Genomic DNA, 185,271 nt, shown 5'->3' with positions numbered 1-185,271 from the left:
ACCTGACCGAAGCCACTAACAGAGCCAAACCACCACCCTGCCAGCCCGGCGCATTCTACTCGAATTCGCCATCCGTGCAAGCCTTTATTTTCGCTAACTTCTTGATTTACAAGAGGTTTCGCCAAAGACCTGCGCCGGAGAAGGTGCGCATTATAGGCACTCAGATTCTCACGTCAACCGTTTTATTCGGCCTTCAGTGACACGCGCCCGAATGCCTTCTTCCCTGCCTGACAGATGTGAGCGGAGCCAACGCGAAAGACAAACGCCCGATCAACAACCGCCCCATCGACTCGCACCCCACCAGAAGCCAACAAATCCCGGGCCACGGCAGCATTCTTGACCAGGCCTGCCCGATTCAACACCGACGCGATCGGCATATCCTCCATCGAGCAAAGCTCAATCTCAGGAATATCCTCGGGCAACTCACCCTCTTTCATCCTGTTGCCAGCCGAGCGATGAGCCGTCGCAGCGGCATCCTCACCATGAAAGCGCGCGACAATCTCTTCCGCCAGCTTGATCTTGATGTCACGAGGATTGGCGCCACGCGACACATCGATGCGGAACTCTTCGACTTCTGCCATATCCCGAAAGCTTAACAGCTCGAAATACCGCCACATCAGCGCATCCGGGATCGATACCAGCTTGCTATACATCACGCCAGGCGCTTCCTGGATCCCCACGTAGTTACCCAACGATTTAGACATCTTCTTCACACCATCCAGACCCTCCAGAAGCGGCATGGTGACGATGCACTGCGACTCCTGCCCATAGGAGCGCTGCAACTCGCGCCCCATGAGCAAGTTGAACTTCTGGTCCGTCCCACCTAGCTCCACATCCGCCCTCAACGCTACGGAGTCGTAACCCTGCACCAACGGATAGAGAAACTCGTGGATCGCGATAGGCTGATTGGTCGAGTAACGCTTACTGAAGTCATCACGCTCCAGCATACGAGCCACGGTGTATTGCGACGCCAGACGAATGAAGTCAGACGGCGTCAAACGATCCATCCAAGTGGAATTGAAGGCCACCTCAGTCTTGGCCGGGTCAAGGATCTTGAACACTTGGCTTTTATAAGTCTCCGCGTTCTCTAGCACCTGATCGCGCGTCAGCGGTGGACGCGTTGCGCTCTTGCCGCTCGGATCGCCGATCATTCCGGTGAAATCCCCTATAAGGAAGACCACCTGGTGTCCGAGATCCTGAAACTGGCGCAGCTTATTTATAAGCACGGTGTGACCAAGATGGAGATCCGGCGCAGTTGGGTCGAAACCGGCCTTGATACGAAGCGGAAGACCGCGCTCCAGCTTGTTAACCAGCTCCGCCTCGACGAGCACTTCGTCAGCGCCCCGCTTGATCACCGACAACTGCTCTTGAACCGACTTCATTGGAGGCCCCACGCCAGAAGATAAGGCGGTAAACCTTACAAGAACGCCCGGAAAATTCAACGTTATCGAACGCGAATCAGGCCGCGACCAGGGGATTCAAGGGTTGCCTCGACACCACTTTGCTTATATTTTAGGCAGATATTTTCTCTGTACAAAATTTCGCCAGACATCCCAGACTTTCTAATGACCTATTCAAAATCGAAAGCACCTCTCTACCCGAAAAGCCACCTCTTGGCTGCAAGCGGTGTAGCTGCGCTTCTGAGCCTGGCACTCCTTGTATTTCCATCCCGCGAAGTCGAAGCCAAGAAGACCTTTCTTGATCTGCGCCTCGATACCGCTGCCGAACTTGCAGCCGTGAGCGAACAACCTCTTGTCAGCCTTTCGGTTGAGCGCCCCTTCGCTCCGACCGAAACACCTACTGCACCGGAACTTCAGTCATTGCAGCTGAAAGAAGCCGAAGCGGCTACAGAAGCCGAGCCCTCGTCAAAAGAAGTGGTCGTGGCGAATGGGGACACGCTGTCGACGGTGTTTGCAAAGGTTGGCCTGCCGCAAGCAACCGTTCACGACGTCCTGGCCAGCAGCAAAGAGGCAAAACAGTTTGCCCGCCTGAAGGTTGGTCAGCGCCTTGAGTTCGAGCTGGACGACCAGGGCAACCTAGCCCGGCTACGCAGCCAGCTGAACAAGCTGGAAAGCGTGGAGCTGGAGAGGTCAGGCACCAAGTATGTGTTCAAGAAGGAGCAGGTCAAGCCGGACGTCAGTACTGCTTACGCCTATGGTCGTATAGAGAGCAGCTTATTCCTCGCTGCGAAGCGCGCAGGCCTCAGTCACAATCTGACGATGGATTTGGCCAACGTATTCGGATACGACATCGACTTCGCCATGGACATACGTAAAGGCGATTCATTTGAGGTTATGTACGAGCAAAAGACTGTCGCTGGCGACCGAGTAGGAACAGGTAATATTCTCGCGGCCCGCTTCACCAATCGCGGCAAGAGCTATACAGCTGTTCGCTACACCAACAAGCAGGGAAACAGCAGTTATTACACCGCTGATGGCCAGAGCATGCGCAAGGCTTTCATTCGCACGCCAGTCGACTTCGCACGCATCAGTTCACGTTTTTCTAACGGCCGTAAGCACCCCATCCTGAACAAGATACGCGCGCACAAGGGCGTAGATTATGCTGCGGCACGCGGCACGCCAATCAAGAGCGCAGGAGACGGCAAGGTCCTTCTTGCCGGCCGCAAAGGTGGATACGGCAACACCGTTGTTATCCAACACGGCAATCGTTACAGAACCCTTTATGCTCATATGCAGGGATTCGCCAAAGGCGTCCGCAACGGTTCCTCTGTCAAACAAGGGCAGATCATTGGCTATATCGGTACCACTGGCCTATCCACCGGCCCGCACCTGCATTATGAATTTCAGGTCGACGGCGTGCATGTCGACCCCTTGGGGCTAAAACTGCCAATGGCCGACCCCATAGCTAAGAATGAAAAACAGCGCTTTCTGCAGCTCAGCACCCCGCTGATGGCCCGTATGGACGATGAGCGCGCAACCATGCTGGCAATGAAGAGCGAATAGATGCCGCTCTACATCGGAGTAATGTCAGGCACCAGTTTGGATGGTCTGGATTTCGCTCTGGTCGAGCAGAGTCAAGGGACGACCTTGCTTGAAACGCATTACGAACCGATGCCAGCGCAGCTCAAGCAGGATCTGCTCGATCTCTGCGCATCCGCACCTGATGAACTAGCCAGGGCCGCCCTTGCCGAACAGGCTTGGGCCGAACTCGCAAGTGCTGGGGTTCATAGGTTACTCGACAAGACGCAACTATCGTCTTCAACTATTCGCGCGATTGGCAGCCACGGACAGACCGTACGGCACGAGCCGCAACGCGGCTTTTCCATCCAGATAGGGCACCCTGCTCTCCTGGCAGAATTAACCAGCATCAGCGTGGTAACCGATTTTCGCCGACGTGACATTGCCGCCGGCGGCCAAGGCGCACCGCTGGTACCCGCCTTTCATGAGGCCATGTTCAGTGATGCGAAACGGATCAGGGCGGTGCTCAATATCGGCGGCTTCAGCAACGTTAGCTTGCTACGTTCAGGCACGTCGACACGCGGCTTCGATTGCGGCCCAGGCAATGTGCTCCTTGATGCCTGGATTCATCGCCATCAAGGGCAGCCCTATGACCGCGACGGCAACTGGGCAGCCAGCGGCCAGGTCAATCACCAGCTACTGACGCTACTGTTAAGTGACGACTTCTTCGCTACCCACGGCCCAAAGAGTACCGGGCGGGAGCTATTCAACCTGCCCTGGCTGGACAGCCACCTCGCATCTTTTCCCGACCTCGCCCCTGAAGATGTACAGGCTACGCTGCTCGAACTGACAGCCCGCAGCATCAGCGAAGCGCTCATTGAAGCTCAACCTGATACAGAAGATGTACTGATCTGCGGCGGCGGTGCGCACAACACTGCGCTAATGCAAAGGCTGCAAGCATTACTGCCCGCATGCGAGCTGGCAAGCACTGCAAACTACGGAATCGAACCTGACTGGCTAGAAGCTATGGCGTTCGCCTGGTTGGCACACTGCTGCATTGAGGGTATTGCCGCGAACCGGCCAAGCGTAACAGGTGCTCGCGGGTTGAGGACCCTTGGCGCGATCTATCCGGCATAGCGGTTGGCGTCGACTGCCGTACCGCCCTGACCCGGAAACAAAAACACCGTGCAAAGGCACGGTGTCTCTTGCTAGAACGAACCTTAAATCGAGAACGACTGACCGCAGCCGCACGTTGTCGTAGCGTTCGGGTTCTTGATGATGAAGCGTGAACCTTCCAAACCCTCCTGATAGTCCACTTCAGCACCGGCCAGGTACTGGTAGCTCATCGGGTCCACCACCAGACTCACACCCTCACGCTCGATGATGGTGTCGTCTTCGGCGAGCTCCTCATCAAAGGTGAACCCATATTGAAAACCAGAGCAGCCGCCGCCGGTGACGAACACCCGCAGCTTCAGCCGCGGGTTGCCCTCCTCATCGACCAGACTCTTCACCTTGCTCGCGGCACCCTGACTGAACTGGATCGCGGTGGGCGTGAAGGATTCGACACTCATTTGGTTCTCCTGGCGCGTGAACGCACATTACTGCTTGGACGGGGCATTATCGGCTTATCCTAGAAAATCGGTCAACTATTCGTCGCCGACGGGGAAATACACTGCCCTATCCCAACCGATATCCATGGCAGCTAGGTCAAGGCAGCAAAGCTGCGTTGCTTAAGCCGAGTCTTTCATCCAGACCGAAGACGATGTTCATGTTCTGTAGCGCCTGGCCCGATGCGCCTTTTACAAGGTTATCGATGACTGACAGCACGACCACCAGTTCCCCGCCTTGCGGCCGGTGTACTGCGATACGGCATACGTTGGCACCACGCACACTGCGGGTCTCCGGATGGCTGCCGGCAGGCATCACGTCGACGAAAGGTTCGCTCGCGTAACGAGTTTCATAAAGCGCCTGGAGATCCACCGAGGTGTCGAGGACCGTCGCGTACAGGGTGGCATGGATGCCGCGAATCATCGGCGTTAGATGAGGGACGAAGGTCAAGCTGACGTTACCGCCGGCTGCACGCCGCAACCCTTGGCTGATCTCTGGCAGATGACGATGACCTTTGACCGCGTAGGCCATCATGCTTTCGCCCGCTTCGGTAAACAACGATCCAATCTTCGCCGCGCGCCCGGCGCCGCTCACGCCCGACTTGCAATCGGCGATGAGCCGGGTTGTATCGGCCAGCCCCTGTTCCAGCAAGGGCAGATAACCCAGCTGGGTTGCGGTTGGATAACAACCAGGAACAGCAATCAACCGCGCCCCCTTGATCCGCTCACGGTTTACCTCGGGTAAACCGTAAACCGCTTCGGGTAGCAGGGCTGGGGCTCCATGTGGCTGGCCGTACCATTTGGCCCATTCATCCGCATCCTGCAGGCGGAAATCCGCGGACAGGTCGATGACGCGAGTGCCTGCCTCCAGCAACTCAGCTGCCAGCGCATGTGCGACACCATGGGGGGTAGCGAAGAAAACCACATCACAGGCGCCGAGTGTTGCGGTATCCGGGACACTGAAAGCCAGCTGGTCATAGTGACCTCGGAGGTTCGGATACATATCCGTCACCTTGACCCCGTTTTCGGAGCGGGAGGTGATCACGGCTACTTCCGCCTGGGGGTGCTGGGCCAACAGACGCAGCAACTCGACTCCGGTGTAGCCTGTGCCGCCAACGATTCCGACCTTGACCATGAGCTGCCTCTCGCAGTGGAACGATAAGAACGTCGATGATAAAGGGGCCTGCGCTCAGGGCCAACCACCGAGATGACGCGCGGGCCATCAAGCCACTACTATCGGACCGACTCTGAACCCAAGGAACTTCCGAATGCTCTATCTCTGGTTGAAAGCCCTGCACATCGTTGCAATCGTCTGCTGGTTCGCCGGGCTGTTCTATCTGCCGAGATTGTTCGTTTATCACGCCATGAGCGAGGACGCGATCAGCCGTGATCGCTTTCAGGTCATGGAACGCAAGCTCTATCGCGGCATCATGATCCCCTCAATGATCGCCACGCTCGCCTTTGGTATAGGCATGATTGCGCTTAACCCTGCGCTCTTCAGCGGGGGCTGGTTACACGCCAAGCTCGCATTGGTTGTGTTACTGATTGGCTATCACCATATGTGTGGCGCTCAGCTCAAGCGATTCGCCCGTAACGAAAATACGCGCAGCCATGTGTTCTACCGCTGGTTCAACGAGTTTCCGGTGCTGCTGCTCCTGGCTATCGTCATTCTTGTTGTGATCAAACCCTTTTGAAACTGACTCAAGGAAACTGCCATGACATTGCCAGCCATCCTCGAAGAGCGCCTTCGTCTACCTTTGGTCGCAGCCCCCATGTTCTTGGTATCGAACCCCGCGCTGGTAGCCGCATGCTGCACCAGCGGTGTGGTCGGCAGCTTTCCCGCACTGAATCAGCGAGAAAGCAGCGGATTCCGTGACTGGCTGCAGGAGATAGACCAGCATCTGAAAGTGGCTGACAAACCCGCCCCGTATGCAGTCAACCTGATTGTGCACCACAGCAACCCCCGACTTCAGGCAGATCTCGCGATATGCGTCGAGCAGCGGGTGCCTATTGTGATCACCAGCCTTGGCGCCGTTAAAGAGGTGGTGGACGCCGTGCACAGCTATGGTGGGCTGGTGTTTCACGATGTCACCACACGGCGACATGCGGAGAAAGCGGCTGAAGCCGGAGTTGACGGATTGATAGCGGTGGCTGCTGGGGCCGGCGGCCACGCGGGTACCTGGAGTCCATTTGCCTTGGTGGCCGAGATCCGCCAATTCTTCGACAAGACACTGCTGCTCTCCGGCTGCCTCAACCATGGTCACGAGATACTTGCCGCGCAGCTACTCGGTGCGGACCTTGCCTACATGGGAACGCGCTTCATTGCCACGCGGGAAAGCCACGCCTCGGATGAATACAAGCAAATGCTGCTGCAGGCGCATGCGGCCGACATCGTTCACACCGCAGCGGTATCAGGTGTGCCCGCCAGCTTCCTGCGTCAAAGCCTGCAACAAGCCGGCTACGATGAGGATCGACTGAAAAACAAAGGCGAAATGAACTACGGCGAAAAACTCAAGCCCGTCAGCGATGAGGCGAAGGCTTGGAAAACCGTCTGGTCGGCAGGCCAGGGCGTAGGGGAAATAAGAGACCTGCCGAGCAGCGAAGAATTGATTGCCCGGCTGGATCGAGAATACCGTGCCGCCCACGATCAGGCGTTGCAGCTGTCCCAGCGCTGGCTGCGCCAACCGTGACACACCTCGCAGTTGCTACAAGCCTCAAGCAACTCTGTAGGGCGAGACTTGTTGGCCGCCCTACCGCGCATTAGGCTTGCGCGAAAACCGGCAACAGGGACGCTGGATGAGCGCTGATCAATACCGAATCGTCTTCGAAGGTGAGCTCCTACCGGGCGTATCACTCGACACCGCCAAGAACAACCTGGCGCAACTGTTCAAATGCGACGCTGGCAAAGTCGAGCGTCTGTTCGGTCATGGCTCGGTCTCACTCAAGCGTGAACTGAGTGCACCGGAAGCTGACCGATACCTGCAAGCGCTTCAGCGTGCTGGGGTCCAGGCACGCAAGGAAGCCGAACCAACGAAAGGTGTTGCGCTGGCCATCGTTGACTACGCGACCGTAAATCCGAGCGAGACACCCGTTCGGGCCGAGCAGATGGCGTGCCCCAAATGCGGCCATACCCAGCCAACCGCCATCGAGTGCTGCAGTTGTGGCATCGTTATCAAGAAATATCTGGCACGCCAGGTACAGCTGGGCGAAACGTCGCTCCAGAGCCGGAGCATTGCCCATCCCTATGCACCACCGCGCGCCGAGGTCGGCGAGCCAACTGCGGAATACAGCGAACTAAAGGTCTTCACGACACAAGGCAGAATCGGCCGGCTGCGCTATCTAGCCTGGTCCATGGCGTTGATGGCTGTGGCGCTCGGCCTAATGTTGATTGCCAGCACGACGTTCGCTGCCTCAGCAGTCCTCGGCATGATTGTCACCGGCGTGCTCGGCATCGGTTTTCTACTCGTGAGCGTCCAGATCGGCGTGCAACGGTTGCATGATCTAGGCTGGTCCGGCTGGCTCATGCTGCTCTATCTGATTCCGGTCGTCGGCACGTTCTTTCCCCTGGTGGTACTGCTGATGCCAGGCAACACTGGGGTGAACCGCTTCGGGCCGCCGCAGCCGCCGAACAGCAGCGCCGTAAAGCTTCTAGCGGCGCTATGGCTGCTTGTACCTATCATTGGCATCCTGACCGCCATCATCCTGCCAACTTATCAGTAGCGCTCTCGGGTGATTCGGCGAGCCAGTCAGGCCAATACCGTTCGTCCCGAAGCCCAACCACGAAGCTCATCCAGCTTTTCGGCCATTACCACCGAAAGCGGTGCGGTCGCGCGGATACAATCCATGAGCATGTCTTGGTTTGGTTCAACGGACCGGGCCTGACCAGCGTAGACGGCTGAAACAACTACCTGTTCAATCTCGGCACCTGAGAAACCATCGCAAGCGACCGCAAGTGCTTCTAGATCGAACTGTTCGGCTTTCAGCTCACGCCGAGCCAGATGAATTCCGAAAATTTCCGCCCGCGTGGATGCATCGGGCAAGTCGACAAAGAACAATTCGTCAAAGCGCCCTTTACGTAACAGCTCTGGAGGAAGCCGATCCACTGCGTTGGCGGTCGCAACCATGAACACCGGCGCTTCACGCTCAGCCATCCAGATAAGCAAGGTACCCAGGACGCGCTGACTGACGCCGCCATCCATTTCTCCCGTAGCGAGCCCCTTTTCCAACTCGTCCATCCATAGGACGCAAGGCGCCATCTGTTCGGCCAGTTTTAGCGCCTCGCGCAGATTGCGCTCGGTTTCACCAAAGAACTTGTTGTACAAGCACGCAAAATCCAGGCGCAGCAGCGGCAAACCCCAGAACCCCGCGACCGCCTTGGCCGCCATACTTTTTCCGCCGCCCTGCACGCCAACGAGCATCACCCCGCGCGGCATGTCCGAGTGGCTGCCGGCAACAAAGGCAGCCTGACGCTGCCCCAGCCAGCGCTTGAAATTCTGAAGCCCGCCAACCTCGGCAAAATGCTCCGTCTCGTACTCGAAACCCAGCACGCCTTGCATGTCCAGTAGTTCGAACTTCTTACGGTTGAGCTCTGGAAGATCTTCCTGTGTGATCGCGCCATCATCGCAGATCAGGCTGTGCGCCAAGCTGCGCGCTTCTGCATGGCTGAGTCCACGCAGGTTCTTCACGACCTGCTGCAGGGTGCGATTGTCGGTCCGCACCCGGGCGCCTCGATTACGCTCGCTCCAGACAGTCGCCTCATGACGCACAATACTCAACAGCTCTTCTTCGGAGGGCAGGGTGAGACTGAAGCGAGCCGCATGACGCTGGACCTCAGGGGGCAACTTGAGGGCATGCGAAACCAGCACCAGCGTGGGTGCGGTGGCGCTTTCGCCCATTGCGATTTCCTTCAACAAGCGCACCAGACGCGGCTCGTCGAGAAACGGGTGCAAGTCGCAGAAGACGTACAGCCCTCCCAGCGGATCGTGTTTGACTCGCCTCAATGCGACCTCAGCCGAGCGGCTTTCGCCAGCGTCCAGCGCCTCGCCGCCGAACGCAAGATGCCGGAGACCTTCCGTTACAGACCACACATGAAGGGTCATCCCCCGGTTCACAGCTAATCCACTCAGCGTCTCGAGCACTCGACGCTCGTCCCATGACTCGATCAGCACCAAGCGCAACCTTGACTCGAGTACCAGTGCCAGGTCGTGAATATCATTCTTCATTCGGTATGCTCCATGCCAGCTAACCAGTCCGAAAATCGCCTGTTACACTGCTTTTTGTTTCAGTTCTGGAGAAACGCCGTGGATTGTCTATTTTGCAAGATCGTCGCCGGGACCCTCCCCGCGCAGAAGATCTATGAAGACGAACAGGTTATCGCCTTCAATGACATCGCGCCCCAGGCGCCTGCGCATTTCCTGGTAATTCCAAAGAAACACATCGCAACCCTGCATGACCTCAGTGAGGATGACGACAAGCTTCTCGCAGGCCATATCCTTTTTACCGCGCAGCGTCTGGCCGAAGAGCAGGGCTGTCAGGAAGGCTTTCGGGTTGTCATGAACTGCAACGACCTTGGAGGTCAGACGGTACATCACATCCATATGCATGTGCTCGGTCAGCGCCAGATGCATTGGCCACCTGGTTGAAACATCTGCTACCCCAACTGCAGTACCGACTGCTCACGCCTGCTCCGAACCACCTGGAGGCGACATGCCCAACCAACGCCAATACTCTCCTGCCGACCGCCTGCTGTTGCAGGCCGATGCCGCGTTAAGGACGCTGCTACCGTTCAGCGGCCAACCTCAGCGACCAACGCCCGCCGTGCTGAAGAACGAGGCCGAGCTGAGCGAAAGCGAAGCGCGACACGTGGCCGGACTGATGCGCATCAATCACACTGGTGAGGTCTGTGCGCAGGCGCTATACCAGGGACAGGCGCTGACCGCTCGACTGCCCATGGTCCGTGAGGCGATGGAGCGCGCCGCAGACGAAGAGATTGATCATCTGGCCTGGTGCGAACAGCGCATACACCAGTTGGGCAGCCACACCAGTGTTCTCAATCCGCTTTTCTACGGATTGTCGTTCGGCATCGGTGCGGCGGCGGGCTTGATCAGCGATCGCATCAGCCTGGGTTTCGTCGCCGCCACGGAAGATCAGGTCTGCAAGCATCTGGATGAGCATCTCGAGCAAATTCCACAAGAGGATGAGAAGTCCCGGGCTATTCTCGAACAGATGCGCACGGATGAAGCGCAACATTCAACCGCTGCCCTAGAGGCAGGCGGCTTGCGCTTTCCGGCGCCGGTGAAGTTCGGCATGAGCCTGATGGCCAAAGTGATGACCAAGACCACCTACCGGATATGACCGTTATAACGAAGAAGGGCGCCTGAGAGGCGCCCTTCTGGTTTCTACCGCCGTCACCCTAGTTCGGGATATTGCGGGCATAGAGAACTTCCAGCATTTCATGGTGCACACGAGTAACGCCACGAACTCGATAATCGACAGTGACGATATCCGTGTCGAACTGGGGATTCATATAGTTGCGAGCCTCAAGCGCTGAATTAACGACGCAAGTAGAAACGTCGATATCCACGCGATGGGTTGCGATACCTTCGACCGGATGGATTTCTGGATCGGTATGCACCGTGACGTGACTCTTGTCCAAGTGCGCCAGAATAGTGTTCAGCTCAGCTCGACGATTTCATAGTCGTGGCTGATCTCGACACCCGCACGGCCGAGCATGATCGAGGCAGAACAGTATTTCTCAGCGGACAGTTCGACGGCACGTTTGACTTGAGCCTCCTTCAGCCCACGGCCCTTGACGACGAAGTGCAGATGAATCTTCGTGAACACCTTCGGATCTTCACCCGCACGCTCTGCCTCAAGAAAGGCTTCGCAGCTTTCCACCGCCTGACGCGACTTCTTCAGAATGCTTACCACATCGAAGTTGCTGCAGCCGCCGAGCCCCAGCAACAGCATCTCCATAGGGCGGACGCCTAGATTTCGTCCACCATTCTCAGGCGGGCCGTCCATGACCACGACGTGACCACTGCCAGACTCGCCAAGAAACATTGCCTCGCCAGCCCACTGAATGCGCGCTTTCATCGATAGACTCCGTTTGAAAAGGAGCGAAGCTTAGCATGACGACCGGCAGACGCCGGTGGCGATAACCCGACGAATGAATGCCCGAAAGTTGATATTCGTGTCGCAGTTTTGTTGTCGACCCAGACCGGTCTGTTAAGCTCCCGGTGCCTGATAACAGAACTTAGTCATACATAATAAGAACTGCCTTCTAATTGGACACATCTTCCGGGACTACAGCATGGTCGCTATTACACTCACGCCCAAGATCAAGAACATCGACAAACTACTCGCGCATTGCCATCGTCGGCGCTACACCGCCAAAAGCACCATCATCTATGCCGGTGATCGTAGCGAAACGCTTTTCTTCATCGTTAAAGGTTCGGTCACTATCCTGATCGAGGATGACGATGGTCGCGAGATGATCATTGCCTATCTGAATTCCGGGGATTTCTTCGGAGAGATGGGACTGTTCGAGAAGGAAGGATCCGAAAAGGAACGCAGCGCATGGGTTCGCGCCAAGACTGAATGCGAAGTAGCAGAACTGAGCTATGCCAAGTTCCGTGAACTGACCCAGCAGGACCCCGATATTCTTTATGCACTCGGCAGCCAGATGGCCGAACGCTTGCGCAACACAACACGCAAGGTGGGTGATCTGGCGTTTCTCGATGTAACCGGCCGCGTCGCCCGCACATTGCTTGATCTGTGCAAGCAACCCGATGCAATGACCCACCCGGACGGCATGCAGATCAAGATCACACGCCAGGAAATCGGCCGCATCGTCGGCTGCTCGAGGGAAATGGTCGGCCGCGTGCTAAAAAGCCTCGAATCACAGGGGCTGGTGCACGTGAAGGGAAAGACCATGGTGGTGTTTGGTACGCGCTGAAACTCAGCTCAGCACGATTGAAAAAGCCGGCAACTTGCCGGCTTTTTCAATTGCAGCCGATCACTCCGGATCGGCAGCTGATTGGGGTCGGTTACGTCCCGGAAAGAACAATCGCTGCAGTTCGAGCCCCGGCTGCTCTGCTCGCATGAAAGCTTCTCCCACCAGAAACGCATACACCTGGTTGATTTCCATCAACTCCACGTCGGCACGATGAAGTATGCCGCTCTCGGTCACAGCCAGACGGTCGCGTGGGATGCGCGGCAGCAAGTCAAGCGTCGTTTCCAGACTGAGTTCAAAGGTGTGAAGGTTACGGTTGTTGATCCCGAGCAGAGGCGTGTCGAGGCGCAGCGCGCGTTCCAGCTCTGCTCCATCATGGACCTCTACCAATACATCGAGATTCTGAGACTCTGCCACATCGGCGAGCTCGGCCATCTGGCCATCCTCCAACGCAGCGACGATCAACAGAACGCAGTCAGCGCCCAGGGCTCTGGACTCGATGATCTGGTAGGGGTCAACCATGAAGTCCTTGCGGATGACCGGTAGTTTGCAGGCTGAGCGCGCTTGCTTCAGGTAGTCGTCGGCCCCCTGAAAGAAGTCGATGTCGGTCAATACCGAGAGGCAGGTGGCGCCACCTGCCTCATAGCTTTTGGCGATGTCCGCCGGGACAAAATCCTCCCGCAGCACCCCTTTGCTTGGTGAGGCTTTCTTGATTTCTGCAATCACAGCCGGTTGTTTGTTAAGCGCCTGCTCCTGCAGCCGGCGGGCAAAACCGCGAACCGGGTCCGCTGCGGCCGCCATTGTTTCGAGTTCAGCCAGACCGACCCGACCTCGACGCTCGCTGACTTCCTCGCGCTTGCGCCTGATGATCTTTTCCAGAACCGTCGGCACCTTACTCATTGGGAACTCTCCTGCTTGAACACCACGGTGAAGGACACGAGCTCCTCGAACTTGTCCCGTGCCAAGCCGGTATGCAGCGCATCGTGGGCAATCTCCACGCCCTGTTTCAGGCTGCTGGCGATGTCGGCTGCATAGAGCGCAGCACCTGCATTCAAGACAATCATGTCGGCAGCCTTTTGCCCATTGTCCGTCTTACGCCGTCCCAATGCATCGCGAATCAGAGCCAACGAGCCCTGTGCATCTTCGACATTAAGACCGATCAGGCTCTGGCTCTTGATCCCGAAGTCTTCCGGCTGGATACGGTACTCACTGATTTCACCCTTGTTCAGTTCGGCCACATAGGTCGGCGCCGCCAGGCTGATCTCGTCGAGCCCGTCCTGTGCATGCACGACCAGCACATGCTGACTTCCCAGGCGCGACAGCACTTCGGCCATGGGCCGGCAGAGTTCCTTGCTGAACACCCCGAGCACCTGATGCTTGACACCGGCGGGGTTGGACATCGGGCCAAGGATGTTGAACAGCGTCCGCAAGCCCAACTCGCGGCGCGGACCGGCGGCAAATTTCATCGCGCCGTGGTGCGCAGGCGCAAACATGAAGCCGACGCCCACAGCATCGACACTGCGCGCAACCTGTGCGGGCGTGAGGTCCAGGTAAACACCGGCCGCTTCGAGCAGGTCGGCACTGCCACTCTTACCCGACACTGCGCGGTTGCCGTGCTTGGCGACCTTGCCACCCGCAGCGGCGACCACGAAGGCTGCGGCAGTTGAGACATTGAAAATGTTCATCCCATCGCCACCGGTACCGCAGGTGTCCACCAATCGATGGGTATCAAAATGCACCGGCTCGGCCAGCTCACGCATCACCTCCACCGCACCGACGATCTCGTCGATGGTTTCGCTCTTCATCCGCATGCCCATGAGGAACGCGCCAATCTGCGCATCGGTGCACTGGCCAGTCATGATCTGCCGCATCACCGCCTTCATTTCATCGGTAGTCAAATCCAGCTGGCCGACGATGCGGTTGAGGGCTTCCTTGATATCCATCAGCGCACGCCTCCGGTCTGTTTCAGAAAATTGGCGAACAGTTCGTGTCCCTGCTCGGTGAGGATTGACTCAGGGTGAAACTGCACGCCTTCTACGTTCAGTGTCTTGTGCCGCAAGCCCATGATCTCGTCGACGCTGCCGTCTTCCAGTTGCGTCCAGGCAGTGATCTCCAGACAGTCGGGGAGCGTTTCACGCTTGACCACCAGCGAGTGGTAACGCGTCACCGTTAACGGATTGTTCAGCCCGGCAAACACACCGGTGTTCTCGTGAGCGACCGGACTTGTCTTGCCATGCATGACCTGACGCGCCCGCACGACCTCACCTCCAAATGCCTGCCCGATGCTCTGATGGCCGAGACAGACGCCGAGGATCGGCAGCTTGCCGGCGAAATGACGAATCAGTTCCAGCGAGACGCCCGCCTCGTTCGGCGTACAAGGGCCGGGCGATACGACAATCCGCTCCGGGTTCAGCGCTTCGATTTCGGCAACGCTCAACTCATCGTTGCGCACTACTTTAACGTCCGCGCCGAGTTCGCCGAGATATTGCACGACGTTGTAGGTAAAGGAATCGTAGTTATCCAGCATTAACAGCATTTGCGTCACCCTTGGGCTTGAGGCTGATCCACCACCTGCCATGACGGCCCAAGCCGGCGCAATAGCGCCTCAGCAGAACGATCGGTAGTACAGGTGTGAACGGGGTATTCCGGCACGGAGCCAGCAACGACGGTCAGGCGCGCCAACGCCAGCGGGCATGAGCCTTGAACAGACGCATCAGGAGGGTGCTGCTGAGTTTCACGGAAAAGGTCTCGCAGAGCTGACAACGCAAAGTAGCCCATGCCAGGCCACGATTTCAACCGGACTATAGCAGAGCATTGCTTGCCCGCTACAGCCAAGTCTGGCGCCCTAGACTGGCAGCGACGCGATAGCAGCAGGCAACGCGGCGGCCGGAACCGGCCGAGCGTAGAAAAAACCCTGCGCCTGCCGACACCCAAGTCGACGCAGCTCCGCAGCAGTGGCTTCGTCTTCGACCCCTTCTGCCAGCGTCTTCAAGCCGAGCGACTCGGCCATGTGGATGATCGCGGCGACAATGGCATGGCCGTCTTCGTTTGGCAGATCGCTTACAAAGGAACGGTCAATTTTCAATGTATCCACCGACAACCGCCGAAGATACGCCAGACAGGAGTATCCGGTGCCGAAATCATCGATGGACAGCGTGACACGCAGGGCTTTCAGACCGGCCAGCGCAATCATCACCTGCTCGGTGTTGTCGACGAGGCTGGACTCGGTCAGCTCGAGCTCCAGCGCTGAAGCTGGCAGACCGGTCCGCGCCAAGGCGGCGGCGACGGTCTGTTCCAGCGCCCCCTGGTGCAGCTGTATCGCAGCGACGTTCACTGCTACGCGCGGGATGTCCAGCCCCTCAGCCTGCCAGCGTTGAGCCTGTCGGCACGCCTCGAGGATGACCCATTCACCAATCCCCACGATCAGACCGCTCTGTTCGGCTGCAGGAATGAACTGCCCCGGCGCGACCAGACCCCACTGAGGATGCTGCCAGCGCAACAGGGCTTCCGCGCCCACTACCCTGCCGCTGGCGAGGTCCAGCTGCAGCTGATACTCCAGAAAAAACTCCTCTCGCTCGAGAGCGAGCCGTAGGCCGTTGATGAGATACAACCGCCCCCGCATCTCGGTATCCAACGCAGCGTTGTAATAGCACCACGTCCGGCGCCCGGCTTCCTTGGCCTTGTACATCGCCATTTCAGCGTTACGCAGGAGGCAGGAAAAGTCCATGCCATCGCTCGGGCCAACCGCGACGCCAATGGAGATCGACACCACTATCTGCTGGCGCTCGATCATGAAGGGGTCGGCTAACTCATCGAGCACACGCTGGATCACAGCGGATGCGCCCTCGGCATTCTCCAGATCGGCCAACAGCACGACAAACTCATCACCGCCGGCCCGTGCCAGCATGGCGCTCTCGGGCAATGCCTGCTGCAGTCTTAACGAGGTTGTGCAGAGCAGCTGGTCACCGAAAGTGCGCCCGAACGAATCGTTGACCATCTTGAAATGATCGAGATCGACGTACAGCACCGCAACTGCACCCTTGAGCTTCACGGCACTGGCCATTGCCTGACGCGTCCGCTCCTCAAGCTGGGACAGATTGGGCAACCCCGTCAGGCTATCGAAGTGAGCCATATAGTCGGCGCGCTGTTGTGCAGCGATCCGTTCGTTCATTTCGACCGCCAACCGCGCGTATGGCGCCCGCACACTCGACACGAACACCACCTGATAGATGAAGCCGTAGGAGACGATCTTGTACAGATGCCCGAGCAGACTGTAGAAGCTGTTCACACTGCTGTAGGCGGTGAAGCACAGCTCGGCAAGAATCGAAACCAGTGTCGCAGCCAGCATGCCGTCGAAATAGTCACGGTCTGCAACCTCTCGAGCGCGCCAGAACACCCATGCCGCCAGTGCGAAGAGGCTGATGATCAGCCACTCCATCTGCACTTTGAAGCGGGTCAGCCCCTCCCCGTCGATAAAGGTCCGAGGCCACAGCTGCGGCTGAAACAGCTGCAGGTAAACCACCAAAACCACCAGTCCCAGGGACGATGAAAGCAGCAAGATCCGCGGCAAAGCGATGCTTCGGTGGCACAGACGGCACGCCACCGCGAGCAGGGTGAAAGCAAGCAATACGCGGGAAACCAGCCAGAAGGCGATCGCTTTTTCCGCCGAGGCGGGCGTCACCCAAACGGGCATACCTCGGTAGGACAGCATATGCGCCAGATCCAGCAACGCGATGGCCAAAAACGCACAGGCTAGCAGCGGGTTCGAAAGAGGCACTGGCTGCTGGCTATGCCAAGCCACCGCAAACACCAATCCCGCTACGACAATCGAGAAGGTTTCGACAGTGATATGCAGCGACAACGGGAACCACACCTGGCTTCCGTTCAGATCCGCCAGGCTCGATAACAACCAGACCAGCACCAGCAGCGCCGTGAGAGCGATCACCAACGACGAGGCCGACGGCCAGGACTGGCGAACGGACGATGGGCGGGGGCTCGGCAGTAACGGCATGGCTGGCTCGTATGGGCTGGGGTTGGATTGCCGAGCGTTCCTGCTCAGCTTCCACGACTATAGGCATAGCCAATAGCCATTACCATACGACCAATAAGGACTTTAGTCGCAGTTGCCGAACATCCCCATGAGCCGCGCCGAAGCTAGTCGCTGCTGTGCTCTGCCAAGGCCACCGCACGGAACATCGCGCGGCGTTTGTTCAGCGTTTCTTCCCATTCCAGGGCCGGCTGTGAGTCGGCGACGATACCGGCACCAGCCTGCACGTGCAGCTCGCCATCTTTAATTACCGCGGTACGGATGGCGATGGCGGTGTCCATGTTGCCGTTCCAGGCCAGGTAGCCGACGGCGCCGCCGTAGACGCCGCGTTTGACCGGCTCCAGCTCGTCGATGATTTCCATGGCGCGAATCTTCGGCGCACCAGACAGGGTGCCAGCCGGCAGAATCGCGCGCAGCGCGTCCATGGCCGTCAACGGTGCCTTCAATTGGCCGGTGACGTTGGAGACGATATGCATCACGTTGGAATAGCGCTCGATGACCATCTTCTCGGTGAGCCGCACCGAACCGTTCTCGGCCACACGGCCGACGTCGTTGCGTCCCAGGTCGATCAGCATGAGATGTTCGGCCAGCTCCTTGGCGTCGCTGAGCAGATCCTGCTCGAGCGCCTGATCAGCCTCCTCGTTGACGCCTCGCGGGCGGGTGCCAGCGATAGGCCGGACCGTCACCAGTCCCTCCTCCACCCGTACCAGCACTTCCGGCGACGAGCCCACCACGTGGAAATCGCCGAAATTGAAAAAGTACATGTAGGGCGTCGGGTTGAAGCAGCGCAGCGCGCGGTACAGATCGATTGGCGCGGCCTTGAAGGGGATCGACATACGCTGGGAGATCACCACCTGCATACAGTCGCCGGCAAGGATGTAGTCCTTGATGCGGTTGACGGCCTGCTCGTAGTCCTCGCGGCTGAAGCTCGAGCGGAAAGTCGGCTCGTTACCGTTGCTCTTTTCGAAATCCAGGCCCAGGCGCGGCGTGATCGACTGGCGCAGCTTTTCTCGAAGCGCCTGCAGTTTCGCCTGCCCCGCCTCGTAGGCGTCCGGCTGTGCCGGGTCGACCAGGACGATGCAATGCAGCTTGCCGGCCAGGTTGTCGAAGACCACCACGGCGTCGGACACCATCAGCAGGATATCCGGCGTACCCAGCGGATCGGGGTTGGGGCAGCTCGCAAGCTTGCGTTCGACATAGCGCACGCTGTCGTAGCCGAAATACCCCACCAGACCGCCGTTGAAGCGCGGCAGTCCATCCACCGGCGCCACGCGGTAGCGCTGCTGGAACGCCTCGACGAACGCCAGCGGATCGTCGACCTCACAGGCCTCGGTTTCGACGCCGTCGGTGGTCACGCTGATGCGATGATCCTGCACGCGCAATACGGTGCGGCAAGGCAGGCCGATGATCGAGTAACGCCCCCACTTTTCCCCGCCCTGCACGGATTCGAGCAGGTAGGAATTAGGCGCATCGGCGAGCTTGAGATAAAGCGTGAGCGGGGTGTCGAAGTCGGCGAGCGTTTCGAACGACAGGGGGATGCGGTTATGGCCTTCGGCGGCCAAACGCAGGAATTCTTCGCGGGTCATGTCAGCCTCGTGGTCGGAGGGGAGCTACATAAGGTCGAGTTGTGCAAACGTACCGGGCAGAGCCGGCAGAAGATGTCAGGCGCGCCAGCGCCAACGGGCCAGGGCCTTGATGACATTCATCCACTGTTTGCGGGTGACCACCACGATCTGATCTCGGCTGCAGGATTCAAAAGACAGAGGCCACACTAGCGCAGCCCCGAAACCGAAGCAACCAGCTCGCGCAGATCGTCAAGCACCAGCGCCGGCTGCTCGTGGGCGATGGGCTCACCGTGGTTATAGCCGTAGGTGAGCGCCGCACAAGGCACCGACGCCGCCTTCGCTGCGCGCACATCGTTGCGCGAATCGCCGACGAATAGCGAGGCATCCGCGGACACCCCGGCCTCGCGCATGACCCAAACAAGGGCCGCCGGGTCAGGCTTCTGCTGAGGCAGGGTGTCGCCACCGATCAACCACTGGAAATAACCCGCCAGGCCCTTCTCTTCCAGCAACGGTTCAATGAACTGGGCCGGCTTGTTGGTGATGATCGCAAGCTTCACGTCACGCTCGCGAAGCCAGTCCAGGCACTCGCGAACGCCGGGGTAGACCGTGGTCAGTTCGTGTCCACCGGAATAGGCCTGCATGAACAGCGCCAGCGCCTCGTCGGCCAGCTCATCAGCTACACCCTCGTGTTGCAGCTGACCGGCCAGCGCGCGACGCACCAGCACCCGCGAGCCGTTGCCCACCCAGTCACGCACCCGATCAATGCCGGCGGGCTCACGCCCCAGCAACATCAGCATCTTGTCGACCGCGGCGGCCAGGTCCGGCACCGAATCCATCAGGGTTCCGTCCAGGTCGAACATCACCAACCGCGGCAGCTGGCCGTCGAACAGTTGCTCGAGACGGGTCATGAGCGTGCCAGCGCCAGTTCGGCGCGCATCTGGTCGATCACGGCCTTGTAGTCGGGCTGATTGAAAATCGCCGAACCGGCGACGAAAGTATCGGCACCGGCTGCGGCGATCTCACGGATGTTCTTCGGATTGACGCCGCCGTCGATCTCCAGGCGAATCTCGCGGCCGCTGGCATCGATCAGGGCACGCGCTTCGCGCAGCTTGTCCAAGGTATTGGGGATGAACTTCTGCCCACCGAAGCCGGGGTTGACGCTCATCAGCAAGACCATGTCGACCTTGTCCATCACGTATTTGAGCACGTGTAATGGAGTGGCCGGATTGAACACAAGGCCGGCCTTGGCACCGCCGTCCCTGATCAGCTGCAGGGAGCGATCAACGTGCTCGGAGGCCTCAGGGTGAAAGGTGATGTAGCTGGCGCCGGCTTCCAGAAAGTCACCAATCATGCGGTCTACCGGCTTGACCATCAGGTGCACATCGATGGGTGCGGTGACGCCGTGCTTGCGCAACGCCGAGCAGACCATCGGGCCAATGGTCAGGTTGGGTACGTAGTGGTTGTCCATCACATCGAAATGGACGATGTCCGCGCCGGCGGCCAGCACGTTGTCCACTTCCTCGCCCAGGCGGGCGAAATTGGCGGAAAGAATCGAAGGGGCGATGGCGAACGGCTGCATGACGACCTCGGGTAGCACGGCAAGATGCCGCGCATTGTACCCGAGGGGTCAGGGTTGCGGCGCGGCTGACATCCGTTGCGAATGCCGGTGCGCCACGCGCCATCACGTCAGCTCGTCAAAACACTCACTGATAATGGACAGGCCGCGCTCAAGCAGGTCGTCCTCAACGGTGAGCGGCACCAGCACCCGCAGCACGTTGTAATAGGTGCCGCAGGACAGCAGGATCAAGCCCTTGTCCCGTGCCTTGGCGACGATCTGCGAGGTCAGCGCCGCGGCCGGACGCGCGTGATCGCCCTCCTCGAACAGCTCGATGGCGATCATCGCGCCGAGCCCGCGGACTTCGCCGATCTCCTTGTGCCGCGCCTGGATGGATTTGAGCCCGGCTGTAAGCTTCTCGGCCACCGCCTTGCAGCGGTCGAGCAGCTGCTCTTCCTCGAAGATTTCCATGACCGCCAGCGCCGCCGCGCAGGACAGCGGGTTACCGGCGTAGGTGCCGCCGAGCCCGCCCGGCGCAATGGCGTCCATGATCTCGGCCTTGCCACACACGCCAGCAATCGGAAAACCACCGCCGACCGACTTGGCAAAGGTGGTCAGGTCGGCGACCACACCCATCTGCTCCATGGCGAAGAAGGTGCCGGTGCGGCCGGCGCCGGTCTGCACTTCATCTGCAATCAGCAGGATGCCGTGCTCATCGCAGAGCGCACGCAGGCGCGCCATGAATTCCTTCGGTGCGACATTGAAGCCACCCTCGCCCTGCACCGGCTCGATGATGATCGCAGCGATGTCGCGCGGCTCGGCGTCGTTCTTGAAGATGCGCTCGATGCTGGCGATGGACTCGTCAACACTGACGCCATGGATCGCGCAGGGATATTGCGCGCGGAAAATGCCGCCCGGCATCAGGCCCATGCCCGCCGAGTAGGGCGCGACCTTGCCGGTCAGACCGAGGGTCATCATGGTGCGGCCGTGATAAGCGCCGGTGAAAGCAATGACGCCGGCGCGTCCGGTGGCGGCGCGGGCAATTTTCACCGCGTTTTCCACCGCTTCAGAGCCCGTGGTGACCAGCAGCGTCTTCTTGGCGAAATCGCCGGGCACCCGCGCATTGATCTTCTCGCACAGCTCCACGTACGGCTCGTAGGCCAGTACCTGGAAGCAGGTATGGGTCAGCTTGTGCAGCTGGTCTTCCACGGCCTTGATGATCTTCGGGTGCAGGTGACCGGTATTCAGCACGGCGATGCCACCGGCGAAATCGATGAACTCGCGGCCTTCGACGTCAACCACGCTGCTGTTCTTCGCATGGTCGGCAAAGATCGGGTGGATCTGGCCGACGCCACGGGGAACAGCGGCGACACGGCGTTGCATCAGGGATTCGTTGGTCTTGCTCATAAGCTCCTCGGTAGCCGCTCATCGTCGGCACGGGTCATGAAGAACGCCAGGCAGCGAGCGCGGCAGCATACGATGATCGACTGTCGCACCTTCCCAGGCGTTCGGATTACAGTAAAACTCCGTGCATTATTTTGCACGCCTGTTTTTGGGTCGTCCGGTCAAATGCCACCCAGACACAGGTATTTGATTTCCACATATTCATCCAGCCCGTATTTCGAGCCCTCGCGGCCGAGGCCAGAGGCCTTCATGCCGCCGAACGGCGCCACCTCGGTGGAGATCACGCCGGTATTGATGCCGACCATGCCGTACTCCAGCGCTTCGGCGACGCGAAACACCCGGCTCAGGTCGCGCGCATAGAAGTAGGCCGCGAGTCCGAACTCGGTGTCATTTGGCCTGCCGAATCACCTCGCTTTCATCGTTGAAGCGGAACAGCGGCACCAGCGGACCGAAGGTTTCCTCGCGTGCCACGGCCATCTCGGCGGTGACGCCGCCCACCAGCGTCGGCTCGAAGAAGTTACCGCCCAGCGTATGGGGTTTGCCGCCGGTCAGCAGGGTGGCGCCCTTATCCAGCGCGTCCTGCAGATGACGCTGGACCTTGGCCACCGCAGCGGCGTCGATCAACGGGCCGGTGGTCACGCCCTCCATCGAGCCGTCGCCGACCTTGAGCTTCGCCACTGCAGTCGAGAGCTTGTCGACGAAGGAGTCGTAGATGCTGTCCTGTACATAGATGCGGTTGGCACAGACGCAGGTCTGCCCGGCGTTGCGGTACTTGGAGATCATCGCGCCCTCGACCGCCGCATCCAGATCGGCATCGTCGAAGACGATAAACGGCGCGTTGCCGCCCAGTTCCAGCGAGAGCTTTTTCAGCGTCGGTGCGCACTGCTGCATCAGGTGGATGCCCACTGCCGTCGAGCCAGTGAACGAGAGCTTGCGCACGACCGGGTTTCCGCAGAGTTCGGCACCGACTTCGCGCGAGGTAGCGGCATCGGCGGTGATCACGCTGAACAGCCCGGCCGGGATGCCCGCGCGCTCGGCCAAGGCGGCCAGTGCCAACGCCGAGAACGGCGTCTGCGGCGCCGGCTTGAGCACCATGGCGCAGCCGGCAGCGAGCGCCGGGCCGACCTTGCGAGTGATCATCGCGCTGGGGAAGTTCCAGGGCGTGATCGCCGCGGTGACGCCGACCGGCTCCTTTTGCACGAGGATGCGCTTGTCGCCGGCATGGGCGGGGATCACATCGCCATACAGGCGCTTGCCTTCCTCGGCGAACCATTCGAGAAAGGATGCAGCGTACGCCACCTCACCCCGCGCCTCGGCCAGCGGCTTGCCCTGCTCGGCGGTCATGATCCGCGCCAGGTCTTCCTGATTCTCCAGCATCAGCTCGTACCAGCGCCGCAAGCGCGACGCTCGCTCCTTGGCGGTCAGCGCGCGCCAGGCCGGCTGCGCGGCCTGCGCGGCCTCGATAGCGCGGCGGGTTTCGGCGCGCCCCATGTTCGGCACCTCGCCAACGAGCTCGCATGTGGCCGGGTTGAAGATAGCGGTACGGTCGTCCGCATCGGCATCGCACCAGTCGCCGTTGAGGTAGGCCTGCTGGCGTAGCAGGCCGGGGTGGTCGAGTTGCAGGGTCATGGAAGCGTCCGGATCAGGCTGGTTGTTGAGTGCGCATCTTCTCGGAGCGGCCGCGCAGCCATTCCAGGGTCAGCAGCAGTGCGATGGAAAAGCCGATCAGCAGAGTGGCCGCGGCGGCGATGGTCGGGCTGAGGTTTTCCCGGATACCGCTGAACATCTGCCGCGGCAAGGTGATCTGCTCGGGGCCAGCGAGGAACAGCGTCACCACCACTTCGTCGAAGGACGTGGCGAAGGCAAACAGCGCACCGGAAATCACCCCCGGAGCAATCAGCGGCAGGGTGACGCGGAAGAATGTGGTTATGGGTGAGGCGCCCAGACTGGCTGCGGCGCGCACCAGGTTCTGGTTGAACCCCTGCAGCGTGGCGGAAACGGTGATGATCACGAACGGCACACCCAGCACCGCGTGAACCAGGATCAGCGACAGGTAGCTGTTGCCCATGCCCAACGGGGCGAAGAACAGGTAGCTGGCCACCCCGACAATCACCACCGGCACCACCATCGGCGAAATCAGCAAGGTCATCACCAGGGCCTTGCCGCGAAATTCGCCGCGGGTCAGACCGATCGCCGCCAGGGTGCCGAAGATCATCGCCAGCGCCGTGGCGGCCGGGGCGATGAGCATCGAGTTCTTCAGCGAGCGCATCCAGTCGGCCGAGCTGAACAAGGTTTCGTACCAGCGCATGGAGAAGCCTTGCAGCGGATAGACGAGAAACGAGCCGGAGTTGAACGACAGCGGGACGATCACCAGCACCGGCACTATCAGAAACAGCAGCACCAGCGCGCATAGGATGCGCAGGGTATAGAACCAGACGCGTTCGATGGGCGACATGTAGGGGCTCAGCATGGAAAGTTCTCCTGCCCGAATTGGCGAATGGCTTGCGGTGATTGCCTGGTCAGTGCGGTCATGCTCAGCCCAGCCTCAGGCGGCTGGCGCCGACCAGCCAGCTGTAGACGACGTACAGCAGCATGGTCGCCAGCAGCAGCAGGCCGCCCAGCGCCGTGGCCATGCCCCAGTTGATGGTGGTGTTGGTGTAGAAGGCGACGAAGTAGCTGACCATCTGGTCGTTCGGGCTGCCGAGCAGCGCGGGGGTGATGTAGTAGCCGATGGAAATGATGAACACCAACAGGCAGCCGGCGCCCACGCCCGCGAGGGTTTGTGGAAAGTACACCCGCCAGAAGCTGGCGAAGGGGTGGCAGCCCAGCGAGATCGCCGCACGCATGTAACTCGGCGAGATATTCTTCATCACGCTGTAGATCGGCAGGATCATGAACGGCAGCAGGATGTGGACCATGGCGATGTAGACGCCAGCCCGGTTGAACACCAACTGCAATGGTTCGTCGATCAGGCCCATCTTCAACAGCGCACCGTTGATCAGGCCGCTGGATTGCAGCAGCACGATCCAGGCGGCAACGCGCACCAGAATCGAAGTCCAGAACGGCAGCAGCACCATGATCATCAGCAGGTTGCTTTTGCGCGCCGGCAGGTTGGCCAGCAGATACGCCAGGGGATAGGCCAGCACCAGACAAATCGCCGTGATTACCAGCCCCATCCAGAAAGTCCGGGCGAAGATGTCCAGGTAGACCGCCTGATCAGGCGATACCGATGCCAGCTCGCCCATGTCGTCGATGCGGTGATCGAGAGCGGCCAACAAATAATAGGGGGTGATTGCACTATCGTTGCGGCGAATGACCTGCCAATAGGCGGGGTCGCCCCAGCGCTCATCGAAAGCTTCCAACGCTTCCTTGTAGGACGTCGGCGCTTCCTTGAATGGGAGCGCGCGAGCTGTCTTGGTCATCAGGCTGCGGAAACCGGCCTGTTCCATGTTCAGGCGTTTGGACAGATCACCCAGCGACTGGTTTTGCCGCGCCTCCTGCAGGTCTTCGCTGAGGGCCCGGTAAACCGACTCTTCCGGCAGGCCGCGGCCATCCCAAGCCGTGATGGCCTCGACCGTGCGCGGCAGGCTGCCCACCACCTCCGGATTATCAACGCTGCGCCAGAGCAGCGAGGCGATCGGCAGGATGAAGGTGAGCAACAAAAACACCAGAAGAGGCAGGATCAGCGCCTTGGACTTCAACCGGTTCATGCGCTCGGCACGCGCCAGCCGCCGCTTCAGGTTGGGCTCGGCAAGCTCGGGAACAGGCAAGGAGATGGCAGTAGCCATGACGAACTCCGCAAAGTGTCAGATTCCAGCGGCGCATGGCCCGCCTCAGGGCAGGCCATGCGAGGGGGCCAGGCTTGTTTAGCGCGCAGCCCAGGCGTTGAAACGCTGTTCCAGCTGCTCGCCGTAGTCGGCCCAGAAGGTCACGTTCATGGCCACTTGGTTGGCAATGTTTTCTGGCGTCGTAGGCATGTTTTTCAGCAGCTTTTGATCAAGGAGCTCGACCGCTTTCTTGTTTGCGGGACCGTAGGCGATGTTTTCCGAGAAGGCTTTCTGCTGCTGCGGTTGCAAGGTAAAGCTGACGAAATCGAGCGCTGCCTTCTGATCCTTCGCGCCTTTGGGGATGGCCCAGGAATCGAAGTCGTAGATGCCGCCGTCCCAGACCACTTGCAGATTGCTCTCATCCTGCACTGCGGCAATTCGACCGTTATAGGCGCTGCTCATGACCACGTCACCGGAGGCCAGAAACTGCGGCGGTTGGGCGCCCGCTTCCCACCATTGAATGCTGGGTTTGATCTGGTCAAGCTTCTTGAAGGCGCGGTCCTGCCCCTCTTTCGTCGCCAGCACCTGGTAGACGTCTTTCGGTGCAACGCCATCGGCCATCAGGGCGAACTCAAGGGTGTACTTGGCGCCCTTGCGCAGGCCGCGTTTGCCGGGGAATTTCTCGGTGTCCCAAAAATCCGCCCAACCAGTCGGTGCACTGTCGAGCTTGTCGGCGTTATAAGCCAGCACCGTGGACCAGACGAAGAAGCCCACACCGCAAGGCTGTATGGCACCTTCGATGAAGTCGTCCGGGTTACCCGCTACCGCTGGATCGATTTCCTCGAACAGCCCTTCATCACAGCCGCGTGACAGCTCGGGCGATTCAACTTCCACGAGATGCCAGGACACACTGTTGGTATCGACCATGGCCTTTACCTTGGCCATCTCACCGTTGTATTCGCCAGCGATGATCTTGTGGTCGGTCTTGGCTTCGAAGGGTTCATTGAAGGCCTTGATCTGCGCCTGCTTGTTGGCCCCGCCGAAGGTTACGGCGGTGATATTTTCCGCCGAGGCCTGCGCAGCGCACACCAGTCCGATGCTCAGGGCAGTCAGTTTCAGAGATTTCAGCATTGTGATTCGCTCCATGATGCGGTTGAAAACAGCTTTCTTGCTTGCTCGCCCTGCTTATGCCGCCTGCAGCGGATCCAGCGCACGGACGTGTTCCACTTGCCAGCCGATCGGCACGACATCACCAACCGCCAGGGCGGGATCGAATTCGGCAATCGGTTGCTTGACGAAGAAGTCGCTGATGCCGCAGACCTCGAGGCGAATGCGGATGTGGTCGCCGAGGTAGATGAGCTCGGCGACTCGCCCGGTGAAGCGGTTCGGGCAATTGGCGCTGGCACCGTTGAGGCGCACCCGCTCGGGCCGTATTGACAGGTTGACCGGGGCGCCAGGCACGCCGACCTTGACCGCCAGCGCCTCGACCCGCTCACCGCGGCCCAGCTCGACGGTACAGTTGTCACCGTTGCGGCTGACCAGCCGCGCCGGCAACCGGTTGTTCTCGCCGAGAAAGTTGGCAACAAAGGTATTCGCCGGCCGCTCGTACAGCGCCCGGGGCTCATCGATCTGCTGGATCTCACCCTGATGGAACACCGCGACCCGGTCGGACATGGTCAGCGCCTCACCCTGATCGTGGGTGACATAGACCACAGTCACGCCCAGGCTTTGGTGCAGATGCTTGATCTCCATCTGCATCTGCTCGCGCAATTGCTTGTCCAGCGCGCCCAACGGCTCATCCATCAACACCAGCTGCGGCTCGAACACCAAGGCTCGGGCCAGCGCCACGCGCTGCTGCTGGCCGCCGGACAGCTGTGCCGGGTAGCGATTGCGGAAACCTTCAAGCTGCACCATCGAGAGCGCGCGCTTGACCCTTTCCTTGACGTCGAGCTTGGGCATGCCACGCACGCTGAGGGGAAAGGCGAGGTTTTCCGAGACTGTCATGTGCGGAAACAGCGCATAGTTCTGGAACACCATGCCCATGTCGCGCTTGTGCGGCGGCAGCTTGTTGATCGAGCGGCCGCCCAAGAGGATTTCACCGGCAGTGGGCGTCTCGAAGCCGGCCAACATCATCAGACTGGTGGTCTTGCCGGAGCCTGACGGACCGAGCAGCGTGAGAAACTCACCTTTACGGATATCCAGGTTCAGGTCTTTGACGATCAGCGCTTCGCCGTCGTAACTCTTCTGGATGCCACGAAAGCTGACCAGTACTTCGTTCGCTTGAGAATCGAGCATGCCGCACCTGTGATCCGTTGTTCCGTGGCCACAGGTTAGGAGCCCCACGAGCCAGCGCACATCGGCAGATGGGAGTGAATACACTCAGCGAAACGGAGAGGCTGTTGTAGGGATTGCCCTACAAGAAGCCTGTCGGCAGATACAGACCCGGTTTGCATCAGGCGCGTAGCACCGTCGCCAGCGGCCTCGTGCTTACCGTCCAGGTCAGACCAGCTTGTGCTCCATGGCATAGCGGACCAGATCGGCCACGGAGTGAGCGACCAGCTTCTGCATCAAGCGCGCCTTGTGCGTGCTGATGGTCTTGCTGCTGAGGGCCAGCTTGGCCGCGATGTCGTTGACCGAATCGCCGTGTACCAGTCGCTCGAACACCGAATACTCACGCTCCGACAGCAGTGCATGGGGTGGCCGGGAGTCGGTTAGCCCGACCTCGAAAACCATGCGATCCGCCAGATCCGGATCGATATACCGGCCGCCAGCGGCAACCTTGCGCACCGCAGTCAGCAGCAGCGCTGGGTCACTGTCCTTGGTGGCATAGCCGGCAGCGCCGATCTTCAGCGCCCGCGCCGCCATCTGCGCCTCGTCGTGCATCGACAACACCAGAATCGCCGGCGGCTCGCTCAGCGCTCGTATCCGCGGTATGGCTTCCAGCCCGTTGACGCCCGGCATGGAGATGTCCAGCAGGACAACATCGCACGGCGTCTGCCGCAGTTGATCGAGCAGTTGCTGACCGTTGCCCGCTTCACCGATTACCTGCATGTCCTTGGCCAGTCCGATCAGCTGCTTGATCCCCTCGCGAACGATGGTGTGGTCCTCGGCGACGATTACCCTAATCATGGCGCTAGCTCTCCAATGTACTGCTCAGAACCACAGGCTCTACCGGGCTGTCATCCAGTGGCACCGAGACGTGAATCGAGGTGCCCTCGCCCGGCTGGCTTTCCAGCAGCAAGCTGCCCCCGAGCATCTGGGCTCGCTCCTGCATGCCCACCAGGCCGAACGACGGTCCCTGGCGCCCCTGCTGGACCACGAAACCCTCGCCGTCATCGCTGATGCTCAAGCACAGCATATCCCCTTGCTGCTGCAGGGTGAGGCTCACGGTTTGTGCATTGGCGTGACGCATGACGTTGGTCAGCCCCTCCTGAAGAATGCGGAACAGGCCGACAGCCTTGGCATTGCCAAGTTGCGGCGGGCATTCCGGCACCTCCACCAGGCAGGCGATCCCGGTGCGCTCCTCGAAGCGCCGCGCCTGCCAGTCGATGGCCGATGCTATGCCGGCGTCCAGAATCGGCGGACGCAAGGCGGTCGCGACGTCGCGCACCTGCTGGAACAACTGGGCAATGAGGCGTTTCATGCCTTGCAAGCGTGCTGCCAGGCCGGGGTCGAGCTCGGCAAAGCTGATCTCGCACATGGAAATTTCCAGTTTCAGAACCGTAAGCATCTGCCCCAGCTCGTCGTGGACCTCGCGCGCGATATGGGCCTTTTCTTCCTCGCGCACCGTTTCCACATGCGCCGCCAGCTTGCGTAGTTGTGCCCGTGACGCATCCAGCTCCAACTCGATTCGCTTGTTATCGGTGATGTCCCAGACGATGCCGTCCCAGACCTGACGCCCCTCCAACTGCCCACGCACCGAGGCGCGGATGTCGGCCCAGCGAATCTCGCCGGAACGGGTCAGGATCCGCCCCTGCCAGTACCAGTCGCTCATGCTGTCGAGCGCCTGCTGCTGGCTGCTCCAATAGCCCGGTTCGTCGTCGGGATGCACCAGGCTGCGGATGCCGCGCCCAGGTTGCAACAACAGTTCCGCCGAGTAGCCAACCAGACGCTGGCTGGCCTCGCTGATGTAGGCAATGTTGACCGGCGCACCGGCGTCCTGTCGCTCCAGACGGAAAACCAGACCCGGCACGTTGCCTGCCATGGCTTTCAGTCGCACCTCACTTTCTTGCAGCGCCGCACTGGCGCGGCGGCGCTCGGTGATGTCAGCGAGGAACAGCACTAGGTACTCCTTGCTACCCAGGCGCAGGAAGCTAAGGGTTACGGCTGCAGGAAACCGGCTCCCATCGGCGCGCTGCCACTCGCACTCATGTACCTGACGATCCTCAACGCCGCTGCGCGCGTCGCGCCAGAGCTGCATCCAGTCGTCCATGCTCATTCCCGGCTCCAGCGCTTGCAATGGCTGGTCGAGCAGACTATCGGAGGCATAGCCAAGCAGTTCGAAGGCAGCCTGGTTGGCATACCGGACGTGGCTGTCCCAGTTCAACCAGAGAATACCGACGGTACTGTGATCAAGGCAGAACTGCGTCAGCCGCTGCGCCTCTTCGGCCGCGGCGCGCGCCTCGATGTCCCGCCGCGCCGACTTCAATCTGCTTTCCAAAAGCCCCTGCTGGCGACGCTGCCATACCAGCATGGCTACGGTTGCGGCCAGCAGCAGCGTCAACAGCAGGCTGAGACTGCGCCAGTAACTGATGCGGCGCGACTGATCGATGCTGCGCGACTTGAGCCATTGCTCCTGCAACTGTCTGAACTCGCGGGCGGGGAAATTGCGCAGCGCCTGGTCGATGACCGCACTCATCACGGGGCTGTCGCGGCGCGAACCGATGCGCAGCAACAAGGGGTTGCCCAGATCGCCTACAACATCGAGCGATGCGTATTCCGCGCGCTGCGAGAGACGGCCGTAGAGCGGCTCATCGACCACCGCGAAACGCACGCGCGCCTCGAGCAGCTGACGCAGCGCTTCGAATTGGCTGCCTACTTCAAGAACCGGCTGGCTCGGGTAGTTGCTGCTCATGTAATCGGCTACCGAGCCGGGCCCTTCCAGCGCGATCACGTCATTACTGTCCAGGCGTTCGAGGTCGATTGCACGGGGACCATCAAGGTCGCCGATAATCAGCCTTGGCACCCTCAGAAACGGGTCACTGTAGCGCCAGATGCGCAGCCCTTCCCGCGTCTGTCGCAGCCCCGGCGCCAGGTCGATTTCATTGGCACGCATGGCATCATCCAGCGCTGCCTCGTCGACGAACCGGTGCCATTCCAGGCTGACGCCAAGGTTATCCGCAAGTCGCTCGATGAATTGCACGTGAAAGCCGGACAGGCGACGTTGGCGTTGATCGTACTCGGCGTAAGGGGGCGCCATTACCACACCCACGCGCCACTGCTGGTGCGCCGCCAGCCATTCCTGTTGCGCGTCGCTCAACGGCACGCTCGAAGCCATTGCGGGCAGTGCGCTCAATGCAAGCAACAGGCAGCAGCAACGCAGCAGAAATGACACCATAAGCCTCACGAGATCGGCGGTAGTGCCGAAACGCTGTTTTAGTGCATCTGTGCCGCCTGCGCCAGCATCACCGTGGCCCGGGCGGGCCGAATATCAGGAAAACCAATGTTCCGAGCGCGCGTTTCAACTCGTTTGGCGGCCGTTTTGTTCGTCATCTTCACCAGACCTCTGATCAGCGCCGCCGATGAGCCGGCCGAAGCGGAAGCCGCCCCGGCTCCGGTGGCTGCTGATCGTCCGGTCCTGCCCTCGCGCAGCGAAACCATGGCCGCGGATATGTTGCGCCAGCTGCCTGCCAGCGAGTTCGTCAGCCTGAACGCCAGTGGCACGGACTTCGTAGCGCTTTGGCGTCCCGCTAATGTTGCCGAACCCAAAGGCATCATTATCTTGCTGCCCGGTGAGGGTGAGAGTGCCGACTGGCCACGCGGCATTGGCCCGCTGCGTCGTGGCCTGCCCGACCACGGCTGGCACACTCTGAGCCTGAGCCTGCCGGACTCGCCGGGTTTGGTGTTGCCGATGGCCACGGAGCCAGCGCCGGAGCAGCCGACCGACGCGCCCGAAACCGTGGCAGAACAGCCCAGCGAAGATCCGGCGCCAAGCGAGGCCGGCTATCTACCCGAAGAAACCGCGGCGGCGCCCGGCGAGCCGGCAGTTGACGATTCCGATACGCAAGCCCCCGCCGAAACGCCACCGATGAAGCCCGACCATTCCGAGCAGATCAGCGCTCGTATCGAGGCGGCCTTGGCCTTTGCCCGCAGCAAGCAACCAAAGGCGACCGTGCTTTTAGGCCAAGGTACAGGCGGCTATTGGGCGGCCCGCTACCTTCAGCAGCAGGCGCCACAAGATGTCAGGCATTTGCTGATAGTCCAGCCGCGTCAGCCGGATGGACAGGAAGAACCGCTTGCGCAGCTGGTGCCGCCCCTCAAGCTGATCACTGGCGACTTCTACTATAAGGATGTAACCAGCGACCAGCAGACGGCTCGGGAGCGGCTGAACGCCAGTCGCCGGATTCAGCACCCAGCCTATCGACAAGTCGGGTTGCCCCGGCAGACTGGCGAACGCCAGACTGACCAGGAAGTCCTCGTTCGAAGGGTCCGCGGCTGGCTCAAGCGAGAAACCTAAGCCTCACCGGCTCGCGTTAGCGAAAGCCCCGCCGCTCGCGGATCAGGCTGTAGGCATGGTGCAGTTCGCGGGTCCGCTCAGTTGCCTCGCGCACCTCAATGGCAGTGGCACCGGCACCGGCCTGCTTATCGGGGTGATGCTTGCTGAGCAGACGCCGATAGGCCCGTTTGATGGCCTGCGGCTCGCTGTCGGCACGCACCCCGAGCAACCGCAATGCCTGTTCGTACGCGCCACCGGGGTTGCTCGGCGCACCCTGGCGGCGACCCCCGTGCTCATCAAGCGCTGCCACCGCTACAGAATCCCAGCCCATCCACTTGCCCCAGAGCATGATCAACTCGTGCTCACGTGCATCGATCTGGCCCTGAGCTCTGGCCATGCGCCAACAGGCCCGGAGGATCGCCTTCGTTTCATCCTGACGTCCTCTCAGGCGCTGCAGTGGCTCGCGCAAGCCGTCCGTACTGGATTTGCCGCGATAGAACGCATCGATCGCCACCCGCTGCTGAGAGGGAGTCAACCGCAGCCGGCGCATTTCGTTGCGGGCAGCCTGAATATGTGACTCGCTGATCCGTCCGCTGCTTTTCGCCAGGCGCCCAAGCAGATAGAACAGCAAGTCGCTGCCCTGCATCTTGGGGGTCACGCGTGAAAGCAATCGCCGAAAGCTGGCCCAGGAGTGGAGCCCGAAGCGGCGGTCCAGCACCTGTCCGATCAGCGCGCCCAACAGCGCGCCCGGAATGCTCGCCAGCAGCCAACCGATCAGTGCGCCCAGGAAAGTGATTGGCCAGAACATCTAGTGCTGTGCCTCAAGGATGCGCTCAAGCTCAGCCAGACGCTCATGCGTCCCGACGTCGATCCAGCGCCCGCGGTGATATTCGCCGCTCAGCTTTCCCTCAGCCAAGGCCTGGCGCAACAGCGGCGCGAGTTTGAAGGACCCAGCCGTGCATCCGGCGAACAACTGCGGACTGAGCACGGCGATGCCGCTGTAGGTGAGTCTTGCGGCCTCCTCGTCACCGACGCAGCCGTCGACCAGGCTGAAATCGCCCTTGGGGTGATGCACTGGGTTGTCTACCAGCACCAGGTGCGCCAAACCTTCAAGCGGCCGTTTCAGCGCGCTGAAATCGTAGTCAGTCCAGATGTCGCCATTGACCACTAAAAAAGGCTCCGTTCCCAGCAGCGGCAAGGCACGGTGAATCCCGCCGCCGGTCTCCAGCGGCTCGCCCTCCGCTGAATACTGGATACGGACTCCCAGGCCCCGACCGTCACCGAGGTGCGCCTCGATCTGTTCACCCAGCCAGGCGTGATTAATCACCAGTTCATTGATGCCGGCCTCGGCCAGTGCGCGGATGTGGTATTCGATCAGCGGCACGCCGCCCGCCCGGACCAATGGCTTGGGAGTGTGCAAGGTCAGGGGTCGGAGGCGCTCACCCTTGCCGGCCGCGAGGATCATCGCTTTCATGATGAGGCAGGCTCCTGTGGCAGCCCCTGTAGCAGCTGTTTGAGATCATCCAGTTCAGGTCGGCGCGCCAGCACTGTGTCGAGATAAGCGAAGAAACGCGGCACATCACTCAGGTAACGCGGCTTGCCGTCGCGGTGACAAATGCGCGCGAAGATGCCGATCACCTTGAGATGGCGCTGCAGCCCCATCAGATCGCTGGCGCGATGAAACTCGGCGAAGCTCTCCTGCACCGGTATGCCGCGCGCACGAGCGGCGTCCCAGTAACCCTGCAGCCAGCCAAGCACCCGCTCTTCCGGCCAGCTGAGAAAGGCGTCCTTGAACAGCGAAGTAATGTCATAGGTGACCGGGCCGATCACAGCATCCTGGAAATCCAACACGCCGGGGTTGGGCTGGCTGAGCATCAGGTTGCGTGGCATATAGTCGCGATGCACCAGCACGGTTGGCTGGGCTAGCGCAGAGTCGATCAGCACCCGACAGGTTCTTTCCCACAACTGCTGTTCACCCGCACTGAAGTTGTGGCCCAGATGCCGCTGGACGTACCACTCAGGAAACAGCTGTAGCTCGCGGCGCAGCAGCGCTTCGTCATAAGAGGGCAGGGCTGCTGGCTTGGCATTGGCCTGGAAGGTGATGAGCGCCGATATGGCGTCAGTAAAGAGCTCATCCGCATTATCGGCGTCGATCACATCCAGATAGGTTTGACGGCCCAGATCGCTGAGCAGCAAGAAGCCCCGGTCGAGGTCAGCCGCCAGAATTTCCGGCACATGCACGCCAGACCCGGCCAGCATTGCCGCGATGTCCACGAACGGCTGGCAGTTCTCCTGAGGCGGAGGCGCGTCCATCAGGATGAAGCTGCGCGGGCCTGCCTCCCAGCGAAAGTAGCGACGAAAACTGGCGTCACTGCTGGCCGCAACCAGCAGCACCTCGGGGACTTCGCCCCAGCCACGGCGAGCGAAAAGCGCCTGGAGATGTGGCTCCAGCCAAGCGTTCAGGTCCAGCAGACGTTGATCATGTTGCGGCATATCAGGGGCTCTCCACGGCGCTAGCCGATAGGCGGGTCATGCTTTATTATCCAGCATCTTTTTCAGCCCATCGAGAGGCGTGCGGCCCAGCCCGGCCGATGGCTCGCCGCAAGCACGGACCAAAAAACAAGATGGCAGTCAAATATCCCGCTTTTCGTAAAAAATTCCCTCTATTGGTAACCGGCGGCCTGCTCGCACTGCAACCTGTAGCGACGCCCTTGGTTATCGCAGCCGAACAGTTCGCCTGCCAACCGGGTGCCGATGGTGGTTGGAATTGCGCCGCGGATGCGGCCAGCCCGGCCTTGCCGCCGCGCCCGACTCACCGCGGTGCTGCCACTGAAACCACCAGCGCCCAGCCCAGAGCCAGCAAAGCCGAGCGCCAGGCGGCCACCACCAAGCTGGTCACCGAAAGCAAGGGTCGAGCGTTGGCCTCTCGCAGCGCCGACTACAGCCATCTGGATTGGGTGCCGCGTGATCAGCTGACCAATGCGCAACTGGCCGAGACAGGGCCATATTGTGCCGGCACCTATGTTGAACCGAACCGCCCCGGTCAGTTCGACGACACACCGATGAGCGAGGCGCCGACCTACGTCTCGGCCAAGGCAACCCGTTACGAGCAGCAGCAGGAAATAGCCACGCTGGCCGGCGACGTGGTACTTCGCCAGGGCAGCATCCAGGCCGAAGCCGACGAGGCCAGTCTGTACCAGTTGGAAAATCGCGGCGAACTGAAAGGCAATGTCCGCCTGCGTGATGGCGGCGCACTGATGGTCGGTGATCGCGCCGAGCTGTTCCTCGACACCGGTGAAGCTCAGGTCGAGAACGCGGAATATGTGGTCCATGAAGGCAAGGTTCGAGGCAGTGCGCTGTATGCCAAGCGTACCGACGACGCCATCATCCGCCTCAAGGACGGGACCTATACACGCTGCGAGCCAGGCGACAACGATTGGTACCTGCAGGGCAACAACGTCACCCTCAACCCGGCCACCGGCTTCGGCTCGGCGACCAACGTGACGCTGCGGGTCAAGGGTGTCCCGGTGTTCTATACGCCCTACATCTATTTCCCAATCGATGATCGTCGTCAGTCCGGTTTCCTGGCGCCGAGCATCAGCTCATCCAGCGATACGGGCCTGTCGCTGATCACTCCGTACTATTTCAACCTGGCGCCGAATTTCGACGCCACGCTCTACCCGAACTACATGACTGATCGCGGCCTGCTCATGGAAGGCGAGTTCCGCTACCTGACGCGCCGCAGCGAAGGCCAGTTCGGCGCCGCCTACCTGGACGACAGCAACGACGAGCGCAAGCTGCAGTCCGAGTACGAGGATCAGCGCTGGATGTACAGCTGGCAACACCGTACCGGTCTCGACACGCGGTGGCTGGCGGAAGTCGACTACACCGACATCAGCGATCCTTATTACCTTCAGGACCTGAATACCCAATTGGGTATCGACCAGCCGGACCACCTCGACCAGCGCGGCACCCTGACGTACCGCGCACCGTCCTACACCGCCCGGCTGAACGTGCATGCATACGAGCGAGCCACCATTGCCGACATCACCCCTTATGAGCGCCTGCCTCAGCTGACATTGGATGGCGTGCTGCCCTTCCAGCCGGGCGGGTTGCGGTTTGCTTATGGGACGGAGTTCGTCAGCTTCCAGCGCAGCCTCAGGGATGGTGTATTCATAAACGAGGACGGTTTAAGCGAAACTTGGTATGACGAAAACATAAAAGGCCTCAGTCGCGCCGAGGGCGAGCGTCTGCATCTGGAACCTGGCGTGAGCCTGCCGCTCGACTGGAGTTGGGGCTTCATTAAGCCGTCGCTGAAGTACGCTTACACCAAGTACGACTTAACTTTGGACAATCAGGGCAAGTTCGGCACGGACGGTGTAGGCAGCGACTTCAACGACTCGCCAGACCGCAGCGTACCGATCTTCAGCATCGACAGCGGCCTGTACTTCGACCGCGACACCCAGTGGTTCGGCAAGGACTATCGCCAGACGCTCGAACCGCGAATGTTCTACCTGTACGTGCCGAAAGAAGACCAGGATGACCTCCCGGTTTTCGACACTGGTGAAAACACCTTCAGCTACTCCTCGCTGTGGCGTGAAAACCGTTTCTCCGGCAAGGACCGTATAGGCGATGCCAACCAGCTCTCGCTGGGCGTGACCAATCGCTGGATCGAGCCGAACGGACTGGAGCGCCAGCGATTGAGCGTTGGCCAGATCATCTACTTCCGCGACCGCGAAGTGCAGCTACCCAACCTGGAAGATCGCCCGGGTTCGACCTCGGACGTATCGCCCTACGCGCTTGAATATCAGTACCGCTATAACCGCGACTGGCGCTTCACCTCGACCTTCAACTGGGATCCGGATCAGGGCCAAACCCAATCGGGCAGTGCCATGTGGCACTACCAGCCGGCCGAAGATCCTAGAAAGATCGTCAATTTCGGCTACCGCTATCGCAACGATACCGTTCGGTTCGATCAGGCGACTGGCGAGTGGACATATGGGGGCGACTTTGGACGAGAAGGCGATGACAACTACATCGAGGACTACTACAAGATCAACCAGCACGACATCTCCACCATCTGGCCGATCCTGCCGCAGTGGAGCGTGATCGCACGCTGGCAGCACGACTACAGCCGCAACCGCACATTGGAGGCCTTCGGGGGCTTCGAGTACGACAGTTGCTGCTGGAAGCTGCGCCTGATCAACCGCTACTGGATCGATTACGACGAAACCAGTCTCAACCCATCGCAGAACGATGAGCCGGACAACGGCATCTTCCTGCAAATCGTCCTCAAGGGACTCGGCGGCGTATTCGGCAGCTCGACCGAGACATTCCTCGACGAAGGCATACAAGGTTACCGTGAACGTGAAGATCAAGCTTTCTGATTACCTGCGCCCCCTGCTGGCGGGCGCCCTTCTGCTGGGCAGCGCGACTGCTGTCCTGACCGCGTCGGCCGAGGTTCAACAGCTCGACCGCATCGTCGCGATTGTCGACAATGACGTGATCATGCAGAGCCAGTTGGACCAGCGGACCCGCGAAGTCCAGCAGACCATCGAGAAACGCGGCGCGGAAATGCCGCCCGCGGACGTCATGCAACAACAGGTGCTGGAGCGGCTGATCACCGAAAATCTGCAGCTGCAGATCGGCGATCGCTCGGGCATTCGCATCTCCGATGAAGAACTCAACCAGGCAATGAGCACCATTGCTCAGCGCAACAACATGACCCTGGACCAGTTCCGAGCGGCTCTGGAGCGTGACGGCCTGAGCCTCGATACCGCCCGCGAGCAGATTCGCCGTGAAATGGTCATCAGCCGGGTGCGCCAGCGCAGAATTGCCGAACGTGTCCAGGTATCGAACCAGGAGGTGGAAAACTTCCTGGCCTCTGATCTCGGCAAATTGCAGCTGTCGGAAGAATACCGACTGGCCAATATCCTGATACCGGTGCCGGAGTCGGCTGACTCGGCGACGATCCAGGCGGCTGAAAAAACCGCGATGGATACCTACCAGCAGCTTCAGCAAGGCGCTGACTTCGCCAAACTGGCCGTCTCGCGCTCGGCCAGTGAAAACGCACTGGAAGGTGGCGACATGGGCTGGCGCAAGGCGGCTCAACTTCCGCCCCCCTTCGACACCGAAGTCAGCACCATGTCGGTCGGCGACGTCACCCGACCGGTGCGCACTCCGCCGGGTTTCATCTTGCTGAAAGTGCTCGACAAGCGTGGCGGCGATACTCAGGTACGTGACGAGATCCATGTTCGTCATATCCTGATCAAGCCCAGCCAGATCCGCAGCGAGGAAGAAAGCCGACGCCTGATCCAGCGACTGCGTGACCGCATCCAGGCCGGCGAGAGCTTTGCCGAACTGGCGAAAAACTTCTCCGAAGACCCAGGCTCGGCGCTGAACGGCGGCGACCTCAATTGGATCGACCCCAGCTCGCTGGTTCCCGAGTTCCGTGAGGTCATGGCCAACACGGCCAGTGGGCAGCTTTCCGAACCCTTCAAGACGCCTTATGGCTGGCACATTCTGGAAGTGCTCGGGCGCCGCGCCACCGATGCCAGCGAAGAGTTTCGCGAGCAACAGGCATTGTCCTTGTTGCGCAACCGTAAATACGAAGAAGAACTGCAGAACTGGCTTCGCCAGATTCGCGACGAAGCCTACGTCGAGATCAAGATCTGACTCGCGCCGAGTAGTTACTCTGCAATGCCTAAACGGGCCGGCCAATCGGCCGGCCCGTTTCTTTTCATACCCATGAAGGCATCAACATGACCACCAAACGTTTCGCCCTGACGCCCGGCGAGCCCGCCGGTATTGGTCCCGACCTCTGCCTGTTGCTCGCACGCAACAGCCATCCACACGCCTTGATCGCCATCGCCAGTGCCGAGCTGCTCCGCACTCGTTCAGCAGAGCTCGGGCTGGACATCACCCTAGTTGAGGTCGCGCCGGGCAACTGGCCGAACCAGCCGGCTCCCGCCAACAGCTTGTACGTCTGGAACACACCGCTAGGTGCACCAGCCATAAGCGGCCAGCTCACTCCAGCAAATGCGGACTACGTTCTGGCCACGCTGACCCGAGCCGGTAACGGATGCCTTGATGGCAGCTTCGCCGGCATGATCACGGCGCCGGTGCACAAAGGCGTGATCAACGAGGCAGGTACCCCTTTTTCAGGACACACCGAGTTTCTCGCGGAGCTGACGGGCACCGAGCAGGTCGTCATGATGTTGGCCACGCGCGGGTTGCGGGTTGCACTGGTCACCACCCACCTGCCGCTTAAGGATGTGCCGGCCGCCATCACCACCGAGCGCCTACAGCGTGTGACGCGCATATTGCACGCCGATCTGGTGGAAAAATTCGGCATCGCCCGGCCGCGGATCCTGGTCTGCGGGCTCAACCCTCATGCTGGCGAGGGCGGACATCTGGGCCGTGAAGAAATCGAGATCATCGAACCGACGCTGGAGGTGCTGCGACGCGAAGGGCTCGACCTGATCGGCCCGCTGCCAGCGGACACGCTGTTCACGCCCAAACACCTCGATCACTGCGACGCGGTGCTGGCGATGTATCACGACCAGGGCTTGCCGGTCCTCAAGTACAAGGGTTTTGGCGCGGCCGTCAATGTCACTCTGGGGCTACCTATTGTGCGAACTTCAGTCGATCACGGCACCGCCCTGGACCTTGCAGGCACAGGCCAGATCGACACCGGCAGCCTGCAAGTGGCGCTGGAGACGGCGTATGAGATGAGCGGCAGCTAGACCAGCAATCAGCACAGCATCCAGGTGAGCAGTAGGCTGCGCTCAGGTTACGCCTGCCACCGAGCCGGATCAGACAAACTGCGGGGCAGCTGGAACCTGCCGGGCGGCACCAAGACTCCGGCCCCGGATTGGCAATGGACCGCTTCTGAACTCTCCAGCGAGCCTCCACACGGCAATGGCTCGTACTGCCCTTATCGGCGGGGCACTCGCCTCCGCTATCGCAGCTGCTAAACTGCGGGCCTTTTCGCCCCCAGCTTCAAGCCTCTCGCTTAGCTGCTCCTGAGACTGCTGTATATGTCCGAGAATTACCAACACCGAGCGCGCAAGCGTTTCGGCCAGAACTTCCTTCACGATGCAGGCGTGATCCATCGCATTCTTCGCTCCATCCATGCCAAACCGGGTGAGCGGATCGTCGAGATCGGCCCTGGCCAGGGCGCGCTGACCGAAGGATTGCTCGACAGCGGTGCACACCTCGACGTGGTCGAGCTGGACCTGGACCTGATCCCGATCCTGCAACAGAAATTTGCCGACCGCGAGAACTTCGCCCTGAACCAGGGTGACGCACTGAAGTTCGACTTCGCCCAGTTAAGCTCGGAGCCAAACAGCCTGCGCATCGTCGGTAACCTGCCCTACAACATCTCCACGCCGCTGATCTTTCACCTGCTCGATCACGCCAGCCTGATCCGCGATATGCACTTCATGTTGCAGAAGGAAGTGGTCGAGCGCTTGGCCGCAGAGCCAGGTGGTGGCGACTGGGGGCGGCTGTCGATCATGGTGCAGTACCACTGCCGCGTCGAACATCTGTTCAACGTAGGCCCTGGCGCGTTCAATCCCGCGCCGAAAGTCGACTCGGCGATCGTGCGCCTGGTCCCGCATGAGGTTCTGCCCCACCCGGCACGCGATCACCGGCAGTTGGAAACCGTGGTTCGTCAGGCTTTCAACCAGCGTCGCAAGACGCTGCGCAACACCCTCAAGGGGCTGTTGGATGCCGATGCCATCGCCGCCGCCGACGTCGATGGCAGCCTTCGGCCGGAACAGCTGGACCTGGCCGCGTTCGTAAGACTATCGGATCAACTATCTGCCCGCGGCTGAAAGCGACCTACGCGAAGGAGCACACCATGTCTGAAGACCTCCGCTACCGGATCGACGTCACGGTCCGCCCAGCCTATCTCGCTGACCAGTCACAGCCAGAGCAAAACCGCTTTGCCTTTGCCTACACCGTCACCATCGAAAACAAGGGCCAGGTCACTGCGCAATTGCTGTCACGCCACTGGATCATCACGGACGGCGACGGTCAGGTGCAGGAAGTGCGCGGCGAAGGCGTGGTCGGTGAGCAGCCGGTCCTAGCCCCCGGCCATCGCCATGTCTACACCAGCGGCACGCTGATGGCGTCACGCGTCGGCACGATGCAAGGCAGTTTTCAGATGTTTGCTGAAGACGGACACCGCTTCGATGCCACGATCGCGCCGTTTCGGCTGGCCGTACCGGGAGCCTTGCATTGACTACCTACGCTGTCGGCGACCTGCAAGGTTGCCTGGAACCCCTGCTTTGCCTGCTCAAGCAAGTCGATTTCAGCCCTTCGCGCGACTGTCTGTGGCTGGCGGGCGATCTGGTCAACCGCGGCCCGCAATCGCTCGAATCGCTGCGTTTCGCACGTGATCTGGGCAGCTCAGGTGTAACCGTCTTGGGTAACCATGACCTGCACCTGCTGGCCGTGACGCACAAGGTCGAGCGGCTGAAGAAGTCTGATACGCTCCAGCCAATCCTCGATGCGCCCGACCGAGCCGATCTGATCTTCTGGCTGCGTCAGCAGAAACTGGTCCATCACGATGCCGAACGCCAGATCACCATGGTCCACGCAGGCATCCCTCCGCAATGGACGTTGAGCAAGTCCCTGCGCCGGGCGGCCGAGGTCGAGCAGGCGCTTCGCGATGACGCCATGCTGCAACCCTTCCTTGACGGCATGTACGGCAACCAGCCGGCCAAGTGGAGCAAGGAGCTACACGGCATCCCAAGGCTGCGGCTGATTACCAACTATTTCACCCGGATGCGCTTCTGCAAAGCCGACGGGACCCTCGACCTCGAAGCCAAAGAAGGGCTCGACTCGGCGCCCGCCGGGTTCGCGCCCTGGTTCAGCCATCCCACTCGCAAGACCCGGGGCGAAAAGATCATTTTCGGCCACTGGGCGGCACTGGAAGGCAACTGCGACGAGCCGAACGTATACGCGCTAGACACCGGCTGCGTATGGGGCAATTCCATGACACTGATGAACATCGACAGCAACGAACTGTACAGCTGTGACTGCGAGGCCAAGCCATGACTGAATTCAAACGTATTTCGCCCCAGCAGGCGCAATCGCTGCGCAGTGAAGGCGGTGTATTCGTCGACATACGCGACCCGGACAGCTTCGCCAATGGTCACGTCACCGGCTCGACACATCTGGACAATCAATCTTTGCCAGACTTCATCGCGGCTGCTGATCTCGACCAGCCGCTGATCGTTGTCTGCTACCACGGCAACTCCAGCCAGAGTGCAGCCGCCTACCTCGTAAATCAGGGTTTCTCTGACGTCTACAGCCTTGACGGTGGCTTCGAACTTTGGCGACAGGCGTTTCCGCAAGAGACGGAGCAAGGCGATCCCGCTTAAAAAATAACCCCGCCCTAGGCCGTAGATAACGCGGCCTTGAGCCTCCCTTCCGACGAAACGCAGCGGCAAAAACAGCTCTCTTCCCTTGAATTCGCTGAATCCGAACTATCCTTCAGTTCAGGCCATCCAAACAGGTGGAAGCCGTAGAGCGGCTACCGGGCCTCAGTTTCGACCATCAGGTGTTCGGGGGAACTCCACAGGCCGCTAAGTCGGCCGTACCTGAATGCCTGATGACAACACCGGCTCCGAGCATCGTCCGAGGTGAAGTCAATGAGCATTTTCAGCCATTTCCAGCAACGATTCGAAGCAACCCGTCAGGAAGAGTATTCGCTTCAGGAATACCTCGACCTGTGCAAGGAAGACCGGGGAACCTACGCAACTGCAGCCGAACGCCTGTTGATGGCGATTGGCGAGCCCGAACTGATCGACACGTCTGCCGACTCGAGACTTTCGCGGATTTTCTCCAACAAAGTCATCCGCCGGTATCCCGCCTTTGAAGACTTCCACGGAATGGAAGATTGCATCGACCAGATCGTTTCCTATTTCCGCCACGCCGCGCAGGGCCTGGAGGAGAAGAAGCAGATCCTCTATTTGCTGGGCCCGGTGGGCGGCGGTAAGTCATCGCTCGCCGAGAAGCTCAAGCAACTGATGGAGCGAGTACCCTTCTATGCGATCAAGGGCTCGCCTGTATTCGAGTCGCCCTTGGGGCTGTTCAATCCGGCTGAAGATGCACAGATCCTAGAAGAGGATTACGGCATTCCCCGTCGCTACCTCAGCTCAATCATGTCGCCCTGGGCCACTAAGCGCCTACAGGAGTTCGGCGGCGATATCAGCCAGTTCCGCGTAGTCAAGCTCTATCCCTCGATCCTCAATCAGATCGCGGTGGCCAAGACCGAGCCGGGCGACGAGAACAACCAAGACATCTCGGCGCTGGTGGGCAAGGTCGATATCCGCAAGCTTGAAGAATTTCCGCAGAACGACGCCGACGCCTACAGCTACTCAGGCGCGCTGTGCCGCGCCAACCAGGGCATGATGGAGTTCGTCGAAATGTTCAAGGCACCGATCAAGGTGCTGCACCCGCTGCTGACCGCCACTCAGGAAGGCAACTACAACAGTACCGAGGGTCTCGGCGCGATCCCGTATAACGGCATCTTGCTGGCCCACTCCAACGAGTCTGAATGGCATACGTTCCGCAACAATAAGAATAACGAAGCCTTCATCGACCGGATCTACATCGTCAAGGTGCCGTACTGCCTGCGGGTGAGCGACGAGATCAAGATCTACGACAAGCTGCTGTTCAATAGCTCGCTGTCGAAAGCCCACTGCGCGCCCGATACGCTGAAGATGCTGGCGCAGTTCTCAGTGCTGAGCCGCCTGAAGGAACCGGAAAACTCCAACATCTACTCGAAGATGCGGGTCTACGACGGTGAGAACCTCAAGGACACTGACCCCAAGGCCAAGTCGATGCAGGAATATCGCGACACGGCCGGGGTCGACGAGGGCATGAATGGGCTTTCCACCCGCTTCGCCTTCAAGATCCTGTCCAAGGTGTTCAACTTTGATCCGCACGAGATCGCCGCCAACCCGGTGCATCTGTTGTACGTACTGGAACAACAGATCGAGCAGGAGCAATTCCCAGCCGAGGTGCGCGAGCGCTACCTGCGCTTCATCAAGGAGTACCTGGCGCCGCGCTACGTCGACTTCATCGGCAAGGAAATCCAGACCGCCTATCTCGAGTCTTACAGCGAGTACGGTCAGAACATCTTCGACCGCTACGTGCTCTATGCGGATTTCTGGATTCAGGATCAGGAATACCGGGACCCGGAAACCGGCGAAATCCTCAACCGTATGGCGCTCAACGAAGAACTGGAGAAGATCGAGAAGCCGGCCGGCATCAGCAACCCGAAGGACTTCCGCAACGAGATCGTCAACTTCGTGCTGCGCGCCCGCGCCAACAACAACGGCAAGAACCCATCCTGGCTCAGCTACGAGAAGCTGCGCGTGGTGATCGAGAAGAAAATGTTCTCCAACACCGAGGACCTGCTTCCGGTCATCAGCTTCAACGCCAAGGCCAGCAAGGAAGATCAGAAAAAGCACAACGACTTTGTCGTGCGCATGGTCGAGCGCGGCTACACCGAGAAGCAGGTACGCCTGCTCTCGGAGTGGTATCTGCGCGTACGTAAATCGCAGTAAGAGCAGCTGAGGGCATGGGGTCGGAGCTGGAAGCCAAAGCAGCACGCTTCCGGCTCCCGGCTCACGACTTCCAGCTCAGCCCGGAGGGCTCGTATGAGTTACGTGATCGACCGCCGTCTAAACGGCAAAAACAAGAGCACGGTTAATCGCCAGCGCTTCTTGCAGCGATACCGAGGACACATCAAGAAAGCCGTGGAGGAGGCTGTCGGACGCCGTTCCATCACCGATATGGAGCACGGCGAACAGATCAGCATCCCCGGACGAGATACCGATGAGCCAATCCTCCATCACGGACGCGGCGGTCGGCAAACCATCGTGCATCCCGGAAACAAGGAGTTCATTGCCGGCGAGCGCATCCCCCGCCCACAAGGCGGTGGCGGCGGCCAAGGGGCTGGCCAGGCCAGCAACAGCGGCGAAGGCATGGACGACTTTGTCTTTCAGATCACCCAGGAAGAGTTTCTCGACTTCATGTTCGAGGATCTGGAATTGCCCAATCTGGTCAAACGCCACCTGACCGGTACCGACACCTTCAAGACGGTCCGCGCCGGCATCAGCAACGAGGGCAATCCGTCCCGTATCAACATCGTTCGAACCCTGCGCTCGGCGCATGCGCGCCGTATCGCCCTGTCGGGTAGCAGCCGCGCCAAGCTGCGCGAGGTCAAGGCCGAACTGGCGCGACTCAAGCTGGAAGAACCCGCCAACTTCACTGACATCCAGGCCGCTGAAGAGGAAATCGAGCGGCTCAGCGCCCGCATTCACCGGGTGCCATTCCTCGACACGTTCGACCTCAAGTACAACCTGCTGGTGAAACACCCGAACCCCAGCTCCAAGGCTGTGATGTTCTGCCTGATGGACGTGTCCGGTTCGATGACTCAGGCCACCAAGGACATTGCCAAGCGTTTCTTCATCCTCTTGTACCTGTTCCTCAAGCGAAACTACGACAAGATCGAGGTGGTGTTCATTCGCCATCACACCAGCGCGAAGGAAGTCGACGAGGAAGAGTTCTTCTATTCGCGCGAAACGGGCGGCACCATCGTCTCCAGTGCCCTGAAAATGATGCAGGAGATCATGGCCGAGCGGTATCCGGCCAACGAGTGGAATATTTACGCTGCCCAGGCGTCGGACGGCGATAACTGGAACGACGACTCGCCGGTTTGTCGCGACATCCTGATCAACCAGATCATGCCGTTCGTCCAGTACTTCTCCTACGTCGAAATCACCCCTCGCGAACATCAAGCACTGTGGTACGAATACAACCAAGTGGCCGAGGCCTTCGGCGACTCGTTCGCCCAGCAGCAGCTGGTGACTGCCGGGGACATTTATCCAGTGTTCCGCGAACTCTTCCAGCGGCGCATGGCTAGCTGAGGTAAGCAGCATGAAACGACAGCCCATTTCCACCGGCTCGGAATGGACCTTCGACCTGATCCGTACCTACGACCGCGAGATCGGCCGCATCGCCGAGCGCTATGCGCTGGACACCTACCCCAACCAGATTGAGGTCATCACTGCCGAGCAGATGATGGACGCCTATGCCTCGGTAGGCATGCCGCTGGGCTACCACCACTGGTCCTACGGCAAGCATTTCCTCAGCACGGAGAAATCCTACACCCGCGGGCAGATGGGCCTGGCGTACGAGATCGTGATCAACTCCGATCCTTGCATCGCCTACCTCATGGAAGAAAACACCATCACCATGCAGGCCCTGGTCATCGCCCACGCGAGCTATGGGCATAACAGTTTTTTCAAAGGCAACTATCTGTTCCGCACCTGGACTGACGCCAGCTCGATCATCGATTACCTGGTGTTCGCCAAGCAGTACATCATGCAGTGCGAGGAGCGACACGGCATCGATGCGGTGGAGGACCTGCTCGATTCCTGCCATGCACTGATGAATTATGGTGTCGACCGCTACAAGCGCCCCTATCCGATTTCAGCCGAGGAAGAGCGGCGGCGGCAAAAGGATCGTGAAGAGCATCTGCAAAAGCAGATCAACGACCTCTGGCGAACCATTCCCAAGTTTGGTGAGAAAGAAGATGAGCGCCAGCGAGACCAGCGCTTCCCGGTCGAACCGCAGGAGAACATTCTCTACTTCATCGAAAAGCATGCGCCGCTGTTGGAACCTTGGCAGCGCGAGGTGGTGCGAATCGTGCGCAAGATCGCGCAGTATTTCTATCCGCAGCGCCAGACGCAGGTGATGAATGAGGGTTGGGCGACCTTCTGGCATTACACACTTTTGAACGACCTCTACGATGAAGGCCTAGTCACCGATGGCTTCATGATGGAGTTCCTGCAGTCGCACACCAGCGTCATTTATCAACCCGGCTTTGACAGCCCCTACTACAGCGGCATCAACCCCTACACCCTGGGCTTCGCGATGTACCAGGACATCCGCCGGATTTGCGAGCACCCGACCGACGAAGACAAACGCTGGTTCCCGGACATTGCAGGCAGCGACTGGCTCACCACGGTCAAGTTCGCGATGAACAACTTCAAGGATGAAAGCTTCATCTTGCAGTTCCTCTCGCCCAAGGTCATCCGCGACCTCAAGCTGTTCAGCATCCTCGATGATGACCACAAGGACGAGCTGCTGGTCCCCGCCATCCACGACGAAAACGGCTATCACGCCATCCGCGAACTGCTGGCAGCGCAATACAACCTCGGCAATCGCGAACCCAATGTGCAGGTCTGGAGCGTCGATCGCCGCGGTGATCGCTCGTTGACCCTGCGCCACCAGCAACACGATCGCAAGCCCCTGGGCGGCTCGACCGATGAGGTTCTCAAGCACTTGCATCGGCTCTGGGGCTTCGACGTGCACCTACAGTCGATGCAGGACGACAAGCTGATCGCTACCCACCACATGCCGCCAAGGACCGAGCCGGATGTCGAGGCCAAGTACCCCGGCATGAACCTAGCGCTGCCGCCCATCTGACGGTCGTCTATCGCGGCAAATCGAGGCCCCGAGCAGTCGCAGCTTGCTGCCTCGGGGCATTCGTTTATCCTCCGCCGCAACGGAGGGTTGCATGCAAATCTATAAAGTCGGCGGAGCGGTACGTGACCGGTTGTTGGGTCGCCCAGTGACAGAAGTGGACTGGGTGGTAGTCGGCTCCAGTGCCGAGGAAATGCAGGCCAAGGGCTTTCGCCCGGTAGGTGCGGATTTTCCGGTGTTCCTCCACCCTGTCACCGGCGAGGAATACGCACTGGCCCGTACCGAGCGCAAAAGCGGTCGGGGTTATGGTGGATTCACCTTCTATGCCAGCCCCGAAGTGACTCTCGAAGAAGACTTGATACGCCGCGACCTGACCATCAACGCTATGGCCGAGGATGAGCAGGGCCAGCTGATCGACCCCTACGGCGGCCAGTCAGACCTCGCCGCTCGCCAGCTGAGGCACGTTTCCCCCGCGTTCGCCGAAGATCCATTGCGCGTGTTGCGCGTGGCGCGCTTTGCTGCGCGTTATGCCGAACTCGGTTTTACCGTCGCGCCCGAAACCCAGGTGCTGATGCGTCAGCTCGCCGAATCGGGTGAGCTACTGGCGTTGACACCGGAGCGTAGCTGGAAGGAAATTTCCCGCGCGTTAATGGAGCCGCGTCCGGACGTATTCGTGCAGGTGCTGCGCGACTGCGGCGCGCTGAAGGAACTGTTTCCAGAAGTCGATCTACTGTTCAACTCAACAGCGCCGCTCAAGGATGGTACGCAGACCAGTAAGCACACGCTCAAGGTGCTACATAGGTGCGCTATCCATGCTCAACCATTAAGTGTGCGCTGGGCCTGTCTGCTCATGCCGCTGGGCCAACCCCAAAACCTCGATGCCCCAGGCCCGGCACCGACCCAAGCAGCCGCGACAACGATCGACGTCATCAATGCACGCTACAAGGTGCCACGAGAGTGCCAGGAGCTGGCCAGACTGGTCGGCGAATTCCACCAACTCGGCCATCAGGCAATGTCGCTGCCAGCGCTAACGCTGTTCGAGTTGCTGCAGCATTTCGATATCTACCGCCGCCCGGGGCGCTTCGAACAGTTCGTCGCCTGCTGCGCCATGGACGCACAGAGTCGTCACGAAGGGCATCCCTATCCGCAAGCCGAATATCTGCGCGGCGCTGCCGAGCACGTTCGCGCCGTGCAGGTAAAACCACTTATTGATCAAGGTTTCAAGGGTGCGGAGCTGGGCGAAGCTCTCAAGCGTGAACGGCTCGAAGCCGTCCGCCAATACCAGCGTCTTCACCAGCACGACGCCAACTGATCAGCACCGGTTACCGCGCCACAAGCCGAAGCAACGGAAGGTTAGCGCCGGCAACGCTAGCGCTGATCTGCGGCGAGCAACAACGATGCCGGCGTCAGTTCCTCGCCTTTCCACTGGAAACGCACGGGCCACAGCTGCTGCTCGATGTCCGCCTCTTGCCACAGCTCAGCAAAGCGTCGCCCCGCCTCGGGGTGGACGACATCCGGCTCCAGCAATGCCAATGGCCAGAGCACGAAGGCGTTCTTCAGCGTCTCCGGCCGCGGCAGCTGCAAGCCGTGAAAATTGCCCTGCAAGTCGCCATACATCAACACATCGATATCCAGCGGCAGACCTTTGCGGTCAGGCGCGCAGCGTCCATTGTCCGCTTCGATGAACTTGAGCCGTCGGTCCAGCTCCATCAAGGGCAAGTCGGTGTTACCGGAAACGACGAGATTGTAGAAATGGTCGCCCTTATAACCCACAGCAAGGCTTTCAAAAACGGGCGAGCAGCGCATCTCTCCGAGCAGCTTTTCCAGCGCATCGAGACCGGCAGTCAGATTCCGTTTACGTTGGTTATTGCTGCCGAGCCCCAGCAGTACGCGCGTCAGAGACATCCGCGTTCGATCTCCACACCTAACGCTTTGGCGCGCGGGTTGACCCCAGGCTTGGTCACCCGAAGCCGCAGCCAGGGAATGCCGAACTGGCTCATCAGAGTGCCCGCCAGGCGTTCGGCAAAGGTTTCCACCAGCTCGAAACGTGACGCCTGCGCGAACCGATCGATGGCGGCAGTCACTTCGGCGTAGTCCAACGCTTTGTCCAGCTCGTCATTTTGCGCGGCAGGTCGAATGTCCCAGCCAAGGGTCAGGTCCAGACGCAGGCATTGGCGAATGCCGCGCTCCCAATCATAAGCGCCGATCAGCGTATCCACTTCCAGCCCTTCGATGAAAACTGTATCCACGCAACGTTCTCCCACGGCACGACAACTTCACTACAGGCCGTTAGACTCAGGAGCTCCCTGCCCCGGATGGATGCCATGTTCTGGCAATTAGCACTGCTCGCCTATCTGACCGGCTCGCTTTCATTCGCCATTCTACTCAGTCGCCTGACCGGTGCACCCGATCCCCGTGCAAACGGTTCCGGCAATCCCGGCGCCACCAACATGCTGCGCCTGGCCGGCAGAGGCCTGGCCATCAGCACCCTGTTCGGCGATTTGCTCAAAGGCCTACTGCCGGTGCTGCTTGCCGCCGCACTGGGCCTGACGATCGAGCAACAAGCCTGGATCGGCCTTGCCGCCGTACTGGGCCACTCATATCCGCTGTACTTCCGCTTCCGTGGGGGCAAAGGCGTGGCCACCGCCGCTGGCGTCTTGCTTGGCCTGCATCCCGCAACGGCATTGCTGGCGCTGCTCATCTGGCTGGCTGTTTTCACATTGTCACGCACCAGTTCACTGGCCGCACTGGTCGCACTACCGCTCTGCCTGCCCTTTCTTGCCTGGATGCAACCTACGGCGCTCTGGCCTATGGCATTGCTGGCCGCGCTCGTCGCCTGGCGTCACCGTAACAACCTGCGCGACCTGTCTAAAGGCAGAGAGCGACATTTTTAAGCTAACCGGCGTCAAATCGCCGGAAGCGTTTCCATTGGCCAGCGCGCCTGTACCGAAATCTCGGGGCCATCCTGCTGGCCAGCCAGCAAACGCTGGCAGCCGGCGTAGGCAATCATCGCCCCATTGTCGGTACAGAAACGCGGACGGGCATAGAACACCCGCCCTTTCAGTTCGGCGAGCATCGTTTCCAGACTCTGGCGCAATGCCGTATTGGCGCTCACGCCACCGGCGATGACCAGACTGTGCAAACCCGTCTGCTGCAAAGCACGTCGACATTTGATGGTCAGCGTATCGACAACGGCTTGCTGAAAAGCCAGCGCGATATCACAGCGCGTTTGCTCGCCCTCATCGCCGGCACTCTGACGTTGCTGCCAGGTCGTCAGGGTGGACGTCTTGAGGCCGCTGAAACTGAAATCGAGCCCGGGACGATCGGTCATTGGTCGGGGAAAGGTGAAACGACCCGGCGTGCCGCGCTCGGCAAGCGCTGCGATCTCGGGACCGCCGGGATAGCGTAGCCCCATCAGCTTCGCCGTCTTGTCGAACGCTTCTCCGGCGGCGTCGTCCACCGATTCGCCCAGCAGTTCATAGCGGCCAATGCCATCGACTCGAACCAACTGTGTATGCCCACCGGAAACCAGCAACGCAACGAAGGGAAACGCCGGCGGCTGTTCTTCGAGCATTGGCGCCAGAAGGTGCCCTTCCATATGGTGAATCCCCACTGCAGGCACACCCCAAGCAAACGCCATTGCCTGGGCGCAGGAGGCGCCAACCAACAGCGCCCCGACCAGACCAGGGCCTGCCGTGTAGGCCACCGCATCAATTTGACTCGATTCGCGCCCGGCTTCCTCGAGTACCTGACGGATCAATGGCAGCATCCGTTTGACGTGATCACGGGACGCCAGCTCTGGCACCACCCCCCCATAGACGCGGTGCAGATCGATCTGACTGAACAGGGCGTCGGCCAGCAGGCCGTGCTCGCTGTCATACAGCGCGACGCCGGTCTCGTCGCATGAAGTTTCCAGCCCCAGTACCAACATGGGCACGACCTTCCAAAGAAGCGAATGAAGCCGCGCATATTAATCGCCGGGGCCAGCGACCGACCAGCGCTTTTCGATCAGGGGGCTTTGCATTCCACGCGGCAAGGCGTTAACATCCGCAACCCTTAAAACCAGCGTGCTCGCGATATTTGCCGAAGCGCGTTGTAACCGGTAAACAAGTGAAGGTACGTCCTGGATGCCCAACGTTAAAGTTAAAGAGAACGAACCATTCGACGTAGCTCTGCGTCGCTTTAAGCGTTCTTGCGAAAAGGCCGGTGTTCTGGCCGAAGTCCGCAGCCGTGAGTTCTACGAAAAGCCTACTGCTGAGCGCAAGCGTAAAGCTGCTGCCGCAGTCAAGCGTCACGCCAAGAAAGTGCAGCGCGAACAGCGCCGCAGCGTTCGCCTGTACTGATCCAGTACAGCTGACGCTGCATCAAGCCCGGCCAATGCCGGGCTTTGCATTTGAAGGAGACTCCGCTTCGCCAACAGGCGAATGGCCGGAGTTTTTTTCATTCCGGCCTGAACACTGCAAGCGTATTCTCATACCCCTATGGCCGGCTTGATCCCGCAATCTTTCATTGATGACCTGCTCAACCGCTCTGACATCGTCGAAGTGGTGAGTTCGCGCATCCAACTGAAAAAAGCAGGCAAGAACTACACCGCCTGCTGTCCGTTCCACAAGGAAAAGACCCCGTCCTTCAGCGTGAGCCCGGACAAGCAGTTCTACTACTGCTTTGGTTGTGGCGCTGGAGGCAACGCGCTCGGCTTCATCATGGATCACGACAGCCTGGAATTTCCGCAGGCAGTCGAGGAGCTGGCCAAGCGCGCCGGCATGGAAGTGCCGCGCGAAGAAAGCGGACCAGGGCGCAAACCACGCCAGCCCGTGGATTCGCCGCTATACCCCCTGCTCGAATCCGCCGCCGAGTACTATCGGCAGTCTCTAAAGGGGCACCCGGCACGCAAGGCCGCGGTGGAATACCTGAAAGGACGCGGCCTTTCAGGCGTTATCGCAAGGGATTTCGGCCTCGGCTTCGCTCCACCCGGCTGGGACAATCTGATGAAGCACCTGGGGGGCGACGCCCTTCAACAAAAAGCCATGATTGACGCCGGGCTGCTGATCGAAAACGCCGAAACCGGCCGAAGCTATGACCGCTTCCGCGACCGTGTGATGTTCCCGATCCGCGACAGCCGCGGGCGCGTCATTGCCTTTGGCGGCCGTGTGCTGGGCGATGACAAGCCGAAATACCTGAACTCGCCGGAAACACCGGTATTTCATAAAGGCCAGGAGCTTTACGGGCTCTACGAGGCCCGCAAAACCAATCGCGACCTAGATGAGATCATGGTCGTAGAAGGCTACATGGACGTCATTGCACTGGCGCAGCAAGGGCTGCGCAATGCCGTCGCGACACTGGGCACAGCGACCAGCGACGAACACCTCAAGCGCCTGTTTCGTATCGTACCCAGCGTGCTGTTCTGCTTCGACGGTGACGCAGCCGGCCGCAAGGCTGCCTGGCGCGCTCTGGAATCGGCGCTGCCTAACCTGCAGGACGGCCGCCGCGCGCGTTTTCTGTTTCTGCCAGAAGGCGAAGATCCGGACAGCCTGGTGCGCCGCGAAGGCACCGACGCCTTCAGGGCTCGAATCCAGCAACAGGCTCAACCGCTAGCAGATTACTTTTTCCAGCAGCTCAGCGAAGAAGCAGACCCACGCTCACTGGAAGGCAAAGCCCATCTGGCGACCTTGGCGGCACCGCTCATCGAAAAAATCCCCGGCAACAACCTGCGAGCACTGATGCGGCAGCGCCTCGGGGAAATCACCGGCCTGCACAGCGAAGCACTCCAGCAGATGAGCACCGCAGCGCCGAGCGCCGCGCCGGAATATGACGACAGCATTTACTACGACACCGCCTCCGCGCATGACGAAGGCGACTATTACGCACCGCTCACCACCACCACCGAGCCGAAGCCGGGCAGCAAGAAAGAATGGAAAAAGGACTGGAAAAAGCCCGGCCAGCGTCCAGACTTTAAAAAGCCGCGCGGCCCAAGAACGCCCGCCGCAGTGGAACCACCAGCACTGACGACCCTACGCACACTCCTACACCATCCGGAGCTCGCACAGAAAGTCGAAGATGTTAGCCACTTCGCGGCGGAAGACGACACCTATGCCCAGTTGCTAGTCGCACTACTTGGAACCCTGCAGAAGAACCCCAAACTGCGCAGCCTGCAATTGATAGCTCGCTGGCATGGAACCGACCAAGGGCGCCTTTTACGCGCGCTTGCCGAGAAAGAATGGCTTATCTCGGCCGATAACCTTGAACAACAGTTTTTCGACACCATAACAAGTCTTGCTGCCAGACAACGCGAACGCAGCCTTGAAACGCTGCTACGTAAAGCTCGCCAGGGTGAACTCAGCGCAGAGGAGAAAGAGCAGCTGCGCAGCCTGCTAAATCGCAACTCAACACCCGCTATATCGACCTCAACTGGCGCGTGAGGTCCTTGCTCGGCTATAATGCTCAGCTTGTTTTCAGCCCGCCAGAACCGTCAGTGGATAGGGTTATATGTCCGGAAAAGCGCAACAGCAGTCCCGTCTCAAAGAATTGATCCAGCGTGGCCGTGAGCAGGGTTACCTGACTTACGCCGAGGTCAATGACCACCTACCGGAGGATATTTCCGATCCGGAACAGGTGGAAGACATCATTCGCATGATCAACGACATGGGTATCAATGTATTCGAGGTTGCCCCGGATGCCGATGCCCTGTTGCTGGCCGAAGCCGATACCGATGAAGCCGCAGCCGAAGAGGCCGCGGCGGCACTTGCCGCTGTCGAAACCGACATTGGCCGCACCACCGATCCCGTGCGCATGTACATGCGTGAAATGGGTACCGTCGAACTGCTGACCCGCGAAGGCGAAATTGAAATCGCCAAACGCATCGAGGAAGGCATTCGTGAGGTGATGAGTGCTATCGCCCACTTCCCGGGTACCGTCGACAGCATCCTCGCCGATTACGATCGCGTCACCTCCGAAGGTGGGCGTCTCTCCGACATTCTCAGCGGTTATATCGACCCTGACGATGACGGCGCAGCCGGCCCGCAGGCAGAAGTCGAGCCAGTTACACCGCAGGCAGCGGCAAAGCCGGCCGGTGACGACAAGGACGACGAAGACGAAGACGATTCTGACAGCGAAGAAGAAGAAGGCGATGGCGGTCCGGATCCGGAAGTTGCCCGCATTCGCTTCGGCGCAGTCGCTGAACAGCTCGACGTCGCCAAGAAGGCGCTGAAGAAGCATGGACGCGGCAGCCAGCAGGCGACCGATGCCCTGCAGGAACTGGCCATCCTGTTCATGCCGATCAAGCTCATCCCCAAGCAGTACGATGCGCTGGTAGAACGTGTACGCGACGCCCTGGCCCAGATCCGAGCCCAGGAACGCGCGATCATGCAGATCTGCGTTCGTGACGCACGCATGCCGCGCGCAGACTTCCTGCGCCAGTTTCCTAACAATGAAACTGACCTTGATTGGGCCGATAAGCTGGCTAGCGGCAAGAGCAAGTACGCCGAAGCCATTGCTGCACGCAAGGAAGACATTCAGCGCTGCCAGCAGAAGCTGCTCGCACTGGAAGAAGAATGCGTACTGGCGATTGCCGACATCAAGGACATCAACCGTCGGATGTCGATCGGTGAAGCCAAGGCTCGCCGCGCCAAGAAAGAGATGGTCGAGGCCAACCTGCGTCTGGTTATTTCGATCGCCAAAAAGTACACCAACCGCGGCCTGCAATTCCTCGACTTGATCCAGGAAGGCAACATCGGCCTGATGAAAGCGGTCGACAAGTTCGAATACCGCCGCGGCTACAAGTTTTCGACCTACGCCACCTGGTGGATTCGCCAGGCGATCACTCGCTCCATTGCCGACCAGGCGCGGACCATCCGTATCCCGGTCCACATGATCGAGACGATCAACAAGCTCAACCGCATCTCCCGTCAGATGCTGCAGGAAATGGGCCGCGAGCCCACGCCTGAAGAGCTCGGCGAACGCATGGAAATGCCCGAGGACAAGATCCGCAAGGTACTGAAGATCGCCAAAGAGCCGATCTCCATGGAAACCCCGATCGGCGACGACGAAGACTCGCATCTGGGTGACTTCATTGAAGACTCCGCCATGCAATCGCCGATCGACGTGGCGACCGTGGAGAGCCTCAAGGAAGCCACTCGCGAAGTGCTCTCCGGCCTTACCGCACGGGAAGCCAAGGTACTGCGCATGCGCTTCGGCATCGACATGAACACCGACCACACCCTTGAGGAAGTCGGCAAGCAGTTCGATGTCACCCGCGAGCGGATCCGGCAGATCGAAGCCAAGGCGCTGCGCAAGCTGCGCCACCCGACGAGAAGCGAGCATCTGCGCTCCTTCCTCGACGAGTAAACCAGAACCCCCGGCCCGCGCCGGGGGTTTTGCCTTTCTGGCCGTGCAAAACAGTCCGGCGCGCACAGCTTTGCTTGGCGCATACGCAACACCACCGGTATAATCCGCCCGCCTCTGAGGGCCTATAGCTCAGTTGGTTAGAGCAGAGGACTCATAATCCTTTGGTCCACGGTTCGAGTCCGTGTGGGCCCACCAACTCCAAAGCCGCGCACTGCGCGGCTTTTTCATGCGCGATGGAAAAGCCGCTCAGCTAGTCCTATGTTCCCAAGGTACAAATTCAGTACAGTGCCGGTTCGCCTGTACTCCTTGGAGCTCGCTCAATATGGCCACGATCGTCAAAACCCCTGCCGGCACCTGGAAGGCTTTGGTGCGCAAAACTGGTTGGCCGACTAACACCAAAACCTTCCGGACCAAGCGCGACGCCGAAGATTGGGCACGTCGTACGGAAGACGAAATGGTCAGAGGCGTGTACATCCAGCGCAGCGGCTCCGAGCGCATGACATTGGAAATGGCCCTGAAGCGCTACCTTAGCGAAATCAGCCCCACCAAGAAGCCGACCACCCAGCGCGCCGAAGCCACCAAAGCCCAGCAGCTAATTAGCCATCTGGGCAAATACTCCATGGCCGCCCTCTCCGCCGAGATCATCGCCACCTACCGCGATACCCGACTCGCCTCGATCACTAACCGCGGCAAGCCCACCAGCAACAACACCGTACGCCTGGAACTGGCCTTGCTCAGCCATCTGTTCACGGTGGCGATTCAGGAGTGGGGCCTGGGCCTGAGTTTCAACCCCGTGCTGAACATCCGTAAACCTAGCCCCGGCGAAGGCCGAGACCGGCGCTTGTCTTCCGAAGAAGAACGCCGCCTACTGACCGCCGTAAACAATCACAGCAACCCCATGCTTGGCTGGATCGTCCGCATTGCGCTGGAAACCGGCATGCGCTCATCCGAGATCACTTCCCTTCGCAGGCATCAGGTCGATATGAAAAAGCGCGTGGTGCGCCTCTCAGACACCAAGAACGACAGCGCACGCACCGTCCCACTTAGCAAATGGGCCACGGAGACCTTCCAGGCAGCACTGAACAACCCAATACGTCCGATTGACTGCGATTTAGTGTTCTTTGGCGAGCCAGGTAAAAACGGCAAGCGCCGTCCGTACGCCTATACCAAGACCTGGGGGCTGCTGAAAACCAAGCTCGGCATGCCCGACCTACGTTTTCACGATCTGCGTCACGAGGCGGTAAGCCGGCTGGTCGAAGGTGGTCTGTCCGACCAAGAGGTCTCGGCTATCAGCGGGCATAAATCAATGCAGATGCTGAAGCGCTACACGCACTTACGTGCGGAAGATTTGGTGAGCAAATTGGATAAGCTTGATACCAAGCGCTTGTGAACGATGGGTCGCCCTATTTCCGCGCCCGTCATTGACAGCTCAAAGACTCCAGCCCCTTTTACCCCGGCTGAGAATCCGCCGGCTTAAAAGGGGCTAAGATTGGAAAGCGGCGCGGGTCATCGAGCGCCCATCAGCCGAACCAATCCATCAACGGTGCCCTTCCCTAAGCCAACTTCTTTGGCGATGGCAACAACTGTCAGACCGCGCTCCAGACCGTCCCGAATATTGTTCCTCGTCAGCTCAGATACGTGCGCCTCGCCTGTTAGCGGATTAAGGTAACAACCGGCATGCTGCGTGCTGATCAAGGCCTCCAAACTTTTCTTGGCTTTCGATATTGCCTGCCGTGAAACACCCAGTCGCCTAGCCATTTCAGACTGGCTAATCCCCTCTCCATGCATCAGCCAGACTTTCTCGCGCAGCCCCAATGAGGCACCTCGCTTTGGCGCTATGGCATGCAACCTCGAATGCACCTGGTCATAGGCTGTTTTACGCACTTCTTGCATGTCCGCAGCAGCAGGAGGCTGAAAATCGATCCCGTAGTCAGACCTCGCCAAACCCATCAGCACAGAAATTTGGCGTTGAAACGCGTCCCTGTAACGCAGATCCGCATGATATTTCGATGACCCAGGTTTATGGATCGAGCAGTATCGCTGGCTTAGATTCCCCGCTGTCATTCGGTCGACCCGGCACCTTTCAAAGATGCGATCAAGCTCTGCGGCGTCGGTCTTAGATATCAACGCCACTGCCGGCGGGAGATGCTGGTTCGCTTTCAGCAACATCGCCTGCGCCCACCTGACCTCTCGCTCATCTTCCGTGTGGCTATCAGAACGAAGCAAAGCGCCTACCTCGCGCCCTTCCTTAGCATCGATGTCCTGCAGCTTTTTGGAGCGGATGCTCTCCCGCCAACAGAGCTCGCAATACGCAACACCCTGTGGCCGAGTACGACAGTCCATAAGCGCGTCAAACTGCATCAGAGCTTTAGTGAGCCTAGGCCTGAAGTGTCTGAACAACCGAAACAGCTCCCGCACCGACTCAAGGGCGCCGCATAAAGCATAAGCGTTCGGATCTGGAGTGCCCGTCAGGTCAAGCAAGCTGCGCTGCGCAAATCTCAGGTTTGAATCCCATCGTTCCAGATTCAGGAGCTGCCAATCAATCTCTGGCATGCTGTCGATTTTAGCTCCTTCAAAACCACTCTCCACGATCACTACAGCTAATGCGGCATCCCTATGAGCAGCGGTCCTAGGGCACGGGACAGCCGAGAAAAGCGGCGGCCGACGCGCCATCTCGGACAAACGAGCCCCTGATAGCAGCTCCTTCGCCCAGTCGCCCTTGTACTGTTCTACGCAATCGTCAAATACGTCATCAAGGTGCTCACGAACCAAAGGCCAGATTGGGTAACGCCTGGAGGTAAGACTTGACGACGCAGACAGGCCAGAGAAGACCGACTCGAAGCCAGCCTTAAACGCAGCGGAGCAGCGGGAGTCGCTGGCGAACATAGCTAGCAGATGCTCAAGAGATCTAGCGCGAGCCATGTCAACCTTTGCGTTAAAAAAGTAGCCCTTATTCTAGGCGTAATTATCCGTACTGTTCCACCTACATTACTTAGGTAGGCGCAGGGCCATGACGACTGAAGAACTAATTTTGACCAGCAACGGGGGCTCCCCTCTCCTTTCGATAACGCAAGTCGCAGAGATATTTCATCGCAGCCCGGAAGGACTGCGCATAACGCTATCTGGGGACAACGAGCTCGCTCGGCAATTAAAGCCCTGCAGGGTGAAAATAGGTCGCCGCGTTTACTTTCGAGTAGCAGGCATCGCACAGTTCATCGACCAGGCCTGAGGTTAGGTCCTTGTCCTTGTCCTTGTCTGTAGAAAGCGCAGTTGCACGACTGGAAGAGTCTAGGAAGCTGCATCCCAGTACGAAAAAAACCGACGCTGGCTCTGGCTCATCCCCGCCGTCAACGCTACCTGACTGGCCTGCTTCGTCACGTGGCGTACCGAACGTAGCTCTTAGGTCAGCCCTCTTTAGTTCGAGCCGATCAAACAGATACTTGGAGCGAGCCGAAATCTTCGCGCAAAACCCAACATCCATCCGCTACACAGGACAACGTTTGAACCAGGTTGACCATAACGTTTGGATCACCCTGTTACACGTCTGCCGTGCCAATAATCTGGGCCTGCCGTTTCGCAGTAGCGCGTATGTACTCTTGAAACTGCAGGGGAAAACCGACACAGGTCCGAACAGAGGAGTGCTGTATCGGTGCCTTGCCCGGCTGACGGCTACTGCAATCGAGATCTCAGACGGGAAGCGGTCATATACCGGGAGCCTGATCGATGAATTTTACCGGGACGAGGAAACAGGTGAGCTCGTCATCGAACTCAACCCCAAGCTAACGGGCCTGTTTGGTCGAGAGGGTTTCACTCACATTGACTGGAGTGTTCGTCGCCAGCTTACACATAAGCCGCTCTCCCAATGGCTGCATGGCTATTTCGCCAGCCACGCTGACCCTTTCCCTGTTTCGATTAAAACGCTTATGAACATGGCGGGAAGTGACGACGCTTGCCCAGCGAGCGCTGAACGTAATCTGAAGCGTGCACTAGCCGCTCTTGCAGAAGCGCATAAATCACTTGGGCAGGCGTTTAGCTATGAAATATGCGAAGGGAAGGTATACGTTCGCAAGCGGCCTACCGGAAGCCAGCACAGGCATCTTCGCAAGAAACTAGGACGACAAAACCTAGCTGATTGATACCGTTAGGTTGACCAGGAAATACCGTTACGTTGACCAGCCATTACCGTTACGTTGGCAGGAAAATGCCGTTACGTTGACCAGCAAATACCGTTACGTTGGCATTTATCCACAGGGACAAACAGCCTGCAGCCCTAGTGCCATAAGGGCTCACCCAGATTACCGCGTCGCTCTAATCCTTTTTAATCATATTTAATCTAAAGCGGCACGATACAGTCGTGACTGAGCAAGCTTTCTGCGCGGTCGGTATATGAGAGGCGATCACGCACAGACGCGTATTGCGGCAGCCTACGTTTGCTCTTCCTGCGAGCGCGAATTTGCAAGGTAGCGGAGCTGCCGCAGCGAGGTCGTGCCAACAAGGCCATTAGGCCGCGTTAGATTGATGCTGGCGTTGTCTCAAGCATCAATTGCCTACCTTAAGCGCTGCCAGGCGAACTCCGAGCACATGCAGCACCGAGATCAGATTGCACAGGTCCAGGTCGTTACAGGTTTCTAACCTGTGCCATGAAATGCCTGTCTCACTACTTAGCTTGCGCGCCCCATAGGCGCGAACAGCGACAGCTATGGCACCTAGAATATGGTCGCCGTCCTGAGTCTCGAATGCGTCGTTTAGAAAGATCGCTCTGGCTTCTGCATCGGAGAGAGCCGCTGCCGGATCGTAATTTATGAACTGGACCATAAACCCTCCTTTGGGGCTGATTTGCAACGTATGCAGATGAGTGCTTGGGAGTTCTTCATCACGCACGCTGTCGCTCAACTCTTCAGCTCAACAGTGTTTTTTGAAGCCTCGTTGCCGCGCATTTTAGTTCCGTAGCATTCGGACACCCAGCACACCTGACATGGGCCTGACAAACGCCTGACAACTACCGGACAAACTGCCTCCATCGCTAGAAATCTTGGGCTGACTCCTGACAAATCGCCTACAAACTCCCTACAAATCGCTTAAATCCACGCCGAGCAAATTGCTTCGTATAAAGACCATATCAATTACAGGCACGCTATGGATGTATACACATCCGGCGCCAAAGGGGGCTCCCCTTTGAAACCCCGGATCTACGATCCGAAGCAATTCCGAACACCTTGATCATTGCCGTGGGAGTTCTTCATCACGATAAAAGCAGCCCAGCCCGGCTTGCGCCACACACGCTCCCCCGCCCCGGTTCATCCCGCCCTGCGCACCACCGAAACTGTAGCTCTGAGGCTACAGTTACTGTCATGTCCTCTACATTTGTAGCCCCAGCGCTACTAAAGGATCAAAACCAACGCAGATTACAGCGGAGCGGACCATCAGCGGTGTGTTGTTGGCCAGAGGACGTAGGGCGATGGAGGATCGGCCTATGAACAAACCAGACAACCGTACTCGGTCAGCCACGCAGATTTACCCTAGCCCAGGTCGCTCCGTTAGAATCCTTGCCCTTCTCGTAGTCGGAGCAATACCGTGATGGAACACCTGGACACTTTCTTGGCCCGTTGGCAAAAGGCCGGCGGTACTGAGCGCGCCAACTACCAGTTGTTCCTCACCGAGCTATGCAGCCTGCTTGGGCTGCCACTGCCAGAACCTGCCGGCGACGACACCCGCGACAACGCCTATGTGTTTGAGCGCCGCGTAGTGATCAACCAGCCTGACGGCAGCAGCAACAACGGCTTTATTGACCTCTACAAGCGCGGCAGCTTCGTGCTGGAGGCCAAGCAAACCGGCAAGACCCTGGATAGCTCAGGCTGGGACAAAGCCATGCTCAAGGCCCACAACCAGGCCGACCAGTACGCCCGCGCTTTGCCAGCCGATGAAGGCCGCCCGCCGTTCATCCTGGTCGTGGATGTTGGCCGCAACATCGAGCTGTATGCCGAGTTCAGCCGCTCCGGTGCCACCTACACGCCCTACCCGGATTCACGCAGCCACCGCATCCGCCTGGAAGATCTGCGCAAAGAAGATGTGCGCGAGCGCCTGAGCGCTGTTTGGCTTGACCCACTCAGCCTCGACCCGGCCCGCCGCTCAGCCAAGGTCACACGAGAGATTGCCGATCAACTGGCCAAACTGGCGAAGTCCCTAGAAGCTGCTGGCCATTCTCCGCAGCTGGTTTCCAGCTTCCTGATGCGTGCCCTGTTCACCATGTTTGCCGAGGACGTTGGCCTGCTGCCCGAACGCGGTTTTACTGAGCTGCTGCAGCGCCTGAAGAACAAGCCCGACACTTTCGCGCCGATGCTTGAACACCTCTGGCAAACCATGAACAGCGGCGGCTTCTCGCCGATCCTGGAAAGCACGCTGCTCAAGTTCAATGGCGGCCTATTCGCCGAGGCGTCAGCCATCGCCCTCGACCGTGATCAGATGGAGCTGCTGCTGAAGGCCTCCGAGGCCGACTGGCGCTATGTGGAGCCAGCCATTTTCGGCACCTTGCTGGAACGTGCGCTTAACCCTCGTGAACGCCATAAGCTGGGCGCGCACTACACCCCTCGCGCTTACGTCGAACGCCTGGTTCTGCCAACCGTGATCGAGCCACTGCGCGCCGAATGGAAGGAAGTACAGGCGGCCGCGCTGACCTACGAGAGCCTGGGTAAGCACAAGGAAGCCGTTGAAGAAGTAAAAGCCTTCCAGCGCCACCTGTGCGACGTGCGTGTACTCGACCCGGCATGCGGCAGCGGCAACTTCCTCTACGTCACCCTGGAGCACATGAAGCGCCTCGAAGGCGAAGTACTCAACCTGCTGGGCGACTTGGGCCAAACCGGCATGCTGGACACCGAAGGCCTCACCGTCGACCCGCACCAATTCCTCGGTCTGGAGATCAACCCACGCGCCGCCCGTATCGCAGAAATGGTGCTGTGGATCGGCTACCTGCAATGGCACTTCCGCACCCACGGCAAAGTAAACCCGCCCGAGCCGGTGCTACGTGACTTCCACAATATCGAACACCGCGATGCGTTGATTACCTACGACGCCGTGGATCTAGTGACTGACGAAAGCGGCAAGCCGTTTACACGCTGGGACGGCATAACCACCAAAACCAGCCCGATTACCGGCGAGCAGGTGCCGGATGAGTCGGCTCAAGTTGAACAGTACATCTATCGCAACCCGGGTAAGGCCGAGTGGCCGCAGGCAGATTACATCGTGGGCAATCCGCCATTCATCGGCAAAGTGAATATGCGCTCTGCCCTTGGCGACGGATATGTCGATGCAGTACGCAACACCTGGCCGGAGGTGCCGGATTCAGCCGATTTCGTTATGTACTGGTGGCATATCGCGGCCGAAACCGTGTGCGCCGGCAGCGCTCGCCGGTTTGGTTTTATTACCACAAACAGCATCAAACAGATATTCAACCGCCGCGTTGTACAGGTTCATCTGGAAGCCAAAATCCCGCTATCGCTGGCCTTCGCCATTCCCGATCACCCCTGGGTGGACGCAGCCGACGGCGCGCAAGTACGCATTGCAATGACTGTCGGCAGCGCCGAGGAGCAACCTGGCCGACTGCTGACCTTACGCGACGAATACAGCAGCGCACAGGAACAGGACGAAATCGAAGTAAATCTGCAGGAGCGCCGGGGCAAGCTGTTTGCCGATTTGAAAGCCGGTGCGGATGTTGCAGGCAGCAAGCAGTTGCAGGCTAATGCCAACATCACTTCCATGGGCGTCATGTTGGCAGGATCTGGTTTTATTCTTCAGCCGGACGTGGCGGTGAAAATTGGCCTGGGCGTAATCGCCGGGCTGGACCTGCATATTCGCGATTATCGCAACGGGAAAGACTTGGCCAACCGCCCTCGGGGAGTGAGGGTTATGGATTTCTTTGGCCTAACTGCCAGCGAGGTTTGCGAGCGCTACCCGACCGCCTATCAAAGGCTCTTGGAGTATGTGAAGCCAGAGCGCGACGCCAATAAGGACGAAGGCTTCCGGAAGAGCTGGTGGCTATTTGGTCGCCCTCGGCCTGCACTGCGCACCATGATCAATGGTCTCAGCCGATATATCGCAACAGGAGAAACAGCCAAGCACCGCTTCTTCCAATTTCTGGACTCGTCTGTACTTCCAGACCACAAAATAATTGCATTCGGGCTAGCAGATGCTTGGCTACTTGGCATACTTTCGGGTCGCCTCCATTGCATATGGGCAATGGCTGCTGGAGGTCAGTTGGGGGTCGGCAACGACTCGGTTTATAACAAAAGCCGCTGCTTCGAAACTTTCCCCTTCCCAGATGCCACGCCCGAGCAACAAGCGCAAATCCGCAATCAGGCCGAACGCCTGGATGCCCACCGCAAACGCCAGCAGGCACAACACCCCGAGCTGACCCTAACCGGCATGTACAACGTGCTTGAAAAGATCCGCGCTGGTGAATCGCTCAGCGCCAAGGAGAAGACCATCCACGAACAGGGTCTGGTCTCCCTGCTGCGCGAACTGCACGACGAACTGGATCGCGCCGTCTTCGCCGCCTATGGCTGGGATGATTTGGCCGAACAACTGGTGGGCAAGCCTGGCGCTACCACGCCGCTGCCGGACAAACCCGAGGCGCAGGCCGAAGCCGAAGAAGAATTGCTGTCCCGCCTGGTGGCGTTGAATATCGAGCGAACCGCAGAAGAAGCCCGCGGCCACATCCGCTGGCTGCGCCCCGAGTACCAAAACCCAAGCGCCTCCGTCGCACCGGAGCAAAGCGAAGCCGACCTGGACGACACAACGGATTTCGAATCCGTCCCTGCCGCCGCAGCCGCCACCGGCAAACTCACCTGGCCCAAGCAAATGCGCGAACAGGTCGCCGCCGTGCGCCATGCGCTTAGCCAAAGCCCACTGCCCGCCGACGCCCTCGCCGCCCAGTTCAAACGCTCACCCAAGGTCGCCGTACAGGCCGTACTGGATGCCCTGGAAGAGCTGGGCATGGTGCAGCAGGACGCAGATCAGTATCGTCTGGCCGGCTGATGCAAAGGAAGTCGTCAATGGCCAAGGGTAACTACATAGAAGCGGTGGAGATCATCCGGCGACTGGAGGGCGGTATTACACGCCCCTTCCTATGCCGAGCCAGCAACGGCAAATACTATGTGGCCAAGGGTCTGGAACTACCGCCCGCCGAGCGTATTGCCGAGCTGCTGTGCGCCCGCCTGGCCGCTGACTTCGGGTTGCCAATCCCCGAACACGGCTATATCTATATTGACCCCGCCCTGCTGCGCTACAACCCAGAAGCACGCAGCGACCTAGGGCCTGGTGACAGCTTCGCCCTGGCTTATGTCGCGGACGCTGCAGACCTGCTTTATACGCAAGCACTGCAGGTTCCTGTCGATCTACAAAAAACCGTTTTCACCTTTGATTACTGGGTTGGTAATGGTGATCGTCAGCTAGGCCCATTTGGCGGTCGCCCCAATTTGCTGATGTGCGGCACAGACAATCAGCTGCAACTGATTGACCACAACCAGGCATTCCAGTGGCCTCAGGATGCTCATGGGTTCGCCCAGAGCCATGTGTTTGGCCCAAGCAATCGGGCATGGCGCATGGATATGGTCGACAAGGTTGAATACAGTCAGCGGATGCACGACACTGCCAAACGCTTTCGTGACCTATGCTCAGACATACCTGATGAATGGTGTGCATCTATCGGCAAACAGGGACTCGACATTCTGCTCGAAGAAATCGAAAGTAATCTGATGCGCTGCAATTCGGACGAATTCTGGAGCGTCCTGCAATGAAATACGCCTGTCTTTACAGCATCGTGCGCTTCGCGCCTTTTGCCGAAACCGAAGAATTTGCCAATGTCGGCATCGTTCTCTCGGCCCCGGCCATTGGGCGCATGGAGTACAGGCTCGCCCGTAAAAACCTAAAACGGGTCAATCGTTTCTTCGAATGCAACAACCTGTTCGCCAAGGCAATGGAAATTGCCCAAACCGAACTGGATGCAGTGCGCTCGATGACGGCAGAAGCACAAGAGACCCAGATCGTTAACCACTTCCGCTTCCTGACTGAGCCCAAGGAGTCGCTGATTCGCTTCAGCCCCATGCGCTCGATCCTGGTGGAAAACGTTGATGTCACTCTTGAGGAGCTTTTTGGTCGGTATATCGAACGTCAAGGCATGGCTCGTGATCGTCGTGAAGAAGTCATGGTTCGTGAAATTCGCACCCTGTTCACGGAAGCGTCTATCCGTAGCTTCCGCGATGACACCCTGACCGGCGATCTGACCAAGCTGCACCTACCCCTGGTTCACCGCAATGAAGTTGTCGCTGCCATCAAGCCTTTAGCTTTTGACCAGCCCGAACCAAGCGCAATCCTTGACCACTGCGATCAGTGGCTAATGAAGTTCGTGCGCGCCGAACGGGAAGGGATAATTGAGCTGAAGAACGTGCTAATCCCTGTTGCCGCCCCGGCAGAGAGTGAATCGCCTCGCCACCGCAAAGCGGTGCAGATAGCCAAGGACAGCATCAAAGAACGCGGTATGCAACTGGTCGACTATCAGGCCACCCAGAAAATCGCCGCCTTCGCGCAGAGCTACGTTCAATAGCCTCAAGCAGCTTTCCTGCTCTGCACAAGGCCCGGTAAATCCGGGCCTTGTGCTTTTGTTCTTGCGTTACCCCAGCGGGCTATACCTCAATGATCAAATCCGAGCGAAAGCCAGTCTCTTCGCCCGGATACCCCCTTGGATTGCAGACCACACGTGTACCTGCCATGTCATAGTCGACGGCAATGTGTGAATGCCCATACCCACAGTGCCATCTGCTCGGCCCCCATAAGACCTTCCCAGCGGTTGGCATACGCGGCATCCATATGAGTGCCGGCATGGGGGTTGCCCTGAAGAGAGCGTAGCGTCGGCGCATGGTGGGTGATCACCACCGTTGGCCCGCCAAATGGCTCCGACAACTTCATGCGCAGCCAATCTTTCGTCTGCACTGACTGGGCAACCAAATCAGCGGGCCGGATGCGCCTGTAGCTTTCTGTGCGGATCTGTCGGAAGTCATTCATAGAACTCTGCGCAGTCATGCACGCCATCGGCGGGTTACCGGTAGCGGCGAAATCCGTCCACATGGTCGCCCCAAGGAAACGCACGCCGGCCAAGATCACTTCATCACGATCCAACACCCGCACGCGATCATCCTGCGTCGTTCTTAGTTTCTGCAGGGTATTCGTCAGGTGCCCGCCGTAAAACTCGTGATTACCGGGCACGTACAGTACCGGCCCAGGGAAGGACTGCCTGGCCCATTCAACAGCGCGTGCTTTGACATCGATGTCGCCCGCCAGAATGACCACATCACAGTCCAGGGGCTCTGGAGAAAATGGGCTGAACTCATTGTGCAGGTCGGACAGCAGGTGAATACGCATCATCTTTCTCAGTGGTTTAGTCAGGCTCAGCGGCGAGCCCAACCAGGTGCATATCCACATATACTGGCCCGAGTTCTTGCAAACAACCTGGGGCAATGGCCCGGCTTAGACGAGTCATTGAATACTTTCGTCCACTTACGCTTACTTTCGGTAATATCCAGATAACTCAGGATTACTGAAGGTTAAGAAATGGACTTCACCCCGATCATCGCGAAGGTCTGGGGCACGCTCGGCTGGTTTATCCCGCTGATGCTGCTGATCGGCCTGCTCAAATCGCCGTGGGCCAAGGGCCATATCGGCGAACTCCTGGTGCGGCTGTTTGCCCATTGGCAGCTGGATAAGCAGACCTACCGCCGCCTGCACAACGTCACGCTGAACACCCCAGACGGCACCACGCAGATCGACCACGTATTCCTCTCGCCCTACGGCATCTTCGTGCTGGAAACGAAGAATATGAGTGGCTGGATATTCGGCAGCGAGAAGCAGGCGCAGTGGACGCAGAAGCTCTACAAACGCACCTTCAAGTTCCAGAACCCGCTGCGGCAGAACTACAAACACCTCAAAGCTCTGGAAGCCACCCTTGGCGTTAACCCCGAGCACCTGCACTCGGTGATCACCTTTGTCGGCGGTAGCACCTTCAAAACCGAGGTGCCGGCCAACGTGACCCAGGGCATTGGCTTTATCCGCCATATCAAGTCATTCCAACAACAGCGATTCAGCGAGGCTGAAGTCGACGCGATGCTGCACGCCCTGCAAACCGGCCGCCGCGCACCGACCCTCGCCACCCACCGCGAGCATGTGCAAAACCTTAAACGCCGGAGTGATCCAACAGCCGAACGGCAATGCCCGAAATGTGGCGGCGCGCTGCTGATACGCACCGTTAAATCGGGAGCAAAAGCAGGGCATCAATTTTGGGGCTGCTCGGGGTTTCCCCAGTGCCGAACCATACAAGGCCTCTGAGGCACGGAAGATGTCGAATAGCAAACTGGCGGCATCTAGCGCTACAGGACCGTTAAGAGGGGATCATATGCCAGCAGTCTTTGTTCACGTCTCCGACATCCATTTCGGTCAAGAGAAGGATGATCGGATTCATATCCACGGTGACGTCAAACAACAACTGATCGCCGACGCTAAAGAAGTTGTCTCGAAAATAGCGGGCGGGAGCGCCCACGGCATTCTAGTCACCGGCGACATTACCCAGTCGGGAAAATGGACGGAATATGAGGTTGCCGGAAAATGGCTAGATGAACTGGCAGCAAGTGTCGGCGTGGAGATCCATCGTGTTCAGATGGTGCCGGGCAACCATGATCTCGACCGTTCAAAGCTGTCGTTCTCCGGGCAGCAGATCCTCGACCATATTCGTGCGGGTGGCCCTACGGAATACGAGCAGATCCTAAACAACCCAACAGATCGGGCAGCTCTCTTCGCTCGGTTCGAGGACTACGGCCGCTTTAGCTTTGGCTACAACTGCCCCCTCAATAACGAAGGCGCGTATGCGTCCGAGATGGAAGTGAACCTCGCGCCTGGGCGAGCGATCCGCTTCATAAGGTTCAATTCTTCCCTCCTCTGCCATGGTGGAGAGCGTGACGAGTACCCAGAGTTGATGATAGGAGCACGCCAATTCACCATCCCCCCCACACCTGGGGTGGAGAACATTGTCCTCGTTCACCACCCGTTGAACTGGTACAAGGATCAAGATCAGGTGCGGGATTACATCCGCAGCCGAGCTCGGATTTTCATATCTGGCCATGAACACGACCCGATGGTATCGATCGACAATGTCGAGACGGGCTGCGACGTGATGATGCTTGCTGCCGGCGCTACCGTCCCCTACAAGTCCAACGACATCTACACCTTCACGTACAACATAATAGAATTCGACTGGGATGAAGAAATCGACGGACTGTCAGTGACGATGCATCCCAGGGCATGGAATGCGAAACGCACCTGTTTCGAGGCCGATGATAAGCGGCTGGGCGGAAAGGATCCCAACTTCCGGTTGGCATGTCCGTTTTTCCGCAAGGCGGACCGTCCGGACGCTCCTACGGCGGCTCAACTTACAGATGCACCGGTTGCCGAAGAGAGCGCATCTTCCGTGGTACCTACTATCGAAATGATCCCGATGGAGTCCTTGGAAGGAGAGCCGCAGTCCATGCAACCGAAGGCAGAAGGTTACGAGACCGCTAGGCTCCGGTTCTTCCGCGACCTGCTCGAAGGAGAGCGCCTACGCATCCTAGTGGAGCTGGACGCTCTTCCGGAAAACTTTGATGACCGGATGTCGCAGGGGCTGGAACGCAGGTTATTCGACATGCTTGTCCGAAATGGAAAGCTGGGGGAAGTCGAGAAGATGATCGATCAATTAATTGGCGAGCGAAAGGACGGGGCGCGGTAATGAACAATATTGCGGTTCACATGCGGATCTCCGGCGTCACTGTAAGCGATAGCGATGTGGATTCCCGTCGTGCGGCGGCGACCAGCCTCGCAACGAGTTGGCGGAAGGACAGAACTACTGCGAGCATCGTCTCTAGGGCAGCAGATGTTGCCGAGGTTCTTAGTGGCAAGGGCACCCCTTCACAAGCGCTAGGCGATGAGGTTCAGGCAGCCATCCAGAAGAAGTCGCCATCCTTCCTCTATGAGGAGCGCCCTTTGGACGTTGGCGTCTGTGCTGGCATGGCGATGGTTTCCATCCTAAGTACCCCCCCGGGTGCCACGGGGTGGTCGTACGTCGATGTCTATGCCGCTGCGCTTTGGTCCGCACTTTCGTATCAACCGGTACTGACGCCCGAACGACGCGAGAATCTTCGCCGCGAAGTTCTCACTGCGGCTACCGACTTGAGTGCAACATCGGCTGAGAAAGCAAGAGAGCGGATCAGTGTCCCCGACCCGTCCGATGTAGAGATCACCATTGATGCGGACAATGTGGCGACCAATGATTTCAAAGAAGCGATGGCCGGTACGGTTGAAGCGCTGCGTCGCAATGCCGCACTGGATCGCGAGGAGCTAGATTTTCTGTGGTGGGCGCAGCTAGGACGTAGCAGGTTGCTAAAAAAACAACTATCCGAGATCGCCGAGCCAACGCGGATAGTCGCCGCCGGCATCGAAGGTGCAAGGATGCTTCGTCGTCTTCCCTGCGAGGTACATCGCGAGATCGTCCTCCGCACATTGGACCAGGATCCTGAACTCGACCTGGCGGAACTACTTGCGGCAATCGGCGACGACCGTGCGGCACTCAGCGCCGCAGTTATCAGAGCCAATGCCCTCGCCCATCCTTCCGTTTTCCCTCTTCTCCATGCATTGGCCACTGGCGAAGTGGATGGGTCGGGTGCGCCCTTGAAGCGGCGAGTTTCGGAGTGGGGTGAACGGGCGCTGCTGGAAGCAACGCTCATCAGATTGATGTCGCAAGGCACGGGCAAGGTATGAGCGGATCGTGCCGATTCGAAGGATGTACCGTCGACGAGACGGGACTCTGTGCACTCGAGCGCGACCTGTCAAGCTGCACTAACCGTGCTCGCCAGGACGGAGCCGGTGCGACGCCTTCGGATGTCGCTGATTATGACGATATAGCTTCACAGTCCGCTGACCCACTGGGTTCCCCTGTACTTACTCAGCCGGTGCGCATGAGCGCACTTGCGTCTAGTCGGTCGCTCGGACTGGAGGATCTGAATGCCTTAATGGGCACCAGATACGTCAATGTGGTTGGCATCCTCGGCGATCCAGAGTCCGGAAAAACGGCGTGCCTGGCCAGCCTGTACCTGCTTGTTTCGCATGCAATGCTGGAGGGCTGGTCCTTCGCGGACAGCAGAAGCTTGGCGGCTTTCGAGGATATCGCTCGCGGTGCCCGCGATTGGAATAACGGAGAGGTGCCGGAGCAGATGACGGTCCACACCGAGTTAGCGGACGATCATGGTCCGGGTTTCCTGCACCTCCGACTCGTCAGGCTTTCTGACGGGCGACGCGTCGACATGGCGCTTCCCGACGTACCAGGGGAATGGACACAGGCGCTCGTCAATACGGCCCGATCAGATCGGCTGGACTTCATGAAGTCTGCTGAGGCTATCTGGATCGTGCTCGATGGCCGCACGCTCGCCGACATCGAGAAACGTCAGGGCCTCATCGCCCGTGTGGGACAGCTCGCGGGGCGTCTGAACACTATGCTGGACGGCCATGCACCACGATTGATGATAGTGGTTACTCACCGGGACTTGCATGTCCTCGCCGACAACGTGGTCAACCGCTTGCAGACGGAGCTCGCCCGGCGCAACGCGAGGGCAGAGATAGTGGGCGTCGCTCCGTTCTCCGACAATCCGGACAACGTGCCGGCGGGATTTGGCATAGCCGATCTGATCGACTTAACCGTCGGGAAACCGGCCGAGCGACCGACCTTCTGGAATTCGAGCGATCCGACCGAGGCCGATCGCGCCTATCTGAGCTATAGGAGGGACCGATGAGCCGATCAATTATGCTGCTTGGCGGCCCAGACTCGGGTAAGACCAACTATATTGGCCGTCTATGGCGGGCGTTAGACGACGGAACCGGCGCACTACATGCCGCAGAGCAGCCCGAAGACATCAACTTCGTGCTCGAGGTTACTGACCACCTTTTCGAGGGAGGCTTCGCGCCGCGCTCCGAACACAGCGACTCCCGTCGCGACTTCGAGGTCGTCGTAGCAGCGATAAAGGACGGGCCGCGATCCCGAGTCGTAGTACCCGACATCTCGGGCGAGCTTTGGCGCCAGGCCGTCATCGACAGCGAAATTGCCCCGGACTGGATGAACGAACTGCGGCGGGCGGACGCCGCACTGCTCTTCGTGCGGGTTGATTCCGACCAGGATGTCAGGCCACTCGATTGGGTGACATCGCGCAAAATGCTGGAGAAGCTCGGTGGAGAGGAGGATCAGGGGCTCCCAACACAGGTGATGCTGTGTGAGCTGATCCGCTTTCTCGAGGGCTCACTTGCCAACCGCGAGGACGGCGGGCTTCCACGTCTTTCGGTCGTCGTCACCGCATGGGATAGGGTCGATGAGGGCAAGTTTGAGCAAGGCCCCGCCTCCTATCTCGAGCGTGAATACCCGCTCGTCGCCGGCAAGCTGGCCGATCTAGAGAATCTCGACGTCCAGATATTCGGCCTCAGCGTCGTCGGCGGCGACCTGAAGCACGACCCTAACTATCGGCAGGCCTTTCTGGAGGCCGGGATAGATGGCCAGGGATGGGTCGCGGTAGGTGACGAGGATGGATGGCGGCGGGATCCCGACGTCACCCTCCCGATCGCCTGGGCAGTGGGCCTTTGAAGCTGTGACCATTGCCGAAGTACAGATCCACGGCTATCGCAAGGGGCACCAGTTGCTTGCGTCGTCCGTCATATTATCCAAGGACGATCAGGCAGTTGTGGACCGCCTTTCCGACGTGGCCGGCCCCCTACGCCCCAGGGAGCAATTCGCCCCCTATCTTTCGGCCTATCCGCTACCGAGCGGAACCTACTACATTATCGCCAGGACATGGCAGGATCACTCCGTGTCCCGGGCAGGCTGCGTCCGAACCAAGAGCGTATTGATCGATGTGCTGACATGGTCGCTCAGCCCGCCGCTCATCCCCATCCTTCACCTGCTCGGTTCGGCCGAACTGCCGACTGAGATGAGTGCGGTGCGCATCGAAATTGAGGAACAGCTTGAAGAGCGGCTTCCTCCCACCCCAACTTTCAGCGCGAGCGAACTGCTTGAGGCGCTTTTCCTCGAAGATGCGAAGCCCGTAGTGGTGTTTGACGCACCTGACCCAGAGCTGATCGCCTTGCGTCTACTCACCGCACTGTGGCCCGACATCCGGCGGCGGTTTTCACTTTCGACGTTCGCTCTGTCGCCCCGAAAAATAGGCGGGCGCGACCTCGACCTCGTCTTCGCGCCGTCGAATGCCAAGGCCAAGTTCTCCGACTGGCCTGGGCGTCGTGTGGACGGTCGCTCATCGCAGATTGATCGGCATAGGTGGACGGGGGCTATCGTGCGACGCGTCTTCGATGAGCCTGTTCCAAGACTGCTGTCCGATCGTGAAATCAACCTGCTAGGTGACCGTAACGCAGACAGCGCGGCAGCTCTGCGTATAGCGCTGTTGTGGGACGAACTTCTCGACAAGCTGCCCCAGACGCCCACCGCCGCCTTGGGGCTGTTTGATATTGCCAATTCGGGGATGGTCAACAATGCAGCAGCGATAAGTTTGCTGGAACCTCGACTGGCCGAGGCCACCTGCCGGGCTGCGGGCAGTCTACCCCCCAATGACGCCTGGGACTTCGTCGGCGCGATCGCGCGGAAAATGCAGGGACACAACATGCCGGCCGGCATGATTGCGGTCGAGCAACTCGCGGAATATCTCGCCGAGCATGCGCCCGACGGGGCTGTCAGTTTGCTGCTACAACCCGATCCAAAAGGTGCGATCGAAGGTTTAATCCCCAGCATCGCAATAGGTCTCGGCAACGGAGCGGCACCGCGCGTTGAACAGGTGCTTGTCGATGCTACTACGGACATCATCGCGCGCCTTGTTTCGCAAGGCGGCGCACTGACCGCTCGGGTAGCCGTGGACGAAGGGCTCATCAGGAGGATGGGAGTCGTCCTAACAGAGGTTGACAGAGAGCTTGCGGATAGGGCTGGCATGATGATGCTCCCCTTTCTGATCGAGGATCGGCAGCTTTCTGCGGCCACGCCCATCATCAACAGGCTGGACTCCCAGGGAGTTGCTGCAGAGCTTCGTTGGCTTGGTGAGGCAAATGACTTCCAGGCCAAGCGGCTTAGCACCACGCTCATCGAGCGGGCGCGTGAGGTTGGGGGGATGCCAGCTGTTCGTGATGTTCTGATCTCGTCGGACGCCTCTGCGCGAAGGGACGCACTGCTCGCGCGAACGGTCGACCCCATCGGGGCGGACATACTGTGGCTTCTGGACGAAAAGCGTCTGTCCGAACCGACATCCACTGCGCTGCTCGTGAGTGTGCTGGAGCGTGCCGACGACAAGCAGTTCGCTGCACTGCTGTCCGACGGAGCCATCGGTGAGCGCGTGATCGCGCGTCTTCCGGACAACGCCGTCGATATACTGGTGCGTGTGGCGTTGCAGGGCAGCCTCTCAATTAACGCTTACATTTGTGTCATCAGGTCTGTGATCCCTAAGGTCGACGATGCCCGAAAGTACGATATCGCTGGGCGCGCACTGGAAAGGTGCTTGCACAGCCGATTCGATGGTGACGACACCGAGATTCTGTCCCTGCTACTTGGCATTCTCGGCGCGCAAGTTGACGGCGGATGGGCCGCCAGGTCGGGGTTGGGGCGAGGTATCGACGCCGAGCTCGCGAGCCGGAACCTTATCGTCTTTGAGAAGGCACCCTCGGCCGCTCGACAACGTATCGTTGGGGCTATCGACGAAATCGCTTGCGCCCTGCAAGGGCGATACGCCTGCGATCTGTCTGAAATGGCCAACGACGCCTGCGCGAGGCTCATATTTGATGCGGAGAAAATATCGCACAAGGCACTCACCGATGCAGCAGGCCGGCTCATGCCAATGTTGCTTAGCTCTCGTCGCAAGCCTGTCTCGCTGATGATCGCAGCCTTATTCCCCATAATTTATCGGGAACTGGCAAAAGCCGACGACGTACCCGAGCTCCTGAAGTTCATCCCCTTCTTTGATTGGGATCGCTGTAAGAGCGCACGGCATGGCCTGGTCGAAGCATTTATGTCGTCAAACTGGAGGGCCGGGGACCTGGCTCTAACCGCATATAGATGCAGCGACGTTGCCAAAATCCTTGGGCGGGTTGCTAAGTCGTATGGTGGCGAAGAGTATCTCGCGCGAATCGAGAATGATCTGAACCGTCTAAGCGATGATGGCCAACGCTTTGTCGATCAGACGATCGACGTAATCCGGTCACAGAGATTTTAAGAAGTGGTCATCCGCTATAGCGGCTGTCTGGAGCACCTCAGATAGCTAATCAATAAGCGATACCACGACTCATTCTTCGCCCCGCTTGTAAGGTCAAAGAAATAGGGGGGCAGCGGTGGAGCGCAAGATGAATCTACCGCTGCCCACCATCACCCTCAAAGGTACGCAAGCGGTACAGTGCCACGCTTTTACAGCTTGCGCTCATTTACGCCTAAACCCACCTACAACGCTACTTTCAGCTCAACGTACCTACGCCTAGCTACGCCCAATTTTGCTGGGCTTGCAGCGTTTCTAGGCAACTCATAATCCTCGTTCATCTGGTGAATCCATAGTGGTTTCGCCTTAAGCTTCAAGGCCTTAGGCTCGTTTATGACGATCTCCAAGGGCTGAGAAGAAGTCGTCTGGTCCATTTCTGGTCCAGGTTTGCACCGGACGACGGTCTACAGGCTATCGCCCGACGGCGTATAGCCCGTAGAATTGCAATATCGGGCCTGTAGCTCAGTTGGTTAGAGCAGAGGACTTAGCGAGGCGAGCCTAAACATCGGGCGACCGGTGCATGGTAGACCTCTAATGGGTTGCCCCTCACCAAGTTTACTCTGGTGGCGGGTAGAACTGGTCAAAGTCGGTGAAAGCTAACTCCCTTGGGATAAGCCAATACCGAGCCAAGCTCCCTGCGTTACGGGAGAAGGTGTAGAGACTAGACGGCCAGCCTGTAATGGGAAGGTATAGTCCAGACCACAAACTCGAAAGGGGCGGCGAAAGCCGTAGTGGTAAGCATAATCCTTTGGTCCAGGGTTCGAGTCCCTGCGGGCCCACCAAGCAGAAGCCCCCATCCCGCGAGGAATGGGGGCTTTTTTGCGTCTGTAATTTGTTTAAGAAATGACTGCTTCCGGCCAAAACCAGACAGATTGACATCATTCAGGCCGGCTAGAGGTCTTAGGCCTGAACGGTTTTAAAAGGGGGCAGGACTCTGCCCTCCGGCGTCCAATCGCTAATGCTAGCGTTGTGCCGCAACTTGTTCTAAATGCTAGGGTGCGGCATTTGGGAGCAAAGCGTTGTTGGTTGTAGCTATGACGGCAGCCAACACAGGCGACCACTGGAGTAATGAGTCAAAAAGCCCGGCCAGGCCGGGCTCCGCTAAGGCGAGACTTACATGCCCAACGCGTTCGGAAGTGCCAGCGACAATGCCGGGATGTAGGTGATCAGCACCAGGAAGCTGATTAGCAGCATCAGCCACGGCATGGCTACGCGCACTACTTGCGGTACTGACATGCCCGTTACCGCTGAGGTGACGAACAGATTCAGGCCAACCGGCGGCGTGATAAGCCCGATTTCCATGTTCACCACCATGATGATGCCAAGGTGAATCGGATCGATGCCTAGCTCCACGGCGATCGGGAACAGGATCGGAGCCAAGATCAGAATGATTGCTGAGGGCTCCATGAACGCGCCGGCCACCAGCAACACGATGTTTACCACCAGCAGGAACATCCAGGGCTGCAGACCCGCCTCAAGCACCATGGCGGTAATCTGCTGCGGAATCTGCTCGGTCGTCAGCACATGCGCGAACAGCATGGCGTTGGCGATGATGAACATGAGCATGATCGACAGCTTGCCCGACTCGAGAACGACCTTTGGACAGTCGCGAAGCGTGATGTCCTTATAGACAAACACTGCGACAAAAGCCGAGTAGACCGCGGCGACTGCCGCAGCTTCGGTTGGTGTGAACATGCCCGAATAGATGCCGCCCAGAATCACGACCATCAGCAGCAAACCCCAAACGGCCTTTCGGGCGGCTGAGAGCCATTCTTTGAAGGTTGCCCGGGGCAGTGCAGGCAGCTTCTTTTTGACAGCAATGATGTAGATGGCCGCCATCAGCACGACGCCAAGCATGATGCCGGGTACCACACCGGCCATGAATAGCTTGCCAACCGAAGTCTCGGTGGCAGCGGCATAAACGACCATAACGACCGAGGGCGGTATGAGAATTCCCAGCGTGCCGGCGTTGCAGACGATGCCTGCGCCAAAGGCTTGCGGGTAACCGGACCTCACCATACCTGCAATTGCAATCGATCCTACAGCCGCCACGGTAGCCGGGCTTGATCCAGACAATGCAGCGAACAGCATGCACGCCAGAACGGCACCAATGGCCAGTCCTCCCCGGATGTGGCCGACGCACGCGTTGGCGAAATCAATCAATCGGCGGGCAACGCCACCGGTTGTCATGAACGCGCCAGCGAGCAGGAAGAATGGGATGGCCAGCAGGGTGTAATGCTCGGACGTCTCGAACAGCTTAATTGCCAGGGAGGTTACCGAGTCAGGACTGAATAAGAGGATGGTCAGCGAGCCAGCCAGTCCCAATGAGACTGCGACCGGCACACCGATAAACATGAGCGCGAAGAGCGCGACGAAGAGGAAAAGAATGGTCATTTACTTCGACTCCTCTGCGCCTAGCTTCACAGCTTCGGCGGCTTCATCTACCAGGCCCAGCCCGGTTTGCTCGTTGCGCAATATGCGTACGAGGATTTCGGTGAAACGGATGAACACCAGAGCAAAGCCAATCGGGACGATCATCCCGATGTGCCACTGCTTAACGCCGAAGTGACCGAGGTCCTCCGCGCCGATATGTGCGTTGAACAGCGCTGCGATCCAGTTGTAACTGGCAAAGACAAACAGGCCTGCATAACCGAGGCAGAATACGCATGCCAGGATTCCGATATGGCGCTGAATATGACGCGGGGCGAGCTTGACCAGAGCGTCTACCCCGATGTGACCTGCAGTGCGCACACCATAGGCCAAGCCAAAAAAGATCAGCCAGGCAAATAGCGCTTTGGTCAGGGCCGTACTCCAGGTCATCGATTGGGCCAACCCGATGGTGAAGTCGCCTAGGACGAAGAACACATTTTCGACGGACGAGAAGCGGTCTCCCAAGCTATAGAACAAGGTGTACAGGTTATTGAGGATGACGTAGACAAAGGTGACCAGCGTCATGGCAGCAAGCAGGAAGGCAATGAAGCCCTCTTCAAAGTGATCCCAAGCGCGCCTTAGGGCGTTCATGGATGTCTCTCCAGTAGACCAGCATTGTTATATGGCACTTGAGGCGTGCCGTTGAGTTAGCCGCGGCAGGCGTGAATAGGGATGCTCATAGCGGCTGCCATGAGCTGCGGTACTCAATGACCTGTCGGTAATCTGGAGAGCAAGGCATATGCCAGGAGACCACGTGTATTGCTGCGATGGCGGAAATGAGATCGACTTAATTAGGCGCCACGCGTCACTGCTGGGCCGGCTGAGAAAGTGATCGTTTCCTGCCGTGACGCTAATGAGAAGAGCGGATATAAAAGCCAGGCAGTCTTCGCTGTAAAGGTCGATATAAAGGGCGGGTTTCCGCCTTTAGTCAGAACACCAGGGCGGAGTTCCGCCATGAACCGTGCCAGCGTTTATCGTTTCAACGGCATTGCACGGTCAAGCAAGCCGAAGCCAAGCCAAGGACAGGGACAGGGACGGGACAGGGACGAGATTAATAGCTCGCCGATACCGAATAGTTCGGATTAGTTAGGCGCCTGCTTGCAGGCGCCAGCAGTACTTCAAGCGGTACAAACCCTGCCTATTGCCTAGGCAGTCCTGCCTTCTTTTGGTTGGCACGCCGCGCCAACATGTTTAACGCCTCGACGCCTGCGGAAAACGCCATCGCGGCATACACATAGCCCTTGGGGACGTGGGCGCCGAATCCCTCTGCGATCAGCGTCATTCCGATCATCAGCAGGAAGCCCAGGGCGAGCATCACGACAGTTGGATTGTCATTGATGAACTTGGCTAGTGGGTTGGCCGCGACCAGCATTACGGTGACCGCGACAACAACGGCGATGACCATGATCGCCACATGGTCAGTCATGCCGACCGCCGTGATTATACTGTCGACCGAGAACACCAGGTCGAGTAGTAGGATCTGGGCGATCGCAGCACTAAAGCCTATCACCGCGGCGTTTTCTAACGGCTTGCCTTCAAACATGTCCCCGCCCGGGGTGGGGTCCATGCTGTGGTGAATCTTGTAGTGGTCAACCCATCCCGGACAGTGGGTTAAGTTTCTCTTCGGCCACCGCTGGCGGTAGCCCACCGTTGAATTGATGCGGTCTGATCCAGTTGTAGCGGTGCATCAGGTAGTGGCTGATGTCCCGCTGAGCTTCCTGTGCCGTCAGGTAACCGGTCTGTGGTATCCACTCCGACTTCAGGCTGCGGAATAGGCGTTCCATCGGCGAGTTGTCCCAACAATTACCCCGGCGGCTCATGCTCTGCTGCATTCGGTAGCGCCATAGCCGCTGCCGGAACAAGCGGCTGGCGTACTGGCTGCCCTGATCCGAATGGAACAGCACCTGCTGTGGCTTGCCGCGCTGCTCGTAGGCCATATCGAGGGCTTTGATTACCAGCTCGGCATCCGGTTTGGCGGAGAACGCCCAGCCAACCACCCGACGCGTGTGCAGATCCAGCACCGCGGCCAGGTAATGCCAACAACCTTGCGCCCAGACGTAGGTGATGTCGCCGCACCACGCTTGGTTCGGGCGCTGAACTGCGAACTCACGGTTCAGTCGATTCGGGATATCCGGGCGCTCAACCGTGGCCTGCTTGTAGGCGTGCGAGCCCGGCTGCTTGCTGACCAGCCCCAACTCACGCATCAGTCGACGCACACGAAAACGGCCAATCTCTACGCCTTCCTCGCGCAGCATGCCCAGGATGCTTCGGCTGCCAGCCGAACCCCGGCTTTGGCTAAACAACTCGTTGACGCGACTGCGCAGCGCAACGCGACGAGCATCAATACGGCGACGTCGGAGGCGATGGGCGTAATAGCACGACCGCGCCACATCGAACGCTGAACAGACCACTTCTACCGGCTCCTGCTCACTCAACTGGTCTATCAGCGCGTACGATCGAGTTCGTCCGACATCAAGAGAGCGGTAGCCTTTTTTAATATCGCCTTCTCCCGTTCCAGCCGGTTGATCCTGGCCTCTAGCTCCTGGATCTTCTGCTGCTCGGGTGTCAGCGCTTTGCTTTTTGGGGTAACGCCCTGGCGCTCGTCTTGGAGTTGTTTCACCCATCGCCGCAAAGCCGAGTCCACGACGCCCAGCGAACGGCAGGCCTCGATATGGCTGTAGCCCTGATCTAGTACTAAGGCTGCCTCTCGTTTGAACTCGGCTGAAAACGTACGTCGTTGTTTGCTCATCGAACACCTCTTAATGGCGAGGATTTTCGCCTAAATCGGTGTCCGGGATCAGTAGACCACTACAAAGTAATCGCTGGTTGTTTGGCGCCAAAAAAAACATGATTCTGCTTTAAAAGCCTTGCTTAGCATCATAAAATCAAGGGGATTAATCCTAGCCTTCGACATTCTGGGCAAAGAATAACTGCGCTTCGCAGGCATCAACCGACAAGGATCTTCTAGTTGAACACTATTTACCTAAGAAAAACCCTGCTAGCTGTCTCGATTTCGATGGCTGCATCGCATGCTTTCGCTGAGTCGTTTGATATCAGTGCTAATCGTGGTGAAGATGCTTTCACAGGCTCCTATGCCAATGGGCTGACCCTGACTGGTAGCTACGAAGGTTCTGATGATGGCGCCGAGTTCGCCGGATCTCAAATCACCGGTGACCTTGTCAACGAGGCTAACATCACCTCGGTCGACAACGGCTACACCGATGAGACCAACACCTTCGTCAATGATCCGTCTGGCATTGATTTCGACTATTCAGAAGTCGAAACATTTCCTGGCTCGGGTATATACGAGGACGGCGAACCTACCCGTGTTTCGGGTAACGTCATCAACCGTGGCATCATTTTCTCTGAAGGCCGTGATGCGACCGGCATCTTGGTTGACTCTGCTGAGATTGGTGGTTTGTTCATCAACGAGGTTCAGGGCGAAATCACCGCTTCTGGTATCTCCGGTGAAATGGAGAGTCTTGCCGGTGTAATGTTTCAGGGCGCGACAATCGGCGGCTTTGAAAACCACGGCAGCATCCAGGCGCTAGGGGCGGATGGTACTGCTCTGTCTATGATTGACGGCACATCCATTACCGGTGATCGCTTTTTCAACGCCGGCACAATCTTTGCCGAAGGTGAAAACGTAGAAGCTGTTGAGCTTGAGCATCTCGCGTTCACTGGTAAGTTTGTCAACGACGGTGTGATTATCGGCAAGGGCATCAACTCTCAGGGCGTTAGCCTTGAGGAAGGGGCTCAACTGCATTCTATCGTCAATAACGGCTCCATTGTTGGGTCTGGCGAAGGCGCAGTGGCTATCCAGATCGGTAGTAATTACCTGGATGATGGCGCTGATTACCAGTCACCTACCGTAGACGTTGGCATCGTCAACACTGGTGTCATTGATGGTCAAGAAATCGCGATCAAGGTCAACAATTTCAATGTAAACCCTGACACCCTTGACGGTGATTTCGACACCGATGTCGGCTATGGCTTCTTCCAGATCCACCAAATGGCCGGTGAAATTACGGGCCGCATTGCCATTCAGGGTAACGAAAAGACTGATCTCGACTGGTTTGGCGGAAACATCAACGGCAAATTGTACGGACTGAGTGAAGTCGACGTATATGGTGTTGCAAACTTCGGTGGCGACGTTATTGAAGTCAACGAAGAGGTCAACATCTACGACGGAGCCCAGCTCAACTTTACGCAGCCCCACTCGTACATCATGAAATCTGACCATGCCGTTCAAAACGGCTGGGATGATCAGTACACCGGCGGTAACCTGCTTGTTGCTACAGGCGGCACCTTGGGTCTACCGCTGAGCGCCGCTACCGACGCAACTCGTCCTATCCTGTTTGTAGAAGGTACTGCGACCTTCGAAAAAGACTCGATTGTTATGCTCAACGCGACAGTCGATGATTTCAACTCGACTGGCAAGACGTACAAACTGATTGAAGCTGGCTCGCTCGTTGATAACGGCCTGCTGCTGAAGAGCAGTTCTGCACTGCTGTCGGTTTCTAGCCTGAACATCACGCCAACCTCTATCGGTGCCGATGTTTCCAAGCCAGACGCAACACAGCCGACCGAGCCGACTAATCCGACTCCGACCGATCCGACTGATCCGACTCCGACCGAGCCGACTCCGACTGAGCCAACCAAGCCTAGTGACGGCACTGTTGTTGTTGCCCCTAACACTGAAGAAACCAACAAAGCGGTAATCGCGCAGGGTGGTGGTAACAGCAACGCTCAGGCTGCTGGATCGCGCTTTGTTTCGATCATCAGCAGCCTGAAAACGAACGACGCGATTGCCAATGCTCTGATCGAAGCAGGTAATGACACTGCAACTATCGCTCGTATCGCAGCCCAACTGGCCCCGGATGTGAATGGCGGTTCGACTCAGGCTGCTATGGGTGGCCAGAGCATGATCTCCACAGCTATCGGCGGCCGTATGGGCGCTGCTCGTAGCGGCATGTCTTCTGGTGAAGGCTTTGATGAAGTGGGTGGTTGGATTCAGGTTTTGAGCAGCGATGCTAATCAAGACATGCGCGACGGTATCGAAGGCTACAGCTCTGATTCCAAGGGCCTGCTGTTTGGTGCTGATGGCAAGCTGAACGAGCAGACCACCCTTGGCCTGTCCTACAGCTTCATCAACTCTGACGTAGCGAGCGACCTGAGCAACAAGACTGACGTTGATACTCATGCTCTGACTGCTTACGGCAGCTGGACTGACAACGGCCTGTTCGTTGACGGTAGCGTGACTTATGGTCTGAGCAAGAACGACGCTGAGCGTTTCATTGCCGGCACCAAGTCGACTGCCAACTACGACAGCTCACTGTTCGGCTTGAATGTCATGTCTGGCTACGCTTTCGACCTGAGCAATGGCCTGGTGGTTGAGCCGCGCATTGCTGGTCGCTACAGCAAAGTCACTACTGAGAAATACGACGAGAAGGGTTCCTCGGGTTCGCTGTCTATCCAGAACGAGCAGCGTATGGAAGTGGCTGAACTGGGTGCCGGTGTGCGCTTGGCCGGTCAGTTCGACGTCGCAGGCGGTCTGTTGACTCCTGAAGCCAAAGTCATGGCCTTCCATGATTTCATTGGCGATCAGGCCAAGACAGAAGCAGCGTTCCTGGCTGGTGGCGATAGCTTCAATACCTTCGGCGCCACTTCCGCTCGTGATACCTACGAGCTGGGCCTGGGTGCTAGCTACCGCCGCGATCAGGTGACTTTCACTGTCGGTTACGACCGTCAGATGAAGTCCGGCTTTGATGCCGACACCTTCACCGCGAAAGTGCGTTACGACTTCTAAGTCCAGCGCATAGAAAAAGCCCGCTTCGGCGGGCTTTTTCTTATCCACTGTTTGGCTTCTGCCGACGTATAGCAGAGCGATCCAGCCATTTCGCTCTGGCTAGGGACTACGGTTAAGGGCTCCGCTTAAACCGCAGCCCCCTGTTAGGGGGAAATTACTCGTGAGAGGTCATCGCCTTGACTGGGACGTTCCAAAATTACGCAGCGTTTGCAGCACTTGCAGGCGCACTCGCCTCGTTATTTGGCTGCTCAACCCATATGGAGACCCTTGAGCGAGCCGTAAACACTAGGCAAGGGAAAACCAATGTCATCCATACATCCGAGTACGACCTTGTTAGCGCAACTCGGACTAGTACAGGCGCAGCTGAGGTTCTCCGAATCTATATTGAAGGTGATGGCAAAGCTTGGGCCACACGCACCCAACCAAGTACGGACCCATCGCCACGTAATCTGCTCATGATGCAGTTGGCCATGGAAGATCCGCGCCCATCGGTGTATCTCGCCAGGCCTTGTCAATTCCATAAAAGCGCCGGGTGTGGTGTTTCCATGTGGACTGACAAGCGATTCGCGGCACCGGTCATAAGAAGCTATGAGGAAGCCTTGGACAAGCTGAAAGAGGGTCATGGTGCGCGAAGCCTAGAGCTGATCGGCTACTCAGGTGGCGGTTACATAGCACTGGTGATGGCCGGGCTTCGTACTGATGTAACACAAGTTCAAACCATCGCAGGCAACCTTGATCCGGCTGCGTGGGCCCAGCACCATTCTATCTCTCCGCTTAACGGCCTTAAGGGTCTCAACCAATTTCCACGCCTGAGACTACTGCCCCAAGTGCACTTCGTTGGCGCCGAGGACAAAGTAGTCCCGCAAGAGCTGGTCGATTCGATAGTTCGGGAGAACAGATTTAGATGCGCAACGGTGAGACGTGTTGGGGCAAGCCATGAGGTTGGCTGGGCGGGCATGACGCGTTTACTTAACGAAAAGGCTAGTTGCAAGTAACCTCTACTACTTGCAATCGTGCTTCTACAAGAAGACAACAGCCGTGCCCGCAGCTGGCAACTTAGCAATACGGCACGCAGCAGGTCGCTACGCCTAAAAGTAATGTAAGGCATTGAGGCTTGCGTTGCGCCGTATCCTTCCGCTCCCTCTACGGTCCATCATGTACCGTCTGGTCTCTTTCTGGTCCCGCATTCCTGCGGGAACGGGCTGACGTCTCCCAATCAAGCCTTACAGAACAAGGACTTACAAATATCCAGCTTATCGGCTTGTAGGTCTCATAATCCTTTGGTCCACGGTTCGAGTCCGTGTGGGCCCACCAACTCGAAAGCCGCGCATTGCGCGGCTTTTCGTTTTTCTGCCGCCGTCCACTGCAAATGCCTCATGTGAGGCGGCGATACGATCAGCCAGTTAAATAGCAAAATCGCATATAAACCTGAACAAACGTTCCTAGACTCTCTAAGAGCTCACCTCTATCGTTCGCGCGTGGCCGCTGTGTTTGGCCGGTCGTTACGCCACGTTAAGGACGTTCATGCTCTCCGATTCACTGCCGCTGCTGTTCGTCTGCGCTTTGCTGCTCTGGGTACTGGTGTCTTTCGTGCGGGAGACCTGGAGTCCGGATATCGTGGTGGCGATTGCGGTGGCGGTGTTGATCGCCGTCCAGCTGCTGACGCCAGCGGAGGTGCTTGGGGTGTTGTCCAACTCGGCGCCCGTCACCATTGCCTGCATGTTCGTCATATCCGCCGCGCTGGAGCGTACCGGCTGCATTGATGCGCTGGGCAACTGGCTGGGTGGGCTGGTCGGCACCAGCCCGACCCGTGTGCTCGGCGGGCTGACGATTACTGCGCTGGTCATTTCGGCGTTTCTGAACAACACGCCGGTGGTGGCGATTCTGACGCCGGTGGCGATATCACTGGCTACGCGGGCCGGCACCACGCCTTCGAAGCTGCTGATTCCGCTTTCCTATGCCACGATCCTTGGCGGCACGCTGACGATGATCGGCACCTCGACCAACATTCTGGTAGACGGCGTGGCGCGTAAGGCGGGCCTCGCGCCGTTCGGCATGTTCGAGATTACCGGTGCGGCGCTGGTACTCGCTGCGGCCGGGATGCTGTACATGCTGACCATCGGCAAGCGACTGCTGCCGGAGCGCGACACCCTGTCCAAGTTGCTCGGGCCAAGGCTTGATCGCACTTTTATGAGTGAACTGAGGGTGCCGCAGGGGTCGTCGGTGATTGGCAAGAGCATTGCCGAGGCCAACCTCAACGGTGGCAGCGGCCTGCAGGTGCTGCAGGTCGACCGCGACGCCCACTTGCACAGCCGACCGGAGCAGGATTTCACATTACTGGCCGGCGATGTGCTGGTGATCCACGGCCAGGTCAAGGATGTGGTTGAGCTACGCGGCAGTGGCCATCTGACCTTCAACCGTGGGGATGCCTTCGAGACCATCAGCAGCGAGGATGAGGTGCTCGCCGAGGCCATCGTCGGGCGCAATTCGCGTTACAGCCATCGGCCGATGCGCGACCTCGACCTCAATGCCCGCTACGGGATCAATGTGCTGGCGGTGCATCGCCAGGATGAAAATATCCAGGGCAACCTCGACGACTTTCAGCTGCAGTTCGGCGATGTAATGCTGGTCGAGGGCACGCCGGCACAGATCAAGCGTTTCGCCGACAACGGCGAGCTGATCAGCCTCAATGCGGTTCAGGAACGTGCGTATCGCCGGGACAAGGCACCGATCGCCATCGGCACCACGCTGATGGTGATGCTGCTGGCGGCGTTCGGCGTGATGCCGATCGAAGGCCTGGCGATCATCGGCGCCGCTGCGGTGTTGGCGACCCGCTGCCTGGATGTCGAAGATGCCTACAAGGCCGTGGACTGGAAGATTCTCAGCCTGATCTTCGGCATGCTCGCCATCAGCGTTGCGATGAACAAGGTAGGACTGGTCGAGCTGATTGTTTCGGGCGTGGTTGATTTGACGCCCTGGGCCGGCCCGCTGTTCATGCTTGGATTTATCTACCTGTTCACCTCGGTCCTTACCGAGATCCTGTCCAATAACGCCGTCGCGGTGCTGGTCACGCCAATCGCCATCGGCCTTGCCCAGCAGCTCGGCATTGACCCGCGGGCCTTTGTCGTCGCGGTGATGTTCGCGGCCAGCGCCAGCTTCGCCACGCCGATCGGCTACCAGACCAACACCTTCGTTTATAACGCCGGCGGCTACCGCTTCGCGGACTTCCTCAAGGTCGGCATCCCGTTGAACCTGTTGCTGTGGGTCGTCGCCACGCTGGTCATTCCCTTCTTCTGGCCGCTCACACCGCTTTGATGGCAGCGCTTGCTCTGGGTCATTGACCGCATCGGTGTTCAGTTTCATGCTCTCGGGCCTTTGCCCCGATGAACAAGAACAAGGAGCGCCCATGAAGCTGGAAACCCTCGCCGTCCATGCCGGCTACAGCCCGGACCCAACCACTCGTGCAGTGGCTGTGCCGATCTACCAGACCACCTCCTATGCCTTCGACGACACCCAGCACGGCGCGGACCTGTTCGACCTGAAGGTGCCCGGCAACATCTATACGCGCATCATGAATCCCACCACCGACGTGCTCGAACAGCGCGTCGCAGCACTCGAAGGCGGCGTGGCGGCATTGGCTGTGGCTTCGGGCATGTCGGCGATCACCTATGCCATCCAGACGATCGCCGAAGTTGGCGACAACATCGTCTCGGTAGCCAAGCTCTACGGCGGCACTTTCAACCTTTTCGCGCACACGCTGCCGCGCCAGGGCATCGAGGTGCGCTTCGCCGCTCATGACGACATCGCCGCGCTCGAGGCACTGATCGACAGCAAGACCAAGGCGGTCTTCTGTGAGTCCATCGGCAACCCGGCGGGCAACATCATCGATATTCAGGCACTGGCTGACGCAGCGCACCGCCACGGTGTGCCCCTGATCGTCGACAATACCGTCGCCACGCCGATGCTCTGCCGGCCAATCGAGCATGGCGCCGACATCGTCGTGCATTCCCTGACCAAATACATGGGCGGTCACGGCACCAGCATTGGCGGCATCGTGGTCGACTCAGGGAAGTTCCCCTGGGCGCAGCACAAGGAGCGCTTCGCGCTGCTGAACACGCCTGACGTCTCCTATCACGGCGTCACCTACACCGAGGCATTCGGCCCCGCCGCCTTCATCGGTCGCTGCCGAGTGGTGCCGCTGCGCAATATGGGCGCGGCGATTTCACCGTTCAACTCCTTCCTGATCCTACAGGGGCTGGAGACGCTGGCGCTGCGCATGGAACGCCATTGCGAGAACGCGATGAAGGTTGCCGAATTCCTCCAGGCACACCCGCAGGTGGCATGGGTGAAATATGCCGGGCTGGCCGATCATCCGGAGCATGAATTGGCGCGTCGCTATATGCGTGGCACACCAGCGTCGATTCTCTGCTTTGGCATCGAAGGAGGCATGGAGGCCGGGGCGCGCTTCATCGATGCGCTCAAGCTGATCGTGCGGCTGGTCAACATCGGCGACGCCAAGTCGCTGGCCTGCCACCCAGCCAGCACCACGCATCGCCAGCTGAATGCCGAAGAACTCGCCCGAGCCGGGGTTTCTCAGGACCTGATCCGTCTGTCCATCGGCATCGAGCACATCGATGACATCCTCGCCGACCTGACCCAGGCCCTGGACGCAGCAAAGGGCTAAGGCCAGCAGCGCCGCTTCGCCGAGAATGCTTGATATCGGCCAGCGAGGCTCCACATTAGTGCGACAGACCGCTGTGGAGCCTCGCCATGACCGACTCGCTGATCATCCCCTGCGCAGAGTGCGCCAGCCTCAACCGTATTCCCGCTGATCGGCTGCATGACGCGCCGCGCTGCGGACGTTGCAAGTCCGATGCATTGCCAAACACACCATTCGAGCTGCAGCAAAGCCAGTTCACCAATCAGATCAAGGGCGATTTGCCGCTGCTGGTGGACGTCTGGGCCAGCTGGTGTGGCCCGTGCCGCAGTTTCGCCCCGATCTTCGCCCAGGCCGCCGCTCAGCTGCAGGGCCGCTGCCGATTGGCCAAACTGGACAGCGAGGCCAATCCGCAGCTGTCGAGCCAGCTCGGCATTCGTTCGATCCCCAGTCTGATCCTGTTCAAGGGGGGCAAGGAAGTAGCGCGCCAGAGCGGCGCGATGCCGTTGCCGCAGCTGCTCGCCTGGCTCCAACAGCACGGGATATGACGGCCGCCGTCCGGTAGCCTGTTCGGCTGCTGCCATGCGACAGAAGGTTAGGCGGCCGAAGCGGCTTTGCCGCTTGCATCGCCACGGAACACGAGCGTCGTCGCCCAACCGCTACGGGCAAATCTAGAACAGACAACCGATTCCGACCGACGGTTCCGTGCATTAGGCCTGCCTTTTATCCGGATATTTCACGCAACGTTTGCCTAGGTTCCACCGCGATTGGATAATGCCGCCGTTTTCACGGCAGACATTTACCGATAGTCGCTGTACAGGGACGTCGACACGCCAATAACAAGGCTCGAGGATGAGCCGGTGAGTTCAGCGTGATTCAATTCGAAATCGATCAATGGCAGGCCTGGGCTCCAGGCTTGGTGAGCACTGATGACTGGACCGACTGGGCCCGGGATCCGTGCGAGCTCGAAAGTGGTGACGTACAACCGGACGTCAGCTTCCTGCCGGCCATGCAACGTCGCCGCCTGAGCCGCCTGGCGCGCATGGTCTTTGCCGTGGCCACACCTCTGGCGGCCGGCCGACCAGCGATGCCGCTGGTCTATGCCTCCCGTCACGGCGAGACCACGCGCACCTTCGCCATTCTCAATGATCTCGCCGGTGAGGAACCGCTTTCCCCCACACAGTTCAGCCTGTCGGTGCACAACGCGATCATAGGGCTCTGGTCCATCCAGCAGCAGAACACGAGCGAGATGACCTCGCTGGCCGCTGAGGGTGATGGGCTGGAGCATGCCGTGCTTGAAGCCACCTTACTGCTCGGCGAAGGCGCTCCCGAAGTGCTGGTGGTGGTCGCCGAAGACCAGCCCCCAACGGTCTATGCGCCCTGGATCAATGACGTCAGCTTCCCCTATGCCGTGGCTCTGTTGCTCAAGCCGGGCAGGGCCTGGCAATTGAGCCTCGGAACCGCCGAGCCAACCCCGACCTGCGCCGCGCATCCGCATGCGATTAATCTGATCCGTGCACTACTCAACAACAAACCGACCTTGCAAAACCAATGGGGGAGCCGCCAATGGAACTGGCAGCAGACTCATTGAACCGTCGATACAGCGCGCCGTGGCTGTGGCGTCTGGTCGCGACCGGACTCTCTTTCATGCTGTTCGGTGTCGGCGGGCTCTGTCTGCGATTGATCGTTTTCCCTCTGCTGGCTCTGCTGCCAGGCGATAAAGCCGAACACCGCCGTCGGGCGCGCCAGACCGTAAGTCGGCTGTTCTGGCTATTCGTTCAGTTCATGTATCGCAGCGGCGTACTGACCTACGAGGTCGAGGGCGCCGAACGCCTCGGCCGACCAGGACAACTGGTGATCGCCAACCATCCTTCGCTGATCGACGTGGTGGTGCTGATCGCACTGATCCGCGACGCCAACTGTGTGGTCAAGCAGAGCCTGTGGGACAACCCCTTCACCCGCGGGCCGATCCGTGCGGCTCAGTACATCAGTAACAACGGCAGCGCCGAGATGCTGGATGAAGCCGCAGACGCGCTGCGCCAGGGCCAGACGCTGATCATCTTTCCCGAAGGCACGCGCACTACGCCAGGCCAGGCACCGCAGTTTCATCGGGGTGCGGCGGCCATCGCCTTGCGCGGTGCGCGTCTGGTGACACCCGTAGTGATCAGCGTAACGCCCACCACCCTCACCAAGGCCGAGCCCTGGTATCGCATCCCAGCAAGACGTTTTCATTTCCATCTGCGCGTCGGTGAGGACATCGACCCGCAGGTGTTCGCTTCGCGTGGCGCAGCACCTATCGCCTCGCGGCAACTCAACGATCATCTGCATCGACACTTCATAAAGGAGCTCGCACTCGATGAGCCAACTGCAGCTTGAAATCAAGCAACTGATCATCGACGCCCTGGGTCTGGAAGACCTAGGGCCGGACGACATAGCAGCCGATCAGCCCTTGTTCGGCGACGGGCTCGGGCTGGACTCGGTCGACGCGCTGGAACTGGGTCTGGCGATCCAGAAGCGCTTCGGCATCAAGATCGACGCCGACGCCAAGGACACCCGCAAGCATTTCGCCAGTGTCGGCAGCCTGGCCGCCTACGTCAGCGCCCACCGCGCCGTCACCGAGGAAGCCTGAGATGGAAAGCCGCAACGAGATCTTCCAGACCCTGCGCGATGCATTGGTCGAACTGTTCGAACTCGAACCCGAGCGGATCAGCCTGGAAGCCAACCTTTATCAGGACCTGGAAATCGACAGCATCGACGCGGTCGACCTGATCGATCACATCAAGCGCCAGACGGGCAAGAAGATTGCCGCAGAGGAGTTCAAGTCGGTACGAACCGTTGGCGATGTCGTCGAAGCGGTCTATCGACTGGTGAACCCTCAGCCGGCCTGACCCTACCGAACAACCGAACAAGCATTGCCCGGGGAGCCCAGCGCTACCTGGATCAAGCTCTTATGCGCAAACGGACGGCACGATGCAACCTCCCGCACGAACAGCTAAGGCGAACGCCAGCCGAATGACAGGACTCTGCCTGTTGCTGGCCGGTCTCGCCTACCCGTTCGCCGTTTACCTGGGTTTGGAGCACCTGTCGCCGCGCCTGTTTGCCGTATTGCTTGGTGCGCTCTGGGTGGCAAAGCTGCTTAGTGGAAAGCAGACACCGCTTAACTACACGATGGCTGCAAGCGCACTGCTGTTCTGCCTGCTACTCGGATTGGCGGGCGAGCCAGCCCTGTTGCGCTGGTACCCGGTGCTGATCAGTCTGGCCCTGTTCGGCCTGTTTGCCGGCAGCCTCTGCACGGGAATGCCGATCATCGAGCGCCTGGCGCGGCTGAGCGAACCCGACCTCCCTCCCGCGGCGATACGCTATACGCGCCAGGTGACCTGGGTCTGGCTGGGCTATTTCATCATTAATGCCGGCATCGCCAGCGGACTCGCTCTCTGGGCGCCGCTGAGCTGGTGGACGCTGTACACCGGGCTGATCGCCTATCTGCTGATGGGACTGTTATTCGCCGGTGAATGGCTGGTACGCCAGCGAGTCAGGAAAGCGACATGAACTGGATTGCCCTCGAACATCTGCTCGACCAGGCGCCCAAGTCTCGCCCGGTCACGCTCGACCCCGCCCTTGATCATGCCGAGCTGCGACAGCGCGCGCTGCGCCTCGCCGCGGGACTGCGCAATCGTGGCGTTGCCCGACTGGCTGTTCATCTGGAAGATGCAGCCGACCTGGCAGTTGCGCTGCTCGGTGCCTGGCGAGCAGGCGTCACGGTACTGCTGCCGGCCGATCTGCAACCTGCGAGCCGCTCACGATTGGCCCATCAGGCTGATCTGTGGCTAACGGATCAGGATGGCGACGCCAAACTCTCAGAGTTGCTGGCCGAGCCGCTCGAAGGGGCGAAGCTGGATCTGGACGGGTGCCGACTGCTGCTCTGCACCTCCGGCTCCAGCGGCGAACCGAAGCTGATTGAAAAACGCCTGCGCCAGCTGGCGAACGAGGTGGAAACGCTCGAAGCCTGCTGGGGAGCCGATCTCGGCGACGCCTGCGTGATCGCCAGCGTCGCCGCGCAGCACATCTATGGACTACTGTTCCGGGTGCTCTGGCCATTGTGCGCTGGCCGGCCCTTCATGCGCCGCGCACAGCCCTTCTCAGAAGACATCCAGCTGGCCAGCCGTCAGCATCCACGCTTCTGCTGGGTGGCCAGCCCGGCATTGCTCAAGCGGATGGGTGACAACCTCGACTGGCCGGCATTGCGCAGTGTGCGTCGGGTCTTTTCCTCGGGCGGAGCCCTGGATGCCGAGGCCGCGCAGCGACTGGAGCAACGCCTGGGTCAGCTGCCAACTGAAATCTACGGCAGCTCTGAGACGGGAGGCATCGCCTGGCGCCAGGGCGGAAAGCTGTGGCACCCCTTCTTTGGCGTTCAGTTGAGCCAGGACGAACAGGGCGCGTTGCGCGTCGCCTCACCCTCCCTGCCTCCCGGCCATATTGAACAGACGGCGGATGCGGCGCGCATCGAGGCCGACGGGCGCCTCGAACTGCTCGGCCGACTTGACCGCATCGTCAAGCTGGAAGAGAAACGCATTTCCCTGACGATGCTGGAAGCAGCGCTGAACGAACATCCCTTTGTCAGCGATACAAGGCTCGGCGTCATCAACGAAAACCGCGCCTACCTCGCGGCGCTGGTTGCGCTCAGTGAGGCGGGCCTGCATGCACTGCGCAACGGTGGTCGGCGCGCACTGACCGAGACGCTGCGCAAGCACCTGGCGAAGCACTGCGAAGCGCTGGCCCTGCCGCGTCGCTGGCGGCTGGTCACCCAGCTGCCCTTCAACAGCCAGGGCAAGCTCCCCCAGACCCAACTCGACGGGCTGCTGCAGGCGCCGCGTCCGCTGCAGCCCGAGCGTCTCAGCGCTTGTCAGGAAGACGATCAATGGCAGCTTCAGCTGGCCGTCCCGCCGGATCTGGCGCACTTCACCGGGCACTTCCCACAGACTCCGGTTTTGCCCGGCGTGGTGCAGATCGACTGGGCGATCGGCCTTGCCCAAGAGCTGATCACTGACCTGCCGCCGAGCTTTCAGGGCATGGAGGTGCTCAAGTTTCAGCAGCTGGCCCGCCCCGGTGATCAGCTGAGCCTGACCCTGCGCTTCGACCGCGAGCGCAGCAAGCTGCATTTCGCATACCGCAACGGCGACGCGCCCTGCTCGTCCGGCCGCATTCTGCTGGGAGATCCGCTGTGACCACGCTTACTCCGCTTGAGCCTGTGACGGCGACCGTGCCCGTTACAGAGCGCGATTTGCAGTTGCCACTGGCGATCGATGACGACTGGTTCAAGCCCTGCGCGGTGGTGCCGGTCTACAACCACGAAGATAGCCTGCCCAATGTCGTCCGCGCGTTGCTCGCCGAAGACCTGCCGTGCGTGCTCATTGATGACGGTTCCAGCCCGGATGCAGCGGCAATTATCGATGAGTTGGCAAAGCACCCGTTGGTGCACCTGCTCCGCCATAGCCGCAATCAGGGCAAAGGCGCAGCGGTTGCCTCCGGCTTGCGCGAGGCGTCGCGCCTCGGTTTCAGCCATGCGCTGCAGGTTGACGCCGACGGCCAGCACGACCTGAGCGGCGTGCCGCTATTCCTCGACCGCGCCAGCCAGGCGCCGGATGCGCTGATCTGTGGCTATCCCCAGTACGATTCGAGCGTGCCCAAAGGGCGCCTCTATGCCCGCTACCTGACCCACGTCTGGGTCTGGATCAATACGCTGTCCTTGTCGATCCGCGACTCCATGTGCGGCTTTCGTGTCTACCCGCTGCAGCCAACCTTGGCTCTACTCGACTCGACGGTGCTTGGGCAGCGCATGGACTTCGACACCGAGGTACTGGTGCGCCTGCACTGGCGTGAACAGCCGATGGTCTGGCTGCCGACACGGGTGCATTATCCGGTCGACGGGGTTTCGCATTTCCGCCTGTGGCACGACAACCTGCTGATCTCTTCGATGCACGCACGGCTGTTTGGAGGCATGCTCCTGCGGGCGCCCAAATTGCTCTGGCGGCGGCTGTGCCGATGAGCGAAAAAGCCGCAGCCGGCTCGCATTGGGCCGCGCACCGCGAACGGGGCAATTTTGCCTTGATGAAATTGACAGCCTGGGCCGTGCGCCTGCTTGGCCGCCGCACCATGGCGCCGCTGCTGTACCTGATTGTGCTGTATTTCTATCTGTTCAACCGCAGCGCGCGGCAGAGTGCCTGGCAGTACCAGCAGAACCTTGCCACTTATAGCGGCCGCGCCGACCTGGCGCCCGGCTGGCGCTCGGTCTACCACCAGTTCATGGCCTTCGCCGATGCCTTGCTGGACAAGCTCGATGTCTGGGGCGGACGCCTTGCGCTGGATCGACTGGTGCTGCACGACAGCGCCAACCTGCACGCTGACCTCAAGGCGCCGCGCGGCCAGCTGCTGGTCGGCTCACACCTGGGCAATCTGGAGATCTGCCGAGCCCTGGCGGAAATGGGCCGCAAGGTAAAGATGAACGTCCTGGTGCACACCCGTCATGCCGAGCAGTTCAACCGGCTACTGGATGAATCCGGCGCGAATAACTTGCGGCTGATTCAGGTCAGTGAACTGGACCCGGCGATCATGATGGAGTTGTCCCACCGGCTGGATCAGGGCGAATGGCTGGCCATCGCCGGTGACCGGGTGCCGCTGCAGGGCGCGCGCATCGCCACAGCCAACTTCCTGGGTCAGCCGGCCGCGTTCCCACAAGGCCCCTGGCTACTGGCCGGCCTGCTGCAGTGCCCGGCGAATCTGCTGTTCTGCCTGAAACATGCTGGGCAATTCCATGTCCATCTGGAGCCCTTCGCCGATCGTGTCGAGTGGCGGCGCGGCCAGCGCGACGCCGTGGTGCAGGCGTGGGTTCAGCGCTACGCGGATCGACTGGCGGCACGCTGCCTGGAAGCCCCTTTGCAGTGGTTCAACTTCTACCCTTTCTGGAACACCCATGAACAACGCTGAGCCCGTGACCTTTGGTGAAAACCACCTGCGTATCGAAGACCTGCTGGCCGTCGCCCAAGGACATGCGCCCGCCCGGCTGCAATCCGATTCGGTATTCCGCGAGCGGATTTCCCGCGGCGCGCAGTTCCTCGACACCCTGCTTGATCGCGAAGGCGTGATCTACGGCGTGACCACCGGTTATGGCGACTCCTGCGTGGTGGCTGTTCCGCTGCATCAGGTCGAGGCACTGCCGCAGCACCTGTTCACCTTCCACGGCTGCGGCCTGGGCAAACTGCTCGATGCCGAAGCCACCCGTGCGGTGTTGGGCGCTCGTCTGCGCTCGCTGACCCACGGTATGTCCGGGGTGCGCATCGAGTTGCTCGAGCGTTTGCAGGCGTTCCTCGAACATGACGTGTTGCCGCTGATCCCCGAGGAAGGCTCGGTCGGCGCCAGCGGTGACCTGACGCCGCTGTCCTATGTCGCCGCAACCCTGGCTGGCGAGCGAGAGGTGATGTATCGCGGCGAGCGCCGCAGCGCCGCCGAGGTGCATCGCCAGCTTGGCTGGACGCCGCTGACCTTGCGGCCCAAGGAAGCTCTGGCGTTGATGAATGGCACTGCGGTGATGACCGGCCTGGCCTGCCTCGCCTACGCCCGCGCCGATTACCTGCTGAAACTGGCCACCCGGATCACCGCGCTCAACGTCATCGCGCTGGAAGGCAATCCCGAGCATTTCGACGAAAGTCTGTTCGCGGCCAAGCCGCACCCGGGGCAGACACAGGTGGCTGCGTGGATTCGCCAAGACCTCGCCATCGAGGCGCCAACCGCCCCGCTGCACCGTCTGCAGGACCGCTATTCGCTACGCTGCGCACCGCACGTGCTCGGTGTGCTGGCCGACAGCTTGGGCCTCTTGCGGCAATTCATCGAAACCGAACTGAACAGCGCCAATGACAATCCGATCATCGACGCCGACAACGAGCGTGTGCTGCACGGAGGGCATTTTTATGGCGGACACATCGCCTTTGCCATGGACAGCCTGAAGAATCTCGTCGCCAACGTCGCCGACCTGCTCGACCGGCAACTGGCGCTGCTGGTCGACACCCGCTACAACCACGGCTTGCCGAGCAACCTGTCCGGCGCGCCAGCCGCTACGGCAATGATCAACCACGGCTTCAAGGCGGTGCAGATCGGCGCCAGCGCCTGGACCGCTGAGGCCCTGAAGAACAGCATGCCGGCCAGCGTCTTCTCGCGCTCGACCGAGTGCCACAACCAGGACAAGGTCAGCATGGGCACCATTGCCGCACGCGACGCGTTGCGTAGTTTGGAGCTGACCGAACAGGTGGCTGCCGCCGCGCTGATTGCCGCGAACCAGGGCGTCTGGCTGCGCCAGCGTCAGCCGGCGGCGCGGGCACTCCCGGCACCGCTCGCAGTGATGCACGAAGCGCTTGGCGCAGACTTCCCACCGCTGACCGAAGACCGTGCGCTGGAAGGCGAGCTGCGTCTGTGTCTCCAGCGTATTCGTGCGCGGCACTGGGGGCTGTATGCGTAAGGGCGGCGTACTGCAGGCAGAAATCGAAGTGCTGGTGCCCTTTTTCGATGTCGATTCCATGGACATCGTCTGGCACGGCCATTACGTCAAATATTTCGAGATGGCGCGCTGCGCCCTGCTCGACCGCATCGGTCACAACTACGTGCAGATGAGAGACGCCGGCTATGCCTGGCCGATCATCGACGTGCAGCTGCGCTACATGCGCGGCGCCCGTTTCAATCAGCGCATCGTTGTACGCGCCGATCTGGTCGAGTGGGAGAACCGCCTGAAGATCAACTACCTGATCAGTGACGCCGAAACCGGTGAGCGCATGACGCGCGGCAGCACCGTTCAAGTTGCCGTGGAGATCGCCACCCGCGAAATGCTGCTGGCCTCGCCAAAGGTACTGGTCGATGCCGTGGAGCGCGCACTGCTGTGATGCGCCTATTCAACCGCCCCGCTTGGCGCGCGCTGGTCGCGCTGGGTCTGCTGCTGGCGGTGACCGCCCGTGCCAATGCGTTCGACCTGCTCCAACTCAGCTTGCAACTGCGCGAACCCACGGTTGTTCGCGGCGCCTTCACCCAGGAAAAATACCTGCGCGCTCTGCCCCAGCCACTGGTCAGCGCGGGCACCTTCGTCCTGGCGGGCGACAGCGGTCTGCTGTGGTTCCTGCAAAGTCCGCTGCAGCAGGATTACCGGATCAGCGCGGCGGGAATCGCCCGACGCACGGCCAGCGGCTGGAAGCAGACTAGTCAGCAAGGGCCCGCAGCGCGCCAGAACGAGCTGTTTCTGGCCGTACTGCAGGGTGATACCGAAGCCTTGCAGCGAGATTTCGATCTGCAGCTGTCTGGCACTGCCCAGGCATGGGCGTTGACACTGACACCGCGCTCCCGGCTGCTGGCACAGATTTTCTCCAGCATTCTGATCCAGGGAGGGGCAACCGCCGAGCGTATCGAGCTGCGTGAAACCCAGGGCGACAGCACACGGCTGCTGCTGACCGACATCCAGATCGACGATCAGTTGAGCCCAAGCGAGCACCATGACCTCGCCGACTGATCATGCGCTCAGGCTGCCAGCCTGGCTCTCTTCACTGTTTTTTCTGGCCCTGCTTGGACTGGTCGGGCTGACTGCATGGCAATGGCGCGATGGTCCGCCAGTCAGCGCTAATCTGCTGCAGTTGTTGCCCAGCGGGGCGCCTGGGGAACTGGAGCAACTCGCCGAGCAGCGCGTGCAGGAACCGCTGAATCGCGATCTGATGCTGCTGGTTCACCATGCAGACGAAGACTCTGCCGTCGCGCTGGCCAAGGAAGTCGCAGGCAACCTCAACGCCAGCGGCCTGTTCGCGCAGATCCGTCGCTCCGTACAGGCCGATCTGCCGGCGATGCGCCAGCAATTACTGGATCAAAGACTGGTACTACTCGACCCCGCCAGCCGTGAAGCCCTCATCGCGTCACCCGAAGAGTTCATCCAACAGCGCCTGCAGCGCCTGTTCAGCCCATTCGAAAGCACCAGCCTGGTGCCGGTTGAAGAAGACTGGTTCGGGCTGGCCGACCTAGCGCAGCGGCGACTGCCGCAACCCGGCCATATCCACCCGCGTCTCGATGGCGCACTGGTGGCTGAACATGACGGTCAGCGCTGGGCCGTGATCCACGCGCAGATCGACGGCGACGCCTTTGACGACAAGCTGCCGCTGCTGGTCGACGAGCAGGTTCGTGCCGCTCGCCGCTGGGTCGAATCCCAGCACGGCGAACTGCTCGCAGCTGGCGGCGTGCTGCATGCCGCATACGGGCAACGTCAGGCGCGTGAGGAAGCAGGCCTGATCGGCAGCGTCTCGCTCGTCGCCACGCTCGCCTTGCTGCATCTGCTGTTTCGCACCCCACGCGTCCTACTGGTCGCCTTGCCGGTGTTGGTCGGGGCGCTCAGCGGCGCTGCGGCCTGCGTAGCCCTGTTCGGTCAGATCCATGTGCTGACCCTGGTGCTGGGGGCCAGCCTGGTCGGTGTCAGCATCGATTTTCCGCTGCACTACCTGTCCAAGAGCTGGACATTGCAGCCCTGGCAGGCGTTTCGGGCCCTGCGTTTGACGCTTCCCGGCCTCGCTCTGGCACTGGCGACCAACGTCATCGGCTATCTGGCCATGGCGTTCACTCCGTTTCCGGCACTGAGCCAGGTCGCGGTGTTTTCTGCCGCGGGGCTGCTCGGGGCCTTCGCCTGCGCCACCTGCCTACTGCCCTCGTTGGTGAACGTTCCCTTGCAGCCCTGGGCCGCCCCGCTGAGCTGGGCTGAACGCACCTTGAACGTGCGTCGCTGCTTGCTCGGCCGGGTCTCCTCGCGCTGGTTACTGGCCGGCTTCGTGGTGTTCTGCCTGGCCGGTATCAGCCAGGTGTCGTTCAAGGACGATCTGCGCCAGTGGGTCAGCCGCGCGCCTGCGCTGCAGCAGCAAGCCGAGCGCATCGGCCAGATCACAGGCTTCGAACCGACCAGCCAGTATTTCCTCGTTCGTGCGCAAACTCCCGACGAATTATTGGAGCGCCAGGAAGCGCTAAGCGCTCGCCTCGACGAGCTGGTGGCGGAGCAGAAGCTGCACGGCTACCTCGCCCTGAGCCAGTTGGCCGCGCCGACCATCATTCAGGAAAGCCTGCATCTTGCCTTGCCGCGCCTGCTCGAGAACAGTCAGCCACTGCTGGCACTTGGCATGCCAATCGAGGTGCTCGAGAAAGAATTGGCCGATCTGCAGACGCGCCCGGTGACAGGCCTCGACCAGGTGCTGGCAGGGCCGCTTGCCGAACCTTGGCGCCCGCTATGGCTGGGCACTCGAAAGGACGGCACCGTCGCGGGCCTGGTCAGCCTGCAAGGACTTCGCGACAGTTCAGCGTTGCACGGTCTGGCTGAGGGTATTGGCGGGGTCAGCCTCATCGACCGGCCCGCTGAGCTAAACCGTCTGTTTGCCGAGACCCAACGTCAGGCGGCGTTCTTCAAGATGCTGGCCGCCGTTCTTATTCTGGGTCTGCTGTGTCTTCCGTTCGGCTGGCGTGGTGCGCTGCGCTGCCTGGCTGTTCCGCTGCTGGCAGCGCTGGGCAGCCTCGCCTGTCTAGGCTGGCTGGGCCAGCCGTTGACCCTGTTTGGCCTGTTCGGCCTGTTGCTCGTGACGGCGATCGGTGTCGATTACGCGATCCTCATGCGTGAGCGAATCGGCGGCGCGGCGGTGAGCCTGGTCGGCACGCTTCTCGCAGCCGTCACCACCTGGTTGTCGTTCGGCCTGCTGGCCTTGTCGAGCACGCCGGCCGTAAGCAACTTTGGCCTGGCAGTGGGCATCGGCCTGGTCTTTGCTTTTCTGCTTGCGCCCTGGGCAGCAGACACCACCGAAGACCGAGCATCGTGACTGTCCATCGCGGCGCGGCGTCATGGCTTCAGTTGGCCTTGGTCGGCTTTCCAGCAAGGCCAGGCGACGGCATTCTGCTGAATAACCCTTTGTTTTACCCAACCCGCCGGCAGCAATCGGCGTCCGTCACCCTTGTCGAGTCGAACACATGAAGGCTTCCTCGCATTCTGAAAACCGTAGCGTTGTCGTTATTGGCGCGGGGCCTTCCGGGGCCATCGCCGCTGCTCTGCTCAAGCGTCAGGGGCACGACGTGCTGATCATCGAGCGACAGCGGTTTCCGCGCTTTTCGATCGGCGAGAGCCTGCTCTCGCATTGCCTGGATTTCATCGAGGAAGCCGGCATGCTCGAAGCCGTACGGGCCGCAGGTTTCCAGACCAAGCATGGTGCGGCCTTCGGTTGCGGCGACCGCTATACCGCTTTCGATTTTCGCGACAAATTTACCGAGGGCCACGGCAGCACTTATCAGGTTCAGCGCGCGGATTTCGACCAACTGCTGGCCGACCAGGCCGCGCTGCAAGGCGTCGAGATTCGTTACGAAGAGGAAATCACCGCCGCGGATTTCGACGGCCAGCGACCGAGTCTGCAGGTGCGCCGCCTCGACGGTAGCGAGTATGCGCTGGAGGCCGAATTCGTCCTCGACGCCAGTGGCTACGGCCGGGTGCTGCCGCGCTTGCTCGATCTGGAAGCGCCGTCGAGCTTTCCGCTGCGCCGTGCGGTATTCACCCACATCACGGACAACATCGTCGACCCCCGCTTCGACCGCGACAAGATCCTCATCACCACCCACCCGGAGCTGCGCGATGTATGGTTCTGGACCATCCCGTTCAGCAACGGTCGCTGCTCGCTGGGCGTGGTGGCCAGCGCCGAACGCTACGAAGGACGTCCGCTGGATCTGGATGCCTGTCTCAAGGAATTCGTCATGGAGGCCCCCAACCTCCAGCGCATCCTCAAGCATGCTCAGTGGGACACTCCAGCACGTCTGATCAATGGCTATTCGGCGAACGTCAAAGCGCTGCATGGCCCGGGCTTTTCGCTTCTGGGCAATGCGGCCGAGTTTCTCGACCCGGTGTTTTCGTCCGGCGTCACCATTGCGATGCGCTCGGCGAGTATGGCGGCAGCGGTGTTGCACCGGCAGCTGAGTGGCGAGGCGGTGGATTGGGACAGCGAATTCTCGGCGCCGCTCAAGCGGGGCGTGGAAACCTTCCGCGCCTATGTCGAGGGCTGGTACGACGGCAGCTTTCAGGACGTCATCTACTATGAACGCGCCCAGCCGGAGATTCGCCGGATGATCTGCTCGATCCTGGCCGGTTACGCCTGGGACAACAGCAACCCCTATGTCGCCGAGCCCCGACGCCGCCTGCGCGTATTGGCCGAGCTTTGCGCCACTCCGGCGCCCGCATGATCTCGTTGATATACAACCTGGTACGCCTGCCCTGGCTGTCGCTGCTGCTGTTGCTCGGCGCCTGCGCCCAGCAACAGCCCCTGCCGCCCCAGATGCCACGGCTTTCGTTGCCGGTGCAGCTGCATGTCGAGCGTCATGGGCAAGGCGAGACGGATCATTGGTTGTTGGTGATCCAGCAGGAAGGCGCGGCATTGCGCTGGTCAATGCTCAATCCCCTGGGCGTGCCGCTGGCGCGCCAGCTGTTGCTCGACGGGCGCTGGCAAGCCGACGGGATGCTGCCGCCCAATGCTGAAGCGCGCACGCTGTTTGCCGCTTTGCTGTTCGCACTCAGCCCCGCCGAGCAGCTGGAAGAGCTCTATGCTGATAGCGCATGGACGCTGCATCAGAACGGTCGCTCGCTGGCAGACGATGGTTCAACCTGGCACGTTCGTTACCTGGAGAAAGGCGGTTTCGAACTCGACGTCGGGCCAACGCTGACCTATCGTGTCGCGCCTATCGCGCCAGCCGGAGCCCGCCAACAATGACCGCCTACCTAAATGCACTCGGCCTGGTTTGCGCCCTGGGGCGCGGCAAGGCCGAAGTCGCCCGGCGCCTGCTGGCAGGCGACAGCTCAGGTATGCAGCCACATCCGCAAACAATTGCCGGGCGCAGCCTGCCGGTCGGTGCAGTCACCGGCGAGCTTCCCTCACTTGGCAATGCGCCGCTGCAGCATGTCACTCGCAACAATCAGCTGCTGTTAGCTGCGCTGGAGGAAATAGAACCCGACCTGCATGAGGCGATTTCCCGCTTTGGCCCAAGCCGCGTCGGCGTGGTCATGGGAACCAGCACCTCAGGTATCCAGGAGGCGACGCAGGGGATAGCCCGCCTTACAAGAGACGGCCACCTTCCGACCAGTTATCACTACAGCCATCAGGAGCTTTGCGCACCGGCCAGCTTCGTCAGCGAGCGCCTGCAGCTCAGCGGTCCGAGCTACTCGATATCCACGGCCTGTACGTCCAGTGCGCGCGCACTGCTCAGCGCCAAGCGATTGCTGGATGCGGGCATCTGCGATGCAGTGATCTGTGGTGGCGTCGACACCCTGTGTGATCTGACCCTGCGCGGTTTCAGCGCACTCGAGGCGACCAGCGCCCAGCTCTGCAACCCGTTTTCGGCCAACCGCGACGGCATCAATATTGGCGAAGCCGCTGCTGTTTTCCTGATGACCCGTGAACGTTCGCCAATTGCCCTGCTAGGCGGCGGCGCCAGCTCCGATGCCCACCACATCTCCGCTCCCGACCCGCGGGGGCTGGGCGCGATTGAGTCCATGAGCAAAGCATTGAGCAGCGCAGGGACCCTACCCGAACAGATCCGCTATCTGAATCTGCACGGCACCGCCACGCGGCATAACGATGCGATGGAGAGCCTGGCGGTGGCCAAGGTGTTTCCGACCGGTGTGCCCTGCTCATCCACCAAGCCGCTCACCGGCCACACCCTGGGCGCCGCGGGCGCATTGGAAGCGGCGTTCTGCTGGCTGGCGCTGTCCGACCATAACCCTGAACAACTGCTGCCGCCGCATCGCTGGGACGGCGAGCAAGATACCGACCTGCCGCAGTTGAATCTGACGGCAGTCGGGACCAAGGCGGTAGCGAGCCGGCCGCGGCGCATGATGAGCAACTCCTTTGCATTTGGTGGCAATAACATCAGCCTGATCCTGGGGGATGCACCATGATCGATTGGCCAGTCGCCGAGCTACTGCCTCACGCCGGAGACATGATCCTGCTCAATGCGGTCGAGTCATTTGATGCCGACAGCATCACGACCCACCTGCGGGTCAAAAGCACCGGCCTGCTCAACCTGCCTGACGGCAGCCTCCCGGCCTGGGCCGGCATCGAGATCATGGCGCAGACCGTCGCAGCCTTTGCCGGCTGCCAGGCGCGCTTGGCCGGGCAGCCGGTGGAGCTGGGCTTTTTGCTGGGCACCCGCCGCTTCCAATGCAACGTCGAGCACTTCCCGGCCGGCAGCCAGTTACGTATCCATGCGCTGCGTTCGCTGCAGGATGACAATGGCATGGGCGTGTTCGAATGCCATCTCGACGGGCCAGGCATCCATGCCGAGGCGCGTCTCAATGTGTTTCGCCCGCCCGAAGTGGCGAGCTATCTGCAAGAGCCTTCACCATGAGTAAAAGCATCCTTGTCACCGGTTCCAGCCGCGGCATCGGCCGCGCCATTGCCTTGCGCCTGGCGCAAAGTGGTCATGACATTGTCTTGCACTGCCGCGCGCGGCGGGACGAGGCGGAAGCCGTTCAGGCGCAGATTCAGGAGATGGGCCGCACGGCGCGGGTCCTGCAGTTCGATGTAGCGGATCGCGCGCAATGCCGCGAACAGCTGGAAACGGATGTCGAAACCCACGGTGCCTATTACGGAGTGGTCTGCAACGCCGGGCTGACCCGCGACGGCGCCTTTCCGGCCTTGACCGAGGACGACTGGGATCTGGTCATGCGTACCAACCTGGACGGTTTCTACAATGTCCTTCAACCGCTGACCATGCCCATGATCCGCCGCCGCCAGCCGGGACGAATCGTTTGCATCACCTCAGTATCTGGGCTGATCGGCAACCGCGGGCAGGTCAACTACAGCGCATCCAAGGCGGGCGTGATCGGCGCTGCCAAGGCGCTTGCCGTCGAGCTCGGCAAGCGCCGCATCACTGTCAACTGCGTGGCTCCCGGACTGATCGATACCGACATGCTCGATGACGATCTGCCCATCGAGGAAATGCTCAAAATGATCCCTGCACAACGCATGGGCACACCGGAGGAAGTCGCCGGCGCGGTCAACTTCCTGATGTCGGACGAGGCCAGCTACATCACCCGGCAAGTGCTCGCCGTCAATGGCGGGTTGTGCTGATGAAGCGCGTCGTCGTCACTGGCATGGCCGGCATCACCTCACTGGGCAGCGACTGGGCCAGCATCGAGGCTCACTTCAGCAGCAACCGCAGCGGCATTCGCTACATGCCCGAGTGGGACCGGTTCACCGAGCTCAACACCCGACTAGCAGGACCGGTGGATGACTTCGCGGTCCCTAAACACTGGACGCGCAAGCAGTTGCGCAGCATGGGTCGGGTGTCGCGGTTGTCGGTAAAGGCCGCCGAACAGGCCCTGGCTCATGCGGGCCTGCTCGATGATTCATCAATCCGCGACGGACGCATGGGCGTTGCCTGCGGCTCATCCACCGGCAGTACCGAGGAGATCAAGGCCTTCGGCAACATGCTGCTCAACTCGGTGGCCGACGGGCTGAACGCCAACTCCTACATCCGCATGATGCCGCACACCACGGCAGCCAATATCAGCATCTTCTTCGGCCTCACTGGCCGCGTGATTCCCACGTCCAGCGCCTGCACCAGCGGCAGCCAAGGCATTGGCTACGCCTACGAGGCGATCAAGTTCGGCCGCTTGCCGATGATGCTTGCTGGTGGTGCCGAGGAGCTGTGCGCCACCGAAGCCATGGTCTTCGATGCGCTGTATGCCACTAGCCTGAAAAACGACGCACCCGATACCTCTCCGCGCCCCTATGATGCCGGTCGTGACGGCCTGGTGATCGGCGAAGGTGCTGGCATGCTGGTGTTGGAAGAGCTCGAGCACGCCCTGGCCAGGGGCGCCACCATTCACGCCGAATTGATCGGTTTTGGCAGCAATGCCGACGGCCAACACGCCACTAAGCCGGAACAACTGACCATGTGCCGCGCCATGCAGCTGGCCCTCGAGGATGCCGGACTGCCGCCCGAGGCTATCGGCTACGTCAATGGCCACGGCACCGCGACCGAACAGGGCGACATTGCAGAAACCCTGGCGACCCAGTCGCTGTTCGGCAAAGGCATGCCGATCAGCTCGCAGAAGAGCTTTCTCGGTCACACGCTAGGTGCCTGCGGCGCTCTGGAGTCATGGTTCAGCATCGAAATGATGAACCACGACCGCTACATCCATACGCTCAACCTGGACAGCATTGATCCGCGCTGCGGTGATTTGGACTACATCGTCGCCGCGCCGCGCGTCATGCAGCACGAATATGTGATGAACAATAATTTTGCCTTCGGCGGTATCAACACGTCGCTGATCTTCCGCCGCTGGGCTTGACCTTTTCACCCAAAACACCGCAAGGAGAATGCAATGAAGAAAAACCTATGGATTGGCGCAGCACTGGTGCTCTGTGCATTACCCGGAGTCAGCCAGGCCCGCGACACTACCCATTACCTGCCGTTCGACCAGGTCGTGGAAGAGGCAACCGCCTCTGGCAAACTCGACGGCAGCGTGAAGTTCTACCTGGCTGGCGAGACGCCCAAGAGCGCGCAGATCATTCGCCGGGACGTTTCCACCAGCAAGAAAACCAACGCCTTCAACAAGACTGACGAGGGTGCCTGCAGCTGGGCGCTGCAATCGGCGCTGATCGGCATGCAACAGGCCGCCAAGGCGGCAGGTGCCAATGCGGTGGTGGACATCGCCAGCAACTACAAGCACGTCGAATACAAAGACAGCCAGAAGTACGAGTGCCATGCCGGCGCAATCATGGCGGGGGTGGCAATCAAGGGCAACCTGGCGAAGGTCAAGTAAAGCCGTGGGCGCTCGGGACCGTTAAACGGGACCGGGCGCTGTACTTGCGCGACCAATGACAATCCGACTGTCGTCCTTGCCGAACGAATAACTGGACCCACGAGTCAACACATGCAGACCCTTCCATTTCAAGGAGCTGCCCATGTTTGGCAAGTCAACGCACAAGTTCGAAGTCAACTACCTCTTCCAGAACGAACCGCGTAACCATCTCATCGATTCGGAAGAAGAGCGCATGTCGCAGGCCAGCGCCGCTCGGCATCTGATCGAATTGCACAATGGCGATGCGGAAAACAGCCTGGTCATGCCAGAGGCCGGGGCTGACGAGGGCAAGATTCTGGAACAGGCCGAGGTCATCGGTATCACCGATATCCGGGTGACCAAACTGGTGCACGAACATGAACCAGGGACCACGCCGGGCCACTACCAGCAGCCTTAAAAAAAAAGAGCCGCTAACAGCGGCTCTTTTTTTCATCGTAGTAAATCAGCGGTGGTACTGCGCCGAGAGTTCGTGAACAGCCTCGATAAACGCACCGGCGTGGGCCGGATCGACCTCAGGGGTAATGCCGTGGCCCAGGTTGAACACGTGACCTTCGCCTTGCCCGAAGCTGCCTAGAATACGGCCGACCTCGGCCCGGATCGCCTCAGGCTTTGCGAACAGCACGCTCGGGTCCATGTTGCCCTGTAGCGCGACCTTGTCGCCAACGCGGGCACGCGCGACGCCGATGTCGCAGGTCCAGTCCAGCCCCAGTGCTTCGGCACCGGTCGCCGCCATGGACTCCAGCCACAGCCCACCGCCCTTGGTGAACAGAATGACCGGTACACGGCGACCGCCATGTTCGCGAATCAGCCCATCGACAATCTTTTGCATGTAGGCCAGGGAGAATTCCTGATAGGCCGCGGCGGAAAGGCTGCCACCCCAGGAATCGAAAATCTGCACTGCCTGGGCACCGGCGAGAATCTGCCCATTCAGGTAGCTGGTCACCGACTGCGCGAGCTTATCCAGTAGCGCATGCATCGCTTGGGGATTTTCGTAGAGCATGGCTTTGGACTTACGGAAGTCCTTCGACGAACCGCCCTCGACCATATAGGTTGCCAAGGTCCAAGGGCTTCCGGAAAAGCCTATCAACGGAACGCGGCCGTTGAGCTCGCGACGAATGGTGCGCACCGCGTCCATCACGTAACCCAGATCTTTCTCCGGATCCGTAATCGGCAGCGCCTCGATGTCGGCCATGTTGCTGACGACCTTCTTGAAACGTGGGCCTTCCCCGGTCTCGAAGTACAAGCCCAGCCCCATGGCGTCTGGCACCGTGAGGATGTCGGAGAACAGGATCGCCGCGTCCAGCGGGTAACGCTCAAGCGGCTGAAGGGTGACTTCACAGGCCAGTTCGGGATTCATGCACAGGCTCATGAAATCGCCCGCCTTGCTGCGGCTGGCCCGGTATTCCGGCAGGTAGCGGCCGGCCTGACGCATCATCCACACCGGGGTGACGTCGACAGGTTGCTTGAGCAAGGCGCGGAGAAAGCGGTCGTTCTTCAAGGCAGTCATGTCTGGGTTCCAGCAAAAAAGTGGCGGCATTGTCGCAAAGCGCAAAACAAAAGGCACGGCGAGCGCCGTGCCTTTTATCCGTGGGCTTGATTCAGGTCAGGCTCGTTTGGAGGCATGTTCCAAAGTAAAGCCCAGAGTGGATGCCACGCCCACCAGTCACCGTGAACCGGCTAGGTGCATCGGCAGCGCCTATCCACCCAGTGAATCAGACTTCCAGGTAGTCGAGGATGCCTTCAGCAGCCTGACGGCCTTCGAAGATCGCCGTAACGACCAGATCGGAACCACGCACCATATCGCCGCCCGCGAAAATCTTCGGGTTGCTGGTCTGATGCTTGAACTGGCCCATCTCCGGTGCCACTACACGGCCCTGGTTGTCGGTTTGAATGCTTTTGCCTTCAAACCAGTCAGCTGGACTCGGGCGGAAACCAAAGGCGATAACCACGGCATCTGCCGGCAATACTTCTTCGGAACCGGGAATTGGCTCAGGGCTACGACGTCCGCGCGCGTCCGGCGCACCGAGACGGGTCTCGACCACCTTGACGCCTTCGACCTTGCCCTCGCCGACTATGGCGATGGGCTGCCGGTTGAAGAGGAACTTGACGCCCTCTTCCTTGGCGTTCTTCACTTCTTTGCGCGAGCCCGGCATGTTCGCTGCGTCACGCCGGTAGGCACAGGTCACGCTCTTGGCGCCCTGGCGGATGGAGGTGCGGTTGCAGTCCATCGCTGTGTCGCCGCCGCCGAGCACCACAACCTTCTTGCCCTTCATGTCGACGAAGTCTTCCGGCGCCTTTTCAAAGCCGAGGTTACGGTTAACGTTCGCGATCAGGAAATCCAGCGCATCGTGTACGCCCGGCAGGTCTTCGCCAGGGAAGCCACCCTTCATGTAGGTGTAGGTACCCATGCCCATGAACACGGCGTCGTATTCGGCGAGCAGCTGGTCGATGGTCACGTCCTTGCCGACTTCGGTGTTCAGGCGGAACTCTATGCCCATTCCGGTGAAGATTTCACGGCGACGGCTGAGAACGGACTTTTCCAGCTTGAACTCTGGGATACCAAAGGTCAGCAGTCCGCCGATTTCCGGATTCTTGTCGAACACCACTGGTGTAACGCCGCTGCGCACCAGTACGTCGGCGCAACCCAGGCCAGCCGGTCCCGCGCCGATGATGGCGACCTTCTTGCCAGTCGGCTTGACCTTGGACATGTCCGGGCGCCAGCCCATGGCGAAGGCGGTATCAGCAATGTACTTTTCCACCGAACCGATGGTGACTGCGCCGAAGCCGTCGTTAAGCGTACAAGCGCCCTCGCACAGACGATCCTGCGGGCAGACGCGGCCACAGACTTCCGGCAGGGTGTTGGTCTGGTGCGCCAGTTCGGCCGCAGCCAGGATGTTGCCCTCGGAAACCAGCTTGAGCCAGTTGGGAATGTAGTTGTGAACCGGGCACTTCCACTCGCAGTAAGGGTTGCCGCAACCCAGACAGCGGTGTGCCTGCTCGCAAGCCTGCTGCGGCTTGAAGGGTTCATAGATCTCGACGAACTCTTTCTTGCGCTGTCGCAGCAGCTTTTTCTTCGGATCCTTGCGCCCGACTTCGATGAACTGGAAGTCGTTATTCAGACGTTCAGTCATTTCAAAACCTCTTAACGGCAGCCGCAAGCCCTAGGCTGCTGACTGCGTGACAATCACGGAGCGGGGCAAGCCCCAGGCACATGGCCGAGGCTTGCCGCTTGAACCTGCTTTTTATTGGGGGTTGGCCCGAGTGCTCGACAGCAGTGACGCCAGGTTGGCCGCTTTTGGCTTGACCAGCCAGAAGCGACGCAGGTAGTCGTCGAGGTTTTCCAGGAGTTTCGCGCCCCATGCGCTGCCGGTTTCGGCGACATATTCGCGCAGCACGTCCTGGAGATGGCTACGGTGGGCTTCCATAGCCTCACCGGTGATGCGCTGCAGGTTGACCAGCTCGTTGTTCACCCGGTCGACGAAGCTGTTGTCCATGTCGAGGACGTAGGCAAAACCGCCGGTCATGCCGGAGCCGAAGTTGTAGCCAGTCTTGCCAAGGACGCAGACAAAGCCGCCCGTCATGTATTCGCAGCAATGATCGCCCGTGCCTTCCACGACCGCGTGCGCGCCGGAGTTACGCACGGCAAATCGCTCGCCGGCAGTGCCGCCCGCGAACAGCTTGCCGCCCGTAGCGCCGTACAGGCAGGTGTTGCCGATGATCGCCGAATCCTGGGACTCGTACCCGCTGGCCTTCGGCTGGGTGACCACCAGTTTGCCGCCGGTCATACCTTTACCGACGTAGTCGTTGGCATCGCCTTCCAGATACAGATGCAGGCCGCCCGCGTTCCAGACGCCGAAGCTCTGCCCCGCAGTGCCCTTGAAGCGGAAGGTAATTGGCGCATCTTTCATGCCCTGGTTGCCGTGCACTTGGGCGATTTCGCCAGAGACCCGGGCACCGATGGAGCGATCGCAGTTGCAGATATCCAGCTCGAACTCACCGCCGCTCTTGGCGTCGATGGCTGCGCGAGCCAACTTGACCATTTCCTCGGCAAGCAGCCCCTGATCGAAGGGCGGGTTTTTCTCAACCTCGCAGAACTGCGGCTTGTCGGCCGGAATATGGTCGCTGCCGAGCAGCGGCGACAGGTCGAGATGGTTCTGCTTAGCAGTTTCGCCGGGTAGCAGTTCCAGTAGATCGGTACGCCCGATCAGTTCCTGCAGGCTGCGCACGCCGAGGCGGGCCAGCCACTCACGGGTTTCCTCGGCAACGAAGGTGAAGAAGTTGACCACCATGTCGACCGTGCCAATGAAGTGGTCCTTGCGCAGCTGATCATTCTGCGTGGCGATGCCGGTAGCGCAGTTGTTGAGGTGGCAGATGCGCAGGTATTTGCAGCCCAGCGCGATCATTGGCGCCGTGCCGAAGCCGAAGCTTTCTGCACCGAGGATCGCAGCCTTGACTACGTCGAGGCCGGTCTTCAGTCCGCCGTCCGTCTGTACCCGGACCTTGCCCCGCAGGTCATTACCACGCAGGGTCTGGTGGGTTTCAGCCAGGCCGAGTTCCCAGGGCGAACCGGCGTAACGGATGGAAGTCAGCGGCGAGGCGCCAGTGCCGCCGTCATAGCCGGAGATGGTGATAAGGTCGGCGTAGGCCTTGGCGACACCAGCGGCGATGGTACCGACACCAGGCTCTGCAACCAGTTTGACCGATACCAGCGCCTTTGGATTGACCTGCTTGAGGTCAAAGATCAGCTGGGCCAGATCTTCGATCGAATAGATGTCGTGGTGCGGCGGTGGCGAAATCAGCGTGACGCCCGGCACTGCGTAACGCAGCTTGGCGATCAGACCGTTGACCTTGCCGCCCGGCAGCTGACCACCCTCACCGGGCTTGGCACCCTGGGCGACCTTGATCTGCAGCACTTCGGCGTTGACCAGGTACTCAGGGGTGACACCGAAACGGCCAGTGGCCACCTGCTTGATCTTCGAGCTGCGCTCGGTGCGATAGCGCGACGGATCTTCGCCACCCTCACCGGAGTTGGAACGTGCGCCTATGCGGTTCATGGCCGCAGCGATCGCCTCATGCGCTTCCGGCGACAGCGCGCCGAGCGAGATGCCGGCCGAATCGAAGCGTTTGAGGATCTGCTCCAGCGGCTCGACTTCTTCAAGCGCAAGCGGCTGCTCCGACACTTTGAGCTTGAGCAGGTCACGCAGCATCGCCGCTGGACGCTGATCAACCAGTGCGGTGTATTCCTTGAAGCGGCTGTAGTCGCCTTCCTGCACGGCAACTTGCAGCGCCGCGACGACGTCGGGGTTGTAGGCGTGGTATTCGCCGCCGTAGACGAATTTCAGCAAACCGCCTTGCTGGATCGGCTTGCGTGCACTCCAGGCCTCGGTCGCCAATGCTTTCTGTTCAGCTTCCAGATCGACGAAGCGCGCACCTTTGATGCGGCTGGCGACTCCACGGAAACTAACGTCGACAATCTCGTCAGCCAGACCCACGGCTTCGAACAGCTGAGCGCCACGGTATGAGGTGATGGTTGAGATGCCCATCTTCGAGATGATTTTCAGCAGGCCCTTGGAGATCCCCTTGCGGTAGTGCTTGAACACCTCGTAGAGGTCGCCAAGGACTTCGCCAGTGCGGATCAGGTCGCCAAGCACTTCGAAAGCAAGGAACGGATAGACGGCGGTCGCACCGAAACCGATCAGAACGGCGAAGTGATGCGGATCGCGCGCAGTCGCGGTTTCCACCAGAATGTTGCAGTCGCAGCGCAGACCGGTTTCGATCAGACGGTGATGCACAGCACCTACGGCCAGCGATGCATGCACTGGCAGCTTGCCTGGCTGGATGTTGCGGTCGCTGAGAATCAGCATGACCTTGCCGCTGCGCACAGCTTCTTCGGCTTGGTCCGCGATATTGCGCACCGCGGCTTCCAGGCCGAGGGATTCGTCGTAGTTGAGGTCGATCAGATGGCGCTCGAAACCGGGACGGTCGAGTTCCATGATTGTCCGCCACTTCGCCGGAGAGATCACAGGCGTGGTGAGAATCGCCCGATTGGCATGATCGGCGGTTTCTTCAAAGACGTTACGCTCTGCGCCCAGGCAGGTTTCCAGCGACATCACGATTGATTCGCGCAGCGGGTCTATCGGCGGGTTGGTGACCTGCGCGAACTGCTGGCGGAAATAGTCGAATGGCGAGCGAACCCGACGCGACAGCACGGCCATGGGGGTGTCATCACCCATGGAGCCGACGGCTTCCTGCCCCTGCTCGGCGAGCGGACGCAGCACCTGATCACGCTCCTCGAAGGTGACCTGGAACATCTTCATGTATTGCTTGAGCTGGTCGGCATCATAAAACGCCGAGCCATGATCGTTGTCGTCCAGGGTCGACTGGATACGCAACGCGTTCTGGCGTAACCAGGTTTTATACGGATGCTGAGATTTCAGGCGACTATCGATGTCGTCCGTATGCAGAACCTGTCCTGTTTCGGTGTCCACAGCCAGGATCTGCCCCGGGCCGACGCGGCCCTTGGCGATCACGTCTTCCGGCTTGTAATCCCAGACGCCAACTTCGGAAGCAAGGGTGATGTAGCCATTTTTCGTCGTCACCCAGCGCGCCGGGCGCAGGCCATTGCGGTCCAGCAGACAGATCGCATGGCGGCCATCGGTAAGCACTACGCCCGCCGGGCCATCCCATGGCTCCATGTGCATGGAGTTGAACTCATAGAAGGCGCGCAGATCGGGATCCATGGTCTCGACGTTCTGCCAAGCCGGCGGGATGATCATGCGCAAGCCGCGGAACAAATCCATACCGCCGGTGACCAACAGCTCCAGCATGTTGTCCATGCTCGAGGAGTCAGAGCCCGTACGGTTGACCAGCGGATCGAGGCCTTCCAGGTCCGGAAGCAGCTCATTGGCGAACTTCAACCGACGCGCCTGCGCCCAGTTGCGGTTACCGGTGATAGTGTTGATCTCGCCGTTATGAGCCAGGAAGCGGAACGGCTGAGCCAGCGGCCATTGCGGCATCGTGTTGGTGGAGAAACGCTGATGGAACACGCAGATGGCGGTAGCCAGGCGCTCGTCGCCGAGATCGGGATAGAACTGCGCCAAATCGGCCGGCATCATCAAACCTTTGTAGATGATGTCCTTGTCGGAGAGGCTGCAGACATAAAATTCCTTGTCGCTTACCAGGGCCACTTCGGCCCGGCGGCGAGCGAAGAACAGCTTGATGCCGAAATCTCGTTCGGACAGGCCTTCCGCCGAAACGAACACCTGCTCGATTCGCGGCAGGCGTTCCAAGGCAAGGCGCCCCAGAACAGTGGTATCGACCGGAACCTCACGCCAGCCCACCAGGGTCAGTCCCTGGGCTGCGATTTGCTCGTTGAGGCTCGCGCGCGCCGTCTCGGCCTTGCCCGCATCCTGGCTGAGGAAAATCATACCGACAGCGTAGAGCGAAGGCAGATCGGCATCGAAATGCTGCTTGGCCGTGGCGCGCAGGAAGGCGTCAGGCTTCTGCATTAACAGCCCGCAACCATCGCCGGTTTTACCGTCGGCGTTGATGCCGCCTCGGTGAGTCATGCAGGTGAGGGATTGAATTGCGGTCTGAAGCAGGTGATGGCTTGCCTCGCCCTGCATGTGGGCGATCAGACCGAAGCCGCAGTTATCCTTGAACTCTTCAGGACGAAACAGACCTGCTCTCATAGGCACTCCACCAGCTAAATACGTTGTAAATCAACCCCTTATTGACGGCGCACAGAATCGCCCCGTCATACACGTGGGCAAAAGGGGGAGCAGTTTACAAAGCCCGGTAGAGAGGCACAATTTTATTTTTGCAAGCCCCAAAATGGGGCGTTGCGCACCGTTTTGGGGCGGTCACTGGCGAGACTGCGAAATCTCCTGCTGCACGCTAGCAAAGCTCCTCGCCCAAGGCTTGCCTGCCTGCAGCGAGGCCGGTAGCTTCTTGATAGCCTCCAAGGCAGCATTACGGGTGGCGAAACTCCCGTAGGTCACAACGTACAGAGGTTTACCCTGATGTTGCTTGACGAAATAACGGAAGCCCTCGCCCTGTCTTTTCACCAATGCCTCAGCGTTCGCCTGGGTCCGCGTACCCAGTACCTGGACTAGATAGTTGGTTTTCGACTGGCTGGCGTACCAATTCCCGGCTGCAGCAGGCTCATCCGCGGCAATCTGACGCACAGGCTCCCGCGGCACCTCTGCTACCCGATTGGGTTGCGCCGCTGGTGGCTGCACTGCGACTGGGGCTGCGATCTCTGCAGGAGCCTTAATATCGTCGACAGCCGGCTCCTCAACAGGTAACGGCTCCTCGATAGCCTGAGTAGATGAATCAGCCGCTTCTCCGCTACCGGCAGCGGCAAGTGGCTCCCGGATAACCGGCTGAGCCGGCGCGATCTCCGGCACAGCATCGACGCCCTCATCAAGCGCCTCGGTCACGGGGGCCGTCCCCAGCGGTAAAGCGGTGGTAGCAGGCGCTGTTGATGGCTCATCCGCGTCACGCATGAGCAAGGTGACCAAGACAATGAGAACAACCGCAACCAGAGCCAGCAAATGCTTCATGGGTAGCGGCAGATTCCACCCAGCCGACTTCCGACGCCCTTTGGATTGCTGCATCGTTTCAAGAAGTTCATCTCTGGCTGTCTGGTTTATGGCACCAGGCCAACCACCGGAATCGACATGGATTCGCTCGACCTGCTCCTCACTCAAACAGTCCAGCCCAGACCCGGCCCCTTCCAGGCGCAGCGCCAGATACTCCCGCGTCTCATCTTGCTCGTACGGCTGAAGCGCAATCACATGGAAGCGCTCTTCACCGTCCACCAATGCCTCTAGACGCGCTACCAGCGCATGCTCGCCGAAGAGAAAGACGTGCGGCCGCCCTTCCGGGCTGCCCTGAGCCAATCGTAGCAACGTTTCAACGGCTGCCCCGGTTAGTCGCTCGGCATCGTCAACCAGTAGATACACCTCCTGACCGGTCAATGCCAGTTGAATGATCTGCGCCATGATCGAGTCGAAGTCGGCGCGCTGACAGCCGACCGCTTGAGCGATCTGCTGCAAAAGAACATTCGAATCGAGCGTTTCCAGTGGCGAGATGACCACACTGTGGACAGCCTGCTTATTGCTGCTGGCTACGAGAGCCTGACGCACCAGCGTTTTGCCACTTCCTTCGGGCCCGGTCACCACCAGCAGCAGCTGGCTGTAGCGGGCAAGGTGATGCAACTGCCCAAGCACCGGCTTGCGCTGAGCAGGGAAGAACTTGAAGCCGGGTACGCGTGCAGCAAAGGGATCATGACTGAAGCCGTAATGGTTCAGGTACGAATCGTCGGCAGACAAACTGGACATGGAAATCTCTTAGGTTCTGACTATTGCTTAAGCGCTTCGTAGTTGACGTTCAATGTGGCCTCAAGCACTTCCCTAGGGAAGTCGCTCGTCACCACAGCCTCCCCCAGGCGCTTGAGCAGCACCAATCGCAACTGGCCATTCAGCACTTTCTTGTCGACCGCCATGTGCTTGAGAAAATCTTCGGCGCTCATGTCAGCTGGGGGCACAACTGGCAGACCGGCACCCGACAGTAAATGCACAGCCCTGTCTCGCTCCGCGGTGCTTATCCAGCCGAGCCGAGTCGACATCTCAAGAGCCATAACAGTGCCCGCCGACACCGCCTCACCATGCAGCCACGCCCCATAGCCCTGATGGGTCTCGATCGCATGACCGAACGTATGGCCAAGGTTCAGCGTGGCGCGAATACCAGCCTCGCGCTCGTCCGCGCCTACCACCTTGGCCTTTGCATCACAGGAGCGCTGTATCGCTTCGGTAAGCGCCTCCTGATTCAACGAACGAAGCTTGTCGACATTGTCCTCGAGCCAGCCCAGGAACGGCTCGTCACAGATCAAACCGTATTTGATCACCTCGGCCAGGCCTGCGGACAACTCGCGCGACGGCAGAGTCGCGAGAGTCGATGTGTCGATCAACACCGCCTGAGGCTGGTAGAACGCACCGATCATGTTCTTGCCGAGCGGATGGTTGATGCCCGTCTTGCCGCCAACGGACGAATCGACCTGAGACAAGAGCGTTGTCGGCACTTGAATGAAATCGACGCCTCGCTGATAGCTGGCAGCGGCAAAGCCAGCCATATCACCTATCACGCCACCCCCGAGTGCGATGATGGTGGTATTTCGATCATGCCTCGCCTTCAGCAGCGCATCGAAGATCAACTGCAAGGTCTGCCAGTTCTTGTGCGCCTCACCGTCAGGAAGCACGACCGGAGTCACGTGGAACCCGGCAAGACTGCGCGAAAGGCGCTCTAGGTAAAGCGGTGCAACGGTGTCGTTGGTGACGATCGCAACCTGCTTGCCACGGATATGGCAGGCCAACAGCTCACCGCGATCAATGAGCTGCTCGCCAATCAGAATCGGATAGCTACGCTCGCCGAGATCGACCTGAAGAGTCTGCATAGGGGCCCCACAATTAAAGGGAGCTAGGATAGCGCAGATCGCCCTAAGCTTTCACGAGGCCCGGGAGACTGAAGCTGACTGAGAATTTCCTGTACGACGAGGCGTGGTGGACGCTCGTCCGTCTGAATGATGATGTCAGCGATTTCGCGATACAACGGGTCCCGCACAGCCATCAATCCGGTAAGCACTGCGCGGGGATTCGGCGCTTGCAGCAATGGTCGATTGCGATCCCGGGAGGTGCGATCAAGCTGCTGATCGACCGAGGTGCATAGATAGATCACTTGCCCCCCAGTCCGCAAAACCTCGCGATTGTCTTCCCTAAGCACCGCACCGCCGCCTGTCGCAAGCACGACGCCACACATCTGGCATAGATCCTGGATGGCGGCGTGCTCCCGCTCACGAAAACCCTGCTCGCCCTCGACATCGAATATCAGCGGAATGCTGGCACCGGTGCGCTGCTCGATCTCCCTGTCGGAATCCCGAAAGGGGAGGCGAAGCTCCTTGGCAAGCAGGCGTCCGATGGTGCTTTTACCAGCGCCCATCGGACCCACGAGAATGATGTTCGGCATCAAGTATTTAACGGCTGGCTTGAATTGCCTGATTATTCATGATCCGCGGAGTTATGAATACCAGTAGCTCGGACTTTCTGTCCTGTACGAGGTCACGACGAAACACACGACCTACGAAAGGCAGATCCCCAAGAAACGGAACCTTATCAACCGACTTACTCTGAGTATTGGAAAATACACCGCCAATGACGATCGTCTCTCCGTCAGTAACCAATACCTTGGCATTGACCTCATTCTTGCGAATGGACGGAATACCGCCGGTGCTAGCGGCTTGAGAGAAATCCGGCTCGTCCTTGGTGACCTTGACTTCCATGATTATGCGGTTGTCAGGAGTAATCTGCGGCGTGACCTCCAAGGACAGCGCTGCCTCTTTGAATGAGGTACTAGTGGCGCCGCTGGAACTTGCTTCCTGATACGGAACCTCAGAACCTTTTAGAATTTTGGCAGTTTCCTTATCCGCGGTGACGACCTTCGGCTGGGAAACCACCTCACCGTTGCCGGTCTTTTCCATGGCCGAGAGCTGCAGGTCGAGGATGGCGTTGTTAGTGACAAAACCCAAACCAATCCCAGAGGTAGCACCGATTGCGCCCATATCAACGAACGGCAAGTTGAGCGGCGTTTCGCGAATGCCAGGGAAACGACCAACCTGCCCTTCGTCTCCATCCTCTACGCCCAAGTTGCCGCCTTTACCCCAAGCGTTCCATTTGTCACCCGCCCACAGGTTTCCACCCCAACGAACCCCAAGGCTCTTGTCATAGTCGACATTCGCTTCGACGATCCGAGCTTCAATCATGACTTGGCGGACCGGAATATCAAGCTGAGCGACAATCCGGCGGAGTTCGTCAAGACGCTCCTGAGTCTGGTAGGCGATGATGTTGTTAGTACGGTCATCAACAGCAATCGAGCCACGATCTTCACTCTCGCCACCCTTGTCGGTAACGGACTGGAATAAACGTGCGATGTCCGCAGCCTTGGCGTAGTTAACCTGTACAACCTCCCGACGCAGAGGCGCAAGCTCGGCAATCTGGCGCTGAGACTCCAACTCCTGGCGCTCGCGCGCGGCGATCTCGTCTGCCGGAGCCACCAGCAGAACATTGCCCACTTGGCGCTTGTCTAGACCTTTCGTTTTCAGCACTAGATCCAGCGCCTGATCCCAGGGCACGTTCTGCAAACGCAATGTGATGTTGCCCTGCACGGTGTCACTGGCCACCAAGTTCAGATCGGTGAAATCCGCGATCAACTGGAGAACAGAGCGAACGTCAATGTCCTGGAAGTTCAGCGACAGCTTCTCGCCGGAATAGGTGAAATGCTCAGCCTTGCGCTGCTCGGCATCTGCCTCGCTGAGCGGCTTGACGCTAATGGTGAGCTTGTCGTCAGCCTGGTAAGCCAAGTAGTCGTATCGGCCGCTCGGCTCGATGGCGATACTGGCACCATCACCCTTGCTGCTGGAATCAACAAATTTGACTGGCGTGGCAAAATCCTGGACGTCCAGCCGCACACGCAGCGATTCAGGCAACTGCGTTTTGGCAAAGGAAACGCGAATTTTACCGCCTTGCTCTTCAATACTTGGACTGACCGACGGATCAGACAAGGTGATCACTACGTTGCCTGCCCCATCTTCCCCGCGGCGAAAATCGATGTTGCTGATCGATTTATCTGCAGCCATGGCGGTGGCCGGCGCAACCGGCTTCGTTGAGACCACAGGAGAAGGCGCTGCAGCCCCGGAGCGCGCAGCGTTCTCGCCTAGCACCACGAACAGATTGTTACCGTCGACGCGGGTCGAGTAAGGGACCAGAGAGGTGAGGTTCACAATGAGCCGCGTGCGCCCCTGGGCCTCGACCACCGTCACGCTCCGCGCATTACCAACGCCAAGCTCATGGTTTTTCGATCCGAGCTTGCTGGACACGCCGGGCAGATCAAGAGCAATACGTGCAGGCTGATCAAGGGTGTAGCCACGCGGGGTTGGAACCGGCTCGTCGAAAGCCAGCTTCAGCTCAACGCGATCACCGGGCAACGATGCGACGTCAAGTGAGTTCAAATTTGCCGCCAGCAATGCAGGTGAAATGAACGCTGCCAGCAACGACAAACCGAGACGAGTGAGAGTGGTATTCATAAAAGGCTTCCGTTGTGCAGACCGGTATAGGTTTTCCATTTTTGCCATGACTCAAGAACGCTCTTTCAAGGTCAGGCTACGCGGGCGCTCAAGCCACCCACCCTCTCCGTCCGGAACGATTTCAAGCACATCCACCTCGGCTTCGCTGATCTCAACGATACGGCCATGGTTGCGCCCCAGATAGTCACCGACCTTGACTCGGTGAACCCCATCACCACCTTTGATCAAGGCGTAGTTGCCTTCGCCCTTGGCCAGCGTCCCGACCATGACGAAGTTTTCAATATTGAATTCTTCAAGAAATTGCTTAATGCGGGTTTCGTCGGGCCGAATGTCTTTTGTACCTTTCTGCCGCTGAGTCAGATCAATCTTCATTGGCGGCTGGAAGGGGTGACGCAACGACGCTGCACTGTAGGTAAAGGCCTCGTATGGGAGAAACGCCGGCAGCGGCTCGATCGAACCTTTCGGTTTGGCTCGTACTTCATCCATGTAACTGCGCAGATCGTCGAAATCTCCGCTCACACCGCACCCGCTCAGCACCAGCGTGCCAAGGGTTATCGCTACAAGTCGGACTCCTCTCATTTCTGCAGCCCCTTGTCGTTATAGCGATATGTCTTGGCCAGGATGCTCATGTGCAGCTTGGATGACGAATCCTTACTGTTCGGCTTAATTTCGAAATCATGCAGCGTAACGATGCGCGGCAAGCTCGCTACGCCACTGACAAAAGTCGCAAGATCGTGATAGCTGCCTACTACCTTGATCTGTATCGGCAGCTCAATATAGAACTGCTGGGTCACTTCCGGCTGCAGCTTGATCTCTTCGAATTCGAGCCCGCTGCCCAGGCCAGTGCGGGTAATGTCTTCAAGCAAACCCGGCACCTCGGTATCACTAGGCAACTGCCGCAGCAAAGCACCGAAAGATGCCTCCATCTCGACCATCTGCGCCTTGTACGCTTCCAGGTTCGCAGCCTGAAATGCCTTGGTGGAGAACTGCTGCTTGAGCCTGTCCTCCTCGGCTATTTGCTGATCCAGATTGGCTTGCAGGTCGCTGAGGTAGAAGTAGTAACCACCCCCGAGCATCAGGGCCATCAGCAATATCGCCGCGATCACCTTTACCGCTGCTGGCCAGGACCCAAGGTTGTTCATGTCCAGATCGGACAAATCTACGCTACGGAGACTCTCCATCGAGCTAGCCAGACTCATGGCTTATCTCCTTCAACAGCAGCGGCCGGTTGTGTCTGTTGCACCGTTAGCTGAAACACATTTTCCTGATCAACCGCCCCAGCGGTGACAGCCTTCACTTCGTTCAGGTTCGGCGCATCCAGCCAATCAGAGCCATCCAAATTACGCATCAGATTAGAGACTCGGTTGTTTGATTCAGCCGCGCCAACGATCGCGATGTTTTTCCCGGTCATCTTCAGCCCGGTGAAATAGACGCCATCGGGAAGCGTGCGAACCAGCTGGTCGAATACTCGACCGATGATCGGGCGGTTACCCTGGAGATCCTGAATGATCTTCATACGCTCGAGCAGTTGCTGCCGACGCTCTCTCAATTCCTTGATCTCGGCTATCCGCGTATCCAGAACGGCAATTTCCTTGCGAACGAAATCATTCCGCGCATTCTGTTGCTCGATCGCATGGGTGAAGTACTGATCAGCAAGAAACAATAAACCCACTGCAACTACAGCCACCCCGCCCAGCGACACCAGGAATCGCTGTTTACGCTCTTCACGCTGCTGCTCGCGCCAAGGTAAAAGGTTAATCCGGGCCATCAGTCGAAACTCCTCAAGGCCAATCCACAGGCGATCATCATGGATGGCGCATCACTGGCGAGGGCACCTGCGTTGACCTTGCTGCTCAAGGCCATATCGGCGAACGGGTTGGCAACTAAAGTCTGGGTTCCGATTTTCTGTTGAATCAGACGATCCAGTCCCGGAACGGATGCCGTACCACCGGCCAACAGAATGTAGTCAACATCGTGGAACTGCCCAGCAGCGAAGAAAAATTGAAGAGAACGCGAAACCTGTTGAACGACTGCCTCCTTGAACGGCTGCAACACCTCACTGTCATAGTCGTCTGGAAGACCACCCTGCTTCTTAGCCAGACCAGCCTCTTCCATTGACAGGCCGTAGCGTCGTTGAATCTCCTCCGTGAGCTGACGACCACCGAACAGCTGCTCACGCGTATAGATAGTCCGGCCGTTGTGCAGAACGCTCAGCGTAGTCATGGTCGCACCGATGTCGACCAGCGCGACGGTCAGCTCATCGTGTCCGGCGCCTAATTGGGGCGCCAGCAAACCATAAGAGCGCTCCAACGCGTACGCTTCTACGTCCACGACCTTAGCCGTCAGCCCGGCCAAAGCGAGCGCAGCTTCACGTATTTCCACGTTTTCCTTGCGGCACGCTGCTAGCAGCACTTCAACCCGGCCGGGCGAACGCGCTGCAGGGCCCTGCACCTCGAAGTCGATAGCGACCTCTTCTAAAGGGTAGGGAATATACTGGTCTGCTTCGATTTTCAGCTGATTTTCAAGGTCGTCATCACTGAGCCCGGCTTCCATCTCGATGCTTTTAGTGATGACTGCTGAACCGGAGACCGCCACCGCAGCAGACTTGACCCCGGTTTTCGCCTTTACCAATAGCCGGGAAAGCGCCTGCCCCACGCCCTCCAGTTCAGCAATATTCTTTTCAACCACAGCGTTAGGCGGAAGTGGCTCGACCGCATAGGACTCGACCCGGTACCGGGAACCTGAGCGGCTTAATTCCAGCAGCTTGACGGATGTCGAACTGATGTCGATTCCAAGCAGCGTGTTCGCTTTCTTAGTGAAGAGCCCTATCACGGCCGATTTCCTATCTCTATCCGCTACTTACGGATTAATTATGTTTGTCAGCATTAGATAACAGCCTTGACAGAAGCGCAAATGGCTCCCCTACAGAAAAACCGCTTATAATGTGACCGGTTTTTCCTTTCAGCACCGTCTGCGGCATACACCTCATTCCCCATCCTGGATTCAATGAACCCCGATGCGTTTTCTGAAGTTTTTCCTATGGTCGTGCTTGGCTATTTTCTGCGGACTGTTGCTTAGTCTAAGCGGCGCGTTTCTCTACCTCAGCCCCAATCTGCCGTCAGTCGACTCGCTACGCAGCATACAGCTCCAGATTCCGCTGCGTGTCTATAGCCAGGATGACAAGCTGATCGCCGAATACGGCGAAATGCGACGCTCTCCTATCAACTTCGATCAGATCCCCAAGGATTTCATCGCCGCGCTGCTCTCAGCAGAAGACGATAATTTCGCGAATCATTATGGCGTTGATGTTTCCAGCTTGATGCGCGCTGCCACGCAATTATTGAAAACCGGGCACATTCAGACCGGTGGCAGCACCATCACCATGCAGGTAGCGAAGAATTACTTCCTGACCAGCGAGCGCAGCTTTTCACGCAAGATCAACGAAATTCTGCTCGCTCTGCAGATCGAGCGAGAGCTCAGCAAGGATGAGATCCTTGAGCTCTACGTCAACAAGATCTACCTAGGTAACCGCTCCTACGGAATAGAAGCGGCAGCGCAGGTTTACTATGGCAAATCAATCGGCGAGCTAAGCCTAGGGCAGCTAGCCATGATTGCCGGCCTGCCCAAGGCGCCTTCGGCATTCAATCCACTCGCGAACAAGGAGCGAGCCAAAGAACGACGTGACTGGATTCTTGGCCGGATGTACCGGCTAGGAAAACTAGACGAGGCCCGCTATCAGCAAGCATTGGCAGAGCCCGTCGATGCTTCCTACCACGGCTACTCGCCCGAGCTTGACGCACCTTATATCGCCGAAATGGCCCGTGCCGAAATGGTCGGTCGCTTCGGTAGCACAGCCTACACTGATGGGTTCCGCGTCTATACCACCCCAAGCAGCGAGCGTCAGATCGCAGCCAACCAAGCACTCATTCAGGGGCTAATCGAGTATGACCAGCGCCATGGCTATCGTGGCCTGGAAGCTCATCTAACGGGTGTGAATCAAGCGGACTGGCTGAAACAGCTCGGTGACTATCGCAGCCAGTCTGGGTTGCAGCCGGCGGTCGTTAGTCGCGTGTCGAACGACTCCGTCCAAGCCATCCTTCGGGACGGCAGCGAGCACAGCGTCAGCTGGGAAAGCATGAAGTGGGCTCGACCGTTCATTAACACCAACAGCCTTGGCCCCCGACCAAAGACACCTTCGGAGGTGGTCAAACCGGGAGATGTCATCCGGATTCGCTTTGTCGATGGCGAAGCGCTTTTCAGTCAGATACCGCAGGCACAGGGTGCGCTGGTATCTCTCGATCCACTAGACGGGTCCATTGAAGCGTTGACCGGCGGCTTTTCCTTTGGTCAAAGCAATTACAACCGCGCCATCCAGGCCAAGCGCCAGCCTGGCTCAAGCTTCAAACCCTTCGTCTATAGCGCAGCGCTGGATGCAGGTTTTACCCCCGCGACGCTTGTCAACGACGCACCTATCGTATTCGTCGAAGAAGGGCTGGATCGCGTTTGGCGTCCCAAGAACGACAACAACACTTTCCTCGGCCCGATCCGCCTTCGAGAAGCGCTGTACAAATCACGTAACCTGGTTTCGATTCGCCTGTTGCAAACCCTGGGTATTCCGCAAACCATCGATTACATCAAACGCTTTGGCTTCAAGCCCGAAGACCTTCCAGCGAACCTGTCGCTAGCACTTGGCACGGCAACCTTGACACCGATGGAAATCGCTACCGGCTGGACGGCATTTGCCAACGGCGGCTACAAGATAGAGCCCTACCTGATTGAGCGAATCGAGGACCGAGACGGGAAGGTGATATTCAGCGCGGACCCAGTGCGCGTGCCTGAGCGTGACATCGCTCAACAATCTTCGGCAGACGATAATGAGCAGACCGCCGTCGCCTACGCGCAGACAGACTCGTTCATTGACGACAACAGTTCTGAGCCAGCCCGCCAACCGCCTAGGCATGCTGAACAAATCATCGATGATCGCACCGCTTACATCATGACCAGCATGCTGCAAGACGTCATTAAGCGAGGCACAGGCAGACGAGCCCTGGCGATGGGCCGTGGCGATATTGCGGGCAAGACCGGAACCACCAACGAGTCGAAAGACAGCTGGTTCTCTGGTTATAACGCCGATATTGTCACCACCGTCTGGACCGGGTTCGATCAGCCTCAGAGCCTAGGCCGCCACGAGTACGGCGGTACGGTGGCACTGCCCATCTGGATGAAATATATGAGCACGGTACTGGAGGGCAAGCCAGAGCACGCCCCCGCCGAACCCGAAGGTATTCTGACCCTGCGCATTGATCCAGAGAGCGGTCGCGCAGCGGCCCCTGGAACGCAAGATGCCTATTTCGAAATCTTCCGAAGTGAGGATTCGCCTCCGAACATGGACGACGAATTGATTCCTGGAGCGACAATCCCTGGCAGCCCTCTACCGGCCAGCGAAACAGCACCAATGGATCTTTTCTAAAGGCCGCGGCTACGTTAGAGCGCAGCGGAGTTCCGTAAATTTTTCTACGGTGATCAATAACAAAAAACCGGCCAATGGCCGGTTTTTTTACTGTCCGCCTTAACGCGGCGCTACAGGCAACCTAATCACCCACCAAATACGTCGTCTACTGACTTTAGCGGGTAGTGCGATGGATACGGCAGGGTCGCCACACCGCTTTCGATGGCAGCCTTGGCCACCGCATCGGAAACCAGTGTGATCAGGCGCCGGTCCATGGGCTTCGGAATAATGTACTCACGGCCGAACTCCAGACTGTCAACGCCATAGGCAGCCGCCACTTCAGCCGGCACCGGTAGCTTGGCGAGGTCACGCAACGCCAGCGCAGCCGCTATCTTCATTTCCTCGTTGATACGCTTGGCCCGGACGTCCAGCGCACCGCGGAAGATGAACGGAAAGCCCAGTACGTTATTGACCTGGTTCGGATAATCGGAACGGCCAGTTGCCATGATCACATCGGAGCGGGTCGCGTGCGCCAGCTCGGGGCTGATCTCAGGATCCGGGTTGGAGCAGGCAAATACCACTGGGTTCGCAGCCATGCGCTTGAGGCCTTCAGCAGTCAGCAGATTGGCACCCGATAGACCTACGAAAACATCAGCACCGTCTAGAGCATCATCCAGGGTGCGCTTGTCGGTCTCATGTGCGAACACCGCCTTGTACTGGTTGAGATCATCACGACCAGCATGGATGACACCCTTGCGATCGATCATGAAAATGTTCTCGATCTTAGCGCCCATGCTCACCAGCAACTTCATGCAGGAAGTTGCTGCGGCACCGGCACCAAGGCAGACGATCTTCGCCTGCTCCAACGTCTTGCCGGCAATTTCAAGTGCATTGAGCATGCCCGCTGCTGTGACGATAGCCGTACCGTGCTGGTCATCATGGAACACCGGAATGTCGCACTGCTCGATCAAGGTCCGCTCGATTTCGAAGCACTCGGGCGCCTTGATATCTTCCAGATTGATGCCACCAAAGGTGATGGAGATGCGCTTGACCGTATCGATAAAGGCCTGGGGACTTTCCGCATCGACTTCGATATCGAATACGTCGACTCCGGCAAATCGCTTGAACAGTACGCCTTTGCCTTCCATGACCGGTTTGGACGCCAATGGCCCCAGGTTTCCGAGACCAAGAATGGCGGTGCCGTCGGAGATCACCGCGACCAGATTGCCTTTGCCGGTGTAACGATAAGCCAACTCAGGGTCTCGGGCGATCTCCCGAACCGGCTCTGCCACGCCTGGACTGTAGGCCAGCGAAAGGTCGCGAGCAGTGGACGTGGGCTTGGTCAGCTCAACGCTCAACTTTCCCGGACGGGGCTGGGAATGGTAGTCGAGAGCGGCAGTTTTCAGGTCAGTCATGGGGCATTTCCGCTTATTTTTACTGGGACAGACAGGTGGTCGAGGATACGCCAAGATCAAGCGCCGTCACAAGGGAACGGGAAATCTGACTGTCAAGGCCTGGCGATACGACTTTTGGCGACCGTTTCAGGACAAAGGCACGAGCATTGACGGGTGGCTCAGCCTCAACAACCAACGCGCCCGCCGCGACCGATCACCACGACGCTTTCGATCAATGACCCACCCCCTGACCTCGACATCCTTTCCAGCCAGGCCGCTGAGCGCATCATCGAAGGCGGCTACAGCGTGAGGCGGGATCTGCACCACAAGCGAACCACCTAGCTCCAACCAGACGCCTCCCCGGTTGGTCTCCATGCGTTCAACACGGGCCCGGACAATTGCAAAGCCACCGCTGCGCACGCGCTCCGCTGCGATCACCGGAGGTTGCCGCCAAATCCCTTTTCCAGCCGACCGCGCCTGTTGCTCTGCCTTTCGATGGCACTCGGCCAGAGAAACATTCGGTGCGATAGCGACAAAGAAGCCTAATCCCTCAGCAAGCATTAGTGCTTCCAGGTTTTCGCCATGCCTGTCGAAGACATGGGCAAGAACGCGGCCGTAATGGTCTTTGGACTGCTGGCCAGGACGCATAGCCACGTAACCGTCATTGGCGCTCACCAACGATTGCAGCCGGCTCCTGGCAGCCTCCGCAAACGGCTCGGCGTGGCGCCCGTTGCGGCCCATTTCGGTTGCGTTCAACCCAATGAGCCGCACGCTGCGCCCGTCGGCCAGCCGCAGCGTATCTCCATCTATGACCGTCGCCACCTTCATGCGAGAGAGCGGCTCGCTCACCGAGCAAAGCGCCGCTGCTTGCAAACTGAAGAAGACAGAAACGAAAAAGGCGCCCACTAGGGGCGCCTTTTTCAGCTCGAAGAATCTCATTGGATTCCCGTAGCGACGGCAGCTTATTACTTGGCGCCGAACACACCAAAACGCTGCTTGAAGCGGTCGATACGGCCGCCGGTATCCAGCACTTTCTGCTTGCCAGTGTAGAACGGGTGGCACTCGGAGCAAACGTCGATGCTCAGGTCCTTGGCCAGCGTAGAGCGAGTCTTGATGACGTTGCCGCAGCTGCAAGTGGCGTCGATTTCTACGTAATTAGGATGGATATCGGCTTTCATGGGTAAATCCTCTAGGACTTGTGCCGCCACCCGACCCTATGTCGAGTACCGCACGGAAGGGCGCGAATAATAACAGAGCAGCAAAGTGATGCAAGGGCAGCCGATCGGACAGACACCTCCAGCCTCTCGCATGCAACCAAACAGCCCGAAGCATAGGCAAACCTGCTACCCCGCCGGATCGTTTAACATCGGCATTCGCCGCCAAGGACTATCGCGTGCCTCGACCCATACTCCGCCTCGCACTGCCATCGCCATTGCGCAGACTCTTCGATTACCTCCCCCCTGCTGGCGTTTCCGACGCTGGGCTGCAGCCTGGGATGCGCTTGCGGGTGCCATTTGGGCGACGCGAAATCATCGGAATACTCGTCGAGGTCGTCAGCCACAGCGAAGTCCCTGAGGCAAAGCTCAAACCGGCATTGGAACTGCTTGATGCGCGATCACCTCTGCCATCGCCGCTGTTCAAGCTGTGCCTATGGACCGCACAGTATTACCAACACAGCCTCGGCGACACCTTCAGCTGGGCGCTGCCAGTCCTGCTACGCCAGGGCGAGCCTGCCGAGGCGAGGCAGGAGCGCTTCTGGCATGCGGCCAATGGCGCGCGGCCCGAAGACCCCAGACTGAGCCGGGCGCCACGCCAGCGTGACGCACTCAAGACCATCGCGCAGCATCCGCACGGCGTGGCGCACACCCTGCTTTCCCAGCTTCAGCTGAGCAAGGACAGCCTTGACCTGTTGCTGCAAAAAGGCCTGCTACGCGTCGAAACCCGGCGCCGTCACCAGGCCCAGCGACATCAGGGCAGCTGGCTGCTGCAACCGGAACTACCGTTGAACCAGCAGCAACGCGCCGCTTTCGAAGCCATTCGCGCCGGCCTGGATGGCTTTCAGACGTACCTGCTCGCCGGCGTCACCGGGAGTGGCAAGACCGAGGTCTACCTGCAGCTCATCCATCAGGTGCTTGAGGCGGGCAAGCAGGCGCTGGTGTTGATTCCAGAAATCAACCTCGGCCCGCAGACCCTGGCTCGCTTCGAGCGGCGCTTCAATGCCCGCATCGCCTTGCTCCACTCCAACGTCAACGACCGCGAACGCCTGGATGCCTGGCTCGCGGCACGGGACGGCGAGGCAGACATCATTATTGGCACGCGCTCGGCACTGTTCACCCCGATGAAAAATCCCGGGCTCATCATCCTCGATGAGGAGCACGATGCTTCCTATAAACAGCAGGAGGGGCTGCGTTATCACGCACGTGACCTGGCCGTGGTCAGAGCGCGCCAGGAAAACGTTCCGATCCTGCTAGGGTCGGCAACGCCGTCACTGGAAAGCTTGCACAACGCCCACAGCGGACGCTATGCACTGTTAAAGCTGACCGAGCGCGCCGGCGGCGCACAGCCGCCCCGCTTCCTTCGCCTGGACATTAAGAGCCGCCCTCTCGATTCCGGCATTTCCGGCCCGCTGCAGCAGGCCATGGCGCAGACACTGGCTGCCGGGCAGCAGGTACTGGTGTTCCTCAACCGGCGCGGCTTCGCCCCCTCCCTGCTGTGCCACGACTGCGGGTGGATCGGCCAGTGTCCGCGCTGTGACGCCAGAATGACCCTGCATCAACGCCACAATGAACTGCGCTGTCACCACTGCGGGCATGCCGAACGCCCCCCGCACAGCTGCCCGGACTGCGCCAAGCTCGACCTGAGACCTGTAGGCGCGGGTACCGAGCGCGCGGAAGAGCGGCTCACAACGCTCTTTCCTGACTACCCGGTGCTGCGCATCGATCGTGACAGCACGTCCCGCAAGGGCTCGATGGAGCATTTGCTGACCACCATCAACCGCGGCGAGCCGTGCCTGCTGGTGGGCACTCAGATGCTTGCAAAGGGTCATCACTTCCCCCGAGTGACCCTGGTCGCCATTCTTGATGCCGATGGTGGGCTGTTCTCGGCAGACTTCCGTGCGAGTGAACGCATGGCGCAGCTCATCGTCCAGGTAGCCGGCCGCGCAGGGCGAGCTGAAGAGCCCGGCAAGGTGATCATCCAGACGCATCTGGCTGATCACCCGTTGCTGGTCCAGCTGACCGAACAGGGCTATTTCGCCTTTGCTGAGCAGGCGTTGAGCGAGCGACGCGCGGCCGGCTTGCCACCTTTCAGCCATCTGGCACTATTGCGCGCCGAGGCGACGAAACCCGGCCAGGCCGAAGACTTCCTCGACGAGGCCTGCAGCCAGGCCGAACAGCTGATGGTGCAACTCGACCTGACGGGTGTCGAGTTACTAGGGCCAGTACCCGCTCCGATGGAGCGACGCGCTGGACGTTTCCGCGCACAGCTGCTGCTACAAGCCAACGCTCGCGGGCCTCTGCATAACCTCATGAACGCCTGGTTGCCGCAGGTGGAAACGTTGCCGGGTAGCCGCAGCGTTCGCTGGTCACTGGATGTCGACCCGATCGACCTGTTCTGATGTAGGCCGGCCACAGAGGCTCCAGCGCAACTAAGCGCCTTAAGCCTTGAAGGTTCGCCCTCGTGGCACCGATAATGCCCAGTTTTCGACCAAAGCCTACGGCCGACCGAGCACATCATGAAAGACAGCATCCGCCATCTGATCCAGCAAGCCCTGGCCCGTCTCACCGCTGAAGGCGTGCTGCCGGAGGGGTCGAACCCAACCATCCAGGTGGAGAACACCCGTGACAAGTCCCACGGGGACTTCGCCAGCAATGTCGCGATGATGCTGGCCAAGCCCGCCGGGATGAAGCCCCGCGACCTGGCCCAGAAGCTGATTGATGCACTGCCGGCAGACCCGAGCGTCAGCAAAGTGGAAATTGCCGGCCCTGGCTTTCTCAACTTCTTCCAGAACAGCGCCGCGCTGGCTCAACGCCTTGATGCCGCCCTTGCCGATCCACTGCTCGGAGTAAGCAAAACGGGCTCCAGACAACGCGTCGTGGTTGACCTGTCCTCACCGAACCTGGCGAAGGAAATGCACGTCGGCCACCTGCGCTCGACCATCATTGGCGACGCCGTGGCGCGCGTACTTGAATTCCTCGGTGATGAAGTAATCCGGCAGAACCACGTAGGCGATTGGGGCACGCAGTTCGGCATGCTGCTGGCTTATGTGATGGAGCAGCCCAAGGGTTTCGACTCACCCGAGCTGGCGGACCTGGAAGGCTTCTACCGAGCGGCAAAGCAACGGTTCGACGAGTCGCCCGAGTTTGCCGAACGTGCGCGCAAACTCGTCGTGGAGCTTCAGGCCGGCGACGCCGAGTGCCTGCGACTGTGGAAGCAATTCAACGAGCTCTCACTCAGCCATGCGCAACAAGTCTATGACCGCCTCAACGTCCGCCTCACCCCGGAAGACGTCAAAGGCGAAAGCGCCTACAACGCCGAACTTGCCGATATAGTCTCGTCGCTCAAGGCCAAAGGTCTGTTGAGCGAAAGCAACGGCGCCCAGTGCGTTTTTCTCGATGAATTCAAGAACGCCGAAGGCAACCCGCTCCCGGTGATTGTGCAGAAAGCCGGCGGTGGCTACCTCTACGCGACTACCGACCTGGCGTCCATGCGCTACCGCAGTCAGCAGCTCAAGGCCGATCGCGCGCTGTATTTTGTCGATCAGCGCCAGGCGCTGCATTTCCAGATGACCTTCGAGGTGGCCAGGCGCGCTGACTTCGTCCGCAGCGACATGCAGCTCGAGCATATGGGCTTCGGCACCATGAACGGTGCAGATGGCCGCCCCTTCAAAACCCGTGATGGCGGCACCGTGAAGCTGGTCGACCTGCTCGATGAAGCCGAGCAGCGTGCCTACAGCCTGGTTAAAGGCAAAAACCCGGATCTGGACGAAGGGGAGCTGCGGCAGATAGCCCACGCTGTCGGCATCGGCGCAGTGAAATATGCGGACCTGTCCAAGCACCGCACCAGCGATTACAGCTTCAACTTCGAGCAGATGCTCAGCTTCGAAGGCAACACTGCCCCCTACCTGCTATACGCCTACACCCGAGTCGCCAGCGTGTTTCGCAAGCTGGGTACCGGCATGGATGGAGTCGGCGGCGAGATCAACCTGGAAGCCGAACAAGAGCAAGCGCTAGGCGCAAAGCTGGCTCAGTTCGCCGAGGTGCTCAACGGTGTCGGCGAGAAGGGTGTTCCCCACCTGTTGTGCAGCTATCTATACGATCTGGCAGGGCTGTTCTCCAGCTTCTACGAACATTGCCCGATACTCACCGCTGAGAACGAGACGGTCAAACAGAGTCGCCTGCGCCTGGCCGCCCTGACCGGCAAAACGCTGAAACAGGGTCTTGCCCTGCTTGGCCTGGAAACGCTGGAGCGGATGTAAGTGGCAGCCAGGAAGAAACCCGCCCCGAAACGTGGCGCGAGCCGCTACCAGGCACCTGCCAAAAAGCCGGTACCCGGCTGGATCTGGCTCGTATGTGGCCTGGTGATCGGCGGCTTCATCGTGTTCCTGATGAACCTCGAACCTGGCGGCGATGAAATCAAGCGCACCAAGGACTCAGCCAAATCCAAGGAGCAGCCGAAGCGTTCATCCCCCACCACGAGCCAGCCTGCGAAACCGAAGTACGACTTCTATACGCTGCTGCCTGAGTCGGAAGTGATCTTTCCGCCCGAGGCGCCAAAGCCTGAGCCTGAGCCGCCCAAGCCGGTCACACAAGAGGAAGCGGCCAAGATTGACGCCGCGCGCGCCGAAGCCGCTCTGAATGGCCAGGTCCCTCCGCCCCCGCCTACAGTGGCCAAGGCACCGGTGACTCAGTTCTTCTTGCAGGCCGGTTCGTTCCGCAAGAAGCCTGAAGCGGAAAAGGTCAGGGCGCAGATCATTCTGCTCGGCCAGGATGTACGGGTTGAGAACGTGACCGTGCGTGACGAGGACTGGTACCGGGTGCTGGTCGGGCCATTTGCCGACCGGGCAAGACTCGATCAGGCCCAGAAGACGCTATCAGCAAGCGGCTACAAGAACCTGCTGCTGCAACAGCGTCAGGCGCGCTGAACCGAGGCCTTCGAGCACAGCGCTGGAGACAGCGCTGCTTCTCTATCGACCTGCGGGACCCGCCCGGCGCTCAGCTTTTGCGGTCCCGAGGCGCGTAGGCGAATACGTCTGCACGCATCTGTTTGGCATCCATTCCCGCCTCCACCAACGCATCCAGCGTGCCATAGACCATGGCGGGAGAGCCGCTGGCATAAACGTGAACTGGCTCGAGATCGGTGAAGTCCTCGCAGACCGCTTCATGCAGCATGCCGCGCCGTCCCGACCAGTCACCGAGGTCGCTGACGATCTGGTGCAGTGACAGATTGGGCATCTGCTGCCATTCCTGCCAATGCGGCAACTGATAGAAATCTTCCGGGCGCCGCACGCCCCAGTACAGGTGTACCGGATAGGCGAAGCCCTCGGCGCGGCAATGTTCGATCAGACTGTGCATCTGGGCCATGCCGGTGCCTGCTGCAATCAACACCAGCGGCCCCTCCGGCAATTCGGCGAGGTGTGTATCACCAAACGGCATCTGCACGCGGGCCGTTCCGGTGCGCCTGATCAGCTCCAGCAGGTCGATGGCGGACGATTCGCGCGCCAGCACATGGAGCTCAAGCTCACGTCCGCGGCCTGGTGCGGACGCTAGCGAAAAGGCGCTGTACTCCCCGTCTTCCCGCTCCAGCAGTACGTATTGCCCAGCGTGATAGCGTGGCAATTTTCCAGCCGGTGCGCGCAGCAGCAGGCGAAACACGTCGCCGCCCACATCTTCGCAGCTGACGAGCTGGCAACTGAGCGTGCGCACCGGAAGCTCCCCCGGTGCGAGCACGCCATCCCACAGCAGAACGCAATCTTCTTCGGGCTCCGCCAGACAGGCGAACACTTCGCCATGATCATGGCTTTCACCACGCTGACGCACCCGGCCGTCTACCAGCAGGGCAGCGCAGATCAGGCAATTACCGTTACGACATGCCTGCGGACAGTCGTAGCCCAGCCGCCGCGCAGCGTCGAGGATCAACTCACCTCGCTCGACGTCCAGCACTGCTCCGGAGGGTTGCAGAGTTACTTTCATCAATAAAAAACCTGAGTAAATGCGCGACTGGTCATCAGTCGATGCCCAGGTCGGCCCAGAGTTCGTCGACCCTACGCTTCACCGCCTCATCCTGCACGATGGCGCGTCCCCATTCACGAGTAGTCTCGCCGGGCCACTTGTGGGTGGCATCAAGGCCCATTTTGCTGCCAAGGCCGGACACTGGCGAGGCGAAGTCGAGATAATCGATCGGTGTGTTTTCAATCAGCACCGTATCGCGCTTGGGATCCATGCGCGTGGTGATCGCCCAGATCACGTCATTCCAGTCCCGGGCATTGATGTCATCGTCGGTGACAATGACGAACTTGGTGTACATGAACTGCCGCAGGAAGCTCCACACGCCCAGCATCACACGCTTGGCATGGCCGGGGTACTGCTTTTTCATGGTCACCACCGCCATGCGGTAGGAACAGCCTTCCGGTGGCAGGTAGAAATCAGTGATTTCCGGGAACTGCTTCTGCAGGATCGGAACGAACACCTCATTGAGCGCAACGCCGAGAATTGCCGGCTCGTCCGGCGGCCTTCCGGTATAGGTGCTGTGGTAGATCGCATCGCGGCGCTGGGTGATACGCTCGACGGTGAACACCGGGAAGCGGTCGACTTCGTTGTAGTAGCCGGTGTGATCACCGTACGGCCCCTCATCCGCCATTTCGCCAGGCTGGATATACCCTTCCAGAACGATTTCAGCCCCGGCCGGTACCTGCAGGTCGCTGCCCTGGCATTTGACCAGCTCGGTACGGCTGCCGCGTAGCAGGCCAGCAAAGGCGTATTCGGACAGCGAATCCGGAACCGGCGTGACGGCGCCGAGAATCGTGGCCGGATCGGCGCCGAGCGCCACCGCCACCGGATAGGGTCGGTCGGGATATTTCTCGCACCACTCACGAAAATCCAGCGCGCCGCCTCGATGACTAAGCCAGCGCATGATGACCTTATTGCGACCGATCACCTGTTGGCGATAGATACCCAGGTTCTGTCGCTCTTTGTTGGGGCCTTTGGTAATCGTCAGGCCCCAGGTGATCAGCGGCCCAGCATCCCCCGACCAGCAGGTCTGCACCGGCAACCGGGACAGATCGACATCATCACCTTCGATGATCACTTCCTGACAGGGCGCGTCCTTGAGGACCTTGGGCGCCATGCTGATGACCTTCTTGTAGATCGGCAGCTTGTTCCAGGCGTCCTTCAGGCCCTTCGGCGGCTCCGGCTCTTTGAGAAAAGCCAAGAGTTTGCCGATCTCGCGCAGCTCGGATACTTCGTTGGCACCCATGCCCAGGGCAACACGCTTGGGCGTGCCGAAGAGGTTGCCGAGAACTGGCATATCGAAACCGGTCGGATTCTCGAACAGCAGCGCCGGGCCCTGCTTGCGCAGAGTCCGATCGCAGATTTCGGTCATTTCCAGAACCGGGGAAACGGCGGTTGAAACGCGCTTGAGTTCACCGCGCTGTTCCAGACCTCGGATAAAGTCGCGCAGATCGCGATACTGCATGCTTGAGCCTCACAGGGGCCGGCAGGGGCGGAAAGTGTAGCCTTGGCGCAGGCCGATACAAAACCTGCAGACAGACAAAGGCCGGGTTTCCCCGGCCTCGGCAACAACCACAGACCTTATTTGCGCTTCATCGACATGAAGAATTCTTCGTTGGTCTTGGTGTCCTTGAGCTTGTCGAGCAGGAACTCGATCGCAGCGCTTTCATCCATTGGGTGCAGCAGCTTGCGCAGAATCCAGATGCGCTGCAGCTCTTCTTCGCTGGTCAGCAATTCTTCGCGGCGAGTACCCGAACGGTTGATGTTGATCGCAGGGAATACCCGCTTCTCGGCGATACGGCGATCGAGCTGCAACTCGAGGTTACCGGTACCCTTGAATTCCTCGTAGATCACCTCGTCCATCTTCGAGCCGGTTTCCACCAGCGCGGTGGCGAGAATGGTCAGGCTGCCGCCTTCCTCGATATTTCGCGCGGCACCGAAGAAGCGCTTGGGCTTTTCCAGAGCGTGGGCGTCGACACCACCGGTCAGTACCTTGCCGGAGCTCGGGATCACGGTGTTATAGGCACGGGCCAGACGGGTGATGGAGTCCAGCAGGATGACCACATCCTTTTTGTGCTCGACCAGACGCTTGGCCTTTTCGATCACCATTTCAGCAACCTGCACGTGGCGGGTCGGTGGCTCATCGAAGGTAGAGGCGACCACTTCGCCACGCACGGTGCGCTGCATTTCGGTCACTTCTTCCGGGCGTTCATCGATCAGCAGGACGATCAGGTGACACTCGGGGTTGTTGCGGGTGATGTTGCTCGCGATGTTCTGCAGCATGATCGTCTTGCCCGCTTTCGGCGGGGCCACGATCAGACCGCGCTGACCCTTGCCAATCGGAGCACAGAGGTCGATTACGCGACCGGTCAGGTCTTCGGTCGAGCCATTTCCGGCTTCCATCGTCAGTCGCTTGTTGGCGAACAACGGGGTCAGGTTCTCGAACAGAATCTTGTTCTTCGCGTTTTCCGGGCGATCGAAGTTGATCGTATCGACCTTGAGCAGCGCGAAATAACGCTCGCCTTCTTTTGGCGGGCGAATCTTGCCGACGATGGTGTCGCCGGTACGCAAGTTGAAACGGCGGATCTGGCTCGGCGAGACGTAGATATCGTCTGGGCCGGCAAGATAAGAAGAATCCGCGGAGCGCAGGAAGCCGAAGCCATCCTGCAGGATCTCCAGCACGCCGTCACCGGAGATTTCCTCACCGCTTTTCGCGTGCTTTTTCAGCAGAGAGAAAATCACGTCCTGCTTGCGCGAACGGGCCATGTTGTCGATGCCCATCTGTTCGGCCATTTCCAGCAGTTCGGTGATGGGCTTTTGCTTAAGTTCGGTCAGATTCATAGAGAGAGATCAGAAGGGATGAAGAAAGCGATTAGCTTGAGAAGCCGCGCAGCAGGAGACGAACAGGTTCGTTGTGCTTTAAGAGGCTGAAGTGCGTCGGCGACGGCATGCAGAGGGCGACGGAGAAGCGTCGCAGGGCCGAATTTAGCACCGTGCAGGCGAAGCGTCCACCCTGCAGTCATAAAAAAGCCCCCGCAATTGCGAGGGCTTTTGAAAACAGCAGCGATGAATCAGATATTGCTATCCAGAAACGCCGCCAGCTGTGACTTCGACAGAGCGCCTACCTTGGTCGCCTCGACGTTGCCGTTCTTGAACAGCATCAGGGTCGGAATGCCGCGAACACCGTACTTGGGCGGGGTTTCCTGATTTTCATCGATGTTCAATTTGCAGACTTTGAGCTTGCCTTCGTATTCCTTGGCGATTTCATCGAGTACCGGAGCGATCATCTTGCACGGACCACACCATTCAGCCCAGTAATCGACCAGAACAGGTCCATCGGCCTGGAGCACGTCCTGCTCGAAGCTGCTGTCACTGACATTGTTGATGTATTCGCTCATGGAGTTTCTCCAGGGTCAAAATCAGAAGTGACGCCATCATAGCCCGGCTTGGTGCGGATCGAAAGTCGCAGCCTGTCGCTCGGGCAATAGACCATGGGCGGCACCATGGAATCGACAACGGCGGATGGTGGCCCGGCGCTGCGCGTTGGCGGATGTCGACGATCATGTCAGGATGTCGGGGTTTTGCACAGAGACCGCCCCATGCGCCCAACAGCCGCCGAACCCTTTCCGATGATTGCTGCCCTGGATCTCGGCTCGAACAGCTTCCATATGGTACTGGCCCGCACCAGCAACGGCGAGATGCGCATCCTCGAGCGGCTCGGCGAAAAGGTCCAGCTGGCCGCCGGCATCGACGAGAACAGACAGCTCGACGACGCTGCCATGCAGCGCGGGCTGGACTGTCTTCGCCGCTTCGCTCAATTGGTCAACCATCTTCCCCAGGGCGCCGTGCGCGTGGTCGCTACGAATGCCCTGCGCGAGGCACGCAACCGCGCGCAGTTCATTCGCCAAGCCGAGACGATCATCCAGCATCAGGTCGAAGTCATTTCAGGCCGAGAAGAAGCACGACTCATCTACCTGGGCGTATCGCATACTTTTCCCGCCTCGAGCGGCAAGCGCCTGGTCGTCGACATTGGTGGTGGCAGCACCGAGTTCATCATCGGGGAAGGTTTCGATTCGCAGTTGCGTGAAAGCCTGCAGATGGGCTGCGTGAGCTTTACTCAGCGGTTTTTTCAGGACGGCAAAATCACCCCAGCCCGTTACGCCCAGGCTTACACCGCAGCCAGGTTGGAGCTGATGAGCATCGAGCACGGCCTGCGCCGGCTAGGCTGGCAGGACGCCGTCGGCGCCTCTGGCACCATCCGCGCCGTCGGCCTGGCAATCAAGAGTGCCGGGCTCAGCAACGGCGAAGTCACCGCTGATGGCATCGGCTGGCTCAAGCGCAAGCTGTTCAAGCTGGGCGATGTGGAAAAGCTCGACATGGACGGCATCAAGCCGGACCGCCGGGGTATCTTCCCCGCGGGGCTGGCCATCCTCGAAGCGATCTTCGACGCCCTGGAACTCACCAGCATGGCGCATTCCGAAGGCGCGTTGCGTGAAGGCGTGCTCTATGACCTTATCGGTCGGCATCACCAGGAAGACATCCGCGACCGCACCCTGAGCTTTCTCATGGAGCGCTACCACGTCGACACCGAACAGGCGGCGCGGGTAGAAAGCAAGGCGCTTGAGGCGTTCGATCAGGTCTCATCGGACTGGGGACTGGATGAGGAATGGCTGCGTGAATTGCTCGGCTGGGCCGCCCGAGTGCATGAGGTGGGCCTGGATATCGCCCACTATCACTACCACAAGCATGGCGCTTACCTGATCGAGCACTCCGACCTGCCCGGCTTCTCGCGGCAGGATCAGCAGATGCTGGCGCTGCTGGTTCGCGGCCATCGGCGCAACATACCCAGGCAGAAATTCGAAGAAATGAGCGAGGACGGCGTGAAGCTGACCAGACTCTGTGTGCTGCTGCGCTTCGCGATCCTTTTTCACCACATCCGCGGCCCGCAACAAGCGCCAGCGTTTCAGCTCAACGCCGGCGACAACAGCCTGGACGTAGCCTTTCCTGATGGCTGGCTAGCCGACAATCCGCTGACCCAGGCTGATTTCGCCCTGGAAGCGGACTGGCTCAAGCGAATCGATTTCACCCTCAGCGTACGCTGAATCCAGCGGGCAGCGGAGCAATTCGCCCGCCGCCTCCTCTAGTAGCCGACTGCTTATCGCGCAGTCGGGCTACCCAGACGTTCCAGCAAAGCGTTCTGTACGTTTCGCGGGTTCTGGTTACCACTCGGGCTGTTACGAAGATAACTGCCGTCCGGCTGCAGCACCCAACTCTGGGTGTTGTCGGTCAGGAAGCCCTCGAGCTCCTTCTTCACCCGCGTCACCAGCTTCTTGCCTTCGACCGGGAAGCAGGTCTCGACCCGGCGATCCAGGTTGCGCTCCATCCAATCGGCGCTGGACAGGTACAGCTTCTCATCGCCCCCGTTGAGGAAATAGAACACGCGGCTGTGCTCGAGGAAGCGCCCGATGATCGAGCGCACCTGGATATTGTGCGAGACCCCGAGAATCCCGGGGCGCAGACAGCACATGCCGCGGACGATCAGATCGATGCGCACGCCGGTCTGACTGGCCTTGTACAGCGCCCGGATCATTTTCGCGTCGGTCAGCGAGTTGATTTTGAGGATGATGTGCGCAGGCTTGCCTTCGCTGGCGTGCTGCGTCTCCTGGGCGATCATGTCCAGCAGCGCCTTTTTCAGCGTAAAGGGCGCGTGCAGGAGTTTTTTCATGCGCATGGTTTTGCCCATGCCGATCAACTGGCTGAACAGCTTCGACACGTCTTCGCAGAGTGCATCATCCGAGGTCAGCAGGCTGTAATCGGTGTAGAGCCGCGCGTTACCGGCGTGGTAGTTGCCCGTACCGAGATGGGCGTAGCGCCGCAGTTCACCATTCTCGCGGCGCAGGATCAGCATCATCTTGGCGTGGGTCTTGTAGCCCACCACGCCGTAGATCACTACGGCCCCGGCCTGCTGCAAGCGACTGGCCAATTGCAGGTTGGACTCCTCATCGAAGCGCGCCCGCAGCTCAATGACCGCGGTAACCTCTTTGCCGTTACGCGCGGCTTCCACCAATGCGTCGACGATTTCCGAGTTGGCACCAGAGCGATAGAGCGTCTGCTTGACGGCCAAGACGCAGGGATCCTTCGCCGCCTCGCGCAGCAGGTCGATCACCGGAGTGAATGATTCATAGGGGTGCAGCAGCAGGATGTCCTGTTTGCCAACCACGCTGAAGATGTTTTCGCTGTTCTGTAACAGCTTCGGGATTGCGGGCGTGAACGGGGTGTACTGCAGTTCGGGATGGCTCTCCAGCCCTGTAATACTGAACAGCCGGGTCAAGTTGACCGGCCCGTTGACCCGATACAGCTCGCTTTCGCTCAGGCTGAACTGCTTGAGCAGGAAGTCGGCGAGGTGCTTTGGACAGGTATCCACTACCTCCAGCCGCACGGCGTCGCCATAGCGCCGAGAAATCAGCTCTCCACGCAACGCTCGCGCCAGGTCCTCGACATCCTCGGTATCGACCGACAGGTCCGCATTGCGCGTCAGGCGGAACTGGTAGCAGCCCTTGACCTTCATGCCATGGAACAGGTCATCGGCGTGGGCGTGAATCATCGATGAGAGGAATACGTGGTTGGCACCAGGCCCGCCGACCTCCTCTGGCACCCGGATAACGCGGGGCAACAACCGCGGCGCCGGAATGATCGCCAGCCCGGAATCTCGGCCAAAGGCATCGATCCCTTCAAGCTCGACGATGAAGTTCAGACTCTTGTTGACCAGCAACGGGAAGGGGTGAGTGGGATCCAGCCCGATGGGCGTGATGATCGGTGCGATCTCATCACGGAAATAGCGGCGCACCCAGGCCTTGATCTTGGTTGTCCAGTTGCGCCGCCGAATAAAGCGCACCTGATGTTTGACCAGCTCCGGCAGCAGCACCTCGTTGAGGATCGAATACTGCCGATTGACCTGTTCGTGAACCAACTCGGAAATCCGCGCAAGCGCCTGGTGCGGCTGTAGACCGTCAGCACCGGCCTGCTCACGCGCGAAAGTGACCTGCTTCTTCAGCCCGGCAACGCGAATTTCGAAGAACTCATCCAGGTTGCTGGAAAAGATCAGCAGGAACTTCAGCCGCTCCAGCAGCGGATAGGACTCGTCCAGCGCCTGTTCCAGCACGCGGATGTTGAATTGCAGCTGTGACAGCTCACGGTGGATATAGAGGCTGTTGTCGTCCAGATTCGGCGGCGGGGCCGGCGGTGCTGGCACCTCCTCTGTCTTATCCACCTCCGGCGCTGGCGGGGTCACTTCCTCGAGGGGTTGCGCCTCGATGGCAGCAGCCTGCAATTCACTTTCGCTGAGTCCCTGGTTAGTCATCGATCTGCCTCGGCAGGGCTCATCGCCCCTGTTTTAATTGTTGTGCCGCCTGTTTGGCGAAATAGGTAAGAATGCCATCGGCACCTGCACGCTTGAAGGCGGTCAGCGATTCGAGGATCACGGCATCGCTCAGCCAGCCATTCTGAATCGCGGCCATGTGCATCGCATATTCGCCACTGACCTGGTAGACGAAGGTCGGCACTCGGAAGGTATCTTTGACCCGCCAAAGAATATCCAGATAGGGCATGCCCGGCTTGACCATGACCATATCGGCGCCTTCTGAAAGGTCTGCGCCGACTTCGTGCAGCGCCTCGTCACCATTGGCCGGGTCCATCTGGTAGGTGTCCTTGCTGCCCTTCCCCAGATTCGCAGCCGAGCCAACCGCATCGCGGAACGGCCCGTAGTAGGCACTGGCGTATTTGGCCGAATAGGCCATGATCCGCACATTATGGTGATCGGCCACTTCCAGCGCTTCGCGAATCGCCTGGATACGTCCATCCATCATGTCTGATGGCGCGACCACCTGTGCGCCCGCCTCTGCGTGAGACAGGGCCTGACGGACCAGCGCATCGACCGTGACATCGTTCTGCACGTAACCGTTTTCGTCGAGAATGCCATCCTGACCATGAGTGGTGAAAGGATCCAGCGCAACGTCGGTGATGATGCCGAGTTCCGGGAAGCGCTCGCGCAGCGCACGGGTGGCGCGCTGGGCAATGCCCTCGGGATTCCAGGCCTCTGCCGCATCGAGGGATTTCTTGTCCAGAGGGGTAACCGGGAACAGCGCCAGCGCCGGAATGCCCAGCGCGACCAGCTCTGCAGCCTCTTCCAGCAACAGGTCGATCGAAAGGCGCTCTACGCCAGGCATCGACGGTACCTGCTCGCGACGGTTTTCGCCGTCGAGAACAAACACGGGCAGGATCAGATCGTCCACACTCAACCGATTTTCGCGCACCAGTCGGCGGGAAAAATCATCACGACGATTGCGACGCAGCCGAGTAGCGGGGAACAACCGATTGGCAGGAACGAAACTCACAACAAACTCCTGGCCCGCCTGGCGGGCAATATGACGTTTATAAGCCGACGGCGTGACAGATTGATGACAGCCCCATCAGCGTCGACCGAAGATGACCCTCATTGTCGCCACCCCGGGCAGGCTCTGCCAGTGCTTTGAACAGTCAACACCCGTAGCGACGGGCCTGGTCCGGACGCGCCGGCGGTTGAACACCCGTCGTGTTGAGGCATCCAACCATTATCGCGGCGGGCTTACCTTGAGCCTTGCCAAGGGCTAGCATCGAAGGCATTGGCCTGGCGCAATTGCCAGGCTGCCGAATCTGACCAGGAGTACCCTCAATGAATAGAAAAGTCGCCGTGATTCTTTCCGGCTGTGGCGTATACGACGGCTCGGAAATCTACGAGAGCGTGATCACGCTGCTGCGCCTGGACCAGCGTGGCGCCAAGGTTCAGTGCTTTGCGCCGGACATCCAGCAAATGCACGTGATCAATCACCTCACTGGCGAGGAAATGTCCGAAAGTCGCAACGTGCTAACCGAATCGGCGCGCCTGGCCCGGGGGGAGATCAAGGCGCTGCACGAAGCCAATGTCGAAGAATTCGATGCGCTGATCATCCCGGGCGGCTTCGGCGCGGCCAAAAACCTGTCCGACTTTGCCACCCAAGGCGCCGGCTGTACGGTTCTTCCTGAGGTATTGTCACTGGCCAAGGCATTTGCCGAGGCCGGCAAACCGGTCGGCATGATGTGCATAGCGCCGACCATGGCGGCGCAGATCTTCGGCCGCGGCGTGGTCTGCACGCTGGGCAACGACGACGATCCCGCTGCAGCCGCAGCGCGGGAGATGGGCATTGAGCACCAGGCGTGCGAGGTTACCGAGATCGTTGAGGACTCTCGGCACAACCTGGTGACGACCCCTGCCTACATGCTGGCGCAGTCCATCAGCGAGGCGGCCTCGGGCATTTACAAGCTGGTCGACAGGGTACTGGCGCTAACCGGCAAATAGGCCCCCGCCCCGCCTGCTCGCAACTCCCGCCCGACGGTGGGAGTTGTAGCACGGCCACCGTGGCGATCCAGCCAATCTCACCGGCGCTCCCGCCGCGCCGCTGGTCAATCCCGTCGCCCTCCGGCAGCTTAGTTGGACCTGCCCGAGAGCCTGACGCATGAATCACCCCATCGACACCATCGAAGAACAACAACACGCCGTGCGTCAGCTGTTCGAACGCATTCCGTTCAATGAATACCTTGGCATCGAACTGGACGAAGTGTCCCGCCAGCGCGTGGTGATGCACCTGCCAATGAAACACGAGCTGGTCGGCAACTTCTTTCACGGCATTCTGCATGGCGGGGTGATCGCGTCACTGCTCGATGTCGTGGGCGGCGCCATGGCGATGATCGGAGCCTTCGAAAAGCATCAGCACCTGACAACCGAGGAGCGTGCCTTGCGCCTGTCGCGCCTCGGCACCATCGACCTGCGAATCGACTATCTGCGCCCAGGGCGTGGTGAACGCTTCAGTGCCGCCGCAACGCTGTTGCGTTCCGGTAACAAGGTGGCAGTGGTGCGCTCCGAACTGCACAACGAAGACGGAGTGTTGATCGCAGTAGGTACAGGTACCTATCTCTGCGGCTGATCGGATATTTCGACCTGCAGCCTGATTCGACCGGCTACCGAGGTCGGTTAGCGGTCGCTGGTGCGGGAGAGCTGCGTTAATAGACGGTCCAACGCGTTGGCGAAGGCTTGACGGTCCCGCTCGCCATACGCCGCCTGCCCACCGCCCACCTGGCCCTGCTCTCGTAGATCAGTGAACAGATTGCGCACCGCCAGGCGATCGCCCATGTTGCGCTCGTCGAATTCACGCCCGCGCGGATCGAGGGCGGCCACGCCTTTCTTAACCAGGCGATCCGCCAACGGCACATCGCTGCAAATCACCAGCTCGCCAGGTTGCGCATGCTCGACCAGATAATCATCGGCGGCGTCCGGCCCGCTCGGCACGACGATCAAGCGAACACAGGCGAAGGCCGGTTTGACTTGGCTCTGACCCGCGACCAGCAAGACCTCGAACTTGCGTTTGAGGGCGAACTTGATCAGCTGCTCTTTAGCGGCCTTGGGACAGGCATCGGCATCAACCCATACCCGCATCGGCGCGGCCGCCGTCATGCCACCGCCCGCCGCACCGTAGCCAACAAGGCTGCAGCACCGGCAAACATGGCGGCGAAACTGCGATTGACCAGGCGCTGCTGACGCGGCGTACGCAACAAGCGCAAGACTCGGGACGCCAGCCCGGTGTAGCCCGCCATGACGATCAGGTCGACAACCACCATCGTCGCGCCCATATGCAGGTACTGCAGTATCAGGTCACGCTGCGGGTCGAGAAATTGCGGCAGCACCGCGAGAATGAACACGATGGCTTTGGGGTTACTGGCATTGACCAGAAAACCGCGAAACACCAACGCCAAAGGTCGACCGATCGGCCGCGGCGCAGCGCTGTCGTCGAGCATCGAAGGCACCGCCTGCCACTGCTTGAGCGCCAACCACAGCAGGTAGGCGACACCGAACCATTTGATCAGGCTGAAGGCGAGCGACGAAGTTGCCAGCACCGCCCCGACCCCAGCGGCCACCACAGCTATCTGCATTGCCAGCGCGATCTGCAAGCCGATCGCGTTCCAATAACCGCGCCAGAAGCCGTACTGCAATCCGCAGGACATCGAGGCGATCGCTCCCGCCCCCGGCGACAGGCTGATGACCCAACAGGCAACAAGAAAGGCAAGCCAAGTTTCGAGCGTCATGATTGATCCTCCAAGAAGCTGCGCCTGCAGGCGCAGCTTTCAGCGCAGCCTTAGTCTGGCATGTCTTTGCCGAGCTTTACCGGCTCCTTCAGCTTGCGCTTCATGGCCTTGCGCATGCGGATGTTCAGCGCCTCGACGCCCAGCGAGAAGGCCATGGCGAAGTACACGTAGCCCTTGGGCACATGCGCGCCGAAAGCTTCGGCCACCAGCAGGGTGCCGACAACGATCAAGAACGACAGCGCGAGAATTTTGAGCGTTGGATGCTTCTCGATGAAATCGCTGATGGTACCCGCGGCGAGCATCATCACGCCGACAGCGATAACGATCGCGGCGACCATCACCTGTACGTTATCCACCAGGCCCACAGCAGTGATCACCGAGTCCAGCGAGAAGACGATATCGATCACCGCGATCTGCAGGATGATGCCAACGAAGCCTGCTTTGACCGCACCTCCAGTGGTGCTTTCCGACTCTTCTTCGCCCTCAACGCTGTGCCAGATTTCCATCGTGCTCTTGAACAGCAGAAACAGGCCGCCGAAAAACAGGATCAGGTCACGCCCGGACACACCGTGCTCGAATACGGTGAACAAGTCATTGGTCAGGCGCATGACCCAGGCGATCGATAGCAACAAGAGAATCCGCGTGCCCATTGCCAGTGCCAGGCCGAAGAAACGCGCCTTGGGTTGCTGCTCTTTTGGCAAGCGTCCAACAAGGATGGAGATGAAGATGATGTTGTCGATACCCAGGACGATTTCCAGGGCGGTCAGGGTCAAGAATGCGACCCATATTTCAGGGCTGCTCAGCCATTCCATGCGTACTACTCGTGTGCGTTGTGATGAGGGGGCTGGATCTCGGTACCGCGCCAGCGACGCAATACTTTCTGGAAGAACAAGCTGTTGGGCACCTGAACGATGGCGCCCGTTCCGCTATCGGCGGACTCCTCCAGCGTGGTGTACAGCAGGTTTATATCGATCACGCGCCCTTTGACGATCGGCTTGTCGAAGCTTTCCACCAGCTCCACCATGTCGCCCAACCGGAACGGGCCAACGGTCATGATCAGCACGGCGCAAAGCAGGTTGGAGAGCACACTCCACATTGCAAAGAAGGCCACCGCCGCCACGGCCACGAATCCTGAGAAGGCGGTCCAGATAACCGTTGCGGATACACCGAAGCGCTCTAGCACCATGATCAGCGCGCCACCGATGATCAACCAGCGGATGCCACCGCGCAGCGGCAGAAGCAATTCAGGCGGCAGCGGATAGCGACTGCCAAGCCGCCCGAGCCCGCGCACCACCAATCGCTGCAGGAGGTAGGCAGCCAGCAGAATCACCAGCACCTGCAACCCGAGCAACAAGGGATCGCGCCATTCCATCAGCAGTCGCTCGTTCATGCACTGCCCTCGAGCTCGCCCTGCAAGGTTTCCAGCGCCTCGAGCGCGCCCAGCCAGGCCTCTTCCAGCTCGCTCTCGCGCACCTTCAGCTCCGCCTGTTTGGCCAGCAGCTCGCGCAGTTCGTCCTTGCGAGCGACCTCGTAGAGGGCTGCATCACCGAGGCGCTGCTCCAGGTCGGCCAGCTTTTCATGGACTCCGACGAGATCCTTTTCGAGCTTGTCAGCCTGACGTTTGAGCGGCGCGAGTTGCTGTCGCAGCGCGGCCGCCGCCTGACGCAAGGCGCGCTTATCGGTTTTGTCGCCGGCCTGCTCGTTCGTGGTCACCGGCTGTTGCCGCGTGCGGTAGTCCGCTAGCCAGCGGGCATAATCTTCGAGGTCTCCGTCGAAAACCGCGACCCGCCCCTCAGCGACCAGCAAGAACTCGTCGGTCGTGCTCTTGAGCAAGTGACGATCATGCGACACGACCAAGACGGCACCGTCGAAATCCTGCAGCGCAAGCGTCAGCGCCAGGCGCATTTCCAGATCCAGGTGGTTGGTCGGCTCGTCGAGCAGCAACAGATTGGGCTTACCCCAGGCGATCAGCGCCAGCGCCAGCCTGGCCTTTTCACCGCCCGAGAAATTGAGAACCGGCTCATCGCAGCGATTACCGCGAAAGTCGAAACCACCGAGAAAATCACGCAGTACCTGTTCACGTTCGCCAGGAGCGATGCGTTGCAGATGCAACAGCGGACTGGCCTTGGCGTCCAGAGCATCGAGTTGATGCTGGGCAAAATAGCCGATAACCAGGTTTTCACCACGCTGCAGACGCCCTGCCAGGGGCTGCAGCTCGTTGGCAAGTGTCTTGATCAGCGTCGACTTGCCCGCGCCGTTGGGCCCGAGCAGGCCAATCCGGGCGCCGGGCACCAGCTGCAGCTTGACCTTGTCCAGCACCTGCTTGTCACCGTAGCCAAGACGCCCCTCGGCTAGATCCAGCAGCGGGCTTGAGACTCGGTCCGCCTCGCGGAAAGCAAAGTCGAACGGCGAATCGATATGTGCCGGCGCCAACTCCTCGAGCTTTTCCAGCGCCTTGATCCGGCTCTGCGCCTGTCGCGCCTTGCTGGCCTTGGCTTTGAAACGCCGAATGAAGTCTTCCATGTGCTCGCGCTGAGCCTGTTGCTTTTCGAACGCCTGCTGCTGCTGCGCCAGGCGCTCGGCACGGGCCCGCTCGAAGGCCGAGTAGCCCCCGCGATAGAGCGTCAGCTTGCGCTGCTCGACGTGCACAACATGACCGACAACCTCGTCGAGGAAGTCGCGATCATGGGAAATCAGCATCAACGTGCCCGGATAGCTCTTGAGCCAGGCTTCCAGCCAGAGGATGGCGTCAAGGTCGAGGTGGTTGGTGGGCTCGTCGAGCAGCAACAGATCAGACGGACACATCAGCGCTTGTGCGAGGTTCAGGCGCATCCGCCAGCCGCCGGAGAAGCTGCTGACCGGAAGATCCATCTGCTCGTTGGCAAAGCCCAGGCCGGCCAACAACTTGCGCGCTCGGGCGTCAGCGGTATAGCCGTCGGCATTGTCGAGTTCGGTGTGCAAGCGAGCCAGCGCGCCGCCGTCGTGGACGGTTTCAGCCTCGATCAATGCCGCCTGAACGCGACGCAACTCGGTATCGCCGTCCAAGACGTAATCGACCGCCAACCGATCGAGCGTGTCGACCTCCTGGCGCATGTGCGCAATGCGCCAGTCCGGTGGCAGCTGACAGTCGCCCCCGTCGGGGGTGAATTCGCCACGCAGCAAGGCGAACAGGCTGGATTTGCCGGCACCATTGGCGCCAACCAGCCCGACCTTCTGGCCAGGATGCAGGGTCAGCTCGGCGCCTTCCAGCAAACGCTGGGGGCCGCGCTGTAGAGTCAGGTTCTGAAGTCGGATCATAATGGCGGCGGAGTCTATCAGGTCGCCCGGAAATCCATCCGGCTGCGCACGAAAAAATCCTTACAGATGAACAACGACGACCTCTGGAAGTTCGCCCTCGCCTGCTATGCAGAGCCCGACGTGGAAAAGGCGTGCCTTGAGCTGCAAGCATTAGGGCTGGACGTCTGCCTGTTGCTCACCTGCGCCTGGTTGGAAATCCGGGGCGTCCGTCAAAATGCGCAGCGCTTGGAACAGCTGAAACAGCTCAGCCTGGACTGGCAGCGCGCAGTTGTAGTGCCCCTACGAAGTCTGCGCCTGGCGTGGCGTGAGCAGGCAGCCACCGACACCGAGCTCGAAGGCCTGCGAAAATGCGTCAAGCGATTGGAACTGGATGCCGAACGGGTTCAACTTGATCGCCTTCAACAGGCCACACAACACTGGCGCACGGAGGACGGATCGGATGACTGGCTGAATCAGCTAAGCACGAGCGTCGACGGCGACGCCCGTGCATTACTGAACGTGCTGCGCCGTGCAGCTACTCAGCTGGATGCTGACGGGGCGGGCTGATCGGCACTACCAGCCTTGGCTGAGGCCGGCTTGCGCGCGGCGGCGGGTTTGGCAGCGCCCGAAGGTTTGGCTGTAGATGCTTTTGGCTTTGCGCGGCTACTGGCGGGCCGAGCAGGACGTTTCGCCGCGCTGGTTGCGGCGGCCTGGCTGCTGGAGGTGTTAGTCGTAGCGGATTTGCCACTCGCAGCCTTGGAAGCGGCCGGTCGAGCGCGGGTTGTGGCTGCGGGCTTGCGCGCTGCCGTGCTCGAATTGCTGGAAGATTGTTTGGCTGGCGCTTGCTTGGTTGTCGCCGGCGCGGCCTTGCGTTGCGTGGTAGCCGAACGTGCCGGCGAGGCTTTGCTTCGCGATGCCAGCGCTTGCGCTGCGGCCTCTTCTACCTGAGTGACGCCTCTCGCCAGGCTCAAGCTCTGCTCAGCGTCGCGCTTGAGGTCGGCCAGGTAACTCAAGGTTTCGCTCTGCCGCGCCTGCAGCAAGGCGAGCATGTCATCCAGTTCGGCCAGCCTAGCGCGAGCCTTGCTTTGGGCTTTCGACTTGCCCGCATTGCCAGCCTCATCGAGCTTGGCTCTCGCTTTGATCAGTTTTTCCTGCGTCTTGCCCCGCTGTTTTTCGAGCTTGGCCAGGAGAATCTCTGCGTCCTTCTGTGCATCGGTGCAGGCTTTTTCCAGATGCACGACCAAACTCTTCGATAACTGCTGAAGCAAGTGCAGCGGAGTCGTGACCGCGTTTTTCTTTGCTGGCATGAAAGCGCCTCCTGGCGGGATTGGTGCAGCCATACTAGACGGGCTGCAGTGATCCGCCAACCGACCAGCGAAGCGTGCCCCAAGCAATCCTTCGCTCGCAGCTGACCGGCAGGTTCCGGTCAGGCGGTAGCTGCGGGCTCTTTGTGCGCGGTGTGCAACACTTCGATCAGGCAGTCTTCCAGCTCGAAGCGCTCATGCAGCAACTGACCCAGATGTTTCAGCTCTTCTGAAAGGCCAGGGCTTTCCAGGCAATCGCCCTTGTCGCACCGATCATTAAACGCCACTGCCACCTGGGTTATCGCCTCGATACGAGGGTAAATCTGACGTGCCAGATCCAGCCCGCGCTTGTCACCGAAGGCTTCAGCTTCGTTGAGCAGTTGCTCGTAGATCTCGAAATGACCCGCCGACACGTAGTCCAGCAGTATTTCGCAGAATTTTTGCAAGGCCGGGCGGGTAGCCGCTTCGGCACCCCCATGCAGCCCATCGAATGCGTTGATCAATGCATGGCGTTCTTGCAGCCAGCGGTCGATCAGCAGGTGCACACCTCCCCAGCGTTCCTGGGCGTTCCGACAGCTCTCGAGCATGATGACCTCACTTTCCCTAATCGATGATGCCTGTTGCGCCTTCCGAGACGGTTTTTTGTCTTGGGATATCGGCCTTGGGTGAGTGACAGCGAAATTGGCAGAAAACCGACGCCGCCTGGGCAGACTAAGCTGCGCGGAACGAAGCATCAAGCAGCAGGGATGAATTTCATCTGGCCAGACTTGAGCATCAGCGCTTCGCCCTGCTCATTGACCATCAGGCGAGACGATCATTCGCTCGCCTCGTCAAAAAGCCTAGTCGCGACGCAGCAACTGCCAGAAACAGAACACAGCCATTGCAATGAATGCGAGCAACGTCCACTCCGGAATGCTCATACCGAGCAGTGTCCAGCTGACTTCAGCGCATTCGGCCGTACCATGAAGCACCAGCCGGGCGATCTCCTGGAACGGCAGCGCATCCATCATGTATTCGAGACTGGGCAAGCAGCTCGGCAACTGATCGGCAGGCATGTTCTGCAGCCAGATCTGGCGTATCGCCGTACCCCCACCTGCCACGGCGAACAGGAGTGCCAAAGACGAATAAACGCGGCGACCGGTCCTGCCCGGACCGTGCAAGGCAGCGACCAGGCAGACCAGGCCAAAACCGATGACACAGATACGCTGAACGATGCACAACGGGCATGGCGCCAGCCCGACAACATGCTCGAGATAGAGGGCAGCGATCATCATCAACGCGCAGCCAATGAAGGCCAGAAGAAACAGCGAACGTGGGCTGGCCAGGTTCATGGCGACTCCGCAGACAGGAAAAGTTCGCTACGGTAGTGCGGCACGCAGCGCGCTGCAAGCCATACGCAAATCGCCGCAGCGGCGCGGGACGGATGTCACGACCCGAGCTGCCACGGCGAACGTTTTTGACTAACTGCTGCTGGTTGTTTGTATTTGGTTGACGTCGGGGTGAGCAAGGAGCCCCAGGCCTTCCTGAAACAGCCGATTGCTGCGCTCGTTGTCGCCCAGCTGGGCTAGCAATCGCGCCAGCTCGGCGCAAGTTTCCGGACGGTGCTCGAAACGCAGACTGGCCTCGAGGTAATCGCGCGCCTTGCCCCACAGCGCGTTGCGCATGCTCAGCCGACCAAGCGCGAGCAGGAGCTCCGCGTTCTCCGGATGAGCCTTGAGCCAGCCCTCTGCGTTCGCCAGCTGACGCGCCGCGTCCTGACCGCGGACGCGCCCATAGCGCTCGACCAGACGATCATCGAACTGGCGTTTGAGCGCTGCATAGAGCACCTCTTCGGCCTTGGCGTCCGCACCCAAACGGGACAATCCGTCAGCGTAGGCACGCACCAATAGCGACTCACTGCGTAACCCGGAAGGAACGGCCTGCCATTTCTGATTGAGGGCCTGCAGAGCGTCCTCATTGCTGGTCGTCGCGGCCTGGCCGGATTGCTCAAGTGCTGCAGTCCAGGCCAACAGCTCCAGCTCACTCAGGCGAGCCGGCGGCAAAACACGGTGCTTTCGCAGCTCAGGCAGCAAACGGCACAACGCGGACCAGTCTTGCAGCTGAACGTAGAGTTGCTGAAGCAGCGTCAGCACATAGGCATGACGAGGATGTTCGCTGTGCAGGGCATTGAGCGTTTCCCGCGCCTCCCGGTATTGGCCCCTGGCAATTTGCAGCTGAGCCTGGGTCAAGCCAACCGCAAGCCCTGACTCGGGCTCGCGCTCCTTTGCCTTGCGCAGCAACTCGTCGCTCTGCTCGTGCTCGCCCAACTCATTGGCGGCACGCGCCGCGCCGAGATAATGCACAAGGGGTTGGTGATCGTGCTCGGCCGCGGAGCGCAAATGGCCCAACGCGTGACTCCACTGTCCCTCGGCCAGTTCTCGCAAACCGCTTCGTGATGCCTTGCTGACACGCCGTTCACGGTGGCGACGCGACCACGGATTAACCAGAGCCCCGGATGTATGCAAAAGGCCGAGCACCCAGTGCACCACCATTGCCAGCAACCAGAGGCAAGCGATCAGGCCCAGAAAAATCCAGAAACTCGATTCGTAGCGGAAGCGGTCGTAGCTGATCAGGACATAACCAGGATCCTGTGCGATGGCCCAGCCGAGAAACCCGACGATCGCTATAAGCAGGATCAGGACAAAGGCGAATCGCTTCATGCGCGCTGCCCCTCTTCGGTCGCGGCGCCGTCAGTAGCCGGCTGCTCCGGTTGTGGGCTCGCCTCTTCTGCCGGCTGTTCTGCTGGTTGTTCTGCTGGCTGTTCAGGACTGCTGTCAGCGGACGACTCGGCACCTTCGGACGATTCACGCTTCTGCACATAGGTCTGCAACGCGCGGAGCGCCGGCGCCAGATCCGGCAGACTGACCGAGACCTGGCGTTTTTTCAGCTCTTCAATGCGATCGCGCAGCCCTCGACTCTGACCGTTTTCCTCGCTGAAGAGGTCCTTGATCAACTGCGCCGCCTGATCGAGCGATTGCTGATAGACCTCTTCGTTGCCATTGAGCACGGCCCACTGCGCCTGTTCGATAGCCAGCGACAAGGCCAAGCGCACCTGCGCCAGGCTTTGTCCGGCAAGCAGCGGTTTGACGCTATTACCGGAATCGAAGTCGATACGGACATACCGCGTCAGCTCATTCAGCCAACGCTGCCAGCGACTATCAGACTGTCCTCCATCAGCACCGGGTCCCGCCTCGAATTCCGGTGCCAGGCCGTTGAGCTGGTTGGCCTGACCACGCAACGCGCCAAGCTGGAGAAACAACCCGGTACGGTCCAGCTCCGGCAGACTGCGCAACGCTTCAAGCCCTTCGAGCAACTTCTGCCGTGCTGCGTAAGCGCCGGGATCGTCCTGCTTGCGCAGGATCAGGTCCGCCTCGGCGAGCAGCGATTCGGCGCTGTTCACGTCCTGCATCGCCGACAGACGCAACATCGCCATGCGCAGCAGATGCTCGGCCTCGGCAAGTCGCCATTGCTCGCGGCTAGCCCCGAGAACCTGTTCGACACGCCCCGCCAGCCGCTGCTGATCAGTTTGCAGCTCGGAAAGCAAACGGCGACGATCCTCCAGCTGTTCGGCTGAGGGCAGTTGTTCCAACTTGCCGAGACGGCTGGCCAGTTGCTGGCTGCGCTCACCCAACTGCCGGGTCTGTTCGCTCGTAGCCTGGGCCGACTGCTGCTGTTGCTGCTCCTGATCGGCGAGCTGCTGAGTCTGCCAGACGCTGTAGCCCCCCGCAGCCAGACCGGCCAGGCCGACTAACAGGGCCAGACCGGCCAACCCCTTGCCGCCGCTACGCGCATCGGGCTTGGCAGCGGACGACGTTTTTGGTGGCGGCGCCTTGGGCGGTTCTTTCGAATCCTTCTGCGAATCTTTCTTGACCGAATTCTGAGCTGCGACGGAGTCGTTGCCCTTGGGTTGCTGCGGTGCCTTGTCGGAGTCTACTTCGCTCACGTTTCCATCCTTTGCATCAGGAAGCGGGCCCGGGAGTGTCCCGTAGCGCCGCCAGCAAAGCCGCGGTTCCAGCACCGCGGCAGTCCACAATTCTTTTAGCACCCAACGCCGCGGCCATCTCGGCCACACGCGGGCTGGGTACGAACAAGGGTAGTTCACGCAGCGCTGACCAATCGAATCCTGCCAACTCGCGTAACGACTGCAAACCCTGTCCACTGCTGACCACCATGGCATTCAGCCGTTCCGAACGAACCAACTTGATGAGTCGGTCGCGCGGGTAGTCAGGCAGGTATCTTCGGTACAGTTGGAGGCTGTCGACGTGCGCGCCGCGGGCGCGTAGCGTGTCGGCGATAAGCTCACGCCCGCCTTCGCCTCGAAGGATCAACACCTTTGGATGAGGCGCGCTTATCGCGTCGGCGAGCCGTGGCAAGGCAAGCAGGGCTTCGCTGTCATCGCCTACGGCCGGCCAGCTAACGTCCAGTCCGTAATCGGCCAGTATCGCGCCGGTCGCTGCACCAACACTGAACCACGCCTGCCCTGCGGGCTGCTGCGGCCAGTAGCGACGGAGCAGCTCCAAGGCCAACCTGGCAGCCGGTTTGCTGACAACCACCACCGCAGCGTAACGGTCCAGCTCCAGCATGGTCGTGCGCTGCTGAGGTGTTTCGGCGAGCGCCTCGATGGCCAGGAGAGGCAGGCTTGCACTGTGAATTCGCAGCTCCTCCAGCGTGGCGGCCAGCGCCGCACACTCCTCAGCCGGTCGCGTCAGCAATAGACGCCAGCCGCTCACGCCTTGCCGGCCTCGCCATAAATATCCTGGAGGATCTTTCCAGCGCCTTGCTGCAGCAACTCTTCAGCGATACGCACGCCGAGCGCTTCGGCTTCAGCGTTGGGTGCGCGACCTTCAGCGCGCAGGAGCAAAGCACCGTCGGGCTGTCCGACGAGCCCACGCAACCACAGCTGATCGCCTTCGAGGACCGCATAACAGGCGATCGGAACCTGACAGCCCCCGTTGAGGTGGCGATTCAGCGCACGCTCGGCCGTGACGCGAAGCGCGGTATGCGGATCGTTCATGCATTGGAGCAGCTCATGCAGCTCGGTATCGCCGGTTCGGCACTCGATCCCGACCGCGCCCTGCCCGCCCGCGGGCAGGCTGTCTTCGACACTGATGCTGGCACGGATGCGCTCGCCGAAGCCTAGCCGGATCAGGCCGGCCGCCGCGAGGATGATCGCGTCGTACTCGCCTGCATCAAGCTTGGCCAGACGGGTGTTCACATTGCCACGCAGAAACTGAATCTTGAGATCGGGCCGACGCGCCAGCAGTTGAGCCTGGCGCCGCAGGCTGGAAGTACCTACGACCGCGCCGGAGGGCAGCGCATCGAAATTCTCGTAGTGATTGGAGACGAACGCATCGCGCGGATCCTCCCGCTCACAGATGCAGTACAGGCCGAGCCCCTCGGGAAACTCCATCGGCACATCCTTCATGGAGTGCACGGCGATGTCCGCCTCGTTCTCCATCAGGGCCGTTTCCAATTCCTTGACGAAAAGGCCTTTGCCGCCAATTTTCGCCAACGGAGCATCAAGCAATTTGTCGCCCCGACTGACCATCGGCACCAGGCTCACCGTTATGTGCGGATGTGCGGCTTCCAAGCGCGCCTTGACGTATTCGGCCTGCCACAGGGCCAGGGCACTCTTGCGGGTAGCGATGCGAATTTCGCGGGACATGAGCAATTCCAGACAGATTGAACTGCCGGCGATGATAACAGGCCAGGAATGGCGATCGGGTTGGCAGGGATCAAGGAAAGCCGTCCGGTGGACGGTTGAGCTGGAACGCGGCGCCTGTCCTTAGCGCCGATACCGGATCAGATGTTTTGCATCAACTTGCGCACACCAGCGACATGCCGACGGCTGACCGTCAACGGCTCGCCTTCAAGCCCCTTGAGGAACAGCTGAAAATGTCCAAGGGGCGTGCGCTGCAAGCGCTCGATACGGTCACGATAGACCAGCGCATTGCGGTGGATGCGGACGAAACGATCGCCGAACTCATCCTCGAGCGCCTTGAGCGGCTCATCCAGCAGCACCTCGCCGCCTTCATGACGGAGAGTGACGTATTTGTGGTCGGCGATGAAGTAGATCACTTGTGGCAACGGGATCAGCTCAATGCCCTTGCGGGTCCGCGCACTGATGTGGCTGCGCGGGCCGGTACCACTCACTGCGGCCGGACGGGTCAACGCCGCGAGCTGAACCCGGTTGGGCCGCTCGGCTTTCTTCAACGCTTCAGCGAGATGCTCAGGCCGTACCGGCTTGACCAGATAACCGACCGCACTGACCTGGAAGGCATCCAGCGCGAACTCGTCATGGGCGGTACAGAAGATCACCGCGGGGGGTGCATCGCGCTCGCACAGTTTGGCTGCAACCTGGAGGCCATCAAGCCCGGGCATACGGATATCCAGCAACACAACATCGGGACGCAGTTCCTCGATCAGGGACAGCGCCTCTTCGCCATTGGAGGCGGAAGGTTCCAGGACACGATAGCCGTCAAGGTCACCTACCAGTCGGCTGAGGCGCTCGCGGGCTAGAGGTTCGTCATCGACAATCAGCACATTCATACAGTTCTGGCTTCCTGCTTTTGTGTCGCACACGGATAGCGTAGACAGGTGTAGTAACGGGCATTACGCCGCTCCACGCTGAGACTCGCCGCGGGACCGAAAAGTGCCGTTAGTCGTGCGTCTATATTGTGCAGCGCTTGCTGAGTCCCTCTAGATGGGAGCTTTGAAGCCGCTTCGTCAAAGGGGTTACTGACCTGCAAATGGAACACGCCGTCAGCATAATACGCCGCCACGCTGACCACCCCGCCCTCGATTCTTGGCTGGATTCCATGTATCAGCGCGTTCTCCAGCAGCGGCTGCAGCGTGAGCTGGGGAATCGGTAGATCATCCGGCACGGCGTCGACTTGCCATTCGACGCTCAAACGCTCGCCGAGCCGGTACTGTTCGATGGAAAGATACCGGCGTGACAATTCCAGTTCTTCGCGCCAGGGCACCAGAGTGCCGGGGCGGGCCAGGCTGGCGCGGAACAGATCGGACAGATCGAGCACGGCTTGCTCGGCTTTGGCCGGATCGGTGACCACCAGGCTGGCGATGCTGTTCAGGCTGTTGAACAGAAAGTGCGGCCGGATACGCGCCTGCAACGACTCGATGCGCGCGCGCAGCTCGGCCTGTTCCTGCCGCCGCCATTGGCTCTGCAGATAGAAATAGCGCAGCAGCAGGCCCGACATGATCAAACTGATCAGTGCATGACGCAGATAAAGATTCACCTCGCCGACGCGGGTCAGCGGGCCGCCAAGCTGGTAGATATCGGCGACCGCCGTGCACGCCAGCGTCAACCCGACCACCATGGCACAGCAGGCAAGCCCTGCCAGCCAGGCCGGCAACCTCGCCAGCAGCGGTCGCAACTGACAGGTCAGGCCGGCCGACAGCAACATCACCCATTGCACGAACAGGGACGACAACGCCAGGCGCATCCAGTTGAACCCAGGCTGCATCGGCTCGGCGAGCACTAGCACCAACACCAGCAACTCAGCGAGCAATACCAGGCCAAGCAGGGCATCGGGCTGGCACAGCTCAGGCACGAAGAAGTCATCGACAGGGGCCGCGGGCCGCGTTCGATCGGTTTTTTTTGTTCGCATGCATCGAGTTTCCGCGCGGCGTGAGCGCAAAGCAAGGTGAGCCCGGCAATGCGGCGCCTGCCGTTGCGCAGAGGCAGCCTAGTCTATCGGCTCGGTTTAATCCGAAGGTGACGAGCGGTCGCCACTTCAAAGCTTCGGCAGTCATGAAAGTGGCGCTTTCGGCCGATAAAAGGAGTTCTACGAACGCCTCGCTATAGCGCATGATGGCTTAATGATTGCATCACAGCATCAACTTCGTCCTTCGCTATCGCTGCCTCAGGAGTATCGACCCGTGCTGCTGTTTTCCTCTTTGCGTAGCCGCTTGCTACGACCAGTATTCCTGACACTGTGCGGCGCCGTGCTGGTGCAAGTCGTGGTTGCGCTCGCATTGACCCGGAGCACCATCGACGGGCTCGAGCACGACATCGAACGAAGCCTGAGTGAGGACTCCACGCGCCTGCTGCAAGCGCTGCGCACTGCTGATGCCGAGGTTGGCAGCGGGCTTTCCGGCCTGGCCAAACGCATGACGAATGACCTGTCCCAGGGCCTGACGCAGCGCTTGACCGAAGAGCAGGAGCAGCTAAAAGAAGTGCTTGAGCGACACCTCAAGCAGTCCGGCGACGACCTCGCCACGCTGCTCGCCGGCGTTGCGCCAGCAGCGATCTGGGACAACGACGTACCGGCGCTGACTGAATTCGTCAGGATGGCTCACCGCAACCCAGCCGTTGTTTTCGTCGTCTACTTCGACGCCAATGGCAACCAGCTTACCCGCCACCTGAATCGCCAGGATCCCCGAGTCAAGGCACTGCTGGACAAGGGCACGGGACGTACCGCGTTCGACAAGGTGCTGTCGGCGGCCGAGAACGACCCCACGCTTTATCTCGCCAAAACATCGATCAACCCCAAGGGCGCGGACATCGGCCAGGTCATGCTCGGCTTCTCCACCTCTGCGGTGAGCACCGAGCTGGCCGCCTTCGACAACCGCTTCCAGACACTGGTCGCCAGCGGAGCGGAACTGGTGGAAGCTGGACTTGCCACCACCGCCAGCGACAGTGCGAAGATCATGGCGTCAGGTCTGGCCGCTGCGACGGAGGTAGCACAAAGCATCGAGTCCAATAGCCAGAAGGCCGTCGAGCGCTCAGCTTCGGCGCTGTTATGGAAAATCAGCGTCGGCCTTGTTGTCACCGGGGCATTGCTGCTGCTCGCCGTCACGCTGGTCCTTGGGCGCCAGGTGCTGCGCCGGCTGGGCCTGCTCAACACCGCGCTGCGCGGGCTGTCGGCGGGCCACGGCGATCTCACCCAGCGCGTGAAAATCCACAGCGCAGACGAAGTGGGCGAAATGGCTGACGCGGTCAATCTGTTCCTGGCCAAACTTCAGCCAATCGTTCAGGAAGCGCGCGCCATCGCAGTGCAGACCGGCGCGGAAATCGACACCCTGGGCAACCGCAGCCGCTCTGCTGCAGCCGCTGCCGAGCGCCAACGTGACGAAGTCGCCGGAAGCCTACAGGCGCTGGCCGACATGACCCAGCGCGCGCAAGACGAAAGCAGAGCCATGCAAACCGCGCTTGATCAGGTCGCCTCGATTCGCAAGGCCGCGGTAGACAACGAGGCAATTTCCGAGCAGGTGGGCCGCACGATCGAGGCACTTGGCAGTGGTGTACAGACAAGCGCCTCAGTCATCGAGGAACTGGCCAATCAGAGCGAGCAGATCGAGGTGGTACTGACCGTCATCCGGGGCATCGCCGAACAGACGAATCTGCTTGCCTTGAATGCTGCCATCGAAGCCGCACGCGCCGGCGAGAGCGGTCGAGGATTCGCCGTGGTGGCTGACGAAGTACGAGCACTCGCCAGCAAGACTCAGCAATCCACCGGCGATATCCAGGCGCATATCGAAAGCCTGCAACGCGGTGCTCGCGATGCCGTCTCGGCAATCAACACTGTCGGCAAGCAAGCTGAAAGCGGCCTGGCTTCCCTTGGCAGCAGCCGCGACCTACAGCGTGCGCTACAGACTGCCGTCGAGCAGGTGCATCAGGTGGTAAGGGAGACAACCAAAGGCGCAGAGCAGCAAGCCAGCGCGGCAACGGCCGTCCGTCAACGGGTCGAGGTCATTCTGACCGAAGCCGAACGCTCCGCCGATGCGGTGACTGCGACCGCAGCCAGCGGCAAGGAACTGGGTGTGCTCGCGCAAAGGCTCGAAGCCAGCCTCGGGCAGTTCAGGGCTTGATAAAGCCGCTCGCTGGGTAGGGCCATCGCAGAAGCCATGGCTAACCCTGTTATCATTCGGGCCCTTCAACTTGCCCATCTGATTCAGCGAGCGCATTCATGAGCACCGACAAGACCAACCAGTCCTGGGGCGGCCGTTTCAGCGAGCCCGTCGACGCCTTCGTCGCCCGATTCACCGCCTCCGTCGAGTTCGACAAGCGTCTCTATCGGCACGACATCATGGGTTCGATCGCCCACGCCACCATGCTGGAAAAGGCCCGGGTACTGACTGCAGACGAGCGCGACCAGATCATCGCCAACCTGAAGGACATTCAGGGCGAGATCGAGGCCGGCAGCTTCGACTGGCGCGTCGATCTGGAAGACGTGCACATGAACATCGAAGCCCGGCTGACCGACCGCATCGGCGTCACCGGCAAGAAGCTGCACACCGGCCGCTCGCGCAACGACCAGGTGGCGACCGACATTCGCCTGTGGTTGCGCGATGAGATCGACCTCATCCTCGGCGAAATCACCCGCCTGCAGCAGGGCCTGCTGGGTCTCGCCGAAGCCGAGGCGGACACCATCATGCCCGGCTTCACCCACCTGCAGACCGCGCAGCCGGTGACCTTCGGTCATCACTTGCTGGCCTGGTTCGAGATGCTCAGCCGTGACTATGAGCGCCTGGTCGACTGCCGCAAGCGCACCAACCGTATGCCGCTGGGCTCGGCGGCGCTGGCTGGCACTACGTACCCGATCCAGCGCGAAATCACCTGCGAGCTGCTCGGCTTCGAGGCCATCTCCGGCAACTCGCTGGATGGCGTCTCGGATCGCGACTTCGCCATCGAATTCTGCGCTGCTGCCTCGGTAGCCATGATGCACCTGTCGCGCTTTTCCGAAGAGCTGGTGCTCTGGACCAGCGCGCAGTTCCAGTTCATCGACCTGCCCGACCGCTTCTGCACCGGCTCCTCGATCATGCCGCAGAAGAAGAACCCGGACGTACCGGAGCTGGTACGCGGCAAGACCGGCCGCGTATTCGGCGCCCTGAGCGGCCTGCTGGTGCTGATGAAAGGCCAGCCGCTGGCGTACAACAAGGACAACCAGGAAGACAAGGAGCCGCTGTTCGACGCCGCCGACACGCTGCGCGACTCGCTGCGCGCCTTTGCCGACATGGTCCCAGCCATCAAGCCCAAGCGCGAAGTCATGCGCGAAGCGGCGCTACGCGGCTTCTCCACCGCGACGGATCTTGCCGACTACCTGGTACGCAAGGGCCTGCCGTTCCGCGACTGCCACGAAATCGTCGGCCACGCGGTGAAATACGGCGTGCAGACCGGAAAGGACCTGGCCGAAATGAGCCTGGACGAGCTGCGTCAGTTTAGTGACCAGATCACCGATGACGTGTTTGCGGTGCTGACCCTGGAAGGCTCGGTGAATGCTCGCGATCATATTGGCGGCACGGCACCCACGCAGGTCCGCGCCGCCGTTCAGCGCGGCCGCGACTTGCTAACCACTCGCTAAACCTTGTCACTTGGCAGGCGCGAGGCGGCTCGTGCTTGTCAGACCGGAGAGTTGCATGCCCCTGAACATCCGCCCCGCCAGTCGAGATGATGCCGCGCTGATCCTGCGCTTCGTCACCGAGCTGGCGATCTATGAACGCGCCGAGCATGAAGTAAAAACCGACGCCGCAGGAATTGAAGCCAGCCTGTTCGCCAAAGATGCCAGCGCCAGTGCGCTGATCTGCGAGCGCGACGGCCAACCAATCGGCTATGCGGTGTATTTCTTCAATTACTCGACCTGGCTCGGCCGCAACGGCCTCTATCTTGAAGACCTGTACGTCACCCCCGAGGCCCGCGGAACCGGCGCAGGCAAGGCGCTGCTGAAACACCTTGCACGCCTTGCGGTGTCACGAGGTTGCGGGCGCTTCGAGTGGTCCGTGCTGGACTGGAACGAGCCGGCGATCAGATTTTACGAGGCGCTGGGCGCGCGGCCTCAGGAGGAGTGGACCACTTACCGCCTGGCCGGCGACGCATTGAGGGCGCTGGCGGAGCAAGCCTGAGACAGGAGTGAGCGGGAACTCGACCGGACGGATCGCACCAAACGCAATGTCGCCCAAGATTGCTCCCGCTTATGACCGACCTCAAAACGATTTTGCTAAATCAGGACACCCAAGGTGCTGAAGTATTCGACTCACCCAAGGAGCGCCTGAACTTCTATCGCTCGGAAATACACTTCGAGTCGACGCTGTTGGCCAGCCGCACCAGTGGCTACCTGTCCTCGCAGTCGTTTCTGATGATCGCTTTCGCCTCCTCCATGGCCAACACCAACCCCGACTGGGGCAGCCTGTTCCGACTGGTTGTGCCGAGTGTGCTGGCGCTGCTTGGACTGCTCACCTCGCTGCATGCGATTCCCGGTATCCGCGCCAGCTTCGACGTCATAGAGCGTTGGCACCACAAGCAGGCCGACCTGCTGCAAACCGAAGGCAATGTCGGACTGCTACCCAACCATGACTCGGCCTTGTTTGGCGAAGGGAACAGTCCCCCAGGTGGCCAACGCTACAAGCGCACCCTGCTGTTTTCCCTGCGGACACCGATCATCTTCGGCAGCGTCTGGGCATTGCTGGGCGCGTTCTGCATCGTTCTGTACTTCTTCGGCTGATCAGAGCCAGTCACGAAACTTGAACCAGGCATAGGGAATGATCGCCGACACGATCATCATCGCGAGCGCCATAGGGTAGCCGAACGGCCAGTCAAGCTCAGGCATGTGATCGAAGTTCATGCCGTACACCGTGCCGACCAGCGTTGGCGGCAGGAACAATACCGCCGCGATGGAGAACACCTTGATGATCGCGTTCTGCTCGATATTGATCAGTCCCAGCGTGGCGTCGAGCAGGAATGCTATATCTCCCAACAGCCGCGCCTGATGCTCCCCCAGCGAACGCACATCGCGCTCCAGCGCCTTCAGCAGCCCCTTGGCCACGCCCTGTCTGGGCTCATTGGCATGCAGTCGATAAAACGCCAACAGGCGGGTTGAGCTGAACAGGCTTTCGCCCAATTGCGACAGGAGCGAGCGATTCTGCCCAAGCTGCTGGATGATCTGCTGCAGGTCCGTTCGCTGTTCTTTACGTTCATCGAAAATGCACTTCGACAAGGTCTGAAGCTCGACCTGAACGCTTTCCAAGACGTCAGCAATCCGATCGACCACGGCATCCGCCAGGGCAAGGAAAATCTGGTGACTGGAGGAAAAGGTCGAAGGCTGCCGGGAACTCTTCGCCTCGAATTGCCGGAATGCACTGAGCTCGGTATAGCGAACGGTCACCAGACAACGCTTGGTCAGGACAAAGGTCACCTGAGCATTTTCCGGTCGCCGGTCCGCAATCCCCATCACCACTGTCGTGGTCATGAAGATGGCTTCATCCTCGTCGTAAAAGCGTGAAGAATCCTCAATCTCAGCCAGTTCTTCCCGAGTCGGGATATCCAGCCCCAGGGCCGTTTCGATGAAACGCTCTTCCTCCGAGTCGGGCGATAGCAGATCGGCCCACAGTACATTCGCTGGAAGCGTCTGCAGATTATCGGCAACACGCCTCACCAGCGCGCCGTTTTCAAGACAGTGAAAAATGATCATTGCTGTAGTCGCGTTCTCGATAAGTCATAGTAAGAATAGAAACCGACCCAAGCGAAGCGTTCAGCCGACCTTTCCGTAAGGCAAGCTTGCCGGTACTCGCCTCGACACGCCATCCAGATTTCCCTCTACGAGAGTTGCGACATGAACAATGCCACGTCCGATGATGATGAAACCTTTGCCGAGGAAACCCTGATCCAGGCGATCGAAAATCAGCTTGAGGCCGGCGAACCCGCCGCCACCCAGGCTACGCTGAACAAACTGACCCTTGTCGGCTACGAGCGCGACGAGATCCTCAAGCTAATGGCACTCGTACTGGCTCGGGAGATCCGGCTGATGCTCGAGCAAGACCGTCCCTTCGACATCGATGGATACGAAACGCAGCTGCGCAATCTACCCGACCTAGCCGAATAGTCTTAGACGGAGGCAGGCGCGCGCGCAGCATCTACACTTCGCAAACAGGGCCAAAGCCCATCACCCGAGGAGCAGACATGTCTTACACCCCAGAAGTGGTAGCCGAGCTGGAAATTCTTTGCCTGTTCAATCTCGACAACTCGCTCGAAGGCCTCAAAGTTCATCACGACGCAGGCCACACAGCCATCGCCGCCGCTGAACGCCTGCACAGCAAAGGTCTGACAACCTTGCCCGACGGCGGCTACCTGACGAGCCTTGGCCGCGATGCCGCGGAGCACGCCCAAGTGTTGCTGACAATCCTCTCGGAGACCGTTCCGGCTTAAGCTGAAGGCGCCTAAATCCTAGCCGAGCGCGCCATTTGCCGGTTTGAGCACCGCACAGGCGCTCGGCTATACCAGCCGCTTACAGCTGCGCCTTTCGCTGTCCCGTGCTAGTTTTCGCCTTTCGCCTCGATCAACATGTCGGACAACATCGTTTGCCTGAACGAATCACTTCATGACGCGCCGCCAGGAAATCCGTCCAATCCTTGAAGAGGGAATCGATCGCAAGGTGCTTACCGCGCTTCGTGCTCGCTTTCTTTCATTGAACACCGCGCGCCTGGAACGCACACGCCTGGCCATGTCGTCCCGTCAACAAGCCGTGCTCACGCTGTTGCCGCTGCTATTCCATGTAAACCATCCGATGCTGCCCGGATACGTTTCCAGTCTCACGCCAGCGGGACTGGCGGGCTTCGAGCCTGACGCCGAGACATTGGCCGAAGCCCAGCGCTTAAGCCGGTCTTTCAGCTACAAGCCTTTGCGCGGTAAGCCGCCGCAACCCATTCTCGGCCTGTTTCTGATGGGCAGTCTTGGCACTGTGGCGCAGGACGACCAAAGCGATCTGGATGTCTGGGTTTGCCATGACCCCCATCTTTCGGCAGGGCAACTTAGCGAACTGCAGCGCAAGTGCGAGCTCCTACAGGGATGGGCAGCAACGCAAGGCAGTGAGGCGCATTTTTTTCTGGTCGACCCGCTCCGCTTCACTCAGGGCGAGCGCGAAGCCAAGCTGACCTCCGATGATTGCGGAACCACCCAGCATTACCTGCTGCTCGACGAGTTCTACCGGACGGCGATCTGGCTGGGTGGGCGTACCCCAATATGGTGGCTCGTGCCTGATTATGAAGAGCACCGCTACCATGACTACGTGCGCACTTTGCTAGACAAGCGCTTCGTGCGCAGCGACGAGGTATTGGATCTCGGCAGTCTCGCCAGTATCCCGCCCGGAGAGTATCTCGGCGCGGGCCTCTGGCAGCTGTACAAGGCCATCGAGTCGCCCTACAAGTCGCTGTTCAAGCTACTGCTGGTTGAGGTGTACGCCAGCGAACACCCGCAGGTGCGCTGTCTGAGCCTCGATTTCAAACAGGCGGTATATGCCAATCGACTCGACCTGGACGACCTCGATCCTTACATAGTCGCCTACCGCAGAATCGAGCATTACCTCGCCAGCCGAGGCGATCAGGAACGCCTGGCGTTGCTGCGTCGATGTCTTTACCTGAAGGTCAACAAGCCCCTCAGTCAGCCGCCCAGCGGCCGCAGCAAAAGCTGGAAAAGGCGTTTGATCGAGCGACTGACGGCGGAGTGGCAATGGGATCATCGCCGATTTGCTCAACTCGACGCGCGCAGCCAATGGAAAGTGCGGCGGGTTGTGGAGGAACGTCGAGCACTGGTCAACGAACTGACCTACGGCTACCGATTCCTCAGTGAGTTCGCGCGACGCCTGCAGATCACCAGCAGCATCAACGGGCGGGATTTCGGCGTGCTTGGCAGGCGCCTGCATGCCGCGATCGAACGCAAGGCGGGCAAGGTCGAGGCCATTAACCTGGGCATCGCGCCCGACCTTGCCGAGCATAGCCTGACCCTCATCCAGGGCTATGACGCTGCAGATGACGTCTACTGGGCGCTCTACGAGGGCAACCTGAATGCTCAGCAGCTCAGTAACTTTTCCCCGCTGAAGCGCTCCCGCGAGCTGGTTCCGCTGCTGGCCTGGTGCCATAGAAACGGCATTATCGATACGGCCACGCATGTCGCCTTGCACCCCGGCGACAGCGGCCTGACTGAAGCCGAGCTGTTCGCGCTGCTAACCGATATCCGCCAGGCATTCCCGATGCCGCCCGCGGCGCTCGCAGACGAAGCGCTGCTGATCGCGGCCAGTCCCGTGAAGGTCCTGCTGCTGATAAACGTCGGGCTTGATCCATTGAATCCTCAGCAACCATTGTCGTTCGACGAGCTAACCGAATCGCTGCGACATGCCGTTACGCGAGACAACCTGGTGCTCAGCATCGATCAACTGACGCTGAACAGCTGGAGCGAACTGATCGCGACGCGCTATGAAGGCACATCCCCGTTGCCGGACTGCCTGCGTGACTTCTTGCAGGAACTACCCGTTCGTGGCGAGCGGCCGGACCTGCAGATACGCTGCTTCAGTCGAAACGCCGGCATGGCTCTCGCGCGACGTATCAACACTGTCTTTACCGATGCCCAGACGCTGTTGGACGAGCCGGGAGAAAGCCGTTATCTGCTGCAGGTCCGCCAGCACTACCACCTGCTCGATCTGGTGAGTGGGAATGTCCGGCATACCACGTTGAGTGACATGCCGGCCCTGCTGGAACATCTTGGCGAGGCTCACCACAGCGTCCGACCCATTCGCGTGGAGCGACACGCACTCGAAGGAACCGACCTGCCCCTGATCCTTGGTCAGGCCAGAGCGCACTGCATCCAAGTTTTCTACCGTGTTCAAGGAAGCCAGGCGGAGATCACCGTTCTCGATGAATTCAACGCGCTTTGGCGGCAGCAGCAACCCTATCGAGACGAGCAGCGGCTGCTAACGCCCTTGCTGCGCTTTTTGCAATCGGTGAGTTACCGCCGCAACACCCAGCTGCCGTTCGAGGAAAACCGGCTGGCAGCGATGGACATCCTGTTCTACCGACTCATGGCACCGGCAGCCGGCCAGGCACTGGACATCGAGCGCAGACCTTCCCCCCGGGAAAATGTCGGCGATCCTTTCTATGACGTGCAGGCCATTGTCGAACACAGCGAGCGAGGCCGCTCACGGGTCACCTTGTACTGTAACCATCAGGAGTTTTCGAGCCTGGAATACGGCGCCGAGCTGTTCGCCGCCGTCGCGCATTTCATTCTTGCGCAGCGGCGCGGCGCCGAGCGCTACCCCTGTTACATAACCGATCTAGACATGTCGGGCCTGCACGGTACCGGTCGGGCCCAGACGGTTCAGCACCTGCGCTACAAGGCGCATCTGGAAGCAGCACTCAACCAGGCGCTGGAGTCACTCTGAACCGTTGTGCGAACGCGCTTCGTCACAAACTTCTCAGAGATTGACGTCGCCCGCGGCTTCCGGCTGGTACTCGACAGCCAGCAGGGTCAGCTTGAGTACCTTGCCACTGGGTGTTGGCCAATCAATGTGTTGGCCCACGGTCATGCCCAACAGCGCTGTGCCTACCGGCGCCAGGACCGAAACGGTTCCTTCCTTGCCGGCATCCTGAGGAAACACCAGCGTCAGATGATAATCCTTGCCGACACCCTCATCGCGGCAATGAACGCGGGAGTTCATCGACACCACGCCGGCGGGCAACTCGCTGCGCTCGACCACCTGGGCGCGGGACAACTCCTCTTCGAGCGCCTCGGCGGCCGGACCGTAGTCAGCCAGACCGTCGAGCAAGCGCTCGAGTCGCTGGAGATCGGGTTGAGTGATGATGATGGGCGGTGCGCTGGTCATGGGTGCGGGTCAGCTCCTGAAAAAGTAAACAGACAAAAAAAACAAAACCCCGCCCAAAGGCGGGGTTATTTAACCTGTAACCGACCCTATCACAGCTCATTAAATAAGCAAGGGCACCTGATTCGTGGCTTGGATCAGCTGCGCGCCACCTTCACAGGTCTTCGAATTCAAGCGCCTCTCCACCCTGCTGCTCGGTAACTCGGGACAAGAGTTCGCCGAGACGCTCATCGTTGGCATCACAGATCCACAGCGAGTTGGACTCGTCGTAGTCGAAATGGAATCCACCGGAACGCGCGGCCACCCACAGCTGGCGCAGCGGGGGCTGACGACTGAAGATCAACTGGGTGCCATTCTCGAAACGCACGGTCAGCACGCCACCGGAATTCTCCAGATCGACGTCCATACCGCTGTGGTCGAACACGTCCTCGATTTCTTCCTGCGCAGCATCGACAAGATCGTGAAAGCGGGCTTCGCTCAGGCTCATGAATCCATTTCCTCGGTACGGGTTGCACGGTGGCACCGGGGGCCACCGACGATGCGGACGAGCTTAGCAGGCCACCGCCGCGTCTAGCGAGCGGCGGTCCGGGCAGGTTTCCGATGTGGGACCGGCGAGCGCGGCCACATAGGCAATCCGACAGGTGCTGGGTATACTCCGGCCCATCGATTTTTCTAGGATTACACCCCAATGAAGCGTCTGCTGCTTCCACTCATCGCATTGGCGGTTCTCGCTTCCGCGCTTACCGGCTGCGGCCAGAAAGGCCCGCTTTACCTACCGGACGACGAGGCAACTGCCAAAGAACGTTCCAAAGACCGATTCGAACTGTAAGGAGGCATTCATGGAGGCCTTCTCGTACCGCGACGGTCAGCTCTTCGCGGAGGGTGTGGCGTTGCCCGCTCTCGCGCAACGCTTCGGCACCCCCACCTACGTCTACTCGCGAGCACATATCGAGGCACAGTACCGCGCCTATGCCGACGCACTGCAAGGCATGCCGCATCTGGTCTGTTTTGCCGTCAAGGCAAACTCGAACCTTGGCGTACTCAACGTACTGGCCCGCCTTGGTGCCGGCTTCGACATCGTTTCGCGTGGCGAACTGGAGCGCGTCCTGGCGGCCGGTGGTCAGCCTGACCGCATCGTGTTCTCCGGCGTTGGCAAGACGCGCGACGACATGCGCCGCGCGCTGGAAGTCGGCGTGCACTGCTTCAACGTCGAATCGACCGATGAGCTCGAGCGCCTGCAGCAAGTTGCAGCCGAGCTGGGCGCCGTGGCACCGGTTTCGCTGCGGGTCAATCCGGACGTCGATGCCGGAACCCATCCCTACATTTCCACCGGCCTCAAGGAAAACAAGTTCGGCATCGCCATCGCCGATGCCGAGGAGGTTTATGCCCGCGCTCACGAGCTGAGCAACCTGGAAGTTGTGGGCGTCGATTGCCACATCGGCTCGCAGCTCACTACGCTGCCGCCGTTCCTCGATGCGCTTGACCGGCTGCTGGCCTTGATCGACCGCCTCGCCGTGCGTGGCATCCGCATCAAACATCTGGATCTGGGCGGCGGCCTGGGCGTGCGCTATCGCGAGGAGCAGCCACCGCTTGCTGGCGATTACATCCAGGCCGTGCGCAAACGCATCGACGGTCGCGCCCTGGCGCTGGTGTTCGAGCCCGGGCGGTCGATCGTGGCCAATGCTGGGCTGCTGCTGACCCGTGTTGAATACCTCAAGCACACCGAGCACAAGGATTTCGCCATCGTCGACGCAGCGATGAATGACCTCATCCGCCCTGCCCTTTATCAGGCCTGGATGGACGTCGTACCGGTGCAGCCGCGTGAAGGCGAGGCGCGCCACTACGACATCGTCGGTCCGATCTGCGAGACTGGTGACTTCCTTGCCAAGGAGCGTCCGCTGGTACTCGCCGAGGGCGATTTGCTGGCCGTTCGTTCCGCGGGCGCCTATGGTTTCGTCATGAGTTCGAACTACAACACCCGCGGCCGTGCTGCCGAGGTGCTGGTGGATGGCGACGAAGCCTACGAAGTGCGCCGCCGCGAAAGCGTGCAGGAGCTATACGCTGGCGAAAGCCTGCTGCCTGCCTGAGGCCACGACGATGCTTTTGCGTTTTACCAAGATGCACGGCCTGGGCAACGATTTCATGGTCATAGACCTGATCAGCCAGCACGCGCACATCCAGCCCAAGCACGCCAAGCAATGGGGCGATCGGCATACCGGCGTGGGTTTCGATCAGCTGCTGCTGGTCGAGCCACCGCACAACCCCGACGTGGATTTTCGTTATCGCATCTTCAACTCCGATGGGTCGGAGGTGGAGCAATGCGGTAACGGTGCGCGCTGCTTTGCCCGCTTCGTACTGGACAAGCGCCTGACCATGAAGCGGCAGATCCGCGTCGAGACCAAAGGCGGCATTATCGAGCTGAACATCCGTCCTGACGGGCAGATCAGTGTCGACATGGGCCCGCCTCGCCTGACTCCGGCCGAGATCCCTTTCCAGGCTGATATACAGGCCTTGAGTTATCCGCTAGACGTCGATGGCCAGCAGCTGAATATCGCCGCTGTATCCATGGGCAACCCCCACGCCGTGCTCCGTGTGGAGGACGTCGACAACGCTCCGGTGCACGGCCTCGGGCCGAAGATCGAGCATCATTCGCGCTTTCCCCAGCGGGTCAACGCCGGCTTCATCCAGGTGATCGACCGTCAGCACGCCAAGCTGCGAGTCTGGGAGCGCGGCGCAGGCGAAACCCAAGCCTGCGGTACCGGCGCCTGCGCGGCGGCAGTCGCCGCGATTCAGCAAGGCTGGATGGATTCCCCGGTGCAGCTCGATCTGCCGGGCGGCCGTCTGTCCATTGAATGGGCAGGCGCTGGACAGCCCGTTATGATGACCGGCCCCGCCGTTCGCGTATTCGAAGGACAGGTTCGCCTATGACCGAGCAAAACCAGGACAAGCCACAGCTGCCGGACGCAGAAGCCGTCGCGGCCTATCTGCGGGCTCATCCGGAGTTCTTTGTCGATCACGACGAGCTGATTTTGGAGCTGCGCATTCCCCATCAGCCCGGCACTGCCGTGTCGCTGGTCGAGCGGCAGGTCAAACTGCTGCGTGAGCGCAACATCGAGGTGCGCCATCGTTTGTCACACCTGATGGATGTAGCGCGCGATAACGACCGGCTGTTCGACAAAACGCGCCGCCTGGTGCTGGATTTGCTGGACGCCAATAGCCTGGAAGAAGTCATCGGCGCCGTGGACGAAAGCCTGCGGCACGAGTTCCAGGTGCCATTCGTGAGCCTGATCCTGTTCAGCGAAACGCCGCTGCCAGTGGGGCGCAGCGTCACCAGCGCTGAAGCCCAGCAAGCGATCGGCGGGCTGCTCGGCAGCGGCAAGACTGTCTGCGGCGTGCTTCGTCCGCACGAACTGGCTTACCTCTTCGGCGAACAGGAAAGCCGCAGCATCGGCTCGGCGGCGGTGGTCGCGCTGAACCAGCAGCTGGGCATTCTCGCGATTGGCAGCGAAGACCCGCAGCACTACAAGAGCTCACTGGGCACTTTGTTCCTCGGCTACATTGCCGAAGTGCTGACCCGCGTGCTGCCGTCCTACTCCACACCGCTGCGCTCGGTACGCTGAGCGACCAGCCTCCCGATACGACGGGCTACAGCCTGAGCGTCAGGCGCAGCCCGTAGCTAGCCGGCACTCCCAGGAAGCCGCTCATGCAAACCGACCTCGACGCCTACTTCGAACACTTGCGCAGCGAGCGGCAAATGTCGCCACATACACTCGACGGCTATCGTCGCGACCTGGCCAAGGTGGTCAGCTTCTGTGACAAGCAGCGACTGGCCGACTGGCAGCAGCTGAAAAGTCCGCATGTACGCCAGCTCATTGCCGAGCAGCATCGCCAGGGCCAATCCGGACGCAGCCTTGCTCGGTTGCTGTCGTCGATGCGTGGGCTGTATCGCTATCTCAATCAGGAGGGCCGCTGCGCCCACGATCCGGCTGCCGGCATCTCCGCACCCAAGGGTGAACGGCGCCTGCCGCGACTGCTCGACACCGACCGCGCCATGCAGCTGCTCGATGGCGGTATCGAGGACGACTTCATCGGCCATCGTGACCAAGCGATGCTGGAGCTGTTCTATTCATCAGGATTGCGCCTGGCCGAGCTGGTCGGACTTGACCTCGATCAGCTGGACCTGCCCGACGGGCTGATTCAGGTTCAAGGCAAGGGCAACAAGGCGCGGGTGCTACCCGTCGGCCGCAAAGCGCTCGAAGCCCTTGAGGCCTGGCTGCCGCTGCGTGCGTTGAGCAATCCGGTGGATGGCGCCGTGTTCGTCAGCCAGCAGGGGCGGCGCCTGGGACCACGAGCAGTGCAGCTAAGGGTGCGCCAGGCGGGCGTGCGTGAGCTGGGTCAGCACCTGCACCCGCATATGCTCAGGCACAGCTTTGCCAGCCACATGCTGGAATCCTCCCAGGATTTGCGCTCCGTGCAGGAGCTGCTCGGCCATGCAGACATCGGCACCACTCAGATTTATACCCACCTGGACTTCCAGCATCTGGCCAAGGTCTATGACCAGGCGCACCCACGCGCCAAACGCAAGCAAGGCAGTGAACCATGAGTATTCAACTGATCACCTTTGACCTTGACGACACACTGTGGGATGTCGGCCCGGTCATTCACAGCGCGGAGAACAGCCTGCGCGACTGGCTGGGTCAGCATGCACCGCGGCTTGGCGGATTTCCGGTGGAATCGCTCGCCGCGATCCGCCGCATGTTGGTCGAGGCCGAACCTGGTCTCAAGCACCGTATCAGCGAGCTGCGCCGCCGCATCCTGTTCCACGCCCTGCATGACGCCGGCTACTTGGAAGGCGAGGCAGGCACCCTCGCCGATCAGGCATTTGAAGTCTTTCTCGAGGCGCGCCACGCCATCGACCTCTTTCCTGATGTACACCCTACGCTTGAGCATCTGGCCAATCACTACACGCTTGGCGTGCTGACCAACGGCAACGCGGACATCCGGCGGCTGGGCTTGGCCGACTATTTCCAGTTTGCCTTGTGCGCGGAGGAGCTGGGGATTGGCAAGCCGGACCCTCGACCGTTCCAGGAAGCGCTCGCGCGAGCGGGCGTAGCCGCCGAGCACGCCGTCCATATCGGCGACCATCCTGACGATGACATCGGCGGAGCGCAGCGCGCTGGCGTTCGTGCCATCTGGTTCAACCCGGGCGGAAAAGCGTGGCAGCACGAAGGCCAGCCCGACGCCGAGGTTCGCAGCCTGGCAGAGTTGCCTGCGCTGCTCGCCCGGTGGCGATAGCCTGACGCTCCCGCAGATACGACAAAGCCCAACACAACCGTGCTGGGCTTCTTAGCGGTCCCGCCTGGCGACGTGACCTATTGTCCAATCAGAACTTCTCGACGTTAGATAGGGCGGCTGCCGTATTTACTGTCGGGCTTCTTCGGCGGATCAGCGACGACGTTGGGTTCGACTTCCTGTACGCGCCCCCCGCGTGCCAGAAACTCTTCCATCGCACGAGCCAACTCGTCCCGTTCCTTCTGCTTGGCCTCCAGACTCGGCAGCTCTTCGACAACAACCGCCTTGGCCTTCTTTTTACTGGTGGGCGTCGCACGGTCACTGTCAGTGCTTTCGTCGTCGGCGCTGTTTTCGGCTTCGCCGTCATCGGCAGCAGCCAACTCCTCGCCCTCGTCCTCGTCCTCGTCGTTTGTGTCCAGATCGTCTTGTTCTAATTCTTCGTCGCTCATGTTCAACCTCGTACTTGCCAAAGCGGAAGTTATAGCCCAGCGATGTGCTTTGTTCGCCATCGCCAAAAAAAATTCAACTTGCCATTCCGTGCAACGTGGCCAGTACTTGCCTGGCGCCACCTTGATCCCGGTGTTCCCCCAGATAGACGCCCTGCCAGGTCCCCAGCGCCAAGCGCCCCTCGCGTACGGGCAAACTCACCTGGCAACCCAACAGGCTCGCCTTGAAATGTGCCGGCAGATCGTCCGGCCCTTCGTAATCGTGTTCGTAGCCAGCTTCGCCCTGCGGCACAAGACGGTTGAAAAACCGCTCGAAATCGCGCCGGACTGCACCATCGGCATTCTCATTGATGGTCAATGAAGCCGAGGTATGCCGCAGCCACAGGTGTAACAGACCGGCCTCGCATTGTTGCAGTTCCGGCAGCTGTGCAAGCAGCTCGTCGGTTATCAGATGGAAGCCTCGCGGCCTCGGGCGCAGCGTGATGAGTGTCTGTCGCCACATTCTCAAAGACCCCTTCGGCTCTTGAACGCGCGCATTCTAGCGCGGCGCCAGAAAAAACAAAGGGCGCCCTGAGGCGCCCTTATCAACAGCGGTGAACTCAGCGCTTGTTGGTGAACTCCGGATAAGCCTCGAGGCCGCACTCGACAACGTCGACGCCCTCGTATTCTTCCTCTTCGCTCACCCGCAGCCCCATGACCGCTTTGAGGATGCCCCAGACGATCAAGCTGGCAATGAACACCCAGGCGAAGATCGACACCAGGCCCAGCAACTGCGCGCCGAATGTCGCGTCCGCATTGGTCAGCGGCACCGCCAGCAGACCCCACATGCCCACCACGCCATGCACCGAAATGGCACCGACCGGGTCATCGAGCTTGAGTTTGTCCAGGGCCAGGATGCTGAAGACCACCAGCACGCCACCCACGCCACCGATGAGCACCGACTGCAGCGCGCTTGGCGTCAGTGGCTCAGCGGTAATCGCAACCAGGCCAGCCAGCGCACCGTTTAGGACCATGGTCAGATCCGACTTACCGAACAGCAGACGTGCCGTGATCAGCGCCGCAACCAGGCCACCGGCGGCCGCCATGTTGGTGTTGGTGAACACCTGAGCTACAGCGTTGGCGTCTTCGATGGTGCTCATCTTCAGCTGCGAACCGCCGTTGAAGCCGAACCAGCCCATCCACAGGATAAAGGCCCCCAGGGTCGCCAACGGCAGGTTGGCGCCGGGAATCGCGTTGATCTGTCCGTTAGGGCCGTACTTACCCTTGCGCGGACCAAGCAGCAGCACGCCAGCCAGGGCAGCGGATGCGCCCGCCATGTGCACCAGACCAGAGCCCGCGAAGTCGAGGAAACCGGCCGCATCGAGGAAACCGCCGCCCCACTTCCAGAAGCCCTGTACGGGATAGATCACGCCAGTCATCACCACCGCGAAAGCGATAAATGCCCAGAGCTTCATCCGCTCGGCCACTGCACCCGACACCACTGACATGCAGGTTGCGGCGAAGACGACCTGGAAGAAGAAGTCGGCACGGGTCGAGTAATAAGGCGCGTCCTCGCCCCCTGCGGCGACTACGTCGACGGCGTTCTCGTCACCGATCAGGAAGCCCAGGCTCGGCAGGATGCCGCCGTCCGGGCTGGAATACATGATGTAGTAACCGATCAGCAGGTACATGATCGATGCCACGGCGTAGAGCACGATGTTCTTGGTGAGGATTTCAGCGGTGTTTTTCGCCCGAACCAAACCGGCTTCGAGCATGGAAAAACCGGCGGCCATCCACATCACCAGCGCACCGCAGATGAGGAAGTAGAAGGTATCGAGTCCGTACTGGACGGGTATCAAAGCTGTGCTATCCATTTTTTATCACCTTTTGCCGAGCGCCTTACAGCGCTGTTCGGTTAAGGCGCCCGGGTTGGCTCCGGGCGCACTCCGTGTGCTTACAGGTTGTAGCCGCGCTCGTTGTGCAGGCTGAGGTCCAGGCCGATGGTTTCTTCTTCTTCGGTGACACGCAGCCCCATTACCACATCGATCACCTTGAGGATCACGAAGGTGACGATGGCGGTGTAGACGACGGTGAAGAGCACGCCCTTGAACTGGATCCACAGCTGCAGTGCGATGTTTTCCACCTCACCGAAGCCGCCCAGTGCCGGGGCCGCAAACACACCCGTCAACAGCGCACCGACGATGCCGCCGACCCCGTGCACACCAAAGGCGTCCAGGGAATCGTCATAACCGAGCTTGCGTTTAAGGCTGGTGGCACAGAAGAAGCAGATGACGCCCGAGGCGAGACCGATGATCAGCGCGCCCATCGGGCCGACCGTGCCGGCGGCTGGGGTGATGGCAACCAGGCCGGCCACCACACCTGAAGCGATGCCCAGCGCGCTGGGTTTGCCGTGGGTCAGCCACTCAGCAAACATCCAGCTCAGCGCAGCCGCAGCGGTTGCGATCTGGGTAACCAGCATGGCCATGCCCGCGGTGCCGTTAGCAGCCAGCGACGAGCCGGCGTTGAAGCCGAACCAGCCGATCCAGAGCATCGCCGCGCCGACCAGGGTGAGGCCGAGGTTGTGCGGCGCCATCGGGGTGGTCGGAAAGCCCTTGCGCTTGCCGAGCACTATGCAAGCCACGAGGCCAGCAATACCCGCGTTGATGTGGACCACGGTGCCGCCCGCAAAATCAAGCACGCCCCAGTCCCACATCAGGCCGCCGTCGCCGCCCCAGACCATATGGGCGATCGGCGCATACACCAGCGTGAACCAGACGCCCATGAATACCAGCATCGCGGAGAACTTCATGCGCTCGGCGAAGGCACCGACGATCAGCGCCGGGGTAATGATGGCGAACGTCATCTGGAAGGTGATGAACACGCTTTCCGGTACGGTGCCGGTGAGGCTGTCGGGCGTCAGGCCACTCAGGAATGCACGCCCGAGTCCGCCGACGAAAGAGTTGAGGTTGGTGACGCCTGCTTCCATGCCCGCCGTGTCGAACGCCAGGCTGTAACCGTAGACCATCCACAGGATGCTCATCAGGCCGGTGATGGCGAAGCACTGCATCATGACCGAGAGGATGTTCTTGGAACGGACCATGCCGCCGTAGAACAGCGCCAGGCCTGGAATCGTCATGAACAGCACCAGCGCAGTGGCTGTGAGCATCCATGCCGTATCGCCGGAATCAAGCGTTGCCTCCTGCGCCATGGCGATGCCGGGGCTTATCAGAGACAAAAGGGCTCCTAGCCCTGCGAATTTTCGCAGAGTCATGGTTTTACTCCTGGGGCGTGGGGTTCGTAGGCCTGCTAGGCAGGCAATCGCAAATGCTCGGGCGGTGCGTGGCGACGTGTCGGGCGTTACCGCCCGGTCAAACGTGCGCTACGCGCCGGAACGTCAGATTGCGTCGGTATCGGTTTCGCCAGTGCGGATGCGAATGGCTTGCTCCAGATTCACGACGAAGATCTTGCCGTCGCCAATCTTCCCGGTGTTGGCCGCCTTGGTGATGGCCTCGATCACGCGATCGAGCTGGTCATCGGCGATTGCTACGTCGATCTTCACCTTCGGCAGAAAATCGACCACGTATTCAGCCCCGCGATAAAGCTCGGTATGACCTTTCTGGCGACCGAAACCCTTGACCTCGGTGACCGTGATGCCTTGTACGCCAATCTCGGACAGCGACTCGCGTACGTCGTCCAGCTTGAACGGCTTGATGATGGCAGTGACTAGTTTCATGAAACTTCTCCCGTTTAGGTGGACTTGCCCCAGAAGTACGAACCCGGCTCAAGTCTAAGCGCAGTGTCTGGCTCTTGTAACGCGCCGGCGTTGCCGAGCGACCATCCGACACCATCAACCGATCCGACGAAACGTCCCGAATCGCCTATGCACCGCAACCTGCTGGTGCATACGTCACATGGACCTAAGCAGAATCAATGCCAGCTTTTTGCAACGCCCGGCCTCAGGCGCTCCGCAAAGGCGGCGCGAGCCCACGGCACAACCCGCCCGCCGGATCACGCACCATGCCGGTGCATGGCAGCGCAACGGCGTGCCCGCAATCGTGCACTGGCGCCTGCCGGACGGCTGAACAGCCCGTGCTACACTGCGCGTCGCTCAGAAACAGGTGATGCTCATGTTCCCACCCAAAGCTTTTCTCGACGCCGTCGGCGCCCAGGCCTCACGGCTTTTCAGCGGTGAAAACCCCTTGCCTCGCGCGGAAGTGGAAGCCCAGCTCAAAGGCATCGTGCAAGGTGCGCTGAGCAAGCTCGATGTGGTCAGCCGCGAAGAATTCGACAGTCAGATGGTGGTGCTTGCGCGCACCCGCGCGAGGCTCGAAGCCCTCGAAGCCAAGGTCGCCGAGCTGGAAGAGAAACTCGCGCCACCCGCCTCCGAATAGGCCGGCTGGCGTCACGATCAAAGGAGTGATCGGATGTCCCTCGCAATTGTCCACAGCCGCGCCCAGGTCGGCGTGGAAGCGCCCACCGTGACGGTGGAGGCGCACCTCGCCAACGGGCTGCCTTCGCTGGCTCTGGTTGGCTTGCCGGAAACGGCCGTCAAGGAAAGCAAGGATCGCGTGCGCAGCGCGATCCAGACGTCCGGCTTCGACTTCCCGGCTCGACGAATCACCCTCAATCTTGCTCCAGCCGATCTACCGAAGGATGGTGGCCGTTTCGATCTGGCCATTGCGCTGGGCATATTGGCGGCGAGCGGTCAGATTCCCGCCGACCGCCTCGACACGCTCGAATGCCTGGGCGAGCTGGCGCTTTCGGGCTCACTGCGACCGGTTCAGGGCGTGCTGCCTGCAGCTCTCGCGGCCCGCCAGGCCGGGCGTGCGCTGTTGGTACCGCGAGCCAATGCCGAGGAAGCCAGCCTGGCCTCGGGATTGGTGGTCTACGCGGCCGACCATTTGCTGGAAGTCGCTGCACATTTCAACGGTGTGACTCCAATCGAACCCTTCCAAGCCCAAGGGCTGTTGCGTCAGGTGCTGCCCTACCCTGATCTCGCTGATGTGCAAGGCCAGGCGGCAGCCAAACGTGGGCTGCTGGTGGCTGCAGCAGGTGGCCACAACCTGTTGTTGTCAGGACCACCTGGTACCGGCAAGACCTTGCTGGCCAGCCGGCTACCCGGCCTGCTTCCGCCTCTGGATGAACAGGAAGCGCTGGAGGTCGCCGCGATTCAGTCTGTCGCCAGTCAGTCACCGCTGGCGCATTGGCCGCAGCGCCCTTTTCGGCAGCCCCATCACAGTGCATCAGGGCCAGCACTGGTAGGCGGCGGCAGTCGGCCCAGGCCGGGCGAAATCACCCTGGCGCATCAGGGCGTGCTATTTCTCGATGAGCTCCCCGAGTTCGACCGCAAGGTCCTTGAGGTTCTACGCGAGCCGCTGGAATCCGGCTGCATCGTCATCGCACGGGCACGCGACAAGGTGCGCTTCCCGGCACGTTTCCAGTTGGTCGCGGCGATGAACCCCTGCCCGTGCGGCTACCTGGGCGACCCGAGCGGTCGCTGCCGCTGTTCGCCGGACCAGATTCAACGCTACCGCGGCAAGCTCTCCGGGCCGCTGCTTGATCGCATTGACCTGCATCTGACGGTCGCTCGAGAAGCCACCGCGCTGAACGCACCGCTGGCAGGCAACGAAACCACCCAGCGGGTCGCCGCCCAGGTGGCCGAAGCGCGGCGCATTCAGCTCAATCGACAGGGCTGCGCCAATGCCTTCCTCGATCTTGCCGGTCTGCGCCGTTATTGCGCATTGCAGCCCGAGGACCAGCAGTGGCTCGAGCGCGCCTGCGAGCGCCTCGGACTGTCACTACGCGCTGCACACCGAATCCTCAAGGTCGCACGCACCCTGGCGGATATTCAGCAGGCCGAATCCATTGGTCGCGCGCATCTGGCCGAGGCATTGCAGTACCGGCCAGGCAGCCAGGCGGGTTGAACTCAGGGACCGAACCCATTGCAGGCTCAACGGTGATAAACCTGGCTCACGCAGCCGCCTGAAAAGACCAAAAAAAACGCTGCACATGGCTGCATCGTGCGGTCACATCCAGGCGCCCCACTCCCAACGCCAGGGTGCGGGCCCGGTCTAAAGCTGACCGATATGTTAGATTGCGTCCTCTTCGCCACAGGCGGCCACTCCCCAATCTGTAATCAAGGAGCGCAGCATGGAGGCCAACAAGTCTTCCTCTCCCACCCTCAATCCCCCGGTGTTCTACGGCTCTGCCGTGCTCATCCTGTTGCTGGTGATCTACAGCGTCGCTACCCCGGAACACGCTCAAGGCGTGTTCAGCGACGTCCAGGCCTGGATCATCGCCAACGTCAGCTGGCTCTACATTCTTGCTGTCGCGGTCATCCTGCTGATGGTCGTGCTGCTGGCGCTCAGCCGTTATGGCGAGATCAAGCTGGGCCCTGATCACAGCGAGCCGGACTACAGCTATCTGACCTGGTTTTCGATGCTGTTTTCGGCAGGCATGGGTATCGGCCTGATGTTCTTCGGCGTGGCCGAGCCGGTCATGCACTTCCTCTCGCCTCCGGTGGGCGAAGGCGGCACCGTCGCCGCCGCGCGCGAAGCCATGAAGATCACCTTCTTCCACTGGGGCCTGCATGCCTGGGCCATCTACGCCATCGTCGCGATGATCCTGGCCTACTTCAGTTTTCGCCAGGGACTGCCACTGACCCTGCGCTCAGCCCTGTATCCACTGATTGGCGAGCGCATTCATGGGCCGATTGGGCATGCGGTGGACATCTTCGCCATCATCGGTACCGTGCTGGGGGTTGCCACCTCGCTGGGGCTCGGTGTCACCCAGATCAACACTGGGTTGAATCACCTCTATGGCCTACCCATCTCCGTACCGGTGCAGATCATGCTGATCGCCGGAACGACCGTCCTGGCCACCATCTCGGTGGTCACCGGCCTGGACAAGGGCGTACGGCGACTGTCCGAGCTGAACCTGACGCTGGCCGTCCTGCTGTTGATACTGGTGCTGGTCGCCGGCCCGACCGTGTTCATCCTGCAGACCTTCGTGCAGAACACCGGTAACTACTTCTCCCAGATCGTCACCGCGACGTTCAACCTCTATGCCTACGAACCGAACGACTGGATCGGCGGCTGGACCCTGTTTTACTGGGGCTGGTGGCTGGCCTGGTCGCCCTTTGTTGGCCTGTTCATCGCGCGCATTTCGCGCGGCCGCACCATCCGTGAATTCGTCACCGGCGTGCTGCTGGTGCCGACGGCCTTCACCCTGCTGTGGATGACGGTATTCGGTGACACGGCCATTCACATGATTCTCTGGGACCATGTCACCAGTCTGGGCGAAGCCATCGAGCGCGACAGTTCACTGGCATTGTTCGCCTTCCTCGAATACTTCCCCTTCGCCTCGCTGCTGTCGCTGATCGCCATCATCATGGTGGTGGTGTTCTTCGTCACCTCGGCAGACTCCGGCGCCCTGGTGGTGGACATGCTCGCCTCCGGCGGCATGGACAAGACGCCGACCTGGCAGAGGGTGTTCTGGGCCGCTTCCATGGGCATCGTCGCAATCGCACTGCTGCTCGCCGATGGGCTGACCGCTCTGCAGACAGCGACCATTGCCAGTGCCTTGCCCTTCACCGTGGTGCTGCTCTGCGCCATGTGGGGATTGCTCAAGGCGCTGCGCGTGGATGCCACCAAGCAGGGCCTGCGCTACCAGGCAGTCAGCACTACCCCGACCGCTCCGCAGTCAGAGGGTGGCTGGCGCAGCCGGGTACAGAACATGACCCGCTATCCGCGCCGTCGCGATGTAGAACGCTTCCTCAACGAAATCGCAGCGCCCGCCTGCGCCGCTGTCGCCGAGGAGTTGCGCAAGCAGGGTTATGGGGTCGAGCTGACTACCGGCGAGGACAACCGAACCGGACTGCATATCACCCACGAAGGCGCCCCCGATTTCTTCTATCAGGTGCGTCCACGCGGCTATCCGATGCCGAGCTTCGTCGCGACCGAGGAGGAGGATGGCGATGAGCCCACCTACTTCCGCGCCGAGGTCCATCTCAAGGAAGGCGGGCAGAACTACGATGTGATGGGCTGGAGCCGAGACGGCGTGATTGGCGACATCCTCGACCAGTACGAGAAGCACATGCACTTCCTGCACATGGTTCGCTGATGCACTGCGCCGGGCTCATGCCCGGCGCTTCGTTTCAACCGCTGGCTTCGGCCGCGTATCCGCCATTGAGAAAAGAGCCGAGCTCGGCCAGGGGCAGCGGCTTGCTGATTAGATAGCCTTGCACCTGGTCTGCACCGAAGCGCCGTAATTGGCCGAGCTGCGCCGCCCCCTCCACGCCTTCAGCCACCACTTCCAATCCCAGGTTGTGCGCCAGGTCGATCATTGCGCGAACCAGCCGGCCGTTCTGGGGCCGCGCGGCCATCTGGTCAACGAAACTCTTGTCGATCTTCAGCAGGCTGATCGGCAGTCGGCTGAGGTGTACAAACGACGAGAATCCGGTTCCGAAATCATCCAGCGAGAAACGCACACCTAGCGCGGCCAAGGCGTTCATGGTGCCGCGCACCTGATCGCTGCGCCGCATCACTGCGGTTTCGGTAAGTTCGAACTCCAGCCAGTGCGGATCGACACCGCGCTCCGCGATGAGCCGCTGAAGGGTTGTCAGCAACTGGCTGTCCTGAAACTGGCGGAACGACAGGTTGACGGCCATGTGTAGCTCGCCTGCACCGCTTTCGCGCAAGCTTTGCATGTCACGCAACGCACGTGCGATTACCCAGTAGCCGAGCGGTACGATCAAGCCGCTTTCTTCGGCCATGGGGATGAATTCGTCCGGCCCGAGCAGACCACGCTCGGCATGCGGCCAGCGCACCAGCGCCTCCATGCCTACGATGCGACCTGTATCGATGCAGAGCCGCGGCTGATAGTGCAGCTCAAGGTCATCGCGCCGCAGCGCTCGCCGCAACTCGCCTTCAAGGTCGGCAAGGTGACAGGCGCTACGGTTGACCCGCTCGTTGTAGAGATACCAGGTACAGCCTTGATTCGCTTTCGCTTGGCGCATGGCCACCTGCGCCAGCCAGAGCAGCTGATCGGGGTCTGTATCGGCCTTGGCGTGCGCCAGCCCGAGACTGCAGCCAAGCATCAGGGTATCGCCGTCAATCCAGTAGGGTTCAGCCATCGCCTCGACGATTCGGTCTGCGATTTGCTCCGCACGATTCGGCTGACGCTCTGTATCGAGTAACAACGCAAACTCGTCGCCGCCCAGACGCGCCAGGGTGTCACCCACTTCCAGCTGCGCCTTCAAGCGCGCCACGACCTGCAGAATCAGACGATCCCCCGCCTGATGCCCAAGGGCATCGTTGACCCGGCGAAAGTTGTCCAGGTCCAGGCAACCGAACGTCAGACCTTGCCCCTCATGCTCGGCCAGGCGCGATGCGAGCAACGCCTGAAAACCCTGGCGATTGGCGATGCCGGTCAGCGGGTCCTGTACGGCCAGCCTCTGCAGCGCGCCCTCCAGGTTGCACCGTTCGCGCGCATAACGCACACAGCGCCCCACCATGTCCGTGCTCAAACGAGGGCCGGGGAGCCAGTCGATGGCACCCTCCGGCAGTTCCGCGGGTTCATCTTCGAGCAACAGCACGGTAGGCCAGGGGAAGTGCGCCGCCTCGGGGCGACAGCCCGGCGTGGCAATCAACAGGGCGTGGCTGGACTCGGCAAGCAGAGCGGTGGCGGCCGACCAGTCTTCGGCCACGCTCAGCCGATGACGGCCGCGCACAGACGAAAGGGCAACCTGAAGCTCTTCGGCCCACTTGGGCACATCGGCCAGCAGAACCAGACGCATGGGTTGTGTAGACGATCTCACGGTGTTTCCCCGGTTCGAACGGAGCTGGAGGTGGCTCGCCACCTCGACGGTTACACCTCCCTGTGTGAAGCGGGGCGGCAAGCTGAGCAGCCTAAAACGGGCGCCGCGCGCATAGACTAGTGCATCGTGACGAATAACCCAGCCCTGTCGGCGACGACCGGTAGCGCCAGGGCCCGGACGTTACCAATTAGCGGGGCCAGCCCTGCTAAACTCTCGCCCCCGCTTCAACAGACCAAACGAGAATGTCCCGACTCAATCCCCGGCAGCAGGAAGCCGTGAACTACGTCGGCGGCCCCATGCTGGTGCTCGCCGGTGCCGGTTCCGGCAAAACCAGCGTGATCACTCGCAAGATCGCCTATTTGGTGCAGCAGTGCGGCATCCAGGCCCGCCACATCGTCGCCATGACCTTCACCAACAAGGCCGCACGCGAGATGAGGGAACGCGTCGGCACGCTGCTCAAAGGTGCCGAGGCGCGAGGGCTGACCGTGTCCACCTTCCACAACCTGGGGATGAACATCATCCGCAAGGAATACGCGCGCCTGGGCTACAAGCCCGGCTTCTCGATCTTCGATGACGGCGACATCAAGGCGCTGCTCACCGACATCATGCAGAAGGAGTATTCCGGCGATGATGGCGCCGACGAGATCAAGAACTACATCGACAGCTGGAAGAATGACCTGATCCTGCCTGACGAGGCACTGGCCAATGCGCGCAACCCCAAGGAACAGACTGCCGCCATCGTCTACCTGCACTACCAGCGCACGCTCAAGGCCTACAACGCAGTGGACTTCAACGACCTGATCCTGCTGCCGGTCAAGCTCTTCCAAGAGCACGCCGACATCCTGGAGAAGTGGCAGAACCGCATCCGCTACCTGCTGGTCGACGAATACCAGGACACCAACGCCAGCCAGTACCTCCTGGTGAAACTGCTGGTCGGCATGCGCAACCAGTTCACCGTAGTTGGTGACGACGACCAGTCGATCTACGCCTGGCGCGGCGCGCGCCCGGAAAACCTGATGCTGCTCAAAGAGGACTACCCGTCCTTGAAAGTGGTGATGCTGGAGCAGAACTACCGCTCCACCAGTCGCATCCTCAAATGCGCCAACATCCTCATCGCCAACAACCCGCACGTGTTCGAGAAACAGCTTTGGTCGGACATGGGCCACGGCGACGAGATCCGCGTGATCCGCACGCGCAACGAGGACGCCGAGTGCGAGCGCGTAGCGCTGGAGATCCTCACCGAGCACCTGCGTACCCAGCGCCCCTACAGCGATTTCGCAATTCTTTATCGTGGCAACTACCAGGCCAAGCTGATGGAGCTGAAGCTGCAGCACCACCAGATTCCCTATCGCCTGTCCGGCGGCACCAGCTTCTTCGCCCGCCAGGAGGTGAAGGACCTGATGAGCTACTTCCGCCTGCTGGTCAACCCGGACGACGACAATGCCTTCCTGCGAGTGATCAACGTGCCGCGCCGGGAGATCGGCTCCACCACCCTGGAAAAGCTCGGCAACTACGCCAACGAGCGCAAGATCAGCATGTACGCCGCCGCCGACGAGATCGGCCTGGGCGAACACCTCGACGCTCGCTTCACCGAACGCCTGGCGCGCTTCAAACGTTGGATGGACCGCGTGCGCCAGGAGTGCGCGCAGAACGACCCGATCGCCGCCATTCGCAGCATGGTGATGGACATCGACTACGAGAACTGGCTGCGCCAGAACGCTTCCAGCGACAAGGTGGCCGATGCGCGCATGGGCAACGTCTGGTTCCTCGTCGATGCGCTGAAAAGCACGCTGGAAAAAGACGAAGACGGCGACATGACCATCGAGGACGCCATCGGCAAGCTGGTGCTGCGCGACATGCTCGAGCGCCAGCAGGAAGAGGAAGAAGGTGCCGAAGGCGTGCAGATGATGACCATGCACGCCTCCAAGGGCCTGGAATTCCCCTCGGTGTACATCATCGGTTTCGAGGAGGAGATCCTGCCGCACCGCTCCAGCATTGAGTCCGACACCATCGAAGAAGAGCGGCGCCTGGCCTACGTCGGCATCACTCGCGCAAAGCGCAACCTGGCGCTGACCTTTGCCGCCAAGCGCAAGCAGTACGGCGAGGTGATCGACTGCACGCCGAGCCGCTTCCTCGACGAGTTGCCACCCGAGGATTTGGTCTGGGAAGGCCAGGAAGACGCACCGGTCGAAGTCAAAGCGGCCCGCGGCAACGATGCGCTGGCGGCGATGCGGGCGATGTTGAAGAAGTAGCCGCAGGCGGTTCAGGCAGACGTAGGGTGGATCACGCTCCATCGACCCACCGGATCGCGATTGACCGGGTGGCGATCCACCGGGTGACGATCTACGGTGGCGATTGACCGGCGGGCAATTCACCACATGGCGCGGCACCGAGCGGGACCACGGTGGATGAAAACGGCGTTATCCACCCTACCCATTGCCGAACCGAGCAGCCACCGTAGGGTGGATCTCGCTACATCGATCCGCCGGGTAGCGCTCACCCGGGTAGCGCTCACCCGGGTGGCGCTCCCCCGGTACGTCACGGTGGATGTAAGAAGCGACATCCACCCTTGTATCTCGACTACCACGCTATGTTGGGGTGATAGTTCCCGACTGATCATCGGGGGAAGGCCAGGAAGCCGTATCCACCCTTAGGCTTTGAGCCTGCGACGTAGATAGCGCTGCGGCC

General features: G+C 60.1%; 158 protein-coding genes, 1 tRNA gene and 5 pseudogenes. 87 read left to right on the top strand and 77 right to left on the bottom strand.

The features are described from left to right. Positions 1-182: 182 nt before the first annotated feature. Positions 183-1,382, bottom strand: coding sequence for a tyrosine--tRNA ligase (tyrS, locus tag CXK96_RS15895; RefSeq protein ID WP_102837405.1), 1,200 nt, complete (start codon positions 1,380-1,382; stop codon positions 183-185). 183 nt (positions 1,383-1,565) lie between these two features. Here tyrS and CXK96_RS15890 point away from each other — a divergent pair, with 183 nt between their 5' ends. Beyond that, the gene (locus CXK96_RS15890; RefSeq protein WP_102837404.1) at positions 1,566-2,963 is read left to right on the top strand and encodes a peptidoglycan DD-metalloendopeptidase family protein; all 1,398 of its coding nucleotides are present in this window, start codon (positions 1,566-1,568) and stop codon (positions 2,961-2,963) included. Continuing rightward, positions 2,964-4,055: an anhydro-N-acetylmuramic acid kinase gene (locus CXK96_RS15885; RefSeq protein WP_102837403.1), complete on the top strand. Its 1,092-nt coding sequence runs from the start codon at positions 2,964-2,966 to the stop codon at positions 4,053-4,055. Between the two features lie 83 nt (positions 4,056-4,138). On the opposite strand, the gene erpA is transcribed toward CXK96_RS15885, so the two are convergent. Together erpA and argC are read right to left on the bottom strand one after the other, a co-directional pair. Continuing rightward, positions 4,139-4,489 (bottom strand): iron-sulfur cluster insertion protein ErpA, encoded by a 351-nt coding sequence (gene erpA, locus CXK96_RS15880; protein WP_045430630.1) that lies wholly within the window; start codon positions 4,487-4,489, stop codon positions 4,139-4,141. A gap of 136 nt (positions 4,490-4,625) precedes the next feature. Further along, a complete protein-coding gene (argC, locus tag CXK96_RS15875) occupies positions 4,626-5,660 on the bottom strand; it encodes an N-acetyl-gamma-glutamyl-phosphate reductase (RefSeq protein WP_102837402.1) in 1,035 nt (344 codons plus the stop codon). Between the two features lie 133 nt (positions 5,661-5,793). On the opposite strand from argC, the gene hemJ reads away from it, so the two are divergent. The 3 genes from hemJ (at position 5,794) to CXK96_RS15860 (ending at position 8,245) form a co-directional block, all read left to right on the top strand. Continuing rightward, positions 5,794-6,219: a protoporphyrinogen oxidase HemJ gene (gene hemJ / locus CXK96_RS15870; RefSeq protein WP_102837401.1), complete on the top strand. Its 426-nt coding sequence runs from the start codon at positions 5,794-5,796 to the stop codon at positions 6,217-6,219. 21 nt (positions 6,220-6,240) lie between these two features. Next, positions 6,241-7,215 (top strand): NAD(P)H-dependent flavin oxidoreductase, encoded by a 975-nt coding sequence (locus CXK96_RS15865; RefSeq protein WP_102837400.1) that lies wholly within the window; start codon positions 6,241-6,243, stop codon positions 7,213-7,215. A 106-nt stretch (positions 7,216-7,321) separates the two neighbouring features. Then, the gene (locus CXK96_RS15860) at positions 7,322-8,245 is read left to right on the top strand and encodes a DUF805 domain-containing protein (protein ID WP_102837399.1); all 924 of its coding nucleotides are present in this window, start codon (positions 7,322-7,324) and stop codon (positions 8,243-8,245) included. A 26-nt stretch (positions 8,246-8,271) separates the two neighbouring features. On the opposite strand, the gene CXK96_RS15855 is transcribed toward CXK96_RS15860, so the two are convergent. Further along, on the bottom strand, positions 8,272-9,747 hold the full coding sequence (locus CXK96_RS15855; RefSeq protein WP_102837398.1) for an AAA family ATPase: 1,476 nt from the start codon (positions 9,745-9,747) through the stop codon (positions 8,272-8,274). Between the two features lie 78 nt (positions 9,748-9,825). On the opposite strand from CXK96_RS15855, the gene CXK96_RS15850 reads away from it, so the two are divergent. Both CXK96_RS15850 and coq7 read left to right on the top strand, forming a co-directional pair. Further along, positions 9,826-10,167: a histidine triad nucleotide-binding protein gene (locus CXK96_RS15850; protein ID WP_102837397.1), complete on the top strand. Its 342-nt coding sequence runs from the start codon at positions 9,826-9,828 to the stop codon at positions 10,165-10,167. A gap of 64 nt (positions 10,168-10,231) precedes the next feature. Further along, positions 10,232-10,879 carry a 2-polyprenyl-3-methyl-6-methoxy-1,4-benzoquinone monooxygenase gene (gene coq7, locus CXK96_RS15845; RefSeq protein ID WP_102837396.1) on the top strand — a complete coding sequence of 216 codons (648 nt, stop codon included), beginning with the start codon at positions 10,232-10,234 and terminating at the stop codon, positions 10,877-10,879. A gap of 109 nt (positions 10,880-10,988) precedes the next feature. Here coq7 and CXK96_RS15840 read toward each other — a convergent pair. After that, a pseudogene (locus CXK96_RS15840) lies at positions 10,989-11,198 on the bottom strand (adenosylmethionine decarboxylase); the annotation flags it as partial. Beyond that, a complete protein-coding gene (locus CXK96_RS15835; RefSeq protein ID WP_102837394.1) occupies positions 11,198-11,620 on the bottom strand; it encodes an OsmC family protein in 423 nt (140 codons plus the stop codon). The gene CXK96_RS15835 and the pseudogene CXK96_RS15840, both read right to left, overlap by 1 nt. Positions 11,621-11,837: 217 nt before the next feature. On the opposite strand from CXK96_RS15835, the gene crp reads away from it, so the two are divergent. Then, positions 11,838-12,482: a cAMP-activated global transcriptional regulator CRP gene (gene crp / locus CXK96_RS15830; RefSeq protein ID WP_045430655.1), complete on the top strand. Its 645-nt coding sequence runs from the start codon at positions 11,838-11,840 to the stop codon at positions 12,480-12,482. 60 nt (positions 12,483-12,542) lie between these two features. On the opposite strand, the gene trpC is transcribed toward crp, so the two are convergent. From trpC to CXK96_RS15755, 15 genes and pseudogenes are all read right to left on the bottom strand, one after another. Continuing rightward, positions 12,543-13,379: an indole-3-glycerol phosphate synthase TrpC gene (gene trpC, locus CXK96_RS15825; protein ID WP_102837393.1), complete on the bottom strand. Its 837-nt coding sequence runs from the start codon at positions 13,377-13,379 to the stop codon at positions 12,543-12,545. Next, entirely contained in the window at positions 13,376-14,422 is a 1,047-nt protein-coding gene (gene trpD / locus CXK96_RS15820; protein ID WP_102837392.1) for an anthranilate phosphoribosyltransferase, read from the bottom strand. The genes trpC and trpD overlap by 4 nt, the downstream gene beginning before the upstream one ends. Further along, entirely contained in the window at positions 14,422-15,015 is a 594-nt protein-coding gene (locus CXK96_RS15815) for an aminodeoxychorismate/anthranilate synthase component II (protein ID WP_102837391.1), read from the bottom strand. The genes trpD and CXK96_RS15815 overlap by 1 nt, the downstream gene beginning before the upstream one ends. 309 nt (positions 15,016-15,324) lie before the next feature. Next, positions 15,325-17,490: a putative bifunctional diguanylate cyclase/phosphodiesterase gene (locus CXK96_RS15810; RefSeq protein ID WP_102837390.1), complete on the bottom strand. Its 2,166-nt coding sequence runs from the start codon at positions 17,488-17,490 to the stop codon at positions 15,325-15,327. 143 nt (positions 17,491-17,633) lie between these two features. After that, a complete protein-coding gene (gene trpE / locus CXK96_RS15805) occupies positions 17,634-19,112 on the bottom strand; it encodes an anthranilate synthase component I (RefSeq protein ID WP_102837389.1) in 1,479 nt (492 codons plus the stop codon). Between the two features lie 185 nt (positions 19,113-19,297). Further along, on the bottom strand, positions 19,298-19,999 hold the full coding sequence (locus tag CXK96_RS15800) for a phosphoglycolate phosphatase (protein ID WP_102837388.1): 702 nt from the start codon (positions 19,997-19,999) through the stop codon (positions 19,298-19,300). Then, on the bottom strand, positions 19,996-20,670 hold the full coding sequence (gene rpe / locus CXK96_RS15795; RefSeq protein ID WP_102837387.1) for a ribulose-phosphate 3-epimerase: 675 nt from the start codon (positions 20,668-20,670) through the stop codon (positions 19,996-19,998). Before rpe ends, CXK96_RS15800 begins: the two co-directional genes overlap by 4 nt. 102 nt (positions 20,671-20,772) lie before the next feature. Further along, entirely contained in the window at positions 20,773-22,053 is a 1,281-nt protein-coding gene (gene gabT, locus CXK96_RS15790) for a 4-aminobutyrate--2-oxoglutarate transaminase (RefSeq protein WP_102837386.1), read from the bottom strand. Positions 22,054-22,211: 158 nt separating this feature from the next. Then, positions 22,212-23,673: pseudogene (gene gabD / locus CXK96_RS15785) on the bottom strand (NADP-dependent succinate-semialdehyde dehydrogenase). A gap of 19 nt (positions 23,674-23,692) precedes the next feature. Further along, on the bottom strand, positions 23,693-24,520 hold the full coding sequence (locus CXK96_RS15780; RefSeq protein WP_102837385.1) for an ABC transporter permease: 828 nt from the start codon (positions 24,518-24,520) through the stop codon (positions 23,693-23,695). 64 nt (positions 24,521-24,584) lie between these two features. Further along, positions 24,585-25,838: an ABC transporter permease gene (locus CXK96_RS15775; RefSeq protein ID WP_102837384.1), complete on the bottom strand. Its 1,254-nt coding sequence runs from the start codon at positions 25,836-25,838 to the stop codon at positions 24,585-24,587. Positions 25,839-25,916: 78 nt separating this feature from the next. Beyond that, on the bottom strand, positions 25,917-26,948 hold the full coding sequence (locus CXK96_RS15770; protein ID WP_102837383.1) for an ABC transporter substrate-binding protein: 1,032 nt from the start codon (positions 26,946-26,948) through the stop codon (positions 25,917-25,919). 54 nt (positions 26,949-27,002) lie between these two features. Beyond that, positions 27,003-28,112: an ABC transporter ATP-binding protein gene (locus tag CXK96_RS15765; protein ID WP_102837382.1), complete on the bottom strand. Its 1,110-nt coding sequence runs from the start codon at positions 28,110-28,112 to the stop codon at positions 27,003-27,005. 204 nt (positions 28,113-28,316) lie between these two features. Next, on the bottom strand, positions 28,317-28,946 hold the full coding sequence (locus CXK96_RS15760) for a response regulator (RefSeq protein WP_102837381.1): 630 nt from the start codon (positions 28,944-28,946) through the stop codon (positions 28,317-28,319). Between the two features lie 4 nt (positions 28,947-28,950). Further along, positions 28,951-31,374 (bottom strand): PAS domain-containing sensor histidine kinase, encoded by a 2,424-nt coding sequence (locus CXK96_RS15755; RefSeq protein WP_102837380.1) that lies wholly within the window; start codon positions 31,372-31,374, stop codon positions 28,951-28,953. Between the two features lie 105 nt (positions 31,375-31,479). Between CXK96_RS15755 and CXK96_RS15750 the strand changes: the two genes are divergently transcribed. Next, a complete protein-coding gene (locus CXK96_RS15750) occupies positions 31,480-32,493 on the top strand; it encodes an alpha/beta hydrolase family protein (RefSeq protein WP_102837379.1) in 1,014 nt (337 codons plus the stop codon). 16 nt (positions 32,494-32,509) lie between these two features. On the opposite strand, the gene CXK96_RS15745 is transcribed toward CXK96_RS15750, so the two are convergent. From CXK96_RS15745 to CXK96_RS15735, 3 genes are read right to left on the bottom strand one after another with little or no spacing between them, the layout of a single operon-like run. Next, a complete protein-coding gene (locus CXK96_RS15745; protein WP_102837378.1) occupies positions 32,510-33,280 on the bottom strand; it encodes a DnaJ domain-containing protein in 771 nt (256 codons plus the stop codon). Then, on the bottom strand, positions 33,281-33,946 hold the full coding sequence (gene murU / locus CXK96_RS15740; RefSeq protein WP_102837377.1) for an N-acetylmuramate alpha-1-phosphate uridylyltransferase MurU: 666 nt from the start codon (positions 33,944-33,946) through the stop codon (positions 33,281-33,283). It abuts the gene before it with no gap. After that, the gene (locus tag CXK96_RS15735) at positions 33,943-34,965 is read right to left on the bottom strand and encodes an aminoglycoside phosphotransferase family protein (RefSeq protein WP_102837376.1); all 1,023 of its coding nucleotides are present in this window, start codon (positions 34,963-34,965) and stop codon (positions 33,943-33,945) included. Before CXK96_RS15735 ends, murU begins: the two co-directional genes overlap by 4 nt. A gap of 131 nt (positions 34,966-35,096) precedes the next feature. On the opposite strand from CXK96_RS15735, the gene CXK96_RS15730 reads away from it, so the two are divergent. From CXK96_RS15730 to CXK96_RS15680, 11 genes are all read left to right on the top strand, one after another. Then, positions 35,097-37,859 (top strand): LPS-assembly protein LptD, encoded by a 2,763-nt coding sequence (locus CXK96_RS15730; protein WP_102837412.1) that lies wholly within the window; start codon positions 35,097-35,099, stop codon positions 37,857-37,859. After that, complete coding sequence (locus tag CXK96_RS15725; RefSeq protein WP_102837411.1) at positions 37,840-39,147, top strand: peptidylprolyl isomerase; 1,308 nt, start codon at positions 37,840-37,842, stop codon at positions 39,145-39,147. The genes CXK96_RS15730 and CXK96_RS15725 overlap by 20 nt, the downstream gene beginning before the upstream one ends. An 86-nt stretch (positions 39,148-39,233) precedes the next feature. Continuing rightward, positions 39,234-40,217, top strand: a complete 984-nt coding sequence (gene pdxA / locus CXK96_RS15720) for a 4-hydroxythreonine-4-phosphate dehydrogenase PdxA (protein WP_102837375.1) — start codon at positions 39,234-39,236, stop codon at positions 40,215-40,217. 294 nt (positions 40,218-40,511) lie between these two features. Then, positions 40,512-41,309, top strand: a complete 798-nt coding sequence (rsmA, locus tag CXK96_RS15715; protein WP_102837374.1) for a 16S rRNA (adenine(1518)-N(6)/adenine(1519)-N(6))-dimethyltransferase RsmA — start codon at positions 40,512-40,514, stop codon at positions 41,307-41,309. A gap of 26 nt (positions 41,310-41,335) precedes the next feature. Beyond that, on the top strand, positions 41,336-41,719 hold the full coding sequence (gene apaG, locus CXK96_RS15710; protein WP_102837373.1) for a Co2+/Mg2+ efflux protein ApaG: 384 nt from the start codon (positions 41,336-41,338) through the stop codon (positions 41,717-41,719). Further along, complete coding sequence (locus CXK96_RS15705) at positions 41,716-42,537, top strand: symmetrical bis(5'-nucleosyl)-tetraphosphatase (protein ID WP_102837372.1); 822 nt, start codon at positions 41,716-41,718, stop codon at positions 42,535-42,537. Before apaG ends, CXK96_RS15705 begins: the two co-directional genes overlap by 4 nt. Continuing rightward, entirely contained in the window at positions 42,534-42,863 is a 330-nt protein-coding gene (gene glpE, locus CXK96_RS15700) for a thiosulfate sulfurtransferase GlpE (protein ID WP_102837371.1), read from the top strand. Before CXK96_RS15705 ends, glpE begins: the two co-directional genes overlap by 4 nt. Before the next feature lie 270 nt (positions 42,864-43,133). After that, a complete protein-coding gene (locus CXK96_RS15695) occupies positions 43,134-45,056 on the top strand; it encodes a PrkA family serine protein kinase (RefSeq protein ID WP_045430704.1) in 1,923 nt (640 codons plus the stop codon). A 93-nt stretch (positions 45,057-45,149) separates the two neighbouring features. Beyond that, entirely contained in the window at positions 45,150-46,421 is a 1,272-nt protein-coding gene (locus tag CXK96_RS15690; RefSeq protein ID WP_046162877.1) for a YeaH/YhbH family protein, read from the top strand. A gap of 10 nt (positions 46,422-46,431) precedes the next feature. After that, a complete protein-coding gene (locus CXK96_RS15685) occupies positions 46,432-47,985 on the top strand; it encodes a SpoVR family protein (protein WP_102837370.1) in 1,554 nt (517 codons plus the stop codon). A gap of 91 nt (positions 47,986-48,076) precedes the next feature. Further along, positions 48,077-49,294: a multifunctional CCA addition/repair protein gene (locus CXK96_RS15680; protein WP_102837369.1), complete on the top strand. Its 1,218-nt coding sequence runs from the start codon at positions 48,077-48,079 to the stop codon at positions 49,292-49,294. A 56-nt stretch (positions 49,295-49,350) separates the two neighbouring features. Here the strand turns inward: CXK96_RS15680 and folK are convergent, their stop codons facing one another. Both folK and folB read right to left on the bottom strand, forming a co-directional pair. Then, positions 49,351-49,887, bottom strand: a complete 537-nt coding sequence (folK, locus tag CXK96_RS15675; RefSeq protein ID WP_102837368.1) for a 2-amino-4-hydroxy-6-hydroxymethyldihydropteridine diphosphokinase — start codon at positions 49,885-49,887, stop codon at positions 49,351-49,353. Further along, on the bottom strand, positions 49,878-50,231 hold the full coding sequence (gene folB, locus CXK96_RS15670) for a dihydroneopterin aldolase (RefSeq protein WP_102837367.1): 354 nt from the start codon (positions 50,229-50,231) through the stop codon (positions 49,878-49,880). The genes folK and folB overlap by 10 nt, the downstream gene beginning before the upstream one ends. 75 nt (positions 50,232-50,306) lie before the next feature. Between folB and plsY the strand changes: the two genes are divergently transcribed. Beyond that, positions 50,307-50,876 carry a glycerol-3-phosphate 1-O-acyltransferase PlsY gene (plsY, locus tag CXK96_RS15665; RefSeq protein ID WP_102837410.1) on the top strand — a complete coding sequence of 190 codons (570 nt, stop codon included), beginning with the start codon at positions 50,307-50,309 and terminating at the stop codon, positions 50,874-50,876. Between the two features lie 11 nt (positions 50,877-50,887). Here the strand turns inward: plsY and tsaD are convergent, their stop codons facing one another. Next, a complete protein-coding gene (gene tsaD, locus CXK96_RS15660; RefSeq protein ID WP_102837366.1) occupies positions 50,888-51,913 on the bottom strand; it encodes a tRNA (adenosine(37)-N6)-threonylcarbamoyltransferase complex transferase subunit TsaD in 1,026 nt (341 codons plus the stop codon). 196 nt (positions 51,914-52,109) lie between these two features. Between tsaD and rpsU the strand changes: the two genes are divergently transcribed. The 5 genes from rpsU to CXK96_RS15635 all read left to right on the top strand — a co-directional run bounded on the left by rpsU (position 52,110) and on the right by CXK96_RS15635 (position 57,715). Next, complete coding sequence (rpsU, locus tag CXK96_RS15655) at positions 52,110-52,325, top strand: 30S ribosomal protein S21 (protein ID WP_003283508.1); 216 nt, start codon at positions 52,110-52,112, stop codon at positions 52,323-52,325. A gap of 138 nt (positions 52,326-52,463) precedes the next feature. After that, positions 52,464-54,401 carry a DNA primase gene (gene dnaG, locus CXK96_RS15650; RefSeq protein ID WP_102837365.1) on the top strand — a complete coding sequence of 646 codons (1,938 nt, stop codon included), beginning with the start codon at positions 52,464-52,466 and terminating at the stop codon, positions 54,399-54,401. A 67-nt stretch (positions 54,402-54,468) separates the two neighbouring features. Continuing rightward, positions 54,469-56,325, top strand: a complete 1,857-nt coding sequence (gene rpoD / locus CXK96_RS15645) for an RNA polymerase sigma factor RpoD (RefSeq protein ID WP_102837364.1) — start codon at positions 54,469-54,471, stop codon at positions 56,323-56,325. Between the two features lie 118 nt (positions 56,326-56,443). Further along, a tRNA-Ile gene (locus tag CXK96_RS15640) sits at positions 56,444-56,520 on the top strand. A 127-nt stretch (positions 56,521-56,647) separates the two neighbouring features. Continuing rightward, positions 56,648-57,715, top strand: coding sequence for a tyrosine-type recombinase/integrase (locus CXK96_RS15635; protein WP_180981534.1), 1,068 nt, complete (start codon positions 56,648-56,650; stop codon positions 57,713-57,715). Between the two features lie 116 nt (positions 57,716-57,831). Here CXK96_RS15635 and CXK96_RS15630 read toward each other — a convergent pair whose 3' ends face one another. Continuing rightward, entirely contained in the window at positions 57,832-58,878 is a 1,047-nt protein-coding gene (locus CXK96_RS15630; RefSeq protein WP_256061647.1) for a MarR family transcriptional regulator, read from the bottom strand. 457 nt (positions 58,879-59,335) lie between these two features. Between CXK96_RS15630 and CXK96_RS21005 the strand changes: the two genes are divergently transcribed. Then, positions 59,336-59,554 carry a plasmid-related protein gene (locus CXK96_RS21005; protein ID WP_102837361.1) on the top strand — a complete coding sequence of 73 codons (219 nt, stop codon included), beginning with the start codon at positions 59,336-59,338 and terminating at the stop codon, positions 59,552-59,554. Positions 59,555-59,564: 10 nt separating this feature from the next. Continuing rightward, positions 59,565-60,461, top strand: coding sequence for a plasmid replication initiator TrfA (trfA, locus tag CXK96_RS15620; protein WP_336442443.1), 897 nt, complete (start codon positions 59,565-59,567; stop codon positions 60,459-60,461). Positions 60,462-60,864: 403 nt separating this feature from the next. Here the strand turns inward: trfA and CXK96_RS15615 are convergent, their stop codons facing one another. Continuing rightward, positions 60,865-61,206 carry a transcriptional regulator gene (locus CXK96_RS15615; RefSeq protein WP_146030708.1) on the bottom strand — a complete coding sequence of 114 codons (342 nt, stop codon included), beginning with the start codon at positions 61,204-61,206 and terminating at the stop codon, positions 60,865-60,867. A 696-nt stretch (positions 61,207-61,902) separates the two neighbouring features. Between CXK96_RS15615 and CXK96_RS15610 the strand changes: the two genes are divergently transcribed. The 3 genes from CXK96_RS15610 to CXK96_RS15600 are packed head-to-tail and all read left to right on the top strand — an operon-like array spanning position 61,903 to position 66,922. Then, on the top strand, positions 61,903-65,355 hold the full coding sequence (locus CXK96_RS15610; protein WP_102837359.1) for a class I SAM-dependent DNA methyltransferase: 3,453 nt from the start codon (positions 61,903-61,905) through the stop codon (positions 65,353-65,355). Between the two features lie 17 nt (positions 65,356-65,372). After that, positions 65,373-66,116, top strand: a complete 744-nt coding sequence (locus tag CXK96_RS15605; protein WP_102837358.1) for a HipA family kinase — start codon at positions 65,373-65,375, stop codon at positions 66,114-66,116. Beyond that, the gene (locus CXK96_RS15600; protein WP_102837357.1) at positions 66,113-66,922 is read left to right on the top strand and encodes a DUF3037 domain-containing protein; all 810 of its coding nucleotides are present in this window, start codon (positions 66,113-66,115) and stop codon (positions 66,920-66,922) included. The genes CXK96_RS15605 and CXK96_RS15600 overlap by 4 nt, the downstream gene beginning before the upstream one ends. Before the next feature lie 79 nt (positions 66,923-67,001). On the opposite strand, the pseudogene CXK96_RS15595 reads toward CXK96_RS15600, so the two are convergent. After that, positions 67,002-67,737: pseudogene (locus CXK96_RS15595) on the bottom strand (metallophosphoesterase family protein). Positions 67,738-67,926: 189 nt separating this feature from the next. Here CXK96_RS15595 and CXK96_RS15590 point away from each other — a divergent pair. The 6 genes from CXK96_RS15590 (at position 67,927) to CXK96_RS15565 (ending at position 75,644) form a co-directional block, all read left to right on the top strand. Further along, positions 67,927-68,697 carry a nuclease-related domain-containing protein gene (locus CXK96_RS15590; protein ID WP_102837356.1) on the top strand — a complete coding sequence of 257 codons (771 nt, stop codon included), beginning with the start codon at positions 67,927-67,929 and terminating at the stop codon, positions 68,695-68,697. Between the two features lie 67 nt (positions 68,698-68,764). Further along, a complete protein-coding gene (locus CXK96_RS15585; protein ID WP_102837355.1) occupies positions 68,765-70,129 on the top strand; it encodes a metallophosphoesterase in 1,365 nt (454 codons plus the stop codon). Next, a complete protein-coding gene (locus tag CXK96_RS15580) occupies positions 70,129-71,157 on the top strand; it encodes a GTPase-associated system all-helical protein GASH (protein ID WP_102837354.1) in 1,029 nt (342 codons plus the stop codon). Before CXK96_RS15585 ends, CXK96_RS15580 begins: the two co-directional genes overlap by 1 nt. Before the next feature lie 197 nt (positions 71,158-71,354). Next, positions 71,355-72,185, top strand: coding sequence for a TRAFAC clade GTPase domain-containing protein (locus CXK96_RS15575; RefSeq protein WP_256061648.1), 831 nt, complete (start codon positions 71,355-71,357; stop codon positions 72,183-72,185). Further along, entirely contained in the window at positions 72,182-73,024 is an 843-nt protein-coding gene (locus tag CXK96_RS15570) for a hypothetical protein (protein ID WP_102837352.1), read from the top strand. The genes CXK96_RS15575 and CXK96_RS15570 overlap by 4 nt, the downstream gene beginning before the upstream one ends. Before the next feature lie 4 nt (positions 73,025-73,028). After that, the gene (locus CXK96_RS15565; RefSeq protein WP_102837409.1) at positions 73,029-75,644 is read left to right on the top strand and encodes a hypothetical protein; all 2,616 of its coding nucleotides are present in this window, start codon (positions 73,029-73,031) and stop codon (positions 75,642-75,644) included. Between the two features lie 1,149 nt (positions 75,645-76,793). On the opposite strand, the gene dctM is transcribed toward CXK96_RS15565, so the two are convergent. The 4 genes and pseudogenes from dctM to CXK96_RS15540 all read right to left on the bottom strand — a co-directional run bounded on the left by dctM (position 76,794) and on the right by CXK96_RS15540 (position 80,859). After that, entirely contained in the window at positions 76,794-78,074 is a 1,281-nt protein-coding gene (dctM, locus tag CXK96_RS15555; RefSeq protein WP_102837350.1) for a C4-dicarboxylate TRAP transporter large permease protein DctM, read from the bottom strand. Continuing rightward, positions 78,075-78,701, bottom strand: coding sequence for a TRAP transporter small permease (locus tag CXK96_RS15550; protein WP_102837349.1), 627 nt, complete (start codon positions 78,699-78,701; stop codon positions 78,075-78,077). Positions 78,702-79,248: 547 nt separating this feature from the next. Further along, positions 79,249-79,692 (bottom strand): annotated as a pseudogene (locus tag CXK96_RS15545) (TerC family protein); the annotation flags it as partial. Positions 79,693-79,699: 7 nt separating this feature from the next. Continuing rightward, positions 79,700-80,859, bottom strand: a protein-coding gene (locus tag CXK96_RS15540) for an IS3 family transposase (RefSeq protein WP_102837348.1) whose coding sequence is annotated in 2 segments (ribosomal slippage) — positions 79,700-80,607 and positions 80,607-80,859 — 1,161 coding nt in all. Because the reading frame shifts where the segments join, the coding sequence is not laid out codon by codon here. Positions 80,860-81,078: 219 nt separating this feature from the next. Here CXK96_RS15540 and CXK96_RS15535 point away from each other — a divergent pair. The 25 genes from CXK96_RS15535 (at position 81,079) to CXK96_RS15415 (ending at position 106,863) form a co-directional block, all read left to right on the top strand. Next, positions 81,079-83,919: an autotransporter outer membrane beta-barrel domain-containing protein gene (locus CXK96_RS15535; RefSeq protein ID WP_146030707.1), complete on the top strand. Its 2,841-nt coding sequence runs from the start codon at positions 81,079-81,081 to the stop codon at positions 83,917-83,919. A 455-nt stretch (positions 83,920-84,374) separates the two neighbouring features. After that, complete coding sequence (locus CXK96_RS15530; RefSeq protein WP_102837346.1) at positions 84,375-84,914, top strand: alpha/beta fold hydrolase; 540 nt, start codon at positions 84,375-84,377, stop codon at positions 84,912-84,914. A gap of 529 nt (positions 84,915-85,443) precedes the next feature. Further along, the gene (locus CXK96_RS15525; protein ID WP_102837345.1) at positions 85,444-87,234 is read left to right on the top strand and encodes an SLC13 family permease; all 1,791 of its coding nucleotides are present in this window, start codon (positions 85,444-85,446) and stop codon (positions 87,232-87,234) included. Positions 87,235-87,325: 91 nt separating this feature from the next. Beyond that, the gene (locus tag CXK96_RS15520) at positions 87,326-88,603 is read left to right on the top strand and encodes a bifunctional O-acetylhomoserine aminocarboxypropyltransferase/cysteine synthase (protein ID WP_102837344.1); all 1,278 of its coding nucleotides are present in this window, start codon (positions 87,326-87,328) and stop codon (positions 88,601-88,603) included. 86 nt (positions 88,604-88,689) lie between these two features. Continuing rightward, on the top strand, positions 88,690-89,124 hold the full coding sequence (gene trxC, locus CXK96_RS15515) for a thioredoxin TrxC (RefSeq protein WP_102837343.1): 435 nt from the start codon (positions 88,690-88,692) through the stop codon (positions 89,122-89,124). Positions 89,125-89,447: 323 nt separating this feature from the next. Continuing rightward, the gene (locus CXK96_RS15510; RefSeq protein ID WP_102837342.1) at positions 89,448-90,167 is read left to right on the top strand and encodes a beta-ketoacyl synthase chain length factor; all 720 of its coding nucleotides are present in this window, start codon (positions 89,448-89,450) and stop codon (positions 90,165-90,167) included. Beyond that, positions 90,143-90,952, top strand: a complete 810-nt coding sequence (locus CXK96_RS15505; RefSeq protein ID WP_102837341.1) for a lysophospholipid acyltransferase family protein — start codon at positions 90,143-90,145, stop codon at positions 90,950-90,952. The genes CXK96_RS15510 and CXK96_RS15505 overlap by 25 nt, the downstream gene beginning before the upstream one ends. After that, complete coding sequence (locus CXK96_RS15500; protein ID WP_102837340.1) at positions 90,933-91,205, top strand: phosphopantetheine-binding protein; 273 nt, start codon at positions 90,933-90,935, stop codon at positions 91,203-91,205. Before CXK96_RS15505 ends, CXK96_RS15500 begins: the two co-directional genes overlap by 20 nt. A gap of 1 nt (position 91,206) precedes the next feature. Beyond that, positions 91,207-91,464, top strand: coding sequence for an acyl carrier protein (locus CXK96_RS15495; RefSeq protein ID WP_045430740.1), 258 nt, complete (start codon positions 91,207-91,209; stop codon positions 91,462-91,464). Positions 91,465-91,546: 82 nt separating this feature from the next. Then, a complete protein-coding gene (locus tag CXK96_RS15490; protein WP_102837339.1) occupies positions 91,547-92,125 on the top strand; it encodes a hypothetical protein in 579 nt (192 codons plus the stop codon). After that, complete coding sequence (locus tag CXK96_RS15485) at positions 92,122-93,801, top strand: acyl-CoA synthetase family protein (RefSeq protein ID WP_102837338.1); 1,680 nt, start codon at positions 92,122-92,124, stop codon at positions 93,799-93,801. Before CXK96_RS15490 ends, CXK96_RS15485 begins: the two co-directional genes overlap by 4 nt. 56 nt (positions 93,802-93,857) lie before the next feature. After that, positions 93,858-94,622 (top strand): glycosyltransferase family 2 protein, encoded by a 765-nt coding sequence (locus CXK96_RS15480; protein WP_272888513.1) that lies wholly within the window; start codon positions 93,858-93,860, stop codon positions 94,620-94,622. Then, entirely contained in the window at positions 94,619-95,560 is a 942-nt protein-coding gene (locus CXK96_RS15475; protein WP_102837337.1) for a glycosyl transferase, read from the top strand. Before CXK96_RS15480 ends, CXK96_RS15475 begins: the two co-directional genes overlap by 4 nt. Then, the gene (locus CXK96_RS15470; protein WP_102837336.1) at positions 95,547-97,085 is read left to right on the top strand and encodes an HAL/PAL/TAL family ammonia-lyase; all 1,539 of its coding nucleotides are present in this window, start codon (positions 95,547-95,549) and stop codon (positions 97,083-97,085) included. Before CXK96_RS15475 ends, CXK96_RS15470 begins: the two co-directional genes overlap by 14 nt. Beyond that, positions 97,078-97,503, top strand: coding sequence for an acyl-CoA thioesterase (locus CXK96_RS15465; RefSeq protein WP_102837335.1), 426 nt, complete (start codon positions 97,078-97,080; stop codon positions 97,501-97,503). Before CXK96_RS15470 ends, CXK96_RS15465 begins: the two co-directional genes overlap by 8 nt. Next, on the top strand, positions 97,503-98,120 hold the full coding sequence (locus tag CXK96_RS15460; protein WP_102837334.1) for an outer membrane lipoprotein carrier protein LolA: 618 nt from the start codon (positions 97,503-97,505) through the stop codon (positions 98,118-98,120). The genes CXK96_RS15465 and CXK96_RS15460 overlap by 1 nt, the downstream gene beginning before the upstream one ends. After that, entirely contained in the window at positions 98,104-100,443 is a 2,340-nt protein-coding gene (locus CXK96_RS15455; RefSeq protein ID WP_102837333.1) for an MMPL family transporter, read from the top strand. The genes CXK96_RS15460 and CXK96_RS15455 overlap by 17 nt, the downstream gene beginning before the upstream one ends. Positions 100,444-100,591: 148 nt before the next feature. Then, positions 100,592-101,845, top strand: a complete 1,254-nt coding sequence (locus CXK96_RS15450; protein WP_102837332.1) for an NAD(P)/FAD-dependent oxidoreductase — start codon at positions 100,592-100,594, stop codon at positions 101,843-101,845. Next, positions 101,842-102,369, top strand: a complete 528-nt coding sequence (locus tag CXK96_RS15445; protein ID WP_102837331.1) for a DUF3261 domain-containing protein — start codon at positions 101,842-101,844, stop codon at positions 102,367-102,369. The genes CXK96_RS15450 and CXK96_RS15445 overlap by 4 nt, the downstream gene beginning before the upstream one ends. Next, positions 102,366-103,553 carry a beta-ketoacyl-[acyl-carrier-protein] synthase family protein gene (locus CXK96_RS15440; protein ID WP_102837330.1) on the top strand — a complete coding sequence of 396 codons (1,188 nt, stop codon included), beginning with the start codon at positions 102,366-102,368 and terminating at the stop codon, positions 103,551-103,553. Before CXK96_RS15445 ends, CXK96_RS15440 begins: the two co-directional genes overlap by 4 nt. Continuing rightward, positions 103,550-104,002 (top strand): hotdog family protein, encoded by a 453-nt coding sequence (locus tag CXK96_RS15435; protein ID WP_102837329.1) that lies wholly within the window; start codon positions 103,550-103,552, stop codon positions 104,000-104,002. Before CXK96_RS15440 ends, CXK96_RS15435 begins: the two co-directional genes overlap by 4 nt. Continuing rightward, complete coding sequence (fabG, locus tag CXK96_RS15430) at positions 103,999-104,727, top strand: 3-oxoacyl-ACP reductase FabG (protein ID WP_102837328.1); 729 nt, start codon at positions 103,999-104,001, stop codon at positions 104,725-104,727. Before CXK96_RS15435 ends, fabG begins: the two co-directional genes overlap by 4 nt. Continuing rightward, the gene (locus CXK96_RS15425) at positions 104,727-105,953 is read left to right on the top strand and encodes a beta-ketoacyl-ACP synthase (protein WP_102837327.1); all 1,227 of its coding nucleotides are present in this window, start codon (positions 104,727-104,729) and stop codon (positions 105,951-105,953) included. Before fabG ends, CXK96_RS15425 begins: the two co-directional genes overlap by 1 nt. A gap of 33 nt (positions 105,954-105,986) precedes the next feature. Next, a complete protein-coding gene (locus CXK96_RS15420; protein ID WP_102837326.1) occupies positions 105,987-106,427 on the top strand; it encodes an excinuclease in 441 nt (146 codons plus the stop codon). A gap of 142 nt (positions 106,428-106,569) precedes the next feature. Continuing rightward, on the top strand, positions 106,570-106,863 hold the full coding sequence (locus tag CXK96_RS15415; RefSeq protein WP_102837325.1) for a hypothetical protein: 294 nt from the start codon (positions 106,570-106,572) through the stop codon (positions 106,861-106,863). Positions 106,864-106,908: 45 nt separating this feature from the next. Here the strand turns inward: CXK96_RS15415 and hemE are convergent, their stop codons facing one another. The 11 genes from hemE to CXK96_RS15360 all read right to left on the bottom strand — a co-directional run bounded on the left by hemE (position 106,909) and on the right by CXK96_RS15360 (position 122,436). Continuing rightward, positions 106,909-107,973, bottom strand: a complete 1,065-nt coding sequence (hemE, locus tag CXK96_RS15410; protein WP_102837324.1) for a uroporphyrinogen decarboxylase — start codon at positions 107,971-107,973, stop codon at positions 106,909-106,911. Positions 107,974-108,178: 205 nt separating this feature from the next. Further along, positions 108,179-109,597 (bottom strand): FAD-dependent oxidoreductase, encoded by a 1,419-nt coding sequence (locus CXK96_RS15405; protein ID WP_102837323.1) that lies wholly within the window; start codon positions 109,595-109,597, stop codon positions 108,179-108,181. A gap of 111 nt (positions 109,598-109,708) precedes the next feature. Further along, on the bottom strand, positions 109,709-114,157 hold the full coding sequence (gltB, locus tag CXK96_RS15400) for a glutamate synthase large subunit (RefSeq protein WP_102837322.1): 4,449 nt from the start codon (positions 114,155-114,157) through the stop codon (positions 109,709-109,711). Between the two features lie 171 nt (positions 114,158-114,328). Next, positions 114,329-115,810, bottom strand: a complete 1,482-nt coding sequence (locus CXK96_RS15395; RefSeq protein ID WP_102837321.1) for an SPOR domain-containing protein — start codon at positions 115,808-115,810, stop codon at positions 114,329-114,331. Positions 115,811-115,830: 20 nt separating this feature from the next. Further along, entirely contained in the window at positions 115,831-116,922 is a 1,092-nt protein-coding gene (aroB, locus tag CXK96_RS15390) for a 3-dehydroquinate synthase (RefSeq protein ID WP_102837320.1), read from the bottom strand. Between the two features lie 23 nt (positions 116,923-116,945). Continuing rightward, complete coding sequence (aroK, locus tag CXK96_RS15385; RefSeq protein WP_102837319.1) at positions 116,946-117,491, bottom strand: shikimate kinase AroK; 546 nt, start codon at positions 117,489-117,491, stop codon at positions 116,946-116,948. A gap of 7 nt (positions 117,492-117,498) precedes the next feature. Further along, on the bottom strand, positions 117,499-119,604 hold the full coding sequence (gene pilQ, locus CXK96_RS15380; RefSeq protein ID WP_102837318.1) for a type IV pilus secretin PilQ: 2,106 nt from the start codon (positions 119,602-119,604) through the stop codon (positions 117,499-117,501). A 51-nt stretch (positions 119,605-119,655) separates the two neighbouring features. Continuing rightward, positions 119,656-120,183, bottom strand: coding sequence for a type 4a pilus biogenesis lipoprotein PilP (gene pilP, locus CXK96_RS15375; protein ID WP_102837317.1), 528 nt, complete (start codon positions 120,181-120,183; stop codon positions 119,656-119,658). After that, a complete protein-coding gene (gene pilO, locus CXK96_RS15370) occupies positions 120,180-120,803 on the bottom strand; it encodes a type 4a pilus biogenesis protein PilO (RefSeq protein WP_102837316.1) in 624 nt (207 codons plus the stop codon). Before pilO ends, pilP begins: the two co-directional genes overlap by 4 nt. Then, positions 120,800-121,372 carry a type 4a pilus biogenesis protein PilN gene (gene pilN / locus CXK96_RS15365; RefSeq protein WP_102837315.1) on the bottom strand — a complete coding sequence of 191 codons (573 nt, stop codon included), beginning with the start codon at positions 121,370-121,372 and terminating at the stop codon, positions 120,800-120,802. The genes pilO and pilN overlap by 4 nt, the downstream gene beginning before the upstream one ends. Beyond that, a complete protein-coding gene (locus tag CXK96_RS15360) occupies positions 121,372-122,436 on the bottom strand; it encodes a pilus assembly protein PilM (protein ID WP_102837314.1) in 1,065 nt (354 codons plus the stop codon). Before CXK96_RS15360 ends, pilN begins: the two co-directional genes overlap by 1 nt. Positions 122,437-122,620: 184 nt before the next feature. Here CXK96_RS15360 and CXK96_RS15355 point away from each other — a divergent pair, with 184 nt between their 5' ends. Continuing rightward, on the top strand, positions 122,621-125,074 hold the full coding sequence (locus tag CXK96_RS15355; protein WP_102837313.1) for a penicillin-binding protein 1A: 2,454 nt from the start codon (positions 122,621-122,623) through the stop codon (positions 125,072-125,074). 125 nt (positions 125,075-125,199) lie between these two features. Here CXK96_RS15355 and CXK96_RS15350 read toward each other — a convergent pair whose 3' ends face one another. The 3 genes from CXK96_RS15350 to rpmE all read right to left on the bottom strand — a co-directional run bounded on the left by CXK96_RS15350 (position 125,200) and on the right by rpmE (position 127,625). Then, on the bottom strand, positions 125,200-126,468 hold the full coding sequence (locus CXK96_RS15350; protein WP_102837312.1) for a malic enzyme-like NAD(P)-binding protein: 1,269 nt from the start codon (positions 126,466-126,468) through the stop codon (positions 125,200-125,202). 126 nt (positions 126,469-126,594) lie between these two features. Further along, entirely contained in the window at positions 126,595-127,386 is a 792-nt protein-coding gene (locus CXK96_RS15345; protein ID WP_102837311.1) for a thermonuclease family protein, read from the bottom strand. 26 nt (positions 127,387-127,412) lie between these two features. Then, on the bottom strand, positions 127,413-127,625 hold the full coding sequence (rpmE, locus tag CXK96_RS15340; RefSeq protein ID WP_102837310.1) for a 50S ribosomal protein L31: 213 nt from the start codon (positions 127,623-127,625) through the stop codon (positions 127,413-127,415). A 215-nt stretch (positions 127,626-127,840) separates the two neighbouring features. Between rpmE and CXK96_RS15335 the strand changes: the two genes are divergently transcribed. The 3 genes from CXK96_RS15335 (at position 127,841) to CXK96_RS15325 (ending at position 132,589) form a co-directional block, all read left to right on the top strand. Then, positions 127,841-130,063: a primosomal protein N' gene (locus CXK96_RS15335; protein WP_102837309.1), complete on the top strand. Its 2,223-nt coding sequence runs from the start codon at positions 127,841-127,843 to the stop codon at positions 130,061-130,063. Between the two features lie 117 nt (positions 130,064-130,180). Then, positions 130,181-131,923, top strand: a complete 1,743-nt coding sequence (gene argS, locus CXK96_RS15330) for an arginine--tRNA ligase (protein ID WP_102837308.1) — start codon at positions 130,181-130,183, stop codon at positions 131,921-131,923. Then, positions 131,924-132,589: an SPOR domain-containing protein gene (locus CXK96_RS15325; protein ID WP_102837307.1), complete on the top strand. Its 666-nt coding sequence runs from the start codon at positions 131,924-131,926 to the stop codon at positions 132,587-132,589. It begins immediately after the preceding gene. A gap of 70 nt (positions 132,590-132,659) precedes the next feature. Here CXK96_RS15325 and CXK96_RS15320 read toward each other — a convergent pair whose 3' ends face one another. The 4 genes from CXK96_RS15320 to trxA form a co-directional block, all read right to left on the bottom strand. After that, a complete protein-coding gene (locus tag CXK96_RS15320) occupies positions 132,660-133,637 on the bottom strand; it encodes a CDP-6-deoxy-delta-3,4-glucoseen reductase (protein ID WP_102837306.1) in 978 nt (325 codons plus the stop codon). 34 nt (positions 133,638-133,671) lie between these two features. Then, positions 133,672-135,138: a 4-hydroxy-3-polyprenylbenzoate decarboxylase gene (gene ubiD / locus CXK96_RS15315; protein WP_102837305.1), complete on the bottom strand. Its 1,467-nt coding sequence runs from the start codon at positions 135,136-135,138 to the stop codon at positions 133,672-133,674. A gap of 116 nt (positions 135,139-135,254) precedes the next feature. Further along, on the bottom strand, positions 135,255-136,514 hold the full coding sequence (gene rho / locus CXK96_RS15310; protein ID WP_019341285.1) for a transcription termination factor Rho: 1,260 nt from the start codon (positions 136,512-136,514) through the stop codon (positions 135,255-135,257). Positions 136,515-136,744: 230 nt separating this feature from the next. Then, positions 136,745-137,071, bottom strand: coding sequence for a thioredoxin TrxA (gene trxA, locus CXK96_RS15305; RefSeq protein ID WP_019341284.1), 327 nt, complete (start codon positions 137,069-137,071; stop codon positions 136,745-136,747). 201 nt (positions 137,072-137,272) lie between these two features. Between trxA and ppx the strand changes: the two genes are divergently transcribed. Next, positions 137,273-138,775, top strand: coding sequence for an exopolyphosphatase (ppx, locus tag CXK96_RS15300; protein WP_102837304.1), 1,503 nt, complete (start codon positions 137,273-137,275; stop codon positions 138,773-138,775). A gap of 53 nt (positions 138,776-138,828) precedes the next feature. Here ppx and ppk1 read toward each other — a convergent pair whose 3' ends face one another. Together ppk1 and hemB are read right to left on the bottom strand one after the other, a co-directional pair. Further along, positions 138,829-141,033, bottom strand: coding sequence for a polyphosphate kinase 1 (gene ppk1 / locus CXK96_RS15295; protein ID WP_102837303.1), 2,205 nt, complete (start codon positions 141,031-141,033; stop codon positions 138,829-138,831). A 19-nt stretch (positions 141,034-141,052) separates the two neighbouring features. Continuing rightward, positions 141,053-142,066 carry a porphobilinogen synthase gene (gene hemB, locus CXK96_RS15290; protein ID WP_102837302.1) on the bottom strand — a complete coding sequence of 338 codons (1,014 nt, stop codon included), beginning with the start codon at positions 142,064-142,066 and terminating at the stop codon, positions 141,053-141,055. Positions 142,067-142,383: 317 nt separating this feature from the next. On the opposite strand from hemB, the gene elbB reads away from it, so the two are divergent. Both elbB and CXK96_RS15280 read left to right on the top strand, forming a co-directional pair. Next, a complete protein-coding gene (gene elbB, locus CXK96_RS15285) occupies positions 142,384-143,046 on the top strand; it encodes an isoprenoid biosynthesis glyoxalase ElbB (protein WP_102837301.1) in 663 nt (220 codons plus the stop codon). A 157-nt stretch (positions 143,047-143,203) separates the two neighbouring features. Then, positions 143,204-143,671 (top strand): thioesterase family protein, encoded by a 468-nt coding sequence (locus CXK96_RS15280; protein ID WP_102837300.1) that lies wholly within the window; start codon positions 143,204-143,206, stop codon positions 143,669-143,671. 47 nt (positions 143,672-143,718) lie between these two features. On the opposite strand, the gene CXK96_RS15275 is transcribed toward CXK96_RS15280, so the two are convergent. Genes CXK96_RS15275 through CXK96_RS15255 form a run of 5 tightly spaced genes read right to left on the bottom strand, consistent with a single transcriptional unit; the run spans position 143,719 to position 148,124 of the window. Continuing rightward, on the bottom strand, positions 143,719-144,180 hold the full coding sequence (locus CXK96_RS15275; RefSeq protein ID WP_102837407.1) for a YaiI/YqxD family protein: 462 nt from the start codon (positions 144,178-144,180) through the stop codon (positions 143,719-143,721). Positions 144,181-144,194: 14 nt separating this feature from the next. Continuing rightward, on the bottom strand, positions 144,195-144,827 hold the full coding sequence (locus CXK96_RS15270; protein WP_102837299.1) for a LysE family transporter: 633 nt from the start codon (positions 144,825-144,827) through the stop codon (positions 144,195-144,197). 50 nt (positions 144,828-144,877) lie between these two features. Next, positions 144,878-145,639 (bottom strand): TerC family protein, encoded by a 762-nt coding sequence (locus tag CXK96_RS15265; protein ID WP_102837298.1) that lies wholly within the window; start codon positions 145,637-145,639, stop codon positions 144,878-144,880. 5 nt (positions 145,640-145,644) lie between these two features. Next, positions 145,645-146,217 carry a mechanosensitive ion channel family protein gene (locus tag CXK96_RS15260; RefSeq protein WP_102837297.1) on the bottom strand — a complete coding sequence of 191 codons (573 nt, stop codon included), beginning with the start codon at positions 146,215-146,217 and terminating at the stop codon, positions 145,645-145,647. Then, entirely contained in the window at positions 146,214-148,124 is a 1,911-nt protein-coding gene (locus tag CXK96_RS15255) for an ATP-binding cassette domain-containing protein (RefSeq protein WP_102837296.1), read from the bottom strand. Before CXK96_RS15255 ends, CXK96_RS15260 begins: the two co-directional genes overlap by 4 nt. A 66-nt stretch (positions 148,125-148,190) precedes the next feature. Between CXK96_RS15255 and CXK96_RS15250 the strand changes: the two genes are divergently transcribed. Further along, positions 148,191-148,670, top strand: coding sequence for a TIGR02444 family protein (locus tag CXK96_RS15250; RefSeq protein ID WP_102837295.1), 480 nt, complete (start codon positions 148,191-148,193; stop codon positions 148,668-148,670). On the opposite strand, the gene CXK96_RS15245 is transcribed toward CXK96_RS15250, so the two are convergent. From CXK96_RS15245 to CXK96_RS15205, 9 genes are all read right to left on the bottom strand, one after another. Further along, positions 148,643-149,410: an AlgP family protein gene (locus CXK96_RS15245; RefSeq protein ID WP_102837294.1), complete on the bottom strand. Its 768-nt coding sequence runs from the start codon at positions 149,408-149,410 to the stop codon at positions 148,643-148,645. The genes CXK96_RS15250 and CXK96_RS15245 overlap by 28 nt on opposite strands. 119 nt (positions 149,411-149,529) lie before the next feature. Next, entirely contained in the window at positions 149,530-149,994 is a 465-nt protein-coding gene (gene rsd / locus CXK96_RS15240; protein ID WP_102837293.1) for a sigma D regulator, read from the bottom strand. 252 nt (positions 149,995-150,246) lie between these two features. Further along, the gene (locus tag CXK96_RS15235) at positions 150,247-150,738 is read right to left on the bottom strand and encodes a disulfide bond formation protein B (protein WP_102837292.1); all 492 of its coding nucleotides are present in this window, start codon (positions 150,736-150,738) and stop codon (positions 150,247-150,249) included. 129 nt (positions 150,739-150,867) lie between these two features. Beyond that, positions 150,868-152,106 (bottom strand): heme biosynthesis HemY N-terminal domain-containing protein, encoded by a 1,239-nt coding sequence (locus CXK96_RS15230; protein WP_102837291.1) that lies wholly within the window; start codon positions 152,104-152,106, stop codon positions 150,868-150,870. Next, a complete protein-coding gene (locus CXK96_RS15225) occupies positions 152,103-153,389 on the bottom strand; it encodes a uroporphyrinogen-III C-methyltransferase (RefSeq protein ID WP_102837290.1) in 1,287 nt (428 codons plus the stop codon). Before CXK96_RS15225 ends, CXK96_RS15230 begins: the two co-directional genes overlap by 4 nt. 16 nt (positions 153,390-153,405) lie before the next feature. Further along, positions 153,406-154,176, bottom strand: a complete 771-nt coding sequence (locus tag CXK96_RS15220) for a uroporphyrinogen-III synthase (protein WP_102837289.1) — start codon at positions 154,174-154,176, stop codon at positions 153,406-153,408. Further along, positions 154,173-155,111, bottom strand: coding sequence for a hydroxymethylbilane synthase (gene hemC / locus CXK96_RS15215; RefSeq protein ID WP_102837288.1), 939 nt, complete (start codon positions 155,109-155,111; stop codon positions 154,173-154,175). The genes CXK96_RS15220 and hemC overlap by 4 nt, the downstream gene beginning before the upstream one ends. A gap of 137 nt (positions 155,112-155,248) precedes the next feature. Continuing rightward, a complete protein-coding gene (locus CXK96_RS15210; protein ID WP_102837287.1) occupies positions 155,249-155,995 on the bottom strand; it encodes a LytR/AlgR family response regulator transcription factor in 747 nt (248 codons plus the stop codon). Next, on the bottom strand, positions 155,992-157,074 hold the full coding sequence (locus tag CXK96_RS15205) for a sensor histidine kinase (protein ID WP_102837286.1): 1,083 nt from the start codon (positions 157,072-157,074) through the stop codon (positions 155,992-155,994). Before CXK96_RS15205 ends, CXK96_RS15210 begins: the two co-directional genes overlap by 4 nt. Before the next feature lie 271 nt (positions 157,075-157,345). On the opposite strand from CXK96_RS15205, the gene CXK96_RS15200 reads away from it, so the two are divergent. From CXK96_RS15200 to CXK96_RS15185, 4 genes are all read left to right on the top strand, one after another. After that, complete coding sequence (locus CXK96_RS15200) at positions 157,346-159,277, top strand: methyl-accepting chemotaxis protein (protein ID WP_102837285.1); 1,932 nt, start codon at positions 157,346-157,348, stop codon at positions 159,275-159,277. A 98-nt stretch (positions 159,278-159,375) separates the two neighbouring features. Further along, a complete protein-coding gene (gene argH, locus CXK96_RS15195) occupies positions 159,376-160,770 on the top strand; it encodes an argininosuccinate lyase (RefSeq protein WP_102837284.1) in 1,395 nt (464 codons plus the stop codon). A gap of 55 nt (positions 160,771-160,825) precedes the next feature. Then, positions 160,826-161,308 carry a GNAT family N-acetyltransferase gene (locus tag CXK96_RS15190; RefSeq protein ID WP_102837283.1) on the top strand — a complete coding sequence of 161 codons (483 nt, stop codon included), beginning with the start codon at positions 160,826-160,828 and terminating at the stop codon, positions 161,306-161,308. A gap of 71 nt (positions 161,309-161,379) precedes the next feature. Continuing rightward, entirely contained in the window at positions 161,380-161,907 is a 528-nt protein-coding gene (locus CXK96_RS15185) for a hypothetical protein (protein WP_102837282.1), read from the top strand. Here CXK96_RS15185 and CXK96_RS15180 read toward each other — a convergent pair whose 3' ends face one another. Next, positions 161,908-162,873, bottom strand: coding sequence for a magnesium transporter CorA family protein (locus CXK96_RS15180; RefSeq protein WP_102837281.1), 966 nt, complete (start codon positions 162,871-162,873; stop codon positions 161,908-161,910). Positions 162,874-163,026: 153 nt separating this feature from the next. Here CXK96_RS15180 and CXK96_RS15175 point away from each other — a divergent pair. The 3 genes and pseudogenes from CXK96_RS15175 to CXK96_RS15165 form a co-directional block, all read left to right on the top strand. Next, a pseudogene (locus CXK96_RS15175) lies at positions 163,027-163,284 on the top strand (hypothetical protein); the annotation flags it as partial. Positions 163,285-163,361: 77 nt separating this feature from the next. Continuing rightward, positions 163,362-163,607 carry a TIGR02647 family protein gene (locus CXK96_RS15170; RefSeq protein ID WP_102837279.1) on the top strand — a complete coding sequence of 82 codons (246 nt, stop codon included), beginning with the start codon at positions 163,362-163,364 and terminating at the stop codon, positions 163,605-163,607. A 172-nt stretch (positions 163,608-163,779) separates the two neighbouring features. Next, on the top strand, positions 163,780-166,611 hold the full coding sequence (locus CXK96_RS15165) for a class I adenylate cyclase (RefSeq protein ID WP_102837278.1): 2,832 nt from the start codon (positions 163,780-163,782) through the stop codon (positions 166,609-166,611). A gap of 33 nt (positions 166,612-166,644) precedes the next feature. Here the strand turns inward: CXK96_RS15165 and rnk are convergent, their stop codons facing one another. Together rnk and cyaY are read right to left on the bottom strand one after the other, a co-directional pair. Further along, positions 166,645-167,052: a nucleoside diphosphate kinase regulator gene (gene rnk, locus CXK96_RS15160; protein ID WP_102837277.1), complete on the bottom strand. Its 408-nt coding sequence runs from the start codon at positions 167,050-167,052 to the stop codon at positions 166,645-166,647. Positions 167,053-167,203: 151 nt separating this feature from the next. Beyond that, positions 167,204-167,536 carry an iron donor protein CyaY gene (cyaY, locus tag CXK96_RS15155; RefSeq protein ID WP_102837276.1) on the bottom strand — a complete coding sequence of 111 codons (333 nt, stop codon included), beginning with the start codon at positions 167,534-167,536 and terminating at the stop codon, positions 167,204-167,206. Positions 167,537-167,737: 201 nt separating this feature from the next. Here cyaY and lptM point away from each other — a divergent pair, with 201 nt between their 5' ends. The 6 genes from lptM to CXK96_RS15125 all read left to right on the top strand — a co-directional run bounded on the left by lptM (position 167,738) and on the right by CXK96_RS15125 (position 172,344). Next, complete coding sequence (gene lptM / locus CXK96_RS15150) at positions 167,738-167,878, top strand: LPS translocon maturation chaperone LptM (protein ID WP_019341253.1); 141 nt, start codon at positions 167,738-167,740, stop codon at positions 167,876-167,878. A 10-nt stretch (positions 167,879-167,888) separates the two neighbouring features. Then, entirely contained in the window at positions 167,889-169,136 is a 1,248-nt protein-coding gene (lysA, locus tag CXK96_RS15145; protein ID WP_102837275.1) for a diaminopimelate decarboxylase, read from the top strand. Between the two features lie 10 nt (positions 169,137-169,146). Beyond that, a complete protein-coding gene (gene dapF, locus CXK96_RS15140) occupies positions 169,147-169,977 on the top strand; it encodes a diaminopimelate epimerase (RefSeq protein ID WP_102837274.1) in 831 nt (276 codons plus the stop codon). Continuing rightward, the gene (locus CXK96_RS15135; protein ID WP_102837273.1) at positions 169,974-170,669 is read left to right on the top strand and encodes a DUF484 family protein; all 696 of its coding nucleotides are present in this window, start codon (positions 169,974-169,976) and stop codon (positions 170,667-170,669) included. The genes dapF and CXK96_RS15135 overlap by 4 nt, the downstream gene beginning before the upstream one ends. Positions 170,670-170,752: 83 nt before the next feature. Then, complete coding sequence (gene xerC / locus CXK96_RS15130; RefSeq protein ID WP_102837272.1) at positions 170,753-171,652, top strand: tyrosine recombinase XerC; 900 nt, start codon at positions 170,753-170,755, stop codon at positions 171,650-171,652. After that, the gene (locus CXK96_RS15125; protein ID WP_102837271.1) at positions 171,649-172,344 is read left to right on the top strand and encodes an HAD family hydrolase; all 696 of its coding nucleotides are present in this window, start codon (positions 171,649-171,651) and stop codon (positions 172,342-172,344) included. The genes xerC and CXK96_RS15125 overlap by 4 nt, the downstream gene beginning before the upstream one ends. 104 nt (positions 172,345-172,448) lie before the next feature. On the opposite strand, the gene sutA is transcribed toward CXK96_RS15125, so the two are convergent. The 5 genes from sutA to glnK form a co-directional block, all read right to left on the bottom strand. Further along, complete coding sequence (sutA, locus tag CXK96_RS15120) at positions 172,449-172,790, bottom strand: transcriptional regulator SutA (protein ID WP_102837270.1); 342 nt, start codon at positions 172,788-172,790, stop codon at positions 172,449-172,451. Between the two features lie 73 nt (positions 172,791-172,863). After that, entirely contained in the window at positions 172,864-173,289 is a 426-nt protein-coding gene (locus CXK96_RS15115; RefSeq protein WP_102837269.1) for a secondary thiamine-phosphate synthase enzyme YjbQ, read from the bottom strand. 97 nt (positions 173,290-173,386) lie between these two features. Continuing rightward, positions 173,387-174,640 (bottom strand): ammonium transporter, encoded by a 1,254-nt coding sequence (locus tag CXK96_RS15110; RefSeq protein ID WP_102837268.1) that lies wholly within the window; start codon positions 174,638-174,640, stop codon positions 173,387-173,389. 80 nt (positions 174,641-174,720) lie between these two features. After that, positions 174,721-176,037: an ammonium transporter gene (locus tag CXK96_RS15105; RefSeq protein WP_102837267.1), complete on the bottom strand. Its 1,317-nt coding sequence runs from the start codon at positions 176,035-176,037 to the stop codon at positions 174,721-174,723. A gap of 123 nt (positions 176,038-176,160) precedes the next feature. Next, a complete protein-coding gene (glnK, locus tag CXK96_RS15100) occupies positions 176,161-176,499 on the bottom strand; it encodes a P-II family nitrogen regulator (protein ID WP_003096476.1) in 339 nt (112 codons plus the stop codon). Between the two features lie 394 nt (positions 176,500-176,893). Between glnK and CXK96_RS15095 the strand changes: the two genes are divergently transcribed. From CXK96_RS15095 to CXK96_RS15085, 3 genes are all read left to right on the top strand, one after another. Further along, positions 176,894-177,157: an accessory factor UbiK family protein gene (locus tag CXK96_RS15095; protein ID WP_102837406.1), complete on the top strand. Its 264-nt coding sequence runs from the start codon at positions 176,894-176,896 to the stop codon at positions 177,155-177,157. A gap of 33 nt (positions 177,158-177,190) precedes the next feature. Further along, a complete protein-coding gene (locus tag CXK96_RS15090; RefSeq protein WP_102837266.1) occupies positions 177,191-178,690 on the top strand; it encodes a YifB family Mg chelatase-like AAA ATPase in 1,500 nt (499 codons plus the stop codon). Positions 178,691-178,916: 226 nt separating this feature from the next. Further along, on the top strand, positions 178,917-180,887 hold the full coding sequence (locus CXK96_RS15085) for a BCCT family transporter (RefSeq protein ID WP_102837265.1): 1,971 nt from the start codon (positions 178,917-178,919) through the stop codon (positions 180,885-180,887). A gap of 34 nt (positions 180,888-180,921) precedes the next feature. Here CXK96_RS15085 and CXK96_RS15080 read toward each other — a convergent pair whose 3' ends face one another. Then, positions 180,922-182,562, bottom strand: a complete 1,641-nt coding sequence (locus CXK96_RS15080; protein WP_102837264.1) for a putative bifunctional diguanylate cyclase/phosphodiesterase — start codon at positions 182,560-182,562, stop codon at positions 180,922-180,924. A 263-nt stretch (positions 182,563-182,825) separates the two neighbouring features. Between CXK96_RS15080 and rep the strand changes: the two genes are divergently transcribed. Next, the gene (gene rep / locus CXK96_RS15075) at positions 182,826-184,835 is read left to right on the top strand and encodes a DNA helicase Rep (protein ID WP_102837263.1); all 2,010 of its coding nucleotides are present in this window, start codon (positions 182,826-182,828) and stop codon (positions 184,833-184,835) included. Positions 184,836-185,271: the final 436 nt, after the last annotated feature.

This window comes from Stutzerimonas stutzeri (assembly GCF_002890895.1).
In the GTDB taxonomy this organism is placed as follows: domain Bacteria; phylum Pseudomonadota; class Gammaproteobacteria; order Pseudomonadales; family Pseudomonadaceae; genus Stutzerimonas; species Stutzerimonas stutzeri_AB.
This window is presented reverse-complemented; position numbering and strand designations above follow the sequence as displayed.

What these genes read in the sequence shown, in the direction of transcription:
- tyrS (WP_102837405.1), bottom strand. Translation starts at nt 1,382, where the DNA reads ATGAAGTCGGTTCAAGAGCAGTTGTCGGTGATCAAGCGGGGCGCTGAC.
- CXK96_RS15890 (WP_102837404.1), top strand. Translation starts at nt 1,566, where the DNA reads ATGACCTATTCAAAATCGAAAGCACCTCTCTACCCGAAAAGCCACCTC.
- CXK96_RS15885 (WP_102837403.1), top strand. Translation starts at nt 2,964, where the DNA reads ATGCCGCTCTACATCGGAGTAATGTCAGGCACCAGTTTGGATGGTCTG.
- erpA (WP_045430630.1), bottom strand. Translation starts at nt 4,489, where the DNA reads ATGAGTGTCGAATCCTTCACGCCCACCGCGATCCAGTTCAGTCAGGGT.
- argC (WP_102837402.1), bottom strand. Translation starts at nt 5,660, where the DNA reads ATGGTCAAGGTCGGAATCGTTGGCGGCACAGGCTACACCGGAGTCGAG.
- hemJ (WP_102837401.1), top strand. Translation starts at nt 5,794, where the DNA reads ATGCTCTATCTCTGGTTGAAAGCCCTGCACATCGTTGCAATCGTCTGC.
- CXK96_RS15865 (WP_102837400.1), top strand. Translation starts at nt 6,241, where the DNA reads ATGACATTGCCAGCCATCCTCGAAGAGCGCCTTCGTCTACCTTTGGTC.
- CXK96_RS15860 (WP_102837399.1), top strand. Translation starts at nt 7,322, where the DNA reads ATGAGCGCTGATCAATACCGAATCGTCTTCGAAGGTGAGCTCCTACCG.
- CXK96_RS15855 (WP_102837398.1), bottom strand. Translation starts at nt 9,747, where the DNA reads ATGAAGAATGATATTCACGACCTGGCACTGGTACTCGAGTCAAGGTTG.
- coq7 (WP_102837396.1), top strand. Translation starts at nt 10,232, where the DNA reads ATGCCCAACCAACGCCAATACTCTCCTGCCGACCGCCTGCTGTTGCAG.
- CXK96_RS15835 (WP_102837394.1), bottom strand. Translation starts at nt 11,620, where the DNA reads ATGAAAGCGCGCATTCAGTGGGCTGGCGAGGCAATGTTTCTTGGCGAG.
- crp (WP_045430655.1), top strand. Translation starts at nt 11,838, where the DNA reads ATGGTCGCTATTACACTCACGCCCAAGATCAAGAACATCGACAAACTA.
- trpC (WP_102837393.1), bottom strand. Translation starts at nt 13,379, where the DNA reads ATGAGTAAGGTGCCGACGGTTCTGGAAAAGATCATCAGGCGCAAGCGC.
- trpD (WP_102837392.1), bottom strand. Translation starts at nt 14,422, where the DNA reads ATGGATATCAAGGAAGCCCTCAACCGCATCGTCGGCCAGCTGGATTTG.
- CXK96_RS15815 (WP_102837391.1), bottom strand. Translation starts at nt 15,015, where the DNA reads ATGCTGTTAATGCTGGATAACTACGATTCCTTTACCTACAACGTCGTG.
- CXK96_RS15810 (WP_102837390.1), bottom strand. Translation starts at nt 17,490, where the DNA reads ATGCCGTTACTGCCGAGCCCCCGCCCATCGTCCGTTCGCCAGTCCTGG.
- trpE (WP_102837389.1), bottom strand. Translation starts at nt 19,112, where the DNA reads ATGACCCGCGAAGAATTCCTGCGTTTGGCCGCCGAAGGCCATAACCGC.
- CXK96_RS15800 (WP_102837388.1), bottom strand. Translation starts at nt 19,999, where the DNA reads ATGACCCGTCTCGAGCAACTGTTCGACGGCCAGCTGCCGCGGTTGGTG.
- rpe (WP_102837387.1), bottom strand. Translation starts at nt 20,670, where the DNA reads ATGCAGCCGTTCGCCATCGCCCCTTCGATTCTTTCCGCCAATTTCGCC.
- gabT (WP_102837386.1), bottom strand. Translation starts at nt 22,053, where the DNA reads ATGAGCAAGACCAACGAATCCCTGATGCAACGCCGTGTCGCCGCTGTT.
- CXK96_RS15780 (WP_102837385.1), bottom strand. Translation starts at nt 24,520, where the DNA reads ATGCTGAGCCCCTACATGTCGCCCATCGAACGCGTCTGGTTCTATACC.
- CXK96_RS15775 (WP_102837384.1), bottom strand. Translation starts at nt 25,838, where the DNA reads ATGGCTACTGCCATCTCCTTGCCTGTTCCCGAGCTTGCCGAGCCCAAC.
- CXK96_RS15770 (WP_102837383.1), bottom strand. Translation starts at nt 26,948, where the DNA reads ATGCTGAAATCTCTGAAACTGACTGCCCTGAGCATCGGACTGGTGTGC.
- CXK96_RS15765 (WP_102837382.1), bottom strand. Translation starts at nt 28,112, where the DNA reads ATGCTCGATTCTCAAGCGAACGAAGTACTGGTCAGCTTTCGTGGCATC.
- CXK96_RS15760 (WP_102837381.1), bottom strand. Translation starts at nt 28,946, where the DNA reads ATGATTAGGGTAATCGTCGCCGAGGACCACACCATCGTTCGCGAGGGG.
- CXK96_RS15755 (WP_102837380.1), bottom strand. Translation starts at nt 31,374, where the DNA reads ATGGTGTCATTTCTGCTGCGTTGCTGCTGCCTGTTGCTTGCATTGAGC.
- CXK96_RS15750 (WP_102837379.1), top strand. Translation starts at nt 31,480, where the DNA reads ATGTTCCGAGCGCGCGTTTCAACTCGTTTGGCGGCCGTTTTGTTCGTC.
- CXK96_RS15745 (WP_102837378.1), bottom strand. Translation starts at nt 33,280, where the DNA reads ATGTTCTGGCCAATCACTTTCCTGGGCGCACTGATCGGTTGGCTGCTG.
- murU (WP_102837377.1), bottom strand. Translation starts at nt 33,946, where the DNA reads ATGAAAGCGATGATCCTCGCGGCCGGCAAGGGTGAGCGCCTCCGACCC.
- CXK96_RS15735 (WP_102837376.1), bottom strand. Translation starts at nt 34,965, where the DNA reads ATGCCGCAACATGATCAACGTCTGCTGGACCTGAACGCTTGGCTGGAG.
- CXK96_RS15730 (WP_102837412.1), top strand. Translation starts at nt 35,097, where the DNA reads ATGGCAGTCAAATATCCCGCTTTTCGTAAAAAATTCCCTCTATTGGTA.
- pdxA (WP_102837375.1), top strand. Translation starts at nt 39,234, where the DNA reads ATGACCACCAAACGTTTCGCCCTGACGCCCGGCGAGCCCGCCGGTATT.
- rsmA (WP_102837374.1), top strand. Translation starts at nt 40,512, where the DNA reads ATGTCCGAGAATTACCAACACCGAGCGCGCAAGCGTTTCGGCCAGAAC.
- apaG (WP_102837373.1), top strand. Translation starts at nt 41,336, where the DNA reads ATGTCTGAAGACCTCCGCTACCGGATCGACGTCACGGTCCGCCCAGCC.
- glpE (WP_102837371.1), top strand. Translation starts at nt 42,534, where the DNA reads ATGACTGAATTCAAACGTATTTCGCCCCAGCAGGCGCAATCGCTGCGC.
- CXK96_RS15695 (WP_045430704.1), top strand. Translation starts at nt 43,134, where the DNA reads ATGAGCATTTTCAGCCATTTCCAGCAACGATTCGAAGCAACCCGTCAG.
- CXK96_RS15690 (WP_046162877.1), top strand. Translation starts at nt 45,150, where the DNA reads ATGAGTTACGTGATCGACCGCCGTCTAAACGGCAAAAACAAGAGCACG.
- CXK96_RS15685 (WP_102837370.1), top strand. Translation starts at nt 46,432, where the DNA reads ATGAAACGACAGCCCATTTCCACCGGCTCGGAATGGACCTTCGACCTG.
- CXK96_RS15680 (WP_102837369.1), top strand. Translation starts at nt 48,077, where the DNA reads ATGCAAATCTATAAAGTCGGCGGAGCGGTACGTGACCGGTTGTTGGGT.
- folK (WP_102837368.1), bottom strand. Translation starts at nt 49,887, where the DNA reads ATGTCTCTGACGCGCGTACTGCTGGGGCTCGGCAGCAATAACCAACGT.
- plsY (WP_102837410.1), top strand. Translation starts at nt 50,307, where the DNA reads ATGTTCTGGCAATTAGCACTGCTCGCCTATCTGACCGGCTCGCTTTCA.
- tsaD (WP_102837366.1), bottom strand. Translation starts at nt 51,913, where the DNA reads ATGTTGGTACTGGGGCTGGAAACTTCATGCGACGAGACCGGCGTCGCG.
- rpsU (WP_003283508.1), top strand. Translation starts at nt 52,110, where the DNA reads ATGCCCAACGTTAAAGTTAAAGAGAACGAACCATTCGACGTAGCTCTG.
- dnaG (WP_102837365.1), top strand. Translation starts at nt 52,464, where the DNA reads ATGGCCGGCTTGATCCCGCAATCTTTCATTGATGACCTGCTCAACCGC.
- rpoD (WP_102837364.1), top strand. Translation starts at nt 54,469, where the DNA reads ATGTCCGGAAAAGCGCAACAGCAGTCCCGTCTCAAAGAATTGATCCAG.
- CXK96_RS15635 (WP_180981534.1), top strand. Translation starts at nt 56,648, where the DNA reads ATGGCCACGATCGTCAAAACCCCTGCCGGCACCTGGAAGGCTTTGGTG.
- CXK96_RS15630 (WP_256061647.1), bottom strand. Translation starts at nt 58,878, where the DNA reads ATGCCAGAGATTGATTGGCAGCTCCTGAATCTGGAACGATGGGATTCA.
- CXK96_RS21005 (WP_102837361.1), top strand. Translation starts at nt 59,336, where the DNA reads ATGACGACTGAAGAACTAATTTTGACCAGCAACGGGGGCTCCCCTCTC.
- CXK96_RS15610 (WP_102837359.1), top strand. Translation starts at nt 61,903, where the DNA reads ATGGAACACCTGGACACTTTCTTGGCCCGTTGGCAAAAGGCCGGCGGT.
- CXK96_RS15605 (WP_102837358.1), top strand. Translation starts at nt 65,373, where the DNA reads ATGGCCAAGGGTAACTACATAGAAGCGGTGGAGATCATCCGGCGACTG.
- CXK96_RS15600 (WP_102837357.1), top strand. Translation starts at nt 66,113, where the DNA reads ATGAAATACGCCTGTCTTTACAGCATCGTGCGCTTCGCGCCTTTTGCC.
- CXK96_RS15590 (WP_102837356.1), top strand. Translation starts at nt 67,927, where the DNA reads ATGGACTTCACCCCGATCATCGCGAAGGTCTGGGGCACGCTCGGCTGG.
- CXK96_RS15585 (WP_102837355.1), top strand. Translation starts at nt 68,765, where the DNA reads ATGCCAGCAGTCTTTGTTCACGTCTCCGACATCCATTTCGGTCAAGAG.
- CXK96_RS15580 (WP_102837354.1), top strand. Translation starts at nt 70,129, where the DNA reads ATGAACAATATTGCGGTTCACATGCGGATCTCCGGCGTCACTGTAAGC.
- CXK96_RS15575 (WP_256061648.1), top strand. Translation starts at nt 71,355, where the DNA reads ATGAGCGCACTTGCGTCTAGTCGGTCGCTCGGACTGGAGGATCTGAAT.
- CXK96_RS15570 (WP_102837352.1), top strand. Translation starts at nt 72,182, where the DNA reads ATGAGCCGATCAATTATGCTGCTTGGCGGCCCAGACTCGGGTAAGACC.
- dctM (WP_102837350.1), bottom strand. Translation starts at nt 78,074, where the DNA reads ATGACCATTCTTTTCCTCTTCGTCGCGCTCTTCGCGCTCATGTTTATC.
- CXK96_RS15550 (WP_102837349.1), bottom strand. Translation starts at nt 78,701, where the DNA reads ATGAACGCCCTAAGGCGCGCTTGGGATCACTTTGAAGAGGGCTTCATT.
- CXK96_RS15530 (WP_102837346.1), top strand. Translation starts at nt 84,375, where the DNA reads ATGATGCAGTTGGCCATGGAAGATCCGCGCCCATCGGTGTATCTCGCC.
- CXK96_RS15525 (WP_102837345.1), top strand. Translation starts at nt 85,444, where the DNA reads ATGCTCTCCGATTCACTGCCGCTGCTGTTCGTCTGCGCTTTGCTGCTC.
- CXK96_RS15520 (WP_102837344.1), top strand. Translation starts at nt 87,326, where the DNA reads ATGAAGCTGGAAACCCTCGCCGTCCATGCCGGCTACAGCCCGGACCCA.
- trxC (WP_102837343.1), top strand. Translation starts at nt 88,690, where the DNA reads ATGACCGACTCGCTGATCATCCCCTGCGCAGAGTGCGCCAGCCTCAAC.
- CXK96_RS15505 (WP_102837341.1), top strand. Translation starts at nt 90,143, where the DNA reads ATGGAACTGGCAGCAGACTCATTGAACCGTCGATACAGCGCGCCGTGG.
- CXK96_RS15500 (WP_102837340.1), top strand. Translation starts at nt 90,933, where the DNA reads ATGAGCCAACTGCAGCTTGAAATCAAGCAACTGATCATCGACGCCCTG.
- CXK96_RS15495 (WP_045430740.1), top strand. Translation starts at nt 91,207, where the DNA reads ATGGAAAGCCGCAACGAGATCTTCCAGACCCTGCGCGATGCATTGGTC.
- CXK96_RS15490 (WP_102837339.1), top strand. Translation starts at nt 91,547, where the DNA reads ATGCAACCTCCCGCACGAACAGCTAAGGCGAACGCCAGCCGAATGACA.
- CXK96_RS15485 (WP_102837338.1), top strand. Translation starts at nt 92,122, where the DNA reads ATGAACTGGATTGCCCTCGAACATCTGCTCGACCAGGCGCCCAAGTCT.
- CXK96_RS15475 (WP_102837337.1), top strand. Translation starts at nt 94,619, where the DNA reads ATGAGCGAAAAAGCCGCAGCCGGCTCGCATTGGGCCGCGCACCGCGAA.
- CXK96_RS15470 (WP_102837336.1), top strand. Translation starts at nt 95,547, where the DNA reads ATGAACAACGCTGAGCCCGTGACCTTTGGTGAAAACCACCTGCGTATC.
- CXK96_RS15465 (WP_102837335.1), top strand. Translation starts at nt 97,078, where the DNA reads ATGCGTAAGGGCGGCGTACTGCAGGCAGAAATCGAAGTGCTGGTGCCC.
- CXK96_RS15460 (WP_102837334.1), top strand. Translation starts at nt 97,503, where the DNA reads ATGCGCCTATTCAACCGCCCCGCTTGGCGCGCGCTGGTCGCGCTGGGT.
- CXK96_RS15455 (WP_102837333.1), top strand. Translation starts at nt 98,104, where the DNA reads ATGACCTCGCCGACTGATCATGCGCTCAGGCTGCCAGCCTGGCTCTCT.
- CXK96_RS15450 (WP_102837332.1), top strand. Translation starts at nt 100,592, where the DNA reads ATGAAGGCTTCCTCGCATTCTGAAAACCGTAGCGTTGTCGTTATTGGC.
- CXK96_RS15445 (WP_102837331.1), top strand. Translation starts at nt 101,842, where the DNA reads ATGATCTCGTTGATATACAACCTGGTACGCCTGCCCTGGCTGTCGCTG.
- CXK96_RS15440 (WP_102837330.1), top strand. Translation starts at nt 102,366, where the DNA reads ATGACCGCCTACCTAAATGCACTCGGCCTGGTTTGCGCCCTGGGGCGC.
- CXK96_RS15435 (WP_102837329.1), top strand. Translation starts at nt 103,550, where the DNA reads ATGATCGATTGGCCAGTCGCCGAGCTACTGCCTCACGCCGGAGACATG.
- fabG (WP_102837328.1), top strand. Translation starts at nt 103,999, where the DNA reads ATGAGTAAAAGCATCCTTGTCACCGGTTCCAGCCGCGGCATCGGCCGC.
- CXK96_RS15425 (WP_102837327.1), top strand. Translation starts at nt 104,727, where the DNA reads ATGAAGCGCGTCGTCGTCACTGGCATGGCCGGCATCACCTCACTGGGC.
- CXK96_RS15420 (WP_102837326.1), top strand. Translation starts at nt 105,987, where the DNA reads ATGAAGAAAAACCTATGGATTGGCGCAGCACTGGTGCTCTGTGCATTA.
- CXK96_RS15415 (WP_102837325.1), top strand. Translation starts at nt 106,570, where the DNA reads ATGTTTGGCAAGTCAACGCACAAGTTCGAAGTCAACTACCTCTTCCAG.
- hemE (WP_102837324.1), bottom strand. Translation starts at nt 107,973, where the DNA reads ATGACTGCCTTGAAGAACGACCGCTTTCTCCGCGCCTTGCTCAAGCAA.
- CXK96_RS15405 (WP_102837323.1), bottom strand. Translation starts at nt 109,597, where the DNA reads ATGACTGAACGTCTGAATAACGACTTCCAGTTCATCGAAGTCGGGCGC.
- gltB (WP_102837322.1), bottom strand. Translation starts at nt 114,157, where the DNA reads ATGAGAGCAGGTCTGTTTCGTCCTGAAGAGTTCAAGGATAACTGCGGC.
- CXK96_RS15395 (WP_102837321.1), bottom strand. Translation starts at nt 115,810, where the DNA reads ATGTCCAGTTTGTCTGCCGACGATTCGTACCTGAACCATTACGGCTTC.
- aroB (WP_102837320.1), bottom strand. Translation starts at nt 116,922, where the DNA reads ATGCAGACTCTTCAGGTCGATCTCGGCGAGCGTAGCTATCCGATTCTG.
- aroK (WP_102837319.1), bottom strand. Translation starts at nt 117,491, where the DNA reads ATGCCGAACATCATTCTCGTGGGTCCGATGGGCGCTGGTAAAAGCACC.
- pilQ (WP_102837318.1), bottom strand. Translation starts at nt 119,604, where the DNA reads ATGAATACCACTCTCACTCGTCTCGGTTTGTCGTTGCTGGCAGCGTTC.
- pilP (WP_102837317.1), bottom strand. Translation starts at nt 120,183, where the DNA reads ATGAGAGGAGTCCGACTTGTAGCGATAACCCTTGGCACGCTGGTGCTG.
- pilO (WP_102837316.1), bottom strand. Translation starts at nt 120,803, where the DNA reads ATGAGTCTGGCTAGCTCGATGGAGAGTCTCCGTAGCGTAGATTTGTCC.
- pilN (WP_102837315.1), bottom strand. Translation starts at nt 121,372, where the DNA reads ATGGCCCGGATTAACCTTTTACCTTGGCGCGAGCAGCAGCGTGAAGAG.
- CXK96_RS15355 (WP_102837313.1), top strand. Translation starts at nt 122,621, where the DNA reads ATGCGTTTTCTGAAGTTTTTCCTATGGTCGTGCTTGGCTATTTTCTGC.
- CXK96_RS15350 (WP_102837312.1), bottom strand. Translation starts at nt 126,468, where the DNA reads ATGACTGACCTGAAAACTGCCGCTCTCGACTACCATTCCCAGCCCCGT.
- CXK96_RS15345 (WP_102837311.1), bottom strand. Translation starts at nt 127,386, where the DNA reads ATGAGATTCTTCGAGCTGAAAAAGGCGCCCCTAGTGGGCGCCTTTTTC.
- rpmE (WP_102837310.1), bottom strand. Translation starts at nt 127,625, where the DNA reads ATGAAAGCCGATATCCATCCTAATTACGTAGAAATCGACGCCACTTGC.
- argS (WP_102837308.1), top strand. Translation starts at nt 130,181, where the DNA reads ATGAAAGACAGCATCCGCCATCTGATCCAGCAAGCCCTGGCCCGTCTC.
- CXK96_RS15320 (WP_102837306.1), bottom strand. Translation starts at nt 133,637, where the DNA reads ATGAAAGTAACTCTGCAACCCTCCGGAGCAGTGCTGGACGTCGAGCGA.
- ubiD (WP_102837305.1), bottom strand. Translation starts at nt 135,138, where the DNA reads ATGCAGTATCGCGATCTGCGCGACTTTATCCGAGGTCTGGAACAGCGC.
- rho (WP_019341285.1), bottom strand. Translation starts at nt 136,514, where the DNA reads ATGAATCTGACCGAACTTAAGCAAAAGCCCATCACCGAACTGCTGGAA.
- trxA (WP_019341284.1), bottom strand. Translation starts at nt 137,071, where the DNA reads ATGAGCGAATACATCAACAATGTCAGTGACAGCAGCTTCGAGCAGGAC.
- ppx (WP_102837304.1), top strand. Translation starts at nt 137,273, where the DNA reads ATGCGCCCAACAGCCGCCGAACCCTTTCCGATGATTGCTGCCCTGGAT.
- ppk1 (WP_102837303.1), bottom strand. Translation starts at nt 141,033, where the DNA reads ATGACTAACCAGGGACTCAGCGAAAGTGAATTGCAGGCTGCTGCCATC.
- elbB (WP_102837301.1), top strand. Translation starts at nt 142,384, where the DNA reads ATGAATAGAAAAGTCGCCGTGATTCTTTCCGGCTGTGGCGTATACGAC.
- CXK96_RS15280 (WP_102837300.1), top strand. Translation starts at nt 143,204, where the DNA reads ATGAATCACCCCATCGACACCATCGAAGAACAACAACACGCCGTGCGT.
- CXK96_RS15275 (WP_102837407.1), bottom strand. Translation starts at nt 144,180, where the DNA reads ATGCGGGTATGGGTTGATGCCGATGCCTGTCCCAAGGCCGCTAAAGAG.
- CXK96_RS15270 (WP_102837299.1), bottom strand. Translation starts at nt 144,827, where the DNA reads ATGACGCTCGAAACTTGGCTTGCCTTTCTTGTTGCCTGTTGGGTCATC.
- CXK96_RS15265 (WP_102837298.1), bottom strand. Translation starts at nt 145,639, where the DNA reads ATGGAATGGCTGAGCAGCCCTGAAATATGGGTCGCATTCTTGACCCTG.
- CXK96_RS15260 (WP_102837297.1), bottom strand. Translation starts at nt 146,217, where the DNA reads ATGAACGAGCGACTGCTGATGGAATGGCGCGATCCCTTGTTGCTCGGG.
- CXK96_RS15255 (WP_102837296.1), bottom strand. Translation starts at nt 148,124, where the DNA reads ATGATCCGACTTCAGAACCTGACTCTACAGCGCGGCCCCCAGCGTTTG.
- CXK96_RS15250 (WP_102837295.1), top strand. Translation starts at nt 148,191, where the DNA reads ATGAACAACGACGACCTCTGGAAGTTCGCCCTCGCCTGCTATGCAGAG.
- CXK96_RS15245 (WP_102837294.1), bottom strand. Translation starts at nt 149,410, where the DNA reads ATGCCAGCAAAGAAAAACGCGGTCACGACTCCGCTGCACTTGCTTCAG.
- rsd (WP_102837293.1), bottom strand. Translation starts at nt 149,994, where the DNA reads ATGCTCGAGAGCTGTCGGAACGCCCAGGAACGCTGGGGAGGTGTGCAC.
- CXK96_RS15235 (WP_102837292.1), bottom strand. Translation starts at nt 150,738, where the DNA reads ATGAACCTGGCCAGCCCACGTTCGCTGTTTCTTCTGGCCTTCATTGGC.
- CXK96_RS15230 (WP_102837291.1), bottom strand. Translation starts at nt 152,106, where the DNA reads ATGAAGCGATTCGCCTTTGTCCTGATCCTGCTTATAGCGATCGTCGGG.
- hemC (WP_102837288.1), bottom strand. Translation starts at nt 155,111, where the DNA reads ATGTCCCGCGAAATTCGCATCGCTACCCGCAAGAGTGCCCTGGCCCTG.
- CXK96_RS15210 (WP_102837287.1), bottom strand. Translation starts at nt 155,995, where the DNA reads ATGAATGTGCTGATTGTCGATGACGAACCTCTAGCCCGCGAGCGCCTC.
- CXK96_RS15205 (WP_102837286.1), bottom strand. Translation starts at nt 157,074, where the DNA reads ATGCGAACAAAAAAAACCGATCGAACGCGGCCCGCGGCCCCTGTCGAT.
- argH (WP_102837284.1), top strand. Translation starts at nt 159,376, where the DNA reads ATGAGCACCGACAAGACCAACCAGTCCTGGGGCGGCCGTTTCAGCGAG.
- CXK96_RS15190 (WP_102837283.1), top strand. Translation starts at nt 160,826, where the DNA reads ATGCCCCTGAACATCCGCCCCGCCAGTCGAGATGATGCCGCGCTGATC.
- CXK96_RS15185 (WP_102837282.1), top strand. Translation starts at nt 161,380, where the DNA reads ATGACCGACCTCAAAACGATTTTGCTAAATCAGGACACCCAAGGTGCT.
- CXK96_RS15180 (WP_102837281.1), bottom strand. Translation starts at nt 162,873, where the DNA reads ATGATCATTTTTCACTGTCTTGAAAACGGCGCGCTGGTGAGGCGTGTT.
- CXK96_RS15170 (WP_102837279.1), top strand. Translation starts at nt 163,362, where the DNA reads ATGTCTTACACCCCAGAAGTGGTAGCCGAGCTGGAAATTCTTTGCCTG.
- CXK96_RS15165 (WP_102837278.1), top strand. Translation starts at nt 163,780, where the DNA reads ATGACGCGCCGCCAGGAAATCCGTCCAATCCTTGAAGAGGGAATCGAT.
- rnk (WP_102837277.1), bottom strand. Translation starts at nt 167,052, where the DNA reads ATGACCAGCGCACCGCCCATCATCATCACTCAACCCGATCTCCAGCGA.
- cyaY (WP_102837276.1), bottom strand. Translation starts at nt 167,536, where the DNA reads ATGAGCCTGAGCGAAGCCCGCTTTCACGATCTTGTCGATGCTGCGCAG.
- lptM (WP_019341253.1), top strand. Translation starts at nt 167,738, where the DNA reads ATGAAGCGTCTGCTGCTTCCACTCATCGCATTGGCGGTTCTCGCTTCC.
- lysA (WP_102837275.1), top strand. Translation starts at nt 167,889, where the DNA reads ATGGAGGCCTTCTCGTACCGCGACGGTCAGCTCTTCGCGGAGGGTGTG.
- dapF (WP_102837274.1), top strand. Translation starts at nt 169,147, where the DNA reads ATGCTTTTGCGTTTTACCAAGATGCACGGCCTGGGCAACGATTTCATG.
- CXK96_RS15135 (WP_102837273.1), top strand. Translation starts at nt 169,974, where the DNA reads ATGACCGAGCAAAACCAGGACAAGCCACAGCTGCCGGACGCAGAAGCC.
- xerC (WP_102837272.1), top strand. Translation starts at nt 170,753, where the DNA reads ATGCAAACCGACCTCGACGCCTACTTCGAACACTTGCGCAGCGAGCGG.
- CXK96_RS15125 (WP_102837271.1), top strand. Translation starts at nt 171,649, where the DNA reads ATGAGTATTCAACTGATCACCTTTGACCTTGACGACACACTGTGGGAT.
- sutA (WP_102837270.1), bottom strand. Translation starts at nt 172,790, where the DNA reads ATGAGCGACGAAGAATTAGAACAAGACGATCTGGACACAAACGACGAG.
- CXK96_RS15115 (WP_102837269.1), bottom strand. Translation starts at nt 173,289, where the DNA reads ATGTGGCGACAGACACTCATCACGCTGCGCCCGAGGCCGCGAGGCTTC.
- CXK96_RS15110 (WP_102837268.1), bottom strand. Translation starts at nt 174,640, where the DNA reads ATGGATAGCACAGCTTTGATACCCGTCCAGTACGGACTCGATACCTTC.
- CXK96_RS15105 (WP_102837267.1), bottom strand. Translation starts at nt 176,037, where the DNA reads ATGACTCTGCGAAAATTCGCAGGGCTAGGAGCCCTTTTGTCTCTGATA.
- glnK (WP_003096476.1), bottom strand. Translation starts at nt 176,499, where the DNA reads ATGAAACTAGTCACTGCCATCATCAAGCCGTTCAAGCTGGACGACGTA.
- CXK96_RS15095 (WP_102837406.1), top strand. Translation starts at nt 176,894, where the DNA reads ATGTTCCCACCCAAAGCTTTTCTCGACGCCGTCGGCGCCCAGGCCTCA.
- CXK96_RS15090 (WP_102837266.1), top strand. Translation starts at nt 177,191, where the DNA reads ATGTCCCTCGCAATTGTCCACAGCCGCGCCCAGGTCGGCGTGGAAGCG.
- CXK96_RS15085 (WP_102837265.1), top strand. Translation starts at nt 178,917, where the DNA reads ATGGAGGCCAACAAGTCTTCCTCTCCCACCCTCAATCCCCCGGTGTTC.
- CXK96_RS15080 (WP_102837264.1), bottom strand. Translation starts at nt 182,562, where the DNA reads ATGCGTCTGGTTCTGCTGGCCGATGTGCCCAAGTGGGCCGAAGAGCTT.
- rep (WP_102837263.1), top strand. Translation starts at nt 182,826, where the DNA reads ATGTCCCGACTCAATCCCCGGCAGCAGGAAGCCGTGAACTACGTCGGC.